Source organism: Pseudomonas sp. OG7 (genome assembly GCF_014192825.1).
GTDB lineage: Bacteria > Pseudomonadota > Gammaproteobacteria > Pseudomonadales > Pseudomonadaceae > Aquipseudomonas > Aquipseudomonas monteilii.
The window spans coordinates 110,682-341,367 of the sequence record NZ_JACHYK010000003.1 but is presented as its reverse complement, the minus strand read 5'-3'; the positions used below and the strand labels follow the sequence as shown (position 1 = coordinate 341,367).

Annotated in this window: 203 protein-coding genes and 1 tRNA gene (2 of these 204 only partly in view); 121 read left to right on the top strand and 83 right to left on the bottom strand. The window is 62.4% G+C overall.

Going from position 1 to position 230,686, the window contains the following annotated elements:
- Positions 1–10,317, bottom strand: partial view of a BapA/Bap/LapF family large adhesin gene (locus tag FHW75_RS09695; RefSeq protein WP_183673542.1) — the 5' portion only. The gene continues 8,637 nt to the left of window position 1, outside the view; 10,317 of the gene's 18,954 nt are visible here — the first part of the coding sequence; its start codon is at positions 10,315–10,317; the stop codon falls past the left edge of the window.
- 190 nt (positions 10,318–10,507) lie between these two features.
- Positions 10,508–12,064, bottom strand: a complete 1,557-nt coding sequence (gene norR, locus FHW75_RS09690) for a nitric oxide reductase transcriptional regulator NorR (RefSeq protein WP_183673540.1) — start codon at positions 12,062–12,064, stop codon at positions 10,508–10,510.
- Positions 12,065–12,218: 154 nt separating this feature from the next.
- Between norR and hmpA the strand changes: the two genes are divergently transcribed.
- The 13 genes from hmpA (at position 12,219) to FHW75_RS09625 (ending at position 24,682) form a co-directional block, all read left to right on the top strand.
- Positions 12,219–13,397: an NO-inducible flavohemoprotein gene (hmpA, locus tag FHW75_RS09685; protein ID WP_019098547.1), complete on the top strand. Its 1,179-nt coding sequence runs from the start codon at positions 12,219–12,221 to the stop codon at positions 13,395–13,397.
- 367 nt (positions 13,398–13,764) lie between these two features.
- Positions 13,765–14,271: a disulfide bond formation protein B gene (locus tag FHW75_RS09680; protein ID WP_019098546.1), complete on the top strand. Its 507-nt coding sequence runs from the start codon at positions 13,765–13,767 to the stop codon at positions 14,269–14,271.
- A 559-nt stretch (positions 14,272–14,830) separates the two neighbouring features.
- A complete protein-coding gene (cyoA, locus tag FHW75_RS09675; RefSeq protein ID WP_012270558.1) occupies positions 14,831–15,772 on the top strand; it encodes a ubiquinol oxidase subunit II in 942 nt (313 codons plus the stop codon).
- Positions 15,773–15,775: 3 nt separating this feature from the next.
- Positions 15,776–17,794, top strand: coding sequence for a cytochrome o ubiquinol oxidase subunit I (cyoB, locus tag FHW75_RS09670; RefSeq protein ID WP_016713238.1), 2,019 nt, complete (start codon positions 15,776–15,778; stop codon positions 17,792–17,794).
- 3 nt (positions 17,795–17,797) lie between these two features.
- A complete protein-coding gene (cyoC, locus tag FHW75_RS09665; protein ID WP_012051225.1) occupies positions 17,798–18,424 on the top strand; it encodes a cytochrome o ubiquinol oxidase subunit III in 627 nt (208 codons plus the stop codon).
- Positions 18,424–18,756: a cytochrome o ubiquinol oxidase subunit IV gene (gene cyoD, locus FHW75_RS09660; RefSeq protein WP_003248599.1), complete on the top strand. Its 333-nt coding sequence runs from the start codon at positions 18,424–18,426 to the stop codon at positions 18,754–18,756. Before cyoC ends, cyoD begins: the two co-directional genes overlap by 1 nt.
- A gap of 11 nt (positions 18,757–18,767) precedes the next feature.
- Positions 18,768–19,655: a heme o synthase gene (gene cyoE / locus FHW75_RS09655; protein WP_012270561.1), complete on the top strand. Its 888-nt coding sequence runs from the start codon at positions 18,768–18,770 to the stop codon at positions 19,653–19,655.
- 253 nt (positions 19,656–19,908) lie between these two features.
- Complete coding sequence (gene alaC, locus FHW75_RS09650) at positions 19,909–21,117, top strand: alanine transaminase (protein WP_016713237.1); 1,209 nt, start codon at positions 19,909–19,911, stop codon at positions 21,115–21,117.
- A 116-nt stretch (positions 21,118–21,233) separates the two neighbouring features.
- Positions 21,234–22,361, top strand: a complete 1,128-nt coding sequence (locus tag FHW75_RS09645; RefSeq protein ID WP_060709737.1) for a hypothetical protein — start codon at positions 21,234–21,236, stop codon at positions 22,359–22,361.
- Between the two features lie 126 nt (positions 22,362–22,487).
- Positions 22,488–22,871, top strand: a complete 384-nt coding sequence (locus FHW75_RS09640) for a YkgJ family cysteine cluster protein (protein WP_025753817.1) — start codon at positions 22,488–22,490, stop codon at positions 22,869–22,871.
- A 195-nt stretch (positions 22,872–23,066) separates the two neighbouring features.
- Positions 23,067–23,630 (top strand): GNAT family N-acetyltransferase, encoded by a 564-nt coding sequence (locus tag FHW75_RS09635; RefSeq protein WP_019098544.1) that lies wholly within the window; start codon positions 23,067–23,069, stop codon positions 23,628–23,630.
- A 105-nt stretch (positions 23,631–23,735) separates the two neighbouring features.
- Positions 23,736–24,275, top strand: a complete 540-nt coding sequence (locus tag FHW75_RS09630) for a hypothetical protein (RefSeq protein ID WP_019098543.1) — start codon at positions 23,736–23,738, stop codon at positions 24,273–24,275.
- A gap of 20 nt (positions 24,276–24,295) precedes the next feature.
- Complete coding sequence (locus tag FHW75_RS09625; RefSeq protein ID WP_019098542.1) at positions 24,296–24,682, top strand: lysozyme inhibitor LprI family protein; 387 nt, start codon at positions 24,296–24,298, stop codon at positions 24,680–24,682.
- A gap of 68 nt (positions 24,683–24,750) precedes the next feature.
- Here FHW75_RS09625 and mnmH read toward each other — a convergent pair whose 3' ends face one another.
- The gene (mnmH, locus tag FHW75_RS09620) at positions 24,751–25,869 is read right to left on the bottom strand and encodes a tRNA 2-selenouridine(34) synthase MnmH (RefSeq protein ID WP_019098541.1); all 1,119 of its coding nucleotides are present in this window, start codon (positions 25,867–25,869) and stop codon (positions 24,751–24,753) included.
- Complete coding sequence (gene selD / locus FHW75_RS09615) at positions 25,869–26,903, bottom strand: selenide, water dikinase SelD (protein ID WP_016713230.1); 1,035 nt, start codon at positions 26,901–26,903, stop codon at positions 25,869–25,871. Before selD ends, mnmH begins: the two co-directional genes overlap by 1 nt.
- 126 nt (positions 26,904–27,029) lie before the next feature.
- Here selD and FHW75_RS09610 point away from each other — a divergent pair, with 126 nt between their 5' ends.
- From FHW75_RS09610 to phnE, 4 genes are read left to right on the top strand one after another with little or no spacing between them, the layout of a single operon-like run.
- A complete protein-coding gene (locus FHW75_RS09610) occupies positions 27,030–27,884 on the top strand; it encodes a putative selenate ABC transporter substrate-binding protein (RefSeq protein WP_019098540.1) in 855 nt (284 codons plus the stop codon).
- A complete protein-coding gene (locus FHW75_RS09605; protein ID WP_183673538.1) occupies positions 27,881–28,690 on the top strand; it encodes an ATP-binding cassette domain-containing protein in 810 nt (269 codons plus the stop codon). Before FHW75_RS09610 ends, FHW75_RS09605 begins: the two co-directional genes overlap by 4 nt.
- The gene (locus FHW75_RS09600) at positions 28,684–29,511 is read left to right on the top strand and encodes an ABC transporter permease (RefSeq protein WP_084297239.1); all 828 of its coding nucleotides are present in this window, start codon (positions 28,684–28,686) and stop codon (positions 29,509–29,511) included. The genes FHW75_RS09605 and FHW75_RS09600 overlap by 7 nt, the downstream gene beginning before the upstream one ends.
- A complete protein-coding gene (phnE, locus tag FHW75_RS09595) occupies positions 29,508–30,275 on the top strand; it encodes a phosphonate ABC transporter, permease protein PhnE (RefSeq protein ID WP_019098537.1) in 768 nt (255 codons plus the stop codon). Before FHW75_RS09600 ends, phnE begins: the two co-directional genes overlap by 4 nt.
- Here the strand turns inward: phnE and FHW75_RS09590 are convergent.
- Together FHW75_RS09590 and FHW75_RS09585 are read right to left on the bottom strand one after the other, a co-directional pair.
- Entirely contained in the window at positions 30,272–31,159 is an 888-nt protein-coding gene (locus FHW75_RS09590; RefSeq protein WP_016713225.1) for a bestrophin family protein, read from the bottom strand. The two genes, phnE and FHW75_RS09590, sit on opposite strands and share 4 nt — an antisense overlap.
- 308 nt (positions 31,160–31,467) lie before the next feature.
- Positions 31,468–32,115 carry a trypsin-like peptidase domain-containing protein gene (locus FHW75_RS09585; protein ID WP_020371268.1) on the bottom strand — a complete coding sequence of 216 codons (648 nt, stop codon included), beginning with the start codon at positions 32,113–32,115 and terminating at the stop codon, positions 31,468–31,470.
- Positions 32,116–32,379: 264 nt separating this feature from the next.
- On the opposite strand from FHW75_RS09585, the gene FHW75_RS09580 reads away from it, so the two are divergent.
- Complete coding sequence (locus tag FHW75_RS09580; RefSeq protein WP_019098535.1) at positions 32,380–32,802, top strand: VOC family protein; 423 nt, start codon at positions 32,380–32,382, stop codon at positions 32,800–32,802.
- A gap of 235 nt (positions 32,803–33,037) precedes the next feature.
- On the opposite strand, the gene FHW75_RS09575 is transcribed toward FHW75_RS09580, so the two are convergent.
- Positions 33,038–33,122: transfer RNA gene (locus FHW75_RS09575), tRNA-Leu, on the bottom strand.
- Positions 33,123–33,228: 106 nt separating this feature from the next.
- On the opposite strand from FHW75_RS09575, the gene queA reads away from it, so the two are divergent.
- The 6 genes from queA (at position 33,229) to FHW75_RS09545 (ending at position 39,295) form a co-directional block, all read left to right on the top strand.
- Complete coding sequence (queA, locus tag FHW75_RS09570) at positions 33,229–34,278, top strand: tRNA preQ1(34) S-adenosylmethionine ribosyltransferase-isomerase QueA (RefSeq protein ID WP_016713217.1); 1,050 nt, start codon at positions 33,229–33,231, stop codon at positions 34,276–34,278.
- A 14-nt stretch (positions 34,279–34,292) separates the two neighbouring features.
- On the top strand, positions 34,293–35,408 hold the full coding sequence (gene tgt / locus FHW75_RS09565; protein WP_183673624.1) for a tRNA guanosine(34) transglycosylase Tgt: 1,116 nt from the start codon (positions 34,293–34,295) through the stop codon (positions 35,406–35,408).
- Between the two features lie 43 nt (positions 35,409–35,451).
- Complete coding sequence (gene yajC / locus FHW75_RS09560) at positions 35,452–35,787, top strand: preprotein translocase subunit YajC (RefSeq protein ID WP_016713216.1); 336 nt, start codon at positions 35,452–35,454, stop codon at positions 35,785–35,787.
- 63 nt (positions 35,788–35,850) lie between these two features.
- On the top strand, positions 35,851–37,713 hold the full coding sequence (secD, locus tag FHW75_RS09555) for a protein translocase subunit SecD (RefSeq protein WP_016713215.1): 1,863 nt from the start codon (positions 35,851–35,853) through the stop codon (positions 37,711–37,713).
- Positions 37,714–37,723: 10 nt separating this feature from the next.
- Positions 37,724–38,632, top strand: coding sequence for a protein translocase subunit SecF (gene secF / locus FHW75_RS09550; RefSeq protein WP_016713214.1), 909 nt, complete (start codon positions 37,724–37,726; stop codon positions 38,630–38,632).
- 120 nt (positions 38,633–38,752) lie between these two features.
- A complete protein-coding gene (locus FHW75_RS09545; protein WP_025753813.1) occupies positions 38,753–39,295 on the top strand; it encodes a glycine zipper 2TM domain-containing protein in 543 nt (180 codons plus the stop codon).
- A 103-nt stretch (positions 39,296–39,398) separates the two neighbouring features.
- On the opposite strand, the gene suhB is transcribed toward FHW75_RS09545, so the two are convergent.
- A complete protein-coding gene (suhB, locus tag FHW75_RS09540) occupies positions 39,399–40,217 on the bottom strand; it encodes an inositol-phosphate phosphatase (protein WP_016713212.1) in 819 nt (272 codons plus the stop codon).
- 151 nt (positions 40,218–40,368) lie between these two features.
- Between suhB and trmJ the strand changes: the two genes are divergently transcribed.
- The 21 genes from trmJ (at position 40,369) to FHW75_RS09435 (ending at position 59,024) form a co-directional block, all read left to right on the top strand.
- Entirely contained in the window at positions 40,369–41,124 is a 756-nt protein-coding gene (gene trmJ / locus FHW75_RS09535; RefSeq protein ID WP_016713211.1) for a tRNA (cytosine(32)/uridine(32)-2'-O)-methyltransferase TrmJ, read from the top strand.
- Positions 41,125–41,127: 3 nt separating this feature from the next.
- On the top strand, positions 41,128–41,913 hold the full coding sequence (gene cysE, locus FHW75_RS09530) for a serine O-acetyltransferase (RefSeq protein WP_016713210.1): 786 nt from the start codon (positions 41,128–41,130) through the stop codon (positions 41,911–41,913).
- Between the two features lie 179 nt (positions 41,914–42,092).
- On the top strand, positions 42,093–42,584 hold the full coding sequence (iscR, locus tag FHW75_RS09525) for a Fe-S cluster assembly transcriptional regulator IscR (protein WP_025753812.1): 492 nt from the start codon (positions 42,093–42,095) through the stop codon (positions 42,582–42,584).
- Positions 42,585–42,630: 46 nt separating this feature from the next.
- Positions 42,631–43,845: an IscS subfamily cysteine desulfurase gene (locus FHW75_RS09520; RefSeq protein ID WP_012270592.1), complete on the top strand. Its 1,215-nt coding sequence runs from the start codon at positions 42,631–42,633 to the stop codon at positions 43,843–43,845.
- A gap of 46 nt (positions 43,846–43,891) precedes the next feature.
- Entirely contained in the window at positions 43,892–44,278 is a 387-nt protein-coding gene (iscU, locus tag FHW75_RS09515; protein WP_003248539.1) for a Fe-S cluster assembly scaffold IscU, read from the top strand.
- A 28-nt stretch (positions 44,279–44,306) separates the two neighbouring features.
- Positions 44,307–44,630 carry an iron-sulfur cluster assembly protein IscA gene (gene iscA / locus FHW75_RS09510; protein WP_003248536.1) on the top strand — a complete coding sequence of 108 codons (324 nt, stop codon included), beginning with the start codon at positions 44,307–44,309 and terminating at the stop codon, positions 44,628–44,630.
- A gap of 8 nt (positions 44,631–44,638) precedes the next feature.
- On the top strand, positions 44,639–45,160 hold the full coding sequence (gene hscB / locus FHW75_RS09505) for a co-chaperone HscB (protein ID WP_025753811.1): 522 nt from the start codon (positions 44,639–44,641) through the stop codon (positions 45,158–45,160).
- A gap of 42 nt (positions 45,161–45,202) precedes the next feature.
- The gene (gene hscA / locus FHW75_RS09500) at positions 45,203–47,065 is read left to right on the top strand and encodes a Fe-S protein assembly chaperone HscA (protein ID WP_183673536.1); all 1,863 of its coding nucleotides are present in this window, start codon (positions 45,203–45,205) and stop codon (positions 47,063–47,065) included.
- A gap of 3 nt (positions 47,066–47,068) precedes the next feature.
- Positions 47,069–47,410: an ISC system 2Fe-2S type ferredoxin gene (gene fdx, locus FHW75_RS09495; protein ID WP_016713205.1), complete on the top strand. Its 342-nt coding sequence runs from the start codon at positions 47,069–47,071 to the stop codon at positions 47,408–47,410.
- A gap of 10 nt (positions 47,411–47,420) precedes the next feature.
- Positions 47,421–47,621 (top strand): Fe-S cluster assembly protein IscX, encoded by a 201-nt coding sequence (gene iscX, locus FHW75_RS09490; protein ID WP_016713204.1) that lies wholly within the window; start codon positions 47,421–47,423, stop codon positions 47,619–47,621.
- A gap of 88 nt (positions 47,622–47,709) precedes the next feature.
- The gene (gene ndk / locus FHW75_RS09485; protein ID WP_016713203.1) at positions 47,710–48,135 is read left to right on the top strand and encodes a nucleoside-diphosphate kinase; all 426 of its coding nucleotides are present in this window, start codon (positions 47,710–47,712) and stop codon (positions 48,133–48,135) included.
- Positions 48,136–48,163: 28 nt separating this feature from the next.
- Positions 48,164–49,309 (top strand): 23S rRNA (adenine(2503)-C(2))-methyltransferase RlmN, encoded by a 1,146-nt coding sequence (rlmN, locus tag FHW75_RS09480; RefSeq protein WP_161751437.1) that lies wholly within the window; start codon positions 48,164–48,166, stop codon positions 49,307–49,309.
- A gap of 14 nt (positions 49,310–49,323) precedes the next feature.
- Entirely contained in the window at positions 49,324–50,085 is a 762-nt protein-coding gene (gene pilW, locus FHW75_RS09475) for a type IV pilus biogenesis/stability protein PilW (RefSeq protein WP_019098531.1), read from the top strand.
- Positions 50,082–51,116 carry a RodZ domain-containing protein gene (locus FHW75_RS09470; protein WP_025753809.1) on the top strand — a complete coding sequence of 345 codons (1,035 nt, stop codon included), beginning with the start codon at positions 50,082–50,084 and terminating at the stop codon, positions 51,114–51,116. Before pilW ends, FHW75_RS09470 begins: the two co-directional genes overlap by 4 nt.
- A 3-nt stretch (positions 51,117–51,119) precedes the next feature.
- Positions 51,120–52,229, top strand: coding sequence for a flavodoxin-dependent (E)-4-hydroxy-3-methylbut-2-enyl-diphosphate synthase (ispG, locus tag FHW75_RS09465; protein ID WP_016713199.1), 1,110 nt, complete (start codon positions 51,120–51,122; stop codon positions 52,227–52,229).
- A 25-nt stretch (positions 52,230–52,254) separates the two neighbouring features.
- Entirely contained in the window at positions 52,255–53,544 is a 1,290-nt protein-coding gene (hisS, locus tag FHW75_RS09460; protein ID WP_016713198.1) for a histidine--tRNA ligase, read from the top strand.
- A gap of 38 nt (positions 53,545–53,582) precedes the next feature.
- Entirely contained in the window at positions 53,583–54,224 is a 642-nt protein-coding gene (locus tag FHW75_RS09455; protein WP_016713197.1) for a tetratricopeptide repeat protein, read from the top strand.
- Entirely contained in the window at positions 54,225–55,367 is a 1,143-nt protein-coding gene (gene bamB / locus FHW75_RS09450; RefSeq protein ID WP_016713196.1) for an outer membrane protein assembly factor BamB, read from the top strand.
- Positions 55,368–55,483: 116 nt separating this feature from the next.
- Positions 55,484–56,947, top strand: coding sequence for a ribosome biogenesis GTPase Der (der, locus tag FHW75_RS09445; protein WP_016713195.1), 1,464 nt, complete (start codon positions 55,484–55,486; stop codon positions 56,945–56,947).
- Positions 56,948–57,096: 149 nt separating this feature from the next.
- Positions 57,097–58,245: a pyridoxal phosphate-dependent aminotransferase gene (locus tag FHW75_RS09440; protein WP_183673534.1), complete on the top strand. Its 1,149-nt coding sequence runs from the start codon at positions 57,097–57,099 to the stop codon at positions 58,243–58,245.
- Entirely contained in the window at positions 58,233–59,024 is a 792-nt protein-coding gene (locus FHW75_RS09435) for an amidohydrolase (RefSeq protein WP_019098669.1), read from the top strand. The genes FHW75_RS09440 and FHW75_RS09435 overlap by 13 nt, the downstream gene beginning before the upstream one ends.
- Before the next feature lie 129 nt (positions 59,025–59,153).
- Here FHW75_RS09435 and FHW75_RS09430 read toward each other — a convergent pair whose 3' ends face one another.
- Both FHW75_RS09430 and FHW75_RS09425 read right to left on the bottom strand, forming a co-directional pair.
- The gene (locus tag FHW75_RS09430; RefSeq protein WP_025753808.1) at positions 59,154–61,709 is read right to left on the bottom strand and encodes a sulfite reductase flavoprotein subunit alpha; all 2,556 of its coding nucleotides are present in this window, start codon (positions 61,707–61,709) and stop codon (positions 59,154–59,156) included.
- Positions 61,710–61,811: 102 nt separating this feature from the next.
- Positions 61,812–64,103, bottom strand: coding sequence for a TonB-dependent siderophore receptor (locus FHW75_RS09425; protein WP_019098671.1), 2,292 nt, complete (start codon positions 64,101–64,103; stop codon positions 61,812–61,814).
- Positions 64,104–64,325: 222 nt separating this feature from the next.
- Between FHW75_RS09425 and FHW75_RS09420 the strand changes: the two genes are divergently transcribed.
- On the top strand, positions 64,326–65,006 hold the full coding sequence (locus tag FHW75_RS09420) for a Fe2+-dependent dioxygenase (RefSeq protein ID WP_025753806.1): 681 nt from the start codon (positions 64,326–64,328) through the stop codon (positions 65,004–65,006).
- Between the two features lie 3 nt (positions 65,007–65,009).
- Entirely contained in the window at positions 65,010–65,777 is a 768-nt protein-coding gene (locus tag FHW75_RS09415) for a tetratricopeptide repeat protein (RefSeq protein ID WP_016713188.1), read from the top strand.
- A 69-nt stretch (positions 65,778–65,846) separates the two neighbouring features.
- Here FHW75_RS09415 and FHW75_RS09410 read toward each other — a convergent pair whose 3' ends face one another.
- On the bottom strand, positions 65,847–67,010 hold the full coding sequence (locus FHW75_RS09410) for a type III PLP-dependent enzyme (protein ID WP_016713187.1): 1,164 nt from the start codon (positions 67,008–67,010) through the stop codon (positions 65,847–65,849).
- Positions 67,011–67,517: 507 nt separating this feature from the next.
- On the opposite strand from FHW75_RS09410, the gene FHW75_RS09405 reads away from it, so the two are divergent.
- The 3 genes from FHW75_RS09405 (at position 67,518) to FHW75_RS09395 (ending at position 71,523) form a co-directional block, all read left to right on the top strand.
- A complete protein-coding gene (locus FHW75_RS09405) occupies positions 67,518–68,003 on the top strand; it encodes a sigma-70 family RNA polymerase sigma factor (protein ID WP_019098673.1) in 486 nt (161 codons plus the stop codon).
- A 20-nt stretch (positions 68,004–68,023) separates the two neighbouring features.
- Positions 68,024–68,986 carry a FecR family protein gene (locus FHW75_RS09400; RefSeq protein WP_016713185.1) on the top strand — a complete coding sequence of 321 codons (963 nt, stop codon included), beginning with the start codon at positions 68,024–68,026 and terminating at the stop codon, positions 68,984–68,986.
- Between the two features lie 107 nt (positions 68,987–69,093).
- A complete protein-coding gene (locus FHW75_RS09395) occupies positions 69,094–71,523 on the top strand; it encodes a TonB-dependent receptor (protein WP_027609535.1) in 2,430 nt (809 codons plus the stop codon).
- Positions 71,524–71,558: 35 nt separating this feature from the next.
- Here FHW75_RS09395 and FHW75_RS09390 read toward each other — a convergent pair whose 3' ends face one another.
- Genes FHW75_RS09390 through FHW75_RS09375 form a run of 4 tightly spaced genes read right to left on the bottom strand, consistent with a single transcriptional unit; the run spans position 71,559 to position 75,004 of the window.
- Positions 71,559–72,716, bottom strand: coding sequence for a betaine/proline/choline family ABC transporter ATP-binding protein (locus FHW75_RS09390; RefSeq protein ID WP_019098675.1), 1,158 nt, complete (start codon positions 72,714–72,716; stop codon positions 71,559–71,561).
- The gene (locus tag FHW75_RS09385) at positions 72,713–73,366 is read right to left on the bottom strand and encodes an ABC transporter permease (protein WP_027609536.1); all 654 of its coding nucleotides are present in this window, start codon (positions 73,364–73,366) and stop codon (positions 72,713–72,715) included. The genes FHW75_RS09390 and FHW75_RS09385 overlap by 4 nt, the downstream gene beginning before the upstream one ends.
- Positions 73,363–74,277 (bottom strand): glycine betaine ABC transporter substrate-binding protein, encoded by a 915-nt coding sequence (locus FHW75_RS09380; protein WP_016713181.1) that lies wholly within the window; start codon positions 74,275–74,277, stop codon positions 73,363–73,365. The genes FHW75_RS09385 and FHW75_RS09380 overlap by 4 nt, the downstream gene beginning before the upstream one ends.
- A 13-nt stretch (positions 74,278–74,290) precedes the next feature.
- Positions 74,291–75,004: an ABC transporter permease gene (locus FHW75_RS09375; RefSeq protein ID WP_016713180.1), complete on the bottom strand. Its 714-nt coding sequence runs from the start codon at positions 75,002–75,004 to the stop codon at positions 74,291–74,293.
- A gap of 418 nt (positions 75,005–75,422) precedes the next feature.
- Here FHW75_RS09375 and FHW75_RS09370 point away from each other — a divergent pair, with 418 nt between their 5' ends.
- The 3 genes from FHW75_RS09370 (at position 75,423) to FHW75_RS09360 (ending at position 77,757) form a co-directional block, all read left to right on the top strand.
- The gene (locus FHW75_RS09370) at positions 75,423–75,683 is read left to right on the top strand and encodes a type II toxin-antitoxin system RelE/ParE family toxin (RefSeq protein WP_311648835.1); all 261 of its coding nucleotides are present in this window, start codon (positions 75,423–75,425) and stop codon (positions 75,681–75,683) included.
- Positions 75,684–75,756: 73 nt separating this feature from the next.
- The gene (locus tag FHW75_RS09365; RefSeq protein ID WP_019098676.1) at positions 75,757–76,083 is read left to right on the top strand and encodes an XRE family transcriptional regulator; all 327 of its coding nucleotides are present in this window, start codon (positions 75,757–75,759) and stop codon (positions 76,081–76,083) included.
- A gap of 90 nt (positions 76,084–76,173) precedes the next feature.
- A complete protein-coding gene (locus FHW75_RS09360; protein ID WP_016713179.1) occupies positions 76,174–77,757 on the top strand; it encodes a peptide chain release factor 3 in 1,584 nt (527 codons plus the stop codon).
- 33 nt (positions 77,758–77,790) lie between these two features.
- Here FHW75_RS09360 and FHW75_RS09355 read toward each other — a convergent pair whose 3' ends face one another.
- The 4 genes from FHW75_RS09355 to FHW75_RS09340 form a co-directional block, all read right to left on the bottom strand.
- The gene (locus FHW75_RS09355) at positions 77,791–78,870 is read right to left on the bottom strand and encodes a polyamine ABC transporter substrate-binding protein (RefSeq protein WP_016713178.1); all 1,080 of its coding nucleotides are present in this window, start codon (positions 78,868–78,870) and stop codon (positions 77,791–77,793) included.
- A gap of 52 nt (positions 78,871–78,922) precedes the next feature.
- Positions 78,923–79,264, bottom strand: a complete 342-nt coding sequence (locus tag FHW75_RS09350) for a cupin domain-containing protein (RefSeq protein WP_016713177.1) — start codon at positions 79,262–79,264, stop codon at positions 78,923–78,925.
- A gap of 32 nt (positions 79,265–79,296) precedes the next feature.
- Positions 79,297–80,703, bottom strand: coding sequence for an FAD-binding oxidoreductase (locus tag FHW75_RS09345; RefSeq protein ID WP_026020442.1), 1,407 nt, complete (start codon positions 80,701–80,703; stop codon positions 79,297–79,299).
- A 64-nt stretch (positions 80,704–80,767) separates the two neighbouring features.
- Positions 80,768–81,568, bottom strand: a complete 801-nt coding sequence (locus tag FHW75_RS09340; RefSeq protein WP_019098678.1) for a nuclear transport factor 2 family protein — start codon at positions 81,566–81,568, stop codon at positions 80,768–80,770.
- A gap of 214 nt (positions 81,569–81,782) precedes the next feature.
- Between FHW75_RS09340 and FHW75_RS09335 the strand changes: the two genes are divergently transcribed.
- Positions 81,783–82,682, top strand: coding sequence for a hypothetical protein (locus FHW75_RS09335; protein WP_025753800.1), 900 nt, complete (start codon positions 81,783–81,785; stop codon positions 82,680–82,682).
- A 160-nt stretch (positions 82,683–82,842) separates the two neighbouring features.
- On the opposite strand, the gene FHW75_RS09330 is transcribed toward FHW75_RS09335, so the two are convergent.
- The 9 genes from FHW75_RS09330 to FHW75_RS09290 all read right to left on the bottom strand — a co-directional run bounded on the left by FHW75_RS09330 (position 82,843) and on the right by FHW75_RS09290 (position 94,445).
- Complete coding sequence (locus FHW75_RS09330) at positions 82,843–83,811, bottom strand: peptide ABC transporter ATP-binding protein (RefSeq protein ID WP_019098680.1); 969 nt, start codon at positions 83,809–83,811, stop codon at positions 82,843–82,845.
- Positions 83,811–84,779, bottom strand: a complete 969-nt coding sequence (locus FHW75_RS09325) for an ABC transporter ATP-binding protein (protein ID WP_159265901.1) — start codon at positions 84,777–84,779, stop codon at positions 83,811–83,813. Before FHW75_RS09325 ends, FHW75_RS09330 begins: the two co-directional genes overlap by 1 nt.
- 10 nt (positions 84,780–84,789) lie before the next feature.
- Positions 84,790–85,716: an ABC transporter permease subunit gene (locus FHW75_RS09320; RefSeq protein ID WP_019098681.1), complete on the bottom strand. Its 927-nt coding sequence runs from the start codon at positions 85,714–85,716 to the stop codon at positions 84,790–84,792.
- Between the two features lie 10 nt (positions 85,717–85,726).
- Positions 85,727–86,737 carry an ABC transporter permease subunit gene (locus FHW75_RS09315; RefSeq protein ID WP_183673532.1) on the bottom strand — a complete coding sequence of 337 codons (1,011 nt, stop codon included), beginning with the start codon at positions 86,735–86,737 and terminating at the stop codon, positions 85,727–85,729.
- 91 nt (positions 86,738–86,828) lie between these two features.
- Positions 86,829–88,439 carry an ABC transporter substrate-binding protein gene (locus tag FHW75_RS09310; RefSeq protein ID WP_019098682.1) on the bottom strand — a complete coding sequence of 537 codons (1,611 nt, stop codon included), beginning with the start codon at positions 88,437–88,439 and terminating at the stop codon, positions 86,829–86,831.
- A gap of 78 nt (positions 88,440–88,517) precedes the next feature.
- Positions 88,518–89,897, bottom strand: a complete 1,380-nt coding sequence (locus tag FHW75_RS09305) for an OprD family porin (RefSeq protein ID WP_025753798.1) — start codon at positions 89,895–89,897, stop codon at positions 88,518–88,520.
- Between the two features lie 131 nt (positions 89,898–90,028).
- Positions 90,029–91,621, bottom strand: a complete 1,593-nt coding sequence (locus tag FHW75_RS09300) for an ABC transporter substrate-binding protein (RefSeq protein WP_019098684.1) — start codon at positions 91,619–91,621, stop codon at positions 90,029–90,031.
- A gap of 143 nt (positions 91,622–91,764) precedes the next feature.
- On the bottom strand, positions 91,765–93,390 hold the full coding sequence (locus FHW75_RS09295) for an ABC transporter substrate-binding protein (protein WP_025753796.1): 1,626 nt from the start codon (positions 93,388–93,390) through the stop codon (positions 91,765–91,767).
- Positions 93,391–93,728: 338 nt separating this feature from the next.
- Complete coding sequence (locus FHW75_RS09290) at positions 93,729–94,445, bottom strand: SIMPL domain-containing protein (protein WP_016713165.1); 717 nt, start codon at positions 94,443–94,445, stop codon at positions 93,729–93,731.
- Positions 94,446–94,647: 202 nt separating this feature from the next.
- Here FHW75_RS09290 and FHW75_RS09285 point away from each other — a divergent pair, with 202 nt between their 5' ends.
- The 4 genes from FHW75_RS09285 (at position 94,648) to FHW75_RS09270 (ending at position 98,991) form a co-directional block, all read left to right on the top strand.
- Positions 94,648–95,904, top strand: a complete 1,257-nt coding sequence (locus FHW75_RS09285; protein WP_019098686.1) for an ATP-binding protein — start codon at positions 94,648–94,650, stop codon at positions 95,902–95,904.
- A complete protein-coding gene (locus FHW75_RS09280) occupies positions 95,904–96,464 on the top strand; it encodes a response regulator transcription factor (protein WP_003255244.1) in 561 nt (186 codons plus the stop codon). Before FHW75_RS09285 ends, FHW75_RS09280 begins: the two co-directional genes overlap by 1 nt.
- 171 nt (positions 96,465–96,635) lie before the next feature.
- Positions 96,636–97,577 (top strand): AEC family transporter, encoded by a 942-nt coding sequence (locus tag FHW75_RS09275; RefSeq protein WP_025753795.1) that lies wholly within the window; start codon positions 96,636–96,638, stop codon positions 97,575–97,577.
- 55 nt (positions 97,578–97,632) lie between these two features.
- Positions 97,633–98,991 carry an amino acid permease gene (locus FHW75_RS09270; RefSeq protein ID WP_019098687.1) on the top strand — a complete coding sequence of 453 codons (1,359 nt, stop codon included), beginning with the start codon at positions 97,633–97,635 and terminating at the stop codon, positions 98,989–98,991.
- 52 nt (positions 98,992–99,043) lie between these two features.
- On the opposite strand, the gene FHW75_RS09265 is transcribed toward FHW75_RS09270, so the two are convergent.
- The 6 genes from FHW75_RS09265 to gatC all read right to left on the bottom strand — a co-directional run bounded on the left by FHW75_RS09265 (position 99,044) and on the right by gatC (position 104,261).
- Positions 99,044–99,415 (bottom strand): carboxymuconolactone decarboxylase family protein, encoded by a 372-nt coding sequence (locus tag FHW75_RS09265; RefSeq protein ID WP_019098688.1) that lies wholly within the window; start codon positions 99,413–99,415, stop codon positions 99,044–99,046.
- Between the two features lie 10 nt (positions 99,416–99,425).
- Complete coding sequence (locus FHW75_RS09260; RefSeq protein WP_159266700.1) at positions 99,426–100,469, bottom strand: calcium/sodium antiporter; 1,044 nt, start codon at positions 100,467–100,469, stop codon at positions 99,426–99,428.
- A gap of 60 nt (positions 100,470–100,529) precedes the next feature.
- Positions 100,530–100,904: a septal ring lytic transglycosylase RlpA family protein gene (locus tag FHW75_RS09255; protein ID WP_019098690.1), complete on the bottom strand. Its 375-nt coding sequence runs from the start codon at positions 100,902–100,904 to the stop codon at positions 100,530–100,532.
- A 145-nt stretch (positions 100,905–101,049) separates the two neighbouring features.
- Positions 101,050–102,495 (bottom strand): Asp-tRNA(Asn)/Glu-tRNA(Gln) amidotransferase subunit GatB, encoded by a 1,446-nt coding sequence (gene gatB / locus FHW75_RS09250; RefSeq protein ID WP_016713158.1) that lies wholly within the window; start codon positions 102,493–102,495, stop codon positions 101,050–101,052.
- An 11-nt stretch (positions 102,496–102,506) separates the two neighbouring features.
- A complete protein-coding gene (gene gatA, locus FHW75_RS09245; protein ID WP_025753792.1) occupies positions 102,507–103,958 on the bottom strand; it encodes an Asp-tRNA(Asn)/Glu-tRNA(Gln) amidotransferase subunit GatA in 1,452 nt (483 codons plus the stop codon).
- 15 nt (positions 103,959–103,973) lie between these two features.
- Positions 103,974–104,261, bottom strand: coding sequence for an Asp-tRNA(Asn)/Glu-tRNA(Gln) amidotransferase subunit GatC (gene gatC, locus FHW75_RS09240; RefSeq protein WP_003255165.1), 288 nt, complete (start codon positions 104,259–104,261; stop codon positions 103,974–103,976).
- A 205-nt stretch (positions 104,262–104,466) separates the two neighbouring features.
- Here gatC and mreB point away from each other — a divergent pair, with 205 nt between their 5' ends.
- The 8 genes from mreB (at position 104,467) to tldD (ending at position 115,586) form a co-directional block, all read left to right on the top strand.
- Positions 104,467–105,504, top strand: a complete 1,038-nt coding sequence (gene mreB, locus FHW75_RS09235; protein WP_003255163.1) for a rod shape-determining protein MreB — start codon at positions 104,467–104,469, stop codon at positions 105,502–105,504.
- Positions 105,505–105,730: 226 nt separating this feature from the next.
- Positions 105,731–106,735, top strand: a complete 1,005-nt coding sequence (gene mreC, locus FHW75_RS09230) for a rod shape-determining protein MreC (RefSeq protein WP_025753791.1) — start codon at positions 105,731–105,733, stop codon at positions 106,733–106,735.
- On the top strand, positions 106,735–107,223 hold the full coding sequence (gene mreD / locus FHW75_RS09225) for a rod shape-determining protein MreD (protein ID WP_016713154.1): 489 nt from the start codon (positions 106,735–106,737) through the stop codon (positions 107,221–107,223). The genes mreC and mreD overlap by 1 nt, the downstream gene beginning before the upstream one ends.
- Before the next feature lie 33 nt (positions 107,224–107,256).
- On the top strand, positions 107,257–107,868 hold the full coding sequence (locus tag FHW75_RS09220) for a nucleoside triphosphate pyrophosphatase (RefSeq protein ID WP_019099447.1): 612 nt from the start codon (positions 107,257–107,259) through the stop codon (positions 107,866–107,868).
- A gap of 54 nt (positions 107,869–107,922) precedes the next feature.
- Positions 107,923–109,380: a ribonuclease G gene (gene rng, locus FHW75_RS09215; RefSeq protein ID WP_016713152.1), complete on the top strand. Its 1,458-nt coding sequence runs from the start codon at positions 107,923–107,925 to the stop codon at positions 109,378–109,380.
- 82 nt (positions 109,381–109,462) lie between these two features.
- The gene (locus tag FHW75_RS09210) at positions 109,463–113,284 is read left to right on the top strand and encodes a YhdP family protein (protein WP_183673530.1); all 3,822 of its coding nucleotides are present in this window, start codon (positions 109,463–109,465) and stop codon (positions 113,282–113,284) included.
- 8 nt (positions 113,285–113,292) lie between these two features.
- Positions 113,293–114,144 carry a carbon-nitrogen hydrolase family protein gene (locus tag FHW75_RS09205; protein WP_019099449.1) on the top strand — a complete coding sequence of 284 codons (852 nt, stop codon included), beginning with the start codon at positions 113,293–113,295 and terminating at the stop codon, positions 114,142–114,144.
- Between the two features lie 2 nt (positions 114,145–114,146).
- Positions 114,147–115,586: a metalloprotease TldD gene (tldD, locus tag FHW75_RS09200; RefSeq protein WP_025753788.1), complete on the top strand. Its 1,440-nt coding sequence runs from the start codon at positions 114,147–114,149 to the stop codon at positions 115,584–115,586.
- 35 nt (positions 115,587–115,621) lie between these two features.
- On the opposite strand, the gene yjgA is transcribed toward tldD, so the two are convergent.
- A complete protein-coding gene (gene yjgA / locus FHW75_RS09195; RefSeq protein WP_016713148.1) occupies positions 115,622–116,143 on the bottom strand; it encodes a ribosome biogenesis factor YjgA in 522 nt (173 codons plus the stop codon).
- A gap of 108 nt (positions 116,144–116,251) precedes the next feature.
- Between yjgA and pmbA the strand changes: the two genes are divergently transcribed.
- From pmbA to FHW75_RS09165, 6 genes are all read left to right on the top strand, one after another.
- Entirely contained in the window at positions 116,252–117,598 is a 1,347-nt protein-coding gene (gene pmbA / locus FHW75_RS09190) for a metalloprotease PmbA (RefSeq protein WP_019099450.1), read from the top strand.
- Positions 117,599–117,724: 126 nt separating this feature from the next.
- A complete protein-coding gene (locus tag FHW75_RS09185) occupies positions 117,725–118,126 on the top strand; it encodes a hypothetical protein (protein ID WP_019099451.1) in 402 nt (133 codons plus the stop codon).
- Complete coding sequence (locus tag FHW75_RS09180) at positions 118,119–119,495, top strand: lyase family protein (RefSeq protein ID WP_183673528.1); 1,377 nt, start codon at positions 118,119–118,121, stop codon at positions 119,493–119,495. The genes FHW75_RS09185 and FHW75_RS09180 overlap by 8 nt, the downstream gene beginning before the upstream one ends.
- 27 nt (positions 119,496–119,522) lie before the next feature.
- Positions 119,523–119,984 (top strand): hypothetical protein, encoded by a 462-nt coding sequence (locus FHW75_RS09175; protein WP_027609543.1) that lies wholly within the window; start codon positions 119,523–119,525, stop codon positions 119,982–119,984.
- Position 119,985: 1 nt separating this feature from the next.
- Positions 119,986–120,597, top strand: a complete 612-nt coding sequence (locus FHW75_RS09170) for a superoxide dismutase (RefSeq protein ID WP_025753784.1) — start codon at positions 119,986–119,988, stop codon at positions 120,595–120,597.
- An 11-nt stretch (positions 120,598–120,608) separates the two neighbouring features.
- Positions 120,609–121,502, top strand: a complete 894-nt coding sequence (locus FHW75_RS09165; RefSeq protein WP_019099455.1) for a ZIP family metal transporter — start codon at positions 120,609–120,611, stop codon at positions 121,500–121,502.
- A 42-nt stretch (positions 121,503–121,544) separates the two neighbouring features.
- Here FHW75_RS09165 and FHW75_RS09160 read toward each other — a convergent pair whose 3' ends face one another.
- From FHW75_RS09160 to FHW75_RS09115, 10 genes are all read right to left on the bottom strand, one after another.
- Positions 121,545–121,817, bottom strand: a complete 273-nt coding sequence (locus FHW75_RS09160) for an HPr family phosphocarrier protein (RefSeq protein ID WP_016713141.1) — start codon at positions 121,815–121,817, stop codon at positions 121,545–121,547.
- 20 nt (positions 121,818–121,837) lie between these two features.
- Positions 121,838–122,692 (bottom strand): RNase adapter RapZ, encoded by an 855-nt coding sequence (gene rapZ / locus FHW75_RS09155; RefSeq protein ID WP_016713140.1) that lies wholly within the window; start codon positions 122,690–122,692, stop codon positions 121,838–121,840.
- A 2-nt stretch (positions 122,693–122,694) separates the two neighbouring features.
- Complete coding sequence (gene ptsN / locus FHW75_RS09150; protein ID WP_016713139.1) at positions 122,695–123,159, bottom strand: PTS IIA-like nitrogen regulatory protein PtsN; 465 nt, start codon at positions 123,157–123,159, stop codon at positions 122,695–122,697.
- Positions 123,160–123,171: 12 nt separating this feature from the next.
- Complete coding sequence (gene hpf / locus FHW75_RS09145) at positions 123,172–123,480, bottom strand: ribosome hibernation-promoting factor, HPF/YfiA family (protein ID WP_003255135.1); 309 nt, start codon at positions 123,478–123,480, stop codon at positions 123,172–123,174.
- Positions 123,481–123,559: 79 nt separating this feature from the next.
- A complete protein-coding gene (locus tag FHW75_RS09140; RefSeq protein ID WP_025753783.1) occupies positions 123,560–125,053 on the bottom strand; it encodes an RNA polymerase factor sigma-54 in 1,494 nt (497 codons plus the stop codon).
- 176 nt (positions 125,054–125,229) lie between these two features.
- A complete protein-coding gene (lptB, locus tag FHW75_RS09135; protein ID WP_010952146.1) occupies positions 125,230–125,955 on the bottom strand; it encodes an LPS export ABC transporter ATP-binding protein in 726 nt (241 codons plus the stop codon).
- Complete coding sequence (gene lptA, locus FHW75_RS09130) at positions 125,956–126,480, bottom strand: lipopolysaccharide transport periplasmic protein LptA (RefSeq protein ID WP_012270658.1); 525 nt, start codon at positions 126,478–126,480, stop codon at positions 125,956–125,958. It lies immediately after the preceding gene.
- A complete protein-coding gene (gene lptC, locus FHW75_RS09125) occupies positions 126,467–127,039 on the bottom strand; it encodes an LPS export ABC transporter periplasmic protein LptC (protein ID WP_019099457.1) in 573 nt (190 codons plus the stop codon). Before lptC ends, lptA begins: the two co-directional genes overlap by 14 nt.
- Positions 127,040–127,047: 8 nt before the next feature.
- A complete protein-coding gene (locus tag FHW75_RS09120) occupies positions 127,048–127,572 on the bottom strand; it encodes an HAD family hydrolase (RefSeq protein WP_183673525.1) in 525 nt (174 codons plus the stop codon).
- 11 nt (positions 127,573–127,583) lie between these two features.
- The gene (locus tag FHW75_RS09115) at positions 127,584–128,558 is read right to left on the bottom strand and encodes a KpsF/GutQ family sugar-phosphate isomerase (RefSeq protein WP_019099458.1); all 975 of its coding nucleotides are present in this window, start codon (positions 128,556–128,558) and stop codon (positions 127,584–127,586) included.
- A gap of 248 nt (positions 128,559–128,806) precedes the next feature.
- On the opposite strand from FHW75_RS09115, the gene FHW75_RS09110 reads away from it, so the two are divergent.
- The 10 genes from FHW75_RS09110 (at position 128,807) to hisC (ending at position 136,728) form a co-directional block, all read left to right on the top strand.
- Complete coding sequence (locus FHW75_RS09110) at positions 128,807–129,616, top strand: ATP-binding cassette domain-containing protein (protein ID WP_016713134.1); 810 nt, start codon at positions 128,807–128,809, stop codon at positions 129,614–129,616.
- Positions 129,616–130,413: a lipid asymmetry maintenance ABC transporter permease subunit MlaE gene (gene mlaE, locus FHW75_RS09105; RefSeq protein WP_016713133.1), complete on the top strand. Its 798-nt coding sequence runs from the start codon at positions 129,616–129,618 to the stop codon at positions 130,411–130,413. Before FHW75_RS09110 ends, mlaE begins: the two co-directional genes overlap by 1 nt.
- Positions 130,413–130,898, top strand: coding sequence for an outer membrane lipid asymmetry maintenance protein MlaD (mlaD, locus tag FHW75_RS09100; protein ID WP_016485045.1), 486 nt, complete (start codon positions 130,413–130,415; stop codon positions 130,896–130,898). The genes mlaE and mlaD overlap by 1 nt, the downstream gene beginning before the upstream one ends.
- Before the next feature lie 9 nt (positions 130,899–130,907).
- Positions 130,908–131,555, top strand: a complete 648-nt coding sequence (locus tag FHW75_RS09095) for a phospholipid-binding protein MlaC (RefSeq protein WP_019099459.1) — start codon at positions 130,908–130,910, stop codon at positions 131,553–131,555.
- The gene (locus FHW75_RS09090; protein ID WP_016713131.1) at positions 131,552–131,854 is read left to right on the top strand and encodes a lipid asymmetry maintenance protein MlaB; all 303 of its coding nucleotides are present in this window, start codon (positions 131,552–131,554) and stop codon (positions 131,852–131,854) included. The genes FHW75_RS09095 and FHW75_RS09090 overlap by 4 nt, the downstream gene beginning before the upstream one ends.
- A gap of 117 nt (positions 131,855–131,971) precedes the next feature.
- Positions 131,972–132,211: a BolA family protein gene (locus FHW75_RS09085; protein WP_003255121.1), complete on the top strand. Its 240-nt coding sequence runs from the start codon at positions 131,972–131,974 to the stop codon at positions 132,209–132,211.
- A gap of 23 nt (positions 132,212–132,234) precedes the next feature.
- On the top strand, positions 132,235–133,500 hold the full coding sequence (murA, locus tag FHW75_RS09080) for a UDP-N-acetylglucosamine 1-carboxyvinyltransferase (RefSeq protein WP_016713130.1): 1,266 nt from the start codon (positions 132,235–132,237) through the stop codon (positions 133,498–133,500).
- 91 nt (positions 133,501–133,591) lie between these two features.
- Positions 133,592–134,227, top strand: a complete 636-nt coding sequence (gene hisG / locus FHW75_RS09075; protein ID WP_016713129.1) for an ATP phosphoribosyltransferase — start codon at positions 133,592–133,594, stop codon at positions 134,225–134,227.
- 126 nt (positions 134,228–134,353) lie between these two features.
- Positions 134,354–135,679 carry a histidinol dehydrogenase gene (gene hisD / locus FHW75_RS09070; protein ID WP_025753782.1) on the top strand — a complete coding sequence of 442 codons (1,326 nt, stop codon included), beginning with the start codon at positions 134,354–134,356 and terminating at the stop codon, positions 135,677–135,679.
- Between the two features lie 2 nt (positions 135,680–135,681).
- Positions 135,682–136,728 carry a histidinol-phosphate transaminase gene (gene hisC, locus FHW75_RS09065; protein WP_016713127.1) on the top strand — a complete coding sequence of 349 codons (1,047 nt, stop codon included), beginning with the start codon at positions 135,682–135,684 and terminating at the stop codon, positions 136,726–136,728.
- 39 nt (positions 136,729–136,767) lie between these two features.
- On the opposite strand, the gene FHW75_RS09060 is transcribed toward hisC, so the two are convergent.
- Complete coding sequence (locus FHW75_RS09060) at positions 136,768–137,952, bottom strand: alkaline phosphatase family protein (protein WP_026020500.1); 1,185 nt, start codon at positions 137,950–137,952, stop codon at positions 136,768–136,770.
- Between the two features lie 140 nt (positions 137,953–138,092).
- On the opposite strand from FHW75_RS09060, the gene FHW75_RS09055 reads away from it, so the two are divergent.
- The 4 genes from FHW75_RS09055 (at position 138,093) to FHW75_RS09040 (ending at position 140,945) form a co-directional block, all read left to right on the top strand.
- Positions 138,093–138,743, top strand: a complete 651-nt coding sequence (locus tag FHW75_RS09055) for a FadR/GntR family transcriptional regulator (RefSeq protein WP_019099462.1) — start codon at positions 138,093–138,095, stop codon at positions 138,741–138,743.
- A gap of 13 nt (positions 138,744–138,756) precedes the next feature.
- Positions 138,757–140,037 carry an MFS transporter gene (locus tag FHW75_RS09050; RefSeq protein WP_025753780.1) on the top strand — a complete coding sequence of 427 codons (1,281 nt, stop codon included), beginning with the start codon at positions 138,757–138,759 and terminating at the stop codon, positions 140,035–140,037.
- 97 nt (positions 140,038–140,134) lie between these two features.
- On the top strand, positions 140,135–140,611 hold the full coding sequence (locus FHW75_RS09045; protein ID WP_016713123.1) for a nuclear transport factor 2 family protein: 477 nt from the start codon (positions 140,135–140,137) through the stop codon (positions 140,609–140,611).
- Positions 140,604–140,945: a GIY-YIG nuclease family protein gene (locus tag FHW75_RS09040; RefSeq protein ID WP_080587368.1), complete on the top strand. Its 342-nt coding sequence runs from the start codon at positions 140,604–140,606 to the stop codon at positions 140,943–140,945. The genes FHW75_RS09045 and FHW75_RS09040 overlap by 8 nt, the downstream gene beginning before the upstream one ends.
- On the opposite strand, the gene yejK is transcribed toward FHW75_RS09040, so the two are convergent.
- Positions 140,893–141,900: a nucleoid-associated protein YejK gene (gene yejK, locus FHW75_RS09035; protein WP_019098188.1), complete on the bottom strand. Its 1,008-nt coding sequence runs from the start codon at positions 141,898–141,900 to the stop codon at positions 140,893–140,895. The two genes, FHW75_RS09040 and yejK, sit on opposite strands and share 53 nt — an antisense overlap.
- Before the next feature lie 370 nt (positions 141,901–142,270).
- Between yejK and FHW75_RS09030 the strand changes: the two genes are divergently transcribed.
- Positions 142,271–142,552, top strand: coding sequence for an HU family DNA-binding protein (locus tag FHW75_RS09030; RefSeq protein WP_003255106.1), 282 nt, complete (start codon positions 142,271–142,273; stop codon positions 142,550–142,552).
- Positions 142,553–142,602: 50 nt separating this feature from the next.
- Here the strand turns inward: FHW75_RS09030 and rlmF are convergent, their stop codons facing one another.
- The 5 genes from rlmF to FHW75_RS09005 form a co-directional block, all read right to left on the bottom strand.
- The gene (gene rlmF / locus FHW75_RS09025; RefSeq protein WP_019098189.1) at positions 142,603–143,553 is read right to left on the bottom strand and encodes a 23S rRNA (adenine(1618)-N(6))-methyltransferase RlmF; all 951 of its coding nucleotides are present in this window, start codon (positions 143,551–143,553) and stop codon (positions 142,603–142,605) included.
- A gap of 86 nt (positions 143,554–143,639) precedes the next feature.
- Complete coding sequence (locus FHW75_RS09020) at positions 143,640–146,486, bottom strand: valine--tRNA ligase (protein ID WP_183673523.1); 2,847 nt, start codon at positions 146,484–146,486, stop codon at positions 143,640–143,642.
- 131 nt (positions 146,487–146,617) lie between these two features.
- A complete protein-coding gene (locus FHW75_RS09015) occupies positions 146,618–146,983 on the bottom strand; it encodes a hypothetical protein (protein ID WP_016713119.1) in 366 nt (121 codons plus the stop codon).
- Between the two features lie 5 nt (positions 146,984–146,988).
- On the bottom strand, positions 146,989–147,417 hold the full coding sequence (locus FHW75_RS09010) for a DNA polymerase III subunit chi (RefSeq protein WP_019098191.1): 429 nt from the start codon (positions 147,415–147,417) through the stop codon (positions 146,989–146,991).
- 50 nt (positions 147,418–147,467) lie between these two features.
- Positions 147,468–148,961: a leucyl aminopeptidase gene (locus FHW75_RS09005; RefSeq protein WP_159265906.1), complete on the bottom strand. Its 1,494-nt coding sequence runs from the start codon at positions 148,959–148,961 to the stop codon at positions 147,468–147,470.
- Positions 148,962–149,262: 301 nt separating this feature from the next.
- Between FHW75_RS09005 and lptF the strand changes: the two genes are divergently transcribed.
- Both lptF and lptG read left to right on the top strand, forming a co-directional pair.
- Entirely contained in the window at positions 149,263–150,378 is a 1,116-nt protein-coding gene (lptF, locus tag FHW75_RS09000; protein WP_016713115.1) for an LPS export ABC transporter permease LptF, read from the top strand.
- On the top strand, positions 150,371–151,432 hold the full coding sequence (gene lptG / locus FHW75_RS08995) for an LPS export ABC transporter permease LptG (protein WP_183673521.1): 1,062 nt from the start codon (positions 150,371–150,373) through the stop codon (positions 151,430–151,432). Before lptF ends, lptG begins: the two co-directional genes overlap by 8 nt.
- 63 nt (positions 151,433–151,495) lie before the next feature.
- On the opposite strand, the gene FHW75_RS08990 is transcribed toward lptG, so the two are convergent.
- The 6 genes from FHW75_RS08990 to gcvH form a co-directional block, all read right to left on the bottom strand.
- The gene (locus FHW75_RS08990) at positions 151,496–151,984 is read right to left on the bottom strand and encodes an RDD family protein (RefSeq protein WP_009687037.1); all 489 of its coding nucleotides are present in this window, start codon (positions 151,982–151,984) and stop codon (positions 151,496–151,498) included.
- 91 nt (positions 151,985–152,075) lie between these two features.
- Positions 152,076–152,288: a cold-shock protein gene (locus FHW75_RS08985; protein ID WP_003257941.1), complete on the bottom strand. Its 213-nt coding sequence runs from the start codon at positions 152,286–152,288 to the stop codon at positions 152,076–152,078.
- A gap of 358 nt (positions 152,289–152,646) precedes the next feature.
- Positions 152,647–153,768: a glycine cleavage system aminomethyltransferase GcvT gene (gene gcvT, locus FHW75_RS08980; RefSeq protein ID WP_183673519.1), complete on the bottom strand. Its 1,122-nt coding sequence runs from the start codon at positions 153,766–153,768 to the stop codon at positions 152,647–152,649.
- A gap of 27 nt (positions 153,769–153,795) precedes the next feature.
- The gene (locus FHW75_RS08975; protein ID WP_019098193.1) at positions 153,796–155,172 is read right to left on the bottom strand and encodes an L-serine ammonia-lyase; all 1,377 of its coding nucleotides are present in this window, start codon (positions 155,170–155,172) and stop codon (positions 153,796–153,798) included.
- Between the two features lie 141 nt (positions 155,173–155,313).
- Positions 155,314–158,169, bottom strand: coding sequence for an aminomethyl-transferring glycine dehydrogenase (gcvP, locus tag FHW75_RS08970; protein ID WP_183673517.1), 2,856 nt, complete (start codon positions 158,167–158,169; stop codon positions 155,314–155,316).
- 11 nt (positions 158,170–158,180) lie between these two features.
- Complete coding sequence (gene gcvH, locus FHW75_RS08965; protein ID WP_016713109.1) at positions 158,181–158,564, bottom strand: glycine cleavage system protein GcvH; 384 nt, start codon at positions 158,562–158,564, stop codon at positions 158,181–158,183.
- A gap of 591 nt (positions 158,565–159,155) precedes the next feature.
- Here gcvH and FHW75_RS08960 point away from each other — a divergent pair.
- Both FHW75_RS08960 and FHW75_RS08955 read left to right on the top strand, forming a co-directional pair.
- Entirely contained in the window at positions 159,156–160,571 is a 1,416-nt protein-coding gene (locus FHW75_RS08960; RefSeq protein ID WP_026020418.1) for an FAD-binding oxidoreductase, read from the top strand.
- A 78-nt stretch (positions 160,572–160,649) separates the two neighbouring features.
- Positions 160,650–161,144 carry a RidA family protein gene (locus tag FHW75_RS08955; protein WP_025753772.1) on the top strand — a complete coding sequence of 165 codons (495 nt, stop codon included), beginning with the start codon at positions 160,650–160,652 and terminating at the stop codon, positions 161,142–161,144.
- Positions 161,145–161,197: 53 nt separating this feature from the next.
- On the opposite strand, the gene gltS is transcribed toward FHW75_RS08955, so the two are convergent.
- The 7 genes from gltS to arcD (FHW75_RS08920) form a co-directional block, all read right to left on the bottom strand.
- The gene (gene gltS, locus FHW75_RS08950) at positions 161,198–162,400 is read right to left on the bottom strand and encodes a sodium/glutamate symporter (protein ID WP_019098198.1); all 1,203 of its coding nucleotides are present in this window, start codon (positions 162,398–162,400) and stop codon (positions 161,198–161,200) included.
- A gap of 127 nt (positions 162,401–162,527) precedes the next feature.
- On the bottom strand, positions 162,528–164,036 hold the full coding sequence (locus FHW75_RS08945) for a sigma-54-dependent transcriptional regulator (RefSeq protein WP_019098199.1): 1,509 nt from the start codon (positions 164,034–164,036) through the stop codon (positions 162,528–162,530).
- Between the two features lie 83 nt (positions 164,037–164,119).
- Positions 164,120–164,488 (bottom strand): DUF5064 family protein, encoded by a 369-nt coding sequence (locus FHW75_RS08940; protein ID WP_016713104.1) that lies wholly within the window; start codon positions 164,486–164,488, stop codon positions 164,120–164,122.
- Positions 164,489–164,544: 56 nt separating this feature from the next.
- Positions 164,545–165,474, bottom strand: a complete 930-nt coding sequence (gene arcC / locus FHW75_RS08935) for a carbamate kinase (protein WP_019098200.1) — start codon at positions 165,472–165,474, stop codon at positions 164,545–164,547.
- An 81-nt stretch (positions 165,475–165,555) separates the two neighbouring features.
- Positions 165,556–166,566, bottom strand: a complete 1,011-nt coding sequence (locus FHW75_RS08930) for an ornithine carbamoyltransferase (protein WP_016713102.1) — start codon at positions 166,564–166,566, stop codon at positions 165,556–165,558.
- A gap of 69 nt (positions 166,567–166,635) precedes the next feature.
- The gene (arcA, locus tag FHW75_RS08925) at positions 166,636–167,889 is read right to left on the bottom strand and encodes an arginine deiminase (RefSeq protein WP_025753771.1); all 1,254 of its coding nucleotides are present in this window, start codon (positions 167,887–167,889) and stop codon (positions 166,636–166,638) included.
- Positions 167,890–167,922: 33 nt separating this feature from the next.
- Complete coding sequence (gene arcD, locus FHW75_RS08920) at positions 167,923–169,350, bottom strand: arginine-ornithine antiporter (RefSeq protein WP_019098202.1); 1,428 nt, start codon at positions 169,348–169,350, stop codon at positions 167,923–167,925.
- A gap of 435 nt (positions 169,351–169,785) precedes the next feature.
- Here arcD (FHW75_RS08920) and arcD (FHW75_RS08915) point away from each other — a divergent pair, with 435 nt between their 5' ends.
- Complete coding sequence (gene arcD, locus FHW75_RS08915) at positions 169,786–171,213, top strand: arginine-ornithine antiporter (RefSeq protein WP_027609549.1); 1,428 nt, start codon at positions 169,786–169,788, stop codon at positions 171,211–171,213.
- Here the strand turns inward: arcD (FHW75_RS08915) and FHW75_RS08910 are convergent.
- The 6 genes from FHW75_RS08910 to gap all read right to left on the bottom strand — a co-directional run bounded on the left by FHW75_RS08910 (position 171,193) and on the right by gap (position 177,877).
- Positions 171,193–171,606: a YbaN family protein gene (locus FHW75_RS08910; protein WP_019098204.1), complete on the bottom strand. Its 414-nt coding sequence runs from the start codon at positions 171,604–171,606 to the stop codon at positions 171,193–171,195. The two genes, arcD (FHW75_RS08915) and FHW75_RS08910, sit on opposite strands and share 21 nt — an antisense overlap.
- A 54-nt stretch (positions 171,607–171,660) precedes the next feature.
- Positions 171,661–172,254, bottom strand: a complete 594-nt coding sequence (locus FHW75_RS08905; protein WP_183673515.1) for a biliverdin-producing heme oxygenase — start codon at positions 172,252–172,254, stop codon at positions 171,661–171,663.
- Positions 172,255–172,396: 142 nt separating this feature from the next.
- A complete protein-coding gene (locus FHW75_RS08900; protein WP_183673513.1) occupies positions 172,397–174,985 on the bottom strand; it encodes a TonB-dependent receptor in 2,589 nt (862 codons plus the stop codon).
- A 126-nt stretch (positions 174,986–175,111) separates the two neighbouring features.
- Complete coding sequence (locus tag FHW75_RS08895) at positions 175,112–176,074, bottom strand: FecR domain-containing protein (RefSeq protein WP_019098207.1); 963 nt, start codon at positions 176,072–176,074, stop codon at positions 175,112–175,114.
- 88 nt (positions 176,075–176,162) lie between these two features.
- A complete protein-coding gene (locus tag FHW75_RS08890; protein ID WP_019098208.1) occupies positions 176,163–176,675 on the bottom strand; it encodes an RNA polymerase sigma factor in 513 nt (170 codons plus the stop codon).
- Between the two features lie 200 nt (positions 176,676–176,875).
- Positions 176,876–177,877, bottom strand: a complete 1,002-nt coding sequence (gene gap, locus FHW75_RS08885) for a type I glyceraldehyde-3-phosphate dehydrogenase (RefSeq protein ID WP_027609551.1) — start codon at positions 177,875–177,877, stop codon at positions 176,876–176,878.
- Between the two features lie 264 nt (positions 177,878–178,141).
- On the opposite strand from gap, the gene edd reads away from it, so the two are divergent.
- The 10 genes from edd (at position 178,142) to FHW75_RS08835 (ending at position 189,987) form a co-directional block, all read left to right on the top strand.
- Positions 178,142–179,968: a phosphogluconate dehydratase gene (gene edd, locus FHW75_RS08880; protein ID WP_016713092.1), complete on the top strand. Its 1,827-nt coding sequence runs from the start codon at positions 178,142–178,144 to the stop codon at positions 179,966–179,968.
- A complete protein-coding gene (locus FHW75_RS08875) occupies positions 179,965–180,927 on the top strand; it encodes a glucokinase (RefSeq protein ID WP_183673511.1) in 963 nt (320 codons plus the stop codon). The genes edd and FHW75_RS08875 overlap by 4 nt, the downstream gene beginning before the upstream one ends.
- Before the next feature lie 72 nt (positions 180,928–180,999).
- The gene (gene gltR, locus FHW75_RS08870) at positions 181,000–181,725 is read left to right on the top strand and encodes a two-component system response regulator GltR (protein WP_019098211.1); all 726 of its coding nucleotides are present in this window, start codon (positions 181,000–181,002) and stop codon (positions 181,723–181,725) included.
- Positions 181,706–183,160 carry an ATP-binding protein gene (locus FHW75_RS08865; protein ID WP_025753766.1) on the top strand — a complete coding sequence of 485 codons (1,455 nt, stop codon included), beginning with the start codon at positions 181,706–181,708 and terminating at the stop codon, positions 183,158–183,160. Before gltR ends, FHW75_RS08865 begins: the two co-directional genes overlap by 20 nt.
- Before the next feature lie 145 nt (positions 183,161–183,305).
- A complete protein-coding gene (locus FHW75_RS08860; protein WP_161751452.1) occupies positions 183,306–184,592 on the top strand; it encodes an ABC transporter substrate-binding protein in 1,287 nt (428 codons plus the stop codon).
- Positions 184,593–184,725: 133 nt separating this feature from the next.
- A complete protein-coding gene (locus tag FHW75_RS08855; RefSeq protein ID WP_019098213.1) occupies positions 184,726–185,634 on the top strand; it encodes a carbohydrate ABC transporter permease in 909 nt (302 codons plus the stop codon).
- A complete protein-coding gene (locus tag FHW75_RS08850; RefSeq protein WP_183673509.1) occupies positions 185,627–186,472 on the top strand; it encodes a carbohydrate ABC transporter permease in 846 nt (281 codons plus the stop codon). Before FHW75_RS08855 ends, FHW75_RS08850 begins: the two co-directional genes overlap by 8 nt.
- A gap of 3 nt (positions 186,473–186,475) precedes the next feature.
- Positions 186,476–187,630: an ABC transporter ATP-binding protein gene (locus FHW75_RS08845; protein WP_025753764.1), complete on the top strand. Its 1,155-nt coding sequence runs from the start codon at positions 186,476–186,478 to the stop codon at positions 187,628–187,630.
- A 41-nt stretch (positions 187,631–187,671) separates the two neighbouring features.
- Positions 187,672–189,015, top strand: a complete 1,344-nt coding sequence (locus tag FHW75_RS08840; RefSeq protein WP_019098215.1) for a carbohydrate porin — start codon at positions 187,672–187,674, stop codon at positions 189,013–189,015.
- 117 nt (positions 189,016–189,132) lie between these two features.
- Positions 189,133–189,987: a D-hexose-6-phosphate mutarotase gene (locus tag FHW75_RS08835; RefSeq protein ID WP_016713084.1), complete on the top strand. Its 855-nt coding sequence runs from the start codon at positions 189,133–189,135 to the stop codon at positions 189,985–189,987.
- On the opposite strand, the gene hexR is transcribed toward FHW75_RS08835, so the two are convergent.
- Entirely contained in the window at positions 189,980–190,843 is an 864-nt protein-coding gene (gene hexR / locus FHW75_RS08830; RefSeq protein ID WP_169774905.1) for a DNA-binding transcriptional regulator HexR, read from the bottom strand. The two genes, FHW75_RS08835 and hexR, sit on opposite strands and share 8 nt — an antisense overlap.
- Before the next feature lie 211 nt (positions 190,844–191,054).
- Here hexR and zwf point away from each other — a divergent pair, with 211 nt between their 5' ends.
- Genes zwf through FHW75_RS08815 form a run of 3 tightly spaced genes read left to right on the top strand, consistent with a single transcriptional unit; the run spans position 191,055 to position 193,922 of the window.
- A complete protein-coding gene (zwf, locus tag FHW75_RS08825; protein ID WP_016713083.1) occupies positions 191,055–192,524 on the top strand; it encodes a glucose-6-phosphate dehydrogenase in 1,470 nt (489 codons plus the stop codon).
- Positions 192,511–193,224: a 6-phosphogluconolactonase gene (pgl, locus tag FHW75_RS08820; protein ID WP_016713082.1), complete on the top strand. Its 714-nt coding sequence runs from the start codon at positions 192,511–192,513 to the stop codon at positions 193,222–193,224. The genes zwf and pgl overlap by 14 nt, the downstream gene beginning before the upstream one ends.
- A 17-nt stretch (positions 193,225–193,241) precedes the next feature.
- Positions 193,242–193,922, top strand: coding sequence for a bifunctional 4-hydroxy-2-oxoglutarate aldolase/2-dehydro-3-deoxy-phosphogluconate aldolase (locus FHW75_RS08815; protein WP_019098216.1), 681 nt, complete (start codon positions 193,242–193,244; stop codon positions 193,920–193,922).
- 137 nt (positions 193,923–194,059) lie between these two features.
- Here FHW75_RS08815 and leuA read toward each other — a convergent pair whose 3' ends face one another.
- From leuA to FHW75_RS08790, 5 genes are all read right to left on the bottom strand, one after another.
- On the bottom strand, positions 194,060–195,733 hold the full coding sequence (gene leuA / locus FHW75_RS08810; protein ID WP_183673507.1) for a 2-isopropylmalate synthase: 1,674 nt from the start codon (positions 195,731–195,733) through the stop codon (positions 194,060–194,062).
- A gap of 433 nt (positions 195,734–196,166) precedes the next feature.
- The gene (locus FHW75_RS08805) at positions 196,167–196,994 is read right to left on the bottom strand and encodes a M23 family metallopeptidase (RefSeq protein WP_159265914.1); all 828 of its coding nucleotides are present in this window, start codon (positions 196,992–196,994) and stop codon (positions 196,167–196,169) included.
- A 3-nt stretch (positions 196,995–196,997) separates the two neighbouring features.
- Complete coding sequence (gene xseA / locus FHW75_RS08800) at positions 196,998–198,377, bottom strand: exodeoxyribonuclease VII large subunit (RefSeq protein ID WP_183673505.1); 1,380 nt, start codon at positions 198,375–198,377, stop codon at positions 196,998–197,000.
- Between the two features lie 104 nt (positions 198,378–198,481).
- The gene (locus tag FHW75_RS27140) at positions 198,482–199,177 is read right to left on the bottom strand and encodes an RHS repeat-associated core domain-containing protein (RefSeq protein ID WP_371058801.1); all 696 of its coding nucleotides are present in this window, start codon (positions 199,175–199,177) and stop codon (positions 198,482–198,484) included.
- Positions 199,178–199,270: 93 nt separating this feature from the next.
- Positions 199,271–200,149, bottom strand: a complete 879-nt coding sequence (locus FHW75_RS08790; RefSeq protein WP_089230301.1) for a LysR family transcriptional regulator — start codon at positions 200,147–200,149, stop codon at positions 199,271–199,273.
- A gap of 97 nt (positions 200,150–200,246) precedes the next feature.
- Here FHW75_RS08790 and FHW75_RS08785 point away from each other — a divergent pair, with 97 nt between their 5' ends.
- The 5 genes from FHW75_RS08785 (at position 200,247) to FHW75_RS08765 (ending at position 209,584) form a co-directional block, all read left to right on the top strand.
- On the top strand, positions 200,247–201,002 hold the full coding sequence (locus FHW75_RS08785; RefSeq protein ID WP_025753761.1) for a sulfite exporter TauE/SafE family protein: 756 nt from the start codon (positions 200,247–200,249) through the stop codon (positions 201,000–201,002).
- A gap of 47 nt (positions 201,003–201,049) precedes the next feature.
- The gene (locus tag FHW75_RS08780) at positions 201,050–201,607 is read left to right on the top strand and encodes a hypothetical protein (protein WP_019098221.1); all 558 of its coding nucleotides are present in this window, start codon (positions 201,050–201,052) and stop codon (positions 201,605–201,607) included.
- A gap of 86 nt (positions 201,608–201,693) precedes the next feature.
- A complete protein-coding gene (gene guaB, locus FHW75_RS08775; protein ID WP_016713074.1) occupies positions 201,694–203,163 on the top strand; it encodes an IMP dehydrogenase in 1,470 nt (489 codons plus the stop codon).
- Positions 203,164–203,241: 78 nt separating this feature from the next.
- Positions 203,242–204,819: a glutamine-hydrolyzing GMP synthase gene (guaA, locus tag FHW75_RS08770; protein WP_016713073.1), complete on the top strand. Its 1,578-nt coding sequence runs from the start codon at positions 203,242–203,244 to the stop codon at positions 204,817–204,819.
- Between the two features lie 142 nt (positions 204,820–204,961).
- Entirely contained in the window at positions 204,962–209,584 is a 4,623-nt protein-coding gene (locus FHW75_RS08765; protein WP_177408880.1) for an ATP-binding protein, read from the top strand.
- 350 nt (positions 209,585–209,934) lie between these two features.
- Here FHW75_RS08765 and FHW75_RS08760 read toward each other — a convergent pair whose 3' ends face one another.
- Positions 209,935–210,390 (bottom strand): GNAT family N-acetyltransferase, encoded by a 456-nt coding sequence (locus tag FHW75_RS08760; RefSeq protein ID WP_029380258.1) that lies wholly within the window; start codon positions 210,388–210,390, stop codon positions 209,935–209,937.
- Positions 210,391–210,599: 209 nt separating this feature from the next.
- Here FHW75_RS08760 and FHW75_RS08755 point away from each other — a divergent pair, with 209 nt between their 5' ends.
- Together FHW75_RS08755 and tadA are read left to right on the top strand one after the other, a co-directional pair.
- On the top strand, positions 210,600–211,982 hold the full coding sequence (locus FHW75_RS08755; RefSeq protein WP_183673503.1) for a multicopper oxidase family protein: 1,383 nt from the start codon (positions 210,600–210,602) through the stop codon (positions 211,980–211,982).
- On the top strand, positions 211,982–212,461 hold the full coding sequence (gene tadA / locus FHW75_RS08750; RefSeq protein ID WP_016713031.1) for a tRNA adenosine(34) deaminase TadA: 480 nt from the start codon (positions 211,982–211,984) through the stop codon (positions 212,459–212,461). Before FHW75_RS08755 ends, tadA begins: the two co-directional genes overlap by 1 nt.
- A gap of 11 nt (positions 212,462–212,472) precedes the next feature.
- On the opposite strand, the gene mltF is transcribed toward tadA, so the two are convergent.
- On the bottom strand, positions 212,473–213,930 hold the full coding sequence (mltF, locus tag FHW75_RS08745; protein ID WP_019098095.1) for a membrane-bound lytic murein transglycosylase MltF: 1,458 nt from the start codon (positions 213,928–213,930) through the stop codon (positions 212,473–212,475).
- A gap of 335 nt (positions 213,931–214,265) precedes the next feature.
- Here mltF and purL point away from each other — a divergent pair, with 335 nt between their 5' ends.
- Complete coding sequence (purL, locus tag FHW75_RS08740; RefSeq protein WP_016713029.1) at positions 214,266–218,165, top strand: phosphoribosylformylglycinamidine synthase; 3,900 nt, start codon at positions 214,266–214,268, stop codon at positions 218,163–218,165.
- 3 nt (positions 218,166–218,168) lie between these two features.
- Positions 218,169–218,480, top strand: coding sequence for an NGG1p interacting factor NIF3 (locus tag FHW75_RS08735; protein WP_183673501.1), 312 nt, complete (start codon positions 218,169–218,171; stop codon positions 218,478–218,480).
- Positions 218,481–218,521: 41 nt separating this feature from the next.
- On the opposite strand, the gene tatC is transcribed toward FHW75_RS08735, so the two are convergent.
- From tatC to tatA, 3 genes are read right to left on the bottom strand one after another with little or no spacing between them, the layout of a single operon-like run.
- Positions 218,522–219,283: a twin-arginine translocase subunit TatC gene (tatC, locus tag FHW75_RS08730; protein ID WP_019098097.1), complete on the bottom strand. Its 762-nt coding sequence runs from the start codon at positions 219,281–219,283 to the stop codon at positions 218,522–218,524.
- On the bottom strand, positions 219,280–219,570 hold the full coding sequence (gene tatB, locus FHW75_RS08725) for a Sec-independent protein translocase protein TatB (RefSeq protein ID WP_025753758.1): 291 nt from the start codon (positions 219,568–219,570) through the stop codon (positions 219,280–219,282). Before tatB ends, tatC begins: the two co-directional genes overlap by 4 nt.
- Positions 219,570–219,803: a twin-arginine translocase TatA/TatE family subunit gene (gene tatA / locus FHW75_RS08720; RefSeq protein WP_025753757.1), complete on the bottom strand. Its 234-nt coding sequence runs from the start codon at positions 219,801–219,803 to the stop codon at positions 219,570–219,572. Before tatA ends, tatB begins: the two co-directional genes overlap by 1 nt.
- A gap of 145 nt (positions 219,804–219,948) precedes the next feature.
- On the opposite strand from tatA, the gene gspK reads away from it, so the two are divergent.
- Complete coding sequence (gene gspK / locus FHW75_RS08715; protein WP_016713024.1) at positions 219,949–220,914, top strand: type II secretion system minor pseudopilin GspK; 966 nt, start codon at positions 219,949–219,951, stop codon at positions 220,912–220,914.
- A 187-nt stretch (positions 220,915–221,101) separates the two neighbouring features.
- Positions 221,102–221,884 carry an RHS repeat-associated core domain-containing protein gene (locus FHW75_RS26990; RefSeq protein ID WP_311648606.1) on the top strand — a complete coding sequence of 261 codons (783 nt, stop codon included), beginning with the start codon at positions 221,102–221,104 and terminating at the stop codon, positions 221,882–221,884.
- 219 nt (positions 221,885–222,103) lie between these two features.
- Here the strand turns inward: FHW75_RS26990 and FHW75_RS08705 are convergent, their stop codons facing one another.
- Positions 222,104–224,179 carry a PhoX family phosphatase gene (locus tag FHW75_RS08705; RefSeq protein WP_161989703.1) on the bottom strand — a complete coding sequence of 692 codons (2,076 nt, stop codon included), beginning with the start codon at positions 224,177–224,179 and terminating at the stop codon, positions 222,104–222,106.
- Positions 224,180–224,403: 224 nt separating this feature from the next.
- On the opposite strand from FHW75_RS08705, the gene FHW75_RS08700 reads away from it, so the two are divergent.
- The 5 genes in view from FHW75_RS08700 to gspF are tightly spaced (at most 3 nt apart) and all read left to right on the top strand, a layout consistent with a single transcriptional unit that may run on beyond the window.
- On the top strand, positions 224,404–226,044 hold the full coding sequence (locus FHW75_RS08700; RefSeq protein WP_027609557.1) for a hypothetical protein: 1,641 nt from the start codon (positions 224,404–224,406) through the stop codon (positions 226,042–226,044).
- Entirely contained in the window at positions 226,041–226,466 is a 426-nt protein-coding gene (locus FHW75_RS08695) for a general secretion pathway protein GspB (protein ID WP_161989705.1), read from the top strand. The genes FHW75_RS08700 and FHW75_RS08695 overlap by 4 nt, the downstream gene beginning before the upstream one ends.
- Before the next feature lie 3 nt (positions 226,467–226,469).
- Positions 226,470–228,224 (top strand): type II secretion system secretin GspD, encoded by a 1,755-nt coding sequence (gene gspD, locus FHW75_RS08690; RefSeq protein WP_174244665.1) that lies wholly within the window; start codon positions 226,470–226,472, stop codon positions 228,222–228,224.
- Positions 228,224–229,672 (top strand): GspE/PulE family protein, encoded by a 1,449-nt coding sequence (locus FHW75_RS08685; protein WP_183673622.1) that lies wholly within the window; start codon positions 228,224–228,226, stop codon positions 229,670–229,672. The genes gspD and FHW75_RS08685 overlap by 1 nt, the downstream gene beginning before the upstream one ends.
- 3 nt (positions 229,673–229,675) lie before the next feature.
- Positions 229,676–230,686, top strand: partial view of a type II secretion system inner membrane protein GspF gene (gene gspF / locus FHW75_RS08680; RefSeq protein WP_016713018.1) — the 5' portion only. The gene runs 192 nt beyond the window's last position; the window shows 1,011 of its 1,203 coding nt (coding positions 1–1,011); its start codon is at positions 229,676–229,678; its stop codon lies beyond the right edge, outside the window.

Below are 230,686 nucleotides of genomic sequence, written 5' to 3'. Positions count from 1 at the left end.
GCCACTGCCGGTGATGGTCCTGCCATCGCCAGACAGGGTCAGGCCGGTCGGGGTTGCCGGCAACTCGGTGTCCGGTGCCGGCAGGTCGGCCGCCGCCGACAGGTTGCCGGTTGGGTCACGCTGCTCCACGGTCAGTGCCTGGCCGTTGGTCTGTGGTGGAGTGAGGATGATTTCGAATGCACCGTTCGGGCCTGCCACGGCACTGCCCAGCACGCTGCCATCCGGCCCACGCACGGTCACGGTGGCGCCAGGTTCGCCGCTACCAGTGACCGTGGTGCCTGTGCCATCGATGGTCGGGTTGGTGACCGCCTGCGGCGGCGTGGAGTCGGGTGCGGTGAAACTCACCGGGCCGGCGCTGTTGCCCAGGTTGTCGGTGGCCTCGACGCTCAGGCTCTCACCATTGCGCTGTGGCGCATTGAGGGTGACGTCGAACTTCCCGTCTGCACCCACTATGGCGGTGCCCAGCACGTTGCCGTTGGCATCGCGCACGGTGACGATGGAGCCGCTTTGGCCCTGGCCGGTCAGGTGAATGCCTGCGGTATCGATGGCCATCCCCGAGGGTTGCAGCGGGCCATCCAGATCGGGGGCAATGACGGTGGCGGTCGAGGTATTGCCGGCCGCGTCGCGCAGCACCACGTCCAGTTCCTGGCCGTCGGTTTGCGGCGGGTTGAGCACCACGCTGATCACGCCGTCGGCGCCGACCTGGGCGTTGCCCAGCACGACACCCTGGGCGCTGATGACCTGCACGGTGGTGCCCGGCTCGCCGCGGCCAGTGAGCAGGCTGCCATCGGCGCTCAGTTGCAGCTGGCTGGCTTCATTGGGTGGAGTGATGTCAGGGGCGGTGACCTGGGTCGGCAGTGACGCGTTGCCGGCACCATCCACAGCCACCACATCCAGGGTTTCGCCGTTGGCTTGTGCCGGGGTCAGTCCGATGGTGAAGCTGCCGTCCGGACCTGCCTGTGCGCTGCCCAGCACATTGCCCTGCGCGTCACGCACCTGCACCTGCGTGCCCGTCGGTGCGGTACCGGAAACGCTGGCGCCATCTGCGCTCACCACGACACCGCTGGGGCTCTCGGGCAGCGGTGCATCGGCAACCGTCACGCTAAGCCCTACCGAGGTATTGCCGGCGGCATCGGTCTGCACCAGCACCAGGGTTTCGCCCGCCGCCAACGGCGTTTCGAGGTCGACCACGAAGGTGCCATTTGGCGCGACGGTGCCGGTGCCGAGCACCGTACCCTGCGCATCACGCACTTCCACCGTGGCACCGGGTTCGCCACGGCCAGACACGGCCAGGCTGCCATCGGCGGCCACCACGTCAGTGACGAGTGTCGGTGCCGTGATGTCCGGGGCCACATAGCTCAGCGGTACAGAGGTGTTACCTGTCGCATCGGTCACGGTAATGGACAGTGTTTCGCCATTGGCCTGTGGCGGGTTCAGGGTCAGGCTGAAGCTGCCATCCGGCTGGGCGATGGCGCTGCCGATCAGGTTGCCCAAGCCGTCTTTCACCTCTATCCGGGCACCGCCTTCGGCAGTACCGGTCAGGGTGTCGCCATTGGTCAACACCAAGCCCGTTGGTTGCAGGGGGGCCACAAGGTCTGGCGCGGTCAGTGGGCCAGGTGTGGAGACGTTGCCGGCGGCATCGGTCAGGGTCACCTGCAGGGAGGAGCCATCCACCACTGGGGTTGGCAACTGCACGTTGAAGCTGCCATCGGGTTGAACGGTGCCGCTCACCAGCACTTGGCCCTGGTCGTCGAGCACTTTGACGGTGGCACCCACTTCGCCGCGGCCTGAAACCGTACGGCCGTCGGCGCTGATCACCAGGTTGGTGGCTGGCGCCGGCGGCGTGGTATCGCCGCCGTTATCGATGACCGGCGCGGTAACGGTACCGGCTGTGGAGGCATTACCTGCGGCATCGGTGGCGGTTACCTGCAACTGTTCGCCTGCCACTTGCGGCGGGGTGAGGCCAATGCTGAAGGCCCCGCTGGCGCCCACCACGACACTGCCCAGCAGGGTAGTGCCGTCGGCGGCCAGCACGCGTACGGTGCTGCCGGCTTCGGCGCGCCCGGTCACTGCGCTGCCATCGGCGCTGACGGCCAGTTCACTTGGCGCGGCTGGGGCGGTGATGTCCGGCGCAGTCACTTGTGTCGGCAGTGACGAGGCCCCGTTGGTGTCGATGGCGATCACATCCAGCAGCTGGCCGTTGGCCTGGGCTGGGGTGAGCACAACGGTGAAGGTGCCCCCGGCACCCACTACGATGCTGCCAACCAGGTTCCCATTGGCATCGTGCACTTCCACACGGCTGCCGACTGGCGCCGAACCGCTGATGCTGGTGCCGTCCGCCGCGAACACCAGGTCGCTCGGGCTGGCCGGCGTGGTCACCAACGGTACGTCGAAGGTCAAAGCTTGGGAAGCGTTGCCGCTTGGGTCGGTCTGCACCAGGCTCAGGCGTTCGCCCGGCAGCGCGGCCGGGTCGAGGTCGAGCACGAAGGTGCCGTTGCCGGTCACCGTACCTGTGCCGATCAGTGTGCCATTGGTGTCCCGCACCTCAACGGTGGCACCGGCCTCACCGCGACCGCTCAGGGTCAGGCCATCGGCACCGACCACGATATTGCTGACCTGCGCAGGTGGGGTGATGTCCGGGGCGTTGAATTGCAGCGGCGTCGAGGTATTGCCGGCGGCGTCCACCAGGCGGATGTCGAGGACTTCGCCATTGGCCTGGGCGGGGGACAGGGTAACGCTGAAACTGCCGTTCGGGTTGACCACACCGGTACCGATCACGGTGCCTGAGGTGTCGCGTACTTGCACAGTGGCGCCAGGTTCACCGCTACCGGTCAAGGTAACGCCGCTGGCCAGGTCGAGGCCGGTGGGCTGAGCAGGGGACTGCAGGTCTGGGGAGGCCACCGTGCCTGGAGTGGAGGCATTGCCGGCGGCATCGGTCAGCACCACTTGCAGGGTGCTGCCATCGTTGACGGGCGGTGTCAGGGCGATCTGGAAGGTGCCGTCCGGGTTGACCGTGCCGCTGGCCAGCACGTTGCCTTGGGCATCGCGCACCTGCACGGTGGCACCCACCTCGCCACGGCCGCTCAGCTGGCCACCGGCCAGGCCAACGACCAGGTTGGTCGGCGCCAGGGGTGGCGTGGTATCGACACCGTCGATGTCGGGGGCTGTGACGCTAGCGGCGCCGGAAGCATTGCCGGCGGCGTCGGTGGCGGTGACTTGCAGCACTTCACCGTCCACTTGTGCCGGGGTGAGGGTGATGCTGAAACTACCGGTCGCACCCACCACCGCCGTGCCCAGCACCGTAGTGCCGTCGGCAGCCAGAACGCGCACGGTGCTGCCCACTTCGGCACGGCCGGTGACAACGGTACCGTTGGCATTGATCGCGAGTTCGCTTGGCGCGGCTGGCGCGGTGATGTCTGGCGCGCTGACCTGCACCGGCAGCGACGATGCCCCTGTGCCGTCGATGGCCACTACATCCAGCAGTTCGCCGTTGGCCTGGGCCGGGTTGAGGATGACGGTGAAGGTGCCATCGCCGCCCACCACCACGCTGCCGACCAGGATGCCGTTGCCATCACGCACTTCCACACGGCTGCCCACCGGGGCAGAACCGGTGAGGCTGGTGCCATCGGCGGCAACCACCAGGCCGCTTGGGCTATCGGGGGCAGTGGTCAGTGGTACTTCATACTGCAAGGCTTCGGACGCGTTGCCGCTCGGGTCGGTCTGTACCAGGCTCAGCACGGCGCCTGGCTGGGCTGCCGGGTCGAGATTGACCGTGAAGGTGCCGTTGGCTCCGACCGTGGCGGTGCCGATGACGGTACCGCCCGCATCACGCACTTCGACGGCTGCACCCGCTTCGCCGCGACCGCTGAGCACCAGGCCACTGGCACCGACCACGACATTGCTGACGGCAGCAGGCGGGGTGATGTCGGGGGCGTCGAACTGCAGTGGCGCCGAGCTGTTGCCGGCGGCATCCACCACCCGCACATCCAGCGCCTCGCCATTGGCCTGGGCGGGGAACAAGGTGACGCTGAAGGTGCCGTCTGCGTTGACCAGGCCGGTGCCGATCACAGTGCCGGCGCTATTGCGCACCTGCACGGTGGCACCGGGTTCGCCGCGGCCGGTGAAGGTGACACCCTCGGCCAGGGCCAGGTCAGTAGGTTGCGCAGGGGCCTGCAAGTCCGGCGAAGTGACTGAACCGGGTTGCGAGACGTTGCCAGCGGCATCGGTGAGGGTGACTTGCAAGGTACTGCCGTTGTTCACGGCAGGAGCCAAGGTCACCGTAAATGTGCCGTCGGGGCTGACCGTACCGGTTGCCAGCACAGTACCTGCGGCGTCACGCACCTGCACGGTAGTGCCGGCTTCGCCACGCCCGCTCAGCTGGCTGCCGGCCAGGCCGACCACCAGATTGGTTGGTACGTCGGGTGGCGTGATGTCGCCACCGTCGATGTCTGGGGCGGTGACTGAACCTGCCGTCGAGGTGTTGCCTGCCGCATCGGTGGCGGTGACTTGCAGCACTTCGCCGTCCACTTGTGGCGGGCTGAGGGTGATGCTGAAGCTGCCGGTAGCGCCAACCACGACGCTACCCAGCACGGTAGTGCCATCGGCGGCCAGTACCCGCACGGTGCTGCCCGGTTCGGCACGGCCGGTGACGACAGTGCCATCGGCGTTGACGGCCAGTTCGCTCGGGGCGACCGGCGCGGTAATGTCTGGCGCGGTGATTTGCGTTGGTAGTGACGATACACCCGCATCATCGATGGCAACGACGTCCAGCAGTTCGCCATTAGCCTGGGCGGGGGCCAGAACGACAGTGAAGCTGCCATCAGGGCCGGCCACGATACTGCCGATCAGCGTGCCGTTGGCGTCGTGCACTTCCACGCGGGTGCCGGCCGGCGCCGTGCCGCTGATGCTGGTGCCGTCCTCGGCGAACACCAGATCGCTGGGGCTGGCCGGGGCGGTGGTTACCGGAACTTCGAACTGCAGCGCTTCGGAGGCGTTTCCGCTGGGGTCGGTCTGCACCAGGCTCAGTTGTTCGCCGGGCTGCGCGGCCGGGTCAAGGTCGATCAGGAAGGTGCCGTTGGCACCCACTACGCCTGTGCCGATTACCGTGCCGTTGGCATCACGCACTTCGACGGTGGCGCCGGCTTCGCCACGCCCGCTCAGGGCCTGGCCGCCGCTGCCGACCACGATGTTGCTGACCGCCGCGGGCGGGGTGATATCCGGGGCATCGAACTGCAGCGGGGCAGAAGTGTTGCCGGCCGCGTCCACCAACCGAACGTCCAGCGCTTCGCCGTTGGCCTGGGCTGGGTTAAGGGTGACGCTGAACAGGCCATCGGCGCCCACCACACCCGTACCAATGATGGTCCCAGCGGCATCACGCACCTGCACGGTGGCGCCTGGCTCGCCGCGACCGGTGAAGGTCACCCCATCGGCCAGGGCCAGGTCGGTGGGTTGAGCCGGAGGCAGCAGGTCGGCGGAGGTCACCGAGCCCGGCTGCGACACGTTGCCGGCAGCATCGGTCAGGGTGACTTGCAGAGTGCTGCCGTCGATCACGGCAGGGCTCAAGGACACCACAAAGGTACCATCCGGCCCAACGGTGCCAGTCGCCAGCAGGTTGCCCGCAGCGTCACGGACCTGCACGGTGGTGCCCGCTTCGCCACGACCAGTGAGCTGGCTACCGGCCACGCCGATCACCAGGTCGGTTGGTGCTGCGGGTGGTGTGGTATCGACGCCGTCGATATCCGGTGCGGTGACCGAGCTGGCTGTGGATGTGTTGCCGGCGGGATCGGTGGCAGTGGCTTGCAACACTTCGCCATCGACCTGCGGCGGGTTGAGGTTGATGCTGAACACACCGGTCGGGCCGACCACGGCGGTGCCCAATTCGGTGCCGTCTGCGGCAACGATCCGCACGGTGCTGCCCGGTTCGGCACGGCCGGTGAGCACGGTGCCGTCGGCGCTGACAGCCAGTTCAGTCGGCGCGGCAGGCGCGGTAATGTCTGGCGCGGTGATTTGTGCGGGCAGCGAAGAGACGCCGCTGTCATCGAAGGCGACGACATCCAGCAGTTCGCCGTTGGCTTGTGGCGGGTTCAGTTCGATGCTGAAGGTGCCATCGGCATTGGCGATGGCGCTGCCGATCAACGTACCGTTGGCATCGTGCACTTCTACGCGGGTGCCCGCCGGGGCGGAACCGGTGAGGGTAGTGCCGTCGGCATCGATGACCAGGTTGCTCGGGCTGTCTGGCGCGGTGGTGAGTGGTACATCGTATTCGAGGGCAACGGAGGCGTTGCCGCTGGGGTCGGTCTGCACCAGGCTCAGCTGGTCACCCGGCTGTACCGCAGGATCAAGGTCAATCAGGAAGGTGCCATTGGCCCCGACCACTCCGGTGCCGATCACGGTGCCGTTGGCATCACGAACTTCGACGGTGGCCCCGGGTTCACCTCGGCCGCTCAGGGCCAGGCCGCCGCTGCCGACTGCGATGTTGCTGACAGCGGCAGGAGGCGTGATATCCGGGGCATCGAATTGCAGCGGGGCAGAAGTATTGCCGGCCGCGTCCACCAACCGAACGTCCAGCGCTTCGCCGTTGGCCTGGGCTGGGTTAAGGGTAACGCTGAACCGGCCATCGGCGCCCACTACCCCCGTACCAATGATGGTGCCAGCGGCATCACGCACCTGCACGGTGGCGCCCGGCTCGCCGCGACCGGTGAAGGTCACCCCATCGGCCAGGGCCAGGTCGGTGGGCTGTGCTGGAGGCAGCAAGTCCGCCGAGTTTACTGAGCTGGGCGGCGATACGTTGCCGGCAGCATCGGTCAGGGTGACTTGCAGGGTGCTGCCGTCGATCACGGCAGGGCTCAAGGACACCACAAAGGTACCATCCGGCCCAACGGTGCCAGTCGCCAGCAGGTTGCCGGCGGCATCACGGACCTGCACGCTGGTGCCGGCTTCGCCACGACCACTCAGTTGGCTACCGGCCAGGCCGATGACCAGATTGGTCGGGGCATCTGGCGGCGTGGTGTCACCGCCGTCAATGTCTGGCGCCGTGACAGAGCTGGCTGTTGAGGTATTGCCGGCCGCATCGGTGGCAGTGGTTTGCAGCACTTCGCCATCGACCTGTGGCGGGTTGAGGTTGATGCTGAACACACCGGTCGGGCCGACCACGGCGGTGCCCAATTCGGTGCCGTCTGCGGCAACGATCCGCACGGTGCTGCCCGGTTCGGCACGGCCGGTGAGCACGGTGCCGTCGGCGCTGACAGCCAGTTCAGTCGGCGCGGCAGGCGCGGTAATGTCTGGCGCGGTGATTTGTGCGGGCAGCGAAGAGACGCCGCTGTCATCGATGGCGACGACATCCAGCAGTTCGCCGTTGGCTTGTGGCGGGTTCAGTTCGATGCTGAAGGTACCATCGGCATTGGCGATGGCGCTGCCGATCAACGTACCGTTGGCATCGTGCACTTCTACGCGGGTGCCCGCCGGGGCGGAACCGGTGAGGGTAGTGCCGTCGGCATCGATGACCAGGTTGCTCGGGCTGTCTGGCGCGGTAGTGAGTGGCACATCGTATTCGAGGGCAACGGAGGCGTTGCCGCTGGGGTCGGTCTGCACCAGGCTCAGCTGGTCACCCGGCTGTACCGCAGGATCAAGGTCAATCAGGAAGGTGCCATTGGCCCCGACCACCCCGGTGCCGATCACGGTGCCGTTGGCGTCGCGGACTTCGACAGTGGCACCCGGTTCGCCTCGGCCGCTCAGGGCCAGGCCGCCGCTGCCGACTGCGATGTTGCTGACAGCGGCAGGAGGCGTGATATCCGGGGCATCGAATTGCAGCGGGGCAGAAGTATTGCCGGCCGCGTCCACCAACCGAACGTCCAGCGCTTCGCCGTTGGCCTGGGCTGGGTTAAGGGTAACGCTGAACAGGCCATCGGCGCCCACTACCCCCGTACCAATGATGGTGCCAGCGGCATCACGCACCTGCACGGTGGCGCCCGGCTCGCCGCGACCGGTGAAGGTCACGCCATCGGCCAAGGCCAGGTCGGTGGGCTGTGCTGGAGGCAGCAAGTCCGCCGAGTTTACTGCGCTGGGCGGCGATACGTTGCCTGCAGCATCGGTCAGGGTGACTTGCAGGGTGCTGCCGTCGATCACGGCAGGGCTCAAGGACACCACAAAGGTACCATCCGGCCCAACGGTGCCAGTCGCCAGCAGGTTGCCGGCAGCGTCACGGACCTGCACGGTGGTGCCCGCTTCGCCACGACCAGTGAGCTGGCTACCGGCCACGCCGATCACCAGGTCGGTTGGTGCTGCGGGTGGCGTGGTATCGACGCCGTCGATATCCGGTGCGGTGACCGAGCTGGCTGTGGATGTGTTGCCGGCCGCATCGGTGGCAGTGGCTTGCAGCACTTCGCCATCGACCTGTGGCGGGTTGAGGTTGATGCTGAACACACCGGTCGGGCCGACCACGGCGGTGCCCAGTTCGGTACCGTCAGCGGCGACGATGCGCACGGTGCTGCCCGGTTCGGCACGGCCGGTGAGCACGGTGCCGTCGGCGCTGACAGCCAGTTCAGTCGGTGCGGCAGGCGCGGTAATGTCTGGCGCGGTGATTTGTGCGGGCAGCGAAGAGATGCCGCTGTCATCGATGGCGACGACATCCAGCAGTTCGCCGTTGGCCTGAGCGGGATTGAGCTCAATGCTGAAGGTACCATCGGCATTGGCGATGGCGCTGCCGATCAACGTACCGTTGGCATCGTGCACTTCTACGCGGGTGCCCGCAGGAGCGGTACCGGTGAGCGTGGTGCCGTCAGCATTGATGGCCAGGTTGCTCGGGCTGTCTGGCGCGGTGGTGAGTGGCACATCGTATTCGAGGGCAACGGAGGCGTTGCCGCTGGGGTCGGTCTGCACCAGGCTCAGCTGGTCACCCGGCTGTATCGCAGGATCAAGGTCAATCAGGAAGGTGCCATTGGCCCCGACCACTCCGGTGCCGATCACGGTGCCGTTGGCGTCGCGGACTTCGACAGTGGCACCCGGTTCGCCTCGGCCGCTCAGCGCCAGGCCGCCACTCCCAACTGCAATGTCGCTGACTGCACTTGGCGGGGTGATGTCGGGTGCTGTGAATTCAAGCGGGATCGAGCTGTTGCCGGCACCATCCACCAGGCGTATATCCAGTGCTTCGCCGTTGGCCTGGGCGGGCGACAGGGTGACGCTGAATAGCCCGTCGGCACCGACCAAGCCTGTACCAATGATGTTGCCGGCCGCATCACGCACCTGCACGGTGGCCCCTGGTTCACCGCGGCCAGTGAGGGTTACGCCGCTGGCAAGGGCGAGGTTGGTGGGCTGGTCTGGGGCGGTCGTATCAGGTGTCTCGACGTCTGGTGCTGCAATGCTGGCCGAAGGCGAGGTGTTGCCGGCTGCGTCCTTGGTGCTGACCTCCAAAGCCTGGCCTTCGGTCTGTGGCGGTTGCAGGGTGATGCTGAACTGACCGTCTGCACCGGCCACGGCTGAGCCCAGCAGCACCCCGTCGGCACCCCGCACCGAAACCGTAGAGCCTGGTTCTGCACGGCCGGTGAGGGTGGTGCCCTGTTCATTGATGGCAAGGTCGGTAGGTGCCAGCGGCGCAGTCACATCCGGGGCGGTGACTGTGCCAGGCGTGGAGACGTTGCCGGCGCCATCGGTCAGAGTGACTTCAAGGTTTTCGCTGTTGATTTGCGGCGGGTTCAACGTCACGTCGAAGGTGCCGTCGGCACCCACGGTGCCGCTGCCGATCAGGTTGCCGGCAGCATCACGGATGCTCACTGTGGTGCCTGCTTCACCACGGCCGGTCAGGCGCAGGCCATCCGGCGACACCAGCAGGTCGATGGGCGTGGCCGGTGCGGTGGTATCGGGGTCCGAACCGCCACCGCCGCTACCGCCGCCTCCGTTGTCGGCTGCCGCCGCAGCGCCACCGATGCCAAGCAGGCTGAGCCCGGCAATCGCCCAGGTCGGCATGGCGCTACCGGCAGTGCCGATACCCGCGACCAGTTCGTCCAGCGAGTTCACATCCTCGAAGGTGAAACCGGTGAACGCCGTTGCGTCGTACTGCGCGTGCCACAGGGTGCCGTCTTCACCGACGAAGACAATGTCGCTGCCGACCCCTGCCTGGTCCACGGCGAAGAAGTTGCCGATGGTGACCTTTTCACCCGATTTCAGGGTGATGATCAGGTCTTGCCCACGTTGGGTAACAGTGGCGACCTTGTCGGGGGCCACCGGCATCTGCACCACGCCTGGCCCTTTCAGGTTGATATTGCCCCAGGCGCTCTGAGTGGCGACTTCGGTTTGCTTATCGGCGACGACGATGTTGTCCATGAACGCTCCCTGCTGGTATCCGGATCCCCCGGCCCGAACCGTTCGGGCCACAACCTGCGTCACGGAGCCCTTGCGGGGGCGTTACACGCAGTCTCGACCAGGCAGTCGAAATTCGGGTGGTTAGGGAGATATAGCAGCCAGGCGGGAAGCAACCAGATGGCTTTCTGGGTTAATCCTTTTGTACTGAACCTCAGCGAAGCCCCAGCCGGCGGGCCAGCCGGCTCAGGTTTGCGCGGTCCAGGCCCAGCTCGCGGGCCGCTGCCGCCCAATTATCCTGGTGCCGTTGCAGGCAGGCTTCGATCACTTGGCGCTGGTAGAGGTCGACCGCTTCGCGCAGGCCGCCTTCAGGCAATGTTGTCAGTGGGGCAGGGGCTGCGGGGGAGGGGAGTGCGTCTGGGGTTACGCGCACCGCGCGCAGGTCCAGGTCGACGGCTTCAAGCGTGAGAATGCGTGGCCGATCGGGGTGCTGGCCCAGTGCTTTTAGGGCCGAGCGGCCGATCAGGTGTTCCAGTTCGCGCACATTGCCTGGCCACTCATAGGCCAGTAGCGCGGCCTGGGCTTCGCTACTCAGGCGCAGGCTGTTCAGGCCCAGGCGTGAACGGTTCTGTTCGAGGAAGTAGCCAGCTAATAACAATACATCTCGCCCACGTTCGCGTAAGGGCGGTACGTGCAACGGGTACACGCTGAGGCGGTGATAGAAGTCGGCGCGGAAGTTGCCATTGCGTACTTCTGCGGCCAGGTCACGGTTGGTGGCGGCGATCAGGCGCACGTCCACACGGTGCTCGCGGTCCGAGCCCAGGCGTTGCAGTTGGCCGCTTTGCAGCACACGCAACAGTTTGGCTTGCACCGTTAGCGGCAGTTCGCCCACTTCGTCGAGGAATAACGTGCCGCCGTTGGCCAGCTCGAACTTGCCCCGGCGCTCGCCGTGCGCGCCAGTGAAGGCACCGCGTACATGGCCGAAGAGTTCGCTTTCCACCAAGGTATCGGGCAGGGCGGCGCAGTTGAGGCTGACCAGTGGCTTGTCGGCCCGGTTGCTGGTCTGGTGCAGCGCCTGGGCCACCAGTTCCTTGCCAACGCCCGTTTCGCCAGTGATCAGAACAGTCAGGTCGCTGCCCCCGACCAGGCGGATTTCCTCCACCAAGCGCTTATGCGCCGGGCTCTGGCCAATCAGTTCTTTATCCTGGCCGCTGGCTTGGCGGTAGATTTCGGCCCGCAGGTGTTCGTCTTCGGCGCGCAAAGCCAGGTGCTCAATGCGTTCGGCCACGGTAACAGTAGCGGCGGCCAGGCTGGCGAAGGCTTGCAGGGCATCCAGCTCCAGGCTCTGGAACTGCCCGGGGGTGAGGGCATCGAGGGTGACCAGGCCCCAGGGGCGCTCATCGACCATCAACGGGCAACCCATGCAGTCGTGCACTTGCAGGTCGGCATCGGGGGCGTTGACCAGGCCATCGTAAGGGTCGGGCAGTTCGGAGTCGCTGGCGAAACGAGTGGGCTTCGGGCTGCTGAGCAGTATCTGGAAGCGCGGGTGCTCGCTGACCCGGAAGCGCCGGCCCAAGGTGTCAGGGCTCAGGCCGTCCACCGCCAGCGGCACCAGCCATTCACCGTCCAGGCGCAGCAGCGCGGCGGCATCGCACGGCAATAGCCCGCGCATGGCTTGCAGCAAGCGGCGGTAGCGCTCCTGGTCGGGCAAGTCGCGGGAGAGGTCGCTGACCAGGGGGAGCAGGGTGGTGAGCAAGGGTTTTGCGGTCATAAAGACTCCTATGGGTCGATATGACTATACGACGAGGTGGGTCGTTTTGACATGATTGGCGTCAACCCCCTGAATTTACTGGCGATAAAAGTTGGCACGATTGCTGAAATACCCAAGGCAGTCATTTGAAGCCACAGGCTCAGGAGTTGTCGCAATGCTCAATGCCGAACAACGTGCAATCATCAAGGCCACTGTACCGCTGCTGGAAAGCGGCGGCGAAGCGCTGACCACCCACTTTTACAAGATGATGCTCAGCGAGTACCCCGAGGTACGCCCACTGTTCAACCAGGCACACCAGGCCAGTGGTGACCAGCCTCGTGCGTTGGCCAACGGCGTGCTGATGTATGCGCGCCACATTGACCAACTGGAGCAGCTGGGGGGGCTGGTAGGGCAGATCATCAACAAGCACGTTGCCTTGCAGATTCTGCCGGAGCACTACCCGATCGTCGGCAGCTGCCTGCTGCGCGCCATCGAGGAAGTACTGGGCAAGGAAATCGCTACCCCTGCGGTGATCGATGCCTGGGGCGCGGCCTATGGCCAGCTGGCCGATATCCTGATTGGTGCTGAAGAAAGCCTCTATAAACAGAAGGAAGAGGCCGAGGGCGGCTGGCGTGGTACCCGCGAATTCCGCCTGGTACGCCGCGAGCAGGAAAGCAGCGAGATCGTTTCGTTCTACTTTGCCCCGGTGGATGGTAAACCGGTGCTCAAGGCCGAGCCTGGCCAGTACATTGGCCTGAGACTGAGCATCGACGGTGCCGAACAGCGCCGCAACTATTCGCTGTCGGCGCTGTGCGATGGCAGGGAGTACCGCATCAGCGTCAAGCGTGAGTTGGGCGGCAGGGTGTCCAACTACCTGCACGATGAGCTGGTCGTGGGCGATACCTTGCAACTGTTCCCGCCAGCGGGCGACTTCACCCTGGCGGCCAGCGACAAGCCGCTGGTGCTGATAAGCGGGGGCGTGGGTATTACCCCGACGCTGGCCATGTTGCAGGCGGCGCTGCAAACCCGGCGCGAGGTGCATTTCATTCACTGTGCGCGTAACGGCGCGGTGCATGCCTTCCGTGAATGGGTCGATGGCCTGGCGGCGCGTCACCCGCAGCTCAAGCGCTTCTACTGCTATGCCGAGCCGGAGGAGGGCGCTGCGGCTGATGCTGTGGGCCTGTTGAGCGAAGACCTGCTGGCCGAGTGGTTGCCGAAGGCGCGAGATGTGGATGCCTACTTCCTTGGACCCAAGGGCTTCATGGCGGCGGTGAAGCGCCAACTGAAGGGGCTGGGCGTGCCCGAGCAGCAGAGCCGCTACGAGTTCTTCGGGCCGGCGGCTGCGCTGGAGTGATGTAGCGCCTGTCCTGGCCGCTTCGCGGGTTTACCCGCGAAAAGGCCGGTACAGGCAGTACACCTTCCTGCCTGTATATAAGGAAAGATGAAACCGGGTTCGCCGCTTTCATCATTAATCCTCCGTTAATCACGGTATCCTTCACTCCCGGGTGTCGAGGGGCTTGCCCCTGCGCGGCACCCGGGCAGCCGCTTTTTTGCCGCCCGGCGTTGAACCGACGCCGTTGCGGTCGGTCTCAGCCTCACCGGATAGCCCTGCGCAGTGCTACCGCGCCGCTCCCTCGGCATGCTCACAGGCCATGCCCAGCGTGTAGACTTGCGCCCAGGCAGGCGGACCACGCTGCCACTATCCATCGAAGGAACCGGCAATGAACGAACAAACATCGCGCCTGAATCGGGAACGGCGCTTTCTGGTGCTGTTGGGCCTGATCTGCCTCTCGCTGATCGGCGGCGCCCTCTATATGCAAGTGGTACTGGGTGAGGCTCCGTGCCCGCTGTGCATCCTGCAGCGTTACGCGTTGCTGTTCATTGCCGTGTTCGCGTTCCTCGCTGCCGCGATGCCCGGGCGCCGTAGCCTGACCTTCTTCGAGGTGCTGGTGGTGCTCAGTGCCATTGGCGGAATTATTGCGGCCGGCAACCATGTGTATATACTCGCCAACCCCATGGTCAGTTGTGGTATCGACACCCTGCAACCGATCGTGGACGACCTGCCACTGGCCAAGCTCTGGCCGCTGGCGTTCCAGGTCGACGGCTTCTGCAGCACACCGTACCCGCCGATCCTCGGCCTGTCGTTGGCGCAATGGGCGCTGGTAGCGTTCGTGCTGACCGCCATTCTGGTTCCGCTCGGTATCTACCGCAACCGACGCCAGGCTTAGACAAAAGTCCCGAATTGCATGGGGGCTTTTACGCCGCATGAGAAGAGGGAAAAGTTGCTCGCCGCTTGACCTGGATCAATCCCGAAGCCTTGCAGAATGCGGCTTTGAGGCCTGGCAAGCGGGGTGCGACAAACTGTCGCGAAGTTGAATTATTGAGCGCTATTGTTGCGGATTCTGTAAAAGACTGTTGCTCAATAAGTCATAGTCAAGGGTTGGCGACCTCACTACAATCGCCCCCAATTTCCGTTCGGCACTGCTTGCGAGTCGCAGGATTGAAGGAAGCCCCAGCGCTCCTTTTTGCTGACTTCGTCAAGTTTCGCCCAACGGCGATACCGGGCGGACCCCCCTCCGCGTTTTCCCGCACCAAATGGACTTGGTCTGAAGTACAGGCCTGTTGCCTACGAAACCATAAGCACCGCTAACACGCTCGAAGCCAAGGTCCTGCAGTCGGACCCCAGGCAGGAGCGAGTACGGGCGCGAAATGCCTCACTTGGCAGGACGAAGTGTTGGCTACCAAAACACAAATTGCATTGAAGCAAGCTGATCTAGAGGTCGTGAGATGAGTAAAAAGCGTTACCCCAGACTGTTTGGCATATTGCCCTTTTTAGGCATGCTTTTACTCAGTGGGTGCAACTGGACCCTGCTCGACCCGAAGGGCCAGGTCGGCATTGAGCAAAAGAACCTGATCCTGATCGCTACCGGCCTGATGCTGCTGGTGGTAATCCCTGTCATCATCATGACCCTGGCGTTCGCCTGGAAGTACCGTGCTTCCAACAAGGCAGCCACCTACACCCCTGACTGGTCGCACTCGACCAAGATCGAGGCCGCGGTGTGGATCATCCCGATCCTGATCATCATCGCCCTGGGTTACGTCACCTACCACTCCACCCACAAGCTGGACCCATACCGTCCACTGGATTCCGATGTGAAGCCGGTGCAGATCGACGTGGTCGCGCTGGACTGGAAGTGGCTGTTCATCTACCCGGAGCAGGGCATTGCCACGGTCAACAAGATCGTCTTCCCGGCTAACACCCCGGTCAACTTCCGCGTCACTTCCGACGCCGTGATGAACTCGTTCTTCATCCCGGGCCTGGGCGGCCAGATCTACGCCATGGCCGGCATGACCACCAAGCTGCACCTGATCGCCAACGAAAACGGCGAGTTCGACGGTATCAGCGCCAACTATAGCGGTGCTGGCTTCACCGGCATGAAATTCAAGGCTACTGCCACCTCCCAGGAAGACTTCGACAAGTGGGTCGCCGAGGTCAAGCAGTCGCCGAAGAAGCTGGACAAGGCCGAATACGACGCCTTGGCCAAACCAAGCGAAAACAACCCAGTCGCGCTGTACAGCGAGGCTTCGCCTGAGCAGTTCCAGCTGATCGTCGACAAGTACGAAGGCATGAACCGCGGTCGTAGCCACGAAGAAGCAGGCAGCAAAGACCTGGCCACAACCAAGGGTGTGGAATCGAGTATGCAACCAGCTGCCGGTGCAGAGGAGTAAGAGATGTTCGGTAAATTAAGCCTGGAGGCGATACCCTATCACGAGCCGATAGTCATGGTGACGCTTGCCATGATCGCGCTCGGCGGTATCGCTGTCGTCGGTCTTATCACCTATTTCCGCAAGTGGACCTACTTGTGGAGCGAGTGGCTGACTACTGTCGACCACAAAAAGATCGGCGTGATGTACATCATCGTCGCGATGATCATGCTGCTGCGCGGCTTTGCCGACGCCATCATGATGCGTACCCAGCTGGCTGCCGCAACCGGTGGCTCCGAAGGCTACCTGCCGCCTGAACACTATGACCAGATCTTCACCGCTCACGGTGTGATCATGATCATCTTCATGGCGATGCCGTTCTTCACCGGCCTGATGAACCTGGCGGTTCCTCTGCAGATCGGTGCACGTGACGTTGCCTTCCCGTTCCTGAACTCCCTGAGCTTCTACCTGCTGCTGGCAGGCGTGCTGCTGGTCAACATCTCGCTGGGCGTTGGTGAATTCGCCAAGACCGGCTGGGTTGCCTATCCGCCGCTCGCGGGCATTCAGTACAGCCCTGGGGTGGGCGTTGACTACTACATCTGGGCGCTACAGCTATCCGGATTGGGTACGACGCTTACCGGCGTGAACTTCCTCGTCACCGTGATGAAGATGCGCGCACCTGGCATGAAACTGATGGACATGCCGATCTTCACCTGGACCTGCACCTGGGCCAACGTACTGATCGTTGCTTCGTTCCCGATCCTGACTGCTGCACTCGCGCTGCTGACTGTTGACCGTTATCTGGACTTCCACATTTTCACCAACGAGCTTGGTGGGAACCCGATGATGTACGTCAACCTGTTCTGGGCGTGGGGTCACCCTGAGGTTTACATCCTGATCCTGCCGGCCTTCGGCGTGTTCTCGGAAGTGACTTCGACGTTCTCTGGCAAACGCCTGTTCGGCCACCACTCGATGATCTACGCATCGGGCGCGATCGCCATCCTGGGCTTTGCGGTATGGCTGCACCACTTCTTCACCATGGGTGCCGGCGCCAGCGTCAACACCTTCTTCGGCCTGGCGACGATGCTGATCTCCATTCCGACCGGTGTGAAGCTGTTCAACTGGCTGTTCACCATGTACCAAGGCCGTGTGCGCTTCACCGCACCGATGCTCTGGACCCTGGGCTTCATGGTCACCTTCTCCATCGGTGGCATGACCGGCGTACTGCTGGCCGTTCCAGGTGCTGACTTCGTCCTGCACAACAGCCTGTTCGTAATTGCGCACTTCCACAACGTGATCATCGGTGGCGCGGTATTCGGCTACATCGCCGGCTTCGCCTTCTGGTTCCCGAAAGCCTTCGGTTTCACCCTGAACGAGAAGTGGGGCAAAGCTGCCTTCTGGTTCTGGCTGTCGGGCTTCTACGTTGCGTTCATGCCGCTGTATGCCCTGGGCTTCATGGGCATGACCCGTCGTCTGAACCACTCCGACAACCCACTGTGGGAACCCTACCTGTACGTAGCCGTTGTCGGCGCCGTGCTGATCCTGTTCGGTATCGCTTGCCAGCTGATCCAGCTGTACGTATCGGTTCGCGACCGCAACCAGAACCTGGACGTGACCGGCGACCCATGGGGCGGCCGTACTCTGGAATGGTCCACTTCGTCGCCACCTCCGTTCTACAACTTCGCTCACATGCCTGAGCAGGTTGGCCTGGACGCATGGCACGAAACCAAGGAAAGCGGCAAGGCTTACAAGCCAGCGACCAAGTTCGACGCTATCCACATGCCGAGCAACACCTCCACCGGTTTGTTCATGGGCCTGTTCCTCACCGTCTTCGGCTTTGCCTTCATCTGGCACATCTGGTGGCTGGTTGGCGCAAGCCTGGTTGCAACCATCGCTGTCTTCGTTCGCCACGCTGCCCGTGACGACCAGGGCTACATGGTTCCAGCCGAAGAAGTGGCGCGCATCGAAGGCGAGCGTATGAAAGCGCTGGCCAAAGCAGGTGCTCTGCCTGCCGGCGCACGTGTCGAATCGTTTGAGCGGGTGTAATCAATGTCCAGTCAAGTAATGCACGGCGGCGCTGCTCATGGTCATGACCATGGGCATGACGACCACCACCACGACTCGGGCCAGATGACCGTACTGGGCTTCTGGCTGTACCTGATGACCGACTGCATCCTGTTTGCGTCGCTCTTCGCTACCTACGCGGTGCTGTCCGGCAGTTTTGCCGGCGGCCCGTCGGGTCATGACATCTTCCAGCTCGATTTCGTAGCTGTTGAAACGCTGTTCCTGCTGCTGTCCTCGATCACCTTCGGCTTCGCCATGCTGAAGATGTTCGATGGCAAGAAAGCAGGCGTACTGGGCTGGTTGGCTGTGACCTTCCTGTTCGGTGCAGGCTTCATCGCGATGGAAATCTATGAATTCCATCACCTGATCAGCGAAGGCTTCGGCCCGCAGCGCAGTGGCTTCCTGTCGGGCTTCTTCGCCCTGGTAGGTACCCACGGCCTGCACGTGACTGCTGGTCTGATCTGGATGGCAATCATGATGTACCAGATCAACAAGCACGGCATCACGCCGACCGCCAAGACCCGCATGAGCTGCCTGAGCCTGTTCTGGCACTTCCTGGACGTGGTCTGGATCTGCGTATTCACCGTCGTTTACCTGCTGGGAGTTCTGTAATGGCTAACGCACACGACACTCATCACGAAGGTAATCACGGCAGCGTCAAGTCGTACATGATCGGCTTTGTACTGTCGATCATCCTGACCGCGATCCCGTTCGGCCTGGCCATGACCGCCAGCCTGCCGAAGAACCTGACCGTTCTGATCATTGTTGCCATGGCCGTGATCCAGGTAGTTGTTCACCTGGTTTACTTCCTGCACATGGACCGCTCGAAAGAGCAACGCAACAACGTATCGACGTTCCTGTTCACCACCCTGGTGATCGCTCTGCTTGTCGGCCTGTCGCTGTGGATCATGTTCAGCATCCACTTCGAAATGTTGGCCAAGTGAGGTAAGACTGCATGTCCGTTAAGCACTTTATCCAAATCACCAAACCGGGGATCATTTTCGGTAACGTGCTTTCCGTGGCAGGCGGTTTCTTCCTTGCCTCGAAGGGCCATGTGGATTTCGCCCTGTTCCTGGCGGTGGTGATCGGTACTTCGCTGGTGGTGGCGTCCGGATGCGTGTTCAACAACTGCATCGATCGTGACATCGACCACAAGATGGAGCGCACCAAGAACCGCGTCATGGTGCAGGGCGGCATGTCGCTGCCCCTCGCGCTGATCTACGCCACCCTGCTTGGGGTGGCGGGTTTCAGCCTGCTGTATGTCCAGGCCAACCCGCTGTCGGCGTTCTGTGCGCTGATCGGCTTCATCGTCTACGTCGGTTTCTACAGCCTGTGGCTGAAGCGTAAATCGGTGCACGGCACCTTGGTCGGCAGCCTGTCTGGTGCCATGCCTCCGGTGATCGGCTACTGCGCCGTGAGCAACAGCTTCGACCTAGCTGCAGTGACCCTGCTGGTGATGTTCAGCCTGTGGCAGATGCCGCACAGCTTTGCCATCGCCATCTTCCGCTTCAAGGATTACAGCGCTGCCAACATTCCGGTCCTGCCGGTGGCACGTGGCGTCCTGGCGGCGAAGAAGCAGATCGTGCTGTACGTGCTGGCCTTCGTGCTCGCCACCTTGATGCTTACCCTCGGCGGTTACGCCGGCCTCGGCTACCTGGCCGTGGCAGCTGCCATGGGCCTTTACTGGCTGTACATGGCATGGGGCGGCTACAAAGCCGAGGACGACAGCAAGTGGGCCCGTAAAGTGTTCGGCTTCTCCATCCTCACTGTCACCGCTCTGAGCGTGATGATGGGTGTGGACAGCCAGACTGCTGCGGACGTGCTGATGACCTACGCACGCTGAAACTGCTGCCTGCTTCACGAAAACCCCGGCCATTGTGCCGGGGTTTTTTTATGGGTGTTTTTCCTGTGCCCGAGAAGGGCCGGTTATGAAAACATACAATTCAAATTTTCATAAAATACATCTGAAAAAATATAACAAAACAGGAAATTATCCTTTACAGACATCCTGTTTCGGCACTATCTTCTGATCCAGGCCGCCAAATCGGCCAGCGTCGCTCGGACGGTTCCGGGCGCTTACGTACTCAGAGGAAGCCATGGCCAACCCAGGTTCGCCGCGCCGCTTTGCGCGCATCGATCGTCTCCCCCCTTACGTCTTCAACATCACTGCCGAACTCAAGATGGCTGCCCGCCGCCGTGGCGAGGACATCATCGACCTGAGCATGGGCAACCCCGATGGTGCCACCCCGCCGCACATCGTCGAGAAACTGGTGCAGGTTGCCCAGCGTGAAGACACCCACGGCTACTCCACCTCTCGCGGTATCCCGCGCCTGCGCCGGGCCATTTCCAACTGGTACAAGGAACGCTACGAGGTCGACATCGACCCGGAAAGCGAAGCCATCGTCACCATCGGCTCCAAAGAGGGCCTGGCGCACCTGATGCTGGCCACCCTCGACCAGGGCGACACGGTACTGGTGCCCAACCCCAGCTACCCGATCCATATCTACGGTGCGGTCATTGCCGGTGCCCAGGTGCGTTCGGTGCCGCTGGTGCCGGGTGTGGACTTCTTCAACGAGCTGGAACGGGCGATTCGCGAGTCGATCCCCAAGCCGAAGATGATGATCCTCGGTTTCCCGTCCAACCCTACTGCCCAGTGCGTGGAGCTGGACTTCTTCGAGCGCGTGGTGGCGTTGGCCAAGCAGTACAACGTGCTGGTGGTGCACGACCTGGCCTACGCCGACATCGTCTACGATGGCTGGAAAGCCCCCTCGATCATGCAGGTGCCCGGCGCCAAGGACATTGCGGTGGAGTTCTTCACCCTGTCCAAGAGCTACAACATGGCGGGCTGGCGGATTGGCTTCATGGTCGGTAACCCCGAGCTGGTCAGTGCCCTGGCGCGGATCAAGAGCTACCACGACTACGGCACCTTCACGCCGTTGCAGGTTGCGGCCATTGCTGCGCTGGAAGGCGACCAGCAGTGCGTGCGCGACATTGCAGAGCAGTATCGCCAGCGCCGCAACCTGCTGGTGAAGGGGTTGCACGAGATGGGCTGGATGGTCGAGAACCCCAAGGCGTCGATGTATGTGTGGGCCAAGATCCCGGAGCAGTATGCACACCTGGGGTCGCTGGAGTTTTCCAAGAAGCTGTTGGCCGAGGCCAAGGTATGCGTGTCGCCGGGGATCGGCTTTGGTGATTATGGTGATGACCATGTGCGCTTTGCCCTGATCGAGAACCAGGACCGTATTCGCCAGGCCATTCGCGGGATCCGGCAGATGTTCCGCGCTGACGGGTTGAGCAACAAGTAAGCATCAGGGGGCCGCGTTGCGGCCCCCATTGCTATTCAGGTGAGCGCTTTCCGCCTGCATTCCATCGTTCTGCCTACCTATCTTCAGCACTCATTTCTCACCACAGAGATCCACAAATGAGTGTCTTCACCGCCTATTTCTGCGGCACCGGCTCCCACCGCTTCGACGACGCCAACCCCAACTTCTGGAACGGCGAACTGGTATCGACCCTGGCCAGCAACGACCAGGGCCGCGAATTCGCGCACTGGATAGCCGTCGACGGTCCCGGTAGTGGCAACCTTCAGGACGACAACCTGTTCGTCGAGCCCGGAGGTTATTTCAACTGGACTGGCCAACTGTTCGGCCGCGGCTGGGAAGAGAACGTCAACCATGTGCTGCAGGTGATCAAAGGCGAAAGCAGCTGGCACCGCACCAAATTGAGCGAGGAAGAGTACGAGCGGCTGAAGAACGCCGGTGTACCTGTTCCGGATGCTTCTTCCACGGCCTCCTGGTTCTGGCGTACCTACGATTACGGTGACCGCCATCCGACTCCGCAGGAACTGCAAGAGCGCATCATCAGCATGTTTCGCAAACCACGCATTCCGACCCAGGTGAACCTGGTGGGCTGGAGCCGGGGCGGTATCAGCTGCCACATGTTGGCCAACGCCATGGCACAAGACCCGGTACTGCGGGACATACCGGTGAACATCTTTGCAATCGACCCTGTGCCCGGCGTGGGCAATGTGCAAGCCGAACGCATCACGCTGGCGGCAAACGTGCGTGAATATGTCGGCTTCTATTCGCGGGATGAGCGTTCCAAAGGCTTTGCCTGCGTGATCCCGTCAGTGGCCAGTGGTACGAAGATCTGCATTTATCCGATGCCGGGGCGTCATGCCACGCTGGTGGGCAACGCGTCGGTCGATGGTGCGAGCGGCGGCGAGGTGCTCAAGGAACCCGGGCTGGTCGTTCGTCATTTTGCCGAAGTCTGCCTTGCCCGCTGGGGTGTTGAGCTGGGCAAGCGACTGGCCTTGAGCGATAGGCAGCTCATGGAGTATCACCGGACTATGAGCGCTGCTGAAAGGCAGTACCACGCCATGCGCAGCGAGTCTTACACGGTGCTGACCGAGGGTGAGCGAGATAATCGGTTGGTGCATTGCGGCGAGGCTTGTACGCACTTCAGCAAGGTGTGCGGTGATGACTATGACCCGACCGAGGGCCTGGCGTTGACGCGTTGGGACGCAACTACCTACAAGGCGCTGCGGTAGCGGATGCGGGCGGCCGGATCAGCGGCAAAATATTTTGCTTGGCCCCTCTATCCAGCCGCCCCGGGTTCGAATGAAAATGGCGCCGCGGGCCAGCCCCGATAACAACAACCTTCCCTCCGTGACATCATGTCTGAATATAACCCTTGCCTTGACTGCGGCGCCTGCTGCGGGTACTTCCGTGTGTCCTTCTTCTGGGGCGAATGCCAGTCTGCCGGGGGCCTTGTGCCAGACGACCTGGTGGTGCAGATCAACCCCACCCGCGTTGCCATGATCGGCACCGATGCCAAGCCATGCCGCTGCGTCAGCCTTGAGGGCGAGATCGGTAAAGAGGTGGCTTGTACCATCTATGCCAACCGTTCCAGCCCTTGCCGCGAGTTCGAGGCGTCGTGGGAAGGTGGGGTGCACAACCCCAGCTGTGACGATGCGCGGGCGGCGTATGGGCTGCCGCCGCTGACGCCGCCGGGGGCCAATGAGCCGCATTGGCCGGATGATGGGGCTGAGGTGGCTTGAGGCATTTTCGCTAGCCTGTACTGGCCCTATCGCCGGCAAGCCAGCTCCCACAGGTACCGCGCAAAGCCCAAAGCATGTGGTAATCCTGTGGGACCCTGGCTTGCCGGCGATGGACTGCGCGGCAGCCCCGGGATGCCCGAAACCAGCGCTTGACGTTAAACTGTCATCTCCCCAGCAATGGACAGGAGATCCGGCGTGACCCCACCCCGCAGTTTCCCCAGTGACCTCTGCCTCGACAGCCCGCGTCTGCACTTGCGCCCCATGCGCCATGCCGATGCCGCGCAATGGCTGGCGATCATGGCCGACCCCGAGGTCATGCGTTATTGGCACCATGCCCCCTGGCAAGACCTGGCCGAAGCCGAAAGTGCCCTGGCCGCCGACCGCGAAGCCTATGCCAATGGTGACCAGCTCAAGCTCGGCATGTACCGCCGCGACAATGGCGAACTCATCGGCATGGTCCAGTTGTTCAACATCGACGATGTCTCCCGCCGTGGCGAGATTGGCTACTGCCTGGCCAGCGCCGTGCAGGGCAGGGGCTACATGGACGAAGCGCTCACCTGCTTCATCGACTACCTCGCCCACACCCTGCACATGCGCCGCCTGGAAGGGGAGATCGACCCGCGTAACCAAGGCTCGGCGCGTACCCTTGAACGCCAGGGTTTTGTGCTTGAAGGCACGCTACGGGCGCGTTGGTGCGTGGCCGGCGAGCTGTCTGACTCAGGGATCTACGGTTTGTTGCTTGAGCCAGCAGTTGCATAGCCTTGCGTCGCAGGGTGTTGCCGTGGGGCACCTATTGAAGGTTTGGAAGCGGGGCAGGGCCTGAGTTAAGGTCGTACGCTGTCCGGTTTCCTTCAGGTGTGTCCCTTGCCCGTTTTCTACCTGAGCATCAGCTTGCTGCTGTACGTGCTTGCCCTGTTTTTCGATGGTGCGCTGATGAGCGGCGAGCGCCACATGCCGGCTCTGCAGATGCTGCTGTACGGGCCATGGGGCATGCCCTTCGGTTTGTTCCAATGGTTTGCCAACCCGCTGCTGGCCCTGGCTATCCTTGCCCATCGGCGGTTCCGCAGGCTGGCTTTGCTGGCAGGGCTGGCCGCGCTGTACCTGGCTGCCAGCAGTTTCGGAATTGACCGCTTGCCGGACAACCAGAGCTACGCGTTTCATGAGCGCACCGGCTTTGGTGCCGGTTTCTACCTGTGGCTGGCTGCGATGGTGATGTTTTGTGCGGGCCAGGCTTGGCATTGCTGGAAGGCACGCAGCGCCAACGACATGCCGGGCTGGAACTGGCTTGATGTAGCGTTGATCGCAGCGTTGGCTGTGACGCTTTACGCGGCAACGCAGATGCCATCGTTGCGCTTCGAGCCGGGCAACGTACTGATGCCACCAGAGCAGCCGCAGACGCTTTGATACCCATAAGGAGGGGGCGCATGACCAAGCATTATCTGACAGGCCTGGCACTGGCTTGTGTGCTGCCACTGGCAGTGGCAGACGACTACACGCCGGCCTACGGGCAGTGCATGGACAAGGCCTCCAGCACGGTGGCCATGAGTGCGTGCATCCAGGCTGAAACGCAGGTGCAGGACCAGCGTTTGAACCGGGTGTACAAGCAGTTGATGGGCAAGCTGGAGGCCGGGCAGCAGAAAAGCTTGCGCGATGTGCAGCGCAAGTGGATGGCCTACCGCGATGGCAATTGCCAGTTTCACGTGCAGGCCAGTGGCGGGACCCTGGCGCAGTTGGAAGGTGGGACGTGTGTGATGGACATGACCCGCGACCGGGCGGCGGAGCTGGAACGGGTGCTTAGCCCGGGGCAGTAAAGCCATGTCAGAAATGACTGGCCGCTCCTACAGGTACTGCACTGCCCTTGGGGGCAGGGCTAAACCTGTCAGACCTTGCCCCGAGGTTCGCGCAGCGCCCGGGCCTTGAGGTACTCGCGCACTTCCACGGCATCTCCGGCAAACTCGATACGCTCAGCCTTCGCCGCACGCTGGTAGGCATACATCGGGTCGTAATATTCGTTCAACAAGCCTTCGATCCAGCCCCGGTGCAGCTCCACCGCGCCGCTGCGCTGCTGCGCTTCCAGCGCCTGGCCCAGCAGCGCCGACAACCGCTGATAACGCTCGCCGCCCAAACGCTTGTAGATGTTGGCCATGCTTTGCAGCATACGCTCGGCAAACAACCGGCGGCCTTCCTCCTCGCCATGCACAGCGGCGAACTCGGCACTCAGGTTGACCACGTAATCACGCAGGATGCGTTCAACGCGGTTGGCGAAACTGTCTTCCAGCCACACCAGTGGGTATTGCTGCATACCCTGGTACAGCTCCAGCGGCACGGTGCAACTGCCGACGATGCGGCCTTCATCTTCCAGTACGAACTGTTCAACGCCTCGGTCGCGTTTCTTCAGTACGTCGATGGCCAGCTGGTTCTCGAAGTCGATTTGCGCCGGCTGCGCGGTGGCGCGTTTGCCGAAGCTGGAGCCGCGATGGTTGGCATGGCCTTCCAGGTCCAGCACGTTATCCAGCTGATGCAGCACGTCGGTCTTGCCAGTACCGGTAAGGCCGCCCAGCAGCACAAAATCGCACTGCGCCACCGCCTGTTGGGTGGTTTCCAGCAAGAAGGTCCGCATGGCCTTGTAGCCGCCCTTGACGCGCGGGTACTGGATGCCCGCTTCATCACGCAACCAGCCCTGCACGATCTGCGAACGCAGGCCGCCACGGAAGCAGTACAGGTAGCCTTCGGGGTGGGCCTGGGTAAACGCCACCCAGGCGTCCAGCCGAACCTGCTTGGTGGTGCCGCTGACCAGCTGGTGGCCCAGGGCGATGGCAGCTGCCTGGCCCTGCTGCTTGAAGCAGGTGCCGACCTTCTGCCGCTCCTGGTCATTCATCAGCGGCAGGTTGACCACGCCAGGAAAGGCGCCTTTGGCGAATTCGACGGGGGCGCGCATGTCCATCATCGGCACGTCGTCGAGGAACAGCCGGCGGAAATCGGTGCAGTCGGGGCGCATCAGATCACCTCGACCGCGTGGCTCTGTCGTTCCACCAGCTTGCCGATTGGCGACAGTTGCAGGCCCAGTTCGGCAGCGACTGCCAGGAACGCGTCTTCACCTTCAGGGCTGACCGCCACCAGCAGGCCGCCGCTGGTTTGCGGGTCGCACAGCAGGTGTTTCTGCTCGTCGCTGAGTGCGCCGAGCTTGTGGCCGTAGCTTTCGAAGTTACGCAAGGTGCCGCCGGGGATGCAGCCTTCGGCCAGGTAATGCTCGACGCTGGGCAGGCGCGGTACGGCGGCGTAGTCCAAGTGCGCGGTAAGGCCGCTGCCTTCGGCCAGCTCCACCAGGTGGCCGAGCAGGCCAAAGCCGGTGACGTCGGTCATGGCCTTTACACCGTCGAGTTTGCCGAAGCGGCTGCCGGGGGTATTGAGGGTGCACATCCAGTCGCGGGCCAGGCCTTGGTCTTGTGCGCGCAGCTTGGCCTTTTTCTCGGCGGTGGTAAGGATGCCGATGCCCAACGGTTTGGTCAGGTACAGCCGGCAGCCGGCAGTGGCGGTATCGTTGCGCTTGAGGTGGCGCTTGCTGACCACACCCGTGACGGCGAGGCCGAAGATTGGCTCGGGGGCGTCGATGGAGTGGCCGCCGGCCAGCGGAATGCCTGCTTCGGCGCACACCGCACGGCCACCACGAATCACTTCGCGGGCCACTTCCGGTGGCAGCACATTGACCGGCCAGCCCAAAATGGCGATCGCCATCAGCGGGTCGCCACCCATGGCGTAGATGTCGCTGATGGCGTTGGTGGCGGCGATGCGGCCGAAGTCGTACGGGTCATCGACAATCGGCATGAAAAAGTCGGTGGTCGAGACCACGCCGCGCTCGTCGTCCAGCGCGTACACCGCAGCGTCGTCGCGCGAGGCGTTGCCAACCCACAGCTTCGGGTCCAGGGCCTGGGTGCCGCTTTCGGCAAGGATCACATCCAGCACCTTGGGGGAAATCTTGCAGCCACAGCCGGCACCATGGCTGTACTGGGTCAGGCGAATCGGCTCGCTCATATGCACCTCGACAGGTCAAATTGTTGCGCGATTGTAGCAAAGCTGGCCTTTGGGCCTTGGCCTCTTATAATCCTCGGTGTCGACGGATTTGTCGGCATTTCCCCGCTATTGAACCGGAGAACACCCATGCTCAAACGCCCCTTGGCGCTCGCCGCCGGCCTTGTGCTGTCTTGCTGTGCCGTTGTCGTCCAAGCTGCTGAAGTGTTGCGGGTCAGCGCCATCCCCGACGAAGCGCCAACCGAACTGCAGCGCAAGTTCAAGCCGTTGGGCGAGTACCTGGCCAAGCAACTGGGTATGGAAGTGAAGTTCGTACCGGTGGCCGATTACCCGGCTGTGGTCGAGTCGCTGGCCGCCAACCGGCTGGACCTGGCCTGGCTGGGTGGCTTCACGTTCGTTCAGGTACACCTGAAGGACCCGACCGCCACGCCACTGGTGCAGCGTGAGCAGGACGCGCAGTTCACCTCCAAGTTCATCACCGCCAACCCCGACGTGAAGAGCCTGGCCGACCTCAAGGGCAAGTCGTTCGCCTTCGGCTCTATCTCGTCTACTTCGGGCAGCCTGATGCCGCGTTACTTCATGCTCAAGCAGGACAACATCAAGCCTGAAGAGTACTTCGGCCGTGTGGCCTACTCTGGCGCCCATGACGCCACCGTGGCCTGGGTGCAGGCGGGTAAGGTCGATGGCGGCGTGCTCAATGCCAGTGTGTGGCAGAAACTGGTGGATGCCGGCAAGGTCGATACCGCCAAGGTGAAAGTGTTCGCCACTACCCCGACCTATTTTGACTACAACTGGACCGTGCGCGGCAACATGGCGCCGGCGTTGAAAGAAAAGATCAAAAAAGCGTTCCTCGACCTCGACCCGGCCAATCCGGAGCACAAGGCTATCCTCGACCTCCAGGCCGCCAGCCGCTTCATCGAGACCAAGCCTGAAAACTATGTAGGCACCGAGCAAGCTGCGCGTGAGGCTGGCCTGCTCAAGTGACTGCTTCGAACGTGGCAATCCACCTGCATGGTGCCGGCCTGCGCCATGGCCAGGTGCGCGCGCTTGACGCGATCAACCTGAGCATCGAGCAGGGCGAGCGTGTCGCGATCATTGGCCCGTCGGGGGCGGGTAAGTCGAGCTTGCTGCACCTGATGGCTACGGCCATCCAGCCCAGCAGCGGGCGCGTGGAGTTGCTGGGTGAGCAGCCCTGGGCGTTATCCGCCAGGGCACGCCAGCGCCTGCGGGCGCGGGTCGGCCTGGTGCATCAGGCACTGCCCTTGCCACCGCGCCAACGGGTGGTGACGGCAGTACTGGCCGGCCGGCTGGGGCAGTGGGGGTTAACGCGTGGCTTGCTCAACCTGCTGTACCCCAGCGATGTGCCGGGGGCGCGCCAGGTGCTGGCTGAGCTGGGCCTGGCCGACAAGCTGTTCGTGCAGTGCGGGCAGTTGTCGGGTGGTCAGTTGCAGCGGGTGGGTATTGCCCGGGCCCTTTACCAGCGGCCACAGGTGCTGCTGACCGACGAGCCGGTGTCGGCCATGGACCCGGTGCTGGCCGACCACAGCCTGGCCTTGCTAAACCGCCATGCCCAGGCCAATGGCGTGACGCTGGTGGCGAGCCTGCATGCGGTGGAGTTGGCGCTGGCGCATTTCCCCCGGGTCGTCGGTATCCGCGAGGGCCAGGTAGTGTTTGATTGCCCGGCAGAAGCGGTCACCGAACACATGCTGGAGGCGCTGTACGCGAATGAACAACTGGCTTCGCCGCCAACCCAGGGGCCGATTCTGACGGTGCAGATCCCGCGATGCTGAGGGCCGACACCCGCGATCCGGCCTTGCTGCCACGGCTGCTGCTGGCCTTGCTGGGCGTGGCGATACTGTGGCCGGGTATCCAGTTGAGCGAACTGAACCCCGGAGTGCTGTTGCAGGCCGAGAACCGACAGCAGATCGCCAGTTTCACCAGCGCCTTCTGGCCACCCGCCCACGATGCCGATTTTCTCGTGTTGCTGTATGAAGCCACGCTACAGACCTTGGCCGTGGCCACCGCTGGCATGGCGTTGGCGTTGCTGCTAGCCGTTCCGGCGGGGCTGATGGCCAGTCGCGCCTTGTCGTTGCGTGCCGCCTCCCGTGGTGGGCGTGCAGGGCTTTGGTCGCGCCTGCTGCGCCTACCGGTGCGCGGGTTGCTGATCTTCCTGCGCAGCGTGCCGGAAATTGTCTGGGCGCTGTTGTTCGTGCGGGCCGTGGGGCTGGGGCCGACGGCGGGTGTATTGGCCATCGCCATTACCTACAGCGGTATGCTGGGCAAGGTCTACGCCGAAATCTTCGAATCGGTCGACCAGCGCCCGGCCCATGCCTTGTTGCAGGCGGGCAGTGGCCGGCTGACGGCGTTTCTCTACGGCATTCTGCCCAATGCGGCGTCCGAGGTGGTGTCCTACACCGTGTACCGCTGGGAGTGCGCGGTGCGGGCCTCGGTGGTGATGGGGTTTGTGGGGGCGGGCGGGCTGGGGCAGCAGATTGACCTGTCGATGCGGATGTTTGCCGGGGCGGAAGTGGCCAGCATGTTGCTCACCTTCCTGCTGCTGGTGATGCTGGCCGACTTGCTCAGCCGCCTGCTGCGCTGGAGGCTGGCATGAACCGGGTCATCAACTTGTTGTTGCTGGGCGCCATCGTGTTGGCGGTGTTGGCCTCGTTCGCTTACCTGGAGCTGGACCTGCAAGCGCTGGTCGGTAACGGCGGGTTGGGGCAGATGGGCGAGTACGCAGGGCGCTTCCTGCATCCGGACCTGTCTACCGGGCACTTGAAGGCTGTGTGGCGCGGGGCGCTGGAGACGCTGGCCATGTCGGGTCTGGGCACCTTGTTGGCGATGGTCATGGGGATGTTGCTGGCACTGCCGGCGGCAGGGCGATTCGGTTGGCCATTACAGGGCGTAGCGCGGTTGCTGCTGAATGCTCTGCGCGCCATTCCGGAACTGGTGTGGGCTGCCCTGACAGTCCTGGCGGCCGGTCTTGGGCCCAATGCCGGCACCCTCGCGTTGGCGCTGCACACCGCCGGTGTTCTGGGACGCTTGTTTGCCGAGGCGTTGGAGAATGCGCCGCCGGAGCCAGCGGCAGCGATTCGCTTGCAGGGCGGCAGCCAGGTGGCCGCATTCTGTTTTGGTACCTTGCCCAATTTGTGGCCGCAGTTGCTGGCCTACAGTTTGTACCGCTGGGAAAACAATATCCGTATGGCCAGCGTGCTCGGCTTTGTCGGGGCAGGGGGCTTGGGGCAGATGCTGTACACCACGTTGAGCCTGTTCCAGGAGGCCCAGGCCAGTACGGTGATCCTGGGCATGCTGGTGCTGGTGTTGCTGGTGGATACGTTGAGTGATGTGTTGCGCCAGCGCTATGTGCGGGCCTAAGCGAGTTCCCCACACTGCGCTTCCCGTTGCATCGACTCCAGGTTCCGCTCGATCGTCTCGCAAATGGTGTCCATCTGGATCTGGTGCTCACTGAACTTGAATGGGCTCTGCAAATCCGTGCCGATTCGCTCGATGGCCAGCAACATGAACCCCACCACTGTCGAAGCCAGCGGCGTGAACCAGCCCAGCGACTCCACCAGCCCTATTGGCACGATCAGGCAGAACAGGGTGATGAACAGTCGCGGAAAATACACGTAAGGGTAGGGCAGCGGTGTATTGGCAATGCGCTCCATACCGCCTTGGGCATTGGACAGGTCCACCAGCGTCGATTCCAGCCGCGCCAGACGGATGCTGTCCAGCCGGCCGGCCTGGTATTCCCGCGCCAGCAAGGCCGCCGAGCCACCGAGAATGTCATTGGCAAAGTTGTTCGAGCGGTTGCGCCGTTCGAATTCAGCCGGCGGGATGAAGGCCATCAGTTCATCCGGGCAGCTCTCCCCCTTCAAGTGTGCAGCCAGGCAGTTCACATAGGCGATGTGCCGGCGCAGCAGGGTGGCCTTGACCGGGTTCAGGCCATCAGCCGGGTCATCGATCAGGTTTAGCGTCTGCCTTGCGAAGCTGCGCGAACTGTTCACCAGCGCCCCCCACAACGTGCGAGCTTCCCACCAACGGTTGTAGGCGCTGCTGTTGCGAAAACTCACCAGCACTACCAGCGCCGAGCCCAGCAAAGTCAGCGGGATCAGCGGCAGGGTGAACTTGCTGTTGAAGAACAGCATGAAATCAATGGTGACCAGCACATCCCAGATCAGCAGCCAGAACAGCGACCAGCCGATGTAGCCGATGGTCTTCACGACCAGGCGGTACTTGCGGGTGATGATGTCTTTCACGCGGGGGGCCTCGAAACGCGGGGGATGCAGAATCGGACGTCGAGGGGAGAGCATGGTTCGGTGCGGTTCGTCTGGGTGTATTACCAGACGTGTTCAGTGCCAGGCTTTGTAGGAATTGGACTGCAGTGTTTTAGGACCACAGTGAAATAGCCCGAGCCAATATCTACGTTGAAAAAGCCCGGGCAAGAAACGAACGGGTCACTCCCACAGGCACTGCACAAGTCTCAAAAGCGGGTTCACCCGCGAAGAGGCCATCAGCCTCACATCACAAGCCGCTTATCATTCGCAAACGCGCTCCGGAACCTGACTCAAGGCTTGGCAGCAACCGCCACATAGCCTTTGATCGAAGCCGGTGCCTGAGGCTTGCCCTTGTGCGCCGTCAGGTACTTAAAGCGCCGCCATTCCTTGTCGATCTCGTTGAACGACATGAACACGCTGATCCGCGCCTTGCCAGCCAGGTCCGGGCGCTTGCCGGCATCAATCTCGCTGGTGGGGATGATGGCCACATTGATGCCGACCACCTTGCCGTCATCGGCGAACACAGGCCCGCCCGACATGCCCTTGGTGATGGGGCCGTCGTGTACTGAATAGAAAACACTGCCTGGCGTGCCTTCAAGCCGCACCAGCGACGCCAGCGCATGGCCCTTGCCCTGCATCGGCATCATGAAACTGTTGAAACCCACCGCCGTCACGGCTTCGCCCGGCACATACTGGCGCCAATCCGGCACGTTGCTGGCCTTGTGTTTGAAGAACACCACATCACCGAGGCCCTCGTGGACCACGTTGCGCAGGAAGGGGGTGTGTTTGGCAGTTACGGCGTAATCCTCGTTCCACTGGATGGCGCTGGCCATCAGCAACATGGGCAGCGGGGCACCGGAGGTGACCACGAAAGCCTGGCTGTAGACGGGATCGGAAACGTACGAGGTTGGCACTCCATTGCACCCACTGAGCAGCATCATTGCCGCCATGCAGGGCGCGATTGTTTTCATGGGTCACACGGTGCGTGGTGAAAAGGGAGCGCAAATATGGCGAAGTGCCATTATGCTGACAATACTTTCGGAATATATCCGACGAGTGACAGGTTAAGCGCTAGCGCATATCGTGGCCAATAGGCTTCATGCATGGCTGGAGGCCCTGAAGTCATTGGGGCGGCGTCAAATTGACAAGGGGCTTTGGGCCTCCCGCGTTGTCTTCGTTTGGGGAATTGAAAGGACTCAAGAATGGTTGAAACGAATGCGCTCGTGCCTGAACTCATTGTCAGTGATATCGAACGCAGCCTTGCTTTCTACTGCGGAATACTTGGCTTCAAGGTCGAGTACGAACGGCCTGAAGACCAATTCGCTTTCCTGTCTTTTGGCGGCAGCCAGTTGATGCTGGAACAGGACTGGCACAGCGAATCACCTTGGCGCGTTGGCCCGCTGGAGCCGCCCTATGGGCGTGGGATCAACCTGTCTATCGCATGCCCTGATGCATTGGCTTTGGTTGCAGCGTTGAACGCAGCAGGGCATGGTCTGAGAAACCCGGTTGAAGAGCGCTGGTACCGCAGCGCTCACGTATTGATTGGCCAGCGCAACTTCCTGGTGCAGGACCCTGACGGGTACCTGCTTCGGTTTGCTGAGGATCTCGGTACCAAACCCGCCTGAGGCTGTGGTGGGCACAGGAATAATTGATCTGATAATCGTCATCATCTGAGGTGCCATCCTTGCACGTGTGGGAGCGGGTTCACCGGCGAATCAGACGCTGCGGTGGATGGCACCGGCTTTGCCGGTGTTCGCGGCTAAAGCCGCTCCTACAGTGGCCGTGCAAGTTGCGATCTGTACGAGAGATCAAAATTCAGGCGAAAAAAAACCGACCATAAGGTCGGTTTTTTCCGGATCTTGGTGCCCCGAGGGAGACTCGAACTCCCACTCCTTTCGAAAACGGATTTTGAATCCGCCGCGTCTACCAATTCCGCCATCAGGGCAGTGGCGCGCAGTATAGAGAGCTGCCGCTGGTCGGTCAATCGGCTTTCATGGTCAATTTTCACACATTGGGCTAAACTTCCCGGCCCTGCCGAACCGAACATCATCATGCGCGTCGCCGATTTCTCCTTCGAACTCCCTGATTCCCTGATCGCCCGCCACCCGTTGGCCGAGCGCCATGGCAGCCGTCTGCTGGTGCTCGATGGGCCGACCGGCGCGCTGTCGCACCGGCAATTCCCCGACTTGCTCGACTACCTGCGCCCCGGCGACCTGATGGTGTTCAACAACACCCGGGTGATTCCGGCGCGGTTGTTTGGCCAGAAAGCCTCCGGCGGCAAGCTGGAAGTGCTGGTGGAGCGTGTGCTCGACAGCCACCGGGTGCTGGCCCATGTGCGTGCCAGCAAGGCGCCGAAAGAAGGCGCGGTCATCCTCATCGATGGCGGTGGCGAGGCCGAAATGGTCGCGCGTCACGACACGCTGTTCGAGCTGCGGTTCACCGAAGAGGTGCTGCCACTGCTCGACCGCGTCGGCCACATGCCGCTGCCGCCTTACATCGACCGCCCGGACGAGGGCGCCGACCGTGAGCGTTACCAGACCGTGTACGCCCAGCGTGCCGGTGCGGTTGCAGCGCCCACAGCGGGCCTGCACTTCGACGAGGCGCTGCTGGAAAAGATCGCCGCCAAGGGCGTGGAGCGGGCCTTCGTGACCCTGCACGTGGGGGCGGGCACCTTCCAGCCGGTGCGGGTCGACAAGATCGAAGACCACCACATGCATAAAGAGTGGCTCGAAGTGAGCCAGGATGTGGTCGATGCCATCGAAGCCTGCCGCGCACGCGGCGGCCGGGTGATCGCGGTTGGCACCACCAGTGTGCGTTCGCTGGAAAGCGCGGCACGTGATGGCGTGCTCAAGGCCTTCAGCGGCGACACCGACATCTTTATTTACCCAGGCCGGCCGTTCCATGTGGTCGACGCCCTGGTCACCAACTTCCACCTGCCGGAGTCCACGCTGCTGATGCTGGTCTCGGCCTTCGCCGGCTACCCCGAGACCATGGCCGCCTACGCGGCGGCGGTCGAGAACGGGTACCGCTTCTTCAGTTACGGTGATGCCATGTTCATCACCCGCAATCCGGCGCCACGCGGCCCCGAGGATCAAGCATGAGTCGCACCTGTCGAATGTCCTTCGAACTGCTGGCCACCGACGGCAAGGCCCGTCGTGGTCGCATCACCTTCCCTCGTGGCACCGTGGAAACCCCGGCGTTCATGCCGGTGGGCACCTACGGCACGGTCAAGGGCATGCTGCCACGCGATATCGAGGCCATTGGCGCCGAGATGATCCTGGGCAACACCTTCCACCTGTGGCTGCGCCCAGGCACCGAGGTGATCAAGAAGCACAACGGCCTGCACGACTTCATGCAATGGAAAGGCCCGATCCTCACCGACTCGGGTGGCTTCCAGGTGTTCAGCCTGGGTGCCATGCGCAAGATCAAGGAAGAGGGCGTGACCTTTGCCTCGCCAGTCGATGGCTCGAAAGTGTTCATGGGCCCGGAAGAGTCGATGCAGGTGCAGCGTGACCTGGGCTCGGACGTGGTGATGATCTTCGACGAGTGCACCCCGTACCCGGCCGAGCACGACGTGGCGCGCACCTCCATGGAGCTATCGCTGCGCTGGGCCCAGCGCTCGAAGAACGCCCACGCCGACAACACCGCAGCACTGTTCGGTATCGTCCAGGGCGGCATGTACCAGGACCTGCGCATGCGCTCGCTGGAAGGCCTGGAAAACATCGGCTTCGATGGCCTGGCCATTGGCGGCCTGTCGGTGGGCGAACCCAAGCACGAAATGATCAAAGTGCTGGATTACCTGCCGGGCCAGATGCCTGCTGACAAACCTCGTTACCTTATGGGGGTAGGCAAACCGGAAGATCTCGTTGAGGGTGTGCGCCGCGGCGTCGACATGTTCGACTGCGTGATGCCGACGCGTAATGCGCGCAACGGCCATCTGTTCGTCGATACAGGGGTGATCAAGATCCGCAACGCGTTCCATCGCCACGATGAATCGCGGCTGGATCCGACCTGTGACTGCTACACCTGCACCAACTTCTCCCGCGCCTATCTGCATCACCTGGACAAGTGCGGCGAAATGCTGAGCAGCATGCTGAATACCATCCACAACTTGCGCCATTACCAGCGCTTGATGGCCGGTTTACGCGAGGCTATTCAACAGGGTAAATTGGCCGCCTTTGTCGACGCCTTCTACGCCAAGCGCGGGCTGCCTGTGCCGCCTTTGGACTGACTGTTCGCACACATTATTAGAAAATTTACATTAGGAGTGCCCAATGAGCTTCTTGATCCCCGCCGCCTACGCGGACGCAGCAGCACCCGCCGCCGGCCCAGCCGGTACTGGCTTCGAGTGGATTTTCCTGGTCGGTTTCCTGGTCATCTTCTACCTGATGATCTGGCGCCCGCAGGCCAAGCGCGCCAAAGAGCAGAAGAACCTGCTGAGCAACTTGCAGAAAGGTGACGAAGTTGTCACCAACGGCGGCATCGCCGGCAAGATCATCAAGGTTTCCGATGACTTCGTGGTACTGGAAGTGTCCGACAACGTCGAACTGAAGTTCCAGAAGGGTGCCATTGCGGCCACCCTGCCAAAAGGTACGCTCAAGGCTATCTGAGTTACCGTTTTTTCTTTCCAGTCGGGGCGCGCAACGCGCCCCGCGTCTTGAACGGGCGGCGTGATGCTGAACAAATACCCTCTGTGGAAATATGCACTGATCGTGCTGGTACTGGTGGTCGGTTTCATTTATTCCGCTCCCAACCTCTACCCGGATGACCCTGCGGTGCAGATCAGCGGTGCCAGCTCGGCGCTGCAGGTGAACCAGGCCGACCTCGATCGCGTCAGCAAGGCGCTGGTCGATGCCAAGATCGCCGTCAAGGGCGCAAGCCTGGGCGAGAAGGGCAGCGGGCTGATCCGCCTGACCAACCAGGAAGACCAACTGCCAGCCAAGGATGTCGTGCGCAAGGCGCTGGGCGATGATTACGTCGTGGCCCTGAACCTGGCCCAGACTACCCCGCAATGGTTGCGCAATCTGGGTGCAAGCCCGATGAAGCTGGGCCTGGACCTGTCCGGTGGTGTGCACTTCCTGCTGGAAGTGGACATGGACAAGGCCATGACGGCCCGCATGAAAGTCTACGAAGGCGAGGTCAAGACCTTGCTGCGCAAAGAGCGCGTCCGCTACCGCAGCCTGCCTCAGCAGGATGGCGGCATCATGCTGGGCTTCGCTGACGATGCTACCCGCGAACAGGCGCGTGCCCTGATCCGCAAGAATTTCAATGACTTCGACCTGACCACCACCGAGCGCAACGAGCTTGCGGTGCTGCGTCTGGCGCTGACCCAGGCAAAAGTTGCCGAAATCCGCGAATACTCGATCAAGCAGAACCTCACCACCGTGCGCAACCGCGTGAACGAGCTGGGCGTGGCTGAGCCGCTGGTACAGCGCCAGGGCGCCAACCGTATCGTGGTCGAGCTGCCAGGTGTGCAGGACACTGCCGAAGCCAAGCGTATTCTCGGTAAAACGGCCAACCTGGAGTTCCGCTTCGGTGCCGAGCCAGGCGCGTCCAAGGCCACTACCGAGGTGTTCGAGTTCCGCGAAGGCGGCCGCTCCGCCCCTGTAGAGCGTGGCCTGATCATCACCGGTGACCAGGTAACCGACGCGCAGGCCAGCTTTGACGAGCACGGCCGCCCACAGGTGAACATCCGCCTGGATGGCCACGGTGGCGAGCTGATGAGCCGCGCTACCCGCAGCAACGTGGGTCGCAGCATGGCGGTGATCTTCATCGAGCAGAAGCCGGTCACCCGCTACGTCAAGCAGACCGTCGACGGCGTCGAGAAGGACGTTGCCGTACAAAGCTTCGTGGAAGAGAAGAAAATCATCAGCCTGGCGACTATCCAGTCGCCGCTGGGTAGCCAGTTCCGCATCACTGGCCTGAACGGCCAGGGCGAATCGTCCGAACTGGCCCTGCTGCTGCGTGCCGGTGGTCTGGCTGCGCCAATGTACTTCGCTGAAGAACGTACCATTGGCCCAAGCCTGGGTGCCGACAACATCACCAAGGGTATCGATGCATCGCTGTGGGGCATGCTGTTCGTCTCGCTGTTCATCATCGCCATCTACCGCGGCTTCGGCGTGATCGCCACCATCGCGCTGGCGGGCAACATGGTGCTGCTGCTTGCACTGATGTCGCTGCTGGGCGCCACCCTGACCCTGCCGGGTATTGCCGGTATCGTGTTGACCATGGGTATGGCGGTAGACGCCAACGTACTGATCTTCTCGCGTATCCGCGAAGAGCTGAACGCCGGCATGTCGGTACAGCGCGCCATCCACGAAGGCTTCAACCGCGCCTACACCGCGATCATCGACGCCAACCTGACCAGCCTGCTGGTCGGCGGCATCCTGTTCGCCATGGGTACCGGCCCGGTCAAAGGCTTTGCGGTCACCATGTCCCTCGGGATTTTCACCTCGATGTTCACCGCCGTCATGGTGACCCGTGCAATGGTCAACCTGACCTGCGGCGGGCGTGACATCAAGAAGCTGTGGGTTTGAGGGAGCTGCGATGAAAACCATCAACTTCATGGGCGTGCGCAATGTCGCGTTCGCCATTACCGTGCTCCTCACCGTGCTGGCGCTGTTCAGCTGGTGGCAGAAAGGCCTGAACTTTGGCCTGGACTTCACCGGCGGTACGCTGATCGAGCTGACCTACGAGCGCCCGGCCGACCTCAAGGCGGTGCGTGCCGAGCTGGTCGATTCCGGGTTCCACGAGGCTGTGGTGCAGAGCTTCGGCGCCACCACCGACCTGCTGGTGCGTATGCCGGGCGATGACCCGCAACTGGGTAACAAGGTAGCTGCTGCCCTGCAAAAGGCGGGCGGTGACAACCCGGCCACCCTCAAGCGTGTCGAGTTCGTCGGCCCGCAGGTAGGTGAAGAGCTGCGCGACCAGGGCGGCATGGGCATGCTCCTGGCCTTGGGCGGCATCCTCATCTACCTGGCCTTCCGCTTCCAGTGGAAGTTCGCCGTGGGCGCGATCGTTTCGCTGATCCACGACGTGGTGGTCACCCTGGGTATCCTGTCGTTCTTCCAGATCACCTTCGACCTGACGGTGCTGGCAGCGGTGCTGGCGATCATCGGTTACTCGCTGAACGACACCATCGTGGTATTCGACCGGGTGCGTGAGAACTTCCGCGTCATGCGCAAGGCATCGTTGATCGAAAACATCAACGTTTCCACCACCCAGACCCTCCTGCGTACCATCGCCACCTCGGTTTCGACCTTGCTGGCCATTGCTGCGCTGCTGTTCTTCGGTGGCGATAACCTGTTCGGCTTCTCGCTGGCCCTGTTCATCGGCGTCATGGCCGGTACCTACTCGTCGATCTATATCGCCAACGTGGTGCTGATCTGGCTGAACCTGAACAGCGAAGACCTGATCCCGCCGGCCAAGGCGGAAGGTGTGGACGAGCGCCCATAAAGGCTTGTCTCACGCCGTTTGGCTGCCCGAAAGGCGCGAGTATTGAACTCGCGCCTTTTTTTTTGCTCCAAGGCTGGGAGAAGGCGGGCTAAACCCCGCGGGTATGATCAGGAGGTTCATGTGAACAAATCAATGCTGGTGGGTGCGGTACTGGGTGCTGTCGGTGTAACTGCCGGAGGTGCTGTGGCGACCTACAGCTTGGTCAACAAGGGGCCTGAGTATGCGCAGGTCACCGACGTGCAACCGATCAAACAACAGGTAAAAACCCCGCGCGAGGTCTGCAAGGACGTCGCCGTGACGCGTCAGGCACCGGTCAAGGACCAGCACCAGATTGCCGGTACTGTGGTGGGTGCAATCGCCGGTGGTTTGCTGGGTAACCAGATTGGCGGCGGCACCGGCAAGAAGATCGCCACCGTGGCCGGTGCGGTCGGTGGTGGTTATGCCGGTAACAAGGTGCAGGAAGGCATGCAGGAGCGTGACACCTACACCACCACGCAAACTCGCTGCAACACGGTGAATGACATCAGTGAGAAGGTGGTGGGCTACAACGTGACCTACACCCTTGGCGATCAGGTCGGCAAGGTGAAGATGGACCGTGAGCCGGGGTCGACCATTCCAGTGGACAAGAATGGCAAGCTGATCCTGAGCGAGGCAGGGCAGTGATCTTGTTGCCTGTGCCGGCGATGAGGTCGGTGCAGGCAATGCAAAGCTGTCAGGCAAAAAAAAGCACCCCGAGGGGTGCTTTTTGCTTTCCGGCGATCTGCGCTTAGCGCTTCATGCTCTCTGGCAGGTGCGGCTGGATGGCCGTCAGTACGGCCTTGAAGCACTTGATGTTGCCTGCAACGATGTGGCCCTTGTCGAGGAAGTCGTGGCCACCGTTGAAGTCGCTCACCAGGCCACCGGCTTCCTGGATCAGCAGCACGCCAGCTGCCATGTCCCACTCGGACAGGCCCGACTCCCAGAAGGCGTCGAAACGGCCAGCGGCCACGTAGGCCAGGTCCAGGCTGGCGGAACCGGCGCGGCGGATGCCGGCGGTCTGGCCAGTCAGGGCGCGGAACATGCCCAGGTAGTTGTCCATGTCAGCCATCTGGTTGTCACGGAACGGGAAGCCGGTACCCAACAGGGCACCTTCCAGGCTGGTGCGCGAGCTGACGCGCAGGCGACGGCCATTGAGTTGGGCACCACGGCCACGGCTGGCGGTGAATTCTTCCTGGCGAACCGGGTCGACGATCACGGCGTGCTCAAGGCGGCCACGGTATTTGCAGGCGATGCTGACGGCGAAGTGCGGGATGCCACGCAGGAAGTTGGTGGTGCCGTCCAGCGGGTCGATGATCCACAGGTAATCCTTGCCTTCTTCGCCGCTACCCGCGTGCAGGCCGGTTTCCTCGCCCTGGATGGAGTGGTTCGGGTAGGCCTTGCGCAGGGCGTTGACGATGCTCTGCTCGGCGGCGCGATCAACCTCGGAAACGTAGTCCTTAGCCTCTTTCTCGTCCACCTTGATGCTATCCAGGCGTTCGATGGAGCGGAAAATCAGTTCACTGGCGCTGCGAGCGGCGCGCAGGGCGATATTCAGCATAGGCTGCATGGGCGGGTCACCTGGAGATGTTAAAGAAGAAAGCCGATCATTCTAGCAGAAAACTTTGGCGGCAGAAGTGTCACATTTGCTTTCATGGCGTTACGTCTGTCGGTTCTGTAAGATCGAAGCCCCTGATTCCTGCATCTGTGAGCACAACACCTTGCTGCAAAATATTCGTGTTGTTCTGGTCAATACCAGCCACCCCGGCAACATCGGCGGCGCTGCGCGTGCCATGAAAAACATGGGCTTGTCGCGTCTGGTGCTGGTGCAGCCGAAAGAATTCCCCGCCGTGGATGCCAGTGCCCGTGCCTCGGGCGCCGACGATGTGCTGGATAACGCCCAGGTGGTCGACAGCCTTGAACAGGCGCTGGTCGGCTGCAACCTGGTGATGGGCACCAGCGCCCGCGAGCGCAGCATTCCCTGGCCGTTGATCGGCCCGCGCGAGTGCGGTGCCAAGGCGGTGGAGCATGCCAATGGTGGCGAAGAAATCGCCCTGGTGTTCGGGCGCGAACACGCTGGCCTGACCAACGAAGAACTGCAGCGATGTCACTTCCACGTGCACATTCCCTCCAACCCCGACTTCAGTTCGCTGAACCTCGCCGCTGCCGTGCAGGTGCTCGCCTATGAGGTGCGCATGGCGTGGCTAGCTGGCGGTGCAGCGCCGGAAAAAGTCGAGAAGGTTGACGCCAGCGAGCTGGCGACCATGGACGAAATGGAGCTGTTCTACGACCACCTGGAAAAAACCCTGGTGGGCATCGGCTTCCTCGACCCGGAAAAACCCAAGCACCTGATGCCGCGCTTGCGCCGGCTTTATGGGCGGGTGGCGGTCGAGCGTTCGGAAATGAGCATTTTGCGCGGCATCCTTACCGAGACCCAGAAAGTGGTCCGGGGCGAGCCGCATAAACGGAAGGACTGACAGATGTTCGAACGCCTGCGTGAAGATATTCAAAGCGTATTCCACCGTGACCCGGCTGCGCGCAATGCCTTCGAGGTGCTCACCTGCTACCCCGGCATGCATGCCATCTGGCTGCACCGTCTGGGCAATGCCTTGTGGAAGCGTGATTTCAAGTGGCTGGCCCGGCTGGTGTCCAACTTCGGCCGCTGGCTGACCGGTATCGAGATCCACCCGGGCGCCACCATTGGCCGGCGCTTCTTCATTGACCATGGCATGGGTATCGTCATTGGCGAAACCGCCGAGATCGGCGACGACGTCACCCTTTATCAGGGCGTGACCCTAGGCGGAACCAGCTGGAACAAAGGCAAGCGCCACCCCACTCTGGAAAACGGCGTGGTGGTAGGGGCGGGGGCCAAAGTGCTGGGCCCGTTCACGGTCGGCGCGGGGGCCAAGATTGGTTCCAATGCAGTGGTGACCAAGGCGGTGCCAGCGGGCGCCACGGCGGTGGGCATCCCTGGGCGGATCATCGTCAAGAGCGAAGACAACGAAGTCGAGGCCAAGCGCAAGGCCATGGCCGAGAAGATCGGCTTCGATGCCTACGGCGTCAGTGGCGACATGCCCGACCCGGTGGCGCGTGCCATCGGCCAGATGCTCGACCACTTGCAAGCGGTGGACGAGCGGCTGGAGGGTATGTGTGGCGCCCTGACCAAGATGGGGAGCGACTACTGCGCCAAGGAGCTGCCAGCCCTGCCGGAAGATGATTTTGCCGAGGAGGCCAAGGTGGCCCAGCGCGACACTCAGTCGCATTGATTGCGCCGCACTGAAATCATAGTGACATACGGGGCGTGTGCTCATGCCCCTCGTCTGCTACACTCGCGCCCGCCTCCCCGATGCAAACCCGACTAAAGCAGTAGGTCTTATAGTTGACTTAAATGCTCGGGAATCGCATACTCGCACACATCCCGAAACTCCCGTGGTACCCAATAGCCATGCGACTGACTACCAAAGGCCGATACGCCGTGACCGCCATGCTCGACCTGGCGTTGCACGCGCAGCATGGGCCGGTGTCTTTGGCCGATATTTCCGAGCGCCAGGGCATTTCCCTCTCTTATCTGGAACAGCTGTTCGCCAAGTTGCGCCGCAGCAGCCTGGTTTCCAGCGTGCGCGGTCCAGGCGGTGGCTACCAGCTGTCGCGGGGCATGGCAACCATCCAGGTGGCCCAGGTCATCGATGCGGTCAACGAGTCGGTCGATGCTACCCGTTGCCAGGGCCTCGGGGACTGCCATGCCGGTGATACCTGCCTGACCCACCACCTGTGGTGCGACCTCAGCCAGCAGATCCATGAATTCCTCAGCGGCATCAGCCTGGCCGACCTCGTCATGCGCCGTGAGGTACAGGAAGTCGCCCAGCGCCAGGACTTGCGACGTGTCGCAGGCCGAACTGCCCAGCTGGACAAGATTGAGACGTCCGCCGTCGATTGATCCCCCAGGGACGATGAGCGACGCCACCGCCTGATAGGAGAGACAAATGAAGTTGCCGATCTACCTCGATTACTCCGCGACCACTCCGGTCGACCCACGCGTGGCCCAGAAGATGGCCGACTGCCTGCTGGTCGACGGGAACTTCGGTAACCCGGCTTCGCGCTCCCACGTCTTCGGCTGGAAGGCCGAGGAAGCGGTCGAGAACGGTCGTCGCCAGGTTGCTGAGCTGATCAACGCCGATCCGCGCGAAATCGTCTGGACCAGCGGTGCCACCGAGTCCGACAACCTCGCGCTGAAAGGCGTCGCGCACTTCTATCAGACCAAGGGCAAGCACATCATCACCTCCAAGATCGAGCACAAGGCGGTCCTGGATACCGCTCGCCAGCTGGAGCGTGAAGGTTTCGAAGTCACCTACCTTGAGCCAGGCGAAGACGGCATCGTCACCCCGGCCATGGTAGAAGCAGTGCTGCGCGACGACACCATCCTGGTCTCGCTGATGCACGTGAACAACGAAGTCGGCTCGATCAACGACATCGCCGCCATCGGTGAACTGACCCGTTCGCGCGGCGTCCTGTTCCACGTCGATGCCGCCCAGTCGGCCGGCAAGGTCGAAATCGACCTGCAAAAACTGAAAGTCGACCTGATGTCGTTCTCGGCGCACAAGGTCTACGGCCCTAAAGGTATCGGCGCGCTGTACGTCAGCCGCAAGCCGCGTGTACGCCTGGAAGCCATCATTCACGGCGGTGGCCATGAGCGTGGCATGCGTTCGGGCACTCTGCCAACTCACCAGATTGTCGGCATGGGCGAAGCCTTCGCCATCGCCAAGCAGGAAATGGTCGCAGAGAACGCGCGCATCAAGGCCCTGAGCGACCGCTTCTTCAAGCAGGTTTCGGACCTTGAAGAGCTGTACGTCAACGGCAGCCAGACTGCCCGCGTACCGCACAACCTGAACCTGAGCTTCAACTACGTCGAAGGCGAATCGCTGCTGATGTCGCTGAAGGACATCGCCGTTTCGTCCGGATCGGCCTGCACCTCCGCGTCGCTCGAACCTTCGTACGTACTGCGTGCCCTGGGCCGCAACGACGAGCTGGCGCACAGCTCGATCCGCTTCTCCTTCGGCCGTTTCACCACCGAAGAAGAAGTCGACTACGCCGCGCAGAAAGTCTGCGAGGCCGTCAACAAACTGCGTGAGCTGTCGCCGCTGTGGGACATGTACAAAGACGGCGTTGACATCTCCAAGATCGAGTGGGCCGCCCACTAAGCAGTCGCCGGCAAGAGCGGCTCCCTGATGAGGAAGGAATTGCACCATGGCATACAGTGAAAAGGTCATCGACCACTACGAAAACCCACGCAACGTCGGCAAGATGAATGCCGAAGACCCAGACGTTGGCACCGGCATGGTCGGCGCCCCGGCGTGCGGTGACGTAATGCGTCTGCAAATCAAGGTCAACGAGCAGGGCGTTATCGAAGACGCCAAGTTCAAGACCTACGGCTGCGGTTCGGCCATTGCTTCCAGCTCCCTCGCCACCGAGTGGATGAAGGGCAAGACCCTGGACGAAGCCGAGACCATCAAGAACACCCAGCTGGCCGAAGAACTGGCGTTGCCGCCGGTCAAGATCCACTGCTCGGTACTCGCCGAAGATGCCATCAAGGCAGCGGTACGCGATTACAAGCAGAAGAAAGGCTTGATCTAAGCCGCCTGTTGCGAGGTAAGGAGTCCTGATGGCTATCAGCATGACAGAAGCCGCCGCCAACCACATTCGCCGCTCCCTCGACGGGCGCGGCAAGGGTGAGGGCATTCGCCTGGGCGTGCGCACCACCGGTTGCTCGGGCCTGGCCTACGTGCTGGAGTTCGTTGACGAACTGGCGGACGAAGACCAGGTGTTCGAGAACCACGGCGTGAAGGTGATCATCGATCCCAAGAGCCTGGTCTACCTCGACGGCACCGAGCTGGATTTCGTCAAGGAAGGGTTGAACGAAGGCTTCAAGTTCAACAACCCCAACGTGCGCGGTGAGTGTGGCTGCGGCGAAAGCTTCAACGTTTGAGGCTGGCTGTGGGAACTCCTTGTCATTTCGCATTGTTTGACCTCCAGCCAAGCTTCCGCCTGGACCTCGACAAGCTGGCCACTCGCTACCGCGAGTTGGCCCGCGAAGTCCATCCCGACCGCTTTGCCGACGCCTCCGAGCGTGAGCAGCGTGTAGCGCTGGAGAAGTCCGCAGCCCTCAACGACGCTTACCAGACACTGCGCAGTGCGCCGCGTCGCGCCCGCTATCTGCTGGCCATCGGTGGTCATGAAGTGCCCCAGGAAGTCACGGTCCACGACCCGGACTTCCTGTTGCAGCAGATGCAGTGGCGCGAAGAGCTCGAAGAGTTGCAGGACGAAGCCGACCTTGACGGCGTGGGTGTGTTCAAGCGGCGCCTGAAGGCTGCCCAGGACACCCTGAACGAGGACTTTGCCGCCTGCTGGGATGCCCCAGGCGAGCGCGAAAAGGCCGAGCGCCTGATGCGTCGCATGCAATTCCTCGACAAGCTCGCCCAAGAAGTGCGCCAACTGGAAGAGCGCCTCGACGATTAACCCGGTGTCGCCCGTGATGGCACCTAAGGTATTCAGATAAGCATGGCCCTACTGCAGATTGCCGAACCCGGTCAAAGCCCTCAGCCGCACCAGCGCCGCCTGGCGGTGGGGATCGACCTGGGTACCACCAACTCTCTGGTCGCTGCATTGCGCAGCGGCCGTAGCGAGCCCCTGCCTGATGCGCAGGGTAACGTCATTCTGCCGTCCGCGGTGCGCTACCTCGAAGGGCGCAACGAAGTGGGGCAGGCCGCACGTGATGCCGCTTCCAGCGACCCGCTGAACACCGTGCTGTCGGTCAAGCGCCTGATGGGGCGCGGCCTGGCCGACGTCAAGCAGCTGGGCGAGCAGTTGCCCTACCGCTTTGTGGGTGGCGAGTCGCATATGCCGTTCATCGACACTGTGCAGGGCCCGAAAAGCCCGGTGGAAGTGTCCGCTGACATCCTCAAGGTGCTGCGCGAGCGCGCCGAAGCGACCCTGGGTGGCGAGCTGGTAGGCGCGGTGATCACCGTGCCGGCCTATTTTGACGACGCCCAGCGCCAGGCCACCAAGGACGCTGCGCGCCTGGCAGGTTTGAACGTGCTGCGCCTGCTCAATGAGCCGACGGCGGCTGCCGTGGCCTATGGCCTGGACCAGAATGCCGAAGGTGTGGTGGCCATCTATGACCTGGGTGGCGGTACCTTCGATATTTCCATTCTGCGCCTGACCGCTGGTGTGTTCGAGGTGCTGGCCACCGGTGGCGATACCGCCCTGGGTGGTGACGATTTCGACCACGCCATTGCCGGCTGGATCATCGAGCAGGCTGGCCTGTCGTCCGACCTGGATCCGGCCACCCAGCGTGCGTTGCTGCAAACAGCATGCGCCGCCAAGGAAGCGCTGACCGACGCCGACGTGGTCGGCGTCAGCCATGGCGCCTGGCAGGGTGAGCTGAGCCGTGCCGCGTTCGAAGCCATGATCGAACCGATGGTTGCCCGCAGCCTCAAGGCCTGCCGCCGCGCCGTGCGCGACAGTGGCGTGGAGCTGGAAGAAGTCAGTGCCGTGGTCATGGTGGGTGGCTCGACCCGCGTACCACGAGTGCGCGAAGCCGTGGGCGGGCTGTTCGGCCGTACCCCGCTGACCTCGATCGATCCTGACCAGGTGGTGGCCATCGGTGCCGCCATTCAGGCCGACACCCTGGCCGGCAACCGCCGCGAAGGTGGTGAACTGCTGCTGCTCGATGTCATCCCGCTGTCGCTTGGTCTTGAGACCATGGGCGGGCTGATGGAGAAGGTGATCCCGCGCAACACCACCATTCCGGTGGCGCGTGCCCAGGAGTTCACCACTTATAAAGATGGCCAGACGGCCATGATGATCCATGTCCTGCAGGGTGAGCGCGAGCTGATCAGCGACTGCCGCTCGCTGGCCCGTTTCGAGCTGCGCGGCATTCCGGCCATGGTTGCCGGTGCGGCGAAAATCCGCGTCACCTTCCAGGTGGATGCCGATGGCCTGCTCAGCGTCGCCGCCCGCGAACTGGGTTCGGGCGTGGAAGCCAGCATCCAGGTCAAACCGTCCTACGGCCTGACCGATGGTGAAATCGCCCGCATGCTGAAGGACTCCTTCGAACACGCAGGTTCCGACAAGCACGCCCGCCAGCTGCGCGAGCACCAGGTGGACGGCGAGCGCCTGCTTGAAGCGGTACAGGGCGCCCTGGACGCCGACGGTGAGCGCCTGCTCAGCCGTGACGAGCGCGAAGCCATCGAATTCCAGATGCAAGAACTACGTGATTTGCTGGCCGGCACCGATGGCGCAGCCATCGAGCAACAGACCAAGCGTCTGTCGCAGGTGACCGACGCATTTGCCGCCCGTCGCCTTGATTCGACGGTCAAAGCCGCACTGGCCGGGCGCAACCTGAATGAGATCGAGGAGTAACCGATGCCGCTGGTGACATTCCTGCCGCATGAGAAGTTCTGCCCCGAGGGGCTGACCGTGGAGGCGCCGACCGGGACCAATATCCTGGAACTGGCCCACGACCATCACATCGAGATGGAAAGTGCCTGCGGCGGCGTCAAGGCCTGTACCACTTGCCACTGCATCGTGCGCAAGGGTTTCGACTCGCTGGAAGAAGCCGACGAGCTGGAAGAAGACATGCTGGACAAGGCCTGGGGCCTGGAAGCGCAGTCGCGCCTGGGGTGTCAGGTGGTCGTCGCTGACGAAGACCTGACCATCGAGATCCCCAAGTACTCGCTCAACCACGCCGCTGAAGCGCCGCACTGAGGTTTGCACCATGAGCCTGAAATGGATTGATGTACTTGAGATCGCCATTCAGCTTGCAGAAAGCAAGCCTGAGGTCGATCCTCGTTATGTGAATTTCGTAGACCTGCACCGCTGGGTGCTGGCATTGCCAGAGTTCAGCGACGATCCGTCACGCGGCGGTGAGAAAGTGCTCGAGGCCATCCAGGCTGCCTGGATCGACGAAGCCGACTAAGCGTCACTTGCAGGTTAGGCAATCCCCCGGAACCCGCGTATAATTCGCGGGTTTAATTTTTCGTGTCACTCATATTCTGGAGTTTTCCATGGCTGTTCAACGTACTTTCTCGATCATCAAGCCTGACGCCGTTGCCAAAAACGTCATCGGCAAGATCACCACTCGCTTCGAAGAAGCCGGCCTGAAAATCGTTGCCTCGAAAATCAAGCAACTGTCCAAAGCCGAAGCCGAAGGCTTCTACGCTGAGCACAGCGAGCGCGGCTTCTTCGGTGACCTGGTTGCCTTCATGACTTCCGGCCCGGTTGTTGTTCAGGTTCTGGAAGGCGAAAACGCCATTGCTCTGAACCGTGAGCTGATGGGCGCTACCAACCCTAAAGAAGCTGCTCCAGGCACCATCCGTGCTGACTTCGCCGAGTCGATCGACGCCAACGCCGTTCACGGTTCGGACTCCGAAGCTGCTGCTGCTCGCGAAATCGCTTACTTCTTTGCTGCTACCGAGGTAACCACTCGCTAAGCGAAAGCTTACGGGTGAGGGTGAATCCATGACGACATCTACTGGCAAAATCAACCTGTTGGGTCTGACCCAGCCGGAAATGGAACAATTCTTCGACTCGATCGGGGAAAAACGCTTCCGTGCCGGCCAGGTGATGAAATGGATTCACCATTTTGGCGTGTCCGACTTTGCGGCCATGACCAACGTAGGCAAGGTCTTGCGCGAAAAGCTCGAGGCCGTTGCCGAGATTCGGCCTCCGGAAGTGGTCAGTGAAGACATTTCCGCCGACGGTACCCGCAAGTGGGTGATCCGCGTTGCCTCCGGCAGCTGCGTCGAGACCGTCTACATTCCTACCGACGACCGCGGCACCTTGTGCGTATCGTCGCAAGCCGGCTGTGCCCTGGACTGCAGTTTCTGCTCCACTGGCAAGCAAGGCTTCAACAGCAACCTCACTGCCGCCGAAGTGATCGGCCAGGTGTGGCTTGCCAACAAATCCTTCGGGACCGTCCCTGCCAAAATCGACCGCGCGATTACCAACGTGGTGATGATGGGCATGGGCGAGCCCTTGCTGAACTTCGACAACGTCATCGCCGCCATGAAAATCATGATGGATGACCTGGGCTATGGCATTTCCAAGCGTCGCGTTACCCTGTCCACCTCGGGCGTGGTGCCGATGATCGACGAGCTGGCCAAGCACATCGACGTGTCGCTGGCCCTGTCGCTGCACGCACCGAACGACGAACTGCGCAACAAGCTGGTACCGATCAACAAGAAGTACCCGCTGAAAGTGCTGCTGGAGTCTTGCATGGGCTACATGTCCACCCTGGGTGGCAAGCGCGTGCTGACCATCGAGTACACCCTGCTCAAGGACGTCAACGACCAGCCTGAGCATGCCGCGCAAATGATCGAATTGCTGCGCGATGTACCGTGCAAGATCAACCTGATCCCGTTCAACCCGTTCCCGCATTCGGGCTACGAGCGGCCAAGCAACAACGCCATTCGTCGCTTCCAGGACCTGCTGCACCACGGTGGCTTCAACGTCACCACCCGCACCACCCGTGGTGACGATATCGATGCTGCCTGTGGTCAGCTGGTCGGCCAGGTCAACGACCGCACCCGCCGTAGCGAGCGCTACATCGCTGTGCGCCAGCTCTCCGCGGACGTCGAGCTGCAAGACAGCGCCGCCAGCCACTGACCGGGACTTTGCCCATGAGCCTGCGCGCCGCGCTGTCGATCCTTGCGCTCTTGCTGCTGGCCGGCTGTGTGTCGGGCGGCGCGAGCGACCCCCTGGCCAGCCGCCAGGGCAGGGCAGAGGCGGGGCGGGCTTATGTGCAACTGGGCCTGGGGTATTTGCAACAGGGTTTGACCGCGCAGGCCAAGGCGCCACTGGGCAAGGCCCTGGCCCTCGACAGCACCGATGCCGACGCGCACGCGGCCCTGGCGCTGGTATTCCAGGCCGAAGGTGAGCCGGCACTCGCCGAAGCCCACTTTCGCAAGGCCTTGCAAGCCCGCGCCGGCGACACGCGAATGCGCAACAATTACGGCAGTTTCCTTTATGCTCAGGGGCGATTTGCCGAGGCCGAGCAGATGTTTCGCCTGGCCAGCGCCGATACCCTGTATCCTGAGCGCTCACGCGTGTACGAGAACCTGGGCCTGACTGCCCTGAAGCTCGATCGCCGCGACCAGGCGCATGCTTACCTGCTGAAAGCGTTGCAACTCAACCAGCGGCAACCGAAAGCGTTGCTGGAAATGGCTGAGTTGTCCTACGAAAACAGGCATTATGTGCCGGCCCGGGACTACTACGATCGTTTCAGCCAGTTGAGCGACCACGATGCCCGTAGCCTGCTGCTGGGCAGTCGCCTTGCCCGGGTGTTCGACGAGCAGGGCACACTGGCCGAGATGGGCCAGCAATTACAACGACTTTATCCCGGTACGCCGGAATATCAGCAATACCTGTCGGAGCAACGATGAACGCCGCGCATCCCGAAGTAGCAGTAGCGCCTGGCCAGAACCCCGGTGAGCTTTTGCGCCTGGCCCGTGAGAAACGGGACTGGTCTCAAGCCGAGGTGGCCCGCAAGCTCAACCTCACTGTCAGTTCGTTGAACCACGTGGAAACCGGCGCCTTCGACAAGCTGCCAGGGCATACGTTTGCCCGTGGCTACATTCGCGCCTATGCCAAGCTCATGGACCTCGACCAGGCCGCCCTGGTAGAGGCCTTCGACCGCTACACCGGCACCCACGCCAAAGGCAGCGAGGTGCACTCGCTGGGCCGTATCGAAGAGCCGGTGCGCCTGTCGCACAACATTCTGCGCGGTGTCAGCCTGCTGTTGCTGGTGGCGGTGGTCGGTGGCGGCTTCGTCTGGTGGCAGGACCAGGGCAGCCTGCGTGGCAAGGACCTGGCCAAGATTGCTTTGGAGCACGTCGAAGTCGAAAGTGCCGACGGCACCACCCAGATTCACCCGCTCGATGAGCCTGAAGACCAGGCTGTTTCCGCTGGCCAGCAAGCCGAAAGCGCACCGCTGGCGCTGGAGCAGGGCGCTGCCGAACAGCCCGCCGCCGCTGCTGAACAGGCACCGGCAAGCCCGGCGCCAACCCTTGCTGCAGTGCCTGCGCCGACACCGGCCCAGCCAGCGTCCGCGCAGCCTGCACCTGCTGCAGTGGCTACCCCGGTAGCACCGGCTACCCCGGCACCGGCCGCTGTTGCACCTGCCGCACCGGCGCCGGCCGTGGCTGTCACCGAGCCAGCCGCAGTACCGGCAGGCAGCGCCAAGGTCGCCATCCAGTTCACCGCCGATTGCTGGACCCAGGTGTCCGATGGCAACGGCAAGGTGCTGTTCAGCGCCATCAAGCGCAAGGGGGACAACCTCGAACTGACCGGCAAGCCGCCGTTCGCGGTGCGTCTGGGCTTTGCCCGTGGCGCCCAGGTCAGCTACAACGGCCAGGCCGTCGATGTTGCCCCGTTCACCAGTGGCGAGACCGCTCGCCTGAAGTTGGGACAGTAAGTCATGCACGGCGAATCTCCGATCAAACGTCGCGAATCCCGCAAAATCTGGGTCGGCAATGTGCCGGTGGGTGGTGATGCGCCCATCGCTGTGCAGAGCATGACCAACACCGACACCAACGATGTGGCCGCCACCGTGGCGCAAATCCAGCGCCTGGTCGATGCCGGCGTGGACATCGTGCGTGTATCGGTGCCGGACATGGACGCCGCCGAGGCGTTCGGCAAGATCAAACAGCTGGTCAGCGTGCCGCTGGTCGCCGACATCCACTTCGATTACAAGATCGCCCTGCGTGTGGCCGAGCTGGGCGTGGATTGCCTGCGCATCAACCCCGGCAACATCGGCCGTGAAGATCGTGTACGCGCCGTGGTCGATGCCGCCCGCGACCGTGGTATCCCGATCCGTATCGGCGTCAACGCCGGCTCCCTGGAAAAAGACCTGCAGAAGAAGTACGGCGAGCCGACCCCGGCCGCATTGGTCGAGTCGGCCCTGCGCCACGTCGAGCACCTCGACCGCCTGGACTTCCAGGACTTCAAAGTCAGCGTCAAGGCCTCGGACGTGTTCATGGCCGTCGAAGCCTACCGCCTGCTGGCCAAGCAGATCGTGCAGCCGCTGCACCTGGGCATCACCGAAGCCGGTGGCCTGCGTTCGGGGACGGTGAAATCCGCCGTCGGCCTCGGTATGCTGCTGGCCGAAGGCATTGGCGATACCATCCGTATCTCGCTGGCGGCCGACCCGGTCGAAGAAGTGAAAGTCGGCTACGACATCCTCAAGTCGCTGCACCTGCGCTCGCGTGGCATCAACTTCATCGCCTGCCCGAGCTGCTCGCGGCAGAACTTCGATGTGGTCAAGACCATGAACGAGCTGGAAGGGCGCCTTGAAGACCTGCTGGTGCCGCTGGATGTGGCAGTGATCGGTTGCGTGGTCAACGGCCCGGGCGAAGCCAAGGAAGCCCATGTAGGGTTGACCGGCGGTACGCCAAACCTGATCTACATCGATGGCAAGCCTGCGCAGAAGCTGACCAATGACAACCTGGTCGATGAGCTGGAAAAACTCATCCGCCAGAAAGCGGCCGAAAAGGCCGAAGCCGATGCGGCGCTGATCGCCCGTGGCTGACACACAGAATTCGTAAGGACTATTCGTGAGCAAATCGCTGCAAGCCATCCGTGGCATGAACGACATCCTGCCAGAACAGTCGCCACTGTGGCGCTACTTCGAAGGCACCGTGGCCGGGCTGCTGGACACCTACGGGTACAGCCAGATCCGTACGCCGATCGTCGAGTTCACCGAGCTGTTCAAGCGCTCGATCGGTGAAGTGACCGATATCGTCGAAAAAGAGATGTACACCTTCGAGGATCGCAACGGCGATTCGCTCACCTTGCGCCCTGAAGGCACCGCCGCTTGCGTGCGTGCCGTGCTGGAGCATGGCATCACCGGCAATGGCCAGGTGCAGAAACTGTGGTACATCGGCCAGATGTTCCGCCACGAGCGCCCGCAGAAAGGCCGCTACCGCCAGTTCCACCAGATTGGCGTGGAAGTGTTCAACCTGGACGGCCCGGACATCGATGCCGAGCTGATCATGCTGACCTGGCGCCTGTGGGGCCTGCTGGGCATCCAGGACGCGGTCAAGCTGGAGCTCAACAGCCTGGGTACCAGTGAGGCCCGTGCACGCTACCGTGACGCGCTGGTCGAGTTCCTCTCGGCACGCCTGGAGCAGCTGGACGAAGACAGTCAGCGCCGCCTGAAGAGCAACCCGCTGCGCATTCTCGACAGCAAGGACCAGAACACCCAGGCGGTACTGGTGGGTGCGCCGAAGCTGGAAGACTACCTGGACGAAGCGTCCCGCGTGCACTTCGAAGGCCTGAAGGCCCGCCTGGACGCAGCCGGCATTCCGTTCGTGATCAACACCAAGCTGGTACGTGGCCTGGACTACTACAGCAAGACCGTGTTCGAGTGGGTCACCGACAAGTTGGGCGCCCAGGGCACCGTGTGTGCCGGCGGCCGCTACGACGGGCTGGTCGAGCAGATGGGCGGCAAGCCGACCACCGGCGTTGGTTTCGCCATGGGTATCGAGCGCCTGATCCTGCTGCTGGAAACCCTTGGCAAGGTACCGGAGTCCATCAGCCGCCAGATCGACGTCTACCTGTGCGCCTTTGGTGAGCAGGCCGAACTGGCAGGTCTGCGCCTGTCCGAAGGCCTGCGTGACCGCCTGCCGGGCCTGCGCCTGGCGGTAAACGCCGGTGGTGGCAGCTTCAAGAGCCAGTTCAAGAAAGCCGACAAGAGTGGCGCGCTGTTCGCCCTGATCCTGGGCGACGACGAGCTGGCCAAGCAAGAAATCGGCTTGAAGCCCCTGCGTGGCCAGGGCGAACAACAGAACATTGCCTGGGATGCTCTGGCAGAGCACCTGGAAACCGCGATCGCGCAGGCGTAACGCGGTTCAACAACGAATAGGCGAAAAGGAGTATTGGGGTGTCGAGTACCGATGATGATGATCTGGCAGGGGTCAAGGACTGGTGGAATCGCAACGGCAAGCCGCTGCTGACCGGCGCATTGCTGGCCGGCGTGGTGGTATTGGGCTGGAATACCTGGCACAAGTACCAGAACAACCAGTCGCAAGGTGCCTCGCAGCTGTATCAGGCGTTGCTTGAGACCAGCCTGACGCCGACTGGCCAGCCAGACGCCACCAAGGTCGCGGAACTGGCCGGCAAGCTCAAGAGCGAGTTTGGCGGTACTGCTTACGCCCAGTACGGCAGCCTGTTCGTGGCCAAGGTGGCAGTCGAGAGCGGTAAGCTCGACGACGCCGCTGCCGAGCTGAAAAGTGTGCTGGACAAGCCGGCCGACGTGACCTTGGGCGAGATTTCGCGCCAGCGTCTGGCTCGCGTGCTTGCCGCCCAGAACAAGGCCGAAGACGCGCTCAAGCTGCTTGACGGTGATGCCGACAAAGCCTTCCTGGCCAGCCGTGAAGAGTTGAAAGGTGACCTGCTGGTGCAACTGGGCCGTGCCGCCGACGCACACAGCGCTTACGAAAAAGCCAAGGCTGCGCTGTCCGATGACGCGGCAGTCGGTGGCCTGCAATTGAAGCTGGATGACCTGGCTAAAGGGGACGCGTAAGTGATCGGTTGGAAACATGCAGCAGTGCTGACCCTGGCCGTGCTGGCCGCAGGTTGCAGCAGCAACAGCAAGAAGGAACTGCCTCCGGCCGAGCTGACCAAGTTCACCGAGGAAGTGGTGCTGAAGAAGCAGTGGAGCCGTTCGATCGGTGACGGCCAGGGTGAAACCTACAACACCCTGGTGCCGGCCATCGAGAACGACCGTATCTACGCCTCCGACGTCAACGGCGAAGTGTTCGCCCTGGACCGCATCACTGGCGATGTCGTGTGGAAGAAGGACCTGGAGCTGCAGGTTTCCGGCGCAGTTGGCGTGGGCTATGGCCTGGTCATGCTCGGCACCCTCAAGGGTGAAGTGATTGCCCTGGATTCCAGCACCGGTGAAGAGCGTTGGCGCTCCCGCGTGACCAGCGAAGTGCTGGCCCCGCCTGCCAACAACGGTGATGTGGTGGTGGTGCAAACCCAGGACGACCGCCTGATTGGCCTGGATGCCGCTACTGGCGACCGCCGCTGGATCTACGAAAACACCCCGGCCGTACTGACCCTGCGTGGCACCGGTGCCCCGATTGCCACCAACCGCCTGGCCATTGCCGGCCTGTCCACTGGCAAGGTGGTGGCGGTGGACATCAATAACGGCGTGCCAGTGTGGGAAAGCCGTGTGGCCATTCCACAAGGCCGTTCCGAGCTGGACCGTGTGGTCGACATCGATGGCGGCTTGCTGCTGTCCGGTGAAACCCTCTACGTCAGCACCTATCAGGGCCGTGTAGCGGGCCTGGACCTGGAAAGCGGCCGTGTGCTGTGGCAGCGTGATGCGTCCAGCTACGTGGGCGTTGCCCAAGGTTTCGGCAATGTCTACGTCAGCGAAGCGTCGGGTACCGTGGAAAGCGTCGACGAGCGCACTTCCAGCGCCCTGTGGACCAACGACACCATGGCGCGCCGCCAGCTGTCGGCGCCGGAAGTGTTTTCCAGCTACGTAGCGGTAGGCGACTTTGAAGGTTACCTGCACCTGCTGAGCCAGGTCGATGGCCGCTTCGTCGGCCGTGAGCGTATCGACAGCGATGGCCTGCGCGCCCGCCCACTTGTGGTCGGCGACACCATCTACGTCTTCGGCAACAGCGGCAAGCTCGAGGCACTGACCATCCGCTGAAGCTATGCTTGAAGCCTTGGCGGGCTTCAAGCTGCGGCGTAGGACACGCCGCCCGTACTCCGGCCGCTGCCTTGCAGCGGCCTTTGCATTTTCAAGAATTCGAGAGTGGAGAGCCGATGGTTCCCGTAATTGCCCTGGTGGGCCGCCCGAACGTCGGCAAATCCACCATGTTCAACCGCCTGACCAAAACCCGCGATGCCATCGTCGGTGACTTGTCGGGCCTGACCCGTGACCGCCAGTATGGCGATGCCAGCTGGCAGGGTCGTTCCTTCATCCTGATCGACACCGGTGGTATTACCGGTGACGAAGTGGGCATGGACGAGAAAATGGCCGAGCAGTCGCTCATGGCCATCGAAGAAGCCGACTACGTGCTGTTCCTGGTCGATGCCCGCGCCGGCATGACCGCCGCCGACCAGATGATTGCCGAGCACCTGCGCAAGCGCAACAAAGAGGCGATTCTGGTCGCTAACAAGATCGACAACATCGACGCCGACGTAGCTCGCGCCGAGTTCTCGCCGCTGGGCATGGGCAACGCCATTCCGGTGGCGGGCTCCCAGGGCCGTGGCATCAACGCGCTGATGGAGGCCGTGCTTGGCCACCTGCCGCGCGACCAGGTCGAAGAAGCCCTGGACGCCGAAGTCGCCGAAGGCGAAGAAGCTGTGCGCATCCCTGGCCCGAGCGAGAAAGATGGCATCAAGATCGCCATTATCGGCCGCCCGAACGTGGGTAAATCCACCCTGGTCAACCGCATGCTCGGTGAAGAGCGCGTGGTGGTCTATGACCAGCCGGGTACCACCCGTGACAGTATCTACATCCCGTTCGAACGCGATGGCGAGAAGTACACCTTCATCGACACCGCCGGTGTGCGCAAACGCGGCAAGATCCACGAGGAAGTCGAGAAGTTCTCGGTGGTGAAGACGCTGCAGGCGATCAAGGACGCCAACGTGGTGATCTTCGTCATGGACGCCCGCGAAGGTGTGGTGGACCACGACCTGAACCTGCTGGGCTTTGCCCTGGAAGCGGGCCGCGCCATCGTCATCGCCCTGAACAAGTGGGATGGCATGCAGCCCGGCGAACGCGACTACGTGAAGACCGAGCTGGAGCGCCGGCTGTTCTTCGTTGACTTCGCCGACATCCACTTCATCTCCGCCTTGCATGGCACTGGCGTGGGTAACCTGTACAAGTCGGTGCAGGCCGCGTTCAAGTCGGCGGTAACCCGTTGGCCTACCAGCCGGCTGACGCAGATCCTGGAAGACGCCGTGAGCGAGCACCAGCCACCGCTGGTGAACGGTCGCCGCATCAAGCTGCGCTATGCCCACCTGGGGGGGGCCAACCCGCCGCTGATTGTGATTCACGGTAACCAGACCGAGAAAATTCCGAAGTCGTACTCGCGTTACCTGGAGAACACCTACCGCCGTGTGCTGAAGCTGGTCGGTACGCCGATCCGCATCGAGTACAAGGGCGGTGAGAACCCGTACGAGGGCAAGAAGAACACCCTCACCGACCGCCAGGTCAACAAGAAGCGCCGCCTGATGTCGCACCACAAGAAGGCCGAGAAGAAGCGCCGCGACAAGCGCTGATTCCGCCTCAGCCTCTTCGCGGGCTTGCTCGCGAAGAGGCCGTTTGATCCAAAGCAATGCCCCTAATGTTTCAACCTTTTTCCTGACCGCCCGATCCGCTATGCTCGGACTCCACCCCGTGCCGGATACACCCCAGGAAAGAGGGCTCCATGATCCGCAGCAAACTGCCGAACGTCGGCACGACCATCTTCACCACCATGTCCCAGCTCGCCGTGCAGACCGGTGCGCTCAACCTGTCCCAGGGTTTCCCTGATTTCAACGGCCCGCAGGCCCTGCTCGATGCAGTGGGCCAGCATGTGGCTGCCGGGCACAACCAGTATTCGCCCATGACCGGCCTGCCGGCCCTGCGCCAGCAGGTGGCAGCCAAGGTCGAGCGCCTGTATGGCGCCAAGGTGGATGCGGACCAGGAAGTGACCATCACCCCCGGTGCCACCGAGGCGATCTTCTGTGCCATTCAGGCTGTGGTCCATGCGGGTGACGAGGTCATCGTCTTCGACCCTTGCTACGACAGTTACGAGCCGTCCGTGGAGCTGGCCGGTGGCCGCTGCGTGCATGTGCAACTCAGCGACGGCGACTTCCGCATCGACTGGCAGAAGTTCAGCGATGCCTTGAGCCCGCGCACGCGCATGATCATTCTCAACTCGCCGCATAATCCCAGTGGCGCGTTGATTACCCGCGAAGACCTCGACCAGTTGGCGGCACTCATTGCCGACCGTGATATCTACCTGGTCAGCGACGAGGTCTACGAGCACCTGGTGTACGACGGCGTACGCCACGCCAGCGTGCTGGCCCATGAGCAGTTGTATCAACGCGCCTTCGTGGTCAGCTCGTTCGGCAAGACCTACCACGTGACCGGCTGGAAGACCGGCTACGTGATCGCGCCCCCGGCGCTGAGCGCGGAGCTGCGCAAGGTTCACCAGTACGTCAACTTCTGCGGCGTGACGCCTTTGCAATGTGCGCTGGCCGACTTCATGGCCGAGCACCCCGAGCACATCGATGAACTGCCGGCCTTCTACCAGGCCAAGCGTGACCTGTTCTGCGGTTTGCTGGACGGTTCGCGGTTCAGCTTCACCCGCACGGCGGGTACCTATTTCCAGCTGGTGGACTATTCGCAGATCCGCCCGGACCTGAACGATGTCGACATGTCGCTGTGGCTCACCCGCGAGCACGGTGTGGCGACCATTCCGGTGTCGGTGTTCTACCAGCAACCCATCCCCGAGCAACGCCTGGTCCGCCTGTGCTTTGCCAAACGAGAGGAGACGCTGCGTCAGGCAGCGGAACGACTATGCGCGATTTGAGCACACTGCCGAACCTGAGAGTCGCCCTGGTGCAAACCACCCTGGCCTGGCACGACCGCGAGGCCAACTATGCGCACTTCGAGGTGCTGCTGGAGCAGGTGGGCGAGGTGGACCTGGTAATCCTGCCGGAAATGTTCACCACCGGTTTCTCGATGCAATCGGAAAGCCTGTGCGAGCCGGAGAACGGCCCGACCTACAAGTGGCTGAAGGCCCAAGCGAAGAAATGCAACGCGGTGATTACCGGTAGCGTGATCATCCAGGCCGCTGACGGCAGCCACCGCAACCGCCTGCTGTGGGCGCGGCCGGATGGCGAAATTCTGCATTACGACAAGCGCCACCTTTTCCGCATGGCCGGTGAGCACAAGCACTACACCCCGGGCGAGCGCCAGGTCCAGTTCGAGCTCAAGGGCTGGCGAATTCGCCCACTGATCTGCTACGACCTGCGCTTCCCGGTGTGGAGCCGCGATGCCCAGGACACCGACCTGCTGCTGTACACCGCTAACTGGCCGGCTGCGCGGCGCCAACACTGGAACCGGCTGCTGCCGGCGCGGGGGATCGAGAACCTGTGCTATGTGGCAGCGGTTAACCGGGTGGGGACGGATGGCAAAGGCTTTGCGTATTCGGGCGATAGCCAGGTGCTGGACTTCCAGGGTGAGAGCCTGCTCAGTGCCGGGGAAGCGGACGGGGTGTTCACTGCAGTGTTGAGCGCGGCGGAGCTGGCGGCTTACCGGGCCAAGTTCCCGGCCAACCTGGATGCCGATACCTTCGAGCTTCACTGACGGCCTGAACTGTTCCTATCGCCGGCAAGCCAGCTCCCACAGGTACTGCACAGTATTCGAAATCTGTGAGGACCCTGTGGGAGCGGGCTTGCCCGCGAAGAGGCCGGCGCTGGTTACATTAATTTTCGATCAATACACATCCCGGCGATACCGTCCATCTTCGATCAATTGCTGCACAGCGGCCTCCCCAAGCATGCCGTTGAGCGCTGCATCCACGCCAGCAGCCATGCCTCGCAGACTGCCGCAGACATACACACAGGCGCCCTCAGCGACCCAGCGCTTGAACTCATCAGCCTGCTGCAGCAACACATCCTGCACATACACCTTCTCAGCCTGATCGCGTGAAAACGCCAGGTCCAGCCGTGCCAGGTCGCTGCTGTCCAGCCAGCCTTGCAGCTCATCGCCACATAGCAGGTCATGCGCCCGGTTACGCTCGCCGAACAGCAGCCAGTTACGCTGCTCGCCAGCATTCACCCGCGCCCGGATCAGGCTACGCAGGCCGGCCAGGCCGGTGCCGTTACCGATCAGAATCATCGGTGCGGCACTTTCCGGCAGGTGGAAGCCGCTGTTACGCCGCAGGCGCAGGCTCAAGGTGCCGTTCAGCGGCAGGTACTCGGTCAGCCAGCCCGAGCCCAGGCCCAGATGGCCATCGGCGTGGCGTTCCTGGCGCACGATCAGCTCCAGCACGCCATCGCTGGCGATCGAGGCGATGGAGTATTCGCGGCTGCCGATCGGCACCAGTGCGTCGATCAATGCCTGCGGCTGCAAGCCGATCAAGTGATCACGACGTGCCGGCAACTGGCGGCCAGCGAGCGCCTGGGCCAGGGTTTCGCTCAGGCCATTCACCTGCACCTTGGCGCTGGCGTCCAGCGCCAGGCCATTGAGGAAGGCGTCGACACGGGGCTGGCCATTGAGCGGCAGGATCTCCACCAGGTCGCCGGCCTCCCAGCTGGCAGGCGCTTCCGGTTGCAAGCCAAGCAGGTACACCGGCTGGCCCTGGCTGCCAGGGTTCAACAGTTCGCGGCGCACCAGTGACCAATTGGCAAAGCTCGGCGGCTGCCAGGCGGCCACCGGCTGGGCGCCGGTCAGCTGCGCCAGTTCTTGCTGCCACTGCTGCAGCGCTGCCTGGTCGGCATTGTCCACTTCCACCGGGCTGAACGCGCTGCTGGCACCGCGCTCACCCAGCCATGCCTGCAAGCGGCGGGCGAAGCCGCAGAAGTGCGGATACTGGCGGTCGCCGAGGGCGAGTACAGCGTAGCTGAGGTTGTTCAGCGCCCAAGGTTGGCCAAGTACCTTGCGCTCGAAGGCGCGGGCGCTGTCGGGGGCTTCGCCGTCGCCGAAGGTGCTGACCACGAACAGCGCGCGGCGGGCTTGTCGAAGGTCGTTTTCACCCAGTTCGGCCAGGGCGCGCACCTGTACCGGCATGCCCGCTGCTTGCAGCTGCCCGGCGCTCTGCCAGGCCAGTTGCTCGGCAAAGCCGCTTTGGCTGGCAAAACTGATCAGCCAGCTTTCGCCGCTGCCATTGTTGCTGGCAACGCTGCCACGGGCTTCGCGCACCTGGCGCTTCTTGCGGCGGCGGTCGAGGTACAGCAGCCAGCCGGTGACGAAGAACAGCGGCATGGTCAGGCTGGCGATAGTGACGATGATGCGGCCCGGCAGGCCGAAGTATTCGCCAACGTGCAGGGCGTAGACGCTTTGCAGTAGCTGGGCCTTGAAGGACTTGTCGGTGTAGCGGTCGTGGTTTTTCACCTGGCCGGTGGCCGGGTCCAGCACCAAGGTGTTGAACGCGCGCGGGTGATCGGCGTTGTCCAGCAAGTAGAACAGGTTGGCAGGCTGGCCACCCACCGGCGGCAGGCGCAGGTTATACATGGCCAGGCCTGGGCCGGCAGCGTTTTTGAGGTTGGCCCAGATCGCGTCATAGTCGACCACCAGCGGCGGGGCGTTCTTGTCGACTTTCTGCGGCCCGTGGCGGCCACGGCCTTCGCCGCGTTTTTGTTGCTGGCCCGCGGCCGGCTTGTCGGCCAGCAGCTTGTTCAGGCCTTCGCGGTACCATTCATAGGACCAGAACAGCCCGGTAAGGGCGAACAGCAGATAGAACAGCAGGCACCAGGTACCGGCCACGGCGTGCAGGTCCCAGTTGAAGGCTCGACCTTTCTTGGCCCAGTCGAAGGTCAGCCAGGTGCGCCAGTCCAGTGCCTTGCGCGGCCAGCGCAGGTACAGGCCGGAGAGGCAGAAGAACACCAGCATCAGGGTGCAGGCACCGGTAATCTGCCGGCCGGTGTCGCCCATGGCCAGGAAGCGGTGCAGGTTGAGCATGAGGTTGAAGAAGCCTTGCCCGGCCACTTTGCCCTTGAGTTCGCCGGTGTAGGGGTCGGCATAGCGCAGCTCGCCACGGCGTTCGCCGGGTGGCGGCATGAAGAAGATCCGTGCGGCGTTGCCTTCACGCACGTCGACCCACAGCATCGACACCTTGTCGTGTTGCTGGGCCTCGACTCGCTGGACCAGCTCGGCTGGCGGCAGCACGCCTTCGGCGCGCACCTCTACCTTGAGCACATCGGCATTGAATGCGCGCAGCAGTTCTTCCTGGAACGAATACAAGGCCCCGGTGATGCCCATCAAGGCCAGCACCAGGCCAGCGGTGATGCCAAAGAACCAGTGCAATTGGAACAGCGTCTTCTTCACCACGTCTCTCACCTTGTGTTGCTGCCGCTACCTGCGCGGCGTGCATTATGCCTTGATACGCAAAAGCCCCGCTCACTGGTATGAACGGGGCTTTGGGTTGCTGCGTTAGAAGTGAACGCTGGTGGTCAACAGTGCAGTCCGCCCGGCCGCCTGGTTGGCGAAGTGGGTGGAGAAGGCCTTGTCGTAGTACACCTCGTTCGTCAGGTTCTGCACGTTCAGCTGCAGGTCGACGTTCTTGGTCAGCTTGTAGGCCGCCATGGCGTCGTAGCGAACGTAGCTGTCGACCATGGTGGTGTTGGCTACGCTGCCGTACACGTCATCCACGTAGAACGCACCGCCACCGATGGTCAGCTTCGGCGTGATCGCGTAAGTGGTCCACAAGCTGGCGCTGTTGTTTGGCGTGTTCGGCAGTTGGTTGCCGTCGTTGGCCTTGCCCAGCGGGCCGCCGTCGATCTGGCGTGCCTGCATGTAGGTGTAGCCGGCGAACACCTGCCATTTATCGGTCAGCTTGCCGCTGGCAGACAGTTCAATACCTTGCACGCGGGTTTCACCGACGTTCTCGTAGGTGTTGGTGTTGACCTGTACCCGGGCGTTTTCTTTCTCGGTGCGGAACAGCGCCGCAGCCAGAGACAGGCGCTCGTCAAGCAGGTTCCACTTGGTGCCGATCTCGTAGTTGGTGGTTTCTTCCGGCTCCATATCGCTGGCCAGCAGATTCCCGTTGCGGTCAGGTGTGCCACCCAGCGGGTTGCCTTCGGTACCTTCGCCGAGCATGGCGCCTGGTGGCGTTGCGGAGGTGGCGTAGGACACGTAGATGCTGCCGTTTTCGGCCGGCTTCCACACCAGACCCAGTTGGCCGGTCACGAACTCGCTGACGTCGTTGCCTTTGGCAGTGGTGGTGCCAGCGGCGTTGTAGGTTTTGTAGTCGGTGTCGAAGTGGTCGTATCGCAGGCCCATGTTGACCAGCCACTCGGGGGTCAGCTCCAGGGTGTCGAATACATAGATCGCGCGGGTCTTGCTGTTGGTGGTGGTGCCAGCGTAGTTGCGCGAGATGGTGCCGTTCCACGGATCATCCGGGTTCGGGTTGCTCAGCGAGGTGCAGTTGTACCCGCTGGTGGAGCCGATCATGCCCGGTGTGCAGTTGGTATTGGCGCTGCCGCCTGGGACGGTGTCGGTGTCAACGGTGTAGCTGGAGCGCTCGCTTTCTTCACGGCTCAGCTCGATACCGGTGGAGAAGCTGTTTTTCAAACCACCGACGTAGAACTCGCCGAACAGGTCGGTCTGGTTGGTGGTGGTGGCGGTATTACCCACCCGGGTGTTGGCACGACGCCACACGCTGCCGTTGTTGACGTTGCCCTTGCTGTCGTCAGGCTGGGTCAGGATGTAGTCCTGCATGCTGTTGCCGTGACGCAGGGTGTTCTTGATGGTCAGCGCGTCGGTCAGGTCGTGCTCGATGGCGAAGGTGGCGATGTCCACGCGGGTCTTGCGGAAGTCGCGACCGGTCAGGCCGTAGAAGTTATCGCTGTCGCCGCCGTCATTCGGTTTGCTCGGGTGCGCCGAGGTGCGCCCGGCGCTGCCGTTGGTCGGGATGGTGTATGGGATGCCCGAATCCGGCAGATCGTCGCTTTCCAGGTGGTAGTAGTCAAGGTTGACGCGGGTTGGCGTGCCCAGGCCGAAGGCCAGCGACGGGGCGATACCCCAGCGGTCGTAGTTGACCTTGTCGCGGCCGGCGACGTTGCTTTCGTGGGTCATCAGGTTCAGGCGGCCGGCAACGGTATCGCTGAACTGGTAGTTGCCATCGAAGGTGTAGCGCTGGGTCTGGTCGCTGCCCCAAGTCCAGGCGCCGTCGAGCGAGTTGCCAAGGTGCGCGCGCTTGCTCACCAGGTTGATGGTGCCGCCGGCAGCGCCACGGCCACCGATGGCCGAGTTAGGGCCCTTGGCCACTTCCACCGACTCGATGGCGAAAATTTCGCGGGTTTGCGCGCCAGTGTCTCGCACGCCGTCCAGGTAGGTATCACCCTGGGCATCGAAGCCACGAATGAACGGGCGGTCGCCTTGCGGGTTGCCGCCTTCGCCAGCACCGAAGGTAATGCCCGGCACAGTGCGCAGTGCGTCCTGCAGGGTCAAGGCATTGGTGTCCTTGATCACTTGCTGCGGGATCACGGTAACCGAGCGCGGGGTGTCTAACAGCGGCGCGGTGTACTTCTGCGAGGAGGCCTTTTCAACCTTGTAATCGGTGCTGGCTTGTTCAGCCTTGCCATTGACGCTGGTGGCGTCGAGGGTGATAGCGCTGGTGGCGGCCGGGTCGGCGGCGTAGACCGACGTGGCGCTAAGGGCGACACCGATGGCAGACACGATCAGGCGTGGCGAACTCACAGCAGATGGTACGGACTGGCGCATTGCTAAGGACCTTCCCCAAGGTGTTGAGGCGGCGGATCTTAATGTAAGCAATTGTGACTCACAATTGAGAGTCGTTACCATTCGTGAAGAATTTACAATCTTTACAATTTGCCTTTACGGTTTCATCCAGCTGAAACGTCTTAAGCGGCGAATGGGGCTTGTGCAGCGCAAAAGGGAATCAATATCATTGGCGCCTTTACACTTCCTAACGGTGCTGCTGCCATGCTGCTTCACATCCCAGGCCTGTTCGACGCTGATGAGCTGGCCCGTATTCGCGAGGCGCTGGAGCAGGCCGACTGGGCTGATGGCAAGGCTACGGCTGGCTACCAGTCGGCCAAGGCCAAGCACAACCTGCAGTTGCCGGAAGGGCACCCGCTGGCCAAGGAGATTGGCAGCGCGCTGATCGACCGGCTGTGGAAAACCCCGCGCTTCATGTCGGCGGCCTTGCCACACAAGGTGTTCCCGCCGCTGATCAACTGCTACCGCGAAGGCGGCAACTTCGGTTTTCACATCGACAACGCCCTGCGCCAGCCCAAGGGCAGCCCGGAGCGGGTGCGTACCGACCTGTCTTCCACGCTGTTCCTCAGCGACCCGGACAGCTACGACGGTGGCGAGTTGGTGATTCAGGACACTTACGGCGTGCAGCAGGTCAAGTTGGCCGCCGGTGACCTGGTGCTGTACCCCGGCACCAGCCTGCACAAGGTAAACCCGGTAACCCGTGGCCAGCGTTACGCCGCATTTTTCTGGACCCAGAGCCTGGTGCGTGAGGACAGCCAGCGGACGCTGTTGTTCGAGATGGATAACGCTATCCAGCAATTGACTGCCGATGTGCCGGACCATCCGTCGCTGCTGCAACTGACCGGCACGTACCACAACCTGCTGCGCCGCTGGGCTGAGGTATGAGCCGTGTCCTACCAGTTGCGACGTGAGGAAGTGGTGGATGTGGCCGGTTTGCAGGCCATGCTGGAGGAAAGCCCCGGCAAGGCCGCTCAGGCGATTCTGGCGGCAGCGGGGCAGGGCGCGGTCGAGGCGCAGTTGCTGTTGGGGCAGATCCTGCTGGATGGCCGTGGAATCCAGGAGGATGCCACCGTGGCCCGGCGTTGGTTTGGCATCGCCGCACAGGGCGGCAGTGCCATGGCGCACAACATGCTCGGGCGTTGCCTGGAGCATGGTTGGGGCGGCGAGCCGAGCCTGACGCAGGCGGCCATCCACTATGCGCGCGCGGCTGATGCCGGTTTGGATTGGGGCCTTTACAATCTGGGCAACCTGCTGGCCACTGGTCGCGGGGTGCCGGCCAATCAGGCGCAGGCACTGATGTGCTACGAGAAGGCTGCGCAGATGGGGCATGCCAAGTCGATGAACCTGTACGGGCGTTACCTGGAGCAGGGCATTGCAACGGCGCCAAGCCCGGCGCGAGCGGTGCGCTGGTATCGGCGTTCGGCTGAGGCTGGGGATTTTCGAGGGATGTTCAGCCTGGCGCTGGTACTGGTAGAGCGCGGGCAGATGGCGGAGGCCGGGCAGTGGTTGGAGCGGGCGCGGGTTGAGGGGAACATGAATTTCCTGCGCGCTGCGTTGGTGACCTTGCAGGGCGCTGGGCCGGTGTTGATGGCCTTTGCGGGGCGGTATGCCGAGGAGATCGAACGGCGCGAAGACCGTTCCAATCCGACCGGTTGACGCGGTCAGGTGTAGGAGCGGCCTTGGGGGCACGCAAACAAAAACGGGGCCTTGCGGCCCCGTTCTGCATTACAGGTAGTAAGCCTTCAGCGGCGGGAAGCCGTTGAATTCCACCGCGCTGTAGCTGGTGGTGTAGGCGCCGGTCGACAGCCAGTACAGGCGGTCACCGATGGCCAGGTTCAGCGGCAGGCCGTACTTGTAGTTTTCGTACATGATGTCGGCGCTGTCGCAGGTCGGGCCGGCGATGACCACTTCTTCGGCTTCGCCTTTCTTCTCGGTCCAGATCGGGAACTTGATGGCTTCGTCCATGGTTTCGATCAGGCCGGAGAACTTGCCCACATCGGTGTAGATCCAGCGCTCGACTGCGGTACGCGACTTGCGCGCCACCAGCACCACTTCGCTGACCAGGATACCGGCGTTGGCAATCAGCGAACGGCCTGGCTCCAGGATGATTTCCGGCAGCTCGTCACCGAAGTCTTCCTTCAGGAAGCGGATGATTTCTTCAGCGTAGGTTTCCAGGCTGTTGGTACGGGTGATGTAGTTGGCCGGGAAGCCGCCACCCATGTTGATCAGCTTGAGCTCGATGCCATCTTCTTCCTTCAGGCGCTCGAAGATCACCTTGACCTTGGCAATGGCAGCATCCCACACGCTGATGTCGCGCTGCTGCGAGCCCACGTGGAAGGAGATGCCGTAAGGCACCAGGCCCAGGTCGCGGGCGAGGATCAGCAGGTCCATGGCCATGTCGGTCTGGCAGCCGAACTTGCGGGACAGCGGCCAGTCAGCCGTGGTCGAGCCTTCAGTCAGGATACGCACGTACACTTTCGAGCCCGGTGCGGCCTTGGCGATGTTGCGCAGGTCGGCTTCCGAGTCGGTGGCGTACAGGCGCACGCCCTTCTCGTAGAAGTAGCGGATGTCCTTGGACTTCTTGATGGTGTTGCCGTAGCTGATACGGTCGGCGCTGACGCCACGGCCCAGCACTTTGTCCAGCTCGTAGATCGAGGCGATGTCGAAGCTCGAACCTTTCTCTTTGAGCAGGTCGATGATTTCGACGGCCGGGTTGGCCTTGACCGCGTAGTACACCTTGGCGAATTCGAAACCGGCGCGCAGGTCGTCATAGGCCTGGCTGATCATCTGGGTATCGATGAGTACGAACGGGGTTTCCTGCTTGTCGGCGAACGCCTTCATTTTCTGGAAGGTGTCACGCGCGAAATAGTCTTCGACCTGGATCGACATGCTCAGGGACTCCATGGGCAAACTGAAAGAATAAGTGGCTGCAAACTGAACGTCCTCCGTATCCCCACTTTGGTTCGCCTACTCAGTACTTGAGCCGGATGGATCGTTTCCAGCATGGACGTTCGGCGCGCACTTTAGGGCGTGAAGAATGCAGAATCAACAGGTAATCCGGGCGTGATCGGCGTGGATCGACGACCAGCCATTTGAATAGACGACCCATGTGACCGGCTGATGTTCCCCACGATGTTTCAAGCGTAAAAAATTGTGGAATAGACCGCATTGGGGCCTTCGCCGGTAAACCCGCTCCTACAGGGTTTTCGCCATTCCTGTGGGAGCGGGTTTACCCGCGAAAGGGCCAGGGGTGTTCATATTTATGGCCACATTTTCCTGGTACCCACGTACAGGAAATGGCTCATAAATTTTTTGTTACCGACTGGCGGATTTGCTGGTTTTGATGAGAAACATTACTATTCGCACCCTTGTCTGCCTTCCTGATGACCCCCGACCGTGTCCGGACACAAAGGCTTCCTCGACCATTACCATGAGCTGATCGGCACCTGGACGCGCAAACTGCGCAGTCGTCAGCAGGCCGAGGACCTCACCCACGATGCCTTTGTCCGGGTACTGGAGAACCCGCGCGAACAGGTTGAGCAGCCGCGTGCCTACTTGCACCAGACCGCACGCAACATTGTCGTGGATGGCTTGCGCCGCGAAGACCGCCGCCAGGCCCTGGAACTGGAAGCTTTCGACGATGGCGGTAGCGGCAGTGGCGACCCGGAGGCCTACGTGCAAGCCCTGGAGCTGGCCGACAGCGTCGAGCGGGCACTGGCCGAGCTGCCGCTCAACTGCCGGCAGGTGTTCATCTGGCAGAAGCTCGAAGGCCTTACCCAAGCCGAAATCGCCGAGCGCATGGGGTTGAGCAAGAACATGGTCGAAAAGTATATGATCCGCACGCTCCGGCACTTGCGTGAACATGTGGATGTGTCGGCATGAAGCGTCAGGAGACCTTTTCGATGAAACAGCACGGTACCGATACCGTCCGCGAGCAGGCGGCCGCATGGTTCGCCCGCGAGCAGGATGCGCCTCGGGATGCCGGGCTGCAGAAACAGTTGCGTGCCTGGTTGGCGAGCGACGAGCGCCACCGGGAAGAGTACGAACACCTCAGTCGCGTTTGGCAGGCCGCCAGCTTCATTCCACGCCAGCGCCTTGAAGCGCTGTGCCAGCCGGAACCGGTGCAGCAGCTGCCTCGTCGGCGCTTTGTGCGTCAGGCCTTGGCCGCCAGTGTTGCGGTGTTGGCGTTGGGGCTGGGCTGGGCCGGCTGGCACTACCAGCAACTGAACCATCAGGACAGCCTGCAGACTGCCTTTAACGAGCGCCGCCAGGTTGAGTTGCCGGATGGCACGCACCTGGAACTTAATGGCAACACACAGGTGCAGGTCGATTTCAGCGCCGGACAGCGGCATATCCGCCTGAGCGCCGGGGAGGTGATGTTCAGCGTCGCCCACGACAGCGCCAGGCCGTTCGTGGTCGACACCGCCCAGGGCCGTGTGACGGTAACCGGTACCCGCTTTGACGTTCGCCTGGACCCGGCCAGCACGCGGGTAGCGGTGGAGCAGGGTTCGGTGCGTGTGCAGGGCAAGGGAGCGTCACTTGCGCAGCTTACGGCCGGGCAGGGTTCGCAAATAGACGCTCAAGGCGCGGTCACCGCACCTTACGCAGTCAATGCTGCCGCTGTGACCGCCTGGCGCCAGGGCAAGCTGGTGTTCGATAACGCGACCTTGGCCGAGGTAGTGGCTGAAGCCTCGCGCTACCGCAGCCAACCGTTGCGGGTTGCCCCGGGCAAAGTCGCCCAGATGCGCCTTTCCAGCACTTTCAGCACCGACGACACCGACGCGCTGCTGCGGGCCTTGCCGAGCATCCTGCCGGTGGCCATCAAGGCCCATGAAGACGGCTCTCGCGAAATAATTGCGAAATAGATTCAGGTTTTTTTCCACTCGTTCGTCTTCCTCGCCAGCTGCAACTGCCAAGCATTTCCATTTGCACGCAGTTGGCGTTTATTCCGCATTCAGGATGTTTCGACGACGTGAACAACAACAAACCTTTCCCACGTTTGCCCGCCCTGGCGCTGGCCCTGGCGGTCAGTGCCGTGGCCGTCAACAGCCAGGCTGCAGAGGCCGGCAACACCATCCAGATCCAGGCCCAGCCGCTGGGATCGGCGCTGAGCCAGCTTGGCCAGCAGACCAACCTGCAACTGTTCTTCAGCCCCGAGTTGGTGGCTGGCAAGCAGGCCCCGGCGGTGTCTGGCAACCTGGCGCCGGTGCAAGCGCTGCAAGAGTTGCTGCAAGGCAGCGGGCTGACCTTCGAGGTGTCCCAGGACACCGTTGTGGTAAAGCCGCTGCCGACTACCCTTGACCTGGGCAGTGGCAGCCTGGAGCTGGCGCCCACCGACATCAAGGTAGTCGGTGACTGGCTGGGCGATGCGCAGCAGAGCGTGGTGCAGAACCACCCCGGCGCCCGCACCGTGGTGCGCCGCGAGGCGATGGTGGAAAAGGGCGCCATGAACGTTCGCGATGTGCTGCGTGGCATCCCGGGTGTGCAGGTGCAGGATTCCAACGGCACTGGCGGCAGCGATCTGTCGCTGAACGTGGGCGTGCGCGGCCTGACCTCGCGCCTGTCGCCGCGCTCCACCGTGTTGATCGACGGCATCCCGGCCGCGTTCGCGCCGTATGGCCAGCCTCAGCTGTCGATGGCGCCGATTTCCTCGGGCAACCTCGACAGCATCGACGTGGTACGTGGCGCAGGCTCGGTGCGTTATGGCCCGCAGAACGTGGGAGGGGTGATCAACTTCGTCACCCGGGCAATTCCGGAAAAGGCCTCGGCAGAGCTGTCCACCACCCTGGAAACCTCCCAGCACGGCGGCTGGAAGCACACCGAGTCGGCCTTCGTCGGCGGCACGGCAGACAACGGCATGGGGGTGGCACTGCTGTATACCGGCGTCAACGGCAACGGTTACCGTGAAAGCAACAACGGCAACGACATCGACGACGTTATCCTCAAGACCCACTGGGCGCCGACCGATGTCGACGAGTTCTGGCTCAACTTCCACTACTACGATGGCCGCGCCGACATGCCCGGTGGCCTGACCCAGGCCCAGTACGACAGCAACCCGTACCAGTCGCTGCGCGATTACGACTACTTCGCCGGTCGGCGCAAGGACGTATCGTTCAAGTGGCAACGCCAGCTCGACGATGCCACCCAGTTCGAAGTGCTGACTTATTACACCGACAGCTTCCGTGGCAGTGCCATCGCTTCGCGTGACATGAAGACCCTGTCGTCGTACCCGCGCAACTACCACACCTTCGCCATCGAGCCGCGTGTGTCGCGTATCTTCTTTGCCGGCCCGACCACGCAGGAAGTCAGTGTGGGTTACCGCTACCTGAAGGAAGCGATGCGTGAGCAGTCGACGCGCCTGGCGCTGATCGACAACGTGCCCACCGTGACCCCGACCTCCGACGGCCATGTGTTCCAGGACCGTAGCGGTGGTACCGAGGCCAGCGCCTACTACATCGACGACAAGATCGATGTGGGTAACTGGACCATCACCCCGGGCATCCGCTTCGAGCACATCAACACCGACTGGCGCGACCGCCCGGTGCTGGACGCCAACAACCGCCCGGTAGCGGAGAAGAAACGCAGCATCACCAGCAACGAGCCGCTGCCAGCGTTGAGCGTGATGTACCACATCTCCGATGCCTGGAAGGTGTTCGCCAACTACGAGACCTCGTTCGGCAGCCTGCAGTACTTCCAGCTGGGCCAGGGCGGCACCGGCAACAGCACGGCCAATGGCCTGGAGCCGGAAAAGGCCAAGACCTACGAGATCGGTACGCGGTATGACAATGGTGGTTTCGCCGGTGAGCTGACGGCGTTCTACATCGACTTCGATGACGAGTTGCAGTACATCAGCAACGATGTGGGTTGGACCAACCTGGGCGCCACCAAGCACCAGGGTATCGAAGCGTCGGTTCGTTATGACCTGGCCGGGCTGGACCCGCGCTTCGAAGGCCTGTCGGTGAACGGCGGCTACACCTACACCCGCGCCACCTATGAAGGCGAGATTCCCGGCTTCAAGGGCCGTGACCTGCCGTTCTACTCACGCCAGGTGGCCACTGCCGGCGTGCGTTACGAGGTCAACCGCTGGACCTGGAACCTGGATGCCTACGCCCAATCCAAGCAGCGTGCGCCGGGCACCGGGATCAACGCCGACGGCAGCTTCAATGGTGACTACATCACCGAGCCGAGTGCCGATGGGCAGTATGGCGATATTCCGGGTTATGTGACCTGGCATGCCCGTGGCGGGTATGAGTTCGGGCCAGAGATGTCCAATCTGAAGCTGGCGGTGGGGGTGAAGAACCTGTTCGACAAGCAGTACTTCACCCGTTCCAGCGACAACAATGCCGGCATTTATGTGGGTGAGCCGCGCACCTTCTATGTGCAGGCCAGTGTAGGGTTCTGATCTGAAATTGCCGGGGCGCAACGCGCCCCCGGCGATTACGAAGCCACCGCCTCAGCCGGCGAAACGATACTGGTCTTCGCCCCCCGCGACCTACCCGAACTCAGATAAGCCGCAATCGACTCCTGCGTCACCTCGCCCAAGAACACCTGCTCGGCATCCAGCACCGGCAACCACGCCCTATTAAATTCGTACATCCGCGACAGCAGGATGCGCAAATGCTCATCATGCGACGCCGTGGCATTGAACTGGCGCAGGAAGTCCCCGCACGTGCCTTGCTGGCGGTGCATGTCGCGTCGGCGCACATAACCCAGCGCCTTGTTCTGTGCATCGGTCACCACTACGTAGCGGCGGTCGTGCTCGTCCAGCAGCTCCAGCGCATCGCTCACCGGCGTCTCCGGGCTCACCGACGGCGCGTTGTCTGCGGCATCCTCGGCACGCACCAGCAGCAAGCGTTTCAGCGTGCTGTCCTGGCCTACGAAGTTGCTCACGAAGTCATCCACCGGATGCGCCAGCAGGGTGTCCGGGTGGTCCAGCTGCAGCAGCTTGCCGGCGCGGAAAATGGCGATCTTGTCGCCCAGCTTGATGGCTTCGTCGATGTCGTGGCTGACCATGATCACCGTCTTGTTCAGCGCCCGCTGCATCTCGAAGAACTCGTTCTGGATCATCTCGCGGTTGATCGGGTCGACCGCGCCGAAGGGTTCGTCCATAAGCAGCACCGGGGCCTCGGCTGCCAGCGCGCGGATCACGCCGATGCGCTGTTGCTGGCCACCGGACAGTTCACGCGGGTAGCGCTGCAGGTACTGCTTGGGCTCCAGCTTGATCATGTGCATCAGCTCGCGCGCACGCTCGTGGCATTTTTGCTTGTCCCAGCCGAGCAGGCGCGGGACCACGGTGATGTTCTCCTCGATGGTCATGTTGGGGAACAGGCCGATCTGCTGGATCACGTAGCCGATGCGGCGGCGCAGGGTCACTTCGTCCAGGCCGCTGGTGTCTTCGCCGTTGATGAACACCTGGCCGGAGGTGGGGGTGATCAGGCGGTTGATCATTTTCAGCGTGGTGCTTTTGCCGCAGCCCGAGGGGCCGAGGAACACGCAGATTTCCCCTTCGTTGACGGTGAGGTTTACCGCGTCGACGGCTTTCACGTCCTTGCCGTTGACGTTGAAGGTTTTGCTGAGGTTCTTCAGTTCGATCATGAGCGCAGTCCTTCTGGAGTCAGGGCACGTTGCAGGGTTTGCAGGAGCAGGTCGGCAATGATCGCCAGCAGGCTGACCAGCACGGCGCCGACCAGCAGCATCGACATGTCGCTGCGGCTGATGGAGGTGAGGATGAGCACACCCAGGCCGCCGGCGCCGATGGTGGCGGCGATGGTCATGACGCCGATGTTCATGACCACGGCGGTGCGCACACCGGCGAGGATCACCGGCACTGCGATGGGCAGCTCGACCATGCGCAGGCGCTGGCCGAAGGTCATGCCGATGCCGCGTGCGGCTTCACGGATGCCGGGCTCGACGTTGGTCAGGGCCAGGTAGGTGTTGCGCATGATTGGCAGCAGCGAATAGAGGAACACGGCAGTGATCGCCGGGAGTGGTCCAAGGCCTTGGCCAAATTTGGAGTAGAACGGCAGCAGAAGGCCGAACAGGGCAATGGAGGGGATGGTGAGCAGCACCGTGGCGCTGGCCTGCAATGGGCCAGCGAGGGCCGGGAAGCGCGTCATCAGAATGCCCAGCGGCACCCCGACGAGGATCGCCAGGCCTACTGCTACGCCCACCAGCATGATGTGCTGCCAGGTCAGTTGCAGCACCTGGGCCCAGTCCAGGTGGCTGAAGGTATCGATCAGGTTCATGGCTGGCCCTCGCTGTTCAGTGGGTGTTCACGCAGGAAGGCGGCGGCGACGGCGGTCGGGTTCTGGTGCTCGACGTCGACCTTGGCGTTGAGCTGGCGCATGGTTTCGTCATCCAGCTGCTCGGCCAGCGGCTTGAGCAGGCCGGCCAGTTGCGGGTTGGCGTCGAGCACCGCCTTGCGCACCACCGGGGCGGCGGTGTAGTCCGGGAAGTAGTGTTTGTCGTCTTTCAGCAGCTTGAGGTCGAAGGCGTTCAGGCGGCCATCGGTGGTATACACCAAGCCAGCGAACACCTGGTTGTTGCGCATGGCCGTGTAGACGAGGCCGCCGTCCATCTGGCGGATGTTGCGACGGTCCAGCGGCAGGCCGTACATCTCGCGCAGGCCGACCAGGCCGTCGGGGCGGTTGGCGAACTCGGTGTCCAGCGCCACCAGGTGGGTGCGCTGGCTTTCGTCATGCAGCACCTGGCTGAGGTCGCTGATGGTGTTCACCTGCGGGTAGGCTTCGGCCACTTGGCGGGGCAGGCCCAGTGCGTAGGTGTTGCTGAACTTCGACGGGGTCAGCCAGATCAGGTCCTTCTTGGCATCCAGTGCCTTTACCCTGGCGAAAGTGGCTTCGGCGTTGGGCATGCGCTCGTCGATGTGGTTATACGACACCAGCGACACGCCCGTGTATTCCCACATCAGGTCGAGCTGGCCGGTCTCCTGGGCCTGGCGTGCGATGTTGCTGCCAAGGCCGGTGGTGACACGCACGTCGAAGCCATTGGCACGCAGGTATTGCGCGGTGATTTCGGCGAGCACGGTCTGTTCGGTGAATACCCGCGCGCCGATGCGCACCAGCGGTTTTTCAGCTGCTTGGGCAAATCCTGCGAACAGCAGGGCCGCGCCCAGCAGCAAGGCGATTCTTTTCTTCATACGTTCCCTATCCTTATTGGGCCAGGCCACGTTCCAGCCAGCGCTTGCTGGAGAAACTCACCGCTGCGTCCAGCACCAGGGCCAGCAGCGCGGTGCACGCGGCGCCCAGCAGCAGCTGTGGCTGGTTGTTCAGGGCGATGCCGGGGAAGATCAGGCTGCCCAGGCTGTTGGCACCGATCAGGAAAGCCAGGGGCGCGGTGCCCACGTTCAACGCCAGGGCCACGCGAACACCGCCGACAATGATCGGCACGGCGTTGGGCAATTCCACCTGCCAGAGTTGCTGGCGCGGGGTCATGCCGATGCCGGTGGCGGCTTCCTTGAGCGAGGCGGGGACGTTTTTCAGGCCCTCGTAGGTGTTGCGCACGATGGGCAAGAGAGAGGCGAGGAACAGTGCGAAGATCGCAGGCCCGGCGCCGATGCCCAGAATACTCAGGGCGATGGCCAGAACGGCCAGGGGAGGGATGGTGTTGCCAACGTTGAAGAACTGCATGAAGCGCTCGGCTTTGTCGACCCGGTGCGGTCGACTGAGCGCAATGCCAGCGGGGATGCCCACGGCCAACGCCGCCGCCATCGAAGCCAGCACCAGTACCAGGTGCGCTTGCAGGTAGAACCCAAGATCGTCGCGATAACGCGTGATCGTGTCGATGCCGATCCAGTGGATCAGCAGGGCCAGGATGACGAGCACGATGGCGCATCCCAACAGCCCTTTTCCGTAGCGTTTTGCCACAGGCGGACTCCTTGTGTAGTCGGCGAGCACACTTCTTTTTTGCCGGCCAGGCCTGGCGGCGGATGGTGTGTTCGCGAGTAGCAGCTTGATACACGCCGAAGGCTGCGATCAGGCCATGAGCCGAACCCCGTCGGGCCCGAAAATGCTGATGAAACCGATCCCCAACCGAAGCGGGTTGCAGGGGAGTGGACGTCTCCGTGGGTGTAAAGGTTCCCATCTGAGGCGGCATTTGGCCAGCGTTAATCACTGGAGCAATAGAAAATTGACGCGAAAAATAAGCGCAATTCTTACATCAAGGCGTTGAATTACCTGCTATCAAGCCACTTGTCTCGCCAAGCAATATTCCCTTTGAAGTTTCTCGATAATTTCCTTGAGGGAATATTCTCTCGGAGGTATTTTTGTTGTGTGGTGTATAGGGATGTGCCCAGAATTCACAGTCGAGTTCGGGAGGTTGGCAATGGAGGTTCAGGATGAACTGTTGGCTCACCTCCACCTGCTTGCATGCCGCGGCCCGGCTTTAGGGCGACCTCGTGTGGATACCCTGAAGGGTTCAAGGCACGCGAACATGAAAGAGTTGCGGTTCAGCGTCGGCGATGGTGTGTGGCGCGTAGCGTTCGCTTTTGACCCATCTCGATGCGCGTTGCTGTTGGTCGCGGGAGACAAGGGCAGGCATCAATGAGCGTAGGTTTTACCGGAGCCTGATCGACCGTGCCGACGCACGTTTCGAGCGGCACCTGTCCAGAGGTTGAACGATGAAAACACTCGATGACGTCATGAACGAACTTTCACCTGAGCGCAGGGCGAGGGTGGAAGCACGCGGTCGGGAACTGATCCGTGAAGAAATGACCATGCAAGCATTGCGCAGGCAGTTGGATATCACGCAGGAAGAGTTGGCGGAGCGTCTCGATATTCGTCAGGGCAATGTTTCGAAAGTGGAGAAGAGGAGTGACATGTTGATATCCACCCTGCGCAGCTATGTGGAGGCCTTGGGTGGGACATTGGAACTCGTTGTACATATGCCCGGCCGGCCTCCTGTCACGCTTGACGGTTTTTGTGAGGATCAGGCAAAACGCGCGTGATTGACCAGCGGGCGGGGATCAGATTTTCGTCCCCGCCCAACTTCAGGTATGATATCGCCCCTTTTAAATCCCCCAGTCAGGCGATTTCCCATGACCAACCAGGCCGCCGAAGTCGCGAAGCGCCGCACTTTCGCAATCATTTCCCACCCCGACGCCGGTAAGACCACCATCACCGAGAAGCTGCTGCTGATGGGCAAGGCCATTGCCGTCGCCGGTACCGTGAAGTCGCGCAAGTCCGACCGCCACGCCACCTCCGACTGGATGGAAATGGAGAAGCAGCGCGGCATCTCCATCACCACCTCGGTGATGCAGTTCCCGTACCGCGAGCACATGATCAACCTGCTCGACACCCCCGGCCACGAAGACTTCTCGGAAGACACCTACCGCACCCTGACCGCAGTGGACTCGGCGCTGATGGTGCTCGACGGCGGTAAAGGGGTTGAGCCGCGTACCATCGCCCTGATGGACGTGTGCCGCCTGCGCGATACGCCGATCGTCAGCTTCATCAACAAACTCGACCGTGACATCCGCGACCCGATCGAACTGCTGGACGAGATCGAAGCCGTACTGAAGATCAAGGCCGCGCCGATCACCTGGCCGATTGGTTGCTACCGCGACTTCAAAGGCGTGTACCACCTCACCGGCGACTACATCGTGGTGTACACCCCTGGCCACGGCCATGAGCGCACCGAAGCCAAGATCATCCAGAAGCTGGACTCGGACGAAGCCCGCGCACACCTGGGTGACCAGTACGACTCGTTTGTCGAGCAGCTGGAGCTGGTGCAGGGCGCCTGCCATGAGTTCAACCAGGAAGAGTTCATCAACGGGCAGCTGACCCCGGTGTTCTTCGGTACGGCGCTGGGCAACTTCGGTGTGGATCACGTGCTCGACGCCGTGGTCGACTGGGCGCCGCGCCCGCTGGGCCGCGTTGCCCACGAGCGTACCGTCGAGCCTGTGGAAGAGAAGTTCACCGGCTTCGTGTTCAAGATCCAGGCGAACATGGACCCGAAACACCGCGACCGTATCGCCTTCATGCGCATCTGCTCGGGCAAGTACGAGAAGGGCATGAAGATGCGCCACGTGCGCCTGAACAAGGACCTGCGTATCGGCGATGCGCTGACCTTCTTCTCCTCCGAGCGTGAACAGCTGGAAGAGGCCTTTGCCGGTGACATCATTGGCCTGCACAACCATGGCACCATCCAGATCGGTGACACCTTCACCGAAGGCGAAGCGCTGGGCTTCACCGGTATCCCGCACTTCGCCCCGGAGCTGTTCCGTCGCGTGCGCCTCAAGGACCCGCTGAAGTCCAAGCAGCTGCGCCAGGGCTTGCAGCAGCTGGCTGAAGAAGGTGCTACCCAGGTGTTCTTCCCGGAGCGTAGCAACGACATCATCCTCGGTGCGGTCGGTGTGCTGCAGTTCGACGTGGTCGCCAGCCGCCTGAAGGAAGAGTACAAGGTCGAGTGCGCCTACGAGCCGATCACCGTGTGGTCGGCCCGCTGGATCAGCTGCGACGACAAGAAGAAGCTTGAGGAATTCCAGACCAAGGCCATGGAAAACCTGGCCATCGACGGTGGCGGTCACCTGACCTACCTGGCGCCTACCCGGGTCAACCTGTCGCTGATGGAAGAGCGCTGGCCGGACATCAAATTCCGCGCTACCCGCGAGCATCACTAATAATTGAGAATGGGGCCGCCAAGCGGCCCCTTTTCAATTCCCGGCTTTGATACTGGTCCAGATCCGCGTGCGAATGCGGTCGATCTTCGCCGGCATCGCCTCCAGCGCATACAGCTTGCCCATCACATCCTCGCTTGGGTAAATCATCGTATTACCCTTCATCGCGGGATCCACCAGCCCGTCCGCCTTCAGGTTGCCGTTGGCGTACTGCACATGGTTGCTGATGTTGGCCATCACGTCCGGCTGCAGCAGGTAGTTCATGTAGGCATACCCGGCTTTTTCATCCGGAGCATCCGCCGGCATGGCCACCATGTCGAACCACATGGGCGCGCCTTCCTTGGGGATCGAGTAGCCCACCTTCACCCCGTTCTTCGCCTCTTCGGCACGGTTCTTCGCCTGCAGCACATCCCCCGAGAAACCTACCACCACGCAAATGTCGCCGTTGGCCAGGTCGCCGGTGTACTTCGATGAGTGGAAGTAGCTGATGTACGGGCGTACCTGCATCAGCAGCGCCTTGGCCTTGTCGTAGTCTGCCGGGTTCTGGCTATGGTGTGGCAGGCCCAGGTAGTGCAAGGCAATTGGCAGCAGTTCAGGACCGTTGTCCAGCACGGCAACGCCACAGCTTTTCAGCTTGCTCATGTACTCGGGCTTGAAGATGAGGTCCCACGAATCAACCGGTGCATTGTCGCCGAGCACCGCCTTGACCTTGTCGATGTTGTAGCCGATGCCGGTACTGCCCCACAGGTAAGGGAAGCCGTACTGGTTGCCCGGATCGTTTACCTCCAGTGCCTTGAGCAGCACCGGGTTGAGGTTTTGCCAGTTGGGCAACTGCGACTTGTCCAGGCGCTTCAGGGCCTTGCCCTGGATTTGCCGGGCCATGAAATGGTTGGAGGGGAACACCACGTCGTAGCCGGAGTTGCCGGTCATCAGCTTGCCGTCGAGGGTTTCGTTGCTGTCGTACACGTCGTAGGTGGGCACGATGCCACTGGCCTGCTGGAAGTTTTTCAGCGTGTCGGGGGCGACGTAGCTGGACCAGTTGTAGATCTTTACCGTTTCGGCGGCGCCGGCCACGCTGGCGGCCAGCATCAGGGGAGCGAGAAGGAGCGTGCGCATTTCGGGGTTACCTTGCTTTGTCTGTTGTTATCGAAGGCAGGCGATCAGCGGATCAGAAGATAAGGACGTAGGTCTTGCGCACGGTATCCTGGATGTCCCAGGTGCCAGTGCTGTTGGCCGGTAGCATCAATGCGTCTCCGGCTTCTATGACCAGGGGCTCGCCACCGTCGGGGGTGAAGGTACAGCGGCCCTTGATGAAGTGGCAGAACTCCTGTTGCACGATCTGCCGGCGCCAGCGCCCGGGGGTGCATTCCCAGATGCCGGTTTCCACGCCGTCGCTGCGCTCCACGCAGGTGACCGACGTCACGGCTACGGGTTCGCCGAGCGGTACCGCGACCGGGTTGCTGCTGTCGAGCACGGCGCTGTCAGTGTTCTTGAACTGGGTGATGCTCATGACCGGTGGATCCTGTGTATGGGAAAGGGAAGTCAGTGCATGAAGCCTTCCATGAAGTCCGCAAGCGAGCTGGCCAGGCGCCGCCTCCAGGGCGCGCTGGCGGGGTTGGCGAGGGTCCGGTCCTCGTGGACGAAGCTTTGGATGATGGCGTTGTAGCCCAGCCAGCGGCAGGGTTCGGGTGGCCAGCTGGCCAGGCTGGAAACCGGGCGGTTGTCGAGCACCCAGGGCTGCGCGGTCAGTTCGTTGTGCTGGTTGAGGATCAGCGCTGCAAGTGTGCGCCCGCCCAGGTTGGTGGCGCCGACACCTTCGCCGCCGTAGCCGCCAGCCAGGGCGATGCCGCGCTGGCGGTCGCACAGCATGTGCGGGCGGAAGCGTCGGGCCATGCCCAGGTTGCCCCCCCATGAGTGGGTGATGCGTACGTGTTTCAGTTGCGGGAAAAGCTCGCTGAACAGGTAACGACGCAGTTCGATTTCTTGCGCGTCGAGGTTGAAGTTTTCGCGCAGTCGGCCGCCGAAGCGATAGCCTCCGCGGGCACCGAATACCAGGCGGTTGTCGGCGGTGCGCTGGCCATAGGTGACCTGGCGGCTGCTTTCGCTGAAGGCCTGGCCTTGGCTCAGGCCGATCTGCTCCCAGGTCGAGTCCGGCAGTGGTTCGGTAGCGACCAGCAGGCTCTGTACGGGCAACTGATGTTTGCCCAGTGGCGGCAGGCTGGCAGCGTAACCTTCCACGGCGGGCACTACCCACTGGCAGCGAATCCGTGCCAGCGGCGTGCGCACCTCGCCGGGCTGCCAATCGATGGCCGGCGTGTTTTCATAGATCGGCACGCCCATCGCCTCCACTGTCCGAGCCAAGCCGCGCACGAGTCTGGCCGGCTGGATGGTCGCGGTGTGCGGGCTGTAGATGGCGCCAAAGGCATTGCTGACCCGCAGTTGGGCGTCCAGTTGCTCGGGGCGCAGCCAGCGGTAGTCGTCTTCGGTCATGCCTTGGCGATACAGATCGTCCAGGTAGGCGCGCAGGCTGCGTTCCTGCTCCGGGTAGCGTGCGGCGCAGTACAGCACGCCGCCTTTGCGGTAGTCGCAGTCGATACCTTCGCGTTGCAGCACACGCTGTACTTCATCGGGAATGCCGTGCAGCAGGTCGATGCTGGCGCGGCGCTGTTGTGGCGACAGGGTGGCCAGCAGGCGGTCTTCGCCCAGCAGGTTGCCCATCAGCCAGCCGCCGTTGCGCCCGGAGGCGCCGAAACCGGCGATGTTGGCGTCGATCACCGCGACGTTCAGCTGCGGGGCCTGGCGCTTGAGGTAGTAGGCAGTCCACAGGCCGGTGTAGCCGGCACCGATGATGCACACGTCCGCAACCAGGTCTTCACGCAGGGCCGGGCGAGCGCACAGTGGCTCGTCGAGCTGGTCCATCCACAGGCTGAGCGTGCGCAGGGGTTGCATCGGGTTGGGCTCCACATCCGTCAAGGTTTGTGGGCGATCCTAGTGGGCTGTGCGGGCGGCTGTCTTACGTGCGTGCACGCAGGGAAATTTGCTTCAGGTACGCCTTGGGCGTGAGGCCGGTGTGTTCCCGGAAGCACTTGTAGAACGCTGACAGTGAGTTGAAGCCGGCGCTGAACGCCAACTCGTCAATCGTTGCCTCGACGCTGTCGTCGTCCAGGCTGGCCATCAGGTGTTGCAAGCGAGCCTGGTTGACGTAGCGGTAGAAGCTTTGCCCAAGCACCTGGTTGAGCAGGTAGGAAATCTGGTTGCGGCTGTAACCACTGGCGTCGGCGACCTGCTGCAGGTCCAGCTCCGGGTCCAGGTAGGGGCGCTGGCGCTGGAAGTAGTGTTCCAGGTCCTGGGCCATGGTCGACAGTTGCCGTGGTGACAACCCCAGGCGGCTGGTGGCAGGGCGCGGGCCGGTACTGGTGCGCCCGCTGCTGTTCTGGCGAACCAGCGTGGCGTATTCGTTGACCCGCCAGATCAGGCCGTCCTTGACGGTGATCGCCTCGCTGGACTGGAACGCCACCAGGCCATCGCCACCCTGGACCGTGACCTGGTACTGGATGAACGCGGTGCAGCCATCGACGCGGATGCGGTCACTGTGAACGATGTCTTCGCCGGCTTCATGGGGCAGGCAGGCGCGTACGTAGTCGCGCATCTCAACGTAGCCAAGCACCCGGTTCTGGAAAAAGTCGTGGTACTGGATGTCGGGGTGGTACAGCGCTATGACCCCGTCCAGGTCTCGATGCTTCCAGCACAGGTGGTAGCGCAGCACGGTGTCAGCGGTGAGCGGGGTCTGGGCGGAGTCGTCAGGGAGCGTCATTGCCAGATCATGCCTCGCCGGCGTAAAGGCCACAATATTGCAGAACACCTGATGCCGGAGCGCCACTCGCGCTTTTTGCACGATTCTTAAATCGAAGAATTCACTAACTATCTGATTTTTATGTAAGTAATTTTTTGTAATGAATGGCACAGCCTCTGCAACGGTTACTGCGCGAATGGACTTCTCGCTAACAACATACATAGGCGCACATATCATGATCCCCTCTGCCGACTCCTCCGTTTTCGATACTCAAGGCCGCTCAGGTGTTTCCTGGGCGGCCATCTTCGCGGGTGCTGCTGCGGCGGCCGCTTTATCCCTGATATTGGTGGTGCTGGGTGCGGGCTTGGGCTTTGCCGCCACTTCACCTTGGGCCAACGAGGGCGCGAGCGCGAAAACGCTGGCGGTTTCCACCATCATCTGGCTGTTGCTGACGCAGATCATCGCTTCTGGCCTGGGCGGGTATATCGCCGGCAGGCTGCGTGTGAAGTGGGCCAACTTGCATGGCGATGAAGTGTACTTCCGCGACACCGCCCATGGGTTCCTGTCCTGGGCAGTCGCCACCTTGGTAGCTGCGATGCTGGTCCTGGGTACGGCGGGCAACCTGGTAGGTGCTGGAGCCAGCGCGGCGACGCAAGTGGTTGGCATGAGTGCTGCTGCCGGTGGCGCGGCGGCTGCCAATGCCGATAAGGATTCGATGGGGTATTTCGTCGACAGCCTGTTCCGTGGTGACGGCCCTGCGCCGGTGAGCGAGGACGCTGCCAATGGGGTAGCGGCGCGCATTCTGGCCAAGGGCCTGGCAGGTGACGGTGCACTTGCGCCTGAAGACCGCGCTTACCTGGCGCAGTTGGTGGCGCAACGCACCCGCTTGACCCAACCCGAAGCAGAGGCCCGCGTCGACCAGGTGATGGCCCAGGTGCAACAGCTCAAGCTGCAGGCCAAGCAAGCGGCTGAGGCTGCCGCGAAGGCTGCTGCATGGACCGCGCTGTGGACTTTTGTAGCACTGCTGTGTGGCGCCTTCTTCGCCAGCCTTGCAGCGCTTTATGGTGGTCGCCGTCGTGACCAGGTGCAGTGGCTGGAAGGCGAATACGTCGCCCATCGCACCATTCAACGTTAAGCAAGGAGAACCGACATGCGCTCGATACTGCTTTGGATGCTTGGGGTACCGATTCCGGTCATCATCCTGATCGCCATTTTCATGCATTGACCGAAAGAGCCGCTTTGCGGCCCTCTCGCAGCATAAGGCTGCGAATGGGGCGCAAAGCGCCCCCGGTCATCTACAGAAACTGCTCCGCATAATGGCAAGCCACCTGCCGCGTACTCACCTGCCGCAACGCCGGCACCTCCTTGGCACAGCGCTCGGTCGCATACGGGCACCGCTTGTGAAACGCACACCCATCCGGCGGGTTGAGCGGGTTGGGCAATTCCCCGGCAATGCGGATCTTCGGCTTCAGCGGGTCCGGGTGAATAGTGGGAGTTGCCGACAGCAACGCCTGGGTATACGGGTGCAACGGCCTCTCATAGATATCCTCTTTCGGCCCCATTTCCGCCGGTCGCCCGAGGTACATCACCAGCACCTGATCGGCCACATGTCGCACCACCGCCAGGTTGTGCGAGATGAACACGTAGGCGGTGTTGAATTCCTTCTGCAAGTCCATGAACAGGTTCAGTACCTGCGCCTGGATCGACACGTCCAGCGCCGAGGTCGGCTCGTCCGCTACCAGCACCTTCGGTTGCAGCATCATCGCTCGGGCCAAGGCGATACGTTGGCGCTGGCCCCCGGAGAACATGTGTGGGTAACGCTGATAGTGCTCGGGGCGCAGGCCGACCTGTTCCATCATCTTCTGCACTTTTTCACGCCGCTCGGCCTTGCTCAGCGAGGTGTTTATCAGCAGTGGCTCGGCCAATTGGTCACCAATCTTCTGTCGGGGATTGAGCGAGGCGTAGGGGCTCTGGAACACCATCTGCACGTCGCGGCGCAGTTGCTTGCGCTCAGCCTTGCTGGCGCCTTTCACCTCGGTGCCGGCGATTTGCAGCGAGCCGGAGGACGGCTCTTCGATCAGGGTCAGTGCGCGGGCCAGGGTCGATTTGCCACAGCCGGACTCGCCAACCACGGCCAGGGTCTTGCCGGCTTCCAGTTCGAACGACACACCATTCAGCGCACGGACCAACGCATGGCCTTTGAACAGCCCGCGGGAGACTTCGTAATGCCGGGTCAGCTCCCGGGCGGATAGAACGACGGTCATTACGCCACCTCCTGGTTCAGCGGGTAGAAGCAGCGCACCAGGCTGTACGCCTGGGGATCAAGGGGCGGCCGTTGGTGGCGGCAGTTGTCCTGCACATAGGGGCAGCGCGGCGACAACAGGCAGCCGACAGGGCGGTCGTAACGGCCGGGGACGATGCCGGGCAGGGTGGCCAGGCGTTCGGCGCCGATGCTGTGCTCGGGGATCGCTGCCAGCAAGGCTTCGCTGTAGGGGTGGGCAGGCACGTCGAACAACTCAGGCACCTGGCCTACTTCCACCGCCTGGCCGGCGTACATCACGCACACGCGCCTGGCGGTTTCGGCGACCACGGCGAGGTCGTGGGTGATCAGAATGAGCGCCATGTTGCGCTCCTTCTGCAGGTTGACCAGCAGCTCCATGATCTGCGCCTGGATGGTCACGTCCAGTGCCGTGGTCGGTTCGTCGGCGATCAGCAGCTTGGGCTCGCCGGCAATGGCCATGGCAATCGCCACACGCTGGCTCATGCCGCCGGACAGCTGGTGCGGGTAGGCATCCAGGCGGCTTTCCGCTGCCGGGATCTCGACTTTTTTCAGCAGCTCCAGAGCACGCTGGCGCGCGGCCTTGCCCTTCAGGCCCAGGTGCTGGCGCAGCACTTCCTCGATCTGGTAACCCACGGTGTAGCTGGGGTTGAGCGCGGTCATCGGGTCCTGGAAGACCATGGCGATGTCCTTGCCCACCACCTTGCGCCGCTGGCGGCCGCTGAGCTTGAGCATGTCGGTGCCATCGAAGGTGAGGGCGTCGGCGGTGATGCGCCCGGGGGCGTCGATCAGGCCCATCAAGGCCATCATGGTGACCGATTTGCCCGAGCCGGATTCGCCGACGATGGCCAGGATTTCGCCCGCTTCTACCGTCAGGTCCAGGCCGTCGACCACCGGTACCGCCGTGGCGTCGCCGAAGCGCACGTTCAGGTTTTTGATCTGCAACAGTGACATGGCGTTCTCCTCAGGCGGCGTTCTTGAGTTTCGGGTCCAGCGCATCGCGCAGGCCGTCGCCCATCAGGTTGATTGCCAGCACACTGAGCAGAATGGTCAGGCCAGGCAGGCTCACCACCCACCAGGCGCGCTCGATGTAGTCACGGGCCGAAGCCAGCATGGTGCCCCACTCCGGGGTTGGCGGCTGTACACCGAGGCCGAGGAAACCCAGGGCAGCGGCGTCGAGGATCGCCGAGGAGAAGCTGAGGGTTGCCTGCACGATCAGCGGTGCCATGCAGTTGGGCAGCACGGTGACGAACATCAGCCGTGGTAGCCCGGCACCGGCCAGGCGTGCTGCGGTCACGTAGTCGCGGTTCAGCTCGCCCATCACGGCGGCACGGGTCAGGCGCACGTAGGAGGGCAGGGAAACGATGGCAATGGCAATGACGGTGTTGATCAGGCCTGGACCGAGGATGGCAACGATGGCCACCGCCAGCAGCAGCGAGGGCAGGGCCAGCATCACGTCCATCAGACGCATGATCGATGGGCCGAGCAATTGCGGGAAAAAGCCGGCCAGCAGGCCCAGCAGGATGCCCGGGATCAGCGATATCACCACTGACGACAGGCCGATCAGCAGCGACAGCCGCGCGCCCTGGATCAAGCGTGAAAGCAGGTCGCGGCCCAGCTCGTCAGTGCCGAGGATGAATTGCCAGGTGCCGCCCTCCAGCCACACGGGCGGTGTCAGCAGGAAGTCGCGGTACTGCTCGCTGGGGTCATGCGGGGCGACCCACGGTGCAAACAGCGCACAGAACACCACCAGGCACATGAAGGCCAGGCCCATTACAGCGCCTTTGTTGCGCGCGAAGGCTTGCCAGAACTCTTTGTAGGGCGAGGGGTAGAGCAGGCTCTGGTCCACCGGGCTGGCCGGCGACACGGGTTTGGGAATCGGGCTAGTCATGGCAAGGGCCTCAGCGCTGATGACGGATGCGTGGGTTGGCCAGGCCGTAGAGAATGTCCACGACGAAGTTGACCAGGATCACCAGGCAGGCGATCAACAGGATGCCGTTCTGGACCACGGGGTAGTCACGGGCGCCGATGGCTTCGATCAGCCATTTGCCGATGCCCGGCCAGGAAAAGATTGTTTCGGTCAGCACCGCACCGGCCAGCAATGTGCCAACCTGCAGGCCGAACACGGTCAGCACCGGGATCAAGGCATTGCGCAGGCCATGCACGAACACCACGCGCGCTGGCGACAGGCCTTTGGCGCGGGCGGTGCGGATGTAGTCTTCGCGCAATACTTCGAGCATCGACGAGCGGGTCATACGGGCGATGACCGCCAACGGGATGGTGCCGAGCACGATGGCCGGCAATATCAGGTGCATCACCGCGTCCTTGAACGCGCCTTCCTCATCACTGAGCAGCGTGTCGATCAGCATGAAGCCGGTTTTGGGCTCGATGTCGTAGAGCAGGTCGATGCGCCCGGACACCGGGGTCCAGCCCAGGCTCACCGAGAAGAACATGATCAGGATCAGGCCCCACCAGAAGATCGGCATCGAGTAGCCGACCAGGGAAATACCCATCACCCCATGGTCGAACAGCGAACCGCGCTTGAGCGCGGCGATCACCCCGGCCAGCAGGCCGACGATGCCGGCGAACAGCAGGGCGGCGAAGGCCAGTTCCAGGGTGGCCGGGAATAAGGTGAGAAACTCGCTCCACACGCTTTCGCGGGTACGCAGCGATTCACCCAGGTCACCTTGGGCGAGCTTGCCCACGTAGTCCAGGTACTGGACCGGCAGTGGTTTGTTCAGGCCCAGGCGTTCCATGGCCTGGGCATGCATTTCGGGGTCGACCCTGCGCTCGCCCATCATGACTTCCACCGGGTCACCGGGGATCAGGCGTATGAGCGCGAAGGTCAGCAAGGTGATGCCGAAAAAGGTCGGTATCAGCAGGCCCAGGCGCCGGGCAATAAAGCTCAACATTGTCGGGGTTACCTCTTCAGACCGTGCGGCCAGTAGCACGCCACGGCAGTGCCGCCGGTCCCCGTGTGGGGTGCCGGCGGTCGTAGTTGTTCTACTTCACCTTGGTGGTGGCGAAGTTATTTTTGGTCAGAGGGCTGATCACGTAGCCCTCCACGTTGTCACGCATGGCCACGAACACCTTGGGGTGGGCCATGCTGATCCAGGGTTGGTCGTCATCGTACACCTTCAATGCCTCGCTATAGAGCCTTGCACGTTCGTCGTCGTTGATCACTTCGCGGGCGCGGGTGATCAGCTCCTGGAATTTCGGGTTGCACCAGCGGGCGTAGTTTTCGCCGTTCTTCGCCGCTTCGCAGCTCAGCAGCGGGGTGAGGAAGTTATCGGGGTCGCCGTTGTCGCCGGCCCAGCCGGTAGACACCAGGTCGGCTTCGCCCTTTTTGGCGCGGCGCAGCATTTCGGCCCACTCCATCACGCGGATATCCAGCTTCAGGCCGATCTGCTTCAGGTCAGCCTGCAGCATTTCGGCGGAGAGCCGCGGGTTAGGATTGGTCATGCCGCCGCCGTTGCGGGTGAACAGCGTGATCACCGTGCCCTGCGGCACGCCAGCTTCCTTGAGCAGCGCGCGCGCCTTGTCGAGGTCGCGTGGCGGGTTCTGGTTACGGGTGTTGTAACCGATCATGGTCGGTGGATAAGGGTTCACGCCGACCAGCGCATTGCCTTTGCCAAAAAGCTGGTCAACGTGGGCCTGGCGGTCGAAGGCCATGTCGATGGCTTTGCGCACGCGCACATCGCTGAGGTATTTGTGCTCGGTATTCATGGCGATGTAGCCGGTGACCAGCGCTTCGGTCTCGGCCACCTTGAGCCTGGGGGCGGCCTTGATCGCCGGTACGTCTTCCGGCTTGGGGTACAGCGCGATCTGGCACTCGTTGGCGCGCAACTTCTGCAGGCGCACGTTGCTGTCGGTCGCGATGGCGAACACCAGGGCATCGGCCGGCGGTTTGCCCCGGAAGTAGTCCGGGTTGGGCTTGAAGCGGACCTGGGCGTCCTTGTTGTAGCGCTGGAAGATGAACGGGCCGGTGCCGATCGGCTTGCTGTTCAGCTCGGCGGTTTTACCGGCCTTGAGCAACTGGTCGCCGTATTCGGCGGAATAGATCGACGTGAAGCCCATGGCCATGTCGCGCAGGAACGGTGCTTCGGCCCGGGTGAGGGTGATCACCACGGTGTGGTCGTCAGTCTTGTCCACCGACTTGAGCAGGCTCTTGAAGGCCATGCTTTCGAAATACGGGTAACCGACACTGGTCTTGTCATGCCAAGGGTGCGCAGGGTCGAGCTGACGGCGCAGGCTCCATAGCACATCGTCGGCGTTGAACGTGCGCGTGGGGGTGAAGTAGTCGGTGCTGTGGAATTTGACGCCCTGACGCAAATGGAAGGTGTAGGTCAGGCCGTCTGGGGAAATGTCCCAGCGTTCGGCCAGCGCTGGCTCGATGTCGGTTGTACCTGGCTTGAAGTCGACCAGGCGATTGAACAGCGTTTCGGCGGTGGCATCGAACGTGACGCCGGTGGTGTACTGCACAACGTCGAACCCTTCCGGGCTGGCCTCGGTACACACCACCAGCGGTTTGGCCGCTAGCTGCGTGGCGCTGCTCAGCACCAGCGCGGCCAGGGCAAGGCGTAACGGTATCGATTTGATGAAAGCGCTCTGCATGGGTCACGGACTCCCGGCTTGCATTGATTCCAGCGTAGCTGCCACGGCCCGCAGCGAAACGGGCCGTGGCGCCAGCGGTCAGAGAATGTTGAATGGAATGGTGGTCACCACCCGGAACTCGTCGAGGCTGCCGTCACCTTGTGCCTTGCTGGCGCGGTGCGCGGTATAGGTGGCGCGGATGCTGGTGTCTTTCAGCGGCCCGCTTTGCACCGCATAGCTGGTGCCGATGCCCCACTCGTAGTGGTTTTCGCCGTCCAGGCCATTCACGTCGTAGGCCGTGCCACGGTAATGGGTGCCGTCGATACCCCAGCCACGGGCGTTGTACAGGTTGAACTTCAGGCCCGGCACGCCATAGGGCGCCATGTTCAGTACGTAGGAGATCTTCAGCGATTTTTCGTTGGGGCCGTTGAAGTCCGACAGCAGCGAGTTGGCCAGGTAGATGCCGTTGGTCTCGTGCAGGTAGTCGAAGTACTCGTTGCCGTTGACCTGCTGCCAGGAGGCACCGAGGGTGTGGGCCTGATGGGTCAGGTCGAGCGACAGGCTGTAGACGTCGTTGTCGATCTTGCCCATTTTCTGGCTGCCGGCGTCTACGGTCTTGTAGTAGTTCAGGCCGGTGCTCAGGCTGAGTACCGCGCTGTCGCCCAGCATGTGGTTGGCGCCGAAGTAGTACTGGTTCCAGAAGTCGTCGACCTTGGTGGCGTACAGGCTGGTGCTCAGGCTCTTGAACGGCTGGTAGTTGATGCCGGCGGTACTGGCGCGGTCGGTTTCTACGCCGGTGGCGCTGTATTCGCTGCGGAATTTGCTGAGGCTTTGCTCGGTACGCGGCGAGACGCGGTCGAAGGTGCCCGCGTCGAAGCTGAGATTTTCGAACTCGGCGCTGTGCAGGAACGCACCCTGGAAACTCGACGGCAGGGCGCGGTTGCCGATGTAGGCGATCATCGGCGTGTCCACCGACTGACGGCCGAGGGTAAGGGTGGTGTTGGACACGCGCGCCTTGATATTGCCCAAGCCCAGCTTGCTCCACTGGCCGATGGGGTCGCCATCGCTGTGGGTGAGCGTGCGGTTGTTGGGGCCGGCGACGGCCTGGCGGCTCTGTTGCAGGGCGATGGCGTTATAGCCGGCGGCCTCGACGGCAAAGCCTACGGTGCCTTGGGTGAAGCCGGAGCTGTAGTTGAGGATGGTGCCCTGCAGCCAGTTTTCGCGGCTGTGGGTGGCGTGGCGGGTGCCGTCGCTTTTGTAGTAGCGCCACAGCGGGGCGCGGGCGGCGCGCTCGCGGGCGTACCAGTTGCGCGTGGTGCCGGACAGGCTCTGGCCGTCGATGAAGCCGCTGGCTTGTGCCTGCTCGCTGCTGGCTTTGAGGGTGAGTGGAATGTATTCCTGGCTTTGCGGGTCGGCCTGCGCCACGGTGGATAAGGCACTGATGGATAAAGCCAGTGCGGTCAAGGTGAATACTCTCAAGGTTGAAGCTCCCATTCTTTTCTAGTTATTGCCGGCCTTGTGGGCCGGATGGTTGTTGCGGTGTTGCCAGGGTTGCCGCGGGATCACCGGGCTAAATCGGGGGCGTTGTGTTGGCCGGTACTGGCTAACGCTTAATCAACACTCACACCGGAAAAATCATTGCGCCCAAACGGGCTGACCTTGAACTGGGAAACCTTGACGCTGAGCGGTTGGTTAATCGTGGAATGCGCAACCGGGGTAATCGGCACCTGTTGCTTCAACCGCTGCTGGGCCTGCTGGTACAGGGCGGTGCGCTGGGTGCGGTCGGTAACCTGCTTGGCTTGCTTGACCAGGCTGTCGTACTGCGGGTCGCACCACAGCGAGTAGTTGTTGCTGCCGATGGCATCGCAGCTGTAGAGGGTGCCCAGCCAGTTGTCCGGGTCGCCGTTGTCACCGGTCCAGCCGATCAGGGCGATGTCGTGCTCGCCGCTTTTCATGCGCTTGATGTACTCGCCCCATTCATAGCTGACGATGCGCACCTTGAAGCCGAGCTTGCTCCAGTCGGCCTGGAGCATTTCAGCCATCAGCTTGGCGTTAGGGTTGTACGGGCGCTGTACGGGCATGGCCCACAGGGTTACCTCGGTGCCAGGCTTGACCCCTGCCTGCTGGAGCAGCTGTTTGGCCTTTTCCGGGTCGTAGGGTGCGTCCTTGAGGCTTTCGTCATAGGACCACTGGGTGGGCGGCATGGCGTTGACCGCCTGTTGGCCGGAGTCCTGATACACCGCCTGGATGATGGCTGTCTTATTCACCGCCATGTCCATCGCCTGGCGTACTTCCAGGCGGTCGAATGGCGGGTGCTGGGTGTTGTAGGCGATGTAGCCGAGGTTGAAGCCCGGCTGCTGCAGCACCTGCAGCTTGTTGTCGGCCTTGAGTGCCGGCAGGTCGGCCGGGCGTGGGTGCAGGGTGACCTGGCATTCGTTGCGGCGCAGCTTCTGGATACGCACTGAGGGGTCGATGTTGATCGAGAACACCAGGTTGTCGATCTTCACTTCATTCGGTGCCCAGTAATCCTTGTTGCCCTTGTAGCGGATCTGCGAATCCTTCTGGTAACGCTGGAACACGAACGGCCCGGTGCCGATGGGCTGCTGGTTGATGTCGCTGGGGCGACCGCTGGCCATCAGTTGGTTGGCGTATTCGGCAGAGAGGATGGAGGCGAAACTCATGGCCAGGTTCTGGATGAACGCGGCGTCGACTTCGTTGAGGGTGAACTTCACCGTGTGCTCGTCGAGTTTCTCCACCTTGGCGATGTTCTTGTCCAGGCCCATGCTGATGAAATAGGGAAATTCGGTGGGGTAGGCCTTGCGGAACGGATGGCCCTTGTCGAGCATGCGATTGAACGTGAACAGCACGTCGTCGGCGTTGAAGTCACGGCTCGGGCTAAAGGCCTTGTTGCTGTGGAACTTCACCCCTTCGCGCAGGTGGAAGGTGTACTGCAGGCCATCGTCCGATACCTCCCAGTGCGTCGCCAGGGCAGGGTGTACGGCGGTCCCGCCGCGCTCGAACTCCACCAGGCGGTTGTAGATCGGTTCGGCGGCGTCGTTGTCGGTGGCGGTGGTGTACTGGGCGGTGTCGAAGCCGGCAGGGCTGCCTTCGGAGCAGAACACCAGGTTGTTGGCCAGCAGGGCCGGGGATTGGCTGAGCAGTCCGAGGGCTAGCAGGGTCGATAGGCAAGTAGCGTGGCGCATGGCGAGTCCTTTTTCATCTGTTTGCACCGCCTCGGGGTACGAATGACGGCAACAGTTCGCCTACCCCGCGGCGGGTAGCCGCAGGACGACATGAAGAGGTGATGGGGGAAGGCACCCGCTATTGTGCGGGTGCCGCAGTTACCCTATTTTTCCACGCTGACGCCATAGAAGGAGTTCAGCGCAAACGGGCTGATCTTGAAGTCCTTCACCTTGGCGCTCATTGGCTGGTACACGGTGGAGTGGGCGATCGGGGTGATCGGTACCTGCTCCTTGAGTATGTGCTGTGCTTTCTGGTACAGCTCGGTGCGCTTGGCCTGGTCGGAGGTGGCCTTGGCCTGCTTGATCAGGTCGTCGTAGGGCTTGAAGCACCATTTGGAGAAGTTGTTGCCATCGACCGCATCGCAGCCGTAAAGGGTGCCCAGCCAGTTGTCCGGGTCGCCGTTGTCGCCGCTCCAGCCAATCAGCATCGCGCCCTGTTCGCCGCCTTTGGAGCGTTTGATGTACTCGCCCCATTCGTAGCTGACGATTTTTGCCTTGATGCCGATCTTGGCCCAGTCCGATTGCAACATCTCGGCCATCAGCTTGGCATTGGGGTTGTAAGGGCGTTGCACGGGCATGGCCCACAGGGTGATTTCAGTACCTTCCTTGATGCCGGCTTCCTTGAGCAGTTGCTTGGCCTTTTCGGGGTCGTATGGCGCATCCTTGATGCTGTCGTCATACGACCACTGGGTCGGCGGCATGGCGTTGACGGCCAACTGGCCGGCGCCCTGATAGACCGACTCGATGATCTTCTTCTTGTCCACCGCCATGTCCAGCGCCTGGCGCACTTTCAGCTGCGCCATCGGGTTGGCCTCATTGCTGCCCTTGATCTTGTCCATCACGTTGTAGGCGATGTAGCCGAGGTTGAAGCCGGCCTGCTGTGGCATTTGCAGGTTCTTGTCGGCCTTTAGCGGCTCGATGTCGGCCGGGCGGGGGAACAGGGTGACCTGGCACTCGTTCTTCTTCAGCTTCTGCATGCGCACCGAGGCGTCGGTGGTGATGGCGAAGATCAGGTTGTCGATCTTCACATCATCGGGCTGCCAGTAGTCCTTGTTGCCCTTGAAGCGGATCTGCGCGTCTTTCTGATACTTGCTGAACACGAACGGGCCGGTACCGATCGGCTTCTGGTTGATGTCGGCCGCCTTGCCGTTGTTCAGCAACTGGTCAGCGTATTCGGCGGACTGGATGGAGGCGAAACTCATGGCCAGGTTCTGGATGAACGCGGCGTCGACTTCGTTGAGGGTGAACTTCACCGTGTGCTCGTCGAGTTTCTCAACCTTGGCGATGTTCTTGTCCATGCCCATGTCGGTGAAGTACGGGAACTCGGTGGGGTAGGCCTTGCGGAACGGGTGGTCCTTGTCGAGCATGCGGTTGAAGGTGAACAGCACGTCGTCGGCGTTGAAGGGGCGGGAGGGCTTGAAGTAGTCGGTGGTGTGGAACTTGACGCCTTCACGCAGGTGGAAGGTGTAGGTCTTGCCGTCGTCGGACACTTCCCATTTGGTCGCCAGGCCCGGGATGACTGCTGTACCGCCGCGTTCGAACTGGGTCAGGCGGTTGAACACGGTCTCGGCCGAGGCGTCGAAGTCGGTCCCGGTGGTGTATTGCCCCGGGTCGAAACCGGCCGGGCTGCCTTCGGAGCAGAACACCAGGTTGGACGCGGCAAGCGCCGACGGTGCGCCGGTGAGCAAGCCTGCACCCAGCAGGAACGGAATGACTGCGTGTTTGAGCATGGTGGCCTCATTGTTGTCATTTTTCGGATGAGGTGGCCTCGTGAGCCGACCTGCGGATACTTATGCAGGGGATGTTCCCAATGCAACAGGTAGAAGGATAGTTGGCGTCAGAAAGGTGGTACGTTCGTACATGGATGTCGCATCGGTATAACTTTCGACGAAGTTAAACGTTTGCGCAGGCAAAATGATGGCATTTTGCAGGATGTTTCGAGGCGGGATTAAATGTAGGAAGCACCTTAGTGGTGCGTAGGAAATGTCTGAAATCGCAAAATTGAAGGTGGGCGCGGTCTTTGTGGGAGCGCCCCGGCAAGGCCGCTCCCACAGCGAGTTCGTAGCTTTTACGGCATCTGCACTTCGATCAAGCCATCGGCATTCATGCTCACTTCACTGGTACCCGCCTCGATATCCGGCGCTGGCGCCGCCTCGTCAGCCCCCATGGCCTTCATTGCCATCGGTGCGCTACGCAGGTACGGGCGCGGGTAGCCGCTGCTGTTGAGGTTCAGGCTGACCACTTTGTAGCCCTTGCCGCCCAGCGCCTCGGTGGCCAGTTGCGCACGCGCCTTGAAGGCATCGACTGCGTCCTTGAGCAGTGCATCCTCGCTGGCCTTGCGTGTGGCCGGGGCAATGGAGAAGTCCATGCCGCCCATTTTCAGTTCTTGCAGCAGGTCGGCGGTAAGCTGGGACAGGGCCGGGAAGTTGGCGCTTTCCAGGCGCAGCTCGGCGCGCTCGCGCCAGCCGGTGATCTTCTGGCCCTTGCTGTCATAGACCGGGTAGCTGTTGCGGCTGCCCTGGCTGATCTTCACGTCCTTGACCTGGCGCGACTGCTGCACGGCCTTGTTCATGGTTTCGGTGATCTGCTTGGCGAGCTTGCCCGGGTCGGTGTTCTGCGCTTCGCTGTACAGGGTCACGACCATCAGGTCACGCGCCACTTCCTTGCTGACTTCGGCACGCAGCGATACCTGGTTGTAACGCGGTTCATCGGCAGCCAGCACCGGCAGGCTGGCGAGCAGGCCGCAAGACAGGACAAGGGCGGCGCCGCGACGAGGGATTTGCATGTGGTACTCCTTGGCAATAAAAGGCGTGGGGTCTGGTCATCCATTCCACGCATGGCCCATGTGACCGGCAACAGTGTAGTGGGTTCAAAAGTGCCATCATGAACCTGTGACAAAGTGTGGCGCTTTGCCGCATCGCTGCAGCGAGGCGCCCGGCTTCGGTATACTCCAGCCGATTTTTCTGGAGCACTCATCAGGAGAGCTCATGCTCGCCGCCGAACAACCGCTGTCTGCTACCCGCCAGAACCTCTGGCGCCTGACCGTCATTCGGGTCCTGGTCCTGGCTGCCCAGGCAGGCTCCGTGGGCGTTGCCTACTGGACCGAACTGCTGCCTTTACCTTGGCTGTCGCTGGCTGGCACCTTGGCCTTGTCCTCGCTGCTGTGCGCCTTCACGGCCCTGCGCCTGCGCCTGTCGCTGCCGGTCACCGAAATGGAATATGCCCTGCAGCTGGCCTGCGACCTGCTGATCCACAGTGCCTTGCTGTATTACTCCGGTGGCTCGACCAACCCGTTCGTGTCGTATTACCTGGTACCGCTGGCGATTGCTGCGGTGACTTTGCCGTGGCTGTATTCGCTGATTCTTTCGGGCATTGCCCTGACGGCCTACAGCCTGCTGCTGGTACAGTTCTACCCGCTCGAAGGCCTGCCGATGGCGCGGGACAAAATGCAGGTGTACGGCATGTGGCTCAGTATTGCCCTGGCCGCGGCGGTGATCACCTTCTTTGCTGCGCGCATGGCCGAAGAGCTGCGCCGCCAGGAGCAACTGCGTTCCGAGCGCAGGGAAGAAAGCCTGCGAGACGAGCAGCTACTGGCCGTGGCCACCCAGGCCGCTGGCGCCGCCCATGAACTGGGCACGCCGTTGGCGACCATGAGCGTGCTACTGAATGAAATGCGCCAAGACCACGCTGACCCGTTGCTGCAAGAAGACCTGCAGATCCTTCAGGACCAGGTAAAACTGTGTAAAGAGACTTTGCAGCAGCTGGTGCGCGCCGCCGAAGCCAACCGCCGCCTGGCGATCGTGGAGCAGGACGTGACTGCCTGGCTGGACGAGGCGCTGAACCGCTGGCACCTGATGCGCCCGGAAGCCAGTTACCGCTTCCAGCGCCTGCGCGACGGCAAAGTGCCGCGCCTGACGCCGCCACCGGACCTGACCCAGGCGTTGCTGAACCTGTTGAACAATGCCGCCGATGCCTGCCCCGATGACCTGGAAGTGCGCCTGGACTGGGATGCCCACGACATCGTCATCAGCATCCGCGACCACGGCCCGGGCGTGCCGCCGGCCATTGCCGAAGCCATCGGCAAACCCTTCATTACCACCAAGGGCAAAGGCTTCGGCCTTGGCCTGTTCTTGAGCAAGGCCAGCGTGACCCGTGCGGGCGGTTCGGTGAAACTCTATAGTCATGAACAGGGTGGCACCCTGACCGAACTGCGCCTGCCCTATGGCAAGCGAGGAGATGAATGATGAGCGAAGAAAACCAGGTCGAAAGCGAAGAGCTGCCGCACCTGCTGCTGGTGGACGACGATGCCACCTTCACCCGGGTCATGGCCCGAGCCATGAGCCGCCGCGGTTTCCGCGTGAGCACTGCCAGTTCTGCCGAGGAGGGCTTGATCCTGGCCCAGCAGGACCTGCCGGACTACGCCACGCTGGACCTGAAGATGGACGGCGACTCGGGCCTGGTGCTGCTGCCCAAGCTGCTGGAGCTGGACCCGGAAATGCGCGTGGTGATCCTGACCGGTTACTCGAGTATTGCCACGGCGGTGGAGGCGGTGAAGCGGGGCGCCTGCAACTACCTGTGCAAACCGGCCGACGCCGATGACGTGTTGGCGGCGCTGTTGTCGGAGCACACCGACCTGGATACCCTGGTGCCAGAAAACCCGATGTCGGTCGACCGCCTGCAGTGGGAGCATATCCAGCGCGTATTGAATGAGCACGAGGGCAACATCTCGGCCACTGCACGGGCGCTGGGCATGCACCGGCGTACCTTGCAGCGCAAATTGCAGAAGCGGCCGGTTCGGCGCTGATTCTTGCAGGGCCTGTACCGGCCTCTTCGCGGGCACGCCCGCGAAGAGGCCGGTACAGGCATTGGATAATCTCAAAGACAATTCCTTTTATCACGCTCGATCCCCGCAAATCCCAGCCGTTGGCGTATCATTAGCCCCCTAACGGCAACCCCCCTCCAGGATCGCTTGCGCATGCTCGCCCTTCTTATCCAGACGCTGAACATCACGGCACCGGTCTTCGCCATGCTGTTCATGGGCGTACTGCTCAAACGCATCCATCTGATCGATGACAACTTCAACCGCGTCGCCTCGCAACTGGTGTTCAACGTCTGCATGCCGGCGCTGCTGTTCCTCGGCATCTACCACGCCGACCTGGCCTCAGCGGTAAAACCGGGTGTCATCCTCTACTTCATCGTCGCCACTCTGGTCGGTTTCGCCATCGCCTGGGGCCTGGCCATCTGGCGCAGCCCGCTGGCAGAGCGAGGCATCTATACCCAGGGCGCGTTTCGCGGCAACAACGGCGTGATCGGCCTGGCCTTGGCCGCCAGCCTGTACGGTGACTATGGTATCTCCTTGGGGGCGGTGCTCGCCGGCCTGGTCATCCTCATGTACAACTCGCTGTCGGCAGTGGTACTGGCGGTGTACAGCCCGGACCTCAAGTCCGACCCGTGGAGCATCTGCAAGAGCATTTTCAGCAACCCGTTGATCATCAGCGTTTTGGTCGCCACGCCCATGGCCTACGGCCAGGTGCCGCTGCCCAACTGGCTGCTGACCTCGGGCGATTACCTGGCGCAGATGACCCTGCCGCTGGCGCTCATCTGCATTGGCGGCACACTGTCGCTGGCGGCGTTGCGCGACAGTGGCAGGCTGGCCATCGATGCCAGCCTGGTGAAGATGGTCTGGCTGCCACTGCTCGGTACCCTCGGTGCATGGTTGTGCGGTTTCCGGGGGGCGGAGCTGGGTATCCTGTTCCTGTACATTGGCAGCCCGACCGCAGCCGCCAGCTATGTGATGGCGCGAGCGGCCAATGGTAACCATGAGCTGGCAGCGTCGATCATCGTGATTACCACGCTAATGGCGGCGATCACCACCAATATCGGCATTTTCATCTTGCAGTGGGGCGGATGGATCTAGATCCTTGACTGCAAACAACACAAAAACACAGCCTCACTGAGCTAAAGGACACTTCATGCAAGACCAGAGCACGCCCGAGCGGTTACAGCGCGGGCTGAAGAATCGCCATATCCAGTTGATCGCGCTGGGCGGGGCCATCGGCACCGGTTTGTTCCTGGGCATCGCCCAGACCATCCAGCTGGCAGGCCCTTCCGTCCTGCTGGGCTATGCCATCGCCGGCCTGATGGCTTTCCTGATCATGCGCCAGTTGGGCGAAATGGTGGTGGAAGAGCCGGTCGCCGGCAGCTTCAGTCACTTCGCCCACCAGTACTGGAGCGAGTTCGCCGGCTTCGTGTCGGGCTGGAACTACTGGGTGGTGTACGTGCTGGTCGGCATGGCCGAGCTGACTGCGGTGGGCATCTACGTGCAGTACTGGTGGCCAGAGTTCCCGACCTGGGCCACGGCAGCGATCTTCTTCGTGGTGATCAACCTCATCAACCTGACCCAGGTAAAAGTCTACGGCGAGATGGAGTTCTGGTTCGCCCTGGTCAAGGTGGTCGCCATCGTCAGCATGATCGGCTTTGGCGCCTGGCTGTTGAGCAGCGGCCATGGCGGCCCGGATGCCAGCGTGGCCAACCTGTGGCAATACGGCGGCTTCTTTCCTAACGGTGTCACTGGCCTGGTGATGGCGCTGGCGGTGATCATGTTCTCGTTCGGTGGCCTGGAGCTGGTGGGTATCACCGCTGCCGAGGCTGACAACCCTCGCCAGAGCATTCCCAAGGCCACCAACCAGGTGGTTTACCGCATCCTGATCTTCTACATCGGTGCCCTGGCGGTGCTGCTGTCGCTGTACCCGTGGCAGAAGGTGGTGCAGGGCGGCAGCCCGTTCGTGATGATCTTCCACGAGCTGGACAGCGACCTGGTAGCGACCATCCTCAACATCGTGGTGCTGACGGCCGCGCTGTCGGTCTACAACAGCTGTGTGTATGCCAACAGCCGCATGCTGTTCGGCCTGGCCAGCCAGGGTGACGCGCCGCGTCAATTGCTGAAAGTGAGCCGCAGCGGTGTGCCGCTGACTGCATTGGGTGTTTCGGCCTTTGCGACCGGCCTGTGCGTGGTGATCAACTACCTGATGCCGGGTGAGGCCTTTGGCTTGCTGATGGCCCTGGCGGTGTCGGCATTGGTCATCAACTGGGCGAGCATCAGTATTACCCACCTGAAATTCCGAAAGGCCAAGCTGGCCGCCGGCATTACCCCGTTCTACAAGAGCTGGGGGCACCCGTTGACCAACTACCTGTGCCTGGCGTTCATCGTGCTGATTCTGGTGGTGATGTACCTGACGCCGCCGATCCGCATCTCGGTGATGCTGATCCCGGGGTGGATCCTGGTGCTGTGGGTGGCCTTCAAGATGAAGAAGGCTCGCCAAGCCAGGTAAGACAGTGCCGGCCTCTTGGCGGGTTTGTCCGCGAAGAGGCCGGTACAGGCAACTACTGATAGCTGTCGATCACTTCCTGTGCCGCCCTGAAGGCATCAATCGCCGCCGGCACTCCCGCATACACTGCGCAATGCAGCAATGCCTCGCGAATCTCCTCCACCGTACAGCCATTGTTCAATGCCCCGCGCACATGCCCCTTGAGCTCTTGCGTGCACTTGAGTGCCGTCAGCGTGGCCAGGGTAATCAGGCTGCGGGTCTTCAGTGGTAGCCCCGCGCGGGCCCATACGCTGCCCCAGGCATGTTCATTGACAAAGTCCTGTAGCGGCTGGGTAAAGTCGGTGGCATTGCCCAGTGCGCGGTCGACGAATGCATCGCCCATTACCTGGCGGCGAATCTGTTCGCCGGTCTTGTTGCTATCAGCCATGTTGTTTTCCTTAGTGTTGGCGGCGCCAGGCGCGCACGGTGGTGAACAGCAACACCATGGCGAGTACCGGCAGTACATAGAACAGCATCAAATGCTCAAGACGACCAGCCAGCGGCATGCCCATGGTAAAGGCCGCTACGTGCAGGCCATAAGCCAGGTACAGGCAAAGGAATACCAGGCCTTCGGCACGGGTGACGCGATAGCCGGAATAAAACACCGGCAGGCTCAGTGCCGCAACGCCAAGCATCACCGGCAGGTCGAAAGACAGCGCGTTGGGTGAGATCGACAGGGGCTCGGGCGTGACGAGTGCGGTCAGGCCCAATACAGCCAGCAGGTTCAACAGGTTGCTGCCGATCACTGTACCCACGGCAATTTCCCGTTCGCCGCGCAGGGCGGCAATCAGTGCGGCGGCCAGTTCAGGCAGGGAGGTGCAGATGGCGACAACGGTAAGGCCAATGATGCGCTCGGACAGGCCCAGGTCGGTGGCAACCTCCACAGCGGCCTCCAGCAGCAGGTGGCCCGCCAGGCTCAGCAAGCCAAGGCCGGCCAGCACCTGCAGCAGCGTGCCGGACCAGAAACGCCCGGCACCGGTTTTTGCGCTGTCCGGGGCAGGGTAGGTACGGGCATAGTGGCGTGACTGGTGCCAGAGCATCGCCAGGTAGCCGCCCAGACCCAGCAGCAACAGCCCTCCTTCAACCCGGCCCAAGTGGCCGTTGGCAGACAGCGCATAGACCAGGCCGCTGGCGATGATCATCAGCGGAATGTCCAGGCGCACCAGTTGGCGCGACACGCGCAGGGGAATGATCAGCGCGGCCAGGCCAAGAATGACCAGCACGTTGAAGATATTACTGCCGATTACGCTGCCCACCGCCACATCCGGCGCGCCCTGGTAGGCAGCCTGCAAGCTTACGGTAAGTTGTGGCGCGGTACTGCCGAAGGCCACCAGGCTCAGGCCGATGATCAGCGGGCGTACGTGAAGACGCTGGGCCAGGCGCAGCGCGGCGCGCACCAGCAACTCGGCGCCGCACACCAGCAACACCAGGGCGATGCCCAGTTGCAGGAGGCTGAAGGTGGGTAGGGTAGCCAGGTCGAAAATGGTCGGACTCCTGTCGCGTCAGTCGCTAAGCCCTTGTACTCGCACGCGCGCTGTTCCGCTACGGAGCATGCCGATTTTTTCTGCGGCGGCGCGTGACAGGTCGATCAGCCGGCCGCGGGTATGTGGGCCACGGTCGTTGATGCGTACCACCACACTGCGCTGGTTGGCCAGGTTGGTCACCAGCACGCGGGTGCCGAAAGGCAGGCTGCGGTGGGCGGCGGTAAGGCCATGCTGGTTGAAGGGTTCGCCGCTGGCGGTGCGTTTGCCGTGGTGGCGTGAACCGTAATAGGAGGCGGTTCCGGTTTTGTCATAACCGCGTGGGTCGATGTCGTGGCTGGCGCAGCCGGCCAGGAAAGCGAAGAGGGCCAGGGTGCCGAGGGATCGTTTTAGCAAGTCAGGTGCTCTCCAGTGCGGCCATTCGCGGCTAAAGCCGCTCCTACAGGTACGGCGCAGCCCTTGAGAGCGGCGCCGTACCTGTAGGAGCGGCTTTAGCCGCGAACGAGGGCGAAGCCCTCGCAGCATTAAAGGGGTAAAACAATCACCCTTCGAGCTTGGCCTTGAGCAATTGGTTCACCTGCCCCGGGTTGGCTTTGCCTTTGGACGCTTTCATTGCCTGGCCAACGAAGAAGCCGAACATCTTGCCACGCTTGGCTTCATCGGCCGCGCGGTACTGTTCGACCTGCTCGGCATTGGCTGCCAGCATCTCGTCGAGCATCTTGTCGATCGCACCGGTGTCGGTGACCTGCTTCAGGCCTTTGCTCTCGATGATGCTGTCGGCGTCGCCTTCACCGGCAGCCATGGCCTCGAACACGGTCTTGGCAATTTTGCCGCTGATGGTGTTGTCGCGGATGCGCAGCAGCATGCCACCCAGTTGTGCGGCGCTGACGGGCGCCTGGTCGATTTCGACACCCAGCTTGTTCAGCAGGCTGCCCAGTTCGACCATGACCCAGTTGGCGGCCAGCTTGGCATCGCCACCGATCTTGACCACTTCTTCGAAGTAGTCGGCCTGTTCGCGGCTGGACGCCAGCACGTTGGCGTCGTAGGCCGACAGGCCGTACTGGCTCTGGAAGCGCTCGACCTTCTGCGGGGGCAGTTCCGGCAGGCCGGCGCGGACGGTTTCGAGGAAGCTGTCCTCGATGACCACCGGCAGCAGGTCCGGGTCGGGGAAGTAACGGTAGTCGTTGGCTTCCTCCTTGCTGCGCATGGAGCGGGTTTCGTCCTTGTTCGGGTCGTACAGGCGGGTTTCTTGCACCACCTTGCCGCCGTCTTCGATCAGGTCGATCTGGCGCTGGATTTCGCTGTTGATCGCGCGCTCGATGAAGCGGAACGAGTTGACGTTCTTGATCTCGCAGCGGGTGCCGAATTCGGCCTGGCCTTTCGGGCGGATCGACACGTTGCAGTCGCAACGCAGCGAGCCTTCGGCCATGTTGCCGTCGCAGATGCCCAGGTAGCGCACCAGTGCGTGGATGGCCTTGACGTAGGCCACGGCTTCCTTGGCGCTGCGCATGTCCGGCTCGGAGACGATTTCCAGCAGTGGTGTGCCGGCACGGTTCAGGTCAATGCCGGTGGAGCCGCTGAAGTCTTCGTGCAGGCTCTTGCCGGCGTCTTCCTCAAGGTGCGCGCGGGTGACCCCGATGCGCTTGATGGTGCCGTCCTCCAAGGCGATGTCCAGGTGGCCCTTGCCGACGATCGGCAGGTCCATCTGGCTGATCTGGTAACCCTTGGGCAGGTCCGGGTAAAAGTAGTTCTTGCGCGCGAACACGTTGCGCTTGCCGATTTCGGCATCGATGGCCAGGCCGAACATGCACGCCATGCGCACGGCTTCCTGGTTCAGCACCGGCAGTACGCCAGGCATCCCTAAGTCAACCAGGCTGGCCTGGGTGTTCGGCTCGGAGCCAAAGGTGGTGGCGCTGCCGGAGAAGATCTTCGACTGGGTGGCGAGCTGAGTGTGGATTTCCAGCCCGATCACAACTTCCCATTGCATGTGTGAATTCCTCAGAAGCCGTTGGGGGCGCGGGTGTGCCAGTCGGTCACTTGCTGGTAGCGGTGCGCGACGTTGAGCAGGCGACCTTCCTGGAAGTACGGCGCCAGCAACTGCACGCCGACCGGCAGGCCGTCGACGAAGCCGGCCGGCATCGACAGGCCCGGCAGGCCCGCCAGGTTGGCGGTGATGGTGTAGACGTCTTCCAGGTAGGCGGCGACCGGGTCGCTGCTCTTGGCGCCAAGCTTCCAGGCCGGGTTTGGCGTGGTCGGGCCGAGGATCAGGTCGACGTCGTTGAAGGCGGCCATGAAGTCGTTCTTGATCAGGCGGCGGATTTGCTGCGCCTTCACGTAGTAGGCGTCGTAGTAGCCGGCCGACAGGGCGTAGGTACCAACCATGATACGGCGCTGTACTTCAACGCCGAAGCCTTCGCCACGGGAGCGCTTGTACAGGTCGGTGAGGTCCTTCGGTGCTTCGCAGCGGTAGCCGAAGCGCACGCCGTCGAAGCGCGACAGGTTGGAGGAGGCTTCAGCCGGAGCGATCACGTAGTAGGCCGGGATGGCGTGCTGCATGTTCGGCAGGCTGATTTCCTTGACCACGGCGCCGAGCTTTTCCAGCTCCTTGACGCTGGCCTGGACCAGGTCGGCGATGCGCGGGTCGAGGCCGGCGCCGAAGTATTCCTTCGGCAGGCCGATGCGCAGGCCCTGCAGCGAGGCGTTGAGGTTGGCGCTGTAGTCCGGCACCGGCTCTTCGATGCTGGTGGAGTCCTTGGCGTCGAAACCGGCCATGCCTTGCAGCAGCAGGGCGCAGTCCTCGGCAGTGCGGGCCAGCGGGCCACCCTGGTCGAGGCTGGAGGCGTAGGCGATCATGCCCCAGCGCGAAACGCGACCGTACGTCGGCTTGAGACCGGTGAGGTTGGTCAGTGCTGCCGGCTGGCGGATCGAGCCGCCGGTGTCGGTGCCGGTGGTGGCCGGCAGCAGGCGTGCAGCCACGGCAGCGGCCGAACCACCCGACGAGCCGCCCGGAACGTGTTCGAGGTTCCACGGGTTCTTCACCGCGCCGTAGTGGCTGGATTCGTTGGCCGACCCCATGGCGAATTCGTCCATGTTGGTCTTGCCCAGGGTGACCATACCGGCTTCGGCCAGCTTGGCGACCACGGTGGCGTCATACGGCGCCTTGAAGTTGTCGAGCATCTTCGAGCCGCAGCTGGTGCGCACGCCGTTGGTGCAGAACAGGTCCTTGTGGGCGATGGGGGCACCCAGCAGCGCGCCGGTTTCGCCAGCGGCGCGACGGGCGTCGGCGGCACGCGCCTGGCCCAGGGCCAGGTCTTCGGTGACGCTGATGAAGCTGTTGATCTGAGGGTCGAGCTGCTTGATGCGCGCCAGCAGGGCGCCGGTCAGCTCTTCGGAAGAAAACGACTTGTCGGCGAGTCCGCGGGCGATCTCGGCCAGGGTCAATTGATGCATGGCAGGCTCTATCCCTTACTCGATGACTTTGGGAACCAGGTACAGACCGCTTTCGGTCGATGGCGCGATTGCCTGGTAGGCATCACGCTGGTTGCTTTCGGTGACCTGGTCGGGGCGCAGGCGCTGGCTGGCCTCCAGGGGGTGGGCCAGGGGTTCGATGCCAGTGGTATCGACCGCTTGCATCTGGTCAACCAGCCCGAGAATGCTGTTCAGGGCGTCAGTAATGCGTGGCAGTTCGCCATCATTCAGGCCCAGGCGGGCCAAATGGGCGATCTTTTCCACGTCGCAGCGTTCAAGCGCCATGGGGATCTCCAGGGGAAACAAAGAACGGAATTTGGGTCCGCAGTGAGGAACATGTCAGCTTTCTGACGGTCTAACGGCCGCGAATTTCTGCTGGCGTGCTCGGAAAAACAGCCAATTTAACATATTGGCTCCTTGCCCAAAATCCCTGCCATTGTTAGAGTTTGCCGCACTTTTTTACCCACGCTTTCCCCAGGGTCACTTTCCCATGTTCAAGAAACTGCGTGGCATGTTTTCCAGCGATCTTTCCATCGACCTGGGTACTGCCAACACCCTTATTTACGTGCGTGAGCGCGGTATCGTCCTGAATGAGCCCTCGGTTGTTGCCATCCGTACCCATGGCAACCAGAAAAGCGTTGTCGCCGTCGGTACCGAAGCCAAACGCATGCTGGGCCGTACGCCTGGCAATATTGCTGCCATTCGTCCGATGAAGGACGGCGTCATCGCCGACTTCAGCGTGTGCGAAAAAATGTTGCAATATTTTATCAACAAGGTTCACGAGAACAGCTTCCTGCAGCCAAGCCCGCGTGTGCTGATCTGCGTGCCGTGCAAGTCGACCCAGGTAGAGCGCCGCGCCATTCGCGAGTCGGCCCTGGGGGCCGGTGCCCGTGAAGTGTTCCTGATCGAAGAACCCATGGCTGCCGCCATCGGTGCCGGCCTGCCGGTTGAGGAAGCCCGCGGTTCGATGGTCGTCGATATCGGTGGTGGTACCACTGAAATCGCCCTCATCTCGCTGAACGGCGTGGTTTATGCCGAATCCGTCCGCGTTGGCGGCGACCGCTTCGATGAAGCCATCGTCACCTACGTGCGCCGCAACTACGGCAGCCTGATCGGTGAGTCCACCGCGGAGCGCATCAAGCAGGAAATCGGTACTGCCTACCCGGGCGGCGAAGTGCGCGAAGTCGACGTGCGTGGCCGTAACTTGGCCGAGGGCGTACCGCGTGCCTTCACCCTGAACTCCAACGAAGTGCTCGAAGCGCTGCAGGAATCGCTGGCGACCATCGTCCAGGCGGTCAAGAGCGCCCTGGAGCAGTCGCCGCCCGAGCTGGCTTCGGACATCGCCGAGCGTGGCCTGGTGCTGACCGGTGGTGGCGCGCTGCTGCGTGACCTCGACAAGCTGCTGGCCCAGGAAACCGGCCTGCCGGTGATCGTCGCCGAAGACCCGCTGACCTGTGTCGCCCGTGGTGGCGGTCGCGCTCTGGAGATGATGGACAAGCACGCGATGGACCTGCTCTCCAGCGAGTGATCCCACTTGCTGTTCGCGAGCGCCCGGTTTACAGGTAGTACGCACAGTGCTACCTGTATGTGCTGGGCTGGCGCCCGTTCAGGGCGCCGTATCCGTCAACCCGCAACCAGGCTGGTGCGTTGTCCCATGTCCAATGACCTCCTGAGTCGTCCACGAGGAACGGCCCATTAAACCGCTTTTCTCCAAGGGCCCTTCGCTGGGCGTTCGCCTGCTCGTTCTGGTGGTGATGTCGGTCGCGTTGATGGTTGTCGACGCGCGTTTTGACGTGCTCAAACCCGTGCGCAGCCAGATGGGCGTGGTACTGATGGAGTCGTACTGGATCACCGACCTGCCGCAGCGTGCGTGGCAAGGTGTGGCCGGCCAGTTCGGCAGCCGCAACGAACTGATCGCCGAAAACGAAAAGCTCAAGACCGAGGCCCTGCTGCTGCAGGGGCGCCTGCAGAAGCTGGCGGCCCTGACCGAGCAGAACGTGCGCCTGCGCGAGTTGCTGAACTCTTCGGCGCTGGTCAACGAAAAGGTCGAAGTGGCCGAGCTGATCGGTGTCGACCCCAACCCGTTCACCCACCGCATCCTGATCAACAAGGGCGAGCGTGACGGCGTGTTCCTCGGCCAGCCGGTGCTTGATGCCCGGGGCCTGATGGGCCAGGTGGTCGAACTGATGCCTTACACCTCGCGGGTGCTGCTGCTGACCGACACTACCCACAGCATTCCGGTGCAGGTCAACCGTAACGGCCTGCGCGCCATTGCCAGCGGCACGGGCAACCCGGAGCGCCTGGAACTGCGCCATGTGGCCGATACCGCCGACATCAAGGAAGGCGACCTGCTGGTCAGCTCCGGCATGGGTCAGCGTTTCCCGGCAGGTTACCCGGTGGCCACGGTCAACGAAGTGATTCACGATTCCGGCCAGCCGTTCGCCATCGTGCGCGCCATCCCCACCGCCGCGCTCAATCGCAGCCGCTACATGCTGCTGGTGTTCAGTGACCGGCGTACCCCGGAACAGCGTGCTACCGATGCAGCTATCGCCCAGGAAGAAGCTGACCGTAAGGGCGCCTCGGCCCCTGGCCAGCCGGTAAGCCCGGGCGAGCAGGGCGTGCCAGCCAGCACCGCGCCCGTTGTACCGGCCACGACGGCCGTACCCGCCGCGCCGGCCGCTCAGCCAGCAGCTCCGGCTGCTGCCCCTGCCACGCCGGCTGCCGCGCCTGCCGCACCCGCTCACACCCGGAGGCAATGATGCCTGCATCGCGCCGCAACAACGGCTGGGTCATCTGGCTGACTTTTGCTATCGGCCTGCTGCTCAGCGTCTCGCCCATGCCGCAGTTCATGGAAGTGTTCCGGCCCATGTGGCTGGCCTTGCTGGTGTCGTTCTGGACCCTGGCCGTGCCGAACAAGGTTGGCATGACCACGGCGTTCGTGCTGGGCTTGGCCGAAGATGTGCTGTATGGCACCTTGCTGGGGCAGAACGCACTTATCCTGACCCTCATAACCTTCCTGGTGCTGTCGCTGCAACAGCGCTTGCGCATGTTCCCCATGTGGCAGCAGAGCCTGGTCATCCTGGTGATCTTCGGCATCGCCCAGTTGATCCAGCTGTGGCTCAGCGCACTGACCGGTAATCGCCTGCCTACCCTGGCGCTGGTCTGGTCGGCGGTCATCAGTGCCTTGCTCTGGCCTTGGATCAGCTTTGCCCTGCGCGACCTGCGCCGACGCTTGCATATCAACTGACGGCGACGTCGACACTGACAGGGAGATGTCTGCATGAACCCGCTATACCTGGCCTCCGGCTCGCCCCGTCGTCGTGAACTGCTGACCCAGATCGGTGTGCCGTTCAGCGTCGTCAGTGCCCCCGTCGATGAAACCCCGCTGCCCGACGAAAGCGCCCCGGCCTACGTCGAACGCCTGGCCCGGGCCAAGGCTGCCGCCGGCCTGGCCAGTGTCGAGGGAACGGCTGTCGTCCTGGGCGCAGACACCGCCGTGGTGCTCGATGGTCGTATTCTCGGCAAGCCGGAAAGCCGCGAAGATGCCTTGGCCATGCTGGCCGACCTGTCAGGCCGCGAGCATCAGGTACTGACCGCCGTCGCCCTCACCGATGGCCAGCGCGTTCAAAGCCTGTGCGTCACCAGCCAGGTGCGCTTCCGTGCGATCAGCGACGATGAAGCGCAGCGCTACTGGGCCAGCGGCGAACCGGCGGACAAGGCGGGTGGCTACGCCATCCAGGGCCTGGGCGCGGTGTTCGTCACTGGCCTGTCCGGCAGCTACTCGGCGGTGGTCGGCCTGCCCCTCAGCGAAACGGCCGATTTGCTTGGCCAGTTCGGCGTTGCCTGCTGGCAATCGCCGGCGCATACGCCAGAGGTAACAAACCTGCGGTAGCCAGCAATGCATACGCCATCCATCATTACAAAAGACCTTTGACGAGAGCCGGCCATGAGTGAAGAGATCCTGATCAACATCACCCCGATGGAGTCACGCGTGGCGGTGGTGGAAAACGGGGTACTGCAGGAGGTGCACGTCGAGCGCACCCAGCGCCGTGGCATTGTTGGCAATATCTACAAGGGCAAGGTGGTGCGCGTGCTGCCAGGCATGCAGGCGGCCTTCGTCGACATCGGCCTGGAGCGCGCAGCGTTCATCCATGCCTCGGAAATTTCCCAGCGCGAAGGCTCGGCGGTAGAGAACATCACCGCCCTGGTCCACGAAGGCCAGGCCTTGGTAGTGCAGGTGACCAAGGACCCGATCGGCACCAAGGGTGCGCGCCTGACCACCCAGTTGTCGATCCCTTCGCGCTACCTGGTGTACATGCCCCGCAGCAGCCATGTTGGCATATCGCTGAAGATCGAAGACGAAGCCGAGCGTGATCGCCTCAAGCAGGTGGTCAGCGGCTGCATGGAAAGCGAAAACATCAAAGATGCCGGTGGCTTTATCCTGCGCACCGCCGCTGAAGGCGCACGCGCTGAAGAAATTCTGCAGGACATCCGCTACCTGCGTCGCCTGTGGGAGCAGATTGGCACCCAGATCAAGACCTGCGGCGCGCCCACGGTTATCTACGAAGACCTGGGCTTGGCCCTGCGCACGCTGCGCGACCTGGTCAACCCGAAGATCGAGAAGATCCGTATCGACTCGCGGGAAACCTTCCAGAAAACCACGCAGTTCGTTGGCGAGCTGATGCCGGAAATCGCCGACCGCCTCGAGCACTATCCGGGCGAGCGCCCCATCTTCGACCTGTACGGCGTTGAAGACGAGATCCAGCGTGCGCTGGAGCGCAAGGTGCCGCTCAAGTCGGGTGGCTACCTGGTGGTCGACCCGGCCGAAGCGATGACCACCATCGATGTGAACACCGGCGCGTTCGTCGGCCATCGCAACCTGGAAGAGACCATCTTCAAGACCAACCTGGAAGCCGCCACCGCCATCGCCCGGCAACTGCGTCTGCGCAATATCGGCGGCATCATCATCATCGACTTCATCGACATGGAAGATGAAGAGCACCAGCGCCAGGTGCTGCGCACCCTGGAAAAACAGCTGGAGCGCGATCACGCCAAGACCAACATCATCGGTATTACCGAGCTGGGCCTGGTGCAGATGACCCGCAAGCGCACCCGTGAAAGCCTGGAGCAGGTGCTGTGTGAGCCGTGCCTGGCCTGCCAGGGGCGCGGCAAACTGAAAACCCCCGAGACCATTTGTTACGAGATCTTCCGAGAGATCCTGCGTGAGGCCCGAGCCTATCAGGCTGAGGGCTACCGTGTACTGGCCAACCAGAAGGTGGTCGACCGCCTGCTGGATGAAGAGTCTGGCAACGTCGCTGAGCTGGAGGCTTTCATCGGTCGAACCATTCGCTTCCAGGTTGAGTCGATGTATTCGCAGGAACAATACGACGTGGTGCTGCTCTGAGGCTTTCCAGAACACGCCGCAGGATGGTCGGGCTGGCAAAACTGCCGCTACCAGCCATCATGGATAAACGACTTGGAGGGCCATGGCCATGGGACGTCTGACCCGCGTTCTTGTCGCCTTGACCCGCTGGGGGCTGGGCTTATGCGCCCTGTTGGCGGTGTTGGTGGCGCTGTATGTCAGCCTCGGTCGCGAACTGGTGCCGCTGGTGGCCGAGTACCGCGCCGATGTGGAAAGCAAGGCCGAGCAGGCGCTGGGCCTGCCGGTGCATGTCGGTGCCCTCGAGGGCCGCTGGAGCGGGCTGGCTCCGGTGCTGCGGGTGCGCGACCTGCAACTGGGCGAAGGCGCTACGGCGTTGCGCTTGGATGACGTGAAGGTGGTGCCTGATGTCTGGGCCAGCCTTGCCGCCCGTGAAGTGCGCCTGGCGCGTATTCAGCTGGGCGGCCTGCAACTGATCTTGCGCGAGAACGAGCAGGGCGCCTGGAACCTCGAAGGCCTGCCGAAAAAAGACGATGCACCACTCGACCCCGCCGACCTGCTGCAGCGCCTGCGTCAATTGGGCCGCGTCGATGTGTTCGACAGCCAGGTCACCTTGCACCCCTGGCAGCGTGACCCGCTCACCCTTACCTATGTCAGCGCCGGCCTGCAGGCGGGTGCTTCGCGGCAAGTGCTGGAGTTGCGCGCCACCTTGCCTGATGGCCAGCCTCTGTCGCTGAACCTGCAAAGCCGTGTGTCAGCCAAGGCCTGGCGTGATGGCCAGGTGGAGGCCTACCTGAGCCTGCCGCAAAGTGACTGGGCGCGCTGGTTGCCACCACGCCTGCTCGGTGAGTGGCAAGCTGACGCGTTGCGGGCGGGTGGGGAGTTCTGGGTCGATTGGCGAAAAGGGCAGTTGCAGCAGGCTGTGGTGCGGCTTAATGCGCCTGAACTGCGGGGTGCCTATACCGGGCGCAAAGCTGCCACGCTGAGCAACCTGGCCCTGGGCGCCTGGTTCCAGCGCCGGGATCAAGGCTTCGATGTGGTGGTTGACTCCCTGGCCATGGACATCGACAAGGCCCGCTGGGAGTCGCACTTGCAGTTGCAGCAGCGCCCGGGCGAGAACGCAGCCGATGAAAACTGGCGGGTGCAGGCCGACCGGCTCGATCTCACGCCCTTGACCCCGCTGATCGATGCTTTGGCGCCGTTGCCTGACAAAGTCATGGCCGTGGTCGATGGCCTGAAAGTCACCGGCGCGCTGCGCAATGTGCGGTTGGAGGCCCGGCCGAAAGCCGAGGGCGACAAACGCCTGCAGTTCGAGGCCAACCTGGAAAAGGTCGGTTTCGATGCGTATCACAATGCCCCGGCTGCCGGTAACGTCAGCGGCAGCATCAGCGGTGACCTGGGCCATGGTGAGCTGCGGTTGGATACCGAGGCGTTCATGCTGCATCTGTACCCGATCTTCGCCAAGCCCTGGCACTACCAGAAGGCCAATGCACGCCTGACCTGGGCTTTGGACAAAGACGGTTTCACCCTGATTGCGCCGTACCTCAAGGTGCTTGGCGAAGAGGGCAAGATCGCCGGTGATTTCCTGATTCGCCTGTTGTTCGAGGAAGGCCGCGAGGACTACATGGACCTGCGCGTCGGCCTGACCGAAGGCGATGGGCGCTATACCGCCAAGTACTTGCCCGAGGTGCTCAGCCCGGCCCTCGACGAGTGGTTGCGCAGCGCCATCGTCAAGGGCACGGTGGATGAAGGCTACTTCCAGTACCAGGGCTCGCTGAATCATGGCGCGGCTCCTGAAGCACGCAGTATCAGCCTGTTCTTCAAAGTGCGCGATGCCGCCCTGGACTTCCAGCCTGGCTGGCCGCAGGTGCAGCACGTGGATGGCGATGTGTTCATCGAGGACAGCGGCGTGCGCATCAAGGCCCAACGCGGCGTGCTGCTCGACACCAAGGTCAGCGATGTGACGGTCGATATACCGCATGTCGACGGTGATCAGCACAGCCACCTGTACCTGGATGGAGACTTCGACGGCACCCTGGGCGATGGGCTGAAGATTCTCAAGGAAGCGCCAATCGGTACCGGTGAGATTTTCGCCGGCTGGGAGGGTGAAGGGCCGCTGAAGGGCAAGGTCAAGCTCGATATCCCCTTGGCCCATGGGCCGCTACCGAAAGTACAGGTGGACTTCGCCACCAACGATGCGCGCCTGAAAGTCGCCCCGCCGAGCCTGGAGTTGAACCGCCTGAAGGGTGATTTCAGCTTTGATTTCGACAAAGGCCTGAGCGGCAAGGGCATCAGCCTGCAAGCCTTCGGCAAGCCGGTAACGGCGCAAATCACTGCTGAAGGCCAGGCTGGCCAGATGCAGACCCGCATTAATGCCAATGGCCAGGTGTCGCTCAAGGCGTTGACCGAGTGGCTGCAGTTCAAGCAGGCCCTGCCGGCCTCCGGCGACTTGCCTTACCAGCTACAGGTCAGCCTGGGTAGCCGGGAAAACAGCCTGAGCGTCACCTCCAACCTCAAGGGCCTGGCGATCGACCTGCCGGCACCGTTCGGCAAAACGGTGGCGGATACCCGCGACAGCCGTTTCAGTATGAGCCTGCAGGGGCCGGAGCGTCGCTTCGATGCTGTCTACACCGACCTTGCCCGCTTTGCCTATGCCGCGCCGGCCAACGCACTGGCCCAGGGGCGCGGTGAGTTGCTGCTCGGCGCCGGTAACGCTCAACTGCCGGCCGGTCAAGGCCTGCGGGTACGTGGCCGCCTGGAGGCTTTGGACCTGGCACCTTGGCAAGAGCAGGCAGCGCGCCTGGCGGGTGACGACCCCGGTGGCAGCGCGCGGCAAAACCTGCAAAGCGTAGACCTGAGCATTGGCCAGTTGAAAGCCTTTGGCATGGACCTGAATCAGGCAGTGGTGAGGCTGGCACGAGGCGGCCAGGCTTGGGACCTGCGCCTTGACAGCAAGGAAGTGATAGGTAACGCACGCGTGCCGGATGCCAAAGGATCGCCCATGGTGGTGCGCATGCAAACCTTGCGCTTGCCGGCGGCCGACCCTGCCCAGGCGAAAGCTGAGGATGGCCCCGATCCGCTGGCCTCGTTCGACCCGCGCAAGGTCCCGGCGCTGGACCTGAGCATCGACAAGCTGTACCGCGGCGACGACTTGTTCGGCAGTGCATCGATCAAGTTGCGACCCACCGCGCGTGGTGTTAGCGCCAGTGATATCGACCTCGACTTCAAAGGCCTGCGTATCGACGGCGGCGGTGGCTGGGAAGGCGAAACGGGTAAGACCAGCAGCTGGTACAAAGGGCGCCTGGACGGCAAGAACCTGGCCGATGTACTCAAGGCCTGGGGCTTTGCCCCGACCGTGACCAGCCGCGATTTCCGCCTGGATGTGGATGGCCGCTGGCCGGGTTCGCCGGCTGCGGTCGGGCTGGAGCGCTTCTCGGGCAGCATGGACGCGGCACTGCGTACCGGCCAGTTCGTCGAGGTTGAAGGCAGCGCCCAGGCGTTGCGGGTATTCGGCCTGCTCAACTTCAACTCCATTGGCCGACGCCTGCGTCTGGACTTCTCCGACCTGTTCGAGAAAGGCCTGGCCTATGACCGGGTCAAGGGCCTGCTGGTGGCCAGTGACGGGGTGTATGTGACCCGCGAGCCCATCAGCGTGACCGGCCCGTCGAGCAATTTCGAGCTGGATGGGACCCTGGACATGGTGCGCGACCGGATTGATGCCAACCTGCAGGTCAGCCTGCCGGTGACCAACAACCTGCCGCTGGCGGCACTGATTGTCGGCGCGCCGGCCGTAGGTGGCGCCTTGTTCCTGGTCGATCGGTTGATCGGTGACCGTGTTTCGCGCTTTGCCAGTGTGCACTACCGTGTCGAAGGACCGGTTAAAGAGCCTAGAATCACCTTTGTGAAACCTTTCGAGAAATCCCGCTAGGAGTGCCCATGAAGGCAGCGGTAATCCAGATGGTCAGCCAGGACGATGTGCTGGCCAACCTGCAACGTGCCGGTGCCCTGTTGGAGCAGGCCGCGATGGGCGGCGCACGGCTGGCCGTGCTGCCAGAAAATTTCGCTGCCATGGGCCGTAAGGATGCCGCTGCCATCGGCCGTGCCGAAGCGTTGGGTGAAGGGCCGATCCTGCCATGGTTGAAACGCACCGCCCGTGACCTCAAGTTATGGATTGTTGCCGGTACCTTGCCCTTGCCACCGGTCGGCCAGCCCGAGGCCAAGGCCCATGCCTGCTCGCTGTTGATCGATGAACACGGCGAGATCGCGGCACGTTATGACAAGCTGCACCTGTTTGACGTGGATGTTGTCGACAACCGTGGCCGTTACCGTGAGTCGGACGACTACGCCCATGGTGCTCAGGTGGTGGTGGCTGACACGCCGGTCGGGCGGTTGGGGTTGAGCGTGTGCTACGACTTGCGCTTCCCCGAGCTGTACAGCGCACTGCGTGCTGCCGGCGCGGAGCTGATCACTGCGCCGGCTGCCTTTACGGCAGTGACAGGCGCGGCCCATTGGGAGGTACTGGTACGCGCCCGAGCCATCGAGACCCAGTGCTACCTGCTGGCTGCGGCGCAGGGAGGCACCCACCCAGGCCCACGGGAAACCCATGGGCATGCGGCGATTGTCGACCCTTGGGGGCGCATCGTTGCAGAACAGGCGCAAGGCGAAGCGGTACTGCTTGCCGAGCGCGACATTGAAGAACAAGCGTCCATTCGGGCGCGCATGCCGGTGGTATCGCACCGGCGCTTTTTCTCGCAGGGCGCGTTGCGGCCTGCGCACACCGCGGAGTGACTATGAGCCAGATGTTATCCACCGTCAGTGAGCAGCTCCTGGCCCCAGGCGGCTTGACCCTGGACAGCCTGCAGAGCGTGCTGGGTGAGTTGGCTGGCCCCGGCATCGACGCCGCCGACCTGTATTTCCAGGGCCAGATCTCGGAAACCTGGGCCCTGGAAGACGGCATCGTCAAAGAGGGCAGTTTCAACCTCGACCAGGGCGTGGGCGTGCGTGCCCAGTCCGGTGAAAAGACCGGGTTCGCCTACAGCAATGCAATCAACCTCGAGGCGCTGACCTCGGCGGCGCGCGCCGCCCGTTCCATTTCCCGTGCCGGTCAAAACGGTACGGTGCAGGCCTTCCGCAGCCAGGACGTCACGGCCCTGTATGCGGCGGACAACCCGCTGGATGTACTGAGCCGTGCCGAAAAGGTCGAGCTGCTCAAGCGTGTCGATGCCGCCACCCGTGCCCTGGACCCGCGAATTCAGCAGGTCAGTGTGAGCATGGCCGGGGTTTGGGAGCGTATCCTGATTGCGGCGGCCGATGGCAGCCTGGCTGCCGACGTGCGTCCGCTGGTGCGCTTCAACGTCAGCGTCATCGTCGAGCAGAACGGCCGCCGCGAGCGCGGCGGGCAGGGCGGTGGCGGGCGTACCGACTACCGCTTCTTCACTGAAGAGCGCGTGATGGGCTATGCCCGTGAAGCGCTGCGTCAGGCCCTGGTGAACCTGGAAGCGATTCCGGCTCCGGCCGGTACCTTGCCGGTGGTGTTAGGTTCGGGGTGGTCGGGTGTGCTGTTGCACGAGGCCGTCGGCCATGGCCTGGAAGGTGACTTCAACCGCAAGGGCAGTTCGGCTTTCAGCGGCCGTATCGGCGAGAAAGTGGCATCGAGCCTGTGCACCATCGTTGACGATGGCACGCTTGAGGGCCGCCGTGGTTCGCTGAGCATCGATGACGAAGGTACCCCGACCGAGTGCACCACGTTGATCGAGAACGGGGTGCTCAAGGGTTACATGCAGGACAAGCTGAACGCACGCCTGATGGGCATGGCGGTGACCGGCAACGGGCGCCGCGAATCCTACGCACACCTGCCGATGCCACGCATGACCAATACCTACATGCGGGCTGGCGAAAGCGATCCGCAAGAAATCATCGCATCGGTGAAAAAAGGGATCTACTGCGCCAATCTGGGCGGCGGCCAGGTGGACATCACCAGCGGCAAATTCGTGTTCTCGACCAGTGAGGCCTACCTGATCGAAGACGGCAAGATTACTGCACCTGTGAAAGGCGCAACCCTGATCGGCAATGGTCCTGAGGCGATGAGCCGGGTGTCGATGGTCGGTAACGACCTGGCGCTGGACAGCGGAGTGGGCACATGCGGCAAGGACGGGCAGTCGGTGCCGGTGGGGGTAGGGCAGCCTACCTTGAAGCTGGATGCGATTACCGTGGGCGGTACCGGGGCGTGATGGCTTTTGGGGGCCGCAAAGCGGCCCCCAAGGGTTCAGCGCAACCCGCGCTGCAACTCGTCGAGGTCGCGGATGTACTTGAACACCTTGCGCGCAGCGGCAGGTGGCTTGTTCCGGGCCTTTTCGTGTTGAGCATGGCGCACCAGCGAACGCATTTGCTGGCGATCGGTTTCGGGGTACTCGTTGACGAAACGCTCGAGGTCTTCGTCGTTACCGTCGATCAGCCGGTCACGCCAGCGCTCCAGGTTGTGGAATCGCTCGTTGTACTGGCGAGTCGAGCTGTCCATCTGTTCGAGCAAGGCGTGGATGGCATCCAGGTCCTGTACGCGCATCAGCTTGCCGACGAACGACATGTGGCGCTTACGGGCGCCATGAGCGGTGTGCTTGCTGGCTTCAGCCAGTGCTTTGCGCAGCTCGTCGGTCAACGGCAGGCGTGCCAGGGTATCGGCCTTGAGCGTGGTCAGGCGCTCGCCAAGTTCGACCAGCGCATGCAGTTCGCGCTTGATCTGGGTTTTGCTTTTTTCGCCGTCGAAGGCGTCGTCGTTTGAATCAACCATGGTGGCAGTCCGCTAGAAATCGCCGCCATGATAACCAGTCGGGGGCCGCTTGTCCGGCCCGGTCGTAGAATGACCCTCGCCGAACGCAGAATTTGAGTGGAGAGAACCATGAGTGCAGTCCAGAGCGTAGGTCCGAAAGACCTGCCAGCATTGCAGGAGCAGGTCGAGGCAATCATCGCCGAGGCTCGCCGCCAAGGGGCCAGTGCCTGCGAAGTGGCCGTGTCGCTGGAGCAGGGCCTGTCCACCACGGTACGCCAGCGTGAGGTCGAGACCGTTGAGTTCAATCGCGACCAGGGCTTTGGCATTACCCTCTACGTTGGCCAGCGCAAAGGTTCGGCCAGCACTTCGGCCAGTGGCCCGGACGCGATCCGCGAAACCGTCGCTGCGGCGTTGGCCATTGCCAAGCATACTTCCGAGGACGAATGCTCGGGCCTTGCGGACGCCGCGTTGATGGCCCGGGACATCCCGGACCTGGACCTTTATCACGACTGGGACATTGAGCCCGAGAAGGCCATCGAGATGGCCCTGGCCTGCGAGGCTGCGGCGTTCGATGCCGACCCGCGCATCCTCAATGCCGATGGCACCACCCTCAATACCCACCAGGGCTGCCGCGTGTATGGCAACAGCCATGGCTTCATCGGGGGCTACGCTTCGACCCGGCACAGCCTGAGCTGCGTCATGATCGCCGAAGGCGACGGCCAGATGCAGCGCGACTATTGGTATGACGTAAACCGCCAAGGCAACCTGCTCGCCGATCCGCGCAGTATCGGTGTACGCGCTGCCCAGCGTGCCGCCAGCCGCCTGGGCGCGCGCCCGGTGCCCACTTGCGAGGTGCCGGTGCTGTTTTCCGCCGAGCTGGCCGGCGGCCTGTTCGGCAGCTTCCTCTCGGCCATTTCCGGCGGCAATCTTTACCGCAAATCGTCATTCCTTGAAGGGACCATTGGCCAGCGCCTGTTCCCCTCCTGGCTAACCCTCGACGAGCGCCCGCACATTCCGCGAGCGCTGGGCAGCGCCGCATTCGATGGTGACGGTCTGGCCACCTATGCCAAGCCGTTCGTCGACAAAGGCGAGCTGGTGTCGTACCTGCTGGGCACGTATTCCGGGCGCAAGCTGGGCTTGCCAAGTACTGCCAACGCCGGTGGCGTGCATAACCTGTACGTCAGCCATGGTGTCGAAGACCAGGCAGCACTGATCCGCCGCATGGGCCGTGGCCTGCTGGTCACCGAGCTGATGGGGCATGGCCTGAACATGGTGACCGGGGATTATTCCCGTGGTGCGGCAGGGTTCTGGGTTGAGAACGGCGAGATCCAGCACGCGGTGCAGGAAGTGACCATTGCCGGCAATATGAAGGATATGTTCCAGCAAATTGTCGCGATCGGGAGTGATCTCGAAACCCGTAGCAACATTCACACGGGTTCGGTACTGATCGAGCGAATGACTGTCGCAGGTAGCTGATTCGTTCCAGATACCTTGGCAAATCAGAAGACCCGGCCCTGCGCCGGGTTTTTGTTTCATCACCTTTTTCTTGAAGTGATTCTATTTATCACCTAATAATGAATATCATTATCCAGTAACCCGGCGATGATGTTCATGAAACCCGTCCTCCGCGAACTGCCCTACCTGGAAAACTGGCGCTGGCTCAGCCGGCGCATCCGCTGTGCGCTCGAACCCGACGAGCCGCGCCTGATCGAGCATTACCTGGCCGAGGGCCGCTACCTGGTGTGCTGCACCGAGACTTCGCCATGGACGGTGGCCCTGACCTCCTTGCGCCTGTTACTGGATACCGCCTGCGACCGCATGCTGCCCTGGCATTGGCGCTGCCTGTGCCTGGACCAGGCCTGGCGCCCCTTGCTGGACCTTCGCAATCTCGATCGCCAGGAACAGAACCAGCGCTGGCAGCCCTACGCCCTGCAGTTGGCCAATTGCCGCCTGCTGCCGTCGATTTCTCCCGATGAACTGATGCAAGGATTTGATGATGAGTGATACCCGTATCGAGCGTGACAGCATGGGCGAACTGCAGGTGCCGGCCCAGGCCCTGTACGGTGCCCAGACTCAGCGCGCGGTCGACAACTTCCCGGTCAGCGGCCAGCGCATGCCGGCCCAGTTCATTCGCGCGCTGTTGCTGGCCAAGGCGGCTGCCGCCAAGGCCAACGTCGAGCTGGAGCAATTGTCTGTCGCGCAGGGCAATGCCATCGTCAAGGCGGTCGAGCAACTGCTGGCCGAGGACTTCATCCAGCACTTCCCGGTGGATGTGTTCCAGACCGGCTCCGGCACCAGCTCGAACATGAACGCCAACGAGGTGATCGCCACCCTGGCCAGCCGTGTACTGGGTGATGCGGTCAACGCCAACGACCACGTCAACTGTGGCCAGAGCAGCAACGACATCATCCCGACCACCATTCACGTCAGTGCTGCACTGGCCCTGCACGAACAACTGCTTCCGGCCCTGAGCCACCTGGTGCAGGTGATCGAGACCAAGTCGGTGCAGGTGCATCAGTACGTGAAAACCGGCCGTACCCACTTGATGGACGCCATGCCGGTGCGCATGAGCCAGGTGCTTGATGGCTGGGCCGCGCAGATCAACGCTGCCAAGGCGCACATCGAGGCGACCCTGCCGAGCTTGCAGGCGCTGGCCCAGGGTGGCACGGCCGTGGGTACCGGCATCAACGCCCACCCACAGTTCGCGGCCGGTTTCGCCCGCCAGCTCAGCGGCCTGACCCAGGTCGAGTTCACCCCGGGCCAGAACCTGTTTGCCCTGATCGGCTCGCAAGACACTGCCGTGGCGCTGTCTGGCCAGCTCAAGACCACTGCTGTGGCGCTGATGAAGATCGCCAACGACCTGCGCTGGATGAACTCCGGCCCGCTCGCCGGCCTGGGCGAAATTGAGCTGCAAGGCCTGCAACCGGGCTCTTCGATCATGCCTGGCAAGGTCAACCCGGTGATTCCTGAGGCCACCGCCATGGTTGCTGCCCAGGTGATCGGCAACGACGCCACCATCGCTGTCGCTGGCCAGTCCGGCAACTTCGAGCTGAACGTGATGCTGCCGGTGATCGCCCGCAACCTGCTGGAAAGCATCGAGCTGATGGCCAACGTCAGCCGTCTGCTGGCCGACAAGGCCATCGCCACGTTCAGGGTCAACGAGGGCAAGCTCAAGGAAGCCCTGGCGCGCAACCCGATTCTGGTCACTGCGCTGAACCCGATCATCGGCTACCTCAAGGCCGCCGAAATCGCCAAGACCGCCTACGAGCAGGGCCGCCCGATCATCGACGTGGCGCTGGAGCACACCGACCTGTCACGCGACCAGCTGGAAGCACTGCTGGACCCGGAAAAACTCACCGCTGGCGGTATCTGACACTGCGTCGCCGCTCAGGAGACAACCATGCAGCACTGGAAACGCACTACGGAAACCGCCAACCGCCTGTTCGAACAAGGCGGGTTGGTCGACGCCCGGGAACACTACCTGCAAGCCCTGGCGCTGGCGCAGGTGCTGTTCGAGCGCTGGCATGACGTCGACGAAGCGGTGGCTGCATTCGTCATCGCCCATCACAACCTGGCCGACCTGCACCTGCGCCTCAACCAGCCGCACGAGAGCGCCGACTACCTGTGCGCCGCTCACCAGCGGCTGTTGCAGGCCAGCCAGGAGGCGCGTTTACCCCAGGGGCTGCGTGACGCAGCCCTGCGTCACAGTGGACGCACCTACACCCAGCTGCTGAGTTTTATCGCCGAATACGGCCAGTACCCACGTACCGAGCGTCTGCTTAACCGCCACGGCACCGGGGCCAGCGCGTTCGCTGCCCAGCCAGACGTGGCGCACAGAAACCATGCCTACGGAATTCACTGACATGCCGCATACCTTGCCTGCTTTGCCCTACGCCTACGATGCGCTGGAGCCGCACATCGACGCGCAGACCATGGAAATTCACCACACCAAGCACCATCAGACCTACGTCAACGGCCTCAATGCCGCCATCGAAGGCACCGAATGGGCCGAATGGCCCGTGGAGAAGCTGGTTGGTGCAGTCAAGCAGCTACCGGAAAGCCTGCGTGGCGCTGTGACCAACCATGGCGGGGGGCACGCCAACCATAGCCTGTTCTGGACGGTGATGTCGCCGCAAGGTGGTGGTGAGCCACACGGCCAGCTGGCGCAGGCCATCGCCTCGCAACTGGGTGGTTTCGATGCCTTCAAGGAGGCGTTCACCAAGGCTGCGCTGACCCGCTTTGGCAGCGGCTGGGCCTGGCTCAGCGTAACGCCGCAGAAAACCCTCGTTGTCGAGAGCAGTGGCAACCAGGACAGCCCGCTGATGCTCGGCAACACGCCAATCCTCGGCCTGGACGTGTGGGAACATGCCTACTACCTGAAGTATCAGAACCGTCGTCCGGAATACATCGGTGCCTTCTACAACGTGATTGACTGGGCCGAAGTGGAACGCCGTTACCTCGAAGCCCTGAAGTGAGTCGGACCGGTATGCGCTCTGAGGTGATGTCTGTCAGCAGTGTGCGCCTGTTTCGGCTGGCGCTTGGGACTTTGCTTTTGCTGGCTGGCGCCGCGCTGCTGGTGGCGCGTGGCCTTGCCTGGCTGGACCTGGAACCGCGCATGTTGCGTGCGCTGGAAGGCGGCGCATTATGCGCCCTGGGGACGGCGCTGGGCGCGGTACCGGTACTGGTCATTCGCAACATGCCGGTGGCACTGGCCGATACGCTGCTGGGCTTCGGCGCTGGCGTAATGCTGGCGGCCACCGCGTTTTCCCTGATCATTCCGGGGTTGGACGCCGCTCAATCCATCGGTTTCAGCCCTTGGGGCGCGGGTGGCCTGATCAGCTTTGGCCTGATGTTCGGTGCGCTGTGCCTGTTTCTGGTTGACCTCAAGGTGTCAGGTGCCTCGCCGGAAGCACTGGTCGGCACCGGCAATCAGCCAGTGATTGCCGCGCGCATCTGGCTGTTTGTCATCGCGATCATCGCGCACAACATCCCCGAAGGCATGGCGATTGGCGTATCGGCCGGTGGTGGCATGGCCGACGCCGACAGCCTGGCCATGGGCATCGCCTTGCAGGATGTGCCTGAAGGGCTGGTCATTGCGCTGGTGCTGGCGGGGGCGGGCATGCCGCGCTTCAAAGCCTTCCTGATCGGTGCCGCTTCTGGGCTGGTCGAGCCGGTAGCCGCAGTGATCTGTGCCTGGTTGGTGAACATCGCCGAGCTGCTGCTGCCGCTGGGCCTGGCCTGTGCGGCGGGGGCGATGCTGCTGGTGGTTACCCAGGAAATCATCCCGGAATCACGCAGCAACGGCCACCATCGCCTGGCTAGCCTGGGGCTTTGTATCGGGTTCTGCCTGATGATGGTGATGGACACCGCGATGTCCTGATCTGACCTCATCGCCGGTACAGTCAACCTGGATCGAAGCGGCTTATTCGCCTTCGTCGAAGAAGTTGTTGATCAGCTCGACCAGCGCATCCATGGCGTCGTTGTCCTGCTCACCTTCGGTAAGCAGGTGAACCTGTGTGCCTTTGCCGGCCGCCAGCATCATCACCGCCATGATGCTCTTGCCATCCACCAGCTTGTCCGGTGCGCGGCCAACCCGTACCTGGCAGGGGAAGCGGCCGGCAACGCCGACGAACTTGGCTGCCGCCCGGGCATGCAGGCCCAGCTTGTTGATGATGGTGATTTCGCGGGCGGGCATCGTGGGGCGGATCCTTGGGCTTAGAGGTCGCGGTGGCGGACCTGGACGTTTTTCAGGGATTGCTGCAGCAACTGGCCAAGGCGTTCGGTGATGTAGACCGAGCGGTGGTGGCCGCCGGTGCAGCCGATAGCAATGGTGACGTAGGCGCGGTTGCTGGCGGCGAAGCGGGGTAGCCACTTGAGCAAGTAGCTGGAAATGTCATTGAACATGTCCTCGACGTCTGGCTGTGCGGCCAGGTAGTCGGCGACCGGTTGATCGAGGCCGGAGTGCTCACGCAGTTCGGGCTTCCAGTAGGGATTGGGCAGGCAGCGTACATCGAACACCAGGTCGGCATCGACTGGCATGCCGCGCTTGAAACCAAACGACTCGACCAAAAAGGCTGTGCCGGGCTCGGGCTGGTTGAGCAGGCGCAGCTTGATCGAGTCCCGTAGTTGGTACAGGTTGAGGCTGGTGGTGTCGATCTTCAGGTCTGCCAGGTCGGCAATTGGCCCCAGCAGCTCGCTCTCCACGCGGATCGCTTCTGCCAGCGAACGGTTGGCATTGGTCAGTGGATGGCGACGACGGGTTTCCGAGAAGCGCTTGAGCAGCATGTCTTCGTCGGCATCCAGGAACACCACGTCACACTGGATGTTCCGCGCACGGGCTTCTTCGAGTAGCTCGGGGAAGCGCGTGAGGTGGCTGGGCAGGTTGCGTGCATCGATCGACACGGCAACCTTGGGTTGCAGTAATTCCGTGTTGATCAGTGCATCCTCCGCCAGCTGCGGCAGCAGCCCGGCGGGCAGGTTGTCAATGCAGTAGAAACCGTTGTCTTCCAGGACATCGAGGGCGGTGCTCTTGCCGGAGCCGGACCGGCCGCTGACGATGATCAGGCGCATGTTCAGTGCTCGTTCTGTACGTCCAGGACAACCTGGAACAGGGCCTCACTGCTGGTGGCCGCGCGCAGGCGATCACGGACCTCCTTGCGATCGAGCATGCTGGCGATCTGACGCAGCAGTTCCAGATGCGCATCGGTGGCGGCTTCGGGTACCAGCAGTACAAACAGCAGGTCCACGGGCGCGCCATCGATGGCGTCGTAATCAATAGGTGCTTCCAGGTGCAGCAGGGCGCTAACCGGCGCTGAACAGCCTTCAAGGCGGCAGTGCGGAATGGCGATGCCATTGCCGAAACCGGTCGATCCGAGTTTTTCGCGGGCGACCAGCTTTTCGAAGACGTCTTGCATCTCCAGTTCTGGCACTTGGTCGGCGATGACGGTGGCGACCTTTTCCAGGGCGCGCTTCTTGCTGCCGCCCGGCACGTTCACGAGTGAACGGCCGGGGGTCAGGATGGTTTCAAGTCGGATCATGGATGAGGGGGATCAGCGGGCAGCTGCACCTTGCAGCAGGCTTTGCTGTTTTTCCTTGTGTTTTTTCAGTTGGCGGTCGAGCTTGTCGGCCAAGGCGTCGATCGCTGCATACATGTCTTCGTGTTCGGCGTTGGCTACCACTTCGCCGCCGGGAATCTGCAGGGTCGCCTCGACCTTCTGCTGCAGCTTCTCGACTTTCATGATGACCTGCACGTTGGTGATCTTGTCGAAGTGACTTTCCACGCGGGCGAGCTTTTCAAGCACGTAATCGCGCAGTGGCTGGGTGACTTCTACATGCTGTCCACTGATATTGACTTGCATACAGCTTCTCCTTTGTTGCCCGTGCATAAAGAGGCAGGTCTTGCACCTGCCCCACAAACGCTGTGGCACATCTCAGGGGCTACATCAGTCGCTTGCGCTCACTCGACGGTGCGATGCCGAGGGACTCGCGGTACTTGGCGACGGTGCGACGGGCTACCTGGATGCCTTGTGCCTCCAGTAAACCAGCGATCTTGCTGTCACTCAATGGTTTTTTCTGATTTTCCGCCGCAACCAGTTTTTTGATGATCGCGCGGATCGCCGTGGACGAGCATTCTCCGCCTTCGGAGGTGCTGACGTGGCTGGAGAAAAAGTATTTCAGTTCGTAGATGCCACGCGGTGTATGCATGTATTTCTGCGTGGTAACCCGCGAAATGGTCGACTCGTGCATGCCCACCGCTTCTGCGATGTCATGCAATACCAGCGGCTTCATGGCTTCGTCACCATGGTCGAGGAAACCGCGCTGGTGCTCGACGATCTGTGTGGCAACCTTCATCAGGGTTTCGTTGCGGCTTTGCAGGCTCTTGATGAACCAGCGCGCTTCCTGCAACTGGTTGCGCATGAAGGTGTTGTCGGCGCTGGTATCGGCACGGCGCACGAAACCGGCGTATTGCGGGTTGACGCGCAGGCGCGGGATAGCCTCCTGGTTCAGCTCCACCAGCCAGCGGTCGCTGTCTTTGCGCACGATGACGTCAGGCACCACGTACTCGGGCTCGCTGGACTCGATCTGCGAACCGGGGCGCGGGTTGAGGCTCTGTACCAGTTCGATCACCTGGCGCAGCTCGTCTTCCTTGATTTTCATGCGCCGCATGAGCTGGCTGTAATCGCGGCTGCCGAGCAGGTCGATGAAATCGGTGACCAGGCGCTTGGCTTCGGTCATCCAGGGAGTACTGGCGGGCAACTGGCGCAGTTGCAGCAGCAGGCATTCGCCCAGGTTGCGCGCGCCGACGCCGGCTGGCTCGAACTGCTGGATGCGGTGCAGCACCGCTTCGACCTCGTCCAGCTCGATATCCAGCTCCGGGTCGAAACCGGCGCAGATTTCCTCGAGCGTGTCTTCCAGGTAGCCCTGGCCATTGATGCTGTCGATCAGCGTGACGGCGATCAGGCGGTCGGTGTCGGACATCGGTGCCAGGTTCAGTTGCCACAGCAGGTGGCTCTGCAAGCTCTCGCCGGCTGAGGTGCGGGTGGTGAAGTCCCACTCGTCGTCATCGTTGCTTGGCAGGCTGCTGGCGCTGGTCTGGTAGATGTCTTCCCAGGCGGTATCGACTGGAAGCTCGTTGGGGATGCGCTCGCTCCACTCACCGTCTTCCAGGTTGTCGGCACTGGCGGTGCTTTCCTGGAAACTGTTGTCCTGGACTTCGGCGGCCGGCTTGTTCTCGGCGTTGTCCGCCATCGGGTCGCTGTTGTCGAAGTCGTCGCCGTCTTCCTGACGTTCGAGCATCGGGTTCGACTCCAGCGCTTCCTGGATTTCCTGTTGGAGGTCCAGGGTGGAAAGCTGGAGCAGGCGGATGGCCTGTTGCAACTGCGGTGTCATCGTCAGTTGCTGGCCCATTTTTAGGACGAGCGATGGTTTCATGGCTGGGGCTTAATACCTTGTTCGCCGGCGCGCATGCGCCATCCACTACACGAGGGCGCCGAGGCGCCAGATCAAGCAAGTTTTATGCCTTAAATTGTAGCGTTTGCCTAGAGCACTGTAACAACTTTCACCCCGGTTTCAGGGCGATTTGCCAGTACTCCAGGCATGTGCCGGGGTCAGAGCCGGAACTCGTGACCCAGGTAAACCTCTTTGACCAGCTCGTTGGCCAGGATGGTCTCGGCATCGCCTTCGGCGATCAGGCGGCCATCGTTGACGATATAGGCGGTTTCGCAGATATCCAGGGTTTCGCGCACGTTGTGGTCGGTGATCAGTACACCAATGCCCTTGGCCTTGAGGTGGTGGATGATCTGCTTGATGTCGCCGACCGAAATCGGGTCGACGCCAGCGAACGGTTCGTCCAGCAGGATGAACTTGGGTGCGGTGGCCAGGGCGCGCGCAATCTCGACCCGGCGGCGTTCACCACCGGACAGGCTCATGCCGAGGTTGTCACGGATGTGGCTGATGTGGAACTCCTGTAGCAGGCTTTCCAGTTCTTTGCGGCGCCCGTCGCGGTCGAGGTCCTTGCGGGTCTCGAGGATGGCCATGATGTTGTCGGCCACCGACAGCTTGCGGAAGATCGAGGCCTCCTGCGGCAGGTAGCCGATGCCGGCGCGGGCGCGGCCGTGCATGGGCTGGTGGCTGACATCGAGGTTATCGATAAGCACACGCCCCTGCTCGGCCTGGACCAGCCCGACAATCATGTAGAAGCAAGTGGTCTTGCCGGCGCCGTTGGGGCCAAGCAGGCCGACGATCTGGCCGCTGTCGATCGACAGGCTGACGTCACGTACCACCTGTCGCCCCTTGTAGCTCTTGGCCAGGTGCTGGGCTTTGAGGGTTGCCATTTACTCGGCCTTCTTCTTGGGCTGGATCACCATGTCGATACGCTGACGCGGTGTGGTCACGTTGCCACCGCGACCCGCAGTCGCCACCTGGGTCTGAGTGTTGTAGACGATTTTCTCGCCTTCGGTGGTGTTGCCCTCGTTCTCGACCTTGGCACGGTCGGTGAGGATCACCAGGTCCTTCTGCGACTGGTACTGGATGGTAACGCCCCAGCCTTTCATCTTGTCCGGCTTGGCCGCGCTCTGCTGCTGCTCGAAGTAGGCCAGGTTGCCCACCGAGGTCACCACGTCGATGTCGCCAGAGGCGGAACGGGTGATGGTCACGGTGTTGCCTTTGATCATCATCGAACCCTGGGTGATGATCACGTCGCCGGTGTAGGTGGCCACGCCTTGCTTGTCGTCCAGGTGGGCGTTGTCGGCCTGGATACGGATCGGCTGGTCACGGTCGTTCGGCAGGGCGAGGGCGCTCGCGCTTCCCAGTGCTGCGCTCAGGCTGAGCAAAAGGGGGAGGGTTTTAACGAGCCTCATACTGTCCTCTTACGTTAGAGAGCAAGTCCATCTTGCCTTCTTTCAAATACGCTTTCATTCCTTTGCCCGTAGTAGTGCCACCGGCGCCGTCGATTCTAACGGCTTGCTCGGTCTGCGCATATTGCTTCTGCGGGAACACGGTCATGCGTGAGCTGGTAATGATGGTTTCGCGCTGCTTTTCGTCGGTGCGAGCAACCCGTACCTTGTCGATCAGCTCGACCTCGGTACCGTCCGGGTTGACCTCGGCGCGGGTGCTCTGCACGTGCCACGGGTATTCGGTGCCGCGGTACATGTGCAGGTCCGGCGTGGTCAGCAGGGTGATTTCACTGGCCTTGAGGTGTTCGACCTTGTCGGCGGTCATCTCGTACTGCAGTTTGCCGTCGGGCAGAAACTGCACGCTGTGGGCGTTGATCGCATAGTAGTCGATAGCGCTTTCGTCGACCTGGGCCACCGGCTTGTCGAGGAAGCTTTCCGGGCTGACATTCCAGTAGCCGATCGCCACCAGCAGGGCAGCGATCACTGCGAGCAGCGCAGCATTGCGGGCTTTCTTGCTGAACATGGGCAGCCTTACAGGTAGTTGGCGTTGGCAGCGTCCAGGGTACCCTGGGCCTGCATGATCAGTTCGCAGAATTCACGGGCCGCTCCCTCGCCGCCGCGTGCCTGGGTCACGCCGTGGGCGTGCTGGCGAACGAACGGCGCGGCGTTGGCCACGGCCATGCCCAATGCTACCCGGCGAATGACCGGCAGGTCCGGCAGGTCGTCGCCCAGGTAGGCTACTTGATCATAGCTTAGGCCCAGTTCGGCGAGCAGGCCGTCAAGCACGACCAATTTGTCCTCTCGGCCCTGATACAGGTGCGGGATGCCGAGGTTTCTGGCGCGGCGCTCGACCACCGGGGTCTTGCGGCCGCTGATGATCGCGGTGGTCACGCCCGCGTTCATGAGCATCTTGATGCCCTGGCCGTCGAGGGTGTTGAAGGTCTTGAATTCGCTGCCGTCTTCGAGGAAGTACAGGCGCCCGTCGGTGAGCACGCCGTCCACGTCGAACACTGCCAGCTTGATGTGCTTGCCGCGTTGCATGAGGTCCTGGTCCATTCCATCGCTCCTTACATTACGCCGGCGCGCAGCAGATCGTGCATGTTCAGGGCACCGGTCGGGCGGTCTTCGCGATCCACCACCACCAGGGCGCCGATCTTGTGGTCTTCCATGATCTTCAGGGCTTCGGCGGCAAGCATTTCGGCACGTGCCGTCTTGCCATGCACGGTCATGACCTGATCGATCAGGGTGGTGTGTACGTCGATGTTGCGGTCCAGGCTGCGGCGCAGGTCGCCGTCGGTGAAGATCCCGGCCAGCTTGCCGTCAGCTTCGACGATCACGGTCATGCCCAAACCTTTGCGGGACATTTCAAGGAGCGCGTCCTTGAGCAGGGTGCCACGCGGCACTTGAGGCAGTTCGTCGCCGGCATGCATCACGTTCTCGACCTTGAGCAGCAGGCGTCGGCCCAGTGCGCCACCCGGGTGCGAGAAGGCAAAGTCCTCGGCGGTGAAGCCTCGGGCTTCGAGCAGGGCGATGGCCAGGCAGTCCCCCAGCACCAGCGACGCCGTGGTAGAGGAGGTGGGCGCCAGGTTCAGCGGGCAGGCCTCTTGCGCGACGCGGGCGTCAAGGTTGACCTCGGCGGCCTGGGCCAGGGGCGAATCCGGGTTGCCGGTAAGGCTGATCAGCTTGATGCCCAGGCGCTTGATCAGGGGCAGCAAGGTGACGATCTCTGCGGTGCTGCCGGAATTCGACAGGGCAAGGATGACATCCTCGCGGGTGATCATGCCCATGTCACCATGGCTGGCTTCGGCCGGGTGCACGAAAAATGCCGGGGTGCCGGTGCTGGCCAGGGTGGCGGCGATCTTGTTGCCGATGTGCCCGGACTTGCCCATGCCGACCACGACAACCCGGCCCTTGCAGGCCTGGATCAGTTCGCAGGCCTTGACGAAGTTGTCGTCGATGCGCGCCAGCAGGGCCTCTACGGCCTCGAGTTCCAGGCGCAGGGTGCGTTGGGCGGATTGGATCAGCTCGCTGGATTGGCTCATGTCGAAAAAGCAATGCCTGATGAAAAGGCCGCGATTATACGCGCAATGACAAAAACCCTCACCCTTTCGATTGCTGTGGCGAATGTCATCAAAGCCTGTCTCAGGGCTGAACGACTCGTTGCCCGGCCTTGGGGCGGCGCTGTCAGCGGTGCTATAGTTCGCCGCTATTCGGCCTGCCAGGGGCGCGTGTGCCTTCCTGATGGAGGCCGGCGTCCATTAGGACGAGGCTGCACTAGCAAGGAGTCTAGATGAGTGTGGATAGCGCCTACGCGGTCGAGTTGAAGGGGCTTACCTTCAAACGCGGTTCGCGCAGCATTTTCAGCAACGTCGACATTCGCATCCCGCGCGGCAAGGTCACCGGCATCATGGGGCCATCGGGTTGCGGCAAGACCACGTTGCTCCGCCTGATGGGCGCGCAGCTGCGCCCCTCCAGCGGTGAGGTATGGGTTGCCGGGCAAAACCTGCCGACGCTGTCGCGCAGCGACCTGTTCGACGCCCGCAAGCAGATGGGTGTGCTGTTCCAGAGCGGCGCGCTGTTCACCGACCTCGATGTGTTCGAGAACGTCGCGTTCCCGCTGCGCGTGCACACCCAGCTGTCGGACGAGATGATCCGTGACATCGTGTTGATGAAGCTGCAGGCCGTGGGCCTGCGCGGTGCCATCGACCTGATGCCCGACGAACTGTCTGGCGGCATGAAGCGCCGTGTGGCGCTGGCCCGGGCCATTGCCCTGGACCCGCAGATCCTCATGTACGACGAACCGTTCGTCGGCCAGGACCCGATCGCCATGGGCGTACTGGTGCGCCTGATCCGCCTGCTCAACGATGCGTTAGGCATCACCAGCATCGTCGTATCCCACGACCTGGCAGAAACCGCCAGCATTGCCGACTACATCTATGTGGTGGGGGACGGCCAGGTGTTGGGCCAGGGCACGCCTGATGAGCTGATGGGGTCGGACAACCCACGGATTCGCCAGTTCATGAAGGGCGACCCGGACGGCCCGGTTCCCTTCCACTTTCCTGCGCCTGATTACCGCGCCGACCTGCTGGGGGCGCGTTGATGCGCAGAAGATCCTTACTCGAACGTGTCCGCCTGCTAGGTCGCTCGGCGATCGACGTGCTGGCGGTACTGGGGCGTTCCTGCCTGTTCCTGTTCCATGCACTGATCGGCCGCGGCGGCATCGGCGGCGGTTTCCAGTTGCTGACCAAGCAGCTGTACTCGGTAGGCGTGCTGTCGCTGGCGATCATTGTCGTGTCCGGGGTGTTCATCGGCATGGTGCTGGCGCTGCAGGGCTACAGCATCCTGACCAAATACGGTTCGGAGCAGGCGGTGGGGCAGATGGTCGCCCTGACCCTGCTGCGCGAGCTTGGTCCGGTGGTGACAGCGTTGCTGTTCGCCGGCCGCGCAGGCTCCGCACTGACCGCTGAAATTGGCAACATGAAGTCCACCGAGCAGCTGTCGAGCCTGGAAATGATCGGCGTCGACCCGCTCAAGTACATCGTCGCGCCACGCCTTTGGGCCGGTTTCATCTCGTTGCCGCTGCTGGCGCTGATCTTCAGCGTGGTCGGCATCTGGGGGGGCTCGTGGGTGGCTGTGGACTGGCTGGGTGTATACGAGGGCTCGTTCTGGGCCAACATGCAGAACAGTGTTTCCTTTACCGACGACGTGCTCAACGGGTTGATCAAGAGCCTGGTGTTCGCCTTCGTCACGACCTGGATCGCCGTATTCCAGGGGTACGACTGTGAGCCCACCTCAGAAGGGATCAGCCGTGCCACCACCAAGACCGTGGTCTATGCCTCGTTGGCAGTGCTGGGTCTGGACTTTATTCTGACCGCCTTGATGTTTGGAGATTTCTGATGCAAAACCGCACCCTGGAAATCGGTGTCGGCCTGTTCCTCCTGGCCGGGATCCTGGCGCTGCTGCTGCTGGCCCTGCGTGTCAGCGGGCTGTCGGCCAGCCCGAGCAGCGATACCTATAAAGTTTATGCCTACTTCGACAATATCGCCGGTTTGACGGTCAGAGCTAAAGTGACCATGGCCGGTGTGACGATCGGCAAGGTTACCGCCATCGATCTGGACCGTGATTCCTACACCGGTCGGGTGACGCTGCAGCTGGACAAGTCGGTGGACAACCTGCCGACCGACTCCACGGCCTCGATCCTGACCGCCGGCTTGCTTGGCGAGAAGTACATCGGCATCAGCGTGGGCGGCGAAGACCAGGTGCTCAAGGACGGTGCGACCATCCACGACACCCAGTCAGCACTGGTGCTGGAAGATCTGATTGGCAAGTTCCTGCTCAACTCCGTTGGCAAGGAACCGAAAGAAGCGCAACCGGCTAATTAAGGAGTTTCCATGATTTCGATCCTGCGACGTGGCCTGCTGGTCCTGCTGGCGGCCTTCCCTCTGATGGCCCTGGCCGCGCAGTCGCCGCACGACGTGGTGCAGAGCACCACCACCGAGCTGCTGAGTGAGCTCAAGGCCAACAAAGAGCAGTACAAGTCCAACCCGCAAGCTTTCTACGACACCCTTGACCGGATCCTCGCGCCGGTGGTCGATGCCGACGGTATTTCCAAAAGCATCATGACCGTCAAGTACTCGCGCAAGGCCACGCCCGAGCAGATGCAGCGCTTCCAGGAAAACTTCAAGCGCAGCCTGTTCCAGTTCTACGGTAACGCGCTACTGGAGTACAACAACCAGGGTATCGTCGTAGACCCGGCCAAAGCCGATGACGGCAAGCGCGCTTCCGTAGGTATGAAGGTCACCGGCAACAATGGCGCCGTATACCCGGTGCAGTACACCCTGGAAAACCTGGGTGGCGAATGGAAAGTGCGTAACGTCATCGTCAACGGCATCAACATCGGCAAGCTGTTCCGCGACCAGTTCGCCGATGCCATGCAGCGCAACGGCAACGACCTGGACAAGACCATCGATGGCTGGGCCGGTGAAGTGGCAAAGGCCAAGCAGGCTGCCGACAACTCGCCAGAGAAGACCGTCAAATGAGTGAGGCCGCTGTAAGCATGGCCGAGCCGGGCGTACTGCGCCTGGCTGGCGTGCTGGATTACCGTAGCGGCCCGGTCCTGCGCAAGCAGGGCAAGGCACTGATCGCGGCTTGCCGCGAGGCGCAGCTGGTGCTGGATTGCTCGGCGGTGCAGCACTCCACCAGCGTAGGTCTGTCGCTGTTGCTGGCATTCATGCGCGATGCCCAAGCGGGTGGCAAGGGCTGCCAGGTGCGCAACATGCCCGACGACATGCGGGAAATTGCCGAGGTTTATGACCTCGATGAAGTGCTGGCAACCTGATGGCCCAGCGCGGATGATGGCCCCTCGGTCAGCGAAACCCTCGTTGGGCTTCGCAGGCGAGGGGCTTTTTTGTATGATGGCCGACCCGTGCGCATCGGGCGCCGATTGAGGTTGAGCATGCAGGCCGTAGAAGTTAAAAGCTTCCTTGAAGAGAAATTGCCGGGTTCCCGGGTCGAAGTTGAAGGCGAAGGCTGCAACTTCCAGTTGAACGTGATCAGCGACGAGTTGGCTGGCCTGAGCCCGGTCAAACGCCAGCAGGCGATCTATGCTCACCTGAATCCGTGGATTGCCAATGGCAGCATCCATGCGGTAACCATGAAATTTTTCAGCAGCGCAGCCTGGGCTGAGCGCACCTGAGCCAACTTGGCGGCGAGATTCCAATGGACAAACTGATTATTACTGGCGGCGCTCGCCTTGACGGCGAGATCCGCATTTCGGGTGCGAAGAACGCAGCCCTGCCAATTCTGGCGGCTACCCTGCTGGCTGACGGCCCGGTCACCGTGGGCAACCTGCCGCACCTGCACGACATCACCACCATGATCGAGCTGTTCGGCCGCATGGGCATCGAGCCTGTGATCGACGAAAAGCTGGCGGTGGAGATCGACCCACGCACCATCAAGACCCTGGTCGCGCCTTACGAGCTGGTCAAGACCATGCGCGCCTCGATCCTGGTGCTGGGCCCGATGGTTGCCCGTTTCGGCGAAGCCGAAGTGGCCCTGCCTGGCGGTTGCGCCATTGGCTCACGCCCGGTCGACCTGCACATCCGTGGCCTCGAAGCCATGGGCGCGAAAATCGAAGTGGAAGGCGGCTACATCAAGGCCAAGGCGCCTGAGGGTGGCCTGCGCGGTGCGCACTTCTTCTTCGACACCGTCAGCGTGACCGGTACCGAAAACATCATGATGGCCGCTGCCCTGGCCAAAGGCCGCAGCGTGCTGCAGAACGCCGCGCGTGAGCCGGAAGTGGTCGACCTGGCCAACTTCATCAATGCCATGGGTGGCAACGTCCAGGGCGCTGGCACCGACACCATCACCATCGATGGCGTCGAGCGCCTGCACTCGGCCAACTACCGCGTGATGCCGGACCGCATCGAGACCGGTACCTACCTGGTCGCTGCTGCCGTGACTGGCGGCCGTGTCAAGGTCAAGGACACCGACCCGACCATCCTTGAAGCCGTACTGGAAAAACTCAAGGAAGCCGGCGCCGACATCAACACCGGCGAAGACTGGATCGAGCTGGACATGCACGGCAAGCGGCCGAAAGCCGTCAACCTGCGTACCGCTCCGTACCCGGCGTTCCCGACCGACATGCAGGCGCAGTTCATCTCGCTGAACGCCATTGCCGAAGGCACGGGCGCAGTGATCGAGACCATCTTCGAAAACCGTTTCATGCATGTTTACGAAATGCACCGCATGGGCGCGCAGATCCAGGTCGAAGGCAACACTGCCATCGTCACTGGCGTAAAAGCGCTGAAGGGTGCCCCGGTCATGGCCACCGACCTGCGTGCGTCCGCCAGCCTGGTGCTGTCGGCGCTGGTTGCCGAAGGCGATACCCTGATCGATCGCATCTACCACATCGACCGTGGTTACGAGTGCATCGAAGAGAAACTGCAGATGCTCGGCGCGAAAATCCGCCGCGTACCGGGCTAGTAGCCCGAAGGTGCATGGACGCACCCTTTGAATTGAATGCGGCCAGGTCGATGACCTGGCCGGCAGCAGCCGCTTAAGGACCGACGTTCCAATGTTGACCATCGCGCTTTCCAAAGGCCGTATTCTCGACGATACCCTGCCGTTGCTGGCCGAGGCCGGTATCGTGCCGACCGAGAACCCGGACAAGAGCCGCAAACTGATCATCCCCACCACGCAGGACGACGTGCGCCTGCTGATCGTGCGTGCTACCGACGTGCCGACCTATGTCGAGCATGGTGCCGCCGACCTGGGTGTGGCCGGCAAGGACGTGCTGATGGAGTACGGCGGCCAGGGCCTGTATGAGCCTCTGGACCTGCAGATTGCCCAGTGCAAGCTGATGACGGCTGGCGCGGTTGGCGCGCCTGAGCCCAAGGGCCGCCTGCGCGTGGCCACCAAGTTCGTCAACGTAGCCAAGCGTTACTACGCCGAGCAGGGGCGTCAGGTCGACATCATCAAGCTATATGGCTCGATGGAGCTGGCACCGCTGATCAACCTCGCCGACAAGATCATCGACGTGGTCGACACCGGCAACACCCTGCGTGCCAACGGCCTGGAGCCCCAGGAACTGATCGCCACGATCAGCTCGCGCCTGGTGGTCAACAAGGCCTCCATGAAAATGCAGCACGCCCGTATCCAGAGCCTGATCGACACGCTTCGTCAAGCGGTCGAATCGCGACACCGCGGCTGACTCCTGCGCGCGGCCTTCGCTGTCGCGCCCGTCTATCCGCGTCATAGCCATTTTTCTCGGGTGCCCGCGCGGATGGACTGGTAGCCTAGGGCGCCTGAGCATTCGCTAATAATCGAGGCCCTCGCCATGACCGTGTCCACTGCAATTGCCCGTCTCAACGCCGCTGATCCGGATTTCGCCCGACATCTGGATCATCTGCTGAGCTGGGAAAGTGTGTCCGATGACGCGGTCAATCAGCGCGTGCTCGACATCATCAAGGCCGTGCGTGAGCGCGGTGATGCGGCGCTGGTTGAATTCACCCAGCGTTTCGATGGCGTAGATGCCAAGTCGATTGACGACCTGATCCTCAATCGTGAACGCCTGGAGCTGGCGCTGACCCGCATCACCCCGGCCCAGCGCGAAGCCCTGGAAACAGCCGCCAATCGCGTGCGCATGTACCACGAGCGGCAGAAGCAGGATTCCTGGCAGTACACCGAGGCCGACGGCACTGTGCTTGGCCAGAAGGTTACCCCACTGGACCGTGCTGGCCTGTATGTGCCGGGCGGCAAGGCGTCGTACCCGTCGTCGGTGTTGATGAACGCCATCCCGGCCAAGGTTGCCGGCGTGGCCGAAGTGGTCATGGTGGTACCGACCCCGCGTGGTGAGGTCAACGAGCTGGTGCTGGCGGCCGCGTGCATTGCCGGTGTCGACCGTGTGTTCACCGTCGGTGGTGCCCAGGCTGTTGCCGCGTTGGCCTACGGCACCGAAAGCGTGCCGCAGGTGGACAAGATCGTCGGCCCAGGCAACATCTACGTTGCTACTGCCAAGCGCCATGTGTTCGGCCAGGTGGGCATCGACATGATCGCCGGCCCGTCGGAAATCCTCGTGGTGTGCGACGGCCAGACCGACCCGGACTGGATCGCCATGGACCTGTTCTCCCAGGCCGAGCACGACGAAGACGCCCAGGCCATTCTGGTCAGCCCGGATGCCGCCTTCCTCGACCGCGTTGCCGCCAGCATCGACAAGCTGATGCCGACCATGGAGCGTGCCGAAATCATCGAGAAGTCGATCAACGGCCGTGGTGCACTGATTCAGGTGCGTGACATGCAACAGGCGATGGACGTGGCCAACCGTATTGCACCGGAACACCTGGAACTGTCGGTGGCCGACCCGCAAGCCTGGTTGCCGCACATTCGCCACGCTGGGGCGATCTTCATGGGCCGCCACACCAGCGAAGCGCTGGGCGATTACTGTGCCGGCCCCAACCACGTGTTGCCGACCTCCGGCACCGCACGTTTCTCGTCGCCGCTGGGGGTGTATGACTTCCAGAAGCGTTCGTCGATCATCTTCTGCTCCGAGCAGGGTGCCTCCGAGCTGGGGCACACCGCGTCGGTCCTGGCCCGTGGCGAGTCGCTGACCGCCCACGCCCGCAGCGCTGAATACCGTATCCTGACCCAAGAGAAGGGGAACTGAGCATGAGTCGATTCTGGAGCCCCTTCGTCAAGGACCTGGTGCCTTACGTGCCGGGCGAGCAGCCCAAGCTGGCCCGTCTGGTCAAGCTCAACACCAACGAAAACCCCTATGGCCCATCGCCCAAGGCGCTGGAGGCCATGCGCGGTGAGTTGAACGATAACCTGCGCCTTTACCCGGACCCGAACGGTGACCGCCTCAAGCAAGCGGTGGCCGACTATTACGGCGTAACCCCGGCGCAAGTGTTTGTCGGCAACGGCTCGGATGAGGTGTTGGCGCACATCTTCCACGGCCTGTTCCAGCACGATGCACCGCTGTTGTTCCCGGACATCAGCTACAGCTTCTACCCGGTCTACTGTGGTCTCTACGGTATTGCCTTCGAGCAGGTGGCGCTGGACGAGCAGTTCCAGATCCGCATCGAGGACTACAACAAGCCCAACGCCGGCATCATCTTCCCCAACCCCAACGCGCCGACAGGTTGCCTGATGCCGCTGCAGGCAGTGGAGCAGTTGCTGCAGGCCAACCGTGACTCGGTGGTGGTGGTGGATGAGGCTTACATCGATTTCGGTGGCGAGACGGCCATCAGCCTGGTGGACCGCTACGACAACCTGCTGGTCACCCAGACGCTGTCGAAGTCGCGCTCGCTGGCTGGCCTGCGGGTTGGTCTGGCGGTGGGGCATCCGGACCTGATCGAGGCACTGGAGCGGATCAAGAACAGCTTCAACTCCTACCCGCTGGACCGAGCGGCGATCGTGGGCGCAGCGGTGGCGTTCGAAGACCGTGAGTACTTCGAAGAAACCTGCCGTAAAGTGATCGACAGCCGCGAAGCGTTGGTCGGGCAGTTGCAAGCCAAGGGCTTTGAAGTGTTGCCTTCGGCCGCCAACTTCATCTTCGCCCGCCACCCGCAACAGGATGCCGCCGAACTGGCTGCCCGACTGCGGGAGCAGGGCGTGATCGTGCGTCACTTCAAGCAGGCACGCATTGCCCAGTTCCTGCGCATTACCATCGGTACGCCAGAGATGAACCAGGCGTTGCTCGATGCGTTGAACTGAAGCATTGTCGGGCGCGCCTTTATTAAGAGCGCGCCCGGCTTAATAACTGCTTTCTTCTATGACAAATGCTTTGCCAGCCGGACGGTTACGCACCGCCGCTGGTGTGCCATCGAGCACTAGCACATAGTCGTTCTCCTGCCCCATGCCTTCGGGGTCGGTCCATTGCCCGTCCTTGGCCGGTACTTGCGCAACCACATGCCCGTTCTTGAGTATCGTCAGGTAGCCGGGAGCATTGCTGTTCCAGCGTACCCGCCCTTTGGTTTCGTCGACCCGTACCTTGCGCACGCCGGTATCACCCAGCAAGGGTGTGCCATCCAGTAGCCATTCCGGCAGCAGTTTCAGGCCCATGTGACGTAACACGGTGGGGGCGACCGAGGTTTGCGCAGGCAGGCTGTACAGGTGGTTCGGCCCAGGGTTTTCCGCTGGAATGCCGGGTTGCGAAAGTTCCTGGTTCAACGGCTTGTTGCTGGCAATGAAGATGGTTTTTTCCTGCTCCGACATACCGCCATGCGCTTTGCCCCAGTAATCCCGCCCATGGTCCGTGCTGACGATCACCAGCCAGTCTTCCTGCGGGTTCAGGCGCTGGCGCTCATCGACCTTGTCCAGCAAATGGCCGATCTGGCTGTCGAGCGTGCGCAACGACTGTTGATAGCGTTCGCCAAAGCCGCTGTCGTGGCCAGTCTGGTCTGCTTCATCCAGTTGAATGAAGGTAAAGTCGGCGGGTGTATTGTCCAGGATCTGCAGCGTTCGCTCGATGACGCGTGCATCTGATAAACCACTCTCACGCACATCGGCGCCATGGGCGTCCTCCAGCAGGTAGGCCGTGTTCAGCGGTGACCAGCCGACCACGCTGGACAGGTAGGCATTCGGCATGGCCAGTCGCAGTCGTTTGAACAGGCTGGGAAACGACGGGTCTACCCGCAATGACTCGGCATTGTTGCTGACCCCGTGCTTGTTGCTCCAGACACCCGTCAGCAACGTGACCCATCCCGGGCCGCACAAGGTCGGTTGCTCGCTGGCCTTGCCGTTGATGCCACCCGTATAGGCCTTGCCGTAATACAGCCGCTGGCTGAGGTTGGTCGCGTCGCCCAATTGCAGGTAGCGCTCAAGCTGCACACCATCGAGACCGATTAACAAGGCCTTGGGGCGGCTTGGGTGTCGGGTCGGTTCGCAACCCGGGAGTATGGCCAGAAGCAGCAATAGCAGCAGGCTAGTGAGTCGCATGTCAGGACGCCCTTGAAAGTACACTGCGAGCGTTGCAACAACGTGGGTTGTTCACAACTGGCAGAAATGTCAGGTGGTTTGCGGCGTAGACCGGCCTCCAGTAAGCTTGTGCAAATTCATCGGATGATTGGTTGAGTGCAATGAATACTGAGCTGACCAAGCGTTCCCTGGTTGAGCTTGCTGTGGATCGCATGCGTGAGCGCATCGTGCTGGGCGACTGGCAGGTCGGCCAGCGACTGCCTACCGAGCCGGAGTTGGCCCTGCAACTGGGCATCAGCCGCAATACCGTGCGCGAAGCCATGCGTGTGCTGGCGTTCAGTGGCCTGGTGGAAATTCGCCAAGGTGACGGTAGTTACCTGCGCACGGCCCAGGATCCGCTGCAGGCGGTGCAGGCGATGTCTCGCTGCAGTGCTGAGCAGGCCCGGGAAACCCGTCACATCCTCGAAGCCGAAGCCATCGGCTTGGCGGCGCTGCGCCGTACCGATGCCGATCTGCAGGCGCTACGCGATGCGCTGGCCAGCAGCGCCGGGCACTTTCACGGGGATGTCGATGCTTATGTGGCCTGCGACCTGGTGTTCCACCAGCGGTTGGTCGATGCCGCCCACAACCCGGCGTTAAGCGAGCTGTATCGCTACTTTTCCGGGGTGGTGGCTGCCGCGCTGCAACGCAACATGGCGACTGTTCCGCGGTGTCAGGCCACGTTCGACCTGCACGGCCAGATCCTCGAAGCCATCGAACAACGCGACGCGGAGCGGGCCAAGCGCCTCAGCCGCACCCTCATCGAATCCTGACACCGAGAAGGCCATGGCTGAATCCATCACCCGCAATACCCCGCCGAACGAGCGGGACCTCGATGAGCTGCTGATCGATGCCGAGGCTGACGACGAGCAGGTGCAGCAGCAGCCTGTAGTGTTGCGGCGGCCCTGGCTGTTGCTGCTGGGCCTGGTGCTGGTAGCCTTGAACCTGCGCCCGGCGTTGTCGAGCATGGCGCCGGTGCTGGGGCTGGTGTCTGAAGGGCTGGGGCTGAGTGCCTCGCAGGCCGGCTTGCTGACCACCTTGCCGGTGCTGTGCCTGGGGCTGTTCGCGCCGCTGGCACCCTTGCTGGCGCGGCGTTTTGGCAGTGAGCGGGTGATCCTCGGCATTCTTGTCACGTTGGCGCTGGGTATCGGGGTGCGAAGCGCCTTCGGCCCCGTTGGCGTGTTCCTCGGCAGCCTGATGGCGGGGGCGAGCATTGGCATTATCGGCGTGCTGCTGCCGGGTATCGTCAAGCGCGACTTCCCGCAGCACGCCGGCACGCTGACCGGTGTGTACACCATGGCGTTGTGCCTGGGCGCCGCCATGGCGGCGGGGGCTACCGTACCGTTGGCCCAGCATTTTGGCGGTAGTTGGGCACTTGGGCTGGGCTTCTGGGTATTGCCGGCCTTGCTGGCGATGCTGGTGTGGCTGCCACAGGCCCGCCAGGGGCATGGCCTGCACAAGGTGGCTTATCGTGTACGGGGCCTGTGGCGCGATCCGCTGGCCTGGCAGGTGACCTTGTACATGGGCTTGCAGTCATCGCTGGCTTACATCGTGTTCGGTTGGTTGCCATCGATCCTGATAGGCCGTGGCCTGAGCCCGACCGAGGCAGGGCTGGTGCTGTCGGGGTCGGTGATCGTGCAGCTGGTCAGCTCGCTGAGTGCGCCCTGGCTAGCCACCCGTGGCAAGGACCAACGCCTGGCGATCGTGCTGGTCATGTTGATTACCCTGGCGGGCCTGTTCGGTTGCCTGTATGCGCCGGTTTCGGGGCTGTGGGGATGGGCCGTGGTGCTGGGCCTGGGGCAGGGCGGTACTTTTGCCCTGGCGCTGACCCTGATTGTGCTGCGTTCGAAAGACGCCCATGTAGCGGCGAACCTGTCGAGCATGGCGCAGGGCGTGGGTTACACCTTGGCGTCGATGGGGCCGTTTGCGGTGGGGCTGGTGCATGACCTTACCGGGGGCTGGGCCGCGCTGGGGTGGATTTTTGCGGTATTGGGTATTGGTGCCATCGTGTTCGGGCTGGGTGCCGGGCGGGCGTTGCATGTGCAGGTGACCAGCGAAAAAGTCTGAGACGGGTGATGGCAGTGCCGGCCTCTTCGCGGGTACTGGCATAAGCTATCGGGGCAGATTATCGTGCTGCTTTGAACCCCAGGACGGACCTGCCCCCATGAGCGACGCCAACCGCGACCTGATCACCCGCTTCTACCAGGCCTTCCAGCGCCTGGACGCCGAGGCGATGGTGGCCTGCTACAGCGACGATATCGTTTTCAGCGACCCGGTTTTCGGCACCCTGCGCGGCAAGGATGCAGGTGATATGTGGCGTATGCTCACCCGCCGCGCCAAGAACTTTACCCTGACGTTCGACAGCGTCCGCGCCGATGAGCGCAGTGGCGGCGCGCACTGGGTGGCCACCTACCTGTTCACCCAGACCGACCGTGTTGTGGTCAACGACATCCAGGCGCGTTTTGTCATTCGTGATGGGCTGATCTGCCAGCATGACGACACCTTCGACCTGTGGCGTTGGTCGCGGCAGGCCTTGGGTATGCCTGGCGTATTGCTGGGCTGGTCGCCGCTGGTGCAGAACAAGGTTCGCCTGCAGGCATTCAAGGGATTGCGCGCATTCCAGCAGGCCCAAGGTGAGTGAAACCGTCGAATCCGTTGTTGGCAAACCCTGGTATGTCTACCTGGTAAGGACCGCCAACGGCTCGCTGTACTGCGGCATCAGCGATGACCCTCAGCGGCGTTTTGCGGCGCACCAGAAGGGGCAGGGCGCCCGCTACTTCAAGACCAGTCCAGCCCAGGCGCTGGTGTATGTGGAGCAATGGCCGGATAAAGGCGAGGCTTTGCGTCAGGAGCGGCTGGTAAAGCGGCTGCGCAAATCGGCAAAGGAGGCGCTGGTGGCCTCCTTTACCGGCTTTGAGGGGATTAGTCCTTGCGCCGCTTCAACTGATCCACCAGCGTTGTCGGCAGCCCCTTGATGATCAGGGTGCCTGCCGCCTCGTCATACTCCACTTTGTCGCCCAGCAAGTGTGCCTCGAAGCTGATCGACAGCCCCTCGGCACGCCCGGTGAAGCGGCGGAACTGGTTGAGGGTGCGCTTGTCCGCCGGGATTTCTGGCGACAGGCCATAGTCCTTGTTGCGGATGTGGTCGTAGAACGCTTTGGGCCGGTCTTCGTCGATCAGGCTGGACAGCTCTTCCAGCGTTACCGGCTCGCCCAGTTTGGTCTGGGTGGTGGCGTACTCGACCAGGGTCTGGGTCTTTTCGCGGGCGGACTCTTCCGGCAGGTCTTCGCTCTCGACGAAGTCACTGAAGGCTTTGAGCAGGGTACGGGTTTCGCCTGGGCCATCTACACCTTCCTGGCAGCCGATGAAGTCGCGGAAGTAATCCGACACTTTCTTGCCGTTCTTGCCCTTGATGAACGAGATGTACTGCTTGGAGTTCTGGTTGTTCTTCCACTCCGACAGGTTGATGCGTGCCGCCAGGTGCAACTGGCCAAGGTCAAGGTGGCGCGAGGGCATCACGTCGAGTTCGGCGTTCACCGCTACCCCTTCGCTGTGGTGCAGCAGCGCAATGGCCAGATATTCGGTCATGCCTTGCTGGTAATGGGCGAACAGGATATGGCCGCCAGTGGACAGGTTGGACTCTTCCATCAGCTTTTGCAGGTGTTCCACGGCAATGCGGCTGAAGGCGGTAAAGTCTTTTTCTTCGTCCAGGTACTGCTTCAGCCAGCCGCTCAACGGGTAGGCGCCCGACTCACCGTGGAAAAAGCCCCAGGCTTTGCCTTGCTTGGCGTTATAGCTGTCATTGAGGTCGGCCAGCAGGTTCTCGATGGCATCGGAGGCGGCCAGTTCGGAGTCGCGAGCATGCAGCACCGCGGGGCTGCCATCAGGCTTTTTGTCGATCAGGTGAACGATGCAATGACGGATTGGCATGGGATTCTCGGCGAGCTGCAAAAGTTGCCAAGTTTACCCTAGACACAAGGTGATGCAGTGGCCGTATGTTGGCAGATATGTCGGTTGTTCGTTTTTTGTTCAAATTTGTGCGTTTTAAGCTAAAACCCCCGAAAAACCTGCATTAAATCGAAGTGCGCAGCGGATATTTATCTGCTCCTGTGGTAGTTTTGCGCGGTCTTGTGCCCCTCGTGTGGCGCATTGCTGGCAGCGTGCTGTCGTCGTGTCGAACCAAACGCCGATTTACGTATCTACATACGCGATTGGCGCGGCCCTCCACTTTCAGGGGCTGGCCCGATAACGTCGTAGTTCGCTGCATAACCATCGAATTTGATAGGGAAGGAACACCACCATGGCATTGACCAAAGACCAACTGATTGCCGACATCGCCGAATCGATCGCCGCGCCAAAAGCCACCGCCAAGAACGCTCTGGAGCAACTGGGCCAGATCGTTGCCGACCAACTGGAAAACGGCGCTGAAATCACCCTGCCAGGCATCGGCAAGCTGAAAGTCTCCGAGCGTCCTGCCCGTACCGGCCGCAACCCTTCGACTGGCGCTGCCATCGAAATCGCTGCCAAGAAAGTCGTCAAGTTCGTTCCAGCCAAAGTGCTGACCGACGCCATCAACAAGTAATTGTTGACGTGTTGACGAAACCGCGCCCGGCTTGCCCGGGCGCGGTTTTTTCATGCCTGTGATTTACGCTGGGCGTGCCAGGCCTGGCGCGCGGCATCGTCAAGGAAGCTCCAGGCGACCATGCGGCTCTGTTTCTGCCCCTGGCCCATTTCGATGATGCGTACGGCCTTGGCGCCTGCCTTCTTCAGTGCGGTCTCGATGCCCGGCAAGTTACTGGCCTTGGACACCAGGCTGGTGAACCACAGCACCCGCTCGGCGTACTGCACGCTCTCGCCGACCAGTTGGGTGACAAAGCGGATTTCGCCGCCCTCGCACCACAGTTCATTGTTCTGGCCACCGAAGTTGAGCACAGGCAGCTTGCGCTTGGGGTCTTGCTTGCCCAGGTTCTTCCATTTGCGCTGGCTGCCACGGGTGGCTTCTTCGCGTGAGGCATGGAAGGGCGGGTTGCACAGGGTCAGGTCGAAGCGTTCGTCATCCTGCAGCAGGCCGCTGAGGATGTGCGTGCGATTGGTCTGTTGGCGCAGGGTGATGGCCTTGCCCAACCCATTGGCCTGCACGATGGCCTTGGCCGATGCCAGGGCCACGGGGTCGATGTCCGAGCCCAGGAAGCGCCAGCGGTAGTCGCTGTGCCCAAGCAGTGGGTAGATGCAGTTGGCACCCACACCGATATCCAGTGCATGCACCTTGGCACCCTTTGGCGCCTCGCCGGCGTTGTCTTCGGCCAGCAGATCGGCGGCCACGTGAATGTAGTCGGCGCGGCCGGGGATGGGCGGGCACAGGTAGTCGGCGGGGATATCCCAGTGCTGGATGCCGTACTGGGCCTTGAGCAGGGCACGGTTGAACACGCGCACGGCTTCAGGGTTGGCGAAGTCGATGCTCGGTTTGCCGTGGGGATTGGTGATGGTGAAGCGGGCAAGGTCCGGGTGGGCCTTGATCAGGCTAGGGAAGTCGTAGCGGCCCTGGTGGCGGTTGCGCGGGTGCAGGGTAGGTTTCTGGATCATGGTGGAGTCCTGAAAAGCATCGCGGGCAAGCCCGCTCCTACGTTGACCTGTAGGAGCGGGGTTGCCCGCGATGAATTTACCGAGGTTTACAGCGCAGCGATGCGCGCATGCTGCTCGGTGAAGTTGGCCAGGGCCTGTTCAGACTCGGCCAGCTTGGCACGTTCCTTCTCGATCACCGCAGGCGGAGCCTTGTCGACGAAGGCGGCGTTGGACAGCTTGCCACCCACGCGTGCCACTTCGCCTTGCAGGCGCTGGATTTCCTTGTTCAGGCGCGCCAGCTCGGCATCCTTGTCGATCAGGCCGGCCATTGGCACCAGCACTTGCAGGTCACCGACCAGGGCGGTGGCCGACAGCGGCGCTTCGTCGGCATCGCCCAGCACGGTGAACGACTCCACCTTGGCCAGCTTCTTCAGCAGCGCTTCGTTTTCCAGCAGGCGGCGTTGGTCGTCGGCGTTGGCGTTCTTCAGGAACAGCGGCAGCGGCTTGCCTGGGCCGATGTTCATTTCGGCGCGGATGTTGCGCAGGCCGACCATCAATTCCTTGAGCCACTCGATGTCACCTTCAGCGGCGGCGTCGATGCGTGCCTCATTGGCCACCGGCCACGGCTGCAGCATGATGGTCTTGCCTTCGATACCGGCCAGCGGCGCGATGCGCTGCCAGATTTCTTCGGTAATGAACGGCATGAACGGGTGCGCCAGGCGCAGCGCCACTTCCAGCACGCGCACCAGGGTGCGGCGGGTACCACGAGCGCGCTCGACCGGGGCGTTTTCATCCCACAGTACCGGCTTGGACAGCTCCAGGTACCAGTCGCAGTACTGGTTCCAGATGAACTCGTACAGCGCCTGGCTGGCCAGGTCGAAGCGGAACTGCTCCAGCTGGCGGGTCACTTCGGCTTCGGTGCGCTGCAGCTGCGAGATGATCCAGCGGTCAGCCAGCGACAATTCGTAAGCTTCGCCGTTCTGGCCACAGTCCTCGCCCTTGTCCAGCACGTAGCGGGCGGCGTTCCAGATCTTGTTGCAGAAGTTGCGGTAGCCTTCGACGCGGCCCATGTCGAACTTGATGTCGCGGCCTGTGGAGGCCAGCGAGCAGAAGGTGAAGCGCAGGGCGTCGGTGCCGTAGCTGGCGATACCCTCAGGGAACTCGGCCTTGGTCTGTTTGGCGATTTTCTCGGCCAGCTTGGGCTGCATCATGCCACTGGTGCGTTTTTCCAGCAGGGCGTCGAGGGTGATGCCGTCGACGATGTCCAGCGGGTCCAGCACGTTGCCCTTGGACTTGGACATCTTCTGGCCTTGGCCGTCACGGACCAGGCCGTGCACGTACACGGTCTTGAAAGGTACTTGCGGGGTGCCGTCCTCGTTCTTGATCAGGTGCATGGTCAGCATGATCATGCGCGCAACCCAGAAGAAGATGATGTCGAAGCCGGTTACCAGCACATCGGTGGAGTGGAACTTCTTGAGGAACTCGGTCTGCTCCGGCCAGCCCAGGGTGGAGAAGGTCCACAGGCCAGAACTGAACCAGGTGTCGAGCACGTCGTCGTCCTGGCGCAGGACCACGTCGGCGCCCAGGTTGTGCTTGGCGCGCACTTCTTCCTCGGTGCGGCCAACGTAGACCTGGCCGGCCTCGTCGTACCACGCCGGGATGCGGTGGCCCCACCACAGCTGGCGGCTGATGCACCAGTCCTGGATGTCACGCATCCAGGAGAAGTACATGTTCTCGTACTGCTTGGGCACGAACTGGATACGGCCATCTTCCACGGCGGCGATGGCAGGTTCCGCCAGCGGCTTGGTGGAGACGTACCACTGGTCGGTCAGCCACGGCTCGATCACGGTGCCCGAACGGTCGCCTTTCGGCACCTTCAGGGCGTGGTCGTCGATGCTCACCAGCAGGCCCTGGGCATCCAGGTCGGCAACGATCTGCTTGCGCGCGACGAAGCGGTCGAGGTTGGCGTATTGGGCAGGCAGTCGGGTATCAACCTGCTCGTTGACGCTGCCGTCGAGGTTGAAGGCCTGGGCGCTGGCAAGCACGAAGGCGTTCTTGTCGAAGATGTTCAGCAGCGGCAGGTTGTGGCGCTTGCCGACTTCGTAGTCGTTGAAGTCGTGAGCCGGGGTGATCTTCACGCAGCCGGTACCAAACGCTGGGTCGCAGTAGTCGTCGGCGATGATCGGGATGCGGCGACCAACCAGCGGCAGTTCGACGAACTTGCCGATCAGTGCCTGGTAGCGTTCGTCGTTCGGGTTGACCGCAACGGCCGCGTCACCCAGCAGGGTTTCCGGACGGGTGGTGGCAACCACCAGGTAGTCGTTGCCTTCGGCGGTCTTGGCGCCGTCGGCCAGCGGGTAGCGCAGGTTCCACAGGTGGCCTTTTTCGTCGTGGTTTTCCACTTCGAGGTCAGAGATGGCCGTGTGCAGCTTGGTATCCCAGTTGACCAGGCGCTTGCCACGGTAGATAAGGCCATCTTCATGCAGGCGCACGAACGCTTCTTTAACGGCTTCGGAGAGGCCGTCGTCCATGGTGAAGCGCTCGCGGCTCCAGTCTACCGAGGAGCCCAGGCGGCGGATCTGGCGGCTGATGTTGCCACCGGACTGGTCCTTCCATTCCCAGACCTTTTCCAGGAACTTCTCGCGGCCCAGGTCATGACGGTTCTGGCCTTTGGCTTCGAGCTGGCGCTCGACCAGCATCTGCGTGGCGATACCGGCGTGGTCGGTGCCTGGCTGCCACAGGGTGTCGCGGCCTTGCATGCGGCGGAAACGGATCAGGGCGTCCATGATCGCGTTGTTGAATCCATGGCCCATGTGCAGGCTGCCGGTCACGTTCGGCGGCGGGATCATGATGGTGTAGGACTCGCCTGCACCTTGTGGGGCGAAATAGTTCTCGGACTCCCAGGTGTTGTACCAGGAAGTTTCGATGGCGTGCGGCTGGTAGGTCTTATCCATGCGCGGCGGGACCCTGTGCATTTATTCGGGAAAGCCGGGAAGTATAACCAAGGTGGGGGCCGCAGGCGACAAGCTGCTGCTATCTGGCAGTGCGGCGGCGCCTGCTTCGCGGGCACCGCCGAAATTCAGGCTTACTCCGAACGCTTGATCAACCGCTCGATCCGCGCATCCAGCCGGCGCTTGATCTCGTTCTCGATGTGCGGGGTGAAGTCGTTGATCACGTCCTGCATGATCATCTGCGCCGCCGCACGCAGTTCGCTCTCCAGGTGCAGCAGGGTGTCCTGGCGGCGGGTTTGCGGGTCGTCCTCGGGTTCGGCAGCCACCGGTTCGGCAACCGGTGCAGGGTTGCCGGCAGGTTCGTCAAGCAGCAACGGAATCTGCTCCACCGTTTCGGTCAGCAGCGGCGGTTGCAGGTCGGCGTCGCCAAGCAGCTGGCGGATTGACTCGAGGTCATCGAGCAGATGGGCGGAGTCGGGCAAAGGGGAGGGCTTGTCCATCGTCGTCAAAGTCGCTGTAAGCGGTGGTCTTGCAGAGCATAGCCCTGTTCGCGGTAGAAACGGAATCGCTCTCGGGCCGATTGGCGGATGCCAGGCTCCTCGACCACGATTTCGGCCACCCGCTCGAACTGGCCGACAAAGCCCGGCACGCTGGCGCCCAGGTTGATCAGCAAGTCGCGGTGCTCGCCCGCGCTGTCTGCCAAGCCCAACGCCACGCCGGCATCGGCATGCACCTCGGCCAGGTCGTGGGGCACGAACGCCTCGCCCTTGAAGCGCCACAAGCGTTGGTCCAGCTCGCTGCGCTGTTCCGCGTCCTGGCAGTGCAGGTAGACCCGGTGGCCGAGGCGCCAGGCCTTTTCGCACAGCTTGCAGGCGAAATCCAGCCGCGCCGACAGCGAGTCGGTGGGCAAGATGTAGAAGTCGACTTTGCTCATGGTGAGAATCGCCGGCCAGTGGCGCACAAGGCGCCACCGGCCTCACGGCGTCACGCGCCAGCGCGGTCCAGCAGGTACTGGGTCAGCAGAGGCACTGGGCGGCCGGTGGCGCCTTTGTCCTTGCCGCCACTGACCCAGGCGGTACCGGCGATGTCCATGTGCGCCCAGTTGTAGGCCTTGGCGAAGCGCGACAGGAAGCAACCCGCGGTGATGGTGCCGGCCTTCGGCCCGCCGATGTTGCCCATGTCGGCGAACGGGCTGTCCAGCTGCTCCTGGTATTCGTCGAACAGCGGCAGCTGCCAGGCACGGTCGTCGGCGCGCTTGCCGGCGTCGAGCAACTGGTCCACCAGGTCGTCGTTGTTGCCCATCAGGCCGGAGGTGTGGCTGCCCAGGGCGACGATGCAGGCGCCGGTCAGGGTGGCGATGTCGATCACCGCCTGCGGCTTGAAGCGCTCGGCGTAGGTCAGGGTGTCGCACAGCACCAGGCGGCCTTCGGCGTCGGTGTTGAGAATTTCCACGGTCTGGCCGCTCATGGTGGTGACGATGTCACCTGGGCGGGTGGCACCGCCGCTCGGCATGTTTTCGGCGCAGGCCAGCAGGCACACGAGGTTGATTGGCAGCTGCAGTTCCAGCACGGCACGCAGGGTTCCGAACACACTGGCGGCGCCACACATGTCGTATTTCATTTCGTCCATGCCGGCGCCTGGCTTGAGGCTGATGCCGCCGGTGTCGAAGGTGATGCCTTTACCGACCAGCACGAATGGCTTGTCGGCCTTTTTGCCGCCCTGGTAATTCAGCACGATCAGGCGTGGAGGCTGGTCGCTGCCCTGGCCCACGGCATAGAACGCACCCATGCCCAGGTCCTTGATCTTCTTCTCGTCCAGCACCTCGACCTTCAGCGCCTTGTGCGCCTTGCCCAGGTCCTTGGCCTGCTCTGCCAGGAAGCTTGGGTGGCAGAGGTTAGGCGGCAGGTTGCCCAGGTCGCGGGTGAAAGCCATACCGGTGGCGATGGCGCTGGCGTGTTTGACCGCACGCTCGACTTCGGCCTGGCCGGCCTTGTCGGCCAACAGGGTGATCTTTTTCAGGGCGCGCGGCTCGGCCTTCTGGCTCTTGAAACGGTCGAAGACGTATTCGCCGTCGAGCAGGGTTTCGGCCAGCAGGCGGTATTTACCGTAATGGGCGTCGCGGTTGTTGACCGCCACATCGTCCAGGGCCAGCACTGCATCGGCACCGTTCAGGCCCTTGAGTACGCCGGCCACGCTGGCAACCAGCTTGCGCCAGGCGCGGTCGCCCAGGGCTTCATCCTTGCCACTGCCTACCAGCAGCACGCGCTCGGCCTTCAGGCCCGCAAGGTTCTGCAGCAGCAGGGTCTGGCCCGGCTTGCCGGCCAGGTCGCCGCGCTTGAGCACGGCGCTAATGGCACCCTCGCTGGCCAGGTCGACAGCCTTGGCCACAGCACCGAGCTTGCGGTTTTCACCTACCGGAATGACCAGTGTGGCGGTTTTTACGGATGCAGCAGCTACGCTTTTTACAACCAGTTCCATGTCAGGATCCCCGAATGATCGATACGAATGGCGCTGTGTGTGCCAGCGCTCTGGACGGGCCTGGCCGCTTAGTGGCGCGCCAGCGGAAAAGCTGCCAGTTTGAGCCTGCGGCAAGCGTGCTGACAACCCCGTTATGCGCGTTCATGCGCGGCCAAGTGACAGGGGCGGTCAATCACAGGATAATGCGCGCACTTTACATGGAGGTTCGCCATTGGCGAACCGGCATTGGTCTTGGATGTACTAAGTCATTGTTTGGCGCCATTGCATGGCAGTCCGCCCTGACAACCCAGGAGTGTCTGGTTTGATCGTCTTTCGTTATCTGTCCCGCGAGGTCCTGGTGACCTTGAGCGCCGTCAGCGCTGTGCTGCTGGTGATCATCATGAGCGGGCGCTTCATCAAGTACCTGGCCCAGGCTGCCCAGGGCGTGCTCGACCCGGGCGTGCTGTTCCTGATCATGGGCTTCCGGTTGCCGGGTTTCCTGCAATTGATCCTGCCGCTGGGGCTGTTCCTCGGTATTCTCCTGGCTTACGGGCGCCTGTACCTGGAGAGCGAGATGACCGTGTTGTCGGCCACCGGCATGAGCCAGCAGCGCCTGTTGGGCCTGACCATGGTGCCGGCCGCCCTGGTCGCCCTGCTGGTGGCCTGGCTGAGCCTGAGCCTTGCACCGCTGGGCGTGGCCCAGGTGCAGCAGATCATCGCCCAGCAAGACGCGCTGACCGAGTTCGACACCCTGGTGCCTGGCCGCTTCCAGACGTTGCGTGACGGCTCGCGGGTCACCTATACCGAGCAGCTGTCGGATGACCGCATCAACCTGGCCGGGGTGTTCATTTCCGAGAAGCGCTTCAACCAGGACAAAACCAAGGACCGCGCGCCGTCGGTGCTGGTCGCGGAAAAGGGTCACCAGGAAATCCAGGCCGACGGCAACCGCTATCTGGTGCTGGAAAACGGTTACCGCTACGACGGTAACCCGGGCCAGGCCGACTACCGCGCCATCAAGTACGACACCTATGGCGTGCTGCTGCCCAAGCCGGAAGTCAGCGAGGAAGTCACCGAACGTGAAGCCATCCCTACCTCCGAGTTGATCGGCAAGAAGGGCCTGCGTGAGCGTGCCGAGTTGCAATGGCGGTTGTCGCTGCCGATCCTGGTGTTCGTCGTCACCCTGCTGGCGGTGCCACTGTCCCGGGTCAACCCGCGTCAGGGCCGCTTCCTCAAGCTGCTGCCGGCAATTCTTCTGTACATGGCCTACCTGACAATGCTGATTTCCGTACGCGGTGCCCTCGAGAAGGGCAAACTTCCGATCGGCCTGGGCATGTGGTGGGTCCACGGTCTGTTCCTGCTGATCGGCCTGGGGCTGATGTACTGGGAGCCGCTGCGCCTCAAGCGCGCTGCCCGTCGTGCGGAGGTGGCCCATGGCTAAGCTCGACCGCTATATCGGCCAGAGCGTGCTGCTGGCCATCCTGGCTGTGCTGGGGATCATCCTCGGCCTGGCTTCGCTGTTCGCCTTCATCGATGAGATGAGCGACCTGAGTGATACCTATACGGTGATGGAGGCTGGCAACTTCGTCCTGCTCACCGCACCGCGGCGGCTGTACGAAATGCTGCCGATGGCGGCACTGATCGGCTGCCTGATCGGCCTGGGCAGCCTGGCCAGCAGCAGCGAGCTGACCATCATGCGTGCGGCCGGCGTTTCCATCGGCCGTATCGTCTGGGCGGTGATGAAGCCGATGCTGGTACTGATGCTGGTCGGCCTGCTGATCGGTGAATACGTGGCACCGGTGACCGAGAACAAGGCCCAGGCCGACCGCTCGCTGGCCCAGGGCGGGGGTGAGGCGCAAAGCTCCAAGCGCGGTATGTGGCACCGTCAGGGTGAAGAGTACGTGCACATCAACGCCGTGCAGCCTAACGGCCTCCTGCTGGGGGTGACCCGTTACCGCTTCGACAACGAGCGCAAGATCGTCACGTCGAGCTTCGCCCGCCGTGCCCAGTACCAGAACGACCACTGGCTGCTCGCCGACGTGCGCACCACCTATTTCCGTGGTGACCACACCGAAGTCGTCAGCACGCCGCAAGAGCGCTGGGACGTTTCGCTCACGCCAGAACTGCTCAATACCGTGATCCTGGCGCCGGAATCGCTGTCGATTACCGGGCTGTGGGACTACATCCACTACCTGTCTGACCAGGGTTTGAACAATGCCCGCTACTGGCTGGCGTTCTGGACCAAGGTACTGCAGCCGATGGTGACTGCGGCACTGGTGCTGATGGCAATTTCCTTCATCTTCGGCCCGCTGCGCTCGGTAACCCTCGGGCAGCGCGTGTTCACCGGTGTGCTGGTGGGCTTCGTGTTCCGCATCGGCCAGGACTTGCTGGGGCCATCTAGCCAGGTGTTTGGCTTCCCGCCGCTGCTGGCGGTGGTGATTCCGGCGGGCATTTGTGCCTTGGCCGGTGTGTGGTTGTTGCGCCGGGCGGGTTGATGGCCTGAGCTGCACAAGAAAGCCGACCTTAGGGTCGGCTTTTTCATGGGTGTTAACCTGTGCTCATTTCTTCTGCTTCGGCACCCGCACCAGCTGGCTCTCTGAATAGATGTCATGCCAGCCCCGCTTGCGCTTGTCGATCAACACCCAGAAGAAACCCAACCCCAGGCACAGCCACGAGGCTATCGAGACCACAAAGCGCAACAGCGCCTGCCACAGGCTGATGGCCGAACCATCGGCGTTCTGCACTCGCACGCCCCATACCTGCATGCCCAGGGTCTGCCCGCCATGGGTCCAGAACTTGGCAAAGAAGCCGAAGAGGGCGAACAGCAGCACCGTCGACAGCAGAGGGTCGCCATCCAGTGCCCCAGCCTCGGTCAGCTCGCGCATGCGTGCCTCGCCGATGATCGCCATCTGGATCATCTTGTAAGCGCCAGCGGTCACGATCAGCAGGGCCGTGCACAGTAAAAAGTCGTAGAACATCGCCGCCAGGCGCCGGCCCAGGCCGACCGGTGGAAAATCTCCCTGAGGGGTGAGCAGAGGCTTGGACATGCGGGACGGCTCCAGAAGACGAAGCCGCTATTCTACGGGCAAAAAAAAGCCCCTGCACTTGGCAGGGGCTTTTCTCGAAGTCGGGTTCGGCTTAACCGGCGACCTGAACTTTGTCAGCCTGCATGCCTTTCTGGCCCTGGACTGCTTCGAAGGTAACCTTCTGGCCTTCTTTCAGGCTCTTGAAGCCGTTGCCTTCGATAGCGCGGAAGTGCACGAACAGATCCGGACCGCTTTCGGGGGTGATGAAGCCGTAACCTTTTTCGTCATTGAACCACTTGACGGTACCGTTCTGACGCTCAGCCATTGTCTTATTTCCTATGAAGCTTGAATTTTGATGACAGTTTCTTTCGCACTTGTTTGTAAGCGAAAGAGTACTGGGCTGGGTTGCAGGAAAGTAAGAGACGTCGAACGGGTTGTAGCAAATCTCGGCTACTGGCCCAGGTCACGAACTGTTGCGACCCATGCAAACACAGTGCAGTGACTCTACGCCAACTCCCGAGCGAAAAACAAGCCCTTGGTCGTATGGAAAATCAGCCGTTTGCCGATAACCGACCGATTTGACGGAAACGGCATGGCGCCTGGCCTGGCGCCATGTTCAAAAGTTATTGGGCAGGTTCGAAAACGAATATGTGGAACCTGCCCGTAACCTTCACAAAGCTGTTTCAACCACGGTAGTAACGTTGTGCCACGAAAGGCATTTTGCTGACTTTCAAGGCAACCTTCTTGCCCCGCACCACGGCAAACAGCGGGGTGTCGACTGCAGCATGTTCACTATCGATATAACCCATTGCTACAGGTGCGCCGAGTGTCGGGCCAAAGCCGCCGCTGCAGACTTTGCCGACCGGTTTATCGTTTGCATCGACAATATCCGCGCCTTCACGAACGGGCGTACGTTCTTGCGGTAGCAGCCCGACGCGCTTGCGTGCCACGCCATCGCCCTGCTGGGCATAGATGGCCTCGGCACCCGGGAACCCGGCGGCACGTGCACCGTCGGCACGGCGCACCTTGGAAATCGCCCACAGCAGGCTGGCCTCGACCGGGGTGGTCTCGGCATTCATGTCGTGGCCATACAGGCACAGGCCGGCTTCCAGGCGAAGCGAGTCGCGAGCGCCCAGGCCAATCGGCTGTACCTCCGGCTCGGCCAGCAGACGACGGGCCAGGGCTTCGGCGGCTTGTGCCGGAACCGAGATTTCGTAGCCATCTTCGCCGGTGTAGCCCGAGCGGCTGACGAAGCAGTCTTCGCCCAGCAGCTTCACCGGGCGGAACTGCATGAAGGTCATGCCGGCCACTTCCGGGGCCAGGCGTTCCAGCACCTTGACCGCAGCTGGGCCTTGCAGGGCCAGCAGGGCACGTTGCTCGAACAGCGGCTGCACCTCGCAACGGTTGCCGATGTGTTTTCGCAGGTGGGCCAGGTCCTGGTCCTTGCAGGCGGCGTTGACCACCAGGAACAGCGTGTCGTCACCCAGGTTGGCCACCATCAGGTCGTCGAGGATGCCGCCCTGCTCGTTGGTGAACATGGCATAGCGCTGCATGCCTGTCGGGAGGTCGATGATGTCCACGGGTACCAGGCTTTCCAGGGCCTTGGCGGCATCAGCGCCGCGCAGGATGATCTGGCCCATGTGCGAAACGTCGAACAGGCCGGCCTGCTCGCGGGTGTGCAAGTGTTCCTTGAGCACGCCCAGCGGGTACTGCACCGGCATGTCGTAGCCGGCGAACGGCACCATGCGGGCACCCAGTTCCAGGTGCAGGGCGTGCAGTGGGGTCTTGAGCAGTGTTTCGGACATCGGTGACTCCTTGGTGTTGTTGTCGGGTCAACATTCGATGATGTTGACGGCCAGGCCGCCACGGGCGGTCTCTTTGTATTTGCTTTTCATGTCGGCGCCGGTCTGGCGCATGGTGCGGATGACCTTGTCGAGCGACACGTAATGTTGCCCGTCGCCGCGCAAGGCCATGCGCACCGCGTTGATTGCCTTCACCGAGCCCATGGCATTGCGCTCGATGCACGGCACCTGGACCAGCCCGCCGATCGGGTCGCAGGTCAGGCCCAGGTTATGTTCCATACCGATTTCTGCAGCGTTCTCCACCTGCTGCACGCTGCCACCCATCACCTCGCATAACGCGCCGGCAGCCATCGAGCAGGCCACGCCGACCTCGCCCTGACAGCCCACTTCCGCGCCAGAGATGGAGGCGTTTTCCTTGTACAGGATGCCGATGGCCGCAGCGGTGAGCAGAAAACGCACCACCCCGTCCTCGCTGGCGCCCGGCACGAAGCGCATGTAATAGTGCAATACTGCCGGGACGATACCTGCCGCCCCATTGGTGGGTGCGGTGACCACGCGCCCGCCGTAGGCGTTTTCTTCGTTCACGGCCAAGGCGTAGAGGTTGACCCAGTCGAGCACCGACAGGGCATCGCGCAGGCTGGCTTCCGGGTGGCGGCTCAGTTGGCGGTACAACGCGGGCGCCCGCCGCTTGACCTTGAGCCCGCCCGGCAATATGCCTTCATGCTGGCAGCCCGCTTCAACGCAATCCTGCATCACCTGCCAGATGCGCAGCAGCCCGGCGCGGGTTTCTGCCTCTGGGCGCCAGGCGGCCTCGTTGGCCAGCATCACTTGGCTTATCGACAGGTTTTGCGTGGTGCAATGGCCGAGCAGTTCCTTGGCGGTCTTGAACGGGTAGGGCAGCACGGTGCTGTCCTCGACGATGCGGTCGTGGCCGGCGGCGTCCTCGTCGACCACGAAACCGCCGCCCACCGAGTAATACTCGCGGCTGCGGATTTGCAGGCCGGCGTCGTCGAACGCGCGAAAGATCATGCCGTTGGGATGGTAGTCCAGCGGCTTGCGGATCATTGCCACATGCTGTTTTTCAATGAACGCAATGCTGTGCTCGCCCAGCAGGTTGATGTGGCCACTGTCGCGGATGGCCTGCAGGCGGGCGGGGATGCTTTCGGTGTCGATAATGTCCGGCTGTTCGCCTTCAAGGCCCAGCAGCACCGCCTTGTCACTGCCGTGGCCCTTGCCGGTGGCGCCCAGTGAGCCATACAACTCGGCTTTGACGCTGGCCGTGCGGGCGAGCAAGCCGTCACGGCGCAGCCCTTCAGCGAACCGCGCGGCGGCGCGCATCGGGCCGACCGTGTGCGAACTGGAGGGGCCGATGCCGATCTTGAACAGGTCGAAGACGCTCAGTGACATGGATGTTCCTCCTGCAAACCTTGGGGCCGCTTTGCGGCCCTTTCGCGGCACAAGGCCGCTCCTACAGGACAGCGCCGCCCGTATAGGAGCGGCCTTGTGCCGCGAAAGGGCTGCGCAGCAGCCCCATGGTTCCCGACTGCATCAGGCGTCCTGATAGCTCTCGGTCGACGGGCAGGCGCACACCAGGTTGCGGTCGCCGAACACGTTGTCGACCCGACCCACTGGCGGCCAGTACTTGGCTTCCACCAGGCTTGGCAGCGGGTAGACCGCCTGCTCGCGGCTGTAGCCGTGGGCCCATTCGCCAACCAGCTCGGCCGCGGTGTGCGGGGCGTTTTTCAGCGGGTTGTCGTCCTTGTCCAGGCTACCGTTTTCGACCGCACGGATTTCTTCGCGGATCTGGATCATCGCGTTGCAGAAGCGGTCCAGTTCTTCCTTGGACTCGCTTTCGGTCGGTTCGATCATCAGCGTGCCCGCCACCGGGAAGGACATGGTCGGGGCGTGGAAGCCAAAGTCGATCAGGCGCTTGGCCACGTCGTCGACGCTGATGCCGCTGGTGTCCTTCAGCGGGCGCAGGTCGAGGATGCACTCGTGGGCCACCAGGCCATTGCCGCCGGTATACAGAACAGGATAGTGCTCTTCCAGGCGGCGGGCGATGTAGTTGGCGTTGAGGATTGCCATCTGCGAGGCACGCTTGAGGCCGGCACCGCCCATCATGCGGATGTACATCCAGGTGATCGGCAGGATGCTGGCGCTGCCGAACGGCGCGGCGCATACGGCCCCTTCGGTGTTTTCAAGCTGCGCGTGGCCTGGCAGGAACGGCGCCAGGTGCGACTTGACGCCAATCGGGCCAACGCCCGGGCCGCCACCGCCGTGCGGGATGCAGAAGGTCTTGTGCAGGTTCAGGTGGGACACGTCGCCGCCGAACTTGCCCGGGGCGCACAGGCCGACCATGGCGTTCATGTTGGCGCCGTCGATGTAAACCTGGCCACCGTTGTCGTGGATGATCGCGCAGATTTCGCCGATCGCTTCCTCGAACACGCCGTGGGTCGACGGGTAGGTGATCATGATCGCGGCCAGGCGCTCGCGGTGCTCGATGGCCTTGGCGCGCAGGTCTTCTACGTCGACGTTGCCGCGTGCGTCACAAGCGGTAACCACCACGCGCATGCCGGCCATGTGGGCGGTGGCAGGGTTGGTGCCGTGGGCCGACGACGGGATCAGGCAGATGTCGCGGTGGCTTTCGCCACGGCTGCGGTGGTAGGCACGGATGGCCAGCAGGCCTGCGTACTCGCCCTGGGAGCCGGCGTTGGGCTGCAGCGATACGGCGTCATAGCCAGTAGCGGCGCACAGCATGGCTTCCAGCTCGGTGGTCATCTGCAGGTAGCCCTGGCTCTGCTCGGCCGGGGCGAACGGGTGCAGGTTGCCGAACTCGGCCCAGGTGACCGGGATCATCTCGCTGGCGGCGTTCAGTTTCATGGTGCACGAGCCCAGCGGTATCATGCTGCGGTCCAGCGCCAGGTCCTTGTCGGCCAGGCGGCGCAGGTAGCGCATCAGCTCGGTTTCGCTGTGGTAGCGGTTGAACACCGGGTGTTCGAGGATCGCCGACTGGCGCAGCAGGGCGGTAGGCAACAGCGAACCGGTGCTGGCGGCTAGCGCGGCGAAGTCTGGTTGAGCCTGGTCGCCAGCGAACAGTTGCCACAGCGACTCGACGTCAGCCTGGCTGCTGGTTTCGTCCAGCGACAGGCCCAGGTGGGTGGCGTCGACCTGGCGCAGGTTGATGCCTTGGGCGCGGGCCTTGTCATGCAGGCTGGCGGTTGCAGCGCCGGTGGCCAGGGTCAGGGTGTCGAAGGCGCTGGCGCCCACTACCTGCACGCCCAACGTTTTCAGGCCGGCGGCCAGGATCGCGGTCAGGGCGTGGGTGCGCTCGGCAATGCGCTTGAGGCCGGCCGGGCCGTGGTACACGGCGAACATGCTGGCAATGTTGGCCAGCAGCACCTGGGCGGTGCAGATGTTGCTGGTGGCCTTTTCGCGGCGGATATGCTGCTCGCGGGTTTGCATGGCCAGGCGCAGGGCGGTCTTGCCGAAGCGGTCGATCGATACGCCGACCAGGCGGCCCGGCATGTCGCGCTTGAAGGCGTCACGGGTGGCGAAGTAAGCCGCGTGCGGGCCACCAAAGCCCAGTGGCACGCCGAAGCGCTGAGCGCTGCCGATGGCCACGTCGGCATCGAACTCGCCCGGCGGGGTCAGCAGGGTCAGGGCCAGCAGGTCAGCGGCCACGGCAACCAAGGCGTTGGCTGCGTGGAAGCGCTGTACCACGTCACGGTAGTCGAACACGTCACCGTTGCTGGCCGGGTATTGCAGCAGGGCGCCGAAGAAGGCGCTGACATCGCCCAGTTCGCGCTCATCGCCGATCACGACTTCGATACCCAGCGGCTCGGCACGGGTGCGCAGCACGTCGAGGGTTTGCGGGTGGCAGTGTACGGAGGCGAAGAAGGCGTGGCTGGCCTTGTTCTTCGACAGGCGTTTGCAGAAGGTCATGGCCTCGGCCGCTGCAGTGGCTTCGTCGAGCAGGGAGGCGTTGGCGATCGGCAGGCCGGTGAGGTCGCTGATCAGGGTCTGGAAGTTCAGCAGCGCTTCCAGGCGGCCTTGGGAAATTTCTGGCTGGTATGGGGTGTAAGCGGTGTACCAGGCCGGGTTTTCCAGCAGGTTGCGCAGGATCGGTGCCGGGGTGTGGGTGTTGTAGTAGCCCTGGCCAATGTAGCTCTTGAACAGTTGGTTCTTGCCGGCGATGGCCTTGAGCGCGGCGAGCGCGTCGGCTTCGCTCTGGCCGTCGTGCGAACCGAGCACGCTGGTGCCCTTGATGCTGTCAGGGATGACCGCAGCGGTCATGGCTTCCAGCGAGTCGAAGCCCAGGGCGGCGAGCATGGCCTGCTCGTCAGCGGCGCGCGGGCCGATGTGGCGGGCGATGAATTCGTTGGCGGTGCCGAGATGGATGGTCATGGCGGGGTTCCTCAGGCGTCGTCGTTGGCTTTGAGCAGGCGGTCGTAGGCGTCCTGGTCGAGCAGGGCGGTTACGGCGCTGGCGTCGGCAGGGATGAAGCGGAAGAACCAGCCTTCGCCCATCGGGTCTTCGTTGACCAGTTCCGGGCTGTCTTCGAGCTGGCCGTTGACCTCGACCACTTCACCGGTCAGGGGCATATAGACGCCGCTGGCGGCTTTTACCGACTCGACGGTGGACGCTTCGCTGCCTTTCTCATACGGCTGCAACTCTGGCAGTTGCACGAAAACCACATCGCCAAGGGCGTTTTGGGCGTAGGCGGTGATGCCCACGGTGACGCTGCCATCGGCTTCGACGCGCAGCCATTCGTGATCTTCAGTGAAACGCAACTCGCTCATGGGGAATCCTCGGGAAGCAGGGCGTTGGGCGCGGTGGCTCCGCGCTCTTGGGGTGCTTTCCCTTAGCAATAATGCGGCCAATAGAGGAAAATCCTTTAAAAACAATACCTTATTTATTTTTGTGGGATGGCTGTTTGTTTGTTTGGAACGAAAACGCTACAGAAGGTTGTGCATGAAAAAGGGTTTGGGGATCAAACCCTTGCGCAATAGCACTCGAACGGGTGTGTACTGATTTCGTTACGGCGTATCGAAATCTATACGGTATCTTGAGGCTGTTCAGTTGTTGCCAAGCCGGAAATGAATCAAACAAGTTCGATACTTGCGAAACTTTGCGAGCTTTCTTCTTGCACCTATAGGGTGTCGCCATATCAACTATTTATGTCACCTGCGTGATAGTTTTCAAATGGCTGAACTAAGTATTTGCCCCCAACGATTTTCCCGCCTATTGCGCGTCACCAGAATGGCCACCTTTCATGTGGGCCGTTAGCCTGAAGCAATAACCACAAGTTGGTAATTCGGCTGTCGGCCAAGCATGTGCCTTGCTGCCCGGGCTCATGCAACCAGCACCGAATATCAGGAAGGGAAAGTGTCATGGGAATGACGAGGCGTAAATTTTTGATTGGCGGCGGCGTCTTGGCGATCGCAGGCGGCGCAGGGGTTCTGACCCCTTTGTTGACCCGGGAAGGCCGATTGATTCCCGGCAAACCGCGGTTTGGTTATGTCGCAGGCACCGAGGGGGCGCTTCCCAAGCAGGCAGACGTAGTGGTTGTTGGCGCTGGTATTCTGGGGCTCATGACTGCAATCAACCTTGTCGAGCGCGGCCTCTCGGTCGTTGTCGTTGAAAAAGGTGAAGTTGCCGGCGAACAGTCTTGCAGGTTCTATGGCCAGGTCATGACCTACAAGATGCCTGATGCGACATTCCAGTTGCACCATCTTGCCAAGCAACGTTGGCGAGAGATGAATGCCAAAGTGGGGGCGGACACAAGTTACCGCACACAAGGTCGGGTCGAAGTACCTTTCGATGAAGAAGACCTGGAAGGCGTCAGAAAGTGGATCGATGTCAAAACGCGGGAAGTCGGCGCGGACATTCCTTTCAAGACGCGAATCATTCAAGGCAGTGAACTTGAACAGCGCCTGCGCGGTGCATCCTCGCGCTGGACGGTCGCAGGCTTCGAGGAAGACTCCGGTAGCCTGGATGCCGAGCGTGCATCGTTCGTCATGGCCGAGTATGCCAAGAAAGTGGGTGTGCGGATCTACACCCACTGCGCGGCCAGGGGCCTGGAAACCCACGCAGGTGCCATCTCCGACGTGGTCACGGAAAAGGGCGCCATCAGGGCGTCTCGCGTGATCGTGGCGGGCGGCGCATGGTCCCGGCTGTTCATGCAGAACCTGGGCGTTGATGTGCCTACCTTGCCCGCCTACCAGTCCCAGCAAATCATCAGCGCGGCACCCCGTGCACCCGGGGGCAACGTTGCATTGCCGGGGAATATCTACTTCCGTGAGCAGGCTGACGGCACATACGCCACCTCGCCACGCGTCGTCGTTGCCCCGGTGGTCAAAGAGTCGTTCATGTATGGCTATAAGTACCTGCCACTGCTGGCCATCCCCGACTTCCCGGTGCACATCTCACTCAACAAGCAACTGATCGATTCGTTCATTCAGCCAACGCACTGGAAGCTGGACGAGGTTTCGCCTTTCGAGAAAAACCGGCTGATGACCGCAGCGCCGGACCTGCCGGAACTGAATGCCTCACTGGAAAAACTCAAGGTCGAGTTCCCCGCGTTCAGCGATGCGAAGCTGATCGATCAGTGGAGCGGTGCGATGGCCATCGCTCCCGACGAAAACCCCATCATTTCGCAGGTCAATGAGTACCCGGGGCTGGTCCTCAACACCGCAACCGGTTGGGGTATGACCGAAAGCCCGGTGTCGTCCGAACTGTCGGCGGACTTGCTGCTTGGAAAGGCGCCGGTGCTGGACCCTAAACCCTTCAGCCTGTATCGGTTCTAAGCACACAAGGCGCAATGGAATGACCCGTGCGCGCAGCATCGATGCGTGCACATTTTTGGCAATCATCAGGAGAACAGTATGAAAGTGGCTTTAACGACCGCAGCAATGGCCGTGGCACTCGCGGGTGCCGGGAGCGTTCATGCACAAGAAATTGTGCGCCATGGCGCAGGTAGTTTCCCTATCTCGTCGGCTGTAGAGGTGCCTGCCGGGAAGACGGTTGTCTACCTGAGTGGTTCTGTCCCGTCGGTTATTCACCCTGACGCACCCAAGGGTTCGCTGGAAGCCTATGGTGATACCAAGGCACAAACCATCAATGTGCTTGGAAACATCCAGCAGCAGCTGAAAGAACTGGGCCTTGGTCTTGCCGATGTGGTGAAGATGCAGGTGTTCCTGGTGGGCGGCCCGGAGAACGGCGGGAAAATGGACTTCGACGGTTTCATGGCCGGCTATACCCAATTCTTCGGGCCAGCCGCCAGGCAGCCAGTCCTTCCTGCACGCTCGGCGTTCCAGATTGCAGGCCTGGCCGACCCTGCCTGGCGTGTCGAGATCGAAGTGACAGCGGTTCGTCCCTGAACCCGGGCATGCGCCGGTCCCGGGCTAGCCATGCCCGGGACTGGCCGGTGGGTTTAGCCAGTGATAAATGGCAATGCCAGGTACAGTTTGATCACGATCACGTTGATGATGTCGATGAAGAACGCACCCACCATCGGCACCACCAGGAAGGCGATGTGCGAGGCGCCGTAGCGTTGGGTCACCGCTTGCATGTTGGCAATCGCCGTGGGTGTTGCACCCAGGCCGAAGCCACAGTGCCCCGCGGCCAGCACGGCTGCATCATAGTTGCGGCCCATGACTCGGAATGTCACGAAGATCGCAAACAGTGCCATGACCAATGTCTGCGCAGCCAGCAGTATGAAGAACGGCAAGGCCAGTGCTGCCAGGTCCCACAGTTTGAGTGACATCAAGGCAATCGCCAGGAACAGCGACAGACTGACGTTGCCCAGTACCGAGACTTCCCGTTCGAAGACATGATAAAAACCGAACGCCGAAAGGCCGTTGCGCAGCAATACGCCCACGAAGAGTACGCAAACGAATGTCGGTAGTTCGAATGCCGTACCTTTCAACAGGCTATTAAGTAATGTGCCGGCCAGTAAGCTGACGGCAATAAGAGCCAAGGTTTCGATAAATGAAAACGATGTAATCAACCGCTCTTTGTCCGGCTGCTCAAAGCCCTTGGGTAACTGCGGCACTTCTTCTTCCACACCCGGTGTTTTGACGCGCTTGATCAGCAACCGGGCAACCGGGCCACCAATCAAACCGCCCAACACCAGGCCGAACGTGGCAGAGGCAAGTGCAAGTTCCGAGGCCGAAGCCAAGCCAAACTTTTCAGTGAAGGTCGCGCTCCAGGCAGCGCCAGTGCCGTGGCCACCAGACAAGGTGATCGAACCGGCCAGCAGGCCCATCAGTGGGTCGAGCCCCAATGCCGTTGCCAGCCCGATACCCATGGCGTTCTGAACCAGCAGCAAGCCCGTCACCACCAGCAGGAACACAGTAACCACGCGTCCGCCCTTCTTCAGGCTGGCAAAGTCTGCACTCAAACCGATGGTGGCGAAGAACGCCAGCATCAACGGTGCTTGCAACGAGGTATCAAACTGGACCTGTACATCGAAACTGCGCAATGCCAAGAGTGCCAGCGCAACGACCAAACCACCTGCCACAGGCTCCGGAATATTGTAAGCGCGCAGAAAGCCAATACGTGCGACCAGACCGCGCCCCAGTAGCAGTACCAAGGAGGCGGCTACAAGTGTCCCGTAAAAATCGAGTTCAAACATCAGGGTACTCTTCGCTCAGGGTGACATGCAAAATTACAATGTCACCATTCTACGGCGAGTACTCCAGTCAATTGCGGCTGAGCGGCTAGGAAAAATCTGAATCAACGGTAAGTTTTGACGACAAGTATCAGGCTTTTCCGGGTATTCCATATTTACGCAGTCGCTGGGCAATAGCGGTATGCGAAGTTTGCAAACGCCCGGCTAACTGCCGCGTCGACGGGTAGCTGGCATACAAGCGCTGCAACAGCTCACGCTCGAAGTCACCCACGGCCTGCTCCAGGCTGGCTACGTCGCCATCCAGCCCACGTGCCACCGAAGTACCGGCGATGTCCAGGTCGCCGATGTCCACCAGGTTGCCCTCACAGATAGCCGCTGCGCGGAAAATCACGTTCTGCAGTTGGCGTACATTGCCCGGCCAAGGGTTGGCCAGCAGCGCCGAATGGGTGGCTGGCGTCAATCGGCAGGGCGGGCGTTGAATCTGCGTGCAGGCTTGCTGCATGAAGAAATGCGCCAGCATCAGGATATCCTGGCCCCGGTCGCGCAGTGGCGGTACCTGCAGGTTGAGCACGTTCAAGCGGTAGAACAGGTCTTCGCGGAAGCTGCCGTCGGCAACCATGCGTTCCAGGTCGCGGTGGGTGGCGCTGATGATGCGCACATCCACCTTCACTTCGCGGTCACCGCCCACCCGGCGGAAGCTGCCGTCACTGAGAAAGCGCAGCAGTTTGGCCTGCAGGTATGGCGACATTTCGCCAATTTCATCGAGGAACACCGTGCCCTGGTTGGCCAGTTCCATCAGCCCGGGCTTGCCGCCCCGTTGCGCGCCGGTGAAGGCGCCAGGGGCATAACCGAACAGCTCGCTCTCGGCCAGGCTCTCGGGCAGCGCGGCACAGTTCAGGGCCAGGAACGGTGCTGCGTGGCGGCTGCTGATGGCATGGCAGGCGCGGGCTACCAGTTCTTTGCCGGTGCCGGTTTCGCCATGCACCAGCAATGGCGCATCGAGCGCCGCCACGCGCAGGGCGCGGGCCTTGAGGGTGCGGATGGCCGGTGAATCGCCGAGCAGGGCATCGAAACCTTCGGCGTGGTCGTGGTGCAAGGCTGACAGGCGTTCGCCCATGCGTGAAGGTGGGTACAGCGTCAGCAGGCCACCGGCGTTGGTGATCGGCATGGCGTCCAGCAGCAGGCTCTGGCCGTTCAGCTGCATCTCGCGCATGGGCAGGTGGAAGTTATTGTCCAGCAGGGCTTGCAGCAGCGCCGGGTCGCCAAACAGTTCGCCCACCGAGCGCCCGGCGGATTCGCGGCCACACAGTTCGATCAGCGCTGGGTTGGCCAGCAGCACCAGCCCGGCGCTGTCCACCGCCAGCACCGGGTCGCTCATGGCGGCCAGCAGGGCATCCAGTTGCAGGTGGCGGCGTTGGCCAGGAAGGATGTCGACCACGTCCACCGATTGCACGCCATGCACCTCGAAGAGCGCGTCGTGCAGTTCTTCGAGCACGGCGGGGCTAAGGGTGGGGGCGTCGATGTAGACGTTCGGCGGGACCATCTCCACGGCGTCCAGGTTGAGGTTGCGGGCACCGAGCAGGGCGAGGACTTCCTGGGTGATGCCGACGCGGTCGATGAAGCTGACGTGGATGCGCATGAGGGAGGGTGAGGTGGTGGCCGGGGAGGGCAGTAGTATGCCTTAACATCGCCGGGGCCGCTGTGCGGCCCCGGTTCTTGAAATCACTCCAGATGTTCAGGCTTGATCGGATCGCCCGATTTCACATCGAGTTTTTCGCGAATGTCGGCGAACATGTAGTCATAGAGCTTGTGCGGCGAACTCAGGGTCTCGAACTTCTTCGGCGGCGCCAGATACGACTGGGCCTTGCGGGTCAGTTGCATGAGAAAGCTGGGCAACACCTGGTCCTTGGCGAGGAAGAACTTTTCTTCCACCGTTTTGCCTTCGATGCTGCCATGCATATGGAACTGAATGCCTCTGCCTTCCTTGGGGTCAGACACTGCCTCGTACTCGATGTTCAGGTCGTAGCTGTGGTCTGCCGCGTTCAGCGCAGTGCGCTCGATGTGTACATGACCGGGGTGGTACTGGGCCATGGCTATCTCCTCTGGAAGGTCGAAAATGGCGGGCGCCGGGCGCCCGCCCACTGCATTCAACGGTAGCTGATCCCCGGCTTCGCGGTGGAGACCCGAGTGCCGGCAGTGCCTTTGACGATGTCTTCGATGTTCTCGAGCGAACTGATCACCGCCACTTTGCCGGTATTGCGGGCGAAGTCACTGGCAGCCTGCACCTTTGGCCCCATGGAGCCGGCAGCGAAGCCAAGCCGTTCGAGTTCGTCAGGGTGTGCCTGGGCGATGGCTTTTTGCGTAGGCTTGCCCCAGTCAATGTACGCCGCATCGACGTCAGTGGCGATTATCAGAAGGTCGGCATCCAGTTGCTCGGCCAGCAAAGCCGAGCACAGGTCCTTGTCGATCACCGCCTCGATGCCCTTGAGCTTGCGGTTTTCATCGTACATGGTGGGGATACCACCACCGCCTGCGCAAATCACGATGCTGCTCTTTTCCAGCAGCCACTTGATCGGGCGGATTTCGAAGATGCGCTTGGGTTTGGGGCTGGCCACCACGCGGCGGTACTTGTCGCCGTCAGCCTTCACCACCCAGCCCTTTTCCTTGGCCAGCCGTTCGGCTTCGTCCTTGCTGTAGACCGGGCCGATGAACTTGGTGGGGTCTTTGAAGGCGGGGTCATTGGCGTCCACTTCCACCTGGGTCAGCAGGGTGGCGAATGGCACTTCGAAGTCCAGCAGGTTGCCCAGTTCCTGCTCGATCATGTAGCCGATCATGCCCTCGGTTTCAGCGCCCAGCACGTCCAGCGGGTAGGCCTCGTCGGGTTTGTAGGACAGTGCCTGAAGTGACAGCAGGCCAACCTGCGGGCCGTTGCCGTGGGCAATGACCAGCTCGTTGCCAGGGTGGATCTTGGCGATCTGTTCGGTGGCGGTGCGGATATTGGCGCGCTGGTTCTCAGCGGTCATGGGCTCGCCGCGACGCAGCAGGGCGTTGCCGCCCAATGCAACAACGATACGCATGGGGAATGTCCTTTGCGGATGAGGTAGCGCCTCGATCCTGCAGGCGCTGGCAAGCCAGCCCCCACAGGAACGAGGTGGTTGTCAGAGGTCAGCCAGGGTCGACACCAGGATCGCCTTGATCGTGTGCATGCGGTTTTCCGCCTGCTCGAAGGCGATGCAGGCCGGCGACTCGAACACGTCGTCGGTCACTTCGATGCCGTTGGCCAGGTCCGGGTACTGTTCGGCGATCTGCTTGCCTACCTTGGTTTCGGAGTTGTGGAACGCCGGCAGGCAGTGCATGAACTTGGTCCGCGGGTTGCCAGTGGACTTCATCAGCTGCGCATTCACCTGATAAGGCTTGAGCTGCTTGATGCGCTCGCCCCACGCCTCGATCGGCTCGCCCATCGACACCCACACGTCGGTGTGCACGAAGTCCACACCCTTGACCGCAGCAACCGGGTCTTCGGTGAGGGTGATGCGGGCGCCACTTTCTTCAGCGTACTTCTTGCAACGCTCGACCAGGTCATCATGCGGCCACAGCGCCTTGGGTGCGGCGATGCGTACATCCATGCCAAGCTTGGCACCGATGAGCAGCAGTGAGTTGCCCATGTTGTTGCGGGCATCGCCCAGGTAGGCGTAGCTGATGTCATGCAGCGGCTTGTCGCTGTGCTCACGCATGGTCAGCACGTCGGCGATCATTTGCGTTGGGTGATATTCGTCAGTCAGGCCGTTGAACACCGGCACGCCGGCAAACTTGGCCAGCTCTTCGACGATTTCCTGCTTGAAGCCACGGTACTCGATGGCATCGTACATGCGCCCGAGCACGCGGGCGGTGTCTTTCATGCTCTCTTTGTGGCCAATCTGCGAGGAATTGGGGTCGATGTAGGTGACGTTGGCGCCTTGGTCATAGGCCGCCACTTCGAACGCGCAGCGGGTACGGGTGGAGGTTTTTTCGAAGATCAGGGCGATGTTGTTGCCCTTCAGGTGCTGCTGCTCGGTGCCGGTGTACTTGGCGCGCTTCAGGTCGCGGGACAGGTCCAGCAGGTAGCGCAACTCGCGCGTGGTGTGGTGTTCCAGGCTGAGCAGGTTGCGGTTGTGAATGTTGAACGCCATGACTTTTCTCCTTGAGTTTGGTGAACGCACCGGCCGCCGCTTTGTGAGGGCGGCCGGGGGTAATGGGCGTTAGTAATCGATAGGGTCGCGCACAATTGGGCAGGTCATGCAGTGGCCGCCGCCACGGCCCCGGCCCAGTTCGCCGGCGCTGATGGTGATGACCTCGATGCCCGCCTTGCGCAGCAGGGTATTGGTGTAGGTGTTACGGTCGTAGCCGATGACCACACCCGGCTCGATGGCCACCACGTTGTTGCCGTCATCCCACTGTTCGCGCTCGGCGGCGAAGCTGTTGCCGCCGGTCTCGACCACGCGCAGCTTGACCCCCAGTTGCTCGCCCACCACTTCGATGAACGACTTGTTGATGCGGCGAACGTCCATGCCGTACGGCTTGCCTTCGTCCGGGCGGATGATGAACGGCACGATCTCTTTCACCACTTCCGGGAAGACCGTGACCAGGTCGCTGTCGCAGAAGCTGAACACGGTGTCCAGGTGCATGGCGGCGCGCGACTTCGGCAGGCCGGCGACGATCACTTCCTTGACGGCGCCCTTGGCGAACAGGTTCTGCGCCAACTGGCCGATGGCCTGGCGCGAGGTGCGCTCGCCCATGCCGATGAGCACGATGCCATTGCCGATCGGCATCACGTCACCGCCTTCGAGGGTGGCATTGCCGTGGTCTTTGTCCGGGTCGCCATACCACACCTGGAAGTCGGCGCCGGTGAACTCCTTGTGGAACTTGTAGATGGCTGTGGTCAGCAGGGTTTCCTGACGTCGCGCCGGCCAGTACATCGGGTTCAGCGTCACGCCACCGTAGATCCAGCAGGTGGTGTCGCGGGTGAACTGGGTGTTGGGCAACGGCGGCAGGATGAAGCTGGAATGGCCCAGGTAGTCGTTGTACATCTTGACCACGTCGGCGCCTTCGCTTTGTGGCAGGTCCTGGCCCGCCACGCCACCGATCAGGAATTCGGCCAGGTGGCGAGGATCAAGGCCTTCGAGCCAGCTGCGCACTTCGTTGGTCAGGCCCACACCCACGGTGTCGGGAGTGATCTTGCGGTCGAGGATCCACTTCAGTGCTTCGGGTTGCTGGACGATGTCGGTCAGCAGGTTGTGCATTTCCAGCACATCTACGCCGCGCTCGCGCATCTTGGTGACGAAGTCGAAATGGTCACGCTTGGCCTGGTCTACCCAGATCACATCGTCGAACAGCAGTTCATCACAGTTGCTCGGCGTCAGGCGCTTGTGCGCCAGGCCCGGGGCGCAAACCATCACTTTGCGCAGTTTGCCGGCTTCGGAGTGGACACCGTACTTCTGTTTTTCAGCGGACATGGTTTCATTCCTCCAATTGGACGAAGACGTGGGTCAAAGGGTCAGGAAGCCGTCGTACAGGCCGAAGGCTGCCACCAGGGCGCCGATGACCACGGCTGCGAAGATCAGTTTTTCCACGTTGGTGAAGACAGGTTGGCCTACCTCACGCTTGGCCTTGGCGAACAGGATGGCGCCAGGTGCGTAGAGCAGGGCCGAGAGCAGTAGGTATTTCACGCCGCCGGCGTACAGCAGCCAGATGGCGTACAACAGGGCGATACCGCCGATGATCAGGTCTTTCTTGCGTTCGGCCAGGGCTTGTTCGTAGGTTTCGCTGCGCAGTGCCAGCAAGAAGGCGTAGGCCGCCGACCACAGGTAAGGCACCAGGATCATCGAGGTGGCGAGGTAGATCAGCGACAGGTAGGTGCTGTTTGAGAACAGCGTGATCACCAGGAAGATCTGCACCATGGCGTTGGTCAGCCACAGGGCGTTGGCCGGCACCTGGTTGGCGTTTTCGCGGCGCAGGAACTCCGGCATGGTGTGGTCCTTGGCGGCGGCGAACATGATCTCGGCGCACAGCAGCACCCAAGACAGCAGGGCCCCCAGCAGCGAGATGATCAGGCCGACGCTGATCAGCACCGCACCCCAGTGGCCGACCACATGTTCCAGCACGGCCGCCATCGACGGGTTCTGCAGCTTGGCCAGTTCGGGTTGGGTCATGATGCCCAGCGACAGCACGTTGACCAGCACCAGGAACAGCAACACGGTGACGAAGCCGATGACCGTGGCCTTGCCCACGTCAGAGCGTTTTTCCGCCCGGGACGAGAAGATGCTCGCACCCTCGATGCCGATGAACACCCACACGGTGACCAGCATCATGTTGCGCACCTGGTTCATCACGCTGCCAAGCTCTGGTGTGCCTACGGCCCAGATATCGGCGCTGAAGATGTCGAGCCTGAAGGCGAACAGGCAGATCAGTGCGAACAGCACCAGTGGCACCACTTTGGCCACGGTGGTGACCAGGTTGATGAACGCTGCTTCCTTGATGCCGCGCAGCACCAGGAAGTGCACCGCCCACAACAGGATCGATGCGCCAATGATGGCGGCCGGCGTGTTGCCTTCACCGAAGATCGGGAAGAAGTACCCCAAGGTACTGAACAGCAACACGAAGTAGCCGACGTTGCCCAGCCAGGCACTGATCCAGTAGCCCCAGGCGGAGGAAAAGCCCATGTAGTCGCCGAAACCGGCCTTGGCGTAGGCATACACCCCGCCATCCAGGTCAGGCTTGCGGTTAGCCAGGGTCTGGAACACGAAGGCCAGGGTCAGCATGCCGATGGCGGTGATGCCCCAGCCAATCAATACCGCACCAACGCCCGCGCTGGCGGCCATGTTTTGCGGCAGCGAGAAGATACCGCCGCCAATCATCGAACCGACGACGAGTGCAACTAACGCGCCGAGCTTTAGTTTTCCAGATGAATCAGACATTTAACAACTCCTGCCAGGAGAAAGTTGACATCAGCATAAATCTGACGCCTTTGCCGTACGCTGACTTGCGTCAGTTTATGGCTACGTGAAGGTAGGAAATTTCCTTCACGGGTGCTCCTGGAGAGTGCCGGCAGCTTAAGCTGCAAGCCTTGCGCGCTGGCACCTCCATGTCGTTCTAGAGCAAACGCTCTGTTCAGCCTGCGATGCTTGAAGCTAGCCGTTTTTGCCGCTTTCGCAAATTTTTCACAAGAATTTCGAGTTTTATCAGTTTCTTTTCTAGTTGCCGCGCAGCTGCTAGTTTTTACAGGATAGGTGTATAGACAAAGCCGTTATGAGTGCTATAGCTTCAATGCCATGCTTCATTATAAGTATCAGCGTTTATATGGCCCGCAACGCTGTTTCAAATGCGTGACAGTGCATAAAAAAGGGAGGCTCATGAGCGAACCGGGACAGAAGCTGCGCCTGGGCGCGCTGATCGCGCTGGTGGTTGGCTCGATGATTGGTGGCGGGATCTTCTCGCTGCCGCAGAACATGGCGGCGCGTGCCGATGTAGGGGCGGTTTTGATCGGCTGGGGCATCACCGCTGTCGGCATGCTGGCGCTGGCATTCGTGTTCCAGACCCTGGCCAACCGCAAGCCGGAGCTCGATTCGGGGGTGTACGCCTACGCCAAGGCGGGCTTTGGTGAATACATGGGCTTCTCCTCGGCCTGGGGTTACTGGATCAGCGCCTGGCTGGGTAACGTCGGTTACTTCGTACTGCTGTTCAGCACCCTGGGCTTTTACTTTCCGGTGTTTGGCGAAGGCAACACGCCAATCGCCATCGGCTGTGCCTCGCTGCTGCTGTGGGCGGTGCATTTCCTGGTGCTGCGCGGCATCAAGGAGGCAGCGTTCATCAACCAGGTGACCACCGTGGCCAAGGTGGTGCCATTGCTGATGTTCGTGGTGATTGCCGCGTTTGCCTTCCGCGCCGATATCTTCACCCGGGATATCTGGGGCATGAGCAACCCGCAGTTCGGCAGCGTGCTGGAGCAGGTGCGCAACATGATGCTGGTGACCGTGTTCGTGTTCATCGGTATCGAGGGGGCCAGCGTGTATTCCGGGCGAGCCGAGCGCCGTTCGGACGTGGGTAAGGCTACGGTCATCGGTTTTCTCGGTGTGCTGGCGTTGCTGGTGCTGGTCAACGTATTGTCGCTGGGGGTGATGACCCAGCCGGAACTGGCCGGGCTGCAGAACCCCTCACTGGCCTCGGTGCTGGAGCACATTGTCGGCCCTTGGGGCGCGTTGCTGATCAGCCTCGGGCTGGCGGTCTCTCTGCTCGGTGCCTTGCTGTCCTGGGCGCTGCTGTGCGCCGAGATTCTGTACGCCACGGCGCGGGACAAGACCATGCCGCGCTTTCTGGCCAGGGAAAACGCCAACCATGTGCCGGCCAACGCCCTGTGGCTGACCAACTGCATGATCCAGGGCTTCCTGTTGATCACGCTGTTCTCGGCCGGTACGTACACCAGCCTGATCTACCTGGCTTCTTCGATGATACTGGTGCCCTACCTGTGGTCGGCGGCTTATGCCGTGCTGCTGGCGGTGCGTGGGGAAACCTACGCCGGGCAACCGGGCCTGCGCCGCAAGGACCTGCTGGTGGCGCTGGTTGCCCTGCTGTATGCCGTTTGGCTGCTGTACGCGGGGGGGCTGAAGTACCTGCTACTTTCTGCGCTGTTGTACGCACCCGGTGTGGTCCTGTTCGCCAGGGCCAAGCATGAGCAGGGGCAGACCTTGTTCACCACCTGGGAAAAACTGATTTTTGCTGCCGTGCTTGTGGGTGCTGCGCTGGCGGCCTACGCCTTGTATTCAGGGCTGCTGAGCTTGTGACGGGGCAGGGCAGGCATGCTCCGGGCGCGACCAGATCCACAGGTTGCCCAGGGTCATGCCGGCGACGGCCAGGAACACCGGCCAGCGGTGTTCGAGAAAGGTCAGCATCAGGCCAGCACACAGCAGCATGCTGACGGTCGCGCTTACCTTGGCCCGGCGCTGGATCACCTTGCCATTGCGCCAGTTGTAAAGGATTGGCCCGAACAACCGGTGGTTTTCCAGCCAGGCTGAAAGGCGCGGTGAGCTGCGCGTAGCAGCCCAGGCGGCCAGCAGGATGAACTCGGTGGTCGGCAAGCCAGGAATCACGATGGCGACAAGGCCCACGCCCAGGCTCACGTAAGCCAGTATTCCATACAGCAGGCGGGCGAGTTTGGAGCGGGCGGGTCGGGTCATGGTCTCACTGCATAAAACGGTGCGGCCACCGGAAGGGTGGCCGGCTACGGCGTATCAAACCAGCGCGGCATCAGCAGCATAGGCGTGCTTGAGCAGCTCGGTGAAGCGTTCGAAGGCGGCAACTGCGCCGCGTTCGGCAGCGGCTTCCTCTTCGGCCGATAATGCCAGGGCATCGAGGATGCGGGTGAACTGCTTCCAGCCTTCGGCACGGCCACCGGCCGGTTCGCCCAGGTGGCGGGCGCCGAAGCTGTCGGACAGTTCCAGGGCCACGGCACGCTTGATCAGAAACGCAGCGCCCAGTTTGGAGCCTTCGGAGACGAAGATCCAGCCCATTGCCTCACCCAGGCTCGGTTTGCCCAGGGCGCCCGGCACGGCTGCCGGTACTTCGGTGTCGAGGTCGGCGAGGTCCAGGCGGGCCTGATCGGCGCGGCAGCGCTCGGCCAGGTCCGGGACGATGGCGATCAGTTGCGGGTCGTTGTACAGGGCCTGCAATTCAGACTGGAACAGGTATTGGGCAACGACGAAGCGGGCAAAGCTTTCGCGACTGTCGAAGGGCGCGTGGGATTTGACCAGGGCATCCAGTTCGGCGTGCGGGGCGTGGGTGATCTGGTTCAGGCGCTGGGAGCGCAGGGCTGGGCGTTCGGTCATGGGGGCAGTCCTTGGAAAAAGGGGCGTCTAGATACAAGACGAAGCAGCGGGGGCGGGACAGTAAAAAAACTGGGTATTAGTGTTGCCTGGACCGGCCTCTTCGCGGGCGTGCTCGCGAAGAGGCCGGTCCAGGCGGAGGGAATCAGATATCCCAAACCACATTGATACCGAAGTTGCGCCCCGGCATGGTCAGGCGGTCGATGTTGGCGGGCTGGGTCACAGCCGCTTCACCCTGGCCGTCGTAGCTGCGTACCGAATCCCACTGCCAGTATTTCTTGTCGGTCAGGTTGTACAGGCCGGCGTTGATGGTGACGTCGTCGGTCACCTTGTAGTAGCCGGTCAGGTCCAGCACGCCGTAGCCCGGTGTACGGAACTTCGAGGTCGAGCCGTCAGGCGAATAGAAGGTGCTGTCGTCGACGCGGGTCTTGCGCTTGACCAGTGTCCAGCTCAGCAGGCCACCGTAGTTCTGCTGCTCGTAACCCAGGCCAAACACGCCTTTCAGCGGATTGACGCTGTTCAGCGGTTCTCCGGTGTCATCGTTGCGGCCGTAGGTGTAGGCAATCGAGCCCTGGGTATACAGGCCTTGCGGCGCACCGAAGTGGTCGAGGTTCAGGCGGCCCTTGACCTCGGCACCCTTGATGGTGGCGTGCTTGATGTTGTTGGCCTGGAAGGTTTGTTCCAGGTTGGCGCTTTGCACGGCGTCTTCGTCGATGAAGTCGCGGTACTTGTTGTAGAACACCGCCACGTCGAAGTTGCCGGCGTCGAAGTTGCCGCGCAGGCCGGTTTCGTAGCTTTTGCTCTTCTCCGGTTCGAGGTTCGGGTTGCCCTCTACACGGTAACCTTGCTCGATGTTTTCAAAGCGACCATACATGGCTTTGGCCGTCGGCGTGCGGAAGCCTTCGGCGTATTGGCCGTACCAGGTGTAGTTATCGTTGAAGGCGTAGGTCAGGCCGAACTTGGGCGAGACGCGGTGCCACTTCTTGTCCGAATCGTCCTGGGATGTTGGGGCGGTACCGGTGGATGCCAGACCACGCAGGAATTCTTCGGTGAACTTGGGCGCCATGCGCGTGTAGTCGTAGCGCGCGCCTGGCATGAAGGTCCAGTTGTTCCAGCGGATTTCGTCCTGCACGAACAGGCTGTAGGTGTTCACGGTCGGGTCCGGGAAGTCGCTGACCAGCGCCTGGCCGTCTGCCGGACGGTCGGCGCCGATGGTGGTGCAACCGGAACCAATGGTCAGGCAGGTGCCGGTGCCACTGCGCGATCCGGTGACCTTCTCATGCTTGAGCGTGGTGCCGTAGGTCAGCAGGTGGTCGGTGGCGCCGATGCTGAAGGCCTTGTCGAGCTGGGCATCGAACACCCACTGACGGTCCTTGTAGGTGGTGTCGCGGGTACGCAGAACCTGGCGGCCAGGCGGTGCGTAGACTTCCTCTGTGTGCTGGTCGGTCTTGGCGATCTGGTAGTTCAGGCTCCACTTCACTTGGTCGGCGACCACCGAGTCCAGGCCGAATTCGTGATTGATGCCGAAGCGCTCGCGGGTGATGGTGTCGTTGCCATTACGCGCCTTGTAGTAGCCCATGCCGCCAAAACCGGGAATGAACGGCCCGCCCACTGCGCTGAGGATGTTCTGGTCGCGGTCATCCTTGTAGCGCTCGTAGGTCACGCCCAGGCGTGCGTCGTCGGCGTAGTTCCAGCCCAGTTTGGCCAGCACGTTGGTGGTGCGTACATCCATCGGGTTGGCTTCGGTGCGCGACAGGCCGTCACCGCTGTGGCTGCCGTGGGTTTCGGTCTCGTGGCCGTTGCGCTGGCTCAGGTGCAGCAGGCCATCGAAGTCGCCCTCGCGGCCGGCGACGGTGGCAGAGGTCAGCCAGCTTTCGTCGGCCGAGCTGTAGCCGGTCTTCAGGCGGGCGCCTACGTCCTTGCCAGGCTTGATGATGTCGTCCGGGTCGAGGGTGAAGTAGCTTACCGCGCCGCCGATGGCGTTGCTGCCGTACAGCACCGAGGCCGGGCCACGCAGGATTTCCACGCGCTTGACGATTTCCGGGTCGACGTAGTTGCGCTGGGTCTGGGCGTAGGGGCCGTAGAAGAAGCTGTCGGGGATCGACACGCCGTCGACCTGGGTGAGGATGCGCTCGCCGTCGATACCGCGGATGTTGTAGCCGTTCAGGCCGCTGCGCTGGCCGGTACCGGCCACCGATACGCCCGGCTCGTAGCGCACCAGGTCCTGGATGTTGTTGACGTTCTGGCGGTCCAGTTGCTCGCGGGTCTGCACGCTGACGGTGCTCGGCACCTGGCTGACATCCTGGGCGCTGCGGGTGGCGCTGACGGTCACCTGCTGCAGCGCGATCACATTGCCGCTCGCCTGGCGTTCGAGCACCACGTTGCCGTTGCTGATCTTGCGAAAGCTCAGGCCGGTACCCTGCAGCAGGCGCTTGAGAGCGGCCTCTGGCGGCAGCGAGCCCTGCACGCCCGGCGAAGCCACGCCGTCGGCCAGTTCGGCGCTGAAGCCGACCTGCCAGCCGGTGACCTGGCTGAAGGCGTTGATTGCCGACACCAGCGGCTGCTGGCCGATGCTGAAGCGATAGTCGCCCATGCGCGGGCTGCTGGCCTGGGCCGGTTCGGCGGCCAGCGCTGGCAGGCTGCAGGCACCGCTGGCGAGCAGAGCCAAGGTCAACAGGGACAGTTGCCCCGTACGACGGGGAAGGGTGGACGAGCGGGTAGGACCAGTGGACATCGGAAGCGCTCCCAGACGCGCGGGCTGTTATAGGTGATGGCTGTTCTCGTTTTCAAACAAGAATCAGTTGCATTGGCTATAACGAGACGGGTGGGGTAGCGCGATTGCGTAAAAATAATTTTCGGGTCAGTTCAGAATGACCAACGCCGGGTACTCATGCAGCTGTGCCGAGGTGATGTGGGCCAACGCGCGCAGGGTTTCCAGCGGCTGGTCGAGGCGGTAGTTGCCGGTGACTGCCACGTCTTTCAGTTGAGCATTGCGGTTGATGATCCAGCCGGGGTAGTAGCGCCGTACTTCGGCCAGCACCTGGCTCAAGGGGCAGTTCTCGAACACCAGGCGGCCATCGACCCAGGCCAGGTCTTTTTGCATGTCGGCGCGTTGGCGCTGCCCAAAGCCCTGCGGGCCGACGCTGATGCTGTCGCCAGCACTCAGGCGGATGCGCTGGTCGCGTGCCCCCTGCAGGTCGACATCGCCGCGTTGCACCCGCACTTGAGCCTCGCCGTCCAGGTAGCGCACGGCAAAGTCGGTGTCGCGTACTTGGGCACGCAACGGCCCGGCTTCTACCTCCAGCGGCAGCAGCGCATCCTCGGGTACCTGGAAGTAGGCCTCGCCTTGCAGCAGGCGGGCGACCTGCCGGCCGTCGCGGCGGTCGCTGGCAAAGGCCGAATTGGTGTTGAGCAGCACTTTTGCGCCGTCTTCCAGCTGCAGGCGCTGGCGCTCGCCCACCACGGTCAGGTGGTCAGCCTGCAGGCGCATGGGCAGGTTACCGACGGTGAACAGCCCGACCAGCAGCACAGCCGCAGTGGCCAGGGGTTTCCAGTGGCTGCGCAGGCGCCCGCGCCATGAGCGGCGCTGCTGCTGGTGCATCTGCGCGGCTGCGTGGTGCAGTGGGGCACCGTTCCACAGCGCTTCCGCCTCGACATAGGCCTCGGCGTTTTCGGGAGCCGCGCTCAGCCAGGCTTCGAAAGCCTGGGTATCTGCGGCATCGGCACATTGCAGGCGCACCAGCCAGTCCAGCGCCTCGTCCATGGCACGAGCACGGGCGCTGGGCCCGGCGGGTGACGGGCGAGGGGCGGGGCTGTCGGTCACGGGTAATCCTTGAATGGTTTTTCGCGAATGATCAAGGCTAAGGTGGGGTGTGGCAAGGGCTTTGCGTAACCGCCGGGCAGCGGTCGGCTCACTTGAGTCGGTCGGCGACACCCATGCAGATCGCCATGATCAGTTTCAGCTCCTTCTGCACCGTGCTGGGCGACACATTCAGCTGTTCGGCGATTTCCAGGTAGGTGGCGCCATGCAGCCGGCTGAGGATGAAGATGCGCTGCTGGCGCTCGCTCAGCTGGTTGAGGCTGATGCTGAGTTGCTTGAGCAGTTGCTCGGCATGGGCGGCGTCCTCGCTGCTGGTGGCGGGGGCAGCCACACTGTGCAGGACCTCGTCGGGCACGTCGTCGACCAGCATCCGTGCCTGCACCCGGCGTGCGCGCAGATGGTCCAGTGCCAGGTTGCGCGCGGTCTGGAACACGAACGGCTCGATATGCTCGATGGGCCGCTCGCCCAAGGCACGGGACACCCGCAGGTAGGTTTCCTGCAGCAGGTCTTCGGCCGTGCTGGGGTTAGTGACCATGCGTTGCAGGGTGCGCAGCAGGGTAAGGCGCTGGCCGAGGAAGACGGAGTTGAACCGGGACTGACTCACGGGGGGACCTGGTCGACGAAAGGATAATGATAATGCTTATCATCTATGCCGAAGGTCAAGTGTGGAAGTGTTAGGAAAAGGTAAAGATTGTGAGTGGCGGGGGTATGTTTGTGCTTGCCACAGCAGTTTCAGCGCCTATGAGATCGAGCGCCGCGCGGGCGGCGCTCGATCTCATAGGCGCCAGAAATGTCACGCCATACTCACCCGGCCCGGCACAACGCCAGGCAGTTATCCAGCATCCGGTTGCTGAACCCCCACTCATTGTCATACCAGGCCAGCACCTTGAGCATACGCCCGTTGGCCCGGGTATGGTTGGCATCGAAAATGGACGACAGCGGGTTGTGGTTGAAATCGCAGGAAACCAACGGCAAGGCGTTGTAGCCCAATACCCTGGAATGCTTGCTGGCTTCAAGGAACAGCTGGTTGACCTGCTCGGCCGTGGCCTCGCGCTTGAGGTTGACGGTGAGGTCCACCAGCGACACGTTGATCACCGGTACCCGCACCGCCATGCCGGTCAGCTTGCCGGCCAGCTCCGGCAGTACCAGGCCCACGGCTTCGGCGGCGCCGGTCTTGCTCGGGATCATCGACTGGGTGGCCGAGCGCGCGCGGTACGGGTCGCTGTGGTACACGTCGGTCAGCACCTGGTCGTTGGTGTAGGCGTGAATCGTGGTCATCAGGCCTTGCTCGATGCCGAACTCGCGGTGCAGCACCTGGGCAATCGGCGCGAGGCAGTTGGTGGTGCAGGAGGCGTTGGAAATGACCTGGTGCGAAGCACGCAGGATGTCATGGTTGACCCCGTACACCACGGTGGCATCGGCACCCTTGGCCGGCGCCGAAACAATCACCTTGCCAGCCCCTGCGGCCAGGTGTGCAGCGGCCTTGGCACGGTCGGTGAACAGCCCGGTGCATTCGAACACCACGTCGATCGCCTCGGCCTTCCAGGGCAGTTCGGCCGGGTTGCGGATGGCACTGACCGCGATACGGTCACCATTGACCGTCAGGCTCTCGTGGTCGGCCTCGACGGTGGCGTCGAAGGTGCCGTGCACGCTGTCGTACTTGAGCAGGTGGGCATTCATGGCGCTGTCGCCCAGGTCGTTGATGGCGACGACCTGCAGGTCCTGGCGGTAGCCTTGGGTATACAGTGCGCGCAGGACGTTGCGCCCGATGCGGCCGAATCCATTGATGGCGATGCGTAGGGTCATGGCAGTACCTCTGGCAGTCCGAGTGAAACCTGTGGCAAAAAGGAGCTTCACTGAAACGGTTTTGTTGTTGGAATTACAAGATTATTCACTGGCAGATAGAAAACAAGCCTTTTTAGTGGCAGTATTTTGTTTAAACATACAACGAGTGGTCGGGCGATGGGCCTCCACCGATGCAGCGGGCTCCTTACCTTGAGCCTAGGCCGCAATCGTTTGGAGGGGAAATGCCTGGTAAACCGCCCTTACAATTAGCCTGGAGTCCAGTACATGCATCCGCGCATCCTTGAGGTCACCCAACGGCTGGTCGAACGCAGCCGTGCCACCCGCGAACGCTACCTGCAGCTGATTCGCGGTGCGGCCAGTGAAGGCCCCATGCGCGCCAGCCTGCAGTGCGCCAACTTCGCCCACGGCGTGGCCGGTTGCGGCAGCGAGGACAAACAGACCCTGCGCCTGATGAACGCGGCCAACGTGGCCATCGTCTCGGCCTACAACGACATGTTGTCTGCCCACCAGCCGTACCTGCACTTCCCCGAGCAAATCAAGCAGGCCCTGCGCGAGGTTGGCTCGGTCGGCCAGTTTGCCGGTGGCGTGCCGGCCATGTGCGACGGTGTGACCCAGGGCGAACCAGGCATGGAACTGGCCATCGCCAGCCGCGAAGTCATCGCCATGTCCACTGCGGTAGCGCTGTCGCACAACATGTTCGACGCGGCGCTCATGCTGGGCATCTGCGACAAGATCGTCCCCGGCCTGATGATGGGGGCGCTGCGCTTCGGCCATCTGCCGACCATCTTCGTCCCCGGCGGGCCGATGGTGTCCGGCATCTCCAACAAGCAGAAGGCCGACGTGCGTCAGCGCTATGCGGAAGGCAAGGCCAGCCGCGAAGAGCTGCTGGAGTCGGAGATGAACTCGTACCACAGCCCTGGCACCTGCACCTTCTACGGCACTGCCAACACCAACCAGTTGGTGATGGAAGTGATGGGCCTGCACCTGCCGGGTGCTTCGTTCGTCAACCCGTACACGCCGCTGCGCGATGCCCTTACCGCCGAGGCCGCGCAGCAGGTAACGCGCATGACTAAGGCCAGCGGCAGCTTCATGCCGCTGGGCGAAATCGTCGACGAGAAGGCGCTGGTCAACTCCATCGTCGCCCTGCACGCTACGGGCGGCTCGACCAACCACACCTTGCACATCCCGGCGATTGCCCAGGCGGCAGGTATCCAGCTGACCTGGCAGGACATGGCCGACCTCTCCGAAGTGGTGCCGACCCTGTCCCACGTCTACCCCAACGGCAAGGCCGACATCAACCACTTCCAGGCCGCCGGTGGCATGGCCTTCCTGATCCGCGAGCTGCTCGATGCCGGGCTGCTGCACGAGGACGTCAACACCGTGGCCGGCCATGGCCTGCGCCGCTACACCCAGGAACCGTTCCTCGACAACGGCAAGCTGGTTTGGCGCGAAGGGCCACAGCAGAGCCTGGACGAAACCATCCTGCGCCCGGTGGCGCGACCGTTTTCGGCCGAAGGCGGCTTGCGGGTGATGGAGGGCAACCTGGGCCGTGGCGTGATGAAGGTGTCTGCCGTGGCCCCCGAGCATCAGGTGGTCGAGGCCCCGGCACGGGTGTTCCACGATCAGCAGTCGTTGGCCGATGCGTTCAAGGCCGGCGAACTGGAGCGTGATTTTGTCGCTGTGGTGCGTTTCCAGGGGCCGCGTTGCAACGGCATGCCCGAGTTGCACAAGCTCACGCCATTCCTGGGTGTGTTGCAGGACCGTGGCTTCAAGGTGGCGCTGGTCACCGACGGGCGCATGTCCGGTGCCTCGGGCAAGATCCCGGCGGCGATTCACGTATGCCCCGAAGCCTATGATGGCGGCCCGCTGGCGCGGGTGCGCGATGGTGATATCGTGCGGGTCGACGGTGTCGAAGGCACGTTGCGGGTGATGGTATCGGCCGAAGAACTGGCCAGCCGCGACCTGCCGCCAGCGCCTCAGGGCAACGACCTGGGTTGCGGGCGCGAGCTGTTCGGCTTCATGCGCATGGCGTTCAGCCCGGCAGAGCAGGGCGCAAGCGCCTTCACCTCGGCCCTGGAGAACCTCAAATGAAGGACCTGCTGGTTGGCGACATCGGCGGCACCAATGCTCGTTTTGCGTTGTGGCGTGACAACCAGCTGCATGAAGTCAAAGTCTTCGCCACGGCGGACTACACCAGCCCGGAGCAGGCCATCGAAGCCTATCTGGCAAGCCAGGGCATTGCCCGCGGCGGCCTGGCAGCGGTGTGCTTGGCAGTGGCCGGGCCGGTCGATGGCGACGAATTTCGCTTCACCAACAACCACTGGCGCCTGAGCCGCCCGGCCTTCTGCAAGACCTTGCAGGTCGAGCGGCTGTTGCTGATCAACGATTTCACGGCCATGGCGCTGGGCATGACCCGCCTGCGCGAGGGCGAGTTCCGAGAAGTGTGCCCAGGCCAGGCTGACCCGTCGCGGCCGGCGCTGGTTATCGGGCCGGGCACAGGCTTGGGCGTGGGGTCGCTGTTGCGCCTTGGTGAACAGCACTGGCAGGCCTTGCCGGGGGAGGGTGGGCATGTCGACCTGCCGGTTGGCAATGCCCGTGAAGCGGCGATCCATCAGCAAATCCATGGCCAGATTGGCCATGTCAGCGCCGAAACCGTACTCAGTGGTGGCGGCCTGGTGCGCCTGTATCAGGCAATCTGCGCGCTGGACGGCGAAACACCCAGACACGTGACGCCGGCGCAGGTTACCGATGCCGCGCTGGGCGGCGAGCCGCGTGCGCTGGCGGTGGTCGAGCAGTTCTGTCGGTTCCTAGGGCGTGTGGCCGGTAACAATGTGCTGACGCTGGGCGCGCGAGGCGGGGTTTATATTGTGGGTGGCGTGATTCCGCGCTTTGCCGAGCTGTTCCTGCGTAGCGGGTTTGCGGCGAGTTTTGCTGACAAGGGCTGTATGAGCGGCTACTTCGCTGGCGTGCCGGTGTGGCTGGTGACGGCGGAGTTTTCCGGGTTGCTGGGGGCCGGGGTGGCTTTGCAGCAAGCGTTGGATCGGAGATAGGTGTACGGGGGCCGCTTCGCGCCCCCAATAACAGGCAACCAAGACCTGTAACCAACAAGAGGACGGACCACCTTGAGCACTGCCGGCAAATCGATCCTGATGGTCGACGACGACCAGGAAATCCGCGAACTGTTGCAAACCTACCTGAGCCGCTCCGGCTTTCAGGTGCATGCCGAAGCCGACGGCGCAGGCTTTCGCCGCGCTCTGGAAAGCACCCCCTACGACTTGGTCATCCTCGATGTCATGCTGCCCGACGAAGACGGCTTCAGCCTGTGCCGCTGGGTACGCCAGCACCCGCGCCAGGCGCGGGTACCGATCATCATGCTGACGGCCAGCTCCGATGAAACCGACCGGGTCATCGGCCTGGAGCTGGGTGCCGACGACTACTTGGGCAAACCCTTCAGCCCTCGCGAACTGCAAGCGCGAATCAAGGCCCTGCTGCGCCGCGCCGAATTCGGCACGGCGGCACCCGGCAATGCCGTGCTGGCCTTCGATGACTGGCGCCTGGACACGGTCAGCCACCGGCTGTTCCATCGCGACGGTGAAGAGGTGATTCTGTCGGGCGCCGACTTTGCCCTGCTCAAGCTGTTCCTCGACCACCCGCAGCAGATTCTCGACCGCGACACCATCGGTAATGCCACCCGTGGCCGCGAGCCCATGCCGCTGGACCGCATTGTCGACATGGCGGTCAGCCGCCTGCGTCAGCGCCTGCGCGATACTGAAAAACCACCCCGGCTGATCCGCACGGTGCGCGGCAGCGGCTACCTGCTGGCGACGCATGTCTGCAATGCGCCCTGAGCGGCGCTGGCGCTTGCTGCCGCGTTCGCTGCTGGGGCGCATGCTGCTGCTGACCCTGTTGGTGGTGCTGCTGGCCCAGGGCCTGTCGAGCATCATCTGGGTGGCCCAGCTGCGTGCCAGCCAGTTGCAGGGCCTGCGTGCCAGCGCCAGCAGCCTGGCCCACTCGATGAGCGCCAGTGTCAGTTACTTCCGCTCGCTGCCGGTGGCCTACCGGCCCATGGTGCTCGACCAGTTGCGCAGCATGGGGGGAACGCGCTTTTTCGTGTCACTCAATGCCAAACCACTGGATATGCCGGTGCTGCCCGTTACCCCGCGCAAGCAGGCGGTGATCGATGTGTTCCAGCAGGTGCTGCATGAGCGCCTGGGTTCGCAGATGGACATTTCCGTGGAATTCGTCGGGCCCGATGACCTGCGCATCTTCAACAGCGGCCTGAAGCTCGACGAGCTGCCACGTTCCTGGGCGCATTACTCGTTGACCCTGGAACCGCTCAACCCGCCGGTGCTGGTCACGCAGATCCGCCTGGGCGAGGGCGAGTGGCTGTACATCGCCTCGCTGCTGCCCGAACCCTACACCAGCCTTGAGGCCGAACGCCTGCCTCGCCAGCAGATCGGCTTCATCGTGCTCACCACGGCCTTGCTGTTGCTGTTCATCGGCTTGCTGGTGCACTGGCAAAGCTGGCCGCTCAAGCGCCTGGCGAGGGCCGCGCGGGAGATGTCGCTGGGCGCCGATGTGGCGCCGGTGGCCGAAGGCGGTGGCAGCGAGGTGGTCGAGGTGGGCCGGGCGTTCAACAGCATGCGCGAGCGCATCAGCCGCTACCTGACGGAGCGCAGCCAGCTGTTCAGCGCCATTTCCCATGACCTGCGCACCCCGATTACGCGCCTGCGCCTGCGCGTCGAACTGCTGGAAGACGAACACTTGCAGGCCAAGTTCAGCCAGGACCTGGATGAACTGGAACTGCTGGTGAAAGGCGCCTTGCAGTGTGTGAAAGACACCGACATCCACGAAAACATCGAGCCGGTGGACCTCAACCAGGTGCTGGAAATCCTGGCCGAGCCCTACCTGCGCGATGGCCGTATCACGGTTGAAGGCCGCGCGCTGGCGCCATACCCCGGCAAGCCGCTGGCGCTGCGCCGCTGCATTGGCAACCTGATCGACAACGCCATCAAGTACGGCGAGCGGGCACGGCTGCGCATCATCGACAGTGCCGAGGGGTTTGTGCTGCAGGTGGACGATCAGGGCCCGGGGGTGCCGCAGCAGCAGCTGGAGCAGGTGTTCGAACCGCACTTCCGCCTGGCCGCGCAACAGCAAGGTTATGGGCTGGGGCTGGGGATTGCCCGCAACATCGCCCACAGCCATGGGGGCGAGGTGAGCCTGCTGAACCTGAGGGAAGGTGGTTTGCGGGTGACCTTGTATCTGCCGCGTGGCATGGAGTGAGTCTGTGTGTGGCGGGTGCCGGCAATGTAACCAAACGATGACATTCACGCATCGCTTCGTTACCTGGCGAGGTGGGCAGGCTGTTTAGACTTCAAGCAACGCAAGCGCTCGACTTGCACGGCATAACAACAAGAAAGGTGCTCCGATGAATTCCACGCTCCGGCTCGCTGCCGCAATCTCCCTGGCTTCTCTACTCCCGCTCAGTGCCCAGGCTGCCGAACCCAAAGGCAGCGTCGAAGTCGTGCATTGGTGGACTTCGGGTGGTGAAAAAGCTGCTGCCGATGTGCTCAAGGCCCAGGTCGAAAAAGACGGCTTTACGTGGAAAGATGGCGCCGTCGCGGGTGGTGGCGGTGCCACAGCCATGACCGTGCTCAAGAGCCGCGCCGTGGCCGGCAACCCACCAGGCGTGGCGCAGATCAAAGGGCCTGACATCCAGGACTGGGCGGCCACCGGCTTGCTCGATGGCGATGTGCTCAAGGATGTGGCCAAGGCCGAACAGTGGGACACACTGCTCGACCAGAAGGTCGCCGACACTGTGAAGTACGACGGTGACTACGTCGCCGTACCGGTAAATATCCACCGTACCAACTGGCTGTGGATCAACCCGGAAGTCTTCAGGAAAGCCGGTATCGACAAGGCCCCCACCACACTCGACGAATTTTACGCCGCCGCCGACAAACTCAAGGCTGCCGGCTTCATCGCGCTCGCCCATGGCGGCCAGCCGTGGCAGGACAGCACCGTGTTCGAAAGCGTGGTGCTGTCGGTAATGGGCACCGAAGGCTACAAGAAGGCCATGGTCGATCTCGACAGCGTCGCGCTGACCGGGCCGCAAATGGTCAAGGCGCTGACCGAGCTGAAAAAGGTCGCCACCTACATGGACCCGGACGGTAAAGGCCAGGACTGGAACCTGGAAGCGGCCAAGGTCATCAACGGCAAGGCCGGCATGCAGATCATGGGCGACTGGGCCAAGAGTGAGTGGACCCTGGCGAAGAAAACCGCTGGCAAGGATTACCAGTGCGTGCCATTCCCCGGCACCGAAAAAGCCTTCCTCTACAACATCGACTCGCTGGTGGTGTTCAAGCAGAACAACCCTGGTACGGCTGCCGGCCAGCAGGACATTGCCCGCAAGGTGCTGGGTGAAGACTTCCAGAAGGTCTTCAGCACCAACAAGGGGTCGATCCCGGTGCGCAACGACATGCTCGCCGACATGGGCAAGTATGGCTTCGATGCCTGTGCGCAGGCGTCTGCCAAAGACTTCCTGGCAGATGCCAAAAATGGCGGCCTGCAGCCTAGCATGGCGCACAACATGGCCACCACGCTGGCCGTGCAGGGCGCGTTCTTCGATGTGGTGACCAACTACATCAACGACCCTAAGGCCGACCCGGCCGATGCGGCGAAGAAACTGGCGGCGGCGATCAAGGCAGCCCAGTAACCGCTATTCGCGGGCAAGCCCGCTCCCACAGGTCTGGCGTTCTGCCTGAGACTTGCGGCGAGCAGGGCCCATGTCGGAGCGGGCTTGCCCGCGAAGCGATGCAGAGCATCGCCATTACCTCGGGATCCGATCTATGACCACAACGACCGCCCAACTGCGGGCCTCACCCCTGGACGCGCTTCAGCGCTGGCTGCCCAAACTGGTGCTGGCGCCGAGCATGTTCATCGTCCTGGTGGGCTTCTACGGCTACATCCTCTGGACCTTCGTGCTGTCCTTCACCACCTCGACCTTCCTGCCCACCTACAAATGGGCCGGCCTGGCGCAATACGCCCGGCTATTCGACAACGACCGCTGGTGGGTAGCCAGCAAGAACCTGCTGCTGTTCGGTGGCCTGTTCATCGCCATCAGCCTGGCCATCGGTGTGTTGCTGGCAGTGCTGCTGGACCAGCGCATCCGCCGCGAAGGCTTCATCCGCACCATTTACCTCTACCCCATGGCGCTGTCGATGATCGTTACCGGCACCGCCTGGAAGTGGCTGCTCAACCCCGGCATGGGCCTGGACAAGCTGCTGCGCGACTGGGGCTGGGAGGGCTTTCGGCTGGACTGGCTGATCGACCCCGACCGGGTCGTGTACTGCCTGGTGATCGCGGCCGTGTGGCAGGCCTCGGGCTTCATCATGGCGATGTTCCTGGCCGGCCTGCGCGGTGTCGACCCTTCGATCATCCGCGCGGCGCAAATGGATGGCGCCAGCATGCCGCGCATCTACTGGACCGTGGTTCTGCCCAGCCTGCGCCCGGTGTTTTTCAGTGCGCTGATGATCCTTTCGCACATCGCCATCAAAAGCTTCGACCTGGTGGCGGCGATGACCGCTGGCGGCCCGGGTTACTCATCCGACCTGCCTGCGATGTTCATGTACGCGTTCACCTTCAGCCGCGGTCAGATGGGCATGGGCTCGGCCAGTGCCATTCTCATGCTCGGGGCGATCCTGGCGATCCTCGTGCCTTACCTGTACTCGGAGCTGCGGAGCAAACGCCATGCATAGCCCTGTCGAAAAGCCCGTGCTCAGCATGAGCCGTATCGCCATCCATGCGGTGCTGCTGCTGGCCGTGGCGCTGTACCTGGTGCCGCTGGTGGTGATGCTGCTGACCAGCTTCAAGACCCCGGAAGACATCAGCACCGGCAACTTGCTGAGTTGGCCGCAGGTGATGACCGGCATTGGCTGGGTCAAGGCCTGGGGCACGGTCAGCGGTTACTTCTGGAACTCGATCATGATCACTGTGCCCGCCGTGCTGATTTCCACGGCCATCGGCGCGCTGAACGGCTATGTGCTGTCGATGTGGCGCTTTCGCGGCTCGCAGCTGTTCTTCGGCCTGCTGCTGTTCGGCTGCTTCCTGCCGTTCCAGACCGTGCTGCTGCCGGCTTCGTTCACCCTCGGCAAGCTCGGCCTGGCCAGCACTACCGGCGGCCTGGTACTGGTGCATGTGGTCTATGGCCTGGCCTTCACCACGCTGTTCTTCCGCAACTTCTACGTAAGCATTCCCGATGCGCTGTTCAAGGCAGCACGCCTGGACGGTGCCGGCTTCTTCACCATTTTCCGCCGCATCATCCTGCCGATGTCGACGCCCATCATCATGGTCTGCCTGATCTGGCAGTTCACCCAGATCTGGAATGACTTCCTGTTCGGTGTGGTGTTCTCCAGTGGCGACTCGCAACCGATCACCGTGGCCCTGAACAACCTGGTCAACACCAGCACCGGGGCCAAGGAATACAACGTCGACATGGCGGCGGCGATGATTGCCGGCCTGCCAACCCTGCTGGTCTATGTGGTGGCAGGCAAATATTTCGTGCGCGGGCTGACGGCCGGCGCGGTCAAGGGGTAAGCCATGGCAACGCTCGAACTTCGCAATGTGAACAAGACCTACGGCAGTGGCCTGCCGGATACCCTCAAGGACATCCAGCTGTCGATCAGGGATGGCGAGTTCCTGATCCTGGTCGGCCCCTCGGGCTGCGGCAAGTCAACCTTGATGAACTGCATTGCCGGCCTGGAGCAGATCACTGCCGGTGCGATTCTCATCGACGAGCAGGACGTCAGCGGCATGAGCCCCAAGGACCGCGACATCGCCATGGTGTTCCAGTCCTACGCGTTGTACCCGACCATGAGTGTGCGCGAGAACATCGAGTTTGGCCTGAAGATCCGCAAGCTGCCACAGACCGCCATCGACGAAGAGGTGGCGCGGGTGGCCAAGCTGCTGCAGATCGAGCACCTGCTGGCGCGCAAGCCGGCGCAGCTGTCCGGTGGCCAGCAGCAACGGGTAGCCATGGGGCGGGCGCTGGCGCGGCGGCCGAAGATTTACCTGTTCGACGAACCGCTGTCCAACCTCGATGCCAAGCTGCGGGTCGAGATGCGCACCGAAATGAAGCTGATGCACCAGCGTTTGAAAACCACCACCGTGTACGTCACCCATGACCAGATCGAGGCCATGACCCTGGGCGACAAGGTGGCGGTGATGAAGGACGGCATCATCCAGCAGTTCGGCACCCCCCAGCAGATCTACAACGACCCGGCCAACCAGTTTGTCGCCAGTTTCATCGGTTCGCCGCCGATGAACTTCATCCCGGTGCGCCTCACGCAGCAGGAGGGGCGCTTGTTGGCCGTGCTCGACAGCGGCCAGGCACGCTGCGAGCTGCCCTTGGGCGTCGCCGGTGACGAACTGGACGGCCGCGAGATCATCCTCGGCATCCGCCCCGAGCAGATTGCCTTGGGCACCGTCGAGGGCAACGGCCTGCCGGGCATTCGTGCCGAGGTGCAGGTAACCGAGCCCACCGGGCCGGACCTGCTCGTGTTCGTCACCCTCAACCAGACCAAGGTGTGCTGCCGCCTGGCGCCCGATGTGGCGTGCCGGGTGGGGGACACCCTCAACCTGCAATTCGACCCGGCCCGGGTGCTGCTGTTCGATGCCGGCACGGGCGCGCGCCTGCACCCGGCCAGCCCAGGCGCAGCGGTAAAGGACAACGTGGCTCACTTCAAAGGCCGTTGACTCGTCTACACCATCAATAAGAAAAAAGAGGACGCAAAGGGATGGAACAGCGCAAACGCATCAGGACATTGGGCTCGCTGGCTTTGCTCGCCGTTGTCGGCAGCAGCGGCGCGCAGGCTGCCGAGGCCTTTTCCAGCGAATCGAAATGGATGACCGGCGACTGGGGCGGCACCCGAACCGAATTGCTGGAGAAGGGCTACGACTTCACCCTCGACTACGTCGGCGAGGTGGCTGGCAACCTGCACGGCGGCTACAACGACGACAAGACGGCCCGCTACAGCGACCAGTTTGCCCTTGGCGCACACCTGGACTTGCAAAAGATTCTTGGCTGGCACGATGCCGAGTTCAAGTTGGCGATCACCGAGCGCAGTGGTCGTAACCTGTCCAACGACCGCATCAGCGACCCGCGCGCTGGGCAGTTCAGTTCGGTGCAAGAGGTGTGGGGCCGTGGCCAGACCTGGCGCCTGACCCAGATGTGGATCAAGCAGAAGTACTTCGATGGCGCGCTGGATGTGAAATTCGGCCGCTTCGGCGAGGGCGAGGACTTCAACAGCTTCCCCTGCGACTTCCAGAACCTGGCGTTCTGCGGCTCGCAGGTGGGCAACTGGGTGGGCGGCATCTGGTACAACTGGCCGGTCAGCCAGTGGGCGCTGCGGGTGAAATACAACATCACCCCGGAATTTTTCGTGCAGGTCGGCGCCTTCGAGCAGAACCCCTCCAACCTGGAAACCGGCAACGGCTTCAAGCTCAGCGGCAGCGGAACCAAGGGCGCGATCCTCCCGGTAGAGGCGGTGTGGTCGCCCAAAGTCAACGGCCTGCCGGGCGAGTACCGCCTGGGCTACTACTACAGCACGGCCAAGGCCGACGATGTGTTCGACGACGTCAACGGCAACCCGCAGGCGTTGAGCGGCGAGGCCTTCAAGTCGCATTCCAGCAAGCATGGCTGGTGGGTGGTGGCACAGCAGCAGGTCACTGCACAGGCGGGTGACGTCAACCGTGGCCTTAGCCTGTTCGCCAACTTCACCGTGCACGACAAGGCCACCAACGTGGTCGACAATTACCAGCAGGTGGGGCTGGTCTACAAGGGCGCCTTCGATGCCCGGCCCAAGGATGACATCGGCTTCGGCGTGGCGCGTATTCATGTGAATGACGACGTGAAGAAGCGTGCCGAACTGCTCAATGCCCAGAGCGGTATCAGCGATTACGACAACCCAGGCTTCGTGCCGCTGCAGCGCACCGAGTACAACGCCGAGCTCTATTACGGCTTTCACGTCACCAACTGGCTGACCGTGCGGCCCAACCTGCAGTACATCAAGAGCCCTGGCGGGGTGGACGAGGTGGACAATGCGCTGGTCGCTGGTTTGAAGATTCAGTCGTCATTCTGAGGGCAATTGTTGTAAATTTACGCCAATCCCTTTTCGGTTCCCGGCACCCACTGGCCTGCAGTGGGTGCCAGGGATAGGCCGAGACAGCGCTATCTCAAACAACAAGAGCTCTGAACCATGCCCGAACATCCGCTCCATCGCTTCTTTTCCTCGCAGCGGCCCAGGCCGACATTCGAGTGGGAGCGTTACCAGCAGCGCGATGTGCTGATCATCGATCACCCCCGTTGCCAGGCGGTATTCAGTCGCCAGGGCGCGCAACTGCTGCACTTTCAGCCAGCGGGTGAACGCCCTTGGCTGTGGTGCGCCGAGCAGTGGCCGCAGGTAGGGGCGATCCGTGGTGGCGTGCCGGTGTGCTGGCCGTGGTATGGCCGCCACCCCAGCGAAGACTTGTGGCCTGCCCATGGCTGGGCACGGCTGCTGGACTGGAAGCTGGTGGACAGCCGTGAGGACGAGGAGGGCGTGACCCTGAAGTGGCGGCTGGACCTGTGTGACTGGCAGGTAGACCTGCATGCCCGGCTGGGTAGCCGCATGGAACTGAGCCTGAGCACCGAGCATCAGGACAGCGAACCCTGCCAGTTGAGCCATGCACTGCTGGCTTACTGGCGCATCAGTGACGTGTCCGAGATAGCGCTATCCGGGCTTGAGGACATCGAAGGTTACGACCGCTTGAACCGCCAGGCCTGCCGAGAAGATGGCGCGCTGAAGCTCAAGGGGGGCTGCCAGAAGGTCTACCCCGGCACACCGCGTGTGCAACTGCAGGACCCGGCCTGGCAGCGTGAGCTGTGCATCGATACGGGGGACAGCGACGACACCGTGGTCTGGCACCCGGGCAACCGCCCGTTGATGGGCGTGACCGGGCGTGAATGCCAACGCTTCGTCTGTGTCGAGGCCGCCAGCGGCAGTGGCGAGGGCCTGAGCCTGGCGCCGGGGCAGCGTGCCCACCTGCGCCTGCAGGCACATCGGCTCAGTTGAGCTCGTCGTCCTCGATCGGGTAGCGGCTGGCGTTGAGGCTTTCCTTGATCTTGCGCAGGTGCGGCTGGAAGTCCACGCCGCGGCGCAGGGTCATGCCGGTGGCCAGCACATCGAGCACTGTCAGCTGAATGATCCGCGAAGTCATCGGCATGTAGATGTCGGTGTCTTCCGGCAGCGGAATGTGCAGGCTCAGGCTGCAGGCGTTGGCCAGGGGCGAGCCGGCAGCGGTCAGGCCCAGTACCGAGGCGCCGTTTTCACGGGCCAGCCGGGCCACTTCGACCAGTTCACGGGTGCGCCCGGTGTAGGAAATGATCACGAACAGGTCGCCGGTGTGCGCCACCGAGGCCAGCATGCGCTGCATCAGCACGTCAGCATGGGCCGACACGGCCAGGTTGAAGCGGAAGAACTTGTGCTGCGCATCCAGGGCTACCGGCGCCGAGGCGCCCAGGCCGAAGAAGTGGATTTGCCGGGCCTGGATCATCATGTCCACGGCGCGGCTGACCTGTTGCGGGTCCAGTTGCTGGCAGGCGCTGTCGAGCGAGGCGATGGCGCTGGCGAAGATCTTCTGGGTATAGGCGGCCGGGTCATCGTCGGCCTCTACTGCGCGGCTGACGTAGGCGGCGCCGCTGGCCAGGCTCTGTGCCAGCTGCAGCTTCAGTTCGGGGTAGCCGCTGACGCCGAACGAGCGGCAAAAGCGGTTGACGGTCGGTTCGCTGACCTTGGCTGCCTGGGCCAGCGCAGCAATGCTGAAACGGGTGGCTTGTTGCGGGTTGAGCAGGATGACTTCGGCGACTTTGCGTTCGGCCTTGTTCAGCTCGTCGAGGCGTCCCTGGATCTGCTCCAGGAGGTTTCGCACGCGGTCCATGGGTGTGTCCTTGGGTCGGGAAGACAGCCGGCTGTGGAAGCAGCAGGCTTTTTGCACGGTCGTCTATCGTACTGTCGGCGCGGTTGGCGTACCACTTGTCTGTAACACTTGCGTGTAATGTTGTGGTTTTTACTACATTATCCCTTGAAAACCGCATGTGAAAGCGGTATTCCTAGACCAACTTTAGGAAAGAACCAACATCATGGCTGCGATCAGTGTCGAACCTTGCACCTTTGCCCTGTTTGGCGCCCTCGGCGACCTGGCATTGCGCAAGCTGTTTCCTGCGCTTTACCAGCTTGACCGGGCCAACCTGTTGCACCCGGACACCCGCTTGTTGGCGTTGGCCCGCGAAGCCGGCAGCGCGCAGGAGCACCTGAACAGCATCGAGGCGCACCTGCGCCGGCATGTGCCCGAGGCGGATATCGAGCCAGCAGCGCTGGGGCGCTTTCTCGCCAGGCTGAATTACCAGCATCTGGATTTTCTTCAGCCCGAGGGCTACCAGGCCCTGGCCGAGCAATTGCCAGGCGAGCTGCCGCTGATCGCCTACTTCGCCACGGCGGCAGCGGTGTATGGGGCAATCTGTGAAAACCTCGACAAGGCCGGGCTGGCCCCGCGCACCCGTGTGGTGCTGGAAAAGCCTATCGGCCACGACCTGGAGTCGTCACGCCGGGTCAACGATGCCGTAGCACGGTTCTTCCCCGAAAGCCGGGTTTACCGTATCGATCACTACCTGGGCAAAGAGACGGTGCAAAACCTCATTGCCCTGCGCTTCGCCAACAGCCTGTTCGAAACCCAGTGGAACCAGAATTCCATCTCCCATGTGGAGATCACCGTTGCCGAAAAAGTCGGTATCGAAGGCCGCTGGGGCTATTTCGACAAGGCTGGCCAACTGCGTGACATGATCCAGAACCACCTGCTGCAGCTGCTGTGCCTGATCGCCATGGACCCGCCCAGCGAACTGTCGGCCGATGCCATTCGCGACGAAAAGGTAAAAGTGCTCAAGGCCCTGGCACCGATCACCGGCGATGGGCTAAGCACCCGTGTGGTGCGTGGCCAGTACATTGCCGGCTACAGCGAAGGCAAACCGGTGCCGGGCTACCTGGAGGAAGACAACGCCAATGCCCAGAGTGACACCGAAACGTTCGTCGCACTGCGTGCCGACATTCGCAACTGGCGCTGGTCGGGCGTGCCGTTCTACCTGCGTACCGGCAAGCGCATGCCGCAGAAACTGTCGCAGATCGTTATCCACTTCAAGGAAACGCCGCACTACATCTTCGCCCCGGAACAGCGTTTGCAGATCGGTAACAAGCTGATCATCCGCCTGCAACCGGACGAAGGCATTTCTCTACGGGTAATGACCAAGGAGCAGGGCCTGGACAAGGGCATGCAGCTGCGCAGCGGCCCGTTGCAGCTGAATTTTTCCGACACCTGGCGCAGCACGCGGATTCCGGATGCCTACGAGCGCTTGCTGCTCGAAGTGATGCGTGGCAACCAGAACCTGTTCGTGCGCAAGGACGAAATCGAATATGCCTGGAAATGGTGCGACCAGTTGATCGCCGGCTGGCGTAATGCAGGCGATGCGCCCAAGCCTTACGCGGCGGGCTCCTGGGGGCCGATGAGCTCGATTGCACTGATCACACGCGATGGGAGGGCGTGGTATGGGGATATCTGAACTGAAACTGCCAGCGGCTGTGAAGGTACACGCGCTGGCAGATGCCAAGGCGCTGGCCGCCACTCAAGCCCACGACGTGGCCGAGCGCCTGCGTGCGGCGATTGCTGCCAAGGGCCAGGCCTGCCTGGTGCTGTCCGGCGGCCGCAGCCCGGTGCCGTTCCTGGAGAAGCTGGCCAGCGAAAACCTGGACTGGTCCAAGGTCACCGTCAGCCTGGCCGATGAGCGCTGGGTGCCCGTGGAGCACGCCGACAGCAATGCTGGCCTGCTGGCCCGCCACCTGCTCAAGGGTGCAGCGGCCAAGGCCCGCTTTGTTGGCCTGTACCAGCAGGCGGAGAACCTCGAAGCCGCCGCGCTCAAGGCCGACCAGGCCTTGGCCGGGCTGCCACTTATCGATGTGTTGGTGTTGGGCATGGGCGACGATGGCCATACCGCCTCGCTGTTCCCGGCCAGCCCCAACCTGGAAGCAGGCCTGGACCTGTCCAGCCCGCGCCGCTGCCTGCCGTTGCTGGCACCGAGCGTGCCGCACCAGCGCCTGTCGATGACCCGCTCGCTGCTGGCCAGTGCTGCCTTTACTGCGCTGTCCGTGCAAGGCCAGGGCAAACTCGCTACCCTGCGCGCCGCGCTGGCTGGCAACGACCTCACTGAAATGCCGATTCGCGCTTTTCTTCACGACCCCCTGGACATCTACTGGTGCCCATGAGCCAAGGATCCACAGTCATGACCACCCTTGAACGCCCACAGCCCAAGCTCTCGATGGCCGATAAAGCCGCGCGGATCGATGCCATCTGCGAAAAGGCGCGCATCCTGCCGGTGATCACCATCGCCCGTGAGGAAGACATCCTGCCACTGGCTGATGCCCTGGCCGCTGGCGGCATCCGTACCCTGGAAGTGACCCTGCGCTCGCAGCATGGCCTGAAGGCCATCCAGGTGCTGCGTGAACAGCGCCCGGAGCTGTGCGTTGGTGCCGGTACCGTGCTTGATCGCAGCATGTTTGCCGCCGTTGAAGCGGCGGGCGCGCAATTCGTCGTTACCCCGGGCATTACCCAGGACATTCTCGAAGCTGGCGTGGACAGTGAAATCCCGCTGCTGCCGGGCATCAGCACCCCGTCCGAAATCATGATGGGCTACGCCCTGGGCTACCGCCGCTTCAAGCTGTTCCCGGCGGAAATCAGCGGCGGTGTTGCAGCGATCAAGGCCTTTGGCGGGCCGTTCGGTGATATCCGCTTCTGCCCTACGGGCGGCGTGAACCCGGCCAACGTGCGCAACTACATGGCCTTGCCCAATGTGATGTGCGTGGGCGGGACCTGGATGCTCGACAGCGGCTGGATCAAGAACGGCGACTGGGCGCGGATCGAGGCGTGCAGTGCCGAGGCGATGGCGTTGCTGGACGCCAACTGAATTTGTTGTGTGCTTTACGGCTTATGGGGCGCTTGGTCGGCGCCCCTTTTTTTGCCTGTCATTCTTGTAGGGCCAGAACAGGCAACAAAAAAGCCCGCATCAAACGATGCGGGCTTTTTCATTCATCACACCAGGGCTCAGGCCGCCTTCGCTTCCTGCTGGCTCAGCGAGCGGTTCAGCGCGCTGAACAGCGCCTTGAAGCTGGCGGTGGTGATGTTTTCATCGATACCCACACCATGCACCGGACGGCCACCGGCCACGCGCAATTCAATGTAGGCAGCAGCCTTGGCATTGGTGCCTGCGCCAATGGCATGCTCGTTGTAGTCCATGATCTCCACCGAGATCGGCAGGCCGGCTACCAGGGCTTCCAGGGCGCCGTTGCCCTTGCCGCGCCAGTGCAGGGTGGTTTCGCCTTCGCCGGCGACTTCCACTTCCACGGCGCTGTGGCCGTTTTCTTCCTGCAGGCGGTGGCTGACCAGCGCGTACGGCGCGTTGGCCTGGAGGTATTCCTTGTGCAGCAGGCTGTAGATCTGCTGGGCGGTCATTTCCAGGCCCAGGCGGTCGGTTTCACCCTGGACGACCTGGCTGAATTCGATCTGCATGCGGCGTGGCAGGCTGATGCCGTATTCCTGCTCGAGCAGGTAGGTGATGCCGCCTTTGCCCGACTGGCTGTTGACGCGGATGACCGCCTCGTAGCTGCGGCCGATGTCGGCCGGGTCGATCGGCAAGTAAGGCACTTCCCACAGATCGCCTTCCTGCTGCTTGGCGAAACCTTTGCGGATGGCGTCCTGGTGCGAGCCGGAGAACGCGGTGTGGACCAGATCGCCCACATACGGGTGGCGTGGGTGCACCGGCAACTGGTTGCACTCTTCGACCACTTTGCGCACGCCGTCGATGTCGGAGAAGTCCAGCAACGGGTCGATGCCCTGGGTGTAGAGGTTCAGTGCCAAGGTCACCAGGTCGACGTTACCGGTACGCTCGCCGTTGCCGAACAGGCAGCCTTCGGCGCGGTCGGCACCCGCCATCAGGCCCAGTTCGGTGGCGGCAATGCCGGTGCCGCGGTCGTTGTGGCAGTGCAGGCTGATGATCACGCTGTCGCGACGGCTGACGTTGCGGCAGAACCACTCGATCTGGTCGGCGTAGATGTTCGGGGTGGACACTTCCACGGTGGCCGGCAGGTTGAGGATGATCTTGTGCTCAGGCGTCGGGTTCCACACTTCGATGACTGCGTCACAGACTTCCTTGGCGAACTCCATTTCGGTGGCGCTGAAGGTTTCTGGCGAGTACTGGAAGGTCCACTGGGTTTCCGGCTGCTGGGCAGCGTACTTGACGAACAGCTTGGCCGCGTTCACCGCGATGTCCTTCACGCCTTGCTTGTCCTGGTTGAAGACGATGCGGCGGAACGACGGGCTGGTGGCGTTGTACAGGTGGACGATGGCTTTCTTGGCACCGCGCAGCGACTCGAAGGTACGGGCGATCAGGTCTTCACGGGCCTGGGTGAGCACCTGAATGGTGGTGTCGTCGGGGATGTGGCCTTCTTCGATCAGCATGCGCACGAAGTCGAAGTCGGTCTGCGAAGCGGACGGGAACGAGGCTTCGATTTCCTTCACACCCACCTGCACCAGGGTCTTCCAGAAGCGCAGTTTCTTCTCCGAATCCATCGGCTCGATCAGCGACTGGTTGCCATCACGCAGGTCAGAGCTGCACCAGATCGGCGCGGCAGTGATGGTCTTCGACGGCCAGGTGCGGTCAGGCAGGTCGATGGTCGGGAAAGCGCGGTACTTCTTCGAAGGGTCTTTGAGCATGGTCATGGAAGCAATCCTTTTGTGTGCGGCCGAGATCGGGCCTGCCGAGCGATAACGAGATGAAGAGGCGAGGCGACGCGATTCAACCTGGTAGTCGGGCGCTGACCAGGCAGAGGCTGCGATGTTGTCGGAGCAGGATGAGGGTGCTGAAGGTTTTCATGCCTTCAAACTTAACCAGTGGGGTGGGGGATGGCAAGCGTTCGAGGAAAATTGAGAGGAATGCTTAAAAAAAGATCTTGTGCGAGATTTTATAGCTGGAATTTGCTGGGTGATTATTGAATGTTGCGCGGTATTTTTCGATGGCGCAACACAGTGGAATTGATGTCGGCAGTGCTGGTCTCTTCGCGGGTAAACCCGCCCCTACCAGCTGCAGCGCAGCCTTCGGATGCGGCGCGCCCTCTGTAGGAGCGGGTTTACCCGCGAAGCAGGCGCTGCGGTTTCAGGGCTGGAACGCCCCAATGAAAATCGCCGGATCCACCCGCGCATCATTCAGGCTGACGTTCCAGTGCATATGCGGCCCGGTCGCCCGCCCGGTGGAGCCCACCCGCCCGACCACCTCGCCACGGCGCAGTTGCTGCCCCACCTGCACATCGATCTTCGACATGTGGCAGAACATGCTGATGAAGCCCTGCCCATGGTCGACGAACACTGTGCGGCCATTGAAGAAGTAGTCCCCCACCAGAATCACCTTGCCATTGGCGGGGGTCTTGATTGGCGTCCCCGCCGGCACCGCGAAGTCCAGCCCTGCATGCGGGTTGCGTTCTTCGCCATTGAAGAAGCGGCGCACGCCAAACTTGCTCGACAGCGGGCCGTTGACCGGCTTGTCGAGGATCAGGTTGCTCGGCAGGCTCGGGCTGAAGCTGCGGTAGGCCTTGATCTGCTCGGCCAGTTCGCGGTCGATGCGCTTGAGGTCGGCGGGGTTCGGGTTGACCTGGCGGGTGTTCTTCAGGGTGATGCGCTGCTCGGGGTATTTTTTGCTCCCCACACTGAAGGGCAGCGTGCGACCGCCCTGGTTCAGCGTGGCGGTGCCGGGCTTCTGGGTCAGCGGGATGCCGACGATGGCAAGCCAGGTATCCTGCTCTTTCACCACCAGCACCGGCTTGCCGTCGAAGAGGGCACCGGGCGCGCTGGCGGCGGGGCCCAGGTCGACCACTGCAACGCCGCCGGGCACCGGCTTGTTCAGCGTGCGGGTGATGTAGCTGGCCTGAGCGCCGCCGGCCAGCAGCAACAGGGAAAGGGCAAGCAAAGGCGCAAGCAGGCGGGGCATGTGTCAGTCCAGTAGTGAGAGGGTGACCGGGGTCAGGTGGTTGTCTTCGACCCGCACCAGCAGCTCGCCTTCGTTCAGGCGAGCGGTCAGGCGCTGGCCGTTGCGGGTCTGTTCGGCGCTGCGGATGGCCTGGCCTTGTTCATCCAGCAAAATGCTGTAGCCGCGGGCAAGGGTGGCCAGCGGGCTGACCACCTGCAGGGTTTGCAACTGAGCCTGGAAGCGTTGGCGGCGATCTTTGAGCACGTCGCGCATGGCCCGCGGCAGGCGCTCGGCCAGGCTGTCCAGGCGCTGGCTCAGCAGTTTCAGGTTACGCCCCGGATGCTGTGCGGCCAAGCGCGTATCCAGTCGTGCCAAGCTCTCGCGGCGCTGGTTGAGGCTGAGCATGAAGGCGCGGCGCAAGCGCATGTCCAGGTCGTCCAGGCGCTGGGCTTGCTGGCGCAAACGCTCGCCCGGGTGGCGCAGGCGCCGGGCCAGGGATTCCAGGCGCAGGCGGTCGTGGGTCAGGCGGTTCTGCATGCGCAGCAGCAGGCGCCGTTGCAGGCCATCCAGGCGTTGCTGCAGGCCACTGTTGTCGGGGGCCAGCAGTTCCGCGGCAGCAGACGGTGTGGGGGCGCGCACGTCAGCGACGAAGTCGCTGATCGACACATCGGTTTCATGGCCCACGGCGCTGACAATCGGCGTTACGCAGGCGGCGACCGCACGCGCCACGGCTTCTTCGTTGAAGCACCACAAGTCTTCCAGCGAGCCGCCCCCACGGGCCAGGATCAGCGCATCGAAACCGAGGCTGTCGGCGAGACGGATGGCACGCACGATCTGCGCGATGGCTTCGCGGCCCTGTACCGCTGTCGGGATCAGGTTCAGCTCTACCTGTGGAGCTCGGCGGCCGAACACGCTGATGATGTCGCGGATCACTGCACCGGTGGGTGATGTGATGATGCCGATGCGTTGGGGGTGGGCCGGTAGCGGCTTCTTGCGTTCGGCGCTGAACAGCCCCTCGGCACCGAGCTTCTCCTTCAGGGCTTCGAACGCCAGGCGCAGTGCGCCATCGCCGGCCGGCTCGACGGTGTCGAGAATCAGCTGGTAGTCGCCACGCCCCTCGAACAGCGAAACCTTGCCGCGCACACGAACGGCAAGGCCGTCTCGCAGTGCCTGGCGTACGCGGGTGGCATTCTGCCGGAACAACGCACAGCGCACCTGGGCGCCGCTGTCCTTGAGGGTGAAGTACATGTGGCCGGACGCCGGGCGGGCGAGGTTGGAAATCTCGCCTTCCACCCACACGCTGCGGAACACGTCTTCCAGCAGCACGCGGGCGCGGCCGTTGAGTTGGCTGACGGTAAGGACCTCACGGTCCAGGCCGAGTCGTTCGAAGGGGTCTTTGATCATGGCGGGCATCATCGCAGTTGAAAGCAGAGAGCTTCAAGCAATATGAGCCTCCATTTGCCAGATTGGCGCCACCTCAGCTCAGACCTGACATATTGTAGATTGGCTCAAATTGAGGCTCGGCGACGACTGAGTGAACTGGTTCGCAACTCATGTGCCTGCATTCCGATATCTGTTACATCCGTCGAGTTCGGAGTTGTAGTTTGCACCGATTGTTGCGTCGCAGACGGGATATCGGTGAGCGAGTTGTTTCCACTGCTTTGCAGGCTCTCCATTGACGCGTAAGGGGTCGCTTCAGCGCTATTGATAGGCTCCTGCGGGCGGGGTTGTATACGCTGGGTCAGTTCCCGTTGCAGGGTGTTAGCTCGCTCAGCTTGTGCAATTTGAAGTGCGGCTCCAGTCGTTTCTTGCTGCTGCGCAAGGCTCTCGAATACTGAAGTCAGGCTGGGTCGCCTGGAAGGGGTTGCTCGGCGTGTTTGGGTAATACGTTTCAAAGGCGCTAAATGTCCAGAAGGGTCGGTAAAGTTCACCGGGTCACCCGCACAGTAGGCATAGCTATTGATTCCACCTTTGCCGAAGGGGCTCAAGCTATCAGCCGAATGGAAACGCAACAGGCGTGGGTTGTAGGTGCGATATCCACTGCCCAGTATGTAGCACCCAGATTGTTGGTCTTGGGGTTCTCCGTTGAATCCCAGCGAGCTTGTGAGGTGGCCTTCCGATTTGCGGTGCCCGTAAGGGCAGTACGGCTTTGCGCGTTGAAGTGCGCAGCACTTGATGCTTTGGTGTGGTTTGAACCCTTCCACGGTGAACGCCCTTCTTCGCTTCCAGATGTTATTCAAACCATCTAGCGGGGCAAACTCAACTGGCAGTTTTGACAGGTATGGTGGTGGCTTGGTTCAACGCTGCATTGCTGCCACGAACTGGCGCACCATCTGCCCTGCATCACGTCGGCAAGCCAGCGCTACGGTGCTCTCGCAGCTCCCCTCCAGCGCCACGAAACTGACCGAAGCCGGCGCAATTTCACGCATGCACGCTGGCAGTAACGCCACCCCGAAGCCCGCCTGAATCAGCTGCAATTGCGTAGTTTTGCGCGACAGCACCTGCGCCGCGCGCGGAAAGAAACCGGCCCCCATGCACAACGAAGCCGACAGGTAACTCAGCCCGCCACGGTCCCGGTGCGGGATGGAAATAAAACGTTCTTCCCTCAATTGCTCCAGTTGAACGTACTGCGCATTGGCCAACGGGTGCCCAGCGGCGACCGCCAGTAACAGCGGTTCGCTGAACAGTTCATGCAGCACCACGCCTTCATGCTGGCGCAGCACTGGCAAGCGCAGCAGGCCAATATCCAGCCGCCCGGCCGCAATATCTTCCAGCTGGGCCTCCGACGACTGCTGCGCGATCTCCAGCGAAACCCCCGGGTTTTCCCGCAGATAGTCCCCCAGGCGAGCCAGCAACGGGCCGATCAGCGGCACGGTACTGGAATGGTTCAGGCGCAGGCTGCCCTGCAACCCCTCGCCAATGTCGCGCGTTACGCGCTCTGCTTGCGCCAGGTCGGCCAGCAAGCGGCGTGCCCGTTCGAGAAAGGCCTGCCCGGCCAGCGTCAGGCGTGGCAGGCGTGCCGTGCGTTCGAACAGTGGCGTGCCCAGTTGCTGCTCCAGCTCCTTGATCTGCCGGCTCAGCGCCGACTGGGCGATGTATAGCCGTTCGGCGGCACCGCTGAAGCTGCCACAATGGGCAATTTCCACGAAGTAACGCAACTGGCGGATCGACGTCATGTCATGCCTTTTCAAGATAGCTATGGCGATAAAGTCATATTAGTCGGCATGGCTCATGGCTGGCTAACCTTGGCCTGACTTTTCAGGAACTGCTGCCATGCTTGCCCAACTGTCGTTTTCCGGCCTTGACTGGCTGCCCATCCTGTTCGGTGTCGGTGCCGCCTATATCGTTTTTGGCATCGCCGGTTTCGGCACGGCGCTGGTGGCCGGCCCTGTGTTGATCCACTTCATGCCGTTGTCACGCATCATCCCGTTGTTGGTGTTGCTAGACTTCGTTGCCGCGTTCGGCAACCTGCTGCCATCGCGCCGGGACGTGGTGCGCAGCGAGTTGTTGCGGCTGCTACCGTTCATGGCTGTGGGCTGCACGCTGGGCGTGGTATTCCTGCTGCAACTGAAGTCCGATCTGCTGTTGCTACTGATGGGGCTGTTCGTGACTGCCTACGCCGTTTATGGCCTGGCGGTGAAGGTACGGCCAGCGAAACTATCGGGCATCTGGGCAGTGCCGATGGGCACGGTAGGCGGGTTGTTCGGCGCGCTGTTCGGCAGTGGTGGCTTCCTTTATGCGATCTACCTGAGTGCACGTCTTGAAGTAAAAGAGCAGGTGCGCGCGACGCAGAGTGCACTGATCAGTTGCAGTACCATCGTTCGGTTGTCCCTGTTCCTTATTGCCGGTGTCTATGCCGACCAAAGCCTGTTGCTGCTCGCCGTCTGTTTGCTACCCGTCATGTTCGTGGGCCTCTGGGTGGGGCGCAGACTGACCAATCGACTGTCACGTGAAGCCTTTGTACGCTTGGTCACCTGGCTGGTGCTGGCCAGCGGCCTGGCGTTGATTGGTCGCTACCTGAGCGCCTGAGCGGTAGAATTGCGTCATTACCGCAGTTTTTCAGGTTTTTCCTGTTCATGAACACCCAGAGCATCATCGTCCCCAAACTGTCCACCGTCCCGGTGCATGAAGCCCGCGCCCGCGCCATCCTGCGTTGGCTGGTGCGCGAGAAGGTCGTCGAGGAGCAACTCACTACCTGTGGTCGCACTGGTAACCGCATGGGGCATGCCCTGGCCGCCGGGGCACGCAAAGTGGCCCTGCACCCCGAAAAACTGCCTTTCGGCGAGCAGGTCAACGGGTTGGAGGTGATGCTCAAGCGATGCATCTATACCCCTACCGAAGGCTTTCTTGAAGAAGCCGGTTGCCCGGAGTGCCGGCGCGAGGTGGGCGAGCCGCTGTTCGAAAGCCTGGAAGAGTGGATGCCGGGGGTAAGTGACAACTTCACCTGCCCGCTGTGCGGCTTCGAAGATGACATCAATGGCTTCATTTACCTGCAGCCATGTGCCTTTTCCAACCTGGGGTTCATCTTCAACAACTGGGGCGAGGCCGGCTTCACCCAGGCCTTTCTCGACAGCTTCGCCGACTGGCTCGACCAGCCGGTGGCCGTGGTGCAGGTAAAACTGCCACAAGGCTGACCGAAGGCCCTTATTTTGCATTGAGCGGCGCGCCGTGCATGAGTATAATGGCGCGCTTCCATTTTTCCCGCCCGGGAGCCCCCGCGATGCTGCGTATCAGCCAAGAAGCCCTGACCTTCGACGATATCCTCCTTGTACCTGGTTATTCCGAGGTACTGCCCAATGAAGTCAGTCTCAAGACCCGTTTGACCCGTGGCATCGAGCTGAACATTCCGCTGGTTTCCGCCGCCATGGATACCGTGACCGAAGCGCGCCTGGCCATTGCCATGGCCCAGGAAGGCGGTATCGGCATCATCCACAAGAACATGACCATCGAACAGCAGGCCGGCGAAGTGCGCAAGGTCAAGAAGTTCGAGGCTGGCGTGGTCAAGGACCCGATCACCATCGACGCCGACGCCACCGTGCGCGACTTGTTCGACCTGACCCGCCTGAACAACATCTCCGGCGTACCGGTGCTGGCGAACGGTGACCTGGTCGGCATCGTCACTTCCCGTGACGTGCGCTTCGAAACCCGCCTGGACGCCAAGGTCCGCGACGTGATGACGCCAAAAGAGCGTCTGGTCACCGTCCGCGAAGGCGCCGACAAGAACGAAGTGCGCGAGCTGCTGCACAAGCACCGCCTGGAAAAGGTCCTGATCGTTGACGACAAGTTCAACCTCAAGGGCATGATGACCGTCAAGGACATCGAAAAAGCCAAGGCCTACCCGCTGGCCAGCAAGGACGACCAAGGTCGTCTGCGCGTTGGCGCTGCGGTCGGCACCGGCAAGGACACCGGCGAGCGCGTTGCCGCCCTGGTTGCCGCTGGCGTTGACGTGGTGGTTGTCGACACCGCCCACGGTCACTCCAAAGGCGTGATCGACCGCGTTCGCTGGGTAAAAGAAACCTACCCGCAAGTGCAGGTCATCGGCGGCAACATCGCCACCGGCGCCGCTGCCAAGGCCCTGGCCGAAGCGGGCGCTGACGCCGTCAAGGTCGGTATCGGCCCAGGCTCCATCTGCACCACCCGTATCGTTGCCGGTGTCGGCGTGCCGCAAATCAGCGCCATCGCCAACGTTGCCGCCGCACTGGAAGGCACTGGCGTGCCACTGATCGCCGACGGCGGTATCCGCTTCTCCGGTGACCTGTCCAAGGCCATCGTTGCCGGTGCTTCCTGCGTGATGATGGGTTCGATGTTCGCCGGTACCGAAGAGGCTCCGGGTGAAGTCGAGCTGTTCCAGGGCCGTTCTTACAAGGCCTACCGTGGCATGGGCTCGCTGGGTGCCATGGCACAGGCGCAAGGCTCGTCCGACCGTTACTTCCAGGACTCCTCGGCCGGCGCCGAGAAGCTGGTACCGGAAGGCATCGAAGGCCGCGTACCTTACAAAGGCGCCCTGGCCGCGATCATCCACCAGCTGATGGGCGGCCTGCGTTCGTCCATGGGCTACACCGGCAGCGCAACCATCGAAGAGATGCGCACCAAGCCGGAATTCGTGCGTATCACCGGTGCCGGCATGGCCGAGTCCCACGTGCATGACGTGCAGATCACCAAAGAAGCCCCTAACTACCGTGTAGGCTAAGGCTTCCAGCAATATAAGCATGCGGGGCTGTCACGACAGCCCCGCGTCGTTTCCGATTTCCACTGACGAGATTGAGTCATGGCCCTCGACATTCACGCTCACCGCATCCTGATCCTCGATTTCGGTTCCCAGTACACCCAGCTGATCGCCCGCCGCGTGCGCGAAATCGGCGTGTACTGCGAACTGCACCCGTTCGACATGGACGATGAAGCGATCCGCGAATTCAACCCGCGCGGCATCATCCTCGCCGGCGGCCCCGAGTCGGTCCACGAAGCCAACAGCCCACGCGCTCCGCAGGCCGTGTTCGACCTGAACGTACCGGTGCTGGGCATCTGCTACGGCATGCAGACCATGGCCGAGCAGATGGGCGGCAAGGTAGAAGGTTCTGACCTGCGTGAATTCGGTTATGCCCGCGTAGACGTGGTCGGCAAGAGCCGCCTGCTCGACGGCATCGAAGACCACGTTGACGGCGACGGCGTACTGGGCCTGGACGTGTGGATGAGCCACGGCGACAAGGTTACCCAGATGCCGGGCAACTTCCACGTGCTGGCCAGCACCCCAAGCTGCCCGATCGCCGGCATGTTCGACGATTCCCGTGGCTATTACGGCGTGCAGTTCCACCCGGAAGTGACCCACACCAAGCAAGGCGGTCGCATCCTGTCCCGCTTCGTGCAGGACATCTGCGGCTGTGAAGCCCTGTGGACGCCTTCCAACATTGTTGAAGACGCCATCGCCCAGGTGCGTGAGCAAGTCGGTTCGGCCAACGTCCTGCTGGGCCTGTCCGGCGGCGTCGACAGCTCGGTGGTTGCCGCGCTGCTGCACCGGGCCATCGGCGACCAGCTGACCTGCGTATTCGTCGACAACGGCCTGCTGCGCCTGCACGAAGGCGACCAGGTGATGGCCATGTTCAAAGAGAACATGGGCGTCAAAGTGATCCGCGCCGATGCTGAAAAGCAGTTCCTCGATAACCTGGAAGGCGAAGCCGACCCGGAGAAGAAGCGCAAGATCATCGGCCGTACCTTCATCGACATCTTCGATGCCGAAGCCAGCAAACTGGAAAACATCCAGTTCCTCGCTCAGGGCACCATCTACCCGGACGTGATCGAGTCGGCTGGCGCCAAGAGCGGCAAGGCCCACGTGATCAAGTCGCACCACAACGTGGGCGGCCTGCCGGAGGAAATGAACCTCAAGCTGGTCGAGCCGCTGCGTGAGCTGTTCAAGGACGAAGTGCGCAAGATCGGCCTGGAACTGGGCCTGCCGTACGACATGGTCTACCGCCACCCGTTCCCGGGCCCGGGCCTGGGCGTGCGCATTCTGGGTGAAGTGAAGAAGGAATACGCCGACATCCTGCGTCGCGCCGACCACATCTTCATCGAAGAACTGCGCAAGGCCGACTGGTACCACAAGACCAGCCAGGCGTTCGTGGTGTTCCAGCCGGTCAAGTCGGTTGGCGTCGTTGGCGACGGCCGTCGCTACGCCTGGGTCGTGGCCCTGCGTGCCGTCGAGACCGTGGACTTCATGACCGCGCGCTGGGCACACCTGCCGTACGAACTGCTGGAAACCGTCAGCGGCCGTATCATCAACGAAATCGACGGTATCTCCCGCGTTACCTACGACGTGTCGAGCAAGCCGCCGGCGACTATCGAGTGGGAATGATCCCCGCGTGGTATGAAAGAACCGGCTTTTGCCGGTTTTTTCATGCCCGAACGAATGGTTTATTCTCTCGATTGAAAGAGCGCATTGTGTTGGTGCCAGCTCTCTGTCGGTAGCTGGGTATCGTCAAGCACGGAAGGCTAGAATGAAAGTCCTCACAGATGATGAGATTAGCGTTGCGTATGCTCACGTAGAAGCCGTAGACGAAGGGCGCGTAGGACCAGATAGAGCAAATTATCTTGCGTTAACGGACGCTGATTTTGAGCTTCTGTTGTACAGCCTCTATCGAGGACATACATCTGATTTGTCGTGGTACAGCAATGCTCGCTTGATGGTCACGGGCGCTGATCAAGGGCGGGATGTTTGGCTCACGAAGGATGAGAGGGCAGTTGGGCTTATTCAGTGCAAAAAGGTTAAGTCCGGTTTTACCCGGCCGGACACGCTCCGTGAGGTAATCAAGTTTCTTCTAAATGCTATACTTGAGCCCGCACTTATGCCGGAATCGGCCGGCTTTCGATTTATTCTTGCCCTTGCTTCAGATCCTGCCAGCACTACAATCGATTTTTTCGATGCGCCACAGACTTGGCTAACTGCCAATGAAACAAAGCTTTTAGGTCTGACTGCCGACGTCATTAAAAAGTATGAAGCATTCTCGATGCTGAAGATCGAGGCTGTCATGCCAGGCATCAGGGCTGCCCTGAAGAACCTGAAATATGAGCTTCTTAGACCAGTCGACCTCGATGCGTTACTGGAGTGTATCCCTGCTGTCCGTCAACGGTTTTTCAAAGTTCAACTTGTCGTGGCTGTGGAGGATGCCGAAGCCATGATTAAGGCTCGGTTCGCTGCAGTTGGCTTGGTCTCAAAGACCACACAAAAATTTACCAGAGCTGATGTTGAGGAAGACATAACACGGGGGTCGCGCGGTCTGGCCGACTGGCCTCAACTGATTTGGGGGCAGCATATAGAGCGACCAGAGTTTGACGATCTGATCCACCGGATCAATCGGCATCCTGCAGGCTCTACGCTAGTCGTCGGAGGAGCAGGGACTGGGAAGTCAGCACTTCTCGCTGAGCTGTATTGTGCCCTCAAGGCCCGCGGCGAGATTGTGCTAGCGATAAAGGCCGACATGCTTAGCCCTAATATTGTGAATTTCGCCGACCTCGCTCGCGATCTTGGTATGTCAGGTGATATCGAGCAGGAGCTTCTCTCGCTTGCGGTTGAAGCCCCGGTTGTGCTCATCATTGATCAGCTTGACGCTGTCAGTGAAGTGATGGACCAGAGTTCACAGCGCATGCAGGTCTTACTTCGTCTTGCGTCTCGGCTACAGGAGGTACAGAGTCAAGAGGGCAATAAACTTCCAATTCATGTTATCGTTTCTTCGCGACCATTTGAGGCGAAGTTCGACGCTCGATTTAAGTTGCTTGATGCGGATGAGTTACTACTTACTCTGCCTCCGTTCGAGCGGGTATCCACACTGCTAGGTGAGCTCGGTATCGACTCCACTGTCGTGCCGGATAGTCTCAAAGAGGCGCTGCGTACACCTTTTGCTCTCGGTATATACGTTGATCTTGCAAAATCTGGTTTGAATCCTGCGGATTTTACAGCAGCAAACTTACTTGATCGATGGCTCGACAAAAAACTACCTGTAGGGGCCGCGCGTGCTTCATGTCTGGCGTTCTTGCGCCAACTCGCAGCTGACATGACGCAGTATGAGAGCCTCTGGCGGCCGGCCGCTTACTATGACCCTGACTCCAGCGAGATGCTGCGTTGGGCCGAGTCGATTGGCATCGTCATCCGTGAAGACGCCAGTATCGGATTCAGTCATCAGTCATGGCTCGATGATTTCCAGGCTAAGACACTCCGAACCGCACAAGAGTTGGCTGATTACGCATGGAGTCGCCAAGAAGGGTTATTTGCGCGGGGAACAGTCTTGCGCGGCCTTGAGCACATGCGAAGGGTTGATATGACTTCCTATGAGGTGTCTATTCGCTTGTTGCTACCAAACCCCAAGACACGCAGACATTTGCGCCATCTTGTGGCCGATTTTTTGGCGAGTGCTGATGATCCGAGCGCAAGTGATATTGCTTGGGTCGATTGGATGGCGCGTAACGATCATGCACTTGCGAATCGGGCATTCAGGCAGCTAGCGATAAGATGGCCGTGCTGGAGGTCAGGTGTGCTGCCGCTTCTTCCTTTTCTTCTACAGGACGAAAAGCATCGCTGGAATGCGACCATGCTGCTCGTCCAAGAAGTTGCTGAAGACTCGAGCCAAGTTATGGATCTGGTCGACCGCTACTGGTCGGATGCTTCACATGACGGAGACGTGTTTAGTCTCTTTGAGCGTTCTGGTATTGCGACCGACCGTGCAATCGCCCATGTCCGTACGATACTCAATCGAACGACGTTGGCAGATTGGGCGATATCCCATTACGCCAAGACTTTGCATGAGAACGGCAATACCAGCGTTGCTTTGGATCTCATCTCATTTTGGGCTGAGTTGCAGTCTGCGGATCGGCACATTGGCATCAGGGTTTATGGTGTTGAAAAGATTGCGGCAGCCGCACCGCTCTATTGTGCCGAACGGCTCCTGCCTTGGTTTGTCGGGGTGGCATCGCGAGAAGTTAGTGGTGGACGGCCCGGGCATCGGTATCCGCAATCGATATCTGTTCCATACAATTGGAAATATGACTCTGGCGAGGGGCATTTGACGCAGCTTCTGCGAAGTGTGCTCGAAGAGTCAGCGGTTTCTGACCCGCAAGGTGCGCGCACCTTGCTTGCTACTGCTGTTGCTGTGGAAATTGACGAGGTCCAATCGCTAGTGGCCGATACCCTGGCGGCGAACTCGGCTGTATTTGCTGAGTATGCGTTCTCGTTTCTCCTGGCCGATGAGCGGCGTCTTCATCTAGGTAGCGACACGTTCGACGATGAAAGTAGTGTCGGCCATGTGATCTGCGGATGGTCGTCAAGCACACTGATTGCCCAGATCACTCCCTACCTCTCTCTCGCTGATATTGAGCGGATGCGCGATTACATCGAGTCTTGGGAGCCTTGGGGGGGAGAATTACAGGAAGAGCGAGATCCTACCCAGCGAAGGCAATTGCTCCGTTGGTCTGATGAGCGGAGGTTGCGTTTACTTGCCGAACTACCTGTGCAAGTGCTGACGCCCCGTCGTCGTAGGCAAGTTGAGGAGTGGCAGGTTGAACAGCCCACGCTAAAAGCAAAGCGTGGCGGTCGGAGGATGGCGCAATTAGTTGGATCCCCCATGAGCCACGATCAGATGGCGAAAGCCAGTGACGATGCGATTATCAAAATGTTCGATGCAGTAAATGACCATACTGGCCGCCATGAGCACCCGAAACACTGGCTGAAGGGCGGCGTTACTGAGTTGTCTCGGGCTTTTGCCGCGTTTGCGAAGTCGTTTCCAGATCGTGTTCTTCGAATCATTCCGCGTTTACAACCGGGTCTACACGAGCAGGTTACGGGCGCCGCGATTAGGGAGTTGTCGGCGGTTGAGGCTGTTGACGCTCAGACACAAAAAGCTTTGATTTGGGATGCCCAATCCCGTGGCTTTTCGTCGACTAGCTTTCGCCACGATGTTGCCAGCGCCATGGAGGTACTCGCTAAACGCCTGAAAGGTCTTGAGGGTCGTGACATCGAGTTGCTCAAGGGCTGGCTGCAGCGCGACCCCAATGTGCTGGCAGCAGAAACAGTACGTAATGCCGAGTTAAACAGATCCAATCGTGAGCGGAATGAGAAACCAGATCAACGCCCTGAGGCCATGCTATTTGGCCGGGGCGGTGGGATGCATTTTCTCCCTCAGCGCAATTTCACGCTGCTGTCAGCGATCGCAGCGGGATATCTCCATCGTGACGGCGTGGATTGTGATGGTTGGCTCGAGGAGTTGGAACTACACGTTACTCATCCTGAAGATCCCGAGGTTTGGAGTGCGATCCTAATGTTCAGGTCGCATGAACTTTGGTGGGCAGACGCGGCAAGAGTGGGCGAACTGATTGAGGCGATCTGGCGGAGGTTTCCAGCGGCGTTTGAAGATGCAGCTGTAGTCCAGTCGTTGTGGCGCCTGCGCGTTCGCATGCATACGAGCCTAAAGCAGGAGATTGTCAACTTCTGGCTCAGTCATAGCGATCATAAGCTTAGGCAGATTGGTGGTGAGTTCTCTGCTGCTAGCGTAATTGTCGATAGCGCTGCTTCTTGTGGGATGGGCGAGATAGTCGAAGCGGTGATGGCCGGGGATGATATTTCTGCCAGGTCTGGCGTGCTATTTGCGGCTGCAGCGGGGTGGAGTGAACTTGATCTCGATATTCGGAGCCGCTCGCATGCCTACCTCATTTCTGTCGCTAGCATTGTCAGTGGGTTCGAGGCTCATGCTCTATCTACAGCTGTAGATCGTGGCGAGCGATTACCTCCCGATGAGATGACGCGAGCCCTGTTGGCTTCTGTTGCAGTAAATATTGATCTGCTTAGAGAATCGATGGGGCTGCTGTTTGTACGCTCGCTTCAGCACCTGTTGCTTTATCCAGGCTTTGAAATGCTGGTGCTTGAAATCGCAGAGGCTGCAACTGAGCTTGCACGTACATCGCCAGATAGGACCGTTGGAGGGTTGTACGACGGCGAATTTATAGGGCTTGTGATTGCACTTCAGCGTTCACCAATAGAGATCAAAACTCGTGCGATGACGGTCTACGAGCGCCTGCTTGACGCCGAGGTTCACGGCGCTGAGGACGCTGCAGCATTTGCGCTGCGCCGTTAAGGCCCAAGCCGTATCCGCTCAACCTGTCCGCTTCCTGGCCTCTCATAGCTTGGATGAGACGATATCCCTATCGGTCGCCCGATTCGATTATGGGCTGATGTTCTCCGGATTCCAGTGTTGATGCGGCAGTTTTTACTGGCGTTGCCCTAGGAAGGTGTTCCTAGCGATATCACCCTCAAGAGGAGTTTCCAGTATGGTATTTTTCATGGTTTCGAAATAGAATTTTCTTTGAATAGTGCGGTTCCAATGGTTCTTATGTGCCTATTGATAATAGAGTTGGAATGATCCCGCACCAATAGCCGGAAACACCCAAAAGCCCGCTTGAATGCGGGCTTTTGCATTTTTTAGCGCTACATCGAACCGAGCTGCAGGATCTCGTCTCCCGCTTCATCCTGCTCACCTGTCGGTTTCCAGCCCAGATGACGATAGAAGCCATATGAGCGTACGTTCGGGTCGCTGGAGCAAGCCAGGAAGGGGTGTTCGAACCCCAGTTCCCGCAGCTGATCGACAACCATCTGAAGCAAACGCTTGCCGGTTCCCTGGCCCTCGTATGCGGGTAGCAGGGCAAGTACGGTGACCTCGCCGCTGTCCTTGTCGGCGAAGCAGTAGCCGACTATCTCATCAGCATTGCAAGCCACGAACCCAGGGGAGCCCCCGTCGCGAATGCCGCTGCTCCAGGTGTCGACGGTGATGCCCAGGGCGCGCAGGTCCTCTTCCGTGAACGCGTTCTCCCTGGTCTGGGCCCGGATGGCTATACAGGTTGCGGCGTCTTCGGGTACTGCAGGGCGAAAGGTAATGGCTGCCATGATGTCGGCCTTGCTGAATAAAAAAACCATTGTGCGTGTACAGCGGTTTGCGAATCTGTAAACAAGCGTAAACACCAGGGACAGGGTGGCTTAGGCCATTGAAACAACACTTCACTTAATCTTTCCTATTTGCAGGTGTATCGTATTCGCCCTTCATCGCCAGCCGCTGCTGGCAGCTTGATTGCGCAGAACACGAGGTACCCGCACCGATGTCCTTCACCCGTCGACAAATGCTCAAGGGCCTGACTGGCCTGGTTGTGGTTGGCCTGGGCGCCGGTGGCGCGGCGCGTTACTGGCTGGGCAAGGTCGAAGACGAAAACGCCGGCCACGATTATGAGTTGATTGCAGCGCCGCTGGACGTCGAGCTGGTGCCGGGCTTCAAGACCGAGGCCTGGGCGTTCGGCCCGTCGGCGCCGGGTACCGAGCTTCGCGTGCGCCAGGGTACCTGGCTGCGGGTACGCTTCATCAACCACCTGCCGGTGGAAACCACCATTCACTGGCACGGCATTCGCCTGCCGCTGGAAATGGACGGTGTGCCCTACGTCTCGCAACTGCCGGTCAAGCCGGGCGAGTATTTTGACTACAAGTTCCGCGTGCCGGATGCCGGCAGCTACTGGTATCACCCGCATGTCAGCAGCTCCGAAGAGCTGGGGCGCGGTCTGGTCGGCCCGCTAATCGTCGAGGAGCGCGAGCCGACCGGTTTCCAGCATGAGCGCACCCTTAGCCTGAAGAACTGGCACGTGGACGAGCAGGGCGCCTGGCTGCCTTTCAGCATCCCGCGCGAGGCCGCGCGCAACGGCACCGCCGGGCGCTTGATCACCATCAATGGTCAGCCCGACTCGGTGATCGAGCTGCCGGCCGGCCACGTGGTGCGGGTGCGCCTGCTGAACCTGGACAACACCTGGACCTACCGCCTCAACCTCAAGGGCAACTGCGAGGCAAAAATCTATGCCCTCGACGGCAACCCGGTGACCCCGCGCCCATTGGAAGACGAGTACTGGCTCGGCCCCGGCATGCGTATCTGCCTGGCCATCCGTATTCCCGAGGCGGGTGAGGAGATTTCCCTGCGAGAGGGTTTCGTGCGCCTGGGCACCCTGCGTTCGGTGGCCAGCAACGACGTGCCGAGTGACTGGCCGCCAGCGCTGCCGCCCAACCCGATCGCCGAGCCGGACCTGGAGAATGCCGAAAAGCTCAACTTCAATTTCGAATGGGCGGCCAACGTCACTGTCACCCCTGACCCGGACAAACCGTCGAGCATGTGGCAGATCAACGGCCAGGCCTGGGACATCACCGACAAGACCTGCGCGGACCGCCCCATCGCCACGTTGCAGAAGGGCAAGAGCTACATCTTCGAGCTGAAGAACATGACCCAGTACCAGCACCCGATCCACCTGCACGGCATGAGCTTCAAGGTGATCGGCTCCAATCGCCACGACATCAAGGAGCCGTGGTTCACCGACACCTACCTGCTGGGCAAGAACGAACGCGCCCAGGTGGCGCTGGTGGCGGATAATCCGGGCACCTGGATGTTCCACTGCCACGTCATCGACCACATGGAAACCGGCCTGATGGCCGCGATCGCGGTGGTCTGATGCGCCCTCAGATCATCGATCGCAGCCGCGATCAGGAATTCATGCGCCTGGCACTGACACTGGCTGCGCAAGGCGCAAGCATGGGGGAAGTGCCGGTGGGGGCAGTGCTGGTGCAGCATGGCCAGGTGATCGGCCAGGGCTTCAACCGGCCGATCATCGACAGCGACCCCAGTGCGCATGCCGAGATGGTGGCCATCCGCGCAGCGGCGAAGTCTGCCAGTAATTACCGGCTGCCCGGCAGCACCCTTTACGTGACCCTGGAACCGTGCAGCATGTGTGCGGGGCTGATCGTGCATTCGCGGGTGATGCGCGTGGTGTTTGGCGCCCTGGAGCCCAAGGCGGGGATCGTGCAGAGCCAAGGGCAGTTTTTCGGGCAGGGGTTCCTGAACCATCGGGTGATGGTGGAAGGCGGGGTGCTGGCGGAGGAGTGCGGGCAGATCCTCAGTGATTTCTTCAAGGCTCGCCGGGCCAAGGCTTAACCTGTACAGGCTTACATGGGCGGCGACTGATCTGCCGGCTTGTCCTTGTTCACCCCAGGCACATGCAGGTTGCCCTCGGCCACCTGGCCTTCGAGCTGCGGCTGGGTCACCCAGGTGAGGATGTCGTAGTAACGGCGGATGTTGGCCACGAAGTGCACCGGCTCGCCACCCCGGGCGTAGCCGTACTTGGTTTGCCGATACCACTGCTTCTGCGACAGGCGCGGCAGCATCTTCTTCACGTCCAGCCACTTGTTCGGGTTGAGCTTCTCGCGCTTGGCCAGGGTACGGGCGTCTTCCAGGTGGCCGCTGCCGACGTTATAGGCAGCCAGGGCGAACCAGGTGCGGTCCGGCTCCTGAATGCTGTCGTCCAGCTCTTCCTTGATCTTCATGAAGTATTTGGCGCCACCCTGAATGCTCTGTTTCGGGTCCAGGCGGTTGGACACGCCCATGGCCTGGGCGGTGCGCTGGGTCAGCATCATCAGGCCGCGCACGCCGGTCTTGGAGGTGACCTCCGGCTGCCACATCGATTCCTGATAGCCGATAGCGGCCAGCAGGCGCCAGTCTACCTGCTCGACCTTGGCGTAGCTCTTGAAGTGCTTCTCGTACTTGGGCAGGCGTTGCTGCAGGTGCTGGGCGAAGGTGTAGGCGCCCACATAGCCCAACACGTCGACATGGCCGTAATAACGGTCTTTCAGGCGCTGCAGGGTGCCGTTCTTCTGCGCCTTGTCGAGAAATTCGTTGATCTCGTTGAGCAGGCTGTTGTCTTCGCCTGCGGCCACTGCCCAGCGCTGGTCACGGGTATCGCCCAGGTCGAAGGCAACCCGCACGTTGGGGAAGTACACCTGGTTCATCGCCAGCTCGTTGGAGTCGACCAAGGTCAGGTCGATCTGGCCTTCGTCGACCATGCGCAACAGGTCGACCACCTCGACGGCGTCGGACTCTTCGTATTGCAGGCCCGGGTACTGCTTCTTCAGTTCGGCCAGCTGGTCGGCATGGCTGCTGCCCTTGAGCACCATGATCTTCTTGCCGACCAGGCCCTTGGCGTCTGTGGGGCGCGGGCGGCCGTTGCGGTAGATGACCTGCGGGGTCACCTCCAGGTACGGGTGAGAGTATCTGACCTGTGCCTTGCGCCGCTCGCTGCTGACCAGGCCGGCAGCGGCCAGCACCGGGCCGGAGGGCTTGCCGAGGGCGTCGTACAGCTCGTCGAGGTTGTCGGCGGTCTCGATTTGCAGCTTTACGCCCAGATCTTCGGCGAAATGCTGAACCAGCTCGTATTCGAAGCCGGTTTCGCCGTTGCGGTCCTGGAAATAGGTGGCCGGGCTGTTGCGGGTGATGACGCGCAGCACGCCATCCTCCTTCACGCGCTCGAGGGTGCTGGGTTTTTCAACGCAGGCACCGAGCAGCAGAAAGAGTCCGGTTGCGAGAAGCCATTTGGCGCAACGCTGGCGCAAAGCAGTGTGGGCGAACATAGGTTGCAGTATACGCAAAGGACCGGTTCAACCATATCTCGACAACGGTTAGCTTGTCTGGTAGCGGTTTATGTGATGTGGGGGCGTGGCGGTGGATTGTGTTTGGGCCACCAAGTGCCTGCCGTGAGAGGTGTGGCGCCTGTGAGATCGAGCGCCGCCCGCGCGGCGCTCGATCTCACAGGCCATAAACCTCTTGAGGCGAGCACCCGAAATATTGACCCGAAAGTCCGGTTCCACCGCCCGGCAGCCGTGGCGTAGAGCGGGTGCCGAAAGCCATCGAATTAGGCTAGAATGCACGGCCTCTAAGCACACCCCTTCCTGAGGCTGTCCCGACGATGTTGATCCTGCGCGGCGCTCCTGCCCTTTCTGCCTTTCGCCACGGTAAATTACTCGAGCAACTGAGCCAGAAAGTCCCCGCTGTTACTGGTTTGTATGCCGAATTCGCCCACTTCGCCGATGTTGATGGCGAACTGACCGCCGACCAGCAGCAGGTGCTGGGCCGTCTGCTCAAGTACGGCCCGAGTGTGCCGGTACAGGAGCCGACCGGTCGCCTGTTCCTGGTCGTGCCGCGCCTGGGCACCATTTCGCCGTGGGCCAGCAAGGCCAGCGACATCGCCCACAACTGCGGCCTGCAGTCGATCCAGCGCCTTGAGCGCGGCATCGCTTACTACGTGGCCGGCACCCTGAGCGATGCTGACGCTGCATTGATCGCCGCCGAGCTGCACGACCGCATGACCCAGCGCGTGCTGGGCCAGCTGGAGCAGGCGGCCGACATGTTCAGCCACGCCCAGCCCAAGCCGATGACCTCGGTCGACATCCTGGCCGGTGGCCGCGACGCGCTGGCCAAGGCCAACATCGACCTGGGCCTGGCCCTGGCCGAAGACGAGATCGACTACCTGGTCAACGCTTTCCAGGGCCTCAAGCGCAACCCGAACGACATCGAACTGATGATGTTCGCCCAGGCCAACTCCGAGCACTGCCGCCACAAAATCTTCAACGCCAGTTGGGACATCGACGGCCAGGCTCAGGAAAAGAGCCTGTTCGGCATGATCAAGAACACCTACCAGATGCACAACGAAGGCGTGCTGTCCGCCTACAAGGACAACGCTTCGGTCATCGTCGGTAACGTGGCCGGCCGCTTCTTCCCGAACCCTGAAACCCGCCAGTACGGCGCAGTGCAGGAGCCGGTGCACATCCTGATGAAGGTGGAAACCCACAACCACCCGACCGCCATCGCCCCGTTCTCTGGTGCCTCCACCGGCTCCGGTGGTGAAATCCGCGACGAAGGTGCTACCGGCCGTGGCGCCAAGCCCAAGGCTGGCCTCACCGGCTTCACCGTGTCCAACCTGCGCATCCCGGGCTTCGAGCAGCCATGGGAGCAGCCTTACGGCAAGCCTGAGCGCATCGTCGACGCCCTCGACATCATGATCGAAGGCCCTCTGGGTGGCGCGGCGTTCAACAACGAATTCGGTCGCCCGGCCCTGACCGGTTACTTCCGTACCTTCGAGCAGGCCATCAACACCCCGCACGGCGAAGAAGTGCGCGGTTACCACAAGCCGATCATGCTCGCCGGTGGTATGGGCAACATCCGTGAAGACCACGTGCAGAAGGGTGAGATCACCGTCGGCGCCAAGCTGATCGTGCTCGGCGGCCCGGCCATGCTGATTGGCCTGGGCGGCGGCGCCGCTTCGTCGGTGGCGACCGGTGCCAGCTCGGCAGACCTGGACTTCGCCTCGGTACAGCGCGAAAACCCTGAAATGGAGCGCCGTTGCCAGGAAGTCATCGACCGCTGCTGGCAGTTGGGCGACGCCAACCCGATCGCCTTCATCCACGACGTTGGCGCCGGCGGTATCTCCAACGCCTTCCCTGAGCTGGTCAACGACGGTGGCCGTGGCGGCCGCTTCGAACTGCGTAACGTGCCCAACGACGAGCCGGGCATGGCCCCGCACGAAATCTGGAGCAACGAATCGCAAGAGCGTTACGTGCTGGCCGTCAGCGCCGTCGATTTCGAGCGCTTCAAGGCCATCTGCGAGCGCGAACGCTGCCCGTTCGCCGTAGTGGGTGAAGCGACTGAAGAGCAACACCTGACCGTCAGCGACAGCCACTTCGGCAACACCCCGGTGGACATGCCGCTGGACGTGCTGCTGGGCAAGCCCCCACGCATGCACCGTTCGGTTACCCGTGAAGCCGAGCTGGGCGATGACTTCGACCCGAGCAAGCTGGACCTGGACAACGCCGTCCAGCGCGTTCTTAGCCACCCGGCCGTGGCCAGCAAGAGCTTCCTGATCACCATCGGCGACCGCACCATCACCGGCCTGGTTGCCCGCGACCAGATGGTCGGCCCGTGGCAGGTACCGGTGGCCGACTGCGCCGTTACCGCCACCAGCTTCGACGTCTACACCGGTGAAGCCATGGCCATGGGCGAGCGTACTCCGCTGGCGCTGCTGGATGCCCCGGCGTCCGGCCGCATGGCCATCGGCGAAACCCTGACCAACCTGGCCGCTTCGCGCATCGAGAAGCTGTCCGACATCAAACTGTCGGCCAACTGGATGTCCGCCGCCGGCCACCCGGGTGAAGACGCCCGCCTGTACGACACCGTCAAGGCTGTCGGCATGGAGCTGTGCCCGGAGCTGGGTATCACCATTCCGGTCGGCAAAGACTCGATGTCGATGAAGACCAAATGGAGCGATGAGGGCGGCGAGAAGAGCGTTACCTCGCCAATGTCGCTGATCATCACCGGCTTCGCCCCGGTCACCGACATCCGTAAAACCCTGACCCCGCAACTGCGCATGGACAAGGGCGAGACCGACCTGATCCTGATCGACCTGGGCCGTGGCAAGAACCGCATGGGCGCCTCGATCCTGGCCCAGACCTACGGCAAGATCGCTGCCCAGGCACCGGACGTCGACGATGCTGAAGACCTCAAGGCCTTCTTCGCCGTGATCCAGGGCTTGAACGCCGACGGCCACCTGCTGGCCTACCACGACCGTTCCGATGGCGGCCTGGTCACCACCGTGCTGGAAATGGCCTTCGCCGGCCACTGCGGCCTCGACCTGCACCTCGACCCGCTGACCGACAGCAAGGGCGACGTGCCAGCCATCCTCTTCAACGAAGAGCTGGGCGCAGTCATCCAGGTTCGCCAGGATGCTACCCCTGACGTACTGGCACAGTTCAGCGCCGCTGGCCTGGGCGAAGGTTGCGTCGCGGTGATCGGCAAGCCGGTCAACAACGGTGAAGTGTCCATCAGCCTGAACGGCGAAGTGCTGTTCGACGATGACCGCCGCATGCTGCAGCGCCAGTGGGCTGAAACCAGCTACCAGATCCAGCGCCTGCGCGACAACGCCGACTGCGCGGACCAGGAATTCGACCTGCTGCTCGAGGAAGACAACCCGGGCCTGTCGGTAAAGCTGGGCTTCGACGTCAACGACGACATCGCCGCACCGTACATCAAGAAGGGCGTGCGCCCGCAAGTGGCCATCCTGCGCGAGCAGGGTGTCAACGGCCAGGTCGAGATGGCCGCAGCCTTCGACCGTGCCGGCTTCGCCGCCATCGACGTGCACATGAGCGACATCCTCGCGGGCCGTGTCGACTTCGAGGCCTTCAAGGGCCTGGTCGCCTGCGGGGGCTTCTCGTACGGTGACGTGCTGGGTGCCGGTGAAGGCTGGGCCAAGTCGGCGTTGTTCAACGCCCGTGCCCGTGACGCCTTCCAGGCCTTCTTCGAGCGTACCGACAGCTTCGCCCTGGGCGTGTGCAACGGTTGCCAGATGATGTCCAACCTGCACGAGCTGATCCCGGGCACCGAGTACTGGCCGCACTTCGTGCGTAACCGCTCGGAGCAGTTCGAAGCGCGTGTGGCCATGGTCGAGGTGCAGAAGTCCAACTCGATCTTCCTGCAGGGCATGGCCGGTTCGCGCATGCCGATCGCCATCGCCCACGGCGAAGGCCACGCCGAGTTCGCCAACGAAGCGGCACTGCTGGAAGCCGACGTGTCCGGTTGCGTGGCCCTGCGCTACGTCGACAACCACGGCAAGGTCACCGAAGCCTACCCGGCCAACCCGAACGGCTCGCCGCGTGGTATCACCGGCCTCACCAGCCGCGACGGCCGTGTGACCATCATGATGCCGCACCCGGAGCGTATGTTCCGCGCCGTGCAGAACTCGTGGCGCCCGGACGAGTGGCAGGAAGATGCCGCGCTGATGCGTATGTTCCGCAACGCACGGGTGTGGGTGAACTAAGGCGTGTACAAGCTCGCCTTTTTCGTCCCCGACAGCCATCTCGAAGTGGTCAAGGCCGCCGTGTTCGCCGCCGGTGGCGGGCGCATCGGTGACTATGACCACTGCGCTTGGCAAACCCTCGGCCAGGGCCAGTTCCGCCCGCTGGACGGCAGTCAGCCGTTCCTCGGGCAAGCCGGCCAGGTCGAGGTGGTGGAAGAGTGGAAGGTGGAGCTGGTGGTGACTGACGATCTGATATCTCAGGTCGTCGCTGCGCTCAAGCAGAGCCACCCGTACGAGACGCCAGCCTATGAAGCCTGGCGGCTCGCCGAGTTCTAGACCGCATCAAGGCCATTCGCGGGCACGCCCGCGAATAGGCCCTACACGCCAGCCACAATGTCCTTGCCAGGCACCGGCCGCTTCAACCAGCCACAAGCCAGCAACCCCACCTCGAACAACACCCACATCGGCACCGCCAGCATCGTCTGCGAAAACACATCCGGCGGCGTCAATATCATCCCCACCACAAAGCACCCGACAATCACGTAGGGCCTGCTGCGCCGCAACGTGGCCACATCGGCCAACCCCACCCAGACCACGATGAACGTCGCCACCGGGATCTCGAACGCCAGCCCGAACGCCAGGAACAGCGCCAGGATAAAGTCCAGGTACTGGCTGATGTCGGTCATCATCGCCACGCCGTCCGGCGTCACGCTGGCAAAAAAGCCGAACATCATCGGAAACACCAGGAAGAACGCGAAGGCCATGCCGGCATAGAACAGCACGATGCTCGACACCAGCAGCGGCAGGGCAATGCGCCGTTCACGGCGGTACAGCCCCGGCGCCAGAAAGCCCCAAGCCTGGTGCAGCAGCAGCGGCATGGCCACGAACAGCGCACACATCGCGGTCAGTTTGAACGGTGTCAGAAACGGCGAGGTGACGCTGGTAGCGATCATGCTCGCGCCTTCTGGCAAAAAGCGCCGCAGTGGTTCGGAAATGAGCGTGTACAGCGTTTGCGCAAAGGGGAACAGGCCGGCGAACACCAATGCCACCAGTGCCAGGCAACGCACCAGGCGTTTGCGCAGGTCGCGCAGGTGTTCGGTCAACGGCATGCTGGCCGCCGGGTCCATGGCAATACTCATGAGGCGTTTTCCTTGGGCTGGGCGACCGTGGCTGCATCATTGGCCGGCTCCGCGTTCAGGCTTATGCCTTGGCGGATCTCCTGCTCCAGGCGCTGTAATGGGGCGCTGTCGAGGTTCGGCATGTCGATTTCGCGTTCTACCTGCGTGCGCAAGGCGTGCATGGCCCGGCGCGCCTGGCCCAGTCCGCGCCCCAGGGTACGCGCCGCCACCGGCAGGCGTTCCGGGCCCAGCACCAGCAACGCGACGATGCCGACCAACAGCAACTCGCTGAAGCCTACCTCGAACATCAGGCCTGACGATCCGCTTGAGGCTGCTGTGTGGCCTGGCCGTTCAGCGGCGCCTGCTGCTGTACCTGAGCCTGGCCAGCGGCATTGACATCGTTGTCACCGCCCATGGACTTGCGAAAACCCTGGATCGCCTCACCCACATCGCTGCCCAGGCCCTTGAGGCGCTTGGTGCCAAACAGCAGGAATACGATCAGCAGTACGATCACCAGTTGCCAGATTCCAATGCCACCCATTGCGACCACTCCTGTAAGGTCATGAAAAGGAAGGCTAATCCTGCCTCGTGTAGATGACGTACACATGACGGACGGGCATTGCCATCTACCTGCAACACACCGCGTGTTGACTGGCGTCTTTATTCTGCGAGCGAGGCACGCACGGATGGGTGGCAGGCAACAGCGGGGGGCGGCCCTGTTGATGGTGATGGTGGTGCTGGCAATGTTGGCGGCGGGTATGGCCTGGCTGGTGGAAGACGGCCGGCGTCAGGTGGATGAAGTGCGCCTGTTGCACCAGCGGGTGCAAGCGCGGGCCATGGAGCAGGCCGGCCTGGCCTACGCCGAGCAAGCCCTGCGCGATCCCGCCTGGCGGCTTAGCCCATTGTTCTGGCAGGCCCTGCGTGGGCAGCCGTTGAACTATGACTTTGGCGCTGGCCAGGCGCAGTTGCGGGTGCGCGACCAGCACACCTGCTTCAACGTCAATGCGCTGCTAGGTGCTGATGGCGAGCGAGCCGAGCGTCAGTTGCGCTATTTGCTAGGCGACGACATGGCGGCTGAGCGGCTGGTCGATGCGCTGGCCGACTGGCTCGACGCCGATAGCGATACCCGCCTGCAAGGCGCCGAAAGCGCCCAGTACCTGCGTCAGCAGCCACCACGCCTGGCGGCCAACCAGCCGATGCTCGACACCAGCGAGCTGAACCTGCTGCTGGAGCCGGACGCCAGTCGGCAGGGCCGCTATCCGATGTTGTGTGCCTTGCCGCAGGTGACCGGTTGGCGCCTGAACGCCAATGCGCTTGGGCTGGAGCATTTGCCGCTGCTGGAGGCGTTATACGAAGGGCGCTATTCGCGCTCGTTGCTCAGCCGCATCATCAGCGGGCGGCCGGCGTCGGGGTATGTGGATGCAGGTGCCTTGCGTCAGGCGTTGGGGGCGGTGGATGACGAAACGTTCGAACGGCTGAGCGAAGGGTTGCTGCTGAACAGCGGGTATTTCCTGTTGCAGTTGTCGTTCGAGGAAGAGGGGCGGGCGATACGCAGCGAATTCCAGGTGGAGGCGTTGGGGGTGGTGCAATGGCATGCCCGGGTGCCGGCGCAGCAGGTGCGGGTGCGCAGCCGCGAGCCGATGGCTTGGTAGGGCTTGAGGTTGCCGGGGCTGCTGTGCAGCCTATTCGCTGGCAAGCCAGTCACATTCAGGAATTGCACGGTATTCAGAACCTGTGATCGTGAGCTGAAACCAGCAGCGTGTACTGATAATCTTGCTAGTTGCGCCTGGCCTCGGAAAGACCAAAACTTCAGCTCACCGTCTTGCGAGGCAAAACCCTGTGTCAGTAGCTCTGCGTGCCTATTGCCCTTACGGGCACCACCAAAACCAAGCTAGCTCGGCATTCATGCTTGGCTACAATGGTGAGCGAGAAGACTGCCGCTCCGGCACCTACGTGCTAGGCAATGGTTATCGGGCTTACAGCCCAGCCCTGAGGCGATTTCTTTCACCTGATGGCTGGAGTCCTTTTGGTGCTGGCGGGCCAAATGCTTATAGCTACTGCTCAGGAGATCCAGTCATGGGGCTGGATCCAAGTGGTCACGCGGATCTAAGTGGTCTGCGTAAAGTACCGCAAAAGCTATTGCAGCAATCACGAAGGGCAGAGGCACAAAGGGCTCCGCGGCAGACTGCAGAACAGCGTGTGGAGGCACTGCGTGCCAGACTACAACAGCGGCAACAAACACAAGCCCATATGCCAACACAACCTGTTAGGCAAACACTGAGAAACCCTATGGCTCAGCAGGGTACAGTGTATCTGGCTAACCGTCTTGCACCAGCGGGTAGTACAGCTCAACAGCTGCCATTGGCCAACGGGGCTCGAACTCCGCCCCGCCATGAAGCTGCGGGACTACAGCCACTTGACCTCGCTCAGGCAGAGTCTCTGTATCAGCAACTTATTGACATGAATCGGCACGAGCAAAACTTTAGTCAGAATCTTTCATATTTGGTAGAAGGCACCGAACAACGTCTGAGTTATGAGCGAGACATATCCAATATCAGAGCGCACGCAGACCAAATCCGCAGTCGACTTGGTGTTGACGCACTCAGCTGGTTCCACTTCTGAAGAAATGGTTGGTCGGTGATTGGGCAGTTTCCCGGGGGCCGGCGCAGCAGGTGCGGGTGCGCAGCCGCGAGCCGATGGCTTGGTAGGGCTTGAGGTTGCCGGGGCTGCTGTGCAGCCCATTCGCGGCACAAGGCCGCTCCTACAAGAGATCGCGTACCCACTGTAGGAGCGGCCTTGTGTCGCGAAAGGGCCGCAAAGCGGCCCCCGTGCACAGGTCGATCAGGCAGTCCCGATCTCCCCGCCATCAATACGCTGAATCACCACCGTCGAAGCCCGCGGCCGTACCGTAGTCCCAGCCGGCGTAGCGTCGGTCGCCTTGTCGGTATATGGCCAGTTCCCCGGGTGCTGAATGTTCACGAACAGCGTCTTGTTGTCCGGCGTAAAGGTAATCCCGGTCACCTCACATTCATTCGGCCCAACGAAGAAGCGGCGCAGGTCCACCTGGTTCTGCGCGTTCACCGGCACCTGCTTGCCGCTGGCGTCTACCAGGTCGGTGGGGATCACTGCCAGCAGCTGGTCGTTGGTGTAATCAGTGAGGGTGCTTTCACCGTTGTCAGTCTCGAACCACAGCACGCCACGGCTATCGAAGCTCATGCCGTCGGGGCTGGCGAACTGGTTCAGTTCGGTCAGGCCGGAACGGTTGATATCGGCAGTACCGGCTGCGTTGGCGCCGAACACGAAGATGTCCCAGGTGAAGCTCAACTGGTCGTCGCTGTCGTGCCAGCGAATGATGTGGCCATGGCGGTTCGGGCCGCGCGGGTTGGCCGCATCGACCTTTTCCGGGGTGCGCGCGCTGTTGTTGGTCAGGGTCAGGTATACATCGCCGTTCAGCGGGTTGACCGTGGTCCATTCCGGACGGTCCATCGGCGTTGCGCCCACGGCATCGCCGGCGCCACGGGTGTTCAGGATGATGCCTGGCAAGTCACCATACAGCGCACCCAGGGTGCTGCCGTTAGTGGTAGCGGTGTTCACATCCAGCAGCAGCCATACGCCGGTGCCGTCGGCATTGAAGCGGGCCACGTAGAGCTTGCCCTGGTCAAGGTACTTGGCACCGGTGGCCAGGCGGTCGGCCGGGTTGGCGTCGGCGGCGTCCCACACCGCGGTGGACACCCACTTGTAGAGGTACTCGTTGTTCGAGTCGTCACCCATGTACCACACCAGCGGCTTGCCGGCGACCGGCAGACCTGGGGCGCAGCCCTCGTGGCGGAAGCGGCCCAGTGCGGTGCGCTTGGTGGCCAGGGTGCTGCTGTTGTACGGGTCGATTTCGACGATGTAGCCGTAGGTGCTGGCTTCGTTGCGGTAGTCGTCGGTGGCGCTGGCGCCTTTGACGGTGACGTCGAAACGGGCGAACTCGTCGGCCACCTCGGTGCTGTCACCGGCAGCGGTTTCCCACTTGTACTGGCCGCTGGAGGTGCCCACGCCAATGCGGCGCTGGTCTTCGGGGCGGGTACCCTTGTTGACGAAGATACCCGGCCAGTTCTCTTCACAGGTCAGGTAGGTGCCCCACGGGGTGTAGCCGTTGCCGCAGTTGTTGTTGGTGCCACGGCAATGGGTGCCGGCGGTGGAGTACTTGGTCTTGACGTGGTCGGTGCCACGCAGCGGGCCGGTGATTTCCATGCGCGAGGCGGTGGTGAAGCGGCGGTTCAGCGGGTCGTTGTCGACCACCTGCCAGCGTCCGCCGATTTTCTGCAGGCGCACCACGCCAGCTCCGTGGGCGTTGATCTCCTTGCGCACTTCTTCGACCGGGCGCTTGCCGTTCACGTCGGTGGTGGGGCCGGCCGGGTGCAGGGCGGCGGTGTCGATGTATTCGAAGTTGATCGCCAGCAAGCCGTCTTCCGAGCTGCCGTTGATGGGGAAGAAGTGCATGCCGTCATGGTGCATGCCCATGGCATTGGCCTGGTCGGTCGAGGTGTTGCTGCCGTCGGACTTCCACGGGTTGCCATTGCTGTTGATGGGCGTACCCCACGGCGCCAGTACATAGGCGCTGTAGCCGGCGGCCACCACGCAGGCGTCGGTGCGTGAGCCCGGGATGGACTGGAAGCCCAGCGCCAGTTTCGGTACCTCTGGTTCGGTAACAGGCGGCTCGGTCACCGGTGGCTCGGTGACCGGATCATCGTGATCGGAACCACCACCGTCGAAGCAGCCTGTCAGGCCGGTACCGGCGATCATGGCGATGGCGGCGCCCAGGCTGCCGCGCATCACGCTGCGGCGGCTGAGGTAGGCGTCCATGACGTTGGCCATCGGCAGGTTGCCGCTTGGGTTCCGGTCCAGGTTGTCGCCGGTATCTCGACTCATCAGGGTGTCCTTATGTTGGCTGAGTTAGAGGAAACCGCGACTTTAGTGCGCAAATATGATGATTCATTGGCAGAAATGTTAACGGCGTTTTAAAACGGCCCGCTCTTAGAACATACGCTGACAGATCGATTTGGAATGATTGTCGGAATTCTGCCATCAAACTGTAATGCCAACGCCGCAACATCCGGAGCCCTGAATGAACATGGATAAGGATGGCGGGTTCGATGGCAAGCAGCATGCACAGGCGCGAAGTGATCAGCTGGATGGGTGTCGGGGCCATGGCCCCGCTGCTCGGCGCCTGTTCTGCTTTCCCGGTACAGCAGGGCGGCAACGCCCACCTCGACCTGCTGTACGTGGCCGATACCCTCGATGCCCGCCAACCCGGCCAGGCGGTGGTGCCGGCGACTCGCCTGGGGCCGGTCAGCCACCTGGGCCGCGCGCCTTGGATGACCGGCAGCAGCGCCAGCCTGGCCTACCCGCAACTGGCGCCGTTGCTCGATGCCAGCCAGGCAAGTGCAGCCCAGCTGGGCGGTTTTGCCGTGCTGGCGGCGCTGCTGGAACAACTGCGGGGGGAGGCCGGTGCAGGTAACAGCCTGACCCTGGAAAACGGCCAGGGCTGGAATGGCAGTGGGCTGGCCTACCTGACTCAAGGCGAAAGTGGCGTTCAAGGCAGCCAGTTGCTGGGCAGTGAGGTGCGTGTCAGCAGCGATGAACGCGTGCTGTGGCCGCAGCGTAGCCATGGGCTGTATCGCCAGGCTAGCGCCATTACCTTGGGCGCCGGGCTGGCGGACGCGCAACGTCAGGCACTGGGGCTGGAGGCTTTGCACGTCTTCGAGCGCGGCGGTGCCCGCGTTGCCGTGGTCGGCGTGACCGACCCTTATGCCCAGGACCAGAAAGCCTCCCTGAAACTGTGGTACCAATCATTACAACCCGTGTTCGAGCAAGCCCGGCGCGAAGCCGACCTGGTGGTAGCCATGGCCGACGTCGGCACAGGCCCTGGCTTGTGGCTGGCCGAGCGGGTGCCGCAAATCGACGTGTTGTTGTGCGCCCGTGGCCAGGACCTGTGGCCGGCGCCGGTCGAGGTCACCCAGGCGAGTGGCCGGCGCGTGCCGGTGTTGTTCGCCGGCTGTCGGGGCAGCGGCGTCTTCCGCCTGCGTTGTCAGCGAATGGCTGGCGCATGGCAATTCGATGGGCGTTTCTTCCCGGCGTTCGAACAGCAACTGTCACCCGCCGCGCAACTGCGGGTGGGGCAGCTCCAGGCTACCTTGCGCCAGCAACGCGCCGGCCATGCGGCCTGGCTCGACCAACCGCTGGCCCGTGCGCCACAGGCTTTGTGGCGCCGCGACACCCGTGGCGGCAGTTGGGACCGCTTGCTGCATCAAGCGTTGGCCGATGACAGCAGCATGCCCGTGCTGCTGCCGGGCCTGCGCTATGACTACCCGCTGCCCGCGGGTGCCCCCATTACCCGCGAACACCTGATCAGCCTGACCGGTGGCTACCCGGCCCCGGTGGTCGAAGCGCCGGCCCGGCAGGTGGAGCAAGTACTGGAGAACGCCGCAGAGCAACTGTTCGGCGACCCGCTACTGCTGGACAACAGCCAAGACCTGCCACGCTGGCAGAGCCAGGCCTGGGGGGTCAGCTACAGCCCGCAAGGCAAGCGCATCACCGGGCTGGAGCCGGTGCAGGGCCTGTGCCGCACTTTTGGCCTGCAGTTTGAAAGCCAGGCGGGCGAGCCCCTGTGGCAGCGGGTTGAAGCCTGGCTTGCCCGTCAGGCACCCGGCTGGCAACTGGTGCCGTTGCAATGGCCAGACGTGCGCTATGTGCAGGGGCACCCGGGCTGGCACCCACGGCAGTTGGCTTCGTGACGTTGGCTTCGCGCCTGCTCTCGTGCGCAGGCCTGACCTTGGCAGGCTGGCTGGCCGCCCAGTGCGTGCTGCAACTGAGCCGCCAGCCACAACCGGCGACAGCACCTGCGGTGGCTGTCGCTCCGTTGCCTGGGCTGATGGTCGGTCACTGGCAGGCGCCCATCGACGACGGTGCAATCGCCGTTACCCGCCTGCCACTGCAATACCTCGGGGGCCTGAAGGCTGAGCCACTGGCCTCCAGCGTGGTGGTGCTGCGCTACGGCGAGCAAGTACGCACGCTGGCGCGTGGCCAACGCTTGGCGCCGGGGATCGTGCTGCAGGACATCGACAGTGATGGCCTGATTTTCAACAACCAGGGGCGGCGCGAACGCCTGCCCTGGCCGCCACGCCCCGCCGTGACCGGCTTCAAGCGGCAAGGATGAACGATGCCTGTTAGATACTGCGTGGCTGCTGCGCTGAGCCTGGTGCTGTCCCTGGCCTGCGCCGAAGAGCCGGTGTTCGATGACAACGGTACGCCAATGTACGAGGTGAACTTCGTCGACACCGAACTGGGCGAGTTCATCGACAGCGTGTCGCGTATCACCGGCACGACGTTCATCGTCGACCCCCGGGTAAAGGGTAAGGTCACTGTGCGCACCGTCGACCTGCACGACGCCGATGCCATCTACGACATCTTCCTCGCGCAGTTGCGCGCCCAAGGCTATGCCACTGTCGACCTGCCCAACGGCAGCGTGAAGATCGTCCCCGACCAGGCCGCGCGCCTGGAACCGGTGCCGGTGGAGGCGGGCGGGCAGCAGGGTGAAGGCAGCGACAGCGTGGCCACCCGTGTATTCAATGTGCGCAACGCCGCCAACGAACAGGTGCTGGGTATCCTCAAACCCCTGATCGACCCACGCGTTGGGGTGATCACCCCGTACCCGGCAGCGCATCAGTTGGTGGTCACCGACTGGCGCAGTAACCTCGACCGCATCGCCAGCCTGCTGCGCCAGCTCGACCGCCCGCAAGAGGCGCCTGGCAATGGCAGCACCCAGGTGATTTACCTGCGCCATGCCAATGCCGGTGAAGTGGTCAAGGTGTTACGCGGGCTCAGCCAGGAAGGTGTGGTGCCGGCTGAAGGGGCGGGTGAAGGTGAGGGTAAGGACAGGCCCGCGGTGGCTACCAGTGGTGGCCCGGGCATTCGCCTTGAATACGAAGAAGGCACCAATGCTGTGGTCATGGTCGGCCCAGACAGCGAGCTGGCCGCCTACCGCGCCATCGTCGAGCAGCTGGACATTCGCCGTGCCCAGGTGGTGGTGGAAGCGATCATTGCCGAGGTGTCCGATAGCAGCGCCCAGGAGCTGGGCGTGCAATGGCTGTTTGCCGACGAAAAGTTCGGTGCCGGCATCGTCAACTTCGGCAGCAACGGGGTGAACATCGCCAACATCGCCGGGGCGGCTGCCAGTGGCGACAACGAGGCGCTTGGCGACCTGCTGTCCGCCACTACCGGCGCCATGGCGGGCATCGGCCATTTCGGCGGCGGGTTCAACTTCGCCATGTTGGTCAATGCGCTAAAGGGCAAGAGTGGTTTTAACCTGCTGTCCACACCTACTTTGCTGACCCTGGACAACGCCGAGGCCTCCATCCTGGTCGGCCAGGAGGTGCCCTTTGTCACCGGTTCGGTCACACAGAACAACGCCAACCCGTACCAGACCATCGAACGTAAAGAGGTCGGGGTGAAGCTGCGCATCAAGCCGCAGATCAACGTCGACAACAGCGTGCGCCTGGACATTGTCCAGGAGGTGTCATCGATCGCCGAATCCAGCGCGGCCAGCGATGTGATCACCAACAAGCGCGAGATCAAGACCAAGGTCATGGTCGAGGACAACGGCCTGGTGATCCTCGGCGGCCTGATCAGCGACGAACTGAGCACCAGCAACCAGCGCGTGCCGCTGCTTGGTGACATCCCTTACCTGGGCCGGCTGTTCCGTTCCGACGCCACCAAAAACACCAAGCAGAACCTGATGGTGTTCATCCGCCCGCGCATCTTGCGGGACGGGCCAAGCCTGGCCGGGCTTAGCGAAGACAAGTACCGCACCTTGCAGCAGACCACGCCGCTGCAACTGCCGGACCTGGCCGAGGGCACCCCTTTGTTGCAGGTATTCCCCGCCAGCCGCGCGCGCCTGGAAGGCGGTGACTGGTGATGCTGCCTTATCGCCAGGCACGGCAAAGCGGGGTGGCCATGGCCCCGGCGGCCGAGGGCTGGCAGCTGTGGCTACGGCGCGATGCCGACAGCGCCCAGTTGCAGGAGCTGCTGCGTGTACATGGCCAGCCCAGTGCGCTGGAATATCTGGAACCGGCCGTGTTCGACGAGCGCCTGGGCCAGTTGTATGAGGTGGGTGATGCCGCCACTGAAGCGCTGATCGAAGGCATTGGTGACCAGGTCGACCTGGACAGCCTGATGAGCGAGATGCCGCGTATCGAAGACCTGCTGGAAAGCGATGACGAAGCCCCGGTCATCCGTCTTATCAATGGCCTGTTTGGCCAGGCGCTGCGCCTGCGCGCCTCGGACATCCATATCGAAACCTTCGAGCAGAGCCTGGTGGTGCGCCTGCGGATCGATGGGCACCTGCGTGAAGTGTTGCGCCCACCGCGAGCGCTGTCGGCCATGCTGGTGTCGCGGATCAAGGTCATGGCGCGCCTGGACATCGCCGAAAAGCGCCAGCCCCAGGACGGCCGTATCACCTTGCGTGCAGCAGGCCGTGAAGTGGATGTACGGGTTTCGACCTTGCCCGGCATTCATGCCGAGCGGGTGGTCATGCGCGTGCTCGACAAGCAGGCCAGCCTGCTGGCGCTGGATAACCTGGGCATGCCGCCCGCCGTGTTACAGGGCCTGCGCAGTTGCCTGGCGCGTCCCAATGGCATCGTGCTGTCCACTGGCCCGACCGGCTCGGGCAAGACCACCACCCTGTACGCCAGCCTCAATAGCCTCAACGACGGCAGCCGCAATATCCTCACGGTCGAAGACCCCGTCGAATACGCCATTGCCGGCATTGGCCAGACAGCCATAAACCCGCGTGCCGGGCTGACGTTTGCCAGTGGCCTGCGCGCCATCCTGCGCCAGGACCCGGACGTGATCATGCTCGGTGAAATCCGCGACCAGGAAACCGCGCAGATCGCGGTACAGGCCAGCCTCACCGGCCATCTGGTGCTGTCCACCCTGCACACCAACAGCGCCGTGGGGGCGGTAACCCGTCTGCGTGACATGGGCATCGAGCCGTTCCTGATCGCCTCGTGCCTGCGTGGTGTGCTGGCCCAGCGCCTGGTACGGCGCTTGTGCCGTTGCGCCGTGTCGTACCCGCTGCAACCTGCCGAGCGTGAGCTGTGGCCAGAACTGGCGGCACTGGGCAGCAGCTACCACGCGGTTGGCTGCGAACAGTGCCAGGGCAGCGGTTATGTCGGGCGCCTGGGCCTGTACGAATTCATCGAGCTGGATGCCGGGTTGATTGGTCTGCTCTACGACGGCGCCAGTGAACTGGCCATGCAGGATTACCTGGCCGAGCGTCGCCAGAGCCTGGTGGCGATGGCCAGTGATTGCCTTGCCCGTGGCGAGACAAGCCTGGCCGAAGTGCTGCGTGTGGTGCAGGGTTAAGGCATGCCGACGTATCGCTACCAGGCCGTCGACCTCGCCGGCAAAGCGCACAAAGCCAGCCTGCAAGCCGACAGCGAGCGCCATGCACGCCAGTTGTTGCGCGAGCAGGGCCTGTTCGCCCGACAGTTGCAGCGCCAGGAAGCCGGAGCCCGGCAAGCCAGGCGCCAGCGTTTAAGCCGCGCCCAGCTCTGTGAACTGACCCGCCAGCTGGCGACCCTTATCGGGGCTGGCATCCCCTTGGTCGATGCGCTGGGTACCCTTGAACGCCAACTGCGCCAGCCCGCCCTGCACAGTGTGCTGGTGGCCCTGCGTGGATCGCTCGCCGAAGGCCTGGGCCTGGCTCGCAGCCTGGCGCGCCAGGGGGCGCCGTTCACGGGTTTGTATTGCGCACTGGTCGAGGCCGGCGAGCGTTCCGGGCGCCTGGCACAGGTGCTTACACGTTTGGCCGACCACCTGGAGCAGGTACAGCGCCAGCAGCACAAAGCCCGTACTGCGCTGATCTACCCCACCGTATTGATGGGTGTGTCACTTGCCGTGGTCGTCGGCCTGATGACCTTCGTCGTGCCCAAACTCACCGAACAATTCGCCCACGCGGGGCAAAGCCTGCCGCTGATCACCTCGCTGCTGATCGGCCTGAGCCAGGGGCTGGTACACGCCGGGCCGTGGTTGTTGGGGGTAGCGTTGATGCTTGGCGTGCTCGGCGGCTGGTTGCTGCGCAAGCCGCATTGGTGCTTGCGCCGCGACCAGTTGCTGCTGCGCCTGCCGCGCATCGGCAGCCTGCTGCAGGTGCTGGAAAGCGCCCGCCTGGCGCGCAGTCTGGCGATTCTCAGTGGCAGTGGCGTGGCCCTGCTCGAAGCCTTGCAAGTAGCCACCGAAACCGTCGGCAACCGGCGCATCCGGCTGGCCATGGAGCAGGTGCGCCAGCAAGTGCAAGGCGGCACCAGCCTGCACCGAGCGCTGGATGCCAGCCAGCAATTCCCGCCGCTACTGGTGAACATGGTCGGCAGCGGCGAG

Bases quoted from the DNA above. Each gene is read 5' to 3' on its own strand.
- FHW75_RS09600 (WP_084297239.1), top strand. From the start codon at position 28,684: ATGCTGAGGGCCGACACCCGCGATCCGGCCTTGCTGCCACGGCTGCTG.
- FHW75_RS09365 (WP_019098676.1), top strand. From the start codon at position 75,757: ATGAAAACACTCGATGACGTCATGAACGAACTTTCACCTGAGCGCAGG.
- der (WP_016713195.1), top strand. From the start codon at position 55,484: ATGGTTCCCGTAATTGCCCTGGTGGGCCGCCCGAACGTCGGCAAATCC.
- FHW75_RS08790 (WP_089230301.1), bottom strand. From the start codon at position 200,149: ATGACGTCGATCCGCCAGTTGCGTTACTTCGTGGAAATTGCCCATTGT.
- FHW75_RS09115 (WP_019099458.1), bottom strand. From the start codon at position 128,558: ATGAGCCAATCCAGCGAGCTGATCCAATCCGCCCAACGCACCCTGCGC.
- FHW75_RS09310 (WP_019098682.1), bottom strand. From the start codon at position 88,439: ATGCAGAGCGCTTTCATCAAATCGATACCGTTACGCCTTGCCCTGGCC.
- purL (WP_016713029.1), top strand. From the start codon at position 214,266: ATGTTGATCCTGCGCGGCGCTCCTGCCCTTTCTGCCTTTCGCCACGGT.
- FHW75_RS08805 (WP_159265914.1), bottom strand. From the start codon at position 196,994: ATGCCCCGCCTGCTTGCGCCTTTGCTTGCCCTTTCCCTGTTGCTGCTG.
- FHW75_RS09340 (WP_019098678.1), bottom strand. From the start codon at position 81,568: ATGACGCTCCCTGACGACTCCGCCCAGACCCCGCTCACCGCTGACACC.
- FHW75_RS09295 (WP_025753796.1), bottom strand. From the start codon at position 93,390: ATGCTCAAACACGCAGTCATTCCGTTCCTGCTGGGTGCAGGCTTGCTC.
- mreB (WP_003255163.1), top strand. From the start codon at position 104,467: ATGTTCAAGAAACTGCGTGGCATGTTTTCCAGCGATCTTTCCATCGAC.
- gspK (WP_016713024.1), top strand. From the start codon at position 219,949: ATGGGTGGCAGGCAACAGCGGGGGGCGGCCCTGTTGATGGTGATGGTG.
- guaB (WP_016713074.1), top strand. From the start codon at position 201,694: ATGCTGCGTATCAGCCAAGAAGCCCTGACCTTCGACGATATCCTCCTT.
- FHW75_RS09270 (WP_019098687.1), top strand. From the start codon at position 97,633: ATGCAAGACCAGAGCACGCCCGAGCGGTTACAGCGCGGGCTGAAGAAT.
- iscX (WP_016713204.1), top strand. From the start codon at position 47,421: ATGAGCCTGAAATGGATTGATGTACTTGAGATCGCCATTCAGCTTGCA.
- FHW75_RS08700 (WP_027609557.1), top strand. From the start codon at position 224,404: ATGGCAAGCAGCATGCACAGGCGCGAAGTGATCAGCTGGATGGGTGTC.
- FHW75_RS09410 (WP_016713187.1), bottom strand. From the start codon at position 67,010: ATGTCGATCCAGGTCGAAGACTATTTCGCGCGTGACACCTTCCAGAAA.
- leuA (WP_183673507.1), bottom strand. From the start codon at position 195,733: ATGACCATGCTCAAAGACCCTTCGAAGAAGTACCGCGCTTTCCCGACC.
- FHW75_RS09185 (WP_019099451.1), top strand. From the start codon at position 117,725: ATGATGTTCATGAAACCCGTCCTCCGCGAACTGCCCTACCTGGAAAAC.
- rng (WP_016713152.1), top strand. From the start codon at position 107,923: ATGAGTGAAGAGATCCTGATCAACATCACCCCGATGGAGTCACGCGTG.
- cyoB (WP_016713238.1), top strand. From the start codon at position 15,776: ATGTTCGGTAAATTAAGCCTGGAGGCGATACCCTATCACGAGCCGATA.
- FHW75_RS08990 (WP_009687037.1), bottom strand. From the start codon at position 151,984: ATGTCCAAGCCTCTGCTCACCCCTCAGGGAGATTTTCCACCGGTCGGC.
- hisC (WP_016713127.1), top strand. From the start codon at position 135,682: ATGAGTCGATTCTGGAGCCCCTTCGTCAAGGACCTGGTGCCTTACGTG.
- lptB (WP_010952146.1), bottom strand. From the start codon at position 125,955: ATGGCAACCCTCAAAGCCCAGCACCTGGCCAAGAGCTACAAGGGGCGA.
- FHW75_RS09045 (WP_016713123.1), top strand. From the start codon at position 140,135: ATGAGCGACGCCAACCGCGACCTGATCACCCGCTTCTACCAGGCCTTC.
- FHW75_RS08865 (WP_025753766.1), top strand. From the start codon at position 181,706: ATGTCTGCAATGCGCCCTGAGCGGCGCTGGCGCTTGCTGCCGCGTTCG.
- FHW75_RS09580 (WP_019098535.1), top strand. From the start codon at position 32,380: ATGGTTGAAACGAATGCGCTCGTGCCTGAACTCATTGTCAGTGATATC.
- murA (WP_016713130.1), top strand. From the start codon at position 132,235: ATGGACAAACTGATTATTACTGGCGGCGCTCGCCTTGACGGCGAGATC.
- selD (WP_016713230.1), bottom strand. From the start codon at position 26,903: ATGAGCGAGCCGATTCGCCTGACCCAGTACAGCCATGGTGCCGGCTGT.
- ptsN (WP_016713139.1), bottom strand. From the start codon at position 123,159: ATGATCCGACTTGAAACCATCCTGACCCCCGGCCGTTCACTCGTGAAC.
- gltS (WP_019098198.1), bottom strand. From the start codon at position 162,400: ATGTTTGAACTCGATTTTTACGGGACACTTGTAGCCGCCTCCTTGGTA.
- FHW75_RS09435 (WP_019098669.1), top strand. From the start codon at position 58,233: ATGCGCGATTTGAGCACACTGCCGAACCTGAGAGTCGCCCTGGTGCAA.
- FHW75_RS09265 (WP_019098688.1), bottom strand. From the start codon at position 99,415: ATGGCTGATAGCAACAAGACCGGCGAACAGATTCGCCGCCAGGTAATG.
- FHW75_RS09280 (WP_003255244.1), top strand. From the start codon at position 95,904: ATGAGCGAAGAAAACCAGGTCGAAAGCGAAGAGCTGCCGCACCTGCTG.
- FHW75_RS09055 (WP_019099462.1), top strand. From the start codon at position 138,093: ATGAATACTGAGCTGACCAAGCGTTCCCTGGTTGAGCTTGCTGTGGAT.
- arcC (WP_019098200.1), bottom strand. From the start codon at position 165,474: ATGCGTATCGTTGTTGCATTGGGCGGCAACGCCCTGCTGCGTCGCGGC.
- gcvT (WP_183673519.1), bottom strand. From the start codon at position 153,768: ATGTCCGAAACACTGCTCAAGACCCCACTGCACGCCCTGCACCTGGAA.
- tatA (WP_025753757.1), bottom strand. From the start codon at position 219,803: ATGGGTGGCATTGGAATCTGGCAACTGGTGATCGTACTGCTGATCGTA.
- FHW75_RS09360 (WP_016713179.1), top strand. From the start codon at position 76,174: ATGACCAACCAGGCCGCCGAAGTCGCGAAGCGCCGCACTTTCGCAATC.
- iscA (WP_003248536.1), top strand. From the start codon at position 44,307: ATGGCTATCAGCATGACAGAAGCCGCCGCCAACCACATTCGCCGCTCC.
- FHW75_RS09005 (WP_159265906.1), bottom strand. From the start codon at position 148,961: ATGGAACTGGTTGTAAAAAGCGTAGCTGCTGCATCCGTAAAAACCGCC.
- pmbA (WP_019099450.1), top strand. From the start codon at position 116,252: ATGAGTGCAGTCCAGAGCGTAGGTCCGAAAGACCTGCCAGCATTGCAG.
- FHW75_RS09060 (WP_026020500.1), bottom strand. From the start codon at position 137,952: ATGCGACTCACTAGCCTGCTGCTATTGCTGCTTCTGGCCATACTCCCG.
- cyoC (WP_012051225.1), top strand. From the start codon at position 17,798: ATGTCCAGTCAAGTAATGCACGGCGGCGCTGCTCATGGTCATGACCAT.
- FHW75_RS09015 (WP_016713119.1), bottom strand. From the start codon at position 146,983: ATGGACAAGCCCTCCCCTTTGCCCGACTCCGCCCATCTGCTCGATGAC.
- iscU (WP_003248539.1), top strand. From the start codon at position 43,892: ATGGCATACAGTGAAAAGGTCATCGACCACTACGAAAACCCACGCAAC.
- cyoE (WP_012270561.1), top strand. From the start codon at position 18,768: ATGTCCGTTAAGCACTTTATCCAAATCACCAAACCGGGGATCATTTTC.
- FHW75_RS08785 (WP_025753761.1), top strand. From the start codon at position 200,247: ATGCTTGCCCAACTGTCGTTTTCCGGCCTTGACTGGCTGCCCATCCTG.
- mnmH (WP_019098541.1), bottom strand. From the start codon at position 25,869: ATGCGCCCCGACTGCACCGATTTCCGCCGGCTGTTCCTCGACGACGTG.
- rlmF (WP_019098189.1), bottom strand. From the start codon at position 143,553: ATGATCCAGAAACCTACCCTGCACCCGCGCAACCGCCACCAGGGCCGC.
- fdx (WP_016713205.1), top strand. From the start codon at position 47,069: ATGCCGCTGGTGACATTCCTGCCGCATGAGAAGTTCTGCCCCGAGGGG.
- FHW75_RS09275 (WP_025753795.1), top strand. From the start codon at position 96,636: ATGCTCGCCCTTCTTATCCAGACGCTGAACATCACGGCACCGGTCTTC.
- FHW75_RS09290 (WP_016713165.1), bottom strand. From the start codon at position 94,445: ATGCAAATCCCTCGTCGCGGCGCCGCCCTTGTCCTGTCTTGCGGCCTG.
- tgt (WP_183673624.1), top strand. From the start codon at position 34,293: ATGTCCTTCGAACTGCTGGCCACCGACGGCAAGGCCCGTCGTGGTCGC.
- FHW75_RS08940 (WP_016713104.1), bottom strand. From the start codon at position 164,488: ATGGCCCAGTACCACCCCGGTCATGTACACATCGAGCGCACTGCGCTG.
- FHW75_RS09470 (WP_025753809.1), top strand. From the start codon at position 50,082: ATGAACGCCGCGCATCCCGAAGTAGCAGTAGCGCCTGGCCAGAACCCC.
- FHW75_RS09380 (WP_016713181.1), bottom strand. From the start codon at position 74,277: ATGAAGAAAAGAATCGCCTTGCTGCTGGGCGCGGCCCTGCTGTTCGCA.
- gatA (WP_025753792.1), bottom strand. From the start codon at position 103,958: ATGCATCAATTGACCCTGGCCGAGATCGCCCGCGGACTCGCCGACAAG.
- tadA (WP_016713031.1), top strand. From the start codon at position 211,982: ATGCGCCCTCAGATCATCGATCGCAGCCGCGATCAGGAATTCATGCGC.
- zwf (WP_016713083.1), top strand. From the start codon at position 191,055: ATGGCTGCGATCAGTGTCGAACCTTGCACCTTTGCCCTGTTTGGCGCC.
- cyoA (WP_012270558.1), top strand. From the start codon at position 14,831: ATGAGTAAAAAGCGTTACCCCAGACTGTTTGGCATATTGCCCTTTTTA.
- FHW75_RS09180 (WP_183673528.1), top strand. From the start codon at position 118,119: ATGAGTGATACCCGTATCGAGCGTGACAGCATGGGCGAACTGCAGGTG.
- FHW75_RS09345 (WP_026020442.1), bottom strand. From the start codon at position 80,703: ATGCAACCCCTGCGCACGCTCAGCCTGTGGATGGACCAGCTCGACGAG.
- mreD (WP_016713154.1), top strand. From the start codon at position 106,735: ATGCCTGCATCGCGCCGCAACAACGGCTGGGTCATCTGGCTGACTTTT.
- FHW75_RS09425 (WP_019098671.1), bottom strand. From the start codon at position 64,103: ATGCGCCAGTCCGTACCATCTGCTGTGAGTTCGCCACGCCTGATCGTG.
- mltF (WP_019098095.1), bottom strand. From the start codon at position 213,930: ATGTTCGCCCACACTGCTTTGCGCCAGCGTTGCGCCAAATGGCTTCTC.
- FHW75_RS09390 (WP_019098675.1), bottom strand. From the start codon at position 72,716: ATGATCGAACTGAAGAACCTCAGCAAAACCTTCAACGTCAACGGCAAG.
- arcD (WP_027609549.1), top strand. From the start codon at position 169,786: ATGAGCGAACCGGGACAGAAGCTGCGCCTGGGCGCGCTGATCGCGCTG.
- FHW75_RS08815 (WP_019098216.1), top strand. From the start codon at position 193,242: ATGACCACCCTTGAACGCCCACAGCCCAAGCTCTCGATGGCCGATAAA.
- queA (WP_016713217.1), top strand. From the start codon at position 33,229: ATGCGCGTCGCCGATTTCTCCTTCGAACTCCCTGATTCCCTGATCGCC.
- FHW75_RS09210 (WP_183673530.1), top strand. From the start codon at position 109,463: ATGGCCATGGGACGTCTGACCCGCGTTCTTGTCGCCTTGACCCGCTGG.
- FHW75_RS09440 (WP_183673534.1), top strand. From the start codon at position 57,097: ATGATCCGCAGCAAACTGCCGAACGTCGGCACGACCATCTTCACCACC.
- FHW75_RS08845 (WP_025753764.1), top strand. From the start codon at position 186,476: ATGGCAACGCTCGAACTTCGCAATGTGAACAAGACCTACGGCAGTGGC.
- rlmN (WP_161751437.1), top strand. From the start codon at position 48,164: ATGACGACATCTACTGGCAAAATCAACCTGTTGGGTCTGACCCAGCCG.
- FHW75_RS09300 (WP_019098684.1), bottom strand. From the start codon at position 91,621: ATGCGCCACGCTACTTGCCTATCGACCCTGCTAGCCCTCGGACTGCTC.
- FHW75_RS09205 (WP_019099449.1), top strand. From the start codon at position 113,293: ATGAAGGCAGCGGTAATCCAGATGGTCAGCCAGGACGATGTGCTGGCC.
- FHW75_RS09220 (WP_019099447.1), top strand. From the start codon at position 107,257: ATGAACCCGCTATACCTGGCCTCCGGCTCGCCCCGTCGTCGTGAACTG.
- FHW75_RS08840 (WP_019098215.1), top strand. From the start codon at position 187,672: ATGGAACAGCGCAAACGCATCAGGACATTGGGCTCGCTGGCTTTGCTC.
- ispG (WP_016713199.1), top strand. From the start codon at position 51,120: ATGCACGGCGAATCTCCGATCAAACGTCGCGAATCCCGCAAAATCTGG.
- lptA (WP_012270658.1), bottom strand. From the start codon at position 126,480: ATGAGGCTCGTTAAAACCCTCCCCCTTTTGCTCAGCCTGAGCGCAGCA.
- FHW75_RS09315 (WP_183673532.1), bottom strand. From the start codon at position 86,737: ATGTTGAGCTTTATTGCCCGGCGCCTGGGCCTGCTGATACCGACCTTT.
- FHW75_RS09645 (WP_060709737.1), top strand. From the start codon at position 21,234: ATGAGTGTCTTCACCGCCTATTTCTGCGGCACCGGCTCCCACCGCTTC.
- FHW75_RS09520 (WP_012270592.1), top strand. From the start codon at position 42,631: ATGAAGTTGCCGATCTACCTCGATTACTCCGCGACCACTCCGGTCGAC.
- FHW75_RS08905 (WP_183673515.1), bottom strand. From the start codon at position 172,254: ATGACCGAACGCCCAGCCCTGCGCTCCCAGCGCCTGAACCAGATCACC.
- FHW75_RS08945 (WP_019098199.1), bottom strand. From the start codon at position 164,036: ATGCGCATCCACGTCAGCTTCATCGACCGCGTCGGCATCACCCAGGAA.
- FHW75_RS09355 (WP_016713178.1), bottom strand. From the start codon at position 78,870: ATGCGCACGCTCCTTCTCGCTCCCCTGATGCTGGCCGCCAGCGTGGCC.
- FHW75_RS09030 (WP_003255106.1), top strand. From the start codon at position 142,271: ATGGCATTGACCAAAGACCAACTGATTGCCGACATCGCCGAATCGATC.
- FHW75_RS09175 (WP_027609543.1), top strand. From the start codon at position 119,523: ATGCAGCACTGGAAACGCACTACGGAAACCGCCAACCGCCTGTTCGAA.
- mlaE (WP_016713133.1), top strand. From the start codon at position 129,616: ATGCGCAGAAGATCCTTACTCGAACGTGTCCGCCTGCTAGGTCGCTCG.
- pgl (WP_016713082.1), top strand. From the start codon at position 192,511: ATGGGGATATCTGAACTGAAACTGCCAGCGGCTGTGAAGGTACACGCG.
- FHW75_RS08705 (WP_161989703.1), bottom strand. From the start codon at position 224,179: ATGAGTCGAGATACCGGCGACAACCTGGACCGGAACCCAAGCGGCAAC.
- tatB (WP_025753758.1), bottom strand. From the start codon at position 219,570: ATGTTCGAGGTAGGCTTCAGCGAGTTGCTGTTGGTCGGCATCGTCGCG.
- ndk (WP_016713203.1), top strand. From the start codon at position 47,710: ATGGCTGTTCAACGTACTTTCTCGATCATCAAGCCTGACGCCGTTGCC.
- tatC (WP_019098097.1), bottom strand. From the start codon at position 219,283: ATGAGTATTGCCATGGACCCGGCGGCCAGCATGCCGTTGACCGAACAC.
- mreC (WP_025753791.1), top strand. From the start codon at position 105,731: ATGTCGGTCGCGTTGATGGTTGTCGACGCGCGTTTTGACGTGCTCAAA.
- FHW75_RS09350 (WP_016713177.1), bottom strand. From the start codon at position 79,264: ATGAGCATCACCCAGTTCAAGAACACTGACAGCGCCGTGCTCGACAGC.
- FHW75_RS09110 (WP_016713134.1), top strand. From the start codon at position 128,807: ATGAGTGTGGATAGCGCCTACGCGGTCGAGTTGAAGGGGCTTACCTTC.
- FHW75_RS08755 (WP_183673503.1), top strand. From the start codon at position 210,600: ATGTCCTTCACCCGTCGACAAATGCTCAAGGGCCTGACTGGCCTGGTT.
- FHW75_RS09285 (WP_019098686.1), top strand. From the start codon at position 94,648: ATGCTCGCCGCCGAACAACCGCTGTCTGCTACCCGCCAGAACCTCTGG.
- FHW75_RS08930 (WP_016713102.1), bottom strand. From the start codon at position 166,566: ATGGCGTTCAACATTCACAACCGCAACCTGCTCAGCCTGGAACACCAC.
- FHW75_RS09140 (WP_025753783.1), bottom strand. From the start codon at position 125,053: ATGAAACCATCGCTCGTCCTAAAAATGGGCCAGCAACTGACGATGACA.
- edd (WP_016713092.1), top strand. From the start codon at position 178,142: ATGCATCCGCGCATCCTTGAGGTCACCCAACGGCTGGTCGAACGCAGC.
- suhB (WP_016713212.1), bottom strand. From the start codon at position 40,217: ATGCAGCCTATGCTGAATATCGCCCTGCGCGCCGCTCGCAGCGCCAGT.
- tldD (WP_025753788.1), top strand. From the start codon at position 114,147: ATGAGCCAGATGTTATCCACCGTCAGTGAGCAGCTCCTGGCCCCAGGC.
- secD (WP_016713215.1), top strand. From the start codon at position 35,851: ATGCTGAACAAATACCCTCTGTGGAAATATGCACTGATCGTGCTGGTA.
- FHW75_RS08960 (WP_026020418.1), top strand. From the start codon at position 159,156: ATGGGAATGACGAGGCGTAAATTTTTGATTGGCGGCGGCGTCTTGGCG.
- FHW75_RS08875 (WP_183673511.1), top strand. From the start codon at position 179,965: ATGAAGGACCTGCTGGTTGGCGACATCGGCGGCACCAATGCTCGTTTT.
- cysE (WP_016713210.1), top strand. From the start codon at position 41,128: ATGTTCGAACGCCTGCGTGAAGATATTCAAAGCGTATTCCACCGTGAC.
- FHW75_RS09385 (WP_027609536.1), bottom strand. From the start codon at position 73,366: ATGAACCTGATCGATACCTTCAGCCACCTGGACTGGGCCCAGGTGCTG.
- FHW75_RS09050 (WP_025753780.1), top strand. From the start codon at position 138,757: ATGGCTGAATCCATCACCCGCAATACCCCGCCGAACGAGCGGGACCTC.
- FHW75_RS09330 (WP_019098680.1), bottom strand. From the start codon at position 83,811: ATGACCGTCGTTCTATCCGCCCGGGAGCTGACCCGGCATTACGAAGTC.
- FHW75_RS09325 (WP_159265901.1), bottom strand. From the start codon at position 84,779: ATGTCACTGTTGCAGATCAAAAACCTGAACGTGCGCTTCGGCGACGCC.
- yjgA (WP_016713148.1), bottom strand. From the start codon at position 116,143: ATGGTTGATTCAAACGACGACGCCTTCGACGGCGAAAAAAGCAAAACC.
- gatB (WP_016713158.1), bottom strand. From the start codon at position 102,495: ATGCAATGGGAAGTTGTGATCGGGCTGGAAATCCACACTCAGCTCGCC.
- rapZ (WP_016713140.1), bottom strand. From the start codon at position 122,692: ATGCGCCTGATCATCGTCAGCGGCCGGTCCGGCTCCGGCAAGAGCACC.
- hmpA (WP_019098547.1), top strand. From the start codon at position 12,219: ATGCTCAATGCCGAACAACGTGCAATCATCAAGGCCACTGTACCGCTG.
- FHW75_RS08850 (WP_183673509.1), top strand. From the start codon at position 185,627: ATGCATAGCCCTGTCGAAAAGCCCGTGCTCAGCATGAGCCGTATCGCC.
- FHW75_RS09020 (WP_183673523.1), bottom strand. From the start codon at position 146,486: ATGGATAAGACCTACCAGCCGCACGCCATCGAAACTTCCTGGTACAAC.
- FHW75_RS09625 (WP_019098542.1), top strand. From the start codon at position 24,296: ATGACCAAGCATTATCTGACAGGCCTGGCACTGGCTTGTGTGCTGCCA.
- hisG (WP_016713129.1), top strand. From the start codon at position 133,592: ATGTTGACCATCGCGCTTTCCAAAGGCCGTATTCTCGACGATACCCTG.
- FHW75_RS08685 (WP_183673622.1), top strand. From the start codon at position 228,224: ATGCTGCCTTATCGCCAGGCACGGCAAAGCGGGGTGGCCATGGCCCCG.
- FHW75_RS09120 (WP_183673525.1), bottom strand. From the start codon at position 127,572: ATGGACCAGGACCTCATGCAACGCGGCAAGCACATCAAGCTGGCAGTG.
- FHW75_RS08765 (WP_177408880.1), top strand. From the start codon at position 204,962: ATGAAAGTCCTCACAGATGATGAGATTAGCGTTGCGTATGCTCACGTA.
- lptC (WP_019099457.1), bottom strand. From the start codon at position 127,039: ATGTTCAGCAAGAAAGCCCGCAATGCTGCGCTGCTCGCAGTGATCGCT.
- arcA (WP_025753771.1), bottom strand. From the start codon at position 167,889: ATGTCCGCTGAAAAACAGAAGTACGGTGTCCACTCCGAAGCCGGCAAA.
- FHW75_RS09010 (WP_019098191.1), bottom strand. From the start codon at position 147,417: ATGAGCAAAGTCGACTTCTACATCTTGCCCACCGACTCGCTGTCGGCG.
- gcvP (WP_183673517.1), bottom strand. From the start codon at position 158,169: ATGACCATCCATCTCGGCACCGCCAACGAATTCATCGCCCGCCACATC.
- FHW75_RS08975 (WP_019098193.1), bottom strand. From the start codon at position 155,172: ATGTCACTGAGCGTCTTCGACCTGTTCAAGATCGGCATCGGCCCCTCC.
- FHW75_RS09160 (WP_016713141.1), bottom strand. From the start codon at position 121,817: ATGCCCGCCCGCGAAATCACCATCATCAACAAGCTGGGCCTGCATGCC.
- lptG (WP_183673521.1), top strand. From the start codon at position 150,371: ATGGCTAAGCTCGACCGCTATATCGGCCAGAGCGTGCTGCTGGCCATC.
- xseA (WP_183673505.1), bottom strand. From the start codon at position 198,377: ATGATCAAAGACCCCTTCGAACGACTCGGCCTGGACCGTGAGGTCCTT.
- FHW75_RS08910 (WP_019098204.1), bottom strand. From the start codon at position 171,606: ATGACCCGACCCGCCCGCTCCAAACTCGCCCGCCTGCTGTATGGAATA.
- secF (WP_016713214.1), top strand. From the start codon at position 37,724: ATGAAAACCATCAACTTCATGGGCGTGCGCAATGTCGCGTTCGCCATT.
- FHW75_RS09095 (WP_019099459.1), top strand. From the start codon at position 130,908: ATGATTTCGATCCTGCGACGTGGCCTGCTGGTCCTGCTGGCGGCCTTC.
- FHW75_RS09610 (WP_019098540.1), top strand. From the start codon at position 27,030: ATGCTCAAACGCCCCTTGGCGCTCGCCGCCGGCCTTGTGCTGTCTTGC.
- gatC (WP_003255165.1), bottom strand. From the start codon at position 104,261: ATGGCGCTTGAACGCTGCGACGTGGAAAAGATCGCCCATTTGGCCCGC.
- FHW75_RS09320 (WP_019098681.1), bottom strand. From the start codon at position 85,716: ATGACTAGCCCGATTCCCAAACCCGTGTCGCCGGCCAGCCCGGTGGAC.
- phnE (WP_019098537.1), top strand. From the start codon at position 29,508: ATGAACCGGGTCATCAACTTGTTGTTGCTGGGCGCCATCGTGTTGGCG.
- FHW75_RS09400 (WP_016713185.1), top strand. From the start codon at position 68,024: ATGAAACAGCACGGTACCGATACCGTCCGCGAGCAGGCGGCCGCATGG.
- mlaD (WP_016485045.1), top strand. From the start codon at position 130,413: ATGCAAAACCGCACCCTGGAAATCGGTGTCGGCCTGTTCCTCCTGGCC.
- gap (WP_027609551.1), bottom strand. From the start codon at position 177,877: ATGACCCTACGCATCGCCATCAATGGATTCGGCCGCATCGGGCGCAAC.
- FHW75_RS08760 (WP_029380258.1), bottom strand. From the start codon at position 210,390: ATGGCAGCCATTACCTTTCGCCCTGCAGTACCCGAAGACGCCGCAACC.
- alaC (WP_016713237.1), top strand. From the start codon at position 19,909: ATGGCCAACCCAGGTTCGCCGCGCCGCTTTGCGCGCATCGATCGTCTC.
- FHW75_RS09370 (WP_311648835.1), top strand. From the start codon at position 75,423: ATGTGCCCAGAATTCACAGTCGAGTTCGGGAGGTTGGCAATGGAGGTT.
- FHW75_RS09640 (WP_025753817.1), top strand. From the start codon at position 22,488: ATGTCTGAATATAACCCTTGCCTTGACTGCGGCGCCTGCTGCGGGTAC.
- FHW75_RS08780 (WP_019098221.1), top strand. From the start codon at position 201,050: ATGAACACCCAGAGCATCATCGTCCCCAAACTGTCCACCGTCCCGGTG.
- arcD (WP_019098202.1), bottom strand. From the start codon at position 169,350: ATGTCTGATTCATCTGGAAAACTAAAGCTCGGCGCGTTAGTTGCACTC.
- iscR (WP_025753812.1), top strand. From the start codon at position 42,093: ATGCGACTGACTACCAAAGGCCGATACGCCGTGACCGCCATGCTCGAC.
- hisD (WP_025753782.1), top strand. From the start codon at position 134,354: ATGACCGTGTCCACTGCAATTGCCCGTCTCAACGCCGCTGATCCGGAT.
- FHW75_RS09420 (WP_025753806.1), top strand. From the start codon at position 64,326: ATGCTGCTTCACATCCCAGGCCTGTTCGACGCTGATGAGCTGGCCCGT.
- yajC (WP_016713216.1), top strand. From the start codon at position 35,452: ATGAGCTTCTTGATCCCCGCCGCCTACGCGGACGCAGCAGCACCCGCC.
- yejK (WP_019098188.1), bottom strand. From the start codon at position 141,900: ATGCCAATCCGTCATTGCATCGTTCACCTGATCGACAAAAAGCCTGAT.
- cyoD (WP_003248599.1), top strand. From the start codon at position 18,424: ATGGCTAACGCACACGACACTCATCACGAAGGTAATCACGGCAGCGTC.
- norR (WP_183673540.1), bottom strand. From the start codon at position 12,064: ATGACCGCAAAACCCTTGCTCACCACCCTGCTCCCCCTGGTCAGCGAC.
- FHW75_RS08985 (WP_003257941.1), bottom strand. From the start codon at position 152,288: ATGGCTGAGCGTCAGAACGGTACCGTCAAGTGGTTCAATGACGAAAAA.
- FHW75_RS09090 (WP_016713131.1), top strand. From the start codon at position 131,552: ATGAGTGAGGCCGCTGTAAGCATGGCCGAGCCGGGCGTACTGCGCCTG.
- hscA (WP_183673536.1), top strand. From the start codon at position 45,203: ATGGCCCTACTGCAGATTGCCGAACCCGGTCAAAGCCCTCAGCCGCAC.
- pilW (WP_019098531.1), top strand. From the start codon at position 49,324: ATGAGCCTGCGCGCCGCGCTGTCGATCCTTGCGCTCTTGCTGCTGGCC.
- FHW75_RS09585 (WP_020371268.1), bottom strand. From the start codon at position 32,115: ATGCTGCTCAGTGGGTGCAATGGAGTGCCAACCTCGTACGTTTCCGAT.
- FHW75_RS09170 (WP_025753784.1), top strand. From the start codon at position 119,986: ATGCCGCATACCTTGCCTGCTTTGCCCTACGCCTACGATGCGCTGGAG.
- guaA (WP_016713073.1), top strand. From the start codon at position 203,242: ATGGCCCTCGACATTCACGCTCACCGCATCCTGATCCTCGATTTCGGT.
- FHW75_RS09335 (WP_025753800.1), top strand. From the start codon at position 81,783: ATGATCCCCTCTGCCGACTCCTCCGTTTTCGATACTCAAGGCCGCTCA.
- FHW75_RS08900 (WP_183673513.1), bottom strand. From the start codon at position 174,985: ATGTCCACTGGTCCTACCCGCTCGTCCACCCTTCCCCGTCGTACGGGG.
- FHW75_RS08955 (WP_025753772.1), top strand. From the start codon at position 160,650: ATGAAAGTGGCTTTAACGACCGCAGCAATGGCCGTGGCACTCGCGGGT.
- FHW75_RS08860 (WP_161751452.1), top strand. From the start codon at position 183,306: ATGAATTCCACGCTCCGGCTCGCTGCCGCAATCTCCCTGGCTTCTCTA.
- hpf (WP_003255135.1), bottom strand. From the start codon at position 123,480: ATGCAAGTCAATATCAGTGGACAGCATGTAGAAGTCACCCAGCCACTG.
- gcvH (WP_016713109.1), bottom strand. From the start codon at position 158,564: ATGAGCGAGTTGCGTTTCACTGAAGATCACGAATGGCTGCGCGTCGAA.
- FHW75_RS09085 (WP_003255121.1), top strand. From the start codon at position 131,972: ATGCAGGCCGTAGAAGTTAAAAGCTTCCTTGAAGAGAAATTGCCGGGT.
- FHW75_RS08835 (WP_016713084.1), top strand. From the start codon at position 189,133: ATGCCCGAACATCCGCTCCATCGCTTCTTTTCCTCGCAGCGGCCCAGG.
- FHW75_RS09165 (WP_019099455.1), top strand. From the start codon at position 120,609: ATGCGCTCTGAGGTGATGTCTGTCAGCAGTGTGCGCCTGTTTCGGCTG.
- FHW75_RS08855 (WP_019098213.1), top strand. From the start codon at position 184,726: ATGACCACAACGACCGCCCAACTGCGGGCCTCACCCCTGGACGCGCTT.
- gspD (WP_174244665.1), top strand. From the start codon at position 226,470: ATGCCTGTTAGATACTGCGTGGCTGCTGCGCTGAGCCTGGTGCTGTCC.
- FHW75_RS09680 (WP_019098546.1), top strand. From the start codon at position 13,765: ATGAACGAACAAACATCGCGCCTGAATCGGGAACGGCGCTTTCTGGTG.